The sequence below is a fragment of the Chitinophaga sp. genome (assembly GCF_019236475.1).
GTDB lineage: Bacteria > Bacteroidota > Bacteroidia > Chitinophagales > Chitinophagaceae > Chitinophaga.
In genome coordinates, this window is the sequence record NZ_JAFAIX010000004.1 from 634,385 (window position 1) to 806,311 (window position 171,927).

Here is a 171,927-nt window from a genome sequence, read left to right on the forward strand (position 1 = left end):
TGAACCTGGAAAATGTAATTCCTCTCATAGCACTAGTTCTACCTAAAATTAACGAAAAATAACTGGAATACTCAAATGAATAAACCGGAGAGATATTTGCATTTTCGCCTGAAAGCTATTACTTTCAATTATCAAAAAAATATCTATATGAAAAAACTGAGAAATGCATTAATGCTGGCCGGCGGCCTGGCGGTTGCATTATTTGCACAAAGTGCCGGTGCCCAGGCCAGAGCAGATGCATTGGGCTGGAAACTTGGCGCACAGGCTTACACCTTTAACCGCTTTACCTTTGCAGAGGCGCTGGACAAAATGGACAGTTGCGGTATCCAGTATGTGGAAGCATTCCCTGGTCAGAAACTGGGTGGCGGCCTGGAAGGTACATTTGACTATCATATGGGACCCGATAAACAGGAACAGTTGAAACAACTGATTAGAAAGAAACACAAAGTGCTGATGGCATTTGGTGTGGTAGTACCACCATCTGCTGCTGAATGGAGAATGCTGTTTGATTTCGCGAACAGAATGGGTATCCAAAGCATCACCACTGAACCACAACCGCAATTCCTTGATTTGATCTCTTCTCTCTGCGATCAATATAATATCAAAGTGGCTATCCACGATCATCCTAAACCAAGCCATTATTGGCATCCAGACAGCGTGCTGGCTGCTATCAAAGGCAGAAGTAAACTTATGGGTGCTTGCGCGGATATCGGTCACTGGGTACGTTCTGGCCTTGATCCGGTAGAATGCCTGAAAAAGCTGAATGGTCGCGTGGTAAGTCTGCACTTTAAAGACCTGAACGAGAAATCTCCCGAAGCCCACGACGTTGTTTGGGGTAATGGTGTTTCTCAGATCCCTGCGGTATTGGAAGAGCTGAAAGCACAGAAATTCAAAGGTTTATTCTCTGTGGAATATGAATACCACTGGGAAAACAGCGTTCCTGAAGTGAAAGAAAGCGCTGCTTACTGGAGAACAATGGTGAGCAATCTCTAATACACGATATTACAACTCGTTTTTTACAAGATTAAAACCCCGGAAATGACGTCGCAGACGTCATTTCCGGGGTTTTGTCTTTTTAGTCGACCCTGCCCCGCGGGCAGGCACGACAGTTAATAGCGTTAGAATCGAAAGGCAATACTCCCGGCCACATTACGGGGCATCTGTCTTTCAACAGTTGTCCACCCGTTATAGTATTCCTTATTGGTCAGGTTATTGACTTTCAACGTGAGTACATAGCGTTTGGTATCATAGAATACAGATGCATTCAGTACAGTATATGCTGGGAGGGTGAATTTACCCACAATGCGATTATTGGCCACTACATTGTCGCTCACATAATTTCCTCCGAAACCGGCTCCCAGTCCGTGTAATTTGCCACTGCTCACAGCATAGCTAATCCAAAGATTCGCCAGGTCAGTAGGACCTGCTGTTACTGGTCGCAATCCTTCTTGGTAGTCGAAGGTATTTTCCAGTTTACTGTTATTGTGGCTGTAACCGGCCACGATATTCATGCCTGGCAGTGGGTTGGCGGTAGCTTCCAGCTCTATACCACGACTGCTTTGCTTTCCACCTTGGGTGGTATAGTTCAGTTTATTGCCATTGGCATCTGTATAAAAGCTCTGGTTCAGGATATTGGATACTTTAATATCGTATACCGTAGCCGTAAAGCTCAGTTTATGCTGGAATACATCCAGTTTTACACCACCTTCTAGCTGATTTGCCTGTTGGGGCTTAAAGGTAGTAGTGAGTTCCGGGAGGGGCTGTGTCTGCGGAGCTACATTCTGAAAACCATTCATATAATTGGCGAATACGCTTACTTGGTCTTTCAGCACTTGGTACACCAATCCAAACTTAGGCGACCAGGCGGTTTGCGTATAAGGCGACGGCGCTTTGTTGCTGATATAATTGGTGACGCCTTTGTAATCGAAGTAGTCGAACCGCAAACTGGCCATGGCTATGAGTTTATCGGTAATATTTACTACATCGGAAATATAAATCCCGTAGGTATTATTAGTAGTCCTGTTTTTTGTAGCGCCAGACTGGTTAGCGGCGGCCAGTTTAGCATCCACACTTTGGCGGTTTAAATTGTAATAATTGGGATCATAAATGTTCACCGTACTTACGCTGTCGAATAGTAGATAAGGAGAGTTGTCGTTGCGGACTTCCATCTGCATATAATCAAATCCCACCAGGATGCGGTTGCGCACATTACCGATTTTGAAATCGCCCGTAAAATTCTGTTGGATATCTGTATTCGAAGTAGTAGCATTTTGGTGATATACAAAGCGGCTCAACAGCGTATCATTTGCTCTGTTGGCGCCTGGCGCAAAGTTGCCTTTGTCCAGGAACATTACATAAGAATAATAACCATTGCTGCGGGCTTCGCTCCGGGATACGCTGGTTTGGGATGTCCAGTTGTTGGACATTTTATAGGTGGCCTGTGCCTGGAGATTGACCGTAGGCGTTTTATAAGTAATATCATCGCTGGTGAAGGAGCGTTTGAAGTCCATGCCCAGTTCTGTAGGATTATGCGCGATCAGTGGTCTGCTTCTGTTGAGAAAAACCATGAGGGCATTGGTAGATTCGCCGGTGCTGAATACGGAATTAAAATTGAAAGTCAGTTTATCGTTTACGCGGTATTGTAGACTAGGCGCGAAGAACAGGCTTTTAGACCAGCCAGCATCCTGCCAGGAGTTTTGTGATTGGTATGCCGCGATGGTGCGCAGGGTCAGGGAATTATCGGGTTTGAGTGGCGTATTAACGTCGGCGGATACACGGTTTAGGCCGTAGCTGCCGCCAGTATAGGCGATTTCGCCACCGAAGCCATCATAGGGCTTTTTTGTTACCAAATTGATGAGGCCACCGAAAGAGATCAGCGAACTACCGTAAAGAGTGCCGGAAGGACCTTTTAGCACTTCCATTCTTTCCACATAAGCCGGATCGCCGATGCCGTTGGTGAGTCCGGGTAAACCGTTTACCATCGTGGGTTGCACCGCGAAACCGCGGAGAGAGAAATAGCCTGCCCCATCGGAAGGGCGGCCAGTAGAGGACCAGAGTTTAGTAATCCCGGGAACATTCTTTAGTGCATCATCCAAATTGGTTGTTACTTGTTGTTGCAATAACTGGGCATTTACCACAGAATAAACCTGTGGATTTTCCAAATTTCGCAAGGGCAGTTTGGCGATATATTGAGATTCTTTATTAGTAAAGCGGCGTTGAGAGCCAGTGATGGTCACTTCAGACAGTTGTCTCTCTGAAAATTCCTGACGAGTCTTTATTGTATCTGTATTATGTTGTGCCGATACCATTACAGTAATGGCCAGCAGTAAAGTTGTTACGACTAAGAGTTTTCTAAACATCATTTGCTATTGAATGGGTTGAAATATTTCGATTGAGGGAGCAAATGTCTGCATCAGGATTTTTTGGGGAGACTCGGATCCGGAAAAGGAATTACGCAATCCGGAAATTGGTAGGAGTGGGAACTAAAAAGTGGCATCAAAAAAAAGAGCGTGACGTCTTGCGACGTCACGCTCTTTTTTATCTTTTTCGTCGTTTCTGCCCAGCGGGCAGGGACGATTTGCCTTTATTTCTTAGCTGAATCTGTAGTATTTACCTGTACGCCGTTTTCAGGGATAGCAGGATGTTGACCAGGATGACCGAAATCTTGTTTCATACGTTCCATCCAAGCGATCATTTGTTGAGCAGCTTGTCCGTCGCGTTTCAGATCTTCTGTCATTCTGTTGTCTGGCAATTGGTTGTAGTAACGAATCTGCTGGTTACAATCTTTGATGATCTTATCAGCCACTTCATCACCTTTTTTCACATCACCCGCTTGGTAGTAAGCGTAGGCTACTTGCAGGGAAGTGTAGTTGTGCATGTTACCAGGAGAAGTCATAGCGTAAGGATAGTTCTGATCCAGGATATTTTTATCCATGTAGTTCAGTGCTTTCAGCGCGCTATCTTTCTTACCATCGGCAGCCATAGCAACGCCCAGTTTAGAGAATGCCTGACGCAGGTACAGCAGCATTTTCCTGTTAGGTTCGTCGAAATAAGTACCAGGTGTTTGTGCACCACCGAATTCGAATTTGGTCATCATGTTATTGTACATCACGTCTCTGTTGATGTTGATGTCCATTCCGATTGGGTCGTTGTTTGGCGCTTTAGCCAGTGGCACCAGGCGGTAAGACAGACCATCCGGACGGAGGTAGTCGTTCAGGCCCAGGTCAGTAGGGCTGGTGAAGTAGATTGGACGTTTCCAGTTGTTGGTAGCGATGATATCGTAAACGGCCAGGTCATTTTTCACCAGGTAGTTTTTGCTGACTTTGAAAGGCACCTGTGGCAGAATGCGAGCGCTATCAGCAGCACCTACTACGCCGTCTTTCAGAACTTGTGCTTTATCAACAGGGATGAAGAGTTGACGGGTAGGCAGGAAGTTTTCAGAACCGCCATCTTGCGTTTGTACTTTACTGTTAGGATCGTCTGAACCCATGAAGCCAACGATTTCTTTCAGGTTGAAGTATTTATCAGCAGGGATATTTCCTGGATCGAAGAAGCGGATGAAGTTGCGGGTTTCGCCGCGGTATTTATCAGGTGTCCAGCTCATTGGGATCGCATCGCTGTTGTTTACTTTCACGCGTTGCTGATCGATGTACCAGTCTACACCGAGGAGGCTCAGGTTAATTACGCGAACGTCTGTGCGGATACCTTCTACTTCTTGGGCGTACCAGAGTGGGTAGGTATCGTTATCGCCGACAGTGAAGAGGATCGCGTTAGGAGCGCAGGATTCGAGGTAATCTTTTGCTACGTCTCTAGCGATTGTTTTAGTAGAGCGGTCGTGGTCATCCCATTCTTGGAAGGCCATCAGTGTAGGTACTGCCAGGAGGCATACTACTGTGGCGATAACAGGAGACATCGCGCTCTTGGTTTGTTTTTTCAACCATTGGTAGAGCGCCAGTACGCCGAGGCCGATCCAGATAGCATAAGCATAGAAAGAACCTACATAAGCGTAGTCACGTTCACGTGGCTGATTACCTGCTTGGTTGAGGTATAATACGATAGCAAAACCAGTAAAGAAGAACAGCAGGGAAACTACCAGGGTATCTTTACGATTGTATTTGTAATGGAAGAAGAAGCCGACGATACCGAGAATGAAAGGCAGCATGAACAGGCGGTTATGCGCCTTATTGTTGTTCAAACTGTCTGGCATAGCGGATTGGTCGCCATACATGAAGTTATCCAGAGGAGGGATGCCGGAGATCCAGTTACCATCACGTACGTTACCATAACCTTGGGTATCGTTTTGTTTACCAGCGAAGTTCCACATAAAGTAGCGGAAGTACATGAAGTTTACCTGGTATTGCAGGAAGAATTTCACGTTATCACCGTAGGAAGGTTCTTCGTTTTGACCGAGTCCTAACCAGGAGCGGTAGAAGTCTGCGTGACCTTGATCGTTGCTACCATCCCAAACGCGCGGGAAGAGCATCATATCTTTAGCGTCATACACAGGATCGATTTTTTTACCAGAAACTTCATATTTCTTTTCGCCGCGGGCGTAGATTTTACCACCTTCTTTGTATTCAGTTGGGCGGGCGGTAAATTTCTGTCCGTAGATCAGCGGGAAGTCGCCATATTGTTCACGACCGAGGTAACCTACCAGGGAGATCGGATTATCTACGTTATACATATCCACAGCAGGGTTGGCGGTAGAGCGTACCATGGTGGTGATGTAGGTAGAGTAACCCAGCAGCATGAACAGGATAATAGCGATAGTCAGTTTGCTAGAGTGGTATACTTTGGCAGTATTCAAGTTTACGCCAAAGGATTTCAGCACGTATGGAATGGCCAGGAAGATACCAGCCAGGATCAATTTCAGAATGATAGTGCCGGTAGATGTATCATTAAACGCAGGGATAATGATAATCGTAGCGATCACGATCAGCGGCGCATAGATACCGAATTTAGGTTTTCTGTAACCGATGATGAGGAGTGCTGTGAGGGCGAGGAAGTAGAATGTGAAGCCAGTAAAGAAGCCGAGGCCGAGGCTATTCACGAAGAATACGTCCATATAGCCGGAAGCTTTGATCGTATCTTGGATGATGAACTTCTGCACGATACCGGTCAGTGCACAACCGAGCATGAAAGCCCAGAAGGTACCCCAAGCGGTAGCTTTATATTTTCTGAAGTAGTACACCATTACCATAGCAGGGATGGTGAGGAGGTTCAGCAAGTGAACGCCGATAGAGAGGCCGAGCAGGTAAGCGATCAGCACGATCCAGCGGTCAGCGTAAGGTTCATCTGCTTCATTATCCCATTTCAGGATAGCCCAGAATACGATAGCTGTGAAGAAGGAAGACATAGCGTATACTTCACCTTCCACAGCGGAGAACCAGAATGAATCAGAAAAGGTATAGGCGAGAGCACCAACAGCGCCAGCGCCCATAATAGCGATCATTTTCTCACGGGAAATCTCTTCACCGGCTTTTACCATCAGACGACGGGCAAAGTGAGTGATTGTCCAGAAGAGGAACAGGATAGTGAAACCGGATGCGAGGGCAGACATGGTGTTAACACCGAGGGCGGCCTGTGATGGTTTCAGGAAAAAGCTGAACAGTCTTCCGAGCAGCACAAACAGTGGGGCTCCGGGCGGGTGGGGTATTTGTACCTTGTACGCGCTCGAGATGAATTCGCCGCAGTCCCACAAACTGCCGGTTGCCTCCATTGTCTTGATGTAAACAACGCAGGCAATCACGCAAATGATCCAGCCTACGATGTTGTTGGTCCTTTTAAAATTCATAAGGTTGTTTTAAGGTCCGACAAAAATAGAAAAAGTAGCAAATTATGCTAATCTGCCGAACAGTTTTAACTTTTTGTAAATATCTTTATTATTTATGACTAATTGGTATACAATGCATAAGATTAAATATTGATTAAAATTATGCAAGAAAATTAGGTCCAATCAGGGGAGGATTACAGTGGGTAAAACGCTCCATGCTGCTGGTTTTGCGGCGAAGAGGATTTTGGTGGCAGCCCATGTTTCCCGGAACAGGTCTGAATTTCGGTAGTTTTCGAGTGCGTTTTCTGATTCCCATTTGCTGAAGGTAAAGAAGGTATTACCGGAAGCGGGGTGTTCCCATAATTCCAGGTGCAGGCATCCTGGGAAGTTTCTGATTTGTTGTTGTTGGCGGGAGAATAGTTCCCGGAAGGAGTTCACTTTATCTGGCTGGAACTCCATTTTAACGATACGGTTGATCATTGAAAGATAATTCTGACAGTTTGGTAGTATGATAATTGTTGGAAGCCTGCGGGTTGGGTGAGTTGTTCACGTCTGAAACCTTGCAGGCCGAAAAGGCCGGCGGCATTTCCTTTATTGATGGCGATTTCCAGGTAGCCGGCGGCGTTAAACAGGGCCAGTTTGGTACCTTCAGGAACATCAGCGTAGGTTTCGCTGATTTGGCTGATCACTTCATCTCTGCGGAAGAAGATACGGAATTTTCTATTTCTGCGTTGGGCGGCGAATTGTTCGCGGGTGATATTGACTACAACGTTTTCGAAGCTATCGATATGGATGATTTGTCCTTCGATGAAATCGTCTCCGACGAGTGGTTGCAGGTTATTTTTCACGACGATTTGCTGGGTGAGGGGGGCCAGTTCGCCGAGAGCGGCGCCTCTGCTTAGTTCGCGAGCAGCGGCGGCGAGGAGTTTAATAATGGAGAAAGTATTTCGTGGTTCTTCCTTTGCGAGGGGAATTTTGATCACTTTTTCCGGCATACCTCCGGCGATCATGGTTAGCAGGCCATTGTCGGCACAGCCGATGTATTGACCGTTATGTTCGGCCACGAGTACATGATCTGGGCGGCGATCGAAAAGATTGATCAGCACGAAGTGAAAGGTGCCTAGGGGAAAGTAAGCGAAGGCGCTTTTACAAATATAGGTAGCTTGTGGGAGGTTGAAGGGGCTGATATGATGGGAGATGTCTGTAACATGACATTCCGGGCAGTATTGCCAGAGCTGCCCTTTGATGGCACCTACCAGGTAATCCTGCAAACCAATGTCTGATGTTAATGTAATTATGGACATGCCCTAAAATCTAAATCCCAACTCCTGTAAATCATTCACACGTCTATCTTCACCGCATGATGGTCACCTATGTGATTCGCTTTCCTGTCAAAAAAGGTGCCATCGGTGTTGTAAACACAACCTGACTGCAAATAAAGACAAAATTACAATGCGATGGTAAATTAACCGCAATTTTAAGTATTTGTACGTACTAACGTTAACGGCTAAAGGCAAAAATTGTTTATTGCAGGGGGGAACCTGGTTCCTTTTTGAAGTGATTGAAGACGATACCATCCAGTATACCTGGTATTATTTTGCTTAGCAGTACGGTCAGTTTACCTTGTGTGGTGAGTACGAGTGTTCTTTTTCTTTTAGCGATGGCGTTGCCAATGCGGTGTGCCACTTCTTCCGCGCTCATCAGTTTATCTTCATTGAGGGGTGTTTCGCTTTGTGCTTGTCCTTGTGGATTGAGGGCGGTGTTACGGATATTGGAGGCGGTGAAGCCTGGGCATACCCACATTACGTTAACGCCTGTACGAAGATTTTCTGTTCGCAGTGCTTCGAGGAAGCCTTGCATGGCAAATTTAGAGGCGGAGTATCCGGTACGCGCTGGTAAGCCGCGGTATCCAGCGATAGAGGAAACGCCCACGATAGCGCCTTTATTTTCCAGGATGGAAGGGTAGGCGTATTTGGTACAATAGACGGTTCCCCAGAAATTGATATCCATTAGGGATTTCAGCACGCTGAGGTCTAGGTCTTTGAATAAGGCCCGCATGGAGATACCAGCGTTATTAATGAGTACGTCAATCTTTCCGAACTTTGCTAAAACAGCTTCCATAAAAGCTTTGCAGTCGCTCTCAATGCTTACATCCGCTACAAAGGTGAATACCTCTGGCGCATGCAGTTCATTTTTCATGGCTTCGAGGGCAGCTTGTTTTCTGCCACACACGGCCACTTGGGCGCCTTGTTTGCGCATTTCTGCAACCAGGGCTTTCCCAATACCTGATGAACCGCCTGTGATGACAACTGTTTTATTCTGAAAGGAATTACTCATGTATATTTTTTTGCCTCACAAAAATAGGTGAGAATTCCATGCAATGAAAGTTCTCATGTAAAAATATTGTCTGGTATTAGACGCTGGTGGCCAGTTTAGAAAAAATATAGAAAAAAATTTGGGAGATATGAAATATTTCCTACTTTTGCGCTCCCATCACGGGAATGATTCCGTAGCTCAGTTGGTAGAGCAATACACTTTTAATGTATGGGCCCTGGGTTCGAGTCCCAGCGGGATCACAGGAGAAATTTAGAAGCCTTCATATCATTGGGACTGAAGGCTTCTTTGTTTAAGGATTTCACTGAAGCTACTAATCATTTTTAACTGCTTGAATGGAAAGCCGGAATTGGTTCGAGTATCATTGGGATGTTGGACTTTCTCACTCCTTCAATAACTTTCTCACTTCAAGATCACATCTTTATTTATGTGCCTTCCTGGCTTAAGTGAAAATTTCTGATTTTCTGCTTTGTTAAACTGTTTGTAATAAAGAAATACAAATTACGTATATATATGGTATCTCCTATACCTCCCAATTACTAAGGCAAGCAGCCATTAGGAAAGAACATTGTTTTTTAGTATATCACGTTGATATTTTACAAGTTTGGTCAAATTTGGGTTCATTAGTATTCTGGTGGAACTTATGTATATTTGAGGATTAACGATGATTTAAAAAATCAGATAATTAACACCTTTACACGAAATATTTATATTAAAATGCTTCATTTTCAAGACCCGTATTTTTCAAACTCTTATACGCTCCACGAAGCATTAATTCAATCCTGTTCGGCTTCGGTTCTTGGAAAAGGAGCATATGCCTTTGCGTCTAAAGGGGGAATTGAAATCCTTTTTAAAGATAGCGTATTTGATTCCTTATTAGAAAGAGGTGAGTATTCATTGATCATTGGCATAGATGAAATTACCAATCTCGCAAGTTTAGAGATTCTGCACGACATCAAATCTGTTCGACCAAGCTTAGCTATTAAAGCATTTGACCATAATAACAGGGGCTCGCTTTTTCATCCTAAGTTAAGCTATTTTAAAAATCAGGATGAATCAGGAACACTCATAGTTGGCTCAGGAAATTTGACTTTAGGAGGCTTGCGCAGAAACAGAGAAGCTTTTAGTCTTATGCAGCTTTCCAATGAAGAACTTCAACGAATTGAACAATATTGGAGTGCTTGGTTGTTGCATTCTGATCAACTTTTAAAAGAAATTGATCATCCTGATGTAATAAGAAAAGCTCGGGATAATCAATATGTGAGGAGAACAAGAATAATACGACCTGATGAAGAAGTAGAGATTGAAATTGATGCTTTACCTGAAGGAGTTGATGATGTTGAAATTTTACAGCAAGATGGATGGCAGTTTTACCCTGATAGTGAAGTGCTAATTGCTGAAATTCCAAGAAGTGGTGATAGATGGAAGCAAGCTAATTTTGATATTGACACTTTTCGAAACTTTTTTGGAGCGATACCAGGAGATAATAGCCAAAGAATACTTCTACGAAATATCAATGATGACTTCTCTATGTCTGAAATTGAAGTAAGACCAAGCGTGTCTGTCATTAGTCAGAATTACAGATTTGAATTAGATGCCGCCAGTGGTTTGCTTTATCCAACCGAAGGAAAACCTATTGGAATATTTGTAAAAGTCACAACAAGGATGTTTCTATATCATCTTTATATGCCTGGCCAGCCTTTGTACGCAGAACTTAACGAATGGTTACAAATAAATTGGGCAGGTAGACGAGACAGAATGAAAAGAATTACAGCAAGAATAAGCCAAATACCTGCTATTATTGGACAATCCGTCTTCAACAGGTATCTTATTTAAACATAGTAAACAATGGTGGTAAAGGAAAAGATGGAAAATGGAAATGTAGCCTTAAATAAACCTGAATCTTTTAGGACTATTCACTATTTAGGTAGCAAGTTAAGAGTCCTTGAGTTTATTAAGAAGGTAGTTGATGAGTTAGATCCTGACAGGAATGGGATTTGTGATTTATTTGCGGGAGCAGGTTCGGTTAGCCAATATTTCTCCTTGGAAAGGAAAGTGGTTTCAGTCGACATTCAAAACTATTCTAACATTATTTGCTCAGCACTTTTATTTCCGGAGGAAAGTTCTTTGGTTAATTCGTTTGTCGAAAGGATGAATAATTCCAAATTTATAGTTGAATATCAAAAAGCGTTTCAACCTCTAATTATCTTGGAAGATTCAATAATTAATGGTGAATTAGGGACAAACTTAGAAGCCGTTTGTCACTTTTTAGAAAATGGGTCTTTATATTCTCATTTATCAAAAGATAGGGAAAACGATATACGGTCTGAATTAGGAGAAGCATTTAATAGAGTGGAAGAAAACTTAAAATCCTTTGAGGGTAATTCATTTATTGCTTCGAAGTATTTTGGTGGTATTTACTTTTCATACAAACAGTCTGTAATCTTAGATGCTATTATCACTGAAATTGGGAATACTAATATTAAACATCAAAGCTTCTTACTCGCAGCTCTTTTAAGTACAGCAAGTGACATTGTAAATACTGTCGGCAAACAGTTTGCTCAACCAATAAGGCCAAGAAACAAAAACGGTCAACCTAAAAAAGGAATTCTAAAACAGTTGCGAAAAGATAGAAATATTGATGTTTTTGATCTCTATAACCATTGGCTGAATAAGTACTCAAGCAATCAATTTGCCGAAAATGGACATCAGGTATTGGGAGTAGATTTCAGGGAAGCATTAATGAATCTAAGCGATGACGTACGTATAGTTTATGCCGATCCGCCTTATACGAGAGATCATTATAGTAGATTTTATCACGGCCTGGAAACTTTAAGCTTGAGGGACTTTCCGACGGTTTCTAAAACAAAAATTGGTGGCAAGGAAAGATTTAGCAGGGGGCTTTATCGAGAGAATAGAGAACAGTCTGATTTTTGTATTAGGTCCAAAGCTCCAAAGGCGTTTGAAGAGCTATTTAAACTTGTTTCCGAGAAAAATAAAATTCTGTTGCTCTCATACTCTCCGTATGATAAATCAAAAGGAGCCCATCCCAGGGTTATGGAGATCGAAGCGTTGGAGAAGATGGCTAGGGTTTACTTTGACTTCGTGGAAATTCGTTCAATTGGTAATTTAGCACATAGCAAATTGAATAGAACAGACTTACATTTAGAAGCAGAAGAATCAGCAGAAGTATTGATAATTTGTCAGAACAGATGATGGAACTTAGATATATTAAAAAGCATTCCTCACCTTCAGGTGATAGCCTGACAAGAAAAATAATTCAAGGTGAAAATCTTGATGTATTAGATTTGCTATCACATAATTATAGTGGTAAAGTTAAATGCATTTATATTGACCCTCCCTACAATAATGGAGAGAACTATACGCATTATGACGACTCTGTTCATGAGGAATGGATAGTAGAAATAAAAAGAAGACTCGAAAAGCTAAAACCGCTATTGAAATCAGATGGAAGTATTTGGATATCTATTGACGATTCGGAAGTTCACTATCTTAAAGTAGCGGCAGATGAAATATTCGATAGAAGTAATTTTGTCACCACGATAATTTGGCAACAAAGAACAACAAGAGAAAATAGGAAAATATTTTCGAATAACCACGAGTATATACTCGTTTATGCTAAAAATAGATCGGACTTTTCTAAGTCCATGAACAAGCTAAAAGGAAATGGTGCGCAAATTGCGAGGTATAAAAATCCTGACAATGACAAGCGAGGGGCATGGCAATCTGTTTCATTAAACGTGCAAGCAGGGCACGCTGTAAAATCACAGTTTTATGAAATAGTTAGTACATCCGGCAAAGTCCATATCCCACCTAAGGGCAGGTGCTGGGTTTATAATAAACATAAGATGGACGCTCTTATAGAAGATGGTAGAGTATGGTTTGGAAATGATGGTAATGGTGTTCCAAGGCTTAAAAAATTTTTATCAGAATCTGAAATTATAATAACACCCGAAACACTTTGGCTTGCTGACGAAGTTGGAACAAATAAAGAAGCAAAGAAACATTTGATGAAGCTATTTCCTGAAAAGGACATATTCGATACTCCCAAACCAGAGAGGCTGATACAACGAATATTGGAAATAGCAACAAAGGAAAATGATTTGGTTTTAGATTCATATGTCGGAACGGGTACAGCTATCGCTGTTGCTCACAAAATGAAAAGGCAATATATTGGAATTGACAAAGGTGAACATATTATTGACTACGCTGTTGCACGCCAACGGCTGGTTTTAGAAGGCAAGGGGTTAGGTGTTTTAGAAAGAAAGTCTGAGGAGCATGAAGGGTTTGATTTTTATAAACTAACCCCTGAAACAAGTAACAAGGAAATTGCTTCAGTCAACACGACTTTCGCATAGGCGAGTTGATGAGCAAGATTCAGCAGTAGTTCATCGGAAAAAATTAATAATAAATTGGGGTTCTGTGCTTAACTTTCGTAAATCAAACACAAAAAGGTTCGAGTTTTGTACCATAAGGATCACAGGATAAAGATTGAAACCTGCGCCTGGCGCAGGTTTTTCTTTTTTAGTCGAATTGGCTGTACCTGACCTTATTGTTGTAAAAATGTCTCTCGGCCTGTATTGTAATTGTTCGTAATTATTCGATGCATGTAAAAAGTTGGTACTGATTCATTGCCTTGCTCTTCGCATCTCATTTTATGGTAGACACTTTCAATTCCCATTTCTTTAAGCTCTTTAACCACATCAGAATGATTCCACCACCTATCCCATTTGTCCCAAATTACATTGCTGTTGAAGTCACCCGCAATAATTATTTCACGTTCAAAAAAATATCGCTTGTTAGTTTGAAGGTACTTCCAAAATTGGCCAATATATTCAAAAGTTGGTGAATTGTTTTGGTGTGTCCAAATTCCTAATAGTTGAAAATCATTGTTTACTAGACAAGGCAAAAAGTACTTAACAGTGTGATCTTGAAAATGATTGCTCCATGGCAACGATGTAATCTTAATGTTTCGTCCTGCAAAAATCCCTAAACCGCGGTTCGGTATATCACCAATCCATAATGAATTACTAGACCATTCCCTATATCTCTCATGCTTGGTTTCTTTCGGATTTTCACATTCCTGAATAATATAAATATCTGCGTTTAATTTGTGTAACGTTTCGAATTTATCTCTAAGAGTGCCATTGCAGTTCCAAGTTACGATTTTCAAGTTTTATGCTTTTACGGGTGTCTATCTATATTTGGAGAAGCGATATTTTAAAAGTTTCTTTATTGGGGTTAATTTAATTTTTCAAGGATTTCCGCATACTTATTATTGGAAGCGTGCAGTTTATCAGCTAGAAACGATATTTTCTTTATTGATTCAGCTTTATACTGGTCAAGGACTTCAAGGTTGTTTAATTTTACCACGGTACCAGACATACAAACCATGATCATGCCTTTCTCGCCTCCCATTTCAGAGTAATCAATATCAACCGCAATAACTGCATTGCCACCCACCCTCACTGCTTTTGACCTTATTTGTTGGAGGCATAGTTCCTCACCGCTGGCTATTTTCTTGTTATAGGCTTGGGATTGCATTCCAAAAAAATCAGTCCAAGAGGCCCCGACGTCTGTAAATAGACCGGTACCGGTTGTACTTTGACCAGTTGCTAAACCTAACACTTTATAATCCCAGTTAAATGGGCTGAGTGTGGTAATCACAGGCACATTTTTAATATGCTCCATTATTTCATCCTGAATCTTTTTCCGTATAGCCACAAATTTGTTGAATGCCTGATCATACGTATCAGAAAGGCATTTGCTGCAACCTGTAATTTTTGGGGAGTTGTTTATTTCCGCTATTAATTCGGATTTTATGTCACTCATAAGGAAATTGCTACTGAATACGCCGTCCTTTATTTTGGCGCCGCAATTTGGACAAGATGTTAAATTATTCATACGCAATCAATTGATAGTGAACAGAGATTTATCTATTGAATATAAATAAATATTTTCTATTGAGTAGATATTTGAGCATTCTTGGCATATGTTGAGATGAAAAAGTTTTGGTCGCTAGTCGTTTGTGGAAGATAGAACCGGCCGGCTTCGCCAGCCAGTTTCACGTTGGAGCATGGAGCTTTGCTACCTATTTTCCAGGATAACAGCTATTGAAAATATGGAACAGGTAAACCAAAAGAAGAAAGGTAAAGGGGCCGCCCTTTAAAGCCAGTGAAGAAAGAAATGCGTACAGGCGTTAGGTTTACAAAGGCGGAGTATTTTATTGTAAAAGGAATGGCTTTAAAGGCCGGAATGAGGTACACTGGATACATCCGTCATATGGCACTATTTGGGGCTGTAATCCCCTGTTCAAATGACGAGGAAAGGCCGTCTTTAAAATGCTCATTGGTATGGCTAATAACATCAACCAGCTATCTAAACAGGCACACAATGAAGGTATGCTTAAGGCCCATGGTGTTTTTTGAAAATTACCGTCAGCAATTGGATGACATAATAAACTGGAGTGTAAATGGAGTCTGCCAACATTCTACCGTAAGATGAGTACGACCCCAATAAATGATCACGAACCGTCTGCCATGTTGAGTAATGTGGAGATTGAAATGGTCATCAAAATCTGGCGGCAAATGATCAAAACTACCAATGAAAAGTTTGAGGCAGGAATAAGAGAACGAGCATTATAATAAATGGAAGGGAGGCTGTATAAATCGGCCTCCCCATTAATTGGAGTCTCGTTGTACCAGATGTTCGTATCTTGACTTTTACCCTTACAGGATTACATTACAACTGCCGAGGATATACGTTATAGATTTTTTAAATTACATTGGATTATAAAAAAACCTGATAAATTAAAATTGATTTTGGTATTCCTATGGGCTATGAATTACACATTACACGTCAGGATACATGGTATGACGAGGATTTTAGCAAGCAAATATCGATGGAGGAATGGAAAAATTATTTAACTGATGACCCAGAAATGAGGCTAGATAATTATGCAGAAGCAAGTTTTGAGGATGGAAGTGTGCTAAGAATTGAAGGTGAAGGGCTGGCCGTCTGGACCAAACATTCTCGTCTCCTTAATGTATGGTTCAGCTATTACAAAGGAAATATTTGCGTTAAAAGTCCCGATGAGGAAGTTATATTGAAAATGGTCAACATTGCCCAAAAACTTGATGCCAGAGTTCAAGGCGACGACATGGAATATTATGGAAAAAAAGGTTTGATACTTCCAGATTCCCAAGTGGTAACAAATGTTCAATCTTGGCGACGAATGTACAATAAGTTTACTTCGTTTTTCAATAAATGGAAAAAACAATAATCCATACGCAATTTGTTTGAAATGGAGGCGCCACTTACTGCGCCTCCATAGTTGTTTTAATATACATTTTTTACCGGGTGATCCATATTTATAATATTTCCGCGTTTGGCCCAGATGTCCTGTACCAAATTGGCCGCCTCTTCTGGTGTAATCCTTATATACCGGTAAAAGTCTCTCAGACTCTCATGTCCGCTGATTTTCATAATTAATTCTACCGGTGTACCTACCAGAAACTCATTCGTCCAGAATGACCGGCGGCAGGTATGGGTGGTGATCCACCTTCACTACAAATCTGATCCACAACATATTCGCTGTTTCCCCAAACTCATCATCCATATCTATTTATCCATAATATTCTATCGCAGTAAATTTTACGATTTTTGTATATTAAATTAGGGATCAGAAGTTGCGATCGGGATGTACAAAATGCGCAAGAAGGAATAAGAATCATCTTATTTAAATCGATATATGCTCTATTACCAGCAATATTATCCATCCATTCAACTGGCAGACTTCATAGAATGCTATTGGGTATTACATGCGCCGGATCGGTTTATGGATGCACCTGACCGCTTAATACCAGGCGGACGAGTGGAACTGATCTTTGATTTTGGCGACCCGACGGATTGGTTAATAACAGCGGATAACCCTCATGGCACCCGTTTGAGTGGGCCGGTGATTATGGGACAACGCAACCAAATTTTTTATGTGAAAAGTACTGGTAAAGCAACGATGCTAGGCTTGCGTTTTAAGCCCGGCGGACTGGCAGCATTTACTAATTTGCCGGTATCTGATCTATTAAATATCCTGATGCCTGCTGAACTTATTTTAGGACCGGCAGTAAAAAGCTTGGAGATGCAGTTATCAGATTATCCGGATGATGACAAGCGAATACAAGTACTGGATGCTTTATTAAAGACCGCATTAAGAAATACACCAACTGATCAGTCAGTGGTTAACCTAAGCATTGATATGCTGCGTAACAGTCAGGATGATATATCTATTGACACCGTCTGCCAGCAAACAGGATGGTATTATAAAAAGCTGGAGCGGATTTTTCTGAAAAATATCGGGTATACACCGAAGTATTACCATAAAATACTTCGTTTCAATAAAGCAGTTAGGTGTATGCAAGCCTCACATACCCTAGCTGATGTGAGCCATTTATGCAATTACTTTGACCAGGCGCATTTCATCCGTGATTTCCGGTTGTTTACTGGCACCACTCCCAGCCAGTTTAAAAAAGAGGACAATAAAATAGCGGATATGCTCATAAAACATCAGCGTGTCTAAAATATACAATTCTACCCCGGAAAAACCGTATAGCTTTGACAATAATACTAAACTTATATCATGTCGGAATTAAAACCGGTCTCCAAAGCATTATTAGCCGCAGGACTGCTTTTTGCGGGTATTTGCTGGTATTTATCGTTTAGCTTATCAGCACATATTTGGTGGCTATTATGGTTGGCGCCTATTCCCATACTTTATTTGGCGTTACGACTTACAGGCAAATGGGCTTTCTTATTAGCTTTTGCTGGTTACTTAATTGGAAGGCTTAGCTGGGTACCTTATTTATTAAGTATTTTACCTCTGCCGCTGGTGTTTGTGTTTACACTGTTTATGCCCTTGATTTTCGCAGTACTGGTGATAGCTGCTAGAAAGCTGATGCTTACCTATTCCCATTGGTCCACTGTATTTGTATTCCCTGTTTTGTTTACTACAATGGAGTATCTCTGGATCATCACCACCCCGGACGGAACGGCAGGCAGCATTGCCTATACACAATGCGATTTTTTACCACTCGTGCAGGTCGCTTCTCTGACAGGCATACAGGGGATCACCTTTTTTGTCACTTTTATCCCTACAGTTGTAGCGTTCATCATTTACCGGTATCAACAAAAACAATCCATCCGCGCACTTTCCTTTGTAACTATTGGCGTTTTTGTAGCTACGATGGTTTGGGGTGTGGTGCGTTTACATCAAAAGTCTGTTGCTGCTAAATCATTGCAAGTGGGTATGGTGACCATTGATAAGCGGGCTTATCACAAAGAATTTAAAAAAGGGGAGGACAGGGATTTGTACTTAGCAGGCCTTTACCTGAGCCAGGTAGGGGAATTGGTAAAGCGGGGGGCAGAGATAGTTGTGTTTCCTGAAAAAATATTTACTGTAAGAGATAACCGCCGCCAAGGTTTCATTCAGCAGTTTAAAGATACTGCCATTGCACATCACGTAGGCATCGTTGCTTGCGTGGCACAGCAAAAAGGGGACTATTATGAAAACAGGGCTTGGGTGATAGATAAGGACGGAAAGCTCCTGGCAGACTACCAGAAAGTACATTTGGTGGTAGGAGAAGTGCTGGATAGCGTACTACCAGGAAAAGAACCCGGTATATTTCTCAGGAACGGTGCACCAGAAGGAGTGGCCATTTGTAAGGACATGGATTTTCAGCAATACATCAGCAGGTATGGTAAAGCAGATTGTAACGTTTTATATGTACCGGCCTGGGACTTTGAGCGAGATGGTTGGCTGCATAGCCGGATGGCGATCATGAGATGTGTGGAAGGCGGTTATGGAATGGTAAGAAATGCCAGGCGAGGTAGGCAGACTATCAACGATTATTGCGGCAGGGTTTTGTATGAGGCCAATAGCGATAATAGCACGCCTGTAATGTTAATAGGCCGCGTAGATATACAGCATTATCCTACACTTTATAACAAGTGGGGTGATTGGTTCAGTATTTTAAATACCATTGCATCGCTGGCGTGCCTGGTACTTTTAGTAAAAGCCAGGCGGAAATAATAGCGCCCTCACGCTTCCAAATGTGTTATCCCGTTATCAAGCAATATATTTAATTACCCATGATACACACGGCTAGCAACAATCAGCCCGTCCGCTATTTCCAGCACCTCTGCGACCAGCATATCTGGTTCTGTGGGCACTTGTCTGACGTATTCCATAAAAACCCGCTCATCATTTGCTGTCAAGGTATTTATTTGATAATGCAGTTCTGGAATTCTATCAAAAGCATCCTGCCACCACTTCCTTAATGCATCCTTCCCACTCACTAGGCCGTTGGTTTCCGGGTGACGTATTTTTAGCTTAGGGCTGTAATGCACCGCCTGGTCATGATAGAGAGAAAGTAATTTTTCAAGATTACGTGCATTAAATGCATTGAGCCATGTTTGAGCGATATATTCCAGATTGCCGTTTGTTGACATAAAATATGTTTAGATAGTTGGTGGTCAAAAGTAGGGAAAGTTCGGTGATTAAGTCTTAGAGCACTCCCGTATGTATTAGGAAATCCCATTCCCTCTCTTGAAAATAGGGAAATAAGGCAACTTAATAGGTAAATCAACCATCATTTAATCCGTCGCCATCTCCGAAATTTGGGGATAGGAAGCCCTTCGCAGGCATGAAAAAAATTTGAGGATAAAATTGTATCTTCCAGTATACTCAACATGCTGTTTGCGGTGCTTAGGTAAGAGTATTAATTGCTGCTGCATGAATTTAAGGAAAATGCTATTATTACTGCTATTAATAGCCCCAATGGCAGTAATCGGACAGTCCAAACCTGGTTACCGGACCCCTTCCCGATTGGCTGGGAAAAATAAAGATACTGCTACCATATCTCAGTTGCTTCAAAAAGCAGCGGCAGATTTAGACAAAGGGGGCGACCCTGAAAGAGTCCTATACTACATTCAACAGGCAGATACTTTGTCGCGCCAACTGGGTTATCAGAAAGGACAAGGGGAATGCGCCCTACTGATGGCTACATATCTACAACAACAGAACAAGCTTGCTGAGGGTATTTCCTTTCTTATAAAGGCGGAATCCATCTTCTCCCAAATGAAGGCCACAAAGGAACTGGTTCGAACGTATAACCTGAGAGGCATAATGGACACGAGTCTCCCTACAAGATCAGCCTACTATGAAAAAGCATTAGCCCTTTTGAATGCAACCGGCGACAAACTAGGTATTGCTACCATCTTACCAGATTACAGCGAGGTAAAAATGCTGCAAGCAGAATTACCTGCCGCGGAACAAATGCTTAAAGAAAGTATAAGACTGTTTACCGAATTGGGGGAGACACGTGTTCAATGGTCTTACGGACTTCTTGGCGCTGTACAGTGGCAACAAAAGGAGATGGTAGAAGCCCTGAAGAATGAACTTACAGCCATTAAGATTGGCGAACAGTACGCTGATACGAGCATGCATATGGCTGAGATTTATAATTATGCGGCGCTGATTTACTTTAGAATGGGGAAGTTAGAAGAATCGACCCAGTACCTGTACAAGGCGCTCAACACCGGTAAATATGCTCAGGATCCAATGCTAGTGGTTCAATTTAGATCTAACCTGGCCAATGTGCTGATTCGCCAAAACAGGCTTAAGGAGGCACTGGATAATCTGAATATTTTGGAAAAATCTTATGGATCAACGTTACTGCTGAATCCAAAAATACAGATGTTGAGTCGATTTGTACGTTGCTATTCGGAGTTACATGATTTTAAGAGTGCAGGTAGATACGCTGATCAACTCATGGAAATATCAGATTCGTTGAAACCCGACGAATACGACCAGATACCTATTTACACAGAGCTCAATCGATTTTTACTAGCCAGTGGGCAGTATGATCGAGCAAAACGTTATGTGGACCAGCAAAGAATGGTGGCGGAGAAGTTTAAATTACCGGAGCATAAGATGCAATTTTACAATTACCGCTTCAGGATTGATTCTGCTAAGGGTGATTGGGCTTCCGCATTCCGGAATTTTCAATTATATACCATAGAGAAAGATGCTGCGTTAAACGAAAAGACGGTCAACCAGTTGAACCAACTCCATGTTCAGTTTGATACAGAGAAGAAGGATAAAGAGATAGAATTGCAGGAAAAAAATATCAAAATCCTGGTTCAGCAGGCAGCCCTACAAAAAGCACAATCAGATAAAAGTGCGCAAGACCTAGCATTAAATCGGCAAACACTGCTGCTTAAACAAAAAGACCTACAAAACGAAAAGCAACAAGTCGATCTACTAACAAAGAAATCTCAGTTGCAAAAAGCAACCAGTGATTTCCAAGGCCAGCAGTTGCTTATCAGGCAAAAAAATATTGAACTGCTTAAACAAGAGAACAAAATTCAGGAATCGGAATTACAGCGGGCAGGGCTCCTTCGAAATATGATGATTGCTGGTGCAATTGGATTAGCCTTGATTCTGATATTAACCTACAGTAGGTACCGTATGAAGAAAAAGACTTCCGATAAATTGGCACTTCAAAGAGAAGAAATCAAGCAGAAAAATAATTCACTGGAAGCGTTAATAGGAGAGAAGGATAAGTTGCTGATAGAGAAAGAATGGTTGGTAAAAGAGGTACATCATCGTGTGAAGAATAACCTGCAAATGGTTATTAGTCTGCTGAATAGCCAATCGGCTTACCTTGCCAGTCAGGATGCCGTTGCAGCCATTAGGGAAAGTCAACGTCGGATGCATGCCATGTCTCTCATACATCAACGGCTATACGAAAAAGATGAGTCTATCATTGACATGAAAAGTTATATCGAAGAGCTGGCAAGTTACCTCAAAGATAGTTTTGATTGCCCGAATGTGGAATTCGTACTTGATTTACAATCGTTGACACTGGATGTATCAAAGGCTATTCCACTAGGACTTATATTGAACGAGGCTATTACCAACTCATTGAAATATGCTTTCCCCGACTTCCTACCAGGGCATATTTTGATCACGTTGAAACATGTATTATCGGAGGTGGAGCTTATCATTGCCGATGATGGCGTGGGGATAGAAGCGAATCAAACCATTCATAGGAAATCATTAGGTATGAGCCTGCTGAAAGGACTTACTACACAAATAGGCGGTACCTATCAGATATATACGGAGAATGGCGTTGAGATAACCGTTCGGTTCTCTGCTGCTCAGATGAGCCATACGACCTCTCAGCATATGGTTGAATAATTATAACTGACAAACGCCATGAAAAAGAAAGTACTGATTGTAGAAGATGAGTTTGTAGTTGCGAACGATCTTGAGATCATGCTGGAAGCATCGGGATACGAAACAACCGGTATTGCGGCATCTGTTGCAATTGCGCTGGAGTTGATAGCAAAACATACTCCCGACTTGGTTTTATTGGATATTCAGCTCCAAGGGGAACTGACTGGAATTGATCTTGCCGATCAGTTGAGAAGTAGGAATATCCCCTTTATATATCTGTCGGCCAATTCAGATCAGCACACATTATTGAAGGCAAAGGCAACAGCACCCTACGGCTTTTTGGTTAAACCTATCAGGCCGAAAGACCTGCTAGTTACACTGGAGATAGCCAGTTACCGACATGAACACAGCCTCGAAGCTTTTTTATTCCGTAAGGATCGGCTGCGGCGGTCTTTGGTCATGTTGTTGCAGGAACAGCAGGACAAAGTTACGTTGTTGGTTCGGCTGGCGGAATCGCTCCAATTGGCGGTACCCTTTGAATTGCTTTGTTTCTCCTATAAAGGTTATGATGGAAAACATTATTTCCGAGGAGTGTACAGGAGTAGCTTCAGCGAATACCAGGAGATTGATAACAGTGGACTAAATATGATTGCTACGAGAAGTAATATGGACGTGGAGAAGGCTTTGTCTGGCTATCCCGAACCATGCCTGTTACAGCAGTTGTCTGGATCCGCATATGATGCTTTGACGCAGCAGGACCCGCTTGTTGGATTACTGGATCGCTGTTACAATTTCCATTCGGTGATACGGGGAGACATACACGCACCTGGATTGGATCATTGCCGACTATATATCTTCAATAAAGCCTCGAATGGGTTTGATGACAGAGAGGTAGCTGTTTTGTCGGAGATGCAGGAGTTGATTGGCAGGTTAATGCTTGGGATGAACCAGCCAGGGAATAAAGTTTTGACGCATACGGAACCTAGTGGAAATCTCATTGCAAGGCCATTCATGGAAAAATTCATTGGGAAAAGTCATTCGATATCTCATTGCCTAGATTTAGTAGAACAGGTAGCACCGCTCAATACATCTGTATTGATTACAGGGGAGAGTGGTACTGGCAAAGAATTACTGGCGGAGGCAATTCATGAATTGTCGCAACGCAGCCGTCAGCCGTTTATTAAGATTAACTGTGCCGCATTGCCGTATTCCCTCATTGAATCGGAGTTGTTTGGTTATGAGAAAGGCGCCTTTACTGGTGCAGTCAGTAACAGGATGGGCAAGTTTGAGGCTGCCAGTGGCGGAACGATATTCTTAGATGAAATAGGGGAGATGAGTATGGATGTGCAGGCAAAATTGTTGCGCGTGCTCCAGGAGAAAAAGGTGCAAAGAGTGGGCAGTCATAAAATGATAGTTACAGATGTTCGTCTTATTGCTGCCACCAACCGAAACTTGGAGCAGGCGGTGGCGGAACATCGATTTCGATTGGATCTTTACTTTCGATTGAATGTATTCCCAATACATTTACCTCCTTTGAGACATAGAAAGGAGGATATTCCACTACTGGCCGACTATCTTGGAAAAAAGATTGCGAAATCTATTGGCCGTGCGTATTACGGCATATCCTCCGAAATGTTGGAGGCGTTAGAACGATATGATTGGCCTGGTAATGTGAGAGAGTTAGAAAACATCATGGAGCGAGCCCTCATTATGTCGGGTAATAATAAAGCAATGACTTTGCTACAACCGCTTTCCAGTATGAGGTTGCCCGTTGCAACCGATGATGCTACCTATAGCCATCCGGGTTCAATGGAGCAGTTTAAACAGCAACAGGAACGATCCGAGCGGGAATTAATAACCTCCGTACTGCGAGTGTCAAAGGGAAGGATTCGTGGTGCAGGTGGCGCTGCGGAGCAGTTGAATATGAAGCCCACCACACTGGAGTCCAAACTCATCCGCTTAGGTATTCGAAAGGAAGATTTCCAGTAGGGCCTACGAAAGTTCGTAGTTATTCTCTTGGAAACTCCGGATTTTCGGAGAAATATAGGAAGATGCTGTTTGCCAGCTTTTAATTTTTCTGTTATAAATATTGGATTTTCAATCAGATGTATGCAATGGGCTACCGCTTTTCCGATAGCAGGAATTCCGGCATATAAATCGAAGAGCAGTATTTAAAGTCAATTAAAATGACAGCATCATTGAAATACCCGCATTTTCAGACCCCATCATTCCAGGCGCCATTAATGAATGCAATTTATATGTGGCGACTTCAGCCTGATCTCGATATTCAAAAAGAATTGGTAGCTACCTACCTTGGACGGAATTGCGTATCAATCATTTTTGTGATGTCTGGTGGCGGCCGTTGTCAGCAACGAAATCAAGTATTACAGTTGGAAGCGTGTACAGTATATGTTGGATTTGGCGCTTGTTTCCATGATTTTGAATTGCCCCAGGAGTCGATCGGTCATTTTCTCCTAATTAATCTACAACACTCCCTCATTAGTTTTGACATCCTGACTTTCTTCTATGAAACCCTATTCGCAGGAGGTCCTCAGCGTTTTAACCTGGCGCCGGATATAGCGGAAGAGATTTATTGGGTAATGACGCGCATTCAAAATGATATCACCTCAAAAGACCAGTTCCGTCTTGATTTGGTACAGAAGTATCTATCCATTTTTTTAGTATATCTGAGATCGCATTCACAGCGTGAAAAAGTGGCGATATCTATGAGTAGAAGAGGAATGTTGGTACGAAGTTTCTTTTCTTTATTGGAGGAGAACTTTAAGGTAGCTAAAACTGTTGACTACTACGCTGGAAAGCTTTGTGTATCTGCGAAGCACTTGTCGAATGTGATAAAAACAGCATCGGGGATTCCTACTAGTTATCATATTAATCAGCGCATTGTTTTGGAAGCAAAGCGCATGGCGCAGGCCTCAGATGCGTGTTTGAAGGAAATAGCGTATCATTTGGGATATGAGGATGTGTCTGCATTCAGTAAAATGTTCAAAAGAGTAAGTGGGGAGACATTTTCAGATTACAGGGGTAGTCTGGAAATGGAACTTAGTAATATAACTACCAAACGAAGATCGGGAAATAATGACAACAATCCGGGAAGTATTGCCGTTTCGCGGTCTTCCGTTCCTAACTAGCTTTGTATTGTTAATTCTTAAAAACCTTAATTACATGAAAAATTTATTCTTTAAAATCAAAATTGCTTTTACCCTTGCGTTATTTGCTGTGTTATTGGGATTCAACACGACTCAGGCACAACAAATCAAAAATGTAGTGTTAGTGCATGGTGCATTTGCTGATGGTTCCGGTTGGAGGGCATTGTATGATATCCTCATTAAGAAAGGCTATCATGTTACTGTTGTACAAAATCCATTGAGCTCATTAGAAGATGATGTTGCTGCTACAAAGGTGGCATTGGATAACCAGGATGGCCCCGTGGTACTAGTAGGTCACTCTTGGGGTGGTGTTGTTATCACGGAAGCGGGCAATCATCCGAAAGTTGCGGCCCTCGTGTATGTATCAGCTTTCCAACCAGACAATGGAGAAACTGCATTGCAATGGTTCCAGACTGCGAAGCCAGCACCAGAAAATGGCGTGCTGCCTCCTGATTCCAAAGGCTTCGTATACTATGATAAAGAGAAGTATCATGCAGGCTTTTGTGCTGATATCCCGAAAGACCTAGCGGCATTCATGTATAGTTCCCAGGGTGCATTTGCTGGTAAGTGTTTCGTTACACCTGTTACGCATGCTGCTTGGAGAGATAAGCCCACCTTCGCCTGTATTGCTACAGAAGATAAAACTATTACGCCAGAAATACAACGCGCCATGTACAAACGCTCCAATACCAAGACAACCGATGTGAAAGGGAGCCATGTGATTTTTATGTCGCAACCACTGGCAGTAGCGAAAGTGATTGAAGAAGCATCAAAAGTAACTGTTAAATAAGTGTGCTGAAATATAATGTGGTGGCAGCGGGAGACACGGTCGCTCTCTGCCACCATTTTTTATTCTTTTTAGTGATTTGACGAATTCCTCTACTGTATTCTTTAAATGATTCAGCTTTGAATCATAAAATATCATAAGGAAAACGGGTGCCGTCAAGCCGCACTGGTGGAAGTTTTTTCATTATTAGATTTTAAAAAAAGATTCTAAATATTTTTCCCTCCTTTGATTTTTATATCAAAATAAAAACCTAGATTTAAATCCTCGTTAAACGCAATACTCAAAATAATCATTACCATTTATGTTCCCTTAGAATTGTTTGTATCCATAATTCCATCTATAACTACACAAAACAAACTTTCCCTCAATGAAATTATCACTACATCCATCTGTAGGCGTTGCTCGTTTGGGCAATAGTCCTGACCAGATCTGTCTATCCCCCCAAACCATTGGTGGGCTTCCATTCGATGCCGACGAGCACGGGAATCAATTAGGCCCTGTCAAACACTTTAAAGATGCTACCGGCCGGATAAAGCGTCAGGGACAGGTTTTCAAAATCTACGATGAAAATGGCGTAGAGATTACCTATGATAACCCCAATGTAGAATCCATCACCTGGGAAGTGCATCTTGCCAATAAGAAAGCGGCGTGGTATCAATACTCCGAGCTGAAAGGCAACCTGATGTACCCTAATAACAGTTACAAAGAGTGGGGGGTACCTTGGCGTAATCCTGATGTTGTTGGAGAGAAGGAGCGGCAAACGCTTATTGTAGACCCAGGACCAAGAAGGATCACTGGTCCAAACCAGAAAATTTCTTTTACAAAAGAAGATGTGCAACGGGATTATCCTGCGCAATTTCCTCCGGCTGATGTAAAATATGGTACGGCTGTAAAAACACTGGGTGACTTGCTCACGGATGACAAAGGGAGACTTGTAGTGCTGGGCGGCTTAGGCAATGCCGGTGGCGATTTGCCTCTGACAAGCTATGGCGGCTCCAGTACCTGGCATGATGATATTTCGGATGGCCCTGTATCCTGCTTAGTTAAGTTTAAGAATGAATCGACGATTTGGGCCTTGAAAGCCTGGGTAATCATTGGATCGCCTGACTTTGCGCCGGAAATTGTAAATATCTCTACCCTCAGTGATACGATGTTTGATGTAGGGGTACGTAATTTCAATATGGTACCCGATATGCGCAAAAAAATAGGGGAAGGGGAAGAGGAAAAGGAAATTTGGAATGAAGATTATGAGGCTAGTTTCAAACACGATATTCTACCTATCATTGACCGTATCAGTAGGTATCAATGGGTGGCCAATGTTCCATCGATGATGGCCTTCTGCTCCTTTCAATTTGACTATGGAGACAATTCGCCTGCCAATAGGAATAACAGAGAGCAATATTTCTCTTACTTCCGCAGGCCTGATGGTGTACCGCCGCTCGACCCTCCTGAAGATCAACCACAGCAGCAACTCTGGAAATTGAATGGCGACGACTATTTTCCAGGGATGCCACTGAATGCCGGCAGCAACCCGGTAAGCGAAGTCAATATCGTAAAATTCCTGGCACTGGATGAAACGCAATATTTCCTCATGGGACAATGGGCCAAAGGGAAGTTTCATAGGGAGAAAGAACAGGCGTCTAACCCTATAAGCCCAGTGGATGCTGCCAGCGTAGGTAATTGCGTAGGACTTCCCATGTGCCCCGGTATTGAAGTGACCTGGAGCATGCAGAACAAGAATGTTTACGAAGCTCCTTACGTTATCAGGGCTCGCCAAAGAAATTATTTTGAAACGGGACTCTCTCCTGAAAGAGATGAATGCGTTGGTGGCGGTTGTGAGCCAGGAGATCTTACCAAACGTATGGCTTGTCCATGGCAGGCGGATTTCTTCCAGTGTACTATTCAGTATATCAATTTCACGATTCCTACTCAGAATAAGGATAATGGAAAACGGCTTCCACCAACCTATTATTCTTACTGGTGGCCACCTCAAAGCCCTTGGGATGTACTGACAGGTGAAATTACAGTTGAGGGCCAGGCAGCATCTGATATGCCAGCGGGAGTGCAGGTCAACTATCAACGAGGTATCAATAGCTTCGTACAAATGGTAGAACATTGGTCTGCATTGGGTTTCATCAGAGATCAGAACGCCAGCCAGGAAGGATTCCCATACCTGGTTGAAACAGAAAGGGTGAATGAATTATTTACTTTCCGGGATGTACCAGTAGGAGAAATCAGCGGGAATCCGAAGGATGATGAAGTCACCATACCAGTCTTCTTTATCGAGGAAAGTAAACCAGAAATTAAAAAGAAGAGTGCACGTGGAGCTGCACTGGTAGCCCATTTGGAAACACTGGCATTCAAACCGATTGCTGTGGCGGCCGAAGGCCTTCCTTTGCCTCGCTCTGGTAGCAGAAACAGATACTAACAGTATGCCGGTAAATATTCAAACAGATATCTTCATTGTAGGCGGCGGTCCAGCAGGGGCCGCCGCCGCTTTATGCTTGCTGACACATACCTCCTGTAAGGTAGCAATAGCAGAAGCCAGCGCATTCGATAATCTTCGTGTAGGCGAACACGTTGATGCCAGCATGTTCCAACTGCTGGAATACCTGGGTATTCCACGCGATGCCTTGGATGATGCAGGCATACAGGAAGGGTATAATAGTGAGGCAGCATGGGGGAGCGACCGTATTGTTTCGCGGCACAGCATCTATACCACAGAAGGCCGTAGCTACCAGTTGGACAGGCAACTGTTTGATCCCTTTCTGGCCGAGCAGGTGGCCACTCGCGGCGGACAGGCATTCCCACGTACTAAAGCATTGCAGTATCAGCAAAATGAGGAAGGCCATTGGACAATTCTCTTACAACACGAAACCCAAGGGCAATTTCAGGTGCATGCAAAATTCTTGATAGATGCTACCGGCCGCCAGGCCCAAGTTTGCAGGCATCTGGGTATTCCCGGAAAGCAATATGATCAGCTCACAGGTATTGGGGCCTATCTCCAGTTCGATACAGCACATGTGCCCGAACAAAAAATACTACTGGAAACAACACCTGAAGGTTGGTGGTATTATGCCTCTTTGCCCGGAAATAGGCTAGCGGTAACATTCTTTACGGATAGTGATCTGATCAAAAAGCATCAATGGCATCACCCCGATAACTGGAATCGATTACTAGCAGCCACCAAGCATCTGGTACCGCTAATACATGGCAGTCACGCCTATGGGAGACCCTGGGTGAAAAATGCTTTTACACAATTTACAGACACCGCATCCATCCCTAATTTCCTTGCCGTCGGAGATGCGGCACTGTCCTTCGACCCTATATCTTCCATGGGTCTCGGCTTTGCGATCAGCTCCGCTTGCCATGCGGCACTGGCTGCAAACTCGCAACTGCAAGGCGACTCATCAGGTATTACCCACTATCAGCATGATTTGCAGGAGCATTTCAGCAAGTATCTTCAACTAAGGGCATCCTTTTACAAAAAGGAGCAGCGATGGATGGAATCACCCTTCTGGGAGAGAAGAATAAAAAGTATAACCGATACTGTTAGTGCAGACACGGATCATCGCTAACAAGAAAGTTTAAAAATAAAACTAATAAAGCCCACTGCTACAGTGGGCTTTATTAGTTTTATTTCTTCGTTTGATTTTCCTGAATGAAGACAATATATGATTTCAGGAGTCCAATTGCTTTGCCTATTATAGCGAAGCATATGACAAAATAAAAGAAGAAAAAGATGTTCGTAAAAAAGCCATAATAAGCATAAGTTTTGAAAGCAATTGCAAATGCCGCAAACGCAAAAATACCTAAGATCATAAAGTATTTCCCAGTTGAACAACCGCAATCAGCTATAAATTTTGAAATTGAATGTGACATTTTCTTCCGTTTATACAGTGAATGAAGGCCTTTGGGCAAATGCATACCCTAAAATTGAGTTTGCTGCATCTCTTGCCTTTTCTCTCAATGGTATGGAGGAGTATTTTGCCGCCGCCCAATACCAAGCCAACCAACATACTTCCCAACGATATGGGCCGTTATATTCCCAGCTTGAGTCAGCTCCACTTTGACCTGCAATACCTCCTGCCCATGAAGGGAAATTTGCATCATGTGCTTTCCCGTCAATATGACGACACTCGTGGATAAGCGTGGAGGCTCGTTGCATCACATCAATATCATAGAAGAAATTTGTATTGTACAATTCTATTCGCTTTATTTGGCTGGCTGCATTGGCAGTCTCTAATCCTGCTGTACAAATCCAACTTGCAATATATCCGTATAAAATACAGATCGATGTGGTAACCCACACTAATCCTTTACATACCCAACTGCCGAGTTTGCAGACCAAGGAACACGGGGCCCAATCACAGCATTCCCAACTACAATCTTCATATGCGGTGCGCTGAAACTCTTTACAATCCCACTTAACCGTTTTCTGATATTCCGTACATCCCGCTCCAAATGTGGTGGCTATTTTTGATTTGTTAGATCCACATTTTGCTCTTAGCATGTATCCATCGATTTTGTCTCTTACAAAACGCCCTCCCCAAAAGAGCATATTTTCATTGTTATAACTATCGTTAGAGGTGTCTCCTGAAGAATAATCTAATGCCCATATGGCATTAAATGTCCGTGCCAGTGGCTTATTGGTATTGCAACAATCATCAAATCCCCAGCCCCCTTGCCACCAATCATGATCGAAATTATACTGATCCCATGCCCAATCAATAAAGGGTTGATTGCAAATTCTTTTTCCATAAAGATTATCGCCACTAATATTTTTGTCTGGAACAGTGTAGGTACAACGTGCCATAGTTTTTTATTTAGATTTTTAATGATTGATTTTGGGTGAATTTTTACCTGGATATTGGATGTGCGAAGAGTAATTATCATCCATGCCAGGTTTCGGGAGACGCATTTTTATTGGACCAGCATTGGTGATAAATTGTTCAGGGTTTTCTATCACAGCAACCTCCTTAACCTCCCTATGCCTGATGGTAATGATATCATGTTTTGAATGGGGTAAAAGTTTTAAAATTTTATTTTCGTTATCTGGATCTATACGCATCAAACTCTGGCAGGCGGAAATATTTAGCGTTAAATATTTACTTTTTAACAAATCAAACAACACTTCTTCTGCTTCCTTAATCCCTTTCTGTGCAATGGGCCTCAACCCTTCAATAGCCCGCAATCGAATAGCTGTTTCTTCTCTAACTGTTGAATACAAATCAATGTTCGTGGACTTTTCATATGGGATTTCTGCCAGCGCTATTTTGCTAAGTAATTTTGTAAATTCTCCTGATTCAAACTGTGAAATGCAATAGACGAGTAGCCATTTTGAATTGTATTCCGATTCTGTAAGGTTTTCGAAAGCAACAGTGAGCTCTTTTAAACAACCTGCTGGGTTTTTATTGAGATTTTCCAATAAATTGGATCTGTTACTATCATCGTTACTAATGGCTTTTATGTAAGCATGTAGTGCTTTCCCTATTTCACTATTAGAAAATAGTTGGCGATCATTTTTAATTTCGGAAATGGTCTGCGACAATTTCCTTTTAATAGTTTGGATGATGAGTACAATAATAAAAGCTATTATCGTAATTGTACCAAGGGTACAGAGAATAAAATGGATGCTCATAGTAGTAATTGGTTTATTATAATGCCCGGATTATTTTGGTTAAGTTCGACGTATATAGGCTATTAACAGATATGCAGGCAGTCTTCCAGGAAATTCTACTACCGACAGATTAAATTATTGACAATGTTTTACCAAGTAGAAAAAAGGAGTTTGGTATGCATTTACATAACGTGGAAAAGAGGTGGATGTATTTCGAGGTAATAGGCAGCTTAGGTAATGAAACGTTACAAAGTTGTATGGATTTACCATTTATTTTTCATTAAATCAATACGTATAAATACGCAAATTCGAACCCTGTAAAATAGTATCACCTAAATCCCATTGTTTATAACAGCGGGATTTAGGTAATACCCCTGATTATATTCCCTTATTGCTTAACAAATTTCGTCATACTTACTTTTCCATCTTTATTCTTAACACTGATAACATAAATGCCTGGAGCTAATGTCGAAACGTCTACCTGCGTGGAATTATTATTCACCAAGCGGCGTACTACCACCCGACCGTTTAGATCCGTAATATCTACTTCTGATTTTCCTTTATACCCAGTAAGATTAATGTTCAATACATTGTTGGCCGGGTTCGGGAATGCTTGTACACTTTGTTCATCGCTATTACTACTACGATCAGTAGATTTGGTAGCGGTGCCTAATTGTACGCGTAAGGTGTAACATTGCGTGCTGCTATTGGCGCCAGCGTAGCCATATACAAGTGCATAATAGGTGCCTGGACTCACGGTTTTACTAATAGTTTCACTAGTTGTGCCGGCATTTTGTGAAATGGCTACTTGTGTACCTGCGCTGTTCAACAGTTTCAGGTCATAGTCGGCTGGCAAGGTGCCCAAAGTAATCGTGATGGTACCACTGGTGGTGATGACAAATTTATAGTAATCAAGGTCGCCACTTGGATTGATAAGACCCGTAACATCTGTATTAAATGGAATGGTGGATGCACCCGCCATTGTTCCGTTGGTGTCAGTATCCAGGGGACTAGCGCAACCAGCGGTTATAGTAGTGAATTGAGCGGCAGTATAGGAACTGTTGTCGCTGGAACATCTTGATCTTACTCTCCAGTCATATAAGGTAACGGATGATAAGCCACTTATAGTAACCGAAGTAGCAGTGGTGGCACTAGCTGCATTGATCCAGGTAGAAGAGGAATTGGGTTTGTAATCTACATCATATCCTACCGCGCCACTTACTGCTGTCCAGTTGACAGTAGCTCCAGTACCGGTTACGGCAGAACTATTTAAACCTGATGGTGCAAAACAGCCTCCTAATGATGGGGTACTAAACTGTGCAGCGGTATAACTACTGCTATCGCTAGCGCAATTCGTTCTTACCCTATAATCATAAGTAGTGCTGGCAGATAGACCTGTTAAGTTCAATGAAACAGCCGTTGTTGCGGTTGCTGCATTGATCCAGGTGGAAGAGGTAGTGGCTTTGTAATCTACATTATAGGATACAGCGCCACTTACTGCTGTCCAGCTTAGGGTAGCCGCAGTAGCGGTGATAGCTGAACTGGTAAGGCCACTAGGTGAAGCGCAGGAAGATCCGGAGAGAACGGTGAAATTGGAATCGGAAATATCAAAGAAGATATTCCCCACCGCTTCTACATTAATCCTTGCGGTGCTAGTAGCCGTGTTAGGAATCGTTACCACTGCACTGCCGCTATTAGGCGTACTTGCTACCAGGGTATTGAAGGTGTTTCCGCCATCTGTGGAGATGGATATTTTTACATTGGCACAACTCACCGGTGATGCAGTAGTATTGGCCACATTCCAGGTAATCGTTTGTGCAGAATTACCCGCCCAGGTAACAGCCGTGTTAGGTGAAGTAACCTTAAAAGGCCCGGCTGAACTGTTAACGGTTACGGTCATATCTGCATAATTTGTTTGCCCAATAGTTACAGGTGGGGTAGAGCTATAAGGAACGTTATCACGAACGGTTAAGCGGAAGTTGAGCGTTCTTGCAACGGAACTTAATGCTTCCGTATTGGCACCTGCATCTCCGCCAGGCAAGGGACCGGAAACTAAGCCGCCGGCCAGGATAGTAGCCATTTTAGGGAAATACCTGGTGGGCGAAGTAGTTGGGGCAAATGATATCCAGTTTGGGCCTGTTGCTTTGGTAGGACTGGCCACACTACTAGATCCTGTTTGTGAGGAAGAGGCAGGGTCGTTTTGTTCCCAGCAATACGTCAGTACATCGCCGGCGTTGGCATCCGTAGCAGAGCCGGTAAGCGCGAAGGGAGTGCTGATAGGAATGATGTAGTTACTACCAGCGTTTACAACAGGCGTCGCATTATTCGCGGAAATATTGGTAGTGATAGGGCAAGTCTTGCTGGCAAGATTTGCCTGGATCTGTCCAATAGACACTGCATGGTAGACATCAATAGAATGCGGTGCAACATCCTGACTGGTGATACCGGCATATCCCATGATAGTAATACCTGATCCGGGTTCAACATTCATATTGGTGCCTTCGTTGCTCATAGAAAAAGTATGGTTAGCGCCCAACTGATGCCCTACTTCATGCACCACATAATCGATATCAAAATTATCGCCTTGTGGAATATTGTCGGCAGGAGAGGTGAAGCCGCTTCCCTTTTGGGCGTCCACACAAATACATCCAATACAGCCAGCATTACCACCACCGCCAGATGCGCCGAACAAGTGGCCGATATCATAATTCGCAGCGCCAATCTTCGTATTCAGCGTATTCTGTAATTCACTGTTCCATGCACCACCTGCGCCGGTGGAGGCTACGGAATACGGATCTGTAGCTGGATCGTAAAATATCACAGCGGTATCTGTGGCTATCAGGTTGAGGTGTATGGCCAGGTCCTTTTCATAAACGCCATTACAACGCGTGAGCGTGGCGTTGATAGCTGCTAGTACTAATGATACCTGTGCCGGACTGGTAGCTCCAAAATAATTGGAATATTCGGCCGTAACAGATTGGGCGAGTCGTAATGTTTTCGCATCACCTGTAGATCTGGCAATCGTGTTGGGCAACTGCTGGCCGATGGCCGTTGCCATCTTTGATTCGGGCGTAGTACACTTCCAAGGAAGCACTTTTGCGTGCTTTTTGAATACCGTGTAAACAGTATGATCCGCAGAATAAGGTTCAATAAATTCATTTTCCTTTTCCGTGCGGAAAATCATTGTTTGAATCCCCTGTGGAGATACGCTCAGCTTTAATGTGGCATTTTTATCGGTGATACCTTTTCCGGAGAATGCCCTTATCTCCGGGAACTGCGCCTGCAACGCAGGATCAAAATTGGAGGCTTCGATAATTTCAAATTGCTCTATCTGACCATCTGCATTGGGTAAGGAGATAACGGTTTTAGGTGCTGCTTTATTACTAACAGCTTTGAATGCCTCGCTTCGCAATGCAGGAAGGTTCAGATCAAATAATTTGAAATTTGTTGGGAATGCAAGTCGAGATACGGCTTTGTCGGTGTTGATTTTGACCGTGTCCGTATGGGCTTTCCAGTAATTTTGTGCAAACGACATAGTGCTGTAAAACAATACTGTTGCAAGGAGTAATAGTGTTCTCATGAAGGCTACAGATTTGGTTGAAAAAAAGGGTTACATCATAAATGTAGCTTAACTCGCTGCAACATGATTGTATCTAGGTAAGTTTATACTTTGCGTACTTGTAACGTCAATGGTTAAACGTAGGTGCTTGATAATGAAAATAAAAATCGCCCATAGATACTATCCATGGACGATTTTTAAAGGAAGGTCTTTTGATCTGGCGATAGGACTGCCAGGAACATAATGCATACTGGTAGATATAAAATAGAAATCATCGCCCACCCTGATGATATTAGGATCTGGCCAATCCCCCGCTGACAAGATTATAAAATTTTTTCTCATTGTTAAAGAAAAGCTATGCAACTGTAACGAGTATACGCAATCATACAGATGAAGTATTAGCGGAAGTCATCCAGTATGTTCAACATTTACCTGGTAAGTAACCGCCTCAAAGTGCTCGGGAAAGTGCGCTGGACAAGTATAAGCGGAGGCTTCTGCAATAAGAGCTACCCAATTGTATACCTAGATAAATTCTAAAACCTGCTCCCAGCGCAGGTTTTAGAATTTATACCCCCTTTATAACACGCTTTGGGGATGGACGCTATCTTGGGCTAAATATTAATATGTATATATTTGCTATATATTAGCACTTTATACCTATACCTATATACTATGTCACATTACACGCGTTTAGTAACCTTCGCGTTGGTCCTGTTTTGTTGCCATCGCACTTTTGCACAATCAGGAGAGCTATACCGTTACCAAGACCTTTCGCATATTTTCTACCAAAAACAGATCGATTCGCTCAAAAAAGTATGGGTTTGCCCGAATATTTATAAGGAGAAGGCCACCCAAAAACAGTATAAAGAGTATTGGGATGATCGTACCGAGTTTGTAACCAAATCCATCAAGGATGACAACTTCCTCTACGAGAAGGAAGTCTATGGCTATATTGATAGTCTCATTAATCAAATTGTACAAGCCAATAAACAATTGATACCTGTTAAGCCGTTAGTGTTGATCGACAGAAGTGCTGTTGTAAACGCTTATGCAATGGGAGGGAATATCCTTGCGATCAATCTTGGGCTGGTGGCGTTTAGTCGTTCCCGTGAGGATCTGGCGTTGACCATCGCACACGAGCTATCGCATAATATCATGCTGCATCCTGAAAATGGCTTAAAACAGCGCGCAGAATGGATTACCTCCGATGAATATAAAAATGCCATGAATGCCGTGCTGGATCAGAAATATGAAAGGCTCACCCGCCTGAAAAAGATCTTCCAGGGCTACTCTTTTAGTAGAAGTCGCCATCAACGCTATCATGAAAGCGATGCCGACTCGCTGGCGATAGTGCTCCTGAAGAAAAGTAATATCGGCTTTGATCCCTCCTTTTTCCTGCGATTGGACAGTGCTGATCTGCAATTTAAACAGCCATTGAAACAGCCATTACAGCAATATTTTGCTGCCTATAACGTAACAATAGACAATGCATGGACGCAAAAACGTGCGAAGGGATTATCGACCAGGGCATATAGTTTTAAAGACAGCACCTCGCGCGTACAGGATTCATTAAAAACGCACCCTGACTGTGTAGATCGTTATAATAAAACGCTAGCATTGGGGAACGTGAAAAATAATTTTACCCCAATACCTGCTGCTATTAAGGAAAAAGCCAAGAAAATGCAGTTATGGAATATGTATGTAAACATGAACCTAACTGCCTGTATGTATACGATTTTGATGGAGAAAGACAAGGGGAACACGGATCCTTGGTATGATTTCATGGCTGGAAACGTTATCACCGGGTTGTATTATGCAGACAGGGACTTGAGCCGATTTAACGCAGTAGGCGTTGTTCCGAAGGAATTCATCTCCAAAGATTATTATGAACTACAAACTTTGTTTGAGCAGATTCCCCGTGAAAAGCTGGAGGAAATAAGTAAAACACTGCTAACCGCTCATGCATGGCCTAATATTAAAAAAGATGAAGCCGCATTTCATCGTTTGATGAAATCGTTGACTACTGAGTCCGATATTTCCCAGTCCAACAAAACCAACATTGGTAAAACATTCATTAATAGTAACGAAAATAGTCTGTACGCAGAGTTTGCACACAAATTTGACAAGCCCTAATATTTTATCCCTATAACAAATGAAACGAATCATTCTGGCTAGCATGCTTGTTTTATCTTTCGTAAGCAAGTCTAACGCCCAAACAAAAGTATTTAAAGAGGTCAGTAACAGTATCTCCACCTCTGTGAGGCCTATTTTGCAGGATAACACCTTGGTAGGTTATCTTTCCTTCACTGAATTAGAGCGTGCAAATGCCGATTCATTCCATTACAGGTTAGACATCATGGATGAAAACCTGAATGATATCGGAAAATTGGAATTTACAGAATTGAAATTGGATTTGCAGTCGGTGGCTTTCGAACAGGATGTCCTGTGTCTTGCTTACCTGAAAAGTAACTTCATTGGTTATGGTACCATGAAAAGAAGAGAGCGAAAGGAGCATTTACGTACCGCTTCTGTGTCTGTATTTACGCAGTTTGTAGGGTTGGATGGGAAAATCATTAAGACAAACACCGTTAAGGTCAATGTGAAGATGCTGACTGCTTACAACAGCGTTTCCTATGACCGCACCCAAATGGGCTCTGGTGGTTTGAAGCATGGCGTGCAGTTGAGAAATATGGCAGGCAAAGGTTTTGTTTGTTTTTATGGAGACGAAAGCAAAAGCTATCTGACCGTGTACAATACGGAAGGAAAGGATATTTGGCATAAGGATTTCCTTTTAGGAGCAGAGTCTTATAATATCCTGCCTTCCAACCATGATATCTTCTTGCTCTACAGAAAGAAAGAAAAACTGTGGGAAGGGGGTTATTGGCTAACAGGCTATAACATGGATACCAACAAATCTTTCGACAAGGTGGAGCTCTGTGATAAAAACGGCCATTCGTTTGCAGTTAGAACATTTGAGAACGATCCGGTAAGCGGCAGACCTTTCCTTTCTGGTTCTATCTTGCATCCTCGCAAGGGTAATGCCGCCTGGACCGTTAAACAACTGGCCAAGGGTCCTTTCACTGGCGTATTTACGGCACAGGTCAAAGGGGAAGGTACCAGCAAAATGGAAACAATCGTTTCTGACTGGTCCGATCACGCACAACCGGATTTCACCTCCAAAGGACGTTACAAACCTTCGAAATCTATCATGTATTTTGAGCCAGGATTTAAAGATTACGAAGGCAATAATTACTTCGCAGCATCCACCTTCAAAAGAAAGCCTAGATGGGGTGCTATTGCAGCATTGGTAACCACTGCTCCACTGATTTATCCACCGCTCTACATTATTCAATTCACGGGTACGCAGAAGTCGCAGGCAAGAGAAGCGATGCTGTTCAAACAGGATAAAAAAGGTAAACTCACGATGGTGAACACTATTCCTACTACGTACAGCTCTTATGTAACCAGTCGTATGGCAAGTGTGGGACTGAGACCTGATTTCTACAATGCAGTTAATAGCGAAACGAAGTCGAACTACCTGATTATTACGGATAAAAAGAATGTAAACGTTTATAACGTAAAACAGCAGAAGATAATCCGTACCATTCCTCGTAAAGATGGTTCCGTGACCACTACTATCTATCCTGCGAAAGAAGGACATATCATGGTGTCTGAATATGATAAGAAAGAGAAAACAAGGAAATTCTCTATTGAAGCGCTGTAAGCAGATTTACAATCATAGATATACAAAAAAGCCATCTCCGCAAGAGATGGTTTTTTTATATATCTATGCCTATATGTAAAGAATATTGGCGGCCGAGTTTGATCGTGTCTCCCGATAATTTAATAATTTATAAAAGTGTTTTACTTTTTATCAGCCAGCCCTGGTTGCGCTGGTTACTTGCTGTAAAACAGGCGTTTATGGCTCAAATGTACCTACCATTTATCATGGAGCACTCGCAGAATTTCCCGCACGTATAACCAGATATCAATCGGCGTTTTACCTTGATAAGATCCCATGCTAACTTGCAGATAGTTCTTCACTTAAATCTTTGTTTATGAAAGCGACCTACAAATGGATGCTCCCGCTGTTCATGTCAGCAGGATTATTTTTCGCTACGACAAAGGTTACGCTAGCACAGGATCCAGTGAAAGTGGCTCCAAATCTTTATCAAAAAGTACTGATAGATAATGATCAGGTTCGGGTTATGAAAGTAGCAATAGAACCAGGCGTAACTGTACCGTGGCATAGTCATCCTAACCATGTGGTATATGCAGAATCTTCCGGAAAAGTTGAAATTACAGAAAAAGATAAAGCACCTCAAGTAGTGGATATCACCGCCGGCGATGCGATGTATTCTCCAGCCGTAACACATATGGCTAAAAACATTGGTGCAACAACCATCCGGTTAGTTATAATGGAAATTAAACCATAATTTTTCAGCCTCAGGCCTAAACTGTATTACTGTCCTATCTACTGTTCTGCAGCAGATAGGACCGTTTTACGTACTGTATCACCTGCTGCTATTAGTTACCCATTTGCTTAGTTTTTGGTATTTTCATTGGGCCATGAAATACCTGACACGTACGATTTGGATACTTTCTTTTATCAGTTTACTGACAGATATTGCCAGTGAAATGCTTTATCCGATAATGCCTATTTATTTGAGCAGTATCGGTTTTTCTGTTTTACTGATCGGTATATTGGAAGGGGTCGCAGAGGCCACTGCGGGATTGAGTAAAGGTTATTTTGGCCAATTATCTGATCATAAGGAAAAGCGTGCTCCGTTTGTTCGTTGGGGTTATTCCCTCAGTGCTATCGCTAAACCGATGCTGGCACTAACCGTTTATCCGTTATGGATATTTCTTGCCCGTACAGTTGACCGGTTGGGTAAAGGTATCCGCACTGGTGCAAGGGATGCCATGTTGTCTGATGAAGCCTCGCCCGCTACAAAAGGGCGTGTTTTTGGCTTTCATCGTTCGATGGATACCATGGGTGCTGTGATTGGCCCTTCGCTGGCCCTGTTATACCTGTATTTCAATCCGGCCAATTACCGACTAATGTTTCTGTTGGCTTTTTTCCCTGGGATATTGGCTGTTGGGCTATCCTTTTATCTGAAAGACAAAAATGTTTCGCCCAAAGAAAATAATAAGTCATCGGTTTCCTTTTTTTCCTTCCTGCATTACTGGAAAACCAGTCCCATAGTATATCGCAAACTGGTGGCCGGTCTGCTGGTGTTCACATTAGGCAATAGCTCAGATGTATTTCTACTGTTGAAAGTAAAACAAGCCGGATTAAGCGATACTGCAACAATAGGCGTATATATTTTTTATAATCTCGTATATGCTTTATCCTCTTATCCACTAGGATTACTGGCAGACAAGATTGGACTTAAGAAAATATTTCTTGCCGGTCTGCTTTTTTTTGTGATGGTATACGCCGGTATGACTATTACCGGCACTTGGTATTGGTATGGCGTATTATTTTTCCTGTATGGGATTTTTGCGGCGGCTACAGAAGGAGTATCCATAGCCTGGATAAGTAATATTACCAGTAAGAACGACACGGCCACTGCCATCGGCACTTTTACTGGGTTTCAGAGTATTTGTACCATGTTGGCGAGTACAGTTACTGGTTGGATATGGTTCAGATTTGGTGCAGGAAGCGCTTTTGCGATTACTGCCATTTTAACCTTGATAGTGGTGCTTTATATTGGATTAAATATTCCTGCACCGGAGCGAGAACCGTGAAGCAACGTAGTAAAAAGCCGCGATACATATCGCGACTTTTTACTTGACTTTATTTCCACCAGTGATAATAATTATGTAACCCATCATATTCAAATCCACTGCGAGGATACAGTTTGTTCCCGATGTCATTTGTCTTCTCTGTTTCCAGCATCAACCCACAAGCGCCAGTTTCTTCGCACCATTGTTTACTACGGTCAATCAAAGCAACAGAGAGTCCTTTCCCTCTGAAATCAGGATGTACAAATAAATCGCTCAACAGCCATTGCATTTGCAATTTGGTGTAGTGAAATAGTTTATATAGTTGTACAAACCCTACTGCTTTGCCATCAACGATGGCGAGGAAAATATCAGATTCATTATGTAGGAATCTTTCTTTCAGGAAGGCTTTTCCTTTTTCTACATCCGATTCTTGGCGATAGAAAATGCGGTACAGGTTGAATAATACTGCCGCTTCCTCTAAATCTTCCAAACTTGCTTTCTTGATTTTGTAGTCCATTTTGTCAGCGTTTTTTTAAATGATAGGACAAAAGTATTTTTTAACTGGACTATATATCTGGTCCAGATTTTACCTAAATGGGTAGTCCAGCTAACTGACTATTGCATAGTGGCATGTAGTCGTTTTACTACATTTTTTTCATTGCATTACTACAAATGATCTGTTAAAGAGATTGTTTTTTTGCCTGATGAATGGCGTGTGCTGTTCAAACTCGATATAGGACGAAAAAATAAAAGAGCTATGGACATTTCTACACAAACCCTTTGCAAGTATGTGAACACTAAAAGACGGAAACATCTTGAAAACTAAAATCTTAGAATGCCCAAACTGCATGCTTACTAACTAAGAGAGATGGAAGCCAATGTAGTAGCCCCTTTTTAACCATTAACATAAAGGACACTTCTCAATTAATACAGGCCATATCCGGGTGCTGACGATTGACCCTACCTGCTGTATTCGCAGGGAGTGTCTGGTTGCTATTGCCCTTAAATGATTGTTATGTCACAAATTACCCTATTGAAGTATTGTTGCGATACTGTATTCCCTGCAACCAAGACCACGCACGGCCGTAGGACGTCATGGCTGATGGTGTTACTGTCTATCTTATGGCAACTACCAACACAGGCGGCTACCAGAGATTCCATTAATACGCCAACTGGTGTAAAGCCTACGCCACGTACAGCTTTCAGAGCTACCGCACAAGGCCCTGGCGGCGTTAGTGCTGGATTAGGTGGCTGGTATAGGGGAGACAAGGGATTATCTTCCGCGCAGTGGAACGACTATAGTGGTAATAATAAAAATATTCCGCAGCCGACAGCCAGCGCACAGCCGGGCGTCAACGCAGCGGGCCCCAACTTTAACCCCACCGCTACTTTTAACAGCACTCAGTTTTTCGGATTGAGGGGAGCAGTTGATCCTGCTTCTTCTGTATTTGGTACAGCATCTCCCACAAGAATAGCCGTGTTTTCTGTGGCTACTGTGTCACAGGCACATACCGGTGGACTCTTTTATCAGAAGGTAAATAATGGCCAGACTAACGGTACAGGTATTGATGTTACCAATTGCTGGTCAAACGGATATGCCTATTTCGACGCGCCTTACACTGACCGGGTTTCCAATCCCTGGGGTGGTATTACGGGGCAGCCCCATTTATGGTCGTTTACCAAAACTCCCGCTAACATGGCCATCCTACGGGATCGCAATACGGTGGCGAACACTAATGGTACTTACACCACCGCTGGGCCGGGCAATAACTATGCTTCTAATATTGGCCTCTGGGCAGATGTCTCTACTTCTCATTATCAGGGGAGTATCTCGGAGGTGATTGTATATAAAGATATCACTACGCTAACGGCTACGGATCAACAGAAAATTGAATCCTACCTGGCGTTTAAATATGGTATCACACTCAATCAAACTACACCCACAGATTACTTGGCCAGCGATGGTTCTAAAATGTGGACCGGCGATGCTACATTTAAAAGTAATATCACCGGTATTGGTCGTGATGATGCTTCCTCATTGGAACAAAAACAATCGGTGAGTGCAGGTGATGCTTACCTAACAATCGCACTCGGCTCACAAGTGGCTGCCAGTAATGCCGCCAATACCAATAGCGTTACAAATGATCTTTCCTTCCTGACCATGGCGGATAACGGCCTGGCAACAAATCTATTTGGTACTGCGGTTTCTACGCCATTGAACGCTGGTATCTCTACCAGGATGGCGCGGATATGGAAAGTGCAAAAAACAAACTGGGTTGATCAGACGATAACGCTCAATGCAGGTTTCACGGGCGGCTTCAAATATCTTATCATTAGTACTGGCCCTGGCTTTGCGGCCGCAGCCATCACCAAAGTGATTCCTTTTACGGGGAACAATGTTACATTAAACAGCAGTGACCTCCCGGCCACTGCTTATATTACTATAGGCGTAGCTGCAAAAGGCCCTGGTGGCGTGAATGCAGGTATTGGTGCCTGGTATAAAGGTGATAAAGGTTTGAGCAGTGCACAATGGAATGATTTCAGTGGCCTGGATATGAATATCCCTCAGCCTACTGCTACCTTACAACCAACAGTAAGCGCCGGCGCTGTTAACTTTAACCCCACACCTGTATTTGATAATACCCGGTTTTACGGAAAGGGTCCAATTAAAGATCCTGCCACTTCTGTATTAGGAAATGGATCCGTCCAGAATTTTGCAGTATATGCTGCTGTGCAAACCAATTCGAATGGGGGCGGAAACTCCATTTTCTGGCAGGAAACAGACAACGTTACTACTAACCGCATTCAGGCCCATGTACCTTGGCCTGATGGAACGCTGTATTTTGATGGGCCCATGTCGCAGCGCGTCAGCGCTCCCTGGGGTGGTACCTTCAAAAAACCAACCGTCTGGACATTTGCCAAAACCGCTACATCGGTAAGCGTTTTACGAGACCATAATACTTTAATAAGTCAGGCTAGTACTGCTTTTACAGGGACTGGTGGAAACAACGCCTTCCAGATCGGGAATTCGGCAGCAGGCAACATCGGCTTCAATGGTTACATTCCGGAAATGATCGTCTATAAAGATATCAGTACACACACCGGTAACGAGCGCATTAGAATCGAATCTTACCTTGCCTTGAAATACGGTGTGACGCTCAGTCAAACTACCCCAACAGACTATATCGCCAGCAATAGCTCTAAAATGTGGACCGCCGATGCTACCTATAAGTACTGCATCACCGGTATTGGTCGTGATGACGTTTCCGATCTGCAACAAAAACAATCCCTGAGCGTAGAAGCCGGCGGTATCATTACGCTGGCATTGGGTTCACAGGTGGCTGCAACAAATGCCGCTAACAGCAACAGTGTTACAAACGACTTATCCTTCTTCACCATTGCAGATAACGCACTAGTAGCTGCATCTTACGATATTGCTACTTCCACGCCGCTCAATCCGCAAGTAACCAGGAGGATGGCTCGTGTATGGAAAGTACAGAAAACCAACTGGGCAGATCAGAATATTACTTTACAGCCTAACATCAACGGATCAACGAAATATTTATTAATCAGTACCGATCCTGCATTCGGTTCCGCCGCTATTACCAAAGTGATTCCTTTCACAGGTAATACGGTTACCCTGAACACTAGTGATTTGCCCAATGGCGCATATTTTACCTTCGGTAAAGCACTGACAGCACCGGGTGGTATCATTGATGTCAAGCTGGATATGTGGATGAAAGCCAATGACGGTGTGCTGGCTGGAGATGGTAGTAAGGTGGTTGTCTGGAAAAATCTGATCGACACCAAAAATTATGATGTTAGCACTACCAGCGTACCAGATCAACCGGTATTCTATGATAGAACGGCATCACAATTGTTGAACTTCAACCCATCCATGGTATATAAAGGAACAGAGAATCCAGCGAATGTATTAAGAAATACAGCTCGCCTGTTCCCAAATACTTCCGCATTCCAAATGATTGCGGTAGGAATGGATCGTCGTACTACTTGGACTGGAACGAGCGGCGGATTATTGGCTTCAGGACCTGGAGGAAATAACCCGGTTCTCTATTTATTGAAATCAGCAGGAGCTGGTTCCACCAATGGTTGGGCTGCATTTATGGGTTCTGGATCTACCGGCCCGGCTGTAAACCCTGCGGCATTTAATACAAGTAATGCCATCATTTATAATGGGGGTAGTCCTGGTTTTACGAATGTACAGCCACAGATATTCTCCATGGGAAGTCCAAATAACGGAACCACTGCCACTGCAGATAATATCGCCTGCTGGGTAGATGGATTCAAGGAAAATACTGCATTAGATGCTGTACAGCAACCAGAGATAGGGAACGGTATTTTGGTAGGTAGTAGTGATGATAACTCTACCTGGTGGGGAAATATTCCGGAAGTGATTGTGTACGAGCGTCAGCTCACAGATGCGGAAATGGCAAAGGTGAATACCTACCTCGCTATCAAGTACGGTATCACTATGGACCAGCGTACGCCTTATAATTATATCGCTACAGATGCTTCCGTTATTTGGAACGCTACTACCAACAGTACTTATAAGAATAATATCGCTGGTATTGGTAGAGATGATATCCAGGATCTGCGCCAAAAGCAATCCCGCAGCGTGAATGGCGGTTTCCAAGTGGCTGTAGGTCTCGCTGATCTGGCCCCAACCAATAATGATAATAACGGTAGCTTCTCTAATGATAAAGCATACCTCGTATGGGGCGATGATAACGGCGTTACCAATTTCCGCACCGCCGTTTCCGGTCATCCGATCGTGAACTTCCGCATGGCGCGTATCTGGAAAACGCAGCAAACAGCGGCTATGGGAGAACAAGTGCAGATCGCCGTTCCATATGATGTACTGCCAAACTCCAAAGAAACATATCTCATCGTCAGCAATGACAATATCTTCGACGGTACTGATCAATTTATAAAACTCTCTGAAATTACACTGCAAGGCGTTAAACATTTTGCAGCTAAAGTAAACTTGACCAATGGCCAATACTTCACCTTCGGTTCTTATATCAAAGCGCCAGGTGGAGTAGGAGGTACTTCCCTCTGGTTACGCCCTGATTATGGTACTTCCACCACTAGCGATGGCGCACCGGTAGATACCTGGATCGACTATGCAGCAGATTTGAATAATGCTACCATGCCACTGGCAGGGACGAAGCCAACATTTGCGAACAATGCTACCTATAACGTCAACTTCAACCCGCAAATAGTATTCAATGGCTCCCAGTCTATGAACCTGGATGTAACCAAACTGCCAACAGGTACCAATCCTAGAACCCTGTTCGGATTTGGCCGACCTACCAATACTGCAGGAAACGGTTATATTATCAGTTGGGGTACCAATAACACCAGCCTTGGACAAGGTCTCGCTGCTATTACTGGTACAGCAGGTTACTACGTGGGTATTTCCAATGACGTGAATGCAGCAAACTTTTGGAAACCGAATTCGCCAAATATATTAATTGGTACTTACACCGGTGCTGCTGCAGGCGCTATGGCAACTATCTATAGCAAAACCAAGCTGCTGGCTCCATCCCTGGCAAAACCAGGTTGGAACACTGGTACCACCACAGCCAATATTGGTAAATTCATTGGAAATACTTCCGAAAACTGGAAAGGTGGAATAGGAGATGTCATCGTATATCCATATGCGTTAGATGCCACACAGTTGCGCAGAGTAGAATCCTACCTGGCGGTTAAGTACGGCTATACGCTAGACCAGACTACCCCAGGCAATTACCTGGCAACAGATGGTAGTGTAATCTGGGACGCCACCACGAACGGTAACTATAAACAAAATATTACTGCTATCGGCCTCGATAACGTAGAAGGCCTGGAACAAAAACAATCCCGCAGTATCGAAACAGGCGGCATTGTAGCGATCGGCCTTGATTCCATTTACTCCGATAACCCTAGCAATACCGGATCTTTCGATAATGATAAAAGCTATATGTTCTGGGCTACCAACAGTACCAGCATGGCTACTATCAATACCAATACACCTAAAGGAAGCTGCGTAACGGAACGCCTGGCGCAACAGTGGAAAGTGCAGTATGCAAACTTCAGTCCTGCCGCTAAACAATTGGCATTCAGTTTCGATCTGACTGGCGTAACCTATACCGGTACAGATACCCGCGACTTCACTTTATTAATAGATAATGATGGTGACGGCGACTTTACCACCGGTACCATCACTGCATATAAAGCTGGTAACTATAATGCTACCAACAAAACAGTTAGCTTCTCAGGTGTGAACAACATCCCTGCGGGCGCTGTATTCACCCTGACTACCCGTCAACCAGTACGCATTGCTAAACTGGTGGCTGACGGCCAATCCGTAACTGCTGCCAGCATCTGTAAGGAAGATGACTGGATATATTTCGTGGATCCAATCGATGCTACTAAATATATCGCTGCCATTAACCTGAACGGCAATACGGTAAATATGACCGACTTCAATGCCGCTCTGGTAGATGTTGGCAAAAACATGGCTGCCCTGGGCGCTAATGGTGGCACCGATTACGGTACACAATTGATGCGTCGCCTGTTACAAATCAAATACACGGGCGCTCCCCTCACTGTGAACGGTGGGGTATCCTTACGTTACTTATGGAACCCTGCGGAACAAACGGCTGCTAGCACTTACTTGTCTGGTACCCGTAATGTACCAACTACCCAACAATGGTCTTGGTTCCGCCATAGTGGAGATATTGCAGCTACAATGACTGATGTCTCCCCAGTGGCACTTAATAATGCGGTCCAACTCGTTCCTACCTCCACCGGTAAAGTAGATGGTGTAGACTATGTTCAGTTTGACGGCCTCCAACAGTTTGATGTATTTGGCGGTTTGTATAATGCCAGCCAAGTTGTATCAGTACAAAAAGTGCAGGATGGCGCAGAAGGCGGACAGGATGGACAGTTCAGCATTAATCTACCAAATAATGTAACTGTACAGGAAGACCTGACCGTGAATTACGCCATCACCGGTACTGCTATCAATGGTACGGATTACCAAACCCTGAGTGGTCAGGCTATCCTGAAAGCCGGTACCAGCCAGCTTATCCTGCCTGTACAGGTAATCGATGATAATATCATTGAACTGACAGAAAACGTACAAATACAACTGACTTCCGTTACGGGTACAGCTACCGGAAACCTGTACAGTATTAGTACTACCCAACAACAAGCTACCCTTAACATTTTCGATAACGACCAGGATAAAGCTATCATCGGTGTCACTAAATTTAAAGATGCTGCCGAACCTGCTGATAATGGTACGTTTAATATTAGCTTACCTGCTGGCGTTACTTGTGTGGAAGATATCACGGTAACCTACAGTATTGCCGGTACTGCTACTAACGGTATCGACTATACTACATTAACCGGTACCCTGGTAATCCCTAAAGGAATGACCGGTGTTACGCTGCCAGTAGAGGTGATCGATGATAAACTCATCGAAGGCCCTGAAACCGTACAGTTGAAACTGGCCGGTGGCGTGTCTACCAACTTTACCTTTACCGTAGCTCCTACAGCCGCTGCTGCGGAAATGACGATCGCAGATGACGACAACACTGCCGCTAATATGGTAGTGAGTATCACACCGAAAGCAAATGCCGCAGAACCAGCTACGAATGGCTCCTTCCTGGTAAGTCTGCCTGCTGGCTACGCCGCAGGACAGCCTATCACCGTGAATTATACCGTGAGCGGTACTGCTACGCCTGATAAAGACTACAAAGCGCTCTCCGGATCTATGACCATTCCTGCTGGTCAGAACAGCGTACCACTGGATGTGATCGTTATCGATGATAAGATTATTGAAGGAGATGAAACCGTAGTGGCCACCATCACGAGCGCTTCTGCGCCTGTACTGGGTGCCTTTACGCCTGATAATACGAAATTCAGTGCTACTATTATCATCGCCGATGATGATAACACAGCCACCAATAAAGTATTGAGCATCACTAAAACCGCTGATGCGGCAGAACCAGCCACCAACGGACGTTACAAGATCAGCCTCCCTGCCGGTATTACGGTAGCGGAAGCAGTGACGGTAAATTACAAGATGAGTGGTACTGCTACTAACGGTACAGACTATACGACTTTAAACGGCACATTTGTATTACAACCGGGAGACAACAGCGCTCCATTAGATCTGGTTGTTATCGATGATAAAATCATTGAAGGGGATGAAACAGCCATCGCCACCCTCACCGGAGGTAATGGCGCTACTATCGGAGCCTTTACTGTGGATGCAGCCGCCACAGCGGCAACCATCACCATTGCCGATGACGACAATACCGCTGCTAATAAAGTAGTACATATTATTGCTAAGGGAGACGCCGCTGAACCAGCCCAAAACGGTTCCTTTGAAATAGGACTCCCAACCGGTATAACCGCCGTAAGTCCGGTTACCGTCAACTATACCATCACAGGTACAGCAACCAACGGCACCGACTACACGACGCTGAATGGTTCGGTTACTATTCCTGCAGGCCAGAACACCGTGCCATTGCCGGTAATCGTGATAGACGATAAAATCATTGAGGGCACTGAAACAGTGATCAATACCCTCAATAACGCAAACTCCACTACCTTCGGCGCCTTCACTATCGATGCAGTTGCTAAAGCCGCTACAGTGAACATCGCCGATGATGATAATACTGCCGCTAACTTGGTCCTGAATATCACGAAAACAGCCGATGCCGCAGAACCAGCTACCAACGGTGCTTTCAGCATCGCGCTGCCGGCGGGTTATACTGCTGCTGAAGATATCACGATCAATTATACGGTAAGTGGCACCGCCACAAACGGTACCGACTACCAGTTGCTTAGCAGTCCAATCAAACTGCCTGCTGGTAATAATTCCATTACTTTACCAGTAGTGGTAATAGATGATAAAATCATCGAAGGAGATGAGTCAGTAATAGTTACTATCAACAATGGTACTTCTACTAGCTTCGCGCTCCAACCAGGTACCAGCAAAGTGGCGAGTCTCACTATTGCAGATGACGACAATACCGCTGCCAATAAAATCATCAGTGCCGTGAAAATTGCGGATGCTGCGGAACCTGCTACCAACGGTGCTTTCATGCTGCAACTGCCAAATGGCGTAACCGCAACGGAAGCGATCACCGTACATTATACGGTTGCGGGTACGGCCACTCCAGGTGCGGATTACACTACGCTCAGTGGTACCGCTGTAATTCCTGCCGGATCAAATGGCGTAACTGTACCTGTACTGGTAATCGATGATACCATCATCGAAGGGGATGAAACTGTTCTCATCACACCTACCGGTGGTACTTCCGCTACTTTCGGCAATTACACTGCTGATCCTACGGTGGCTACTGTCATTATTAAAGATGATGATAACATTGACAACAATAAAATACTCAGCATTACCAAAACGACTGATGCGGCGGAACCATCTACCAATGGTGGTTTCGTGATCAGTCTCCCTACCGCTGTGACCCTTACCCAACCAGTAACGGTGAACTATACAGTAAGTGGTACTGCTACCAATGGCGTCGATTACCAAAACCTTTCCGGTACAGTAGTAATCCCTGCTGGCCAGAACAGTGTGGCCTTACCAGTAGTAGTAATCGATGACAAGATTATAGAAGTGAATGAAACAGTAATCGTCAATATCAGCGGTGGCACTGCTACCAATTATGGTGTTTTCTCGGCAAGCAGCACCAATGGTAGCGCAACAGTGACCATCGCCGATGACGATAATACTCCTGCTAATAACCAACTGACCATCACCAAAACCGCCGATGCCGCAGAACCTGCCACCAATGGTAGTTTCGCGATTAGTCTGCCTACTGGCTATACTTCATCTGAAGATATTACAGTGAACTATACGGTGAGTGGTACAGCTACACCTACTGCGGATTACGTTGCCCTGAGCGGTACCGCAGTGATCCCTGCCGGCCAAAATAGTATAACCCTTGCCGTTACCGTGAAAGATGATAAGATCATCGAAGGCGATGAAACGGTCATTGCTACCCTGACTGGCGGCGCATCTGCGCATTTCACCTTCACAGGTTCGAATACAGCCACCGTTACGATTGCGGATGATGATAACATCCCAGCTAATAAGTTAATCGGTGTGCTGAATATGAAGAATGGCGCAGAGCCAAATACCTCCGGTCAATTTGGTATTACCCTATTCAACGGATATACAGTAGCAGAGCCAGTAACCGTCAATTACACGGTTTCAGGTACCGCTACCAATGGCGTGGATTATGTTACCCTGACAGGCACTGCTACGATACCAGCAGGTCAGACAAACGTATTTGTTCCGATCAATGTAATTGATGACCAAATCATAGAAGGTACAGAAACAGTAGTGATTACACTAGCGAATGCTAGCTCCACTACCTTCGGTACATTCCCTGTCAGCAATACGCCGGCCACGGTAAACATCGCAGATGACGACAATACCGCTGCGAATAAAGTAGTCCACATTACCAAAGTAAGCGATGCTGCGGAACCAGCCACCAATGGTGCGTTTAACATCGGCTTACCAAATGGTATCACCGTTGCAGAAGATGTAACGGTTCATTACCAAGTAAGTGGCACCGCTACCAATGGCGTGGATTACCAAACCTTGAATGGCACGATCACCATCCCTGCTGGCCAGAACAATGTGAACCTGCCTGTGAACGTGATCGATGATAAAATTGTAGAAGGCACCGAAAATGTGATCGTGACCCTGACGGATGGCGCTTCTACGAACTTTGCCTTCACAGGAGATCCTACTGCCGGCAATGCCACCCTGTATATTGCAGATGATGATGCCGCTGGAACCCTGAGCATCGTGAAAACCATCGATGCTGCTGAACCGGCAACCAATGGCCAGTTTAGCATTAGTCTCCCTACAGGCATCACCTACGCAAATGATATCACAGTAAACTATACCGTTACTGGTACCGCTACTCCTGGGGCCGATTATTCCACCCTTTCAGGTAGCATCCTTATTCCAGCCGGTCAAAATAGTGTAACCCTCACCGTACCTGTACTGGATGACAAGATCATCGAGAACACAGAAACAGTGATCGTTACCCTCACAGGTGGTACTGCCACTGGCTTTGCGCCACTGGACGTAAATCCTGCCCAGGCAACTGCTACTGTCAACATCGCTGATGATGATAATACAGCAGCCAATAAATTAATGAGCATCTCGAAAACCGCTGATGCTGCCGAACCTGCTACCAATGGTGGGTTTAAGATTAGTCTCCCTGCCGGTGTAACGGTAGTAGAAAATGTAACGGTGAATTATACCATTACAGGTACTGCCACTAACGGCATCGACTATACTACGCTCACTGGTACTGCTACCATCCCTGCTGGCAGCAACAGTGTACCACTGGATGTAGTGGTAATAGATGACAAAATCATCGAGAATACAGAAACAGTAATTGCCACCCTGAATACGGGTAATTCCAGCAGCTTTGGAACATTCGGCGTAAACCCTGTAGCAAACACTGCTACGGTGAACATCGCTGATGACGATAATACCGCTGCCAATAAAAAAGTGAGTGTGATGAAGATGCGTGATGGTGGAGAACCTAATACTAACGGACAGTTTGGAATCAGCCTGCCTGCTAATATCACTTCTTCTGAGCCAATTACGGTTAATTACACGATCGCTGGTACTGCTACTAATGGCGTGGATTACGCTACCTTAAGCGGAACGGCCATCATCCCTGCTGGCCAGAACATGCTTACGGTTGATGTGAACGTAATCGATGATAAAATCATCGAAGGTACAGAAACGGTGGTGATGACATTGAACAACGCTAGCTCTCCAAGCTTCGGCTTCACTATCGGCACAGCAACTGCCACAGTGAACATCGCTGACGATGACGCTACCACTACCAACCGTACACTGAGCATCGCTAAAGTAGCCGATGCCGCAGAACCAAGTACAAATGGTAGCTTCCGTATCAGCTTACCGAATGGTATTACTTCCGCGGCTCCGATCAAAGTAACTTACCAGATCGATCCTAATAGCACCGCTACGCCAGATGCAGACTACACCGCTATCACAGGAGATATTATTATCCCTGCCGGTAATAATAGTGTACTGGTTCCAGTAAATGTGATCGATGATCAGATCATCGAACCAGTAGAAACTGTTATCATGAATATCAATGGGGGAGATGATGGTGCATTCACATACACCACTGCTCCTGCTGCTGCAACTGCTACCGTTTACATCACAGACGATGACTTTACGCCAAACAGCAATATCGTGCTGGTAACGAAAGTATCCGATGCGATTGAAGGCAGCGTACATGGACAATTCAAAATCTCCCTTCCGCCAGGTATTACCGCTTCGGAGGCTGTGACGGTGCACTACGCAATGGGCGGTACTGCTACCAATACTTTGGATTATGTTACCCTGAATGGGGTAGCTGTCATCCCAGCCGGTAGTAACTACGTCCTCGTAGATGTAGATGCCTTCGACGATGGTATTGTGGAAGGCCCTGAACAGGCTGTAATGACCCTGATCGGCGCTAGCTCTTCAACTTATAACTTTAATATTGCCCCAGGCAAAGGCAGTGCTACCGTAACGATTATCGATGCCAACGCTGCTAGCAGTGTGCCCGTAACCGTTACTAAAGTGGCCGATGCCGCAGAACCAGCTACCAACGGTAAATTCAGAGTATCCCTGGTGGGTAGTACCTCCGCTTACCCAGTAACGGTAGGTTATACCTTGTCCGGCACCGCCGACGCGGGTATCGACTATAACATCACCGGATCAGTAGTGATCCCTGCGAATACAGCTTCCGTAGATGTAGACGTAAATGTGATCGATGATAAGATCATTGAAGGTCCTGAAACGGTGATATTTAAGGTGATCTCCGGAAGTGCTACAGATGGAGCGGGCAACGCTTTCATCTTCCCAGCAGATGCAATCAGCAGCGCTACGGTTACCATTGCGGATGATGATGATATCCCGGCTAACCTGAAACTGACAGCTACAAATGAACACAATGCGGCTGAACCAGACTTCAATGGTGCATTCCGTATCAGCCTGCCGCTAGGTTATACTGCTAGTACTGATATCAAGGTGCAATATACTTTGAGTGGTACCGCTACTAAGGATGCAGACTACTCCATCGCTGCTACGGCTACTATTCCGCATGGTCAAAACTTTGTGATCCTGCCGGTAACTATCATCGATGATAAGATCATTGAGCCTACTGAAACTGTTATCCTCACCCTGACAAGCGGTGTAGATGGTACTAGTCATAACTATACTCCTGCTGGTACTGCCGCTACCGTGAATATCGCGGATGATGATGGTACCGACATCAATAAACAACTCACGATCACTAAAGTGGCCGATGCTGCTGAACCAAATACCAATGGCCGCTTCCAGATTAGTCTGCCAGCAGGTATTACTTCCGCTGAAGCGATCACGGTGAACTTCAAAGTAGCCGGCACCGCTACAGAAGGAACCGACTATCAGACACTGGGCACCAGCATAGTGCTGCCTGCAAACCAGAACAGCGTGTTTGTGGATGTGGCGGTGATAGACGACAAGATCATCGAAGGAGATGAAACCGTACAATTAACCCTGGCTGGCGGTACTACCGCTACCCTCGGCGCCTTCACAGGAACAAGCAATGCTAGCCTGGTGATCGCAGATGATGATAATGTCGCAGCAAACCGTGTGTTGCAGGTGAAACAAACCCTGCATGCCGCCGAACCTGCTACCAATGGCAACTTCCGCGTAAGTCTGCCTGCTGGCTACAGCTCATCTCGCGATATCACACTGCAATATACCCTGAGTGGTACTGCTACCCGCGATGTAGACTATACGGTAAATACCATTACTATCCCGGCATTGTCCAATGGTGTAGATATCCCAGTTACCGTAATCGATGATAAGATCATTGAACCTACAGAAACGGTGATCATGGCACTGGCCAATACTACAGATAATAACGGTAATGATTATACGGTAGACGCCTCATTCGGCACTGCTACTGTAAACATTGCAGATGATGATATCACCATTCCTGCGAATAAAGTATTAGTAGTAACCAAATTCGCTGATGCGGCAGAACCAGGTACCAATGGCGGTTTCTTAATTAGTCTGCCTACGAATATTACTGCTAGTGAAGACATACAGGTTACTTACAATATCACCGGTACTGCTACCAATGGTACGGACTACCAGACACTTTCTGGAACAGTTACCCTGCCTGCGAACAGCAACAGTGTGAAAGTAGATGTAACCACCATCGACGATAAGATTATTGAAGGGGATGAAACGGTGATCATGACACTGACTGGTGGTACCACTACAACTATCGGCGCATTCACTGGCAATAATTCCGCTACTGTGATCATCGCCGATGACGATAATACCATTACCAACCAAGTATTGAAAGTAGTACGCAAGTCAGACGCTAGCGAACCAGCCACCAACGGCGCTTTCGAAATCAGTCTGCCTACCGGTATCACTGCTGCGCAGGATATCACCGTGCACTATACGATAGCAGGTACTGCTACTAACGGTATCGACTATACTACTTTGAACGGTACAGTGGTGCTCCCACACGGCCAGGAAACTGTTGCTGTACCGGTATTGGTGATCGATGATAAGATCATCGAACAACCGGAAACAGTGATCCTCCAAATTACAAACGGCACTTCCACCAGCTTTAACTATAAAGCAGATGCTACGGCGGGTAGAGCTACTGTCACCATTGCTGACGACGACGATATCAGTGCCAACAAGGTCCTGAGCGTAACGAAAGCAAATGATGCTGCTGAACCAGGTACGAATGGCGCCTTCACGATTAGTCTGCCTACTGGCGTAACTGCCACAGACGATATCACCGTGAACTACGCTATCACTGGTACCGCTACTAACGGAACCGACTATACGATAGACGCTACTGCTACTATCCCTGCGGGTCAAAACAGTGTGAATGTATCCGTGAACGTGATTGATGATAAGATCATTGAAGGAACTGAAACAGTAGTGATGACTTTGGGAGACGGCCAGTCCGCGACCTTCGGCAGCTTCACTATAGATCCAACGAAAGCTACCGCCACTGTTAACATCGCAGATGATGACGACATCCTGGCGAATAAACAACTCAGCATTGTAAATATTTCCGATGCCGCTGAACCAGCTACCAACGGTAAATTTATGATCAGTCTGCCTACTGGTGTAACCGTAGCAGAAGACCTGACCATTCAATACACCATCGCTGGTACTGCCACTAACGGCACCGACTACACTACATTAAATGGTACTGTGGTAATGCCTGCCGGCCAGTCATCCGTAGAAATGCCAGTCATGGTAATCGATGATAAGATCATTGAAGAGAATGAAACAGTCATTGCAACCCTTACAGGTGGCGCTTCTACTAAGTTCACCGGCTTCCAACCAGCGGCAACAGCAGCGACAGCTACTGTCACCATCATGGACGATGATAATACTACTGCCAATCGCGTGATTAGTATTATCAAAGGTGCCGACGCGGCTGAACCAGCCATTAACGGTGCATTTATCTTCAGTCTCCCAGCAGGTTTAACGGCTTCCGCACCGGTAACTATCACTTATACCGTAGGTGGTACTGCCACTCCTGGCGTGGATTACCGAACCCTCAGCGGTACGGTAACCATCCCAGCCGGAGAAAATCGTGTAACCGTTCCTGTGACTGTGATCGATGATTTGATTGTGGAAGAAACGGAGAATGTGACCGCCACTATCTCTACTATAACTGCTACTGGCCTTGGTAATTTTGCCGCCAGCAGCACACAGGGGGCAGCTACGGTATTAATTGCGGATGATGATAATATCCCTGCTAATAGGGTACTGAGCGTAGTAAAAACTACCGATGCTGCCGAACCTAGCACCAATGGAGCCTTTACGATTAGCCTGCCTACCGGTATCACCTTTACAGACGATGTAACGGTGAACTATACGATCTCCGGAACGGCTACTAACGGTGTCGATTACACGATGTCTGCGACAGCTACTATTCCTGCTGGTCAAAACAGTGTATCCGTAGCCGTGAATGTTATCGACGATAAGATTATCGAAGGAGATGAAACAGTGATATTGACTTTGGCAGACGGCAAGTCCTCCACCTTCGGTAGCTTCACCATCAACCCAGCGCAGGCAGCAGCTACTGTTACCATCGCGGATGATGACGACAACGCTACGAATAGACAACTGAGTGTTGTCAAACTGGCCGACGCGGCTGAACCAGGTACCAATGGGGCCTTTAGTATCAGTCTACCAGCCGGCATTACTGCTGCACAAGCTATCACGGTGAATTATACCATCAGCGGAACAGCTACAAACGGTGTAGACTATACGATTACTAGCACCGCTACCATCGCTGCCGGCGATAACCAAGTAACCATACCAGTAGTGGTAATCGATGACAAGATCATCGAAGGCCCTGAAGATGTGGTGCTGACTCTCAACGGTGGTACTACCACCAGTCTGGGCAACTTCACAGTCAACAGTGCGAATGCTACTGCTACCGTTACCATTGCAGACGATGACGATGTAGCTGCTAACCTGGTGTTAAACATCACCGCTACAATTCCAAATGCATCCGAGCCAGCAACCAATGGGGAAGTAACCATTGCGCTGCCAGCAGGATACACCGCCACACATGACATCACAGTACAATACACTGTTGCAGGTACTGCTACAGGTGGTGTCGACTACAAAGCGCTGAGTGGTACAGTTATCATTCCTGCAGGTACCAACAGTGTGAAAGTGCCAGTGGAAGTGATCGACAATAAAATTCAGGATGGTACCCGTACGGTAGATTTCACCCTTACAGGTGGCACCGGCGGCAGTTGGAACTTTGTCCCAGCAACTGCTAACGCTACCGTCAACATCCTCGACGATGATATCCAAAGCTTCGATACTTGGAAAAAAGTGGCGCTGCCAGTAGAAAACACCTCCGGTGTGGCCACTCCAAACGAAACATTGACCTACACCATTTATGTACGCAATACTGGTAACGTGCCTATCACACAGGTGACCATTACCGATCCAGTACCAGCCAATACCATCTATGTAAGCGGTGGTACATTGAATGGCAATGACGTCATCTTTAATATCAACAATGTAGCGCCAGGTGCAACGGTAACGGCTACACTGATCGTGAAAACGCCGGCTTCTCTGGATGGGGTTACTTCTATCAGCAATACGGCGGAAGTAACGGATGGTAGAACCACCAAATCCACTATGGGCTGCGATCCTGCCGCTCCTGGATGTAATGCGCAAACAGGTACGGTGATTCAGGCCAGCAACGTTGTTGGTGATCTGGTGATTACCAAAACGGTAGTGAATCCGCCAGTAGGTATCTACCGCATGGGACAAGATATCACTTACAGTGTGAAAGTGAAAAGTGTAGGTACGCAAATCTTCACCAACGTAATGGTGGAAGACCTGCTGCCTCCAAACCTGGAGTTACCAAGTACTATCAGCACCCAAGTAGGACTAGTAGATAAAACCGCTGGAAAAGTGACCTGGAACATCGGTACCCTGCCAGAAGGCCAGGAAGTGGAAATGACCATGGTTTGTCGTATCGTAGAAGGTGGAGATATCACCAACAAGGCTACCGTGAAAGCGAAAGAACCGGAAACTGATTATACCAACAACACTGCAGAAGTGACTATCAAAGCTGAAGGCGCTGATATCACCTTCCCGAATGTGTTCACGCCGAATGGTGATGGCAAAAATGAAAAATTCATCATCGGAGGTCTGGAGAAATATCCGGGATCTGCGATCTATATCTACAACCGCTGGGGTAGCATGGTATATCAGTCGAAAGACTACCACAACGACTGGAACGGTTCTCAACTGAATGAGGCTACTTACTACTATATCCTGGAAGTGAAGAAACCTGGTGGCGTAGTTCGTTACAGAGGTTGGGTACAAATTTTAAGATAATGAAAGCGGCTGGCTGCCGCACTGGCGGCCAGCTATCTGTATAGGTGTAATAAAAGCATGATACAATGCAAAACAAATTGAAAATCTGGTTCACCGCTATTGTGCTATCGGCCGGTATGCAGGTAACAGCACAACAGAATGTCCAATTCAGCCAGTACGCTTTCAACGGCTTGTCTGTAAACCCAGCATACGCGGGGTATAAAGGAGACTGGTATCTCAATACTTTCTATCGGCATCAATGGGCAGGATTTCCAGGTGCGCCACAAACAGGTGGTATCTCCATCGATGGCCTTACCAATGCCAATGATGATAGGGTAGGTGTGGGGCTACAGGTGATGTTTGATAGAACGGGGCCACAGGAAGCACTTTCACTGTACGGCAACTACGCCTATCGTATTCCATTGGATGATGAAAATACGCGCCGCCTGTGTTTTGGTCTTGGAGCTGGTGTCACCCAATATGGCATTGATGGCAGCGCCATGAAGTATGTAGACAACAACGACGAAGCTATTCCTGTAGGAAAGGTGACCCGTTGGGTGCCAGATGCTCGTTTTGGGGTGTATTACTATTCGCCTTCCTTTTATGTAGGCCTCTCGGTGATGGACCTGTTTTCAATTTATACGGATGGTAGTCATTATGCCTGGAAAGGAAATACGTATGAAACCATTCGTAAAACCCAACATACTTACTTTACCGCAGGTACTGTTATCAACCTGTCTGATAACCTGAAGTTAAAACCCACTTTTATGTGGAAAGAAGACTTTAAAGGTCCGTCCAGTGTGGATTTGAATGCATTCCTGTTGATCTCTGAGAAATTATGGGTAGGTGGATCTTATCGGACGAGCATGAAGTTGTGGAACAAATCCAACCTGGAACCTCGTTTACAGCAAGTGAATGCCGCCAGTGTTATATTGGAGTATTTCATCAACGACCGTTACCGCTTTGGTTATTCTTATGATCTGAATGTGAACAAGATGGCGAATAGTCAGGCTGGATCGCATGAGATTTCCATTGGTATCCTGTTCCCATCCAAACGCTATAACGTTAGCAACCCGCGTTATTTCTAAACCGGTAACCTAAAAAATAAGATCTTGAAACGATATCATCTGTATTTCAGAAAAGTCTCTGGTAAGATTTTTGTCCTCCTGTTCTCTTCCTGGTTGCCGTTATCCCTGGCTGCGCAGGAGCAAAAGAGTGTGTTGGTGATGGCTGATGAGGCATATAACAGGCAAGAATATGCTAGGGCGGCTGCATTGTATGAAAGGTTAGCTTTGCAGCAAGGCAAGCGTGCAAAAACAGCCCAGTTAATGAAATTGGCCGACAGTTACCGGGCGATAGGGTTGTTTGATCATGCAGGCAACTGGTATGCGCGGGTTACTACTATGCCTGATTGTCCGCCGGAAGCCTGGTTTTCACTAGGCGAGGTATTGCGCAACCGTGAACGTTATGAAGAAGCGAAAGCGCAATACGCTCATTTCACCTCTCAGAAATCAGACAGTATGCAGTTGAAGGAACTCGCAATACGCAGTTGTGATAGTGCGCTCCTTTGGAAACAGCAGCCTGCACAGATTTCCCTGAGTGGCCTAAAAGAGCTGAATTCAGAGAACTCTGAGATCATTACAGGTGTGATAAAAAAAGGATTACTGTTAATCTCCAATGGTTACCGTGGCATGCAGATGAACGGCCGGATGGAAAAACATCCAGCAGAAGACAAGCGTACTGCCCAACCTTTTTATAAGCCTTATATATATGCACAATACAACGGCAACGCCAATGGCTTGCTGGAAGAGCTTTTCCCAGAATTATTGGGAGGGTATCGTTATCATATCGGTCCGGTATGCATGAATGAGGAAGAAGATACCTTGTATGTGACCATCAATGACCAGGATCGGGTATTGCCCAACAGCCAGAAAGGTCCGATGAGTGGCATACGTAGATTGAACATCTATCAGTCTGTAAAACAGAATGGGAAATGGAGTGTGCCGGTATTACTAACGACTATCAATAAAGAAGGTTATTCTTCCAGTTATCCAGTATTGGCGGAAAAAGGTAAATTGATGTACTTCGTATCCGACCGCCCTGGTGGCCAAGGACAAGCAGATATCTGGTATAGTGAAAAGCAAGCCGATGGCAACTGGGGCGCTCCTGTAAACTGCGGTCCAGTATTGAATTCCACTGCTGATGAGGCTTTCCCTACCATCAATGAAGAGGGTTCATTGTATTTCTCCAGTAAAGGCCATCCTGGCATGGGGGGATATGATATCTTCCGTGCTATTGGGAGTCGTGCGCAATGGCAGTTACCATTTAACCTGAAGGCGCCCTTCAATACAGGAGGAGACGATATCGGTCTAATCCTCCACCGCAATGGATATGAAGGTTTCCTGTCGTCCAACAGGCAGGGAGGCACAGGGGCCGATGATATCTACTCATTCAAGGATGCCCATTTCTTTGAAAGATTACCATCTGCAGTACCGCCTGCGGCTACATCAGATGATGACAAATCAGGAGATAAAACCAATGGCAACCATCACTCCGATGGCAATGATACCGGCAACCATACAGGAAATAATAACGGAAAGACAAACGGTAATCAGACCGGCGATGGTACCAACAAGCATAAACTGACGCCAGAAGAAGAGAAAGATAAAGCAGAGCTGGAGAAACTACAATTCTACTATAAGTTCAACAGCACGGAGCTACTGACGGAGTCCAGAAGAATACTGGATTATGTGGCTGGTATCATGCAGCGTCATCCGAAGTGGAAGTTACTGGTAGTTTCGTATACGGATAGTCGTGGTACAGACGCCTATAATAAGGACCTCTCTACAATGCGTTGCTACTCTGTGATCAACTACCTGGATGATAAAGGTATTGATCGTAACAAGATTTACTATAGTAACCGCACAAGAGATGCTATTCAGAATGGTTGCTTAGACGGTAAACCTTGTACCGAAATGCAGCACCAACAGAACAGGCGTTCTGAGCTGAAAGTGATCTACTAAAATATAAAATCCTGGCAGTGATAACCTGCCAGGATTTTATATTTTAGGGAGATAACCATCGATCTGTCTGAGTGGTCTCTCCAATTATTTAGGTTGCAATGCCTGTCCCTCAAACACGACTCCTGGCCATCCATGTGTCATGAATTGTCTGATATTCTGATGGTCTGTGCCATCAGGGGTATTCAATACCGCTTGGTAATGTTCTGCAAACAGGTACAGCGTATCTTCCTTCGACAAATTATTTAATTGCGCAAATGCGAAAACCTTGGCACTGCCTTGATTTTGGGAGGCTTCATTATATGCCTCGCCATTTTTGAAGGCAGTAGGTTGATGTTCGTATTGTGCTTCTATAAATGCAATTACCTCTTTGAAAGAGAGGGAATTGGCTTTTAATTGGCCTATTAAACTCGTTATCTGTTCGTTCATGACATCTTATTTGAAGGCCCAAAAGTATCAAATTAAAATGGATATAGGGAGACACGGCCACAACAGGCCATGCCAGGCACTCCTGGCGTGGCTGTAGGGCCTATTGGAATTATTAGATTTGTATTTGTTTAGATGCCTGCTGAGGGGCTGGTGTCTCCCCACAACCACAGTCAAAATTCATTGGTTTCTTACCTTCCACCGCTTTCAGCAAGGAATCAATTTCCCGGATGCCTTTCGCATTGCGACTATCCGTTACTTCCATTTTAATATCCTTTAGCTCCAAGGATTTCAGAAATTCATTCATGGCATTTTTGCTACTAATGGCAGGGGAAATGGTTAACTCCTGTTTTTGCTGCGTGATGAACACTTGCTGAGCAAATACCAACTGGTCTTTATGCTCTCCTGTAGCGATAATCCAGGCTTTTTTGTTTATTAGCATGGGTATCTTTCCATCTTTGGTAAAGAAGCCATACTTATGTTTTTCTCCATCCAGTGGCCCACCTTCAGCAAATAGCCTGATACTCGGAATGAGGAGGAATACATGGATATTATCTTTATAGTCACCGGTAACGGATACACGCAGTTCGCTATCAACAATTCCTGGCAGGTCTTTCGTTAGAATATCTACATTGAACCAGTTGAATGAAGTGATGTTGAAAGTATAGTAGACGCCATTGTTGGGATTGGGAACTACCTCAGGGATGAACGTGGCGGTAACGGTGCCGGAAAAGCGCCGATCTTCTGTTACAAACTTCCCATTGTCTTTGATGAGTTTATTTTGTTTGAATAATAATGCGCCTTTCTCCTTGTAATACGCTTTACAACTGTCTTTCGCTAGGCGTACTTTATTATAGGTTTCCAGGTCCGTTTGTTTGCTGATATTATCTATATAGTCAATAATATCATATATTTCTTGATCGCTCATGGTTGGAAATGTAGTCATGGCAGTCTTATTGTAATCGTCAAACAAGCAATTGGACTCCGGATCGCCGGTTGCTAGTAGCGCCGCAATATTTCTTATTATATCGTGTAGCCATTTACGTTCCCGACGTGCCGTCATATGTAATAATGCAGGGCCTGTCACTCTTTTCTCAATGGCGTGGCAGCTATAGCAATTCTGCTGCAGTAATTGTCGCGCATTGGCGAAGCGCTGGTTGACCTGACCCATTGCCAGGCTATCCGGTTTCACCCAGTTGAGGTTCCCGGTTTTATCCCTTTCGCCTTTAAATAATTTCATGCCCTCCTGAATAAAATCCGTAGGTATCTCTACCGTGATCGGCTGTACGATTTTAGCCATAGTATCATCTGCCGGCCGGATATTAATCATCCCGCCACTACTCATGGGTTCTCCATTACTCACCGTCAGCAATCCCGCTTTGACCATATCTGTGATGGTATAAGCTTCCGTGATGGCCAGGCGCAAAATACCGCCTGTGGCCTTAATAGCATGAGCGGGGATATGAATCCGGGCGCCGCGACTAGTACGCAATACTGTATCGTGGCTGGTATTGATATTGAAATATTCCTTGGGTAGCACATCTGGGGAGAATACAGGCTTTCTTTCTATTGTTTGACAGGCAAAGCAGGTAAACAGACAGAGTAAGGCAACTACGTATAGCCGTAACATAGGGATAGATTTGATAATAGGGTAAAAGTACGGCTGGGAACGTTATGAGGAGCGTATTTTTTTTCACTTGAAAGCTAACGTGAACGGATAAAACTAAAAAAGGGAACCGAAGTTCCCTTTAGTATAGTGCGCTGTGGAATGAATTATTGCAACTGTAAGGAAGCTGGACCAAATTCTTCAAAGTGAATCGCAGATTTGTCGATCCCATTTTCTACGAGGAAACCATAATGTTTGGCGATGAATGGAGCAGGGCCACAGATGTAGTAGTCCGCATCTGCCTGCAACACTTCCTCTTTAATCGCTGCAAGATCCACCCAGCCTGTATGGCGTGCTTCAGCAGTTGGCTGATCGTAGAAAATATGCGGATAAAGATGGGTGTAAGTATCCGCCAATTGTTCCAGTTGATCTTTGAAAGCATGCACTGATTCATTGCGACACCCATGTACCCAGGTGATAGGCGTTTCGGCCTGTTTGCTGGTCAGGTTTTCCAGCATCGCCAGTAATGGCGTCTGGCCTACACCACCGCTGATAAATACTTTCGGGCGATTAGTATCTTCCACCAGGGTAAAAGTACCGGCAGGTGCAGATAATTCCATTTTATCGCCTTCTTGAATATGATCATGGAGACGGTTGGAGATCAAGCCGTCAGGATGAGTAGAACCCGCTTCTCTTTTAACGGAAATACGGTAGTATTGACCATTAGGTGCGCAGGAAATGCTGTACTGACGCGGTTGCAGCAGGTTTAATTCCGGCAGGAACAAACGCAGACTGATATATTGACCCGGTTGAAAATCTGCTACACCACCGCCATCAGCAGGATAGAGGTAGAAAGAAGTAATTTCAGCGGATTCTTTTACTTTTTGTTTAACGATGAAAGGTTTCCAACCTGTCCAACCAGAAGATTTGTTTACCTGGTTGGAATAAAGACTTTGCTCATGACCTGTCATGATGGCTGCCAGTTGAGAATAAGCCACTGCCCATGCTTCCAGGAGTTCTGGCGTAGCGGCAGTTCCCAGCACTTCAGAAATGGAGGCCAGCAAGTGATTGCCAACAATATCATAGTGTTCAGGACGAATATCTAAACTGGTATGTTTATGCCCGATGCTGTCCACCACTGGCAGCAATACGGCTGGATTTTCAATATGCTCCGCATAGGCTAATACCGCCATGGCGAGGGCTGTTTGTTGTTTCCCGTTTTGCTGATTCCCCATGTTAAAAACATGCTTCAATTCTGGGTTATGCGTGAACATGCGGTTGTAAAAGTGAGTAGTGAGTAATACTCCATGTTCTCTAAGCACTGGCACTGTGGCTTTAACAAGCTGTTTTTGTTCCGTTGTCATCTTATGTAAACTTTAGATAATAAAAGACTTTTTCATCCTTTATTTTTATAAAAAAAACTACTTATTGAGGGAGAACTTTCCCTTAATCAATCCCAGGTTGAATTTCCCAATAGTGGTATTATTCAGCATGTAAGTGATTTGATTTCTAACTTTTTTAAATTCCTCGTGGAGTGGACATGGATTGGCTTCGGAGCAGTAGGTGAGGCCTAATCCGCATCCAGTGAAGATGGCATTACCATCCACCGCGGTCACGATATCTGCCAGCGGACGGTTGAGGGAAGCTGCATCAAAGTAAAAGCCGCCATTCGGCCCTTTTACAGATTGAATCAATCCTTCTTTGCTGAGTCGCTGAAGGATTTTTGCTAAAAATGGTTCCGGAGAATTGATTTGCTCAGCGATTTCTTTAATACCCACCTTATAACCCTCATGTGAACGCTGCGCGACGTAAAACACCGCACGCATCGCATATTCACATGTTTTTGAAAATATGGCCATTTGTCTCCCCTCAGTTTTTATTTACGACACAAAGATATATGCTGATCTATAAAAGACAAAAATATCTTTTATTAATGTTATTTAGTGTTGATAATAAATTAATTAAATAAATTTAATTGTTATTATGTTTTAAATAAAGTAATAGGGAGACGACAGATTATATTAATTGCATAATATCACTTTTTATCATAATTTAGATCACAGGTATTCACTGACTTCTTATCTTACTGGGTTTTGCAGAATTCAGTCTTTTCATAAATAATCTTGCCAGCTTTAAACATAATGTTCAGTCCATTGTCAAACTATTAGCTATAGATGATAAACTGCATGAATCATTTAATGAAGGCTCAATTGAAAGGAATAGTTGGTAAGAGCTATTTATTTGGCACTTTGCTGCTTATTTTCTACGTTACGGCGTATAGCCAGCAGGGATATGACACTACTTCATCGCTATCACTGCAACAGTGCATTAGTTATGCATTGCAGCACCAGCCTGGCCTACAGCAAACGATCATTAGAACAAATATTGCCAAAGCCACCAATGCGATTAATTTGTCGGGGTGGTACCCTCAGGTTGGCGTTACCGCCAATCTAAATCATTACCTGCTACGGCCCACGAGTTTATCTAACATCAACGGCGTGGAAACCCCGATAAAAACCAGCGTAATAAATACTTCCACCCCTGGCGTAGGGGTTACCCAAACGATATTTAATCCCAGTCTCATTTATGCTACCCGCATAGCACCCCTCAATTCAAAAGCTGCGGAACAGGCGGTAGACAGTAGCAAAATAGAACTGGTGGCGGATGTCAGCAAATCGTTTTATAGTCTCCTGCTCACCCTCCAACAAATAGATGTACTGAAAGAAGATACTGCCAGGCTGGGAGAGAGTATGCGCACAGCCTACCATCAATATGTAGGCGGCATTGTAGATGAAACAGATTATGAACAAGCCCAGATTACCCTGAATACCTCCTTAGGGCAACTGGTACAAGCAAAAGAGAGTGTTTGGCCGCAATACGCCCTCTTAAAACAACTAATGGGCTTTCCCCAAGATCAACAATTCAATGTGTCATACGATAGTTCCGCTATGCAACATGACATTGACATCGATCTGTCGGAAGAATTACAATATGATAAACGGATAGAACTGAAGCAACTGGCCGTACAACAAGACATGCAGCATCAATTGACAAATTATTATTCCCATACGGCTATCTTCCCAACCTTATCCGGCTTTTTCAATTATAACGCCGCTTTTCAGAACAACGATTTTACTAAACTATATAACACGGCATATCCCAATTCCATAGTGGGATTGACGCTCAGTTGGCCTGTGTTTACTGGATTTTCACGTATCCAAAATGTACGTCGCTCGAAATTCCAGGAACAGGTGCTAGGTTGGAGCGAAATTAATCTGAAATCAATTATCTACTCCCAGTACGCGAGCGCGCTGGCCAGCTATAAGAGCAATGTCTATAACATGAAGCAGATGAAAGATAATGTGACACTGGCCAAACGCGTATACTTTGTAGTAGACCTGCAATACAAACAGGGCATCGTGCCTTATCTGAATGTCATCACGGCGGAATCCAACTTGCGGACTTCCCAGTTGACCTATCTGAATGCCCTGTTCCAGACGCTTTCCAGCAAAATCGATTGGCAGAAAGCCATGGGGGATATCAAGTATTAATATCATCTGAAAAAGTAAAATTCACTCTATGAATAGAGTAACACGATATGGCATTATTGTATTGAGCGCAACGGGTCTTTTCTCTTGCCAGCAGAAAAAGCCTGCTGCCAATCCCCCTACACCCGTTAACTTATATACGGTGGAAAGCCAAGAGGTGAGGTATTATGATAAATATCCTTCTACGGTGCAGGCCCTCAACCAGGTGAATATCGTTCCAACGACTATTCAAGGCTATGTTACCGCTATCCTGGCGCATGATGGCAGCGACGTGCATAAAGGACAGTTACTCTATGAAATCGATAAAAGAATCTACCAAGCAGCCTATGACCAAGCCCAGGCAAATCTGAAAGTAGCACAAGCCAACCAGGTACAGCAACAACAGGACGCCGACCGCTACGTGTACTTGAATAAATATAATGCGGTGGCCAAACAGGCATATGACCATGCCCTGGTAGCCTTGGAAACTGCCAAAAGCCAAACTAAAGCTGCTGAGGAAGTTGTTAAAACCGCTAAAACAAATCTGAACTTCGCGAGTATATACGCTCCATTTGATGGTACTATCGGTATCAGCGCGGTGCGCTTGGGAACGGTGGTAGTAGGCGGACAAACTATTCTGAATACCATCTCTACCAACGACCCCATGGCAGTGGATTTCCTGGTAAATGAAAAAGAGTTGATGAGTTTTGAACGCTTTAAGGCGGATAACAAAGCCATGCCGGATTCCCTTTTCACTTTGCAACTGCCAGATAATTCATTGTTCCCTTATCCTGGGAAGATTTCAGTGATTGATAGGGCGGTAGATCCGCAAACAGGTACCATTCGGGTGCGACTCGTATTCCCAAATCCGAAACATCTTTTGAAAGTGGGTATGAGCTGCGTGGTGCGTGTACGTAACGTAGAAACCACCCCACAGATGGTAGTACCAGGAAAAGCGGTGATTGAACAAATGGGTGAATATTTCCTGTATGTGGCTAAAGATACAGCGATAGTCCAAAAAACCACGAATGAGCCAGGAGCCGCTAAGGAACAAGATACCGTCAATAAGCCCCGCTGGCATGCTATCCAGAAGAAAGTGAAACTAGGACAAACAATAGGCGCCAACATGATTGTATTGTCCGGTGTTAAAGATGGAGATCAGATCATCATAGACGGTTTACAATCTATTCATGATGGCTCACTTATTTCCATAGGAGGTAAGAAGCATGGAGCTGATTCTACAAAAATGAAATAAATATTCGGCATAAAGACTCAGGCAGCGCATGATTGCAAATACATTCATTAAAAGGCCCGTAACAGCAATTGTTGTATCCATTTTATTGGTACTGACAGGGAGTGTCTGTATCCTTAATCTGCCTGTCGATCAATATCCCGATATCACACCACCCGTTGTACAAATCAACGGACAGTACATCGGAGCCGATGCCCAGACAGTAGAGCAAACGGTGGCCACTCCTATAGAAAGCCAAGTAAACGGTACGCCCGGCATGGAATACATGCAGAGCAACAGTTCCAATAATGGAGGGATGCAGGCAACCGTTACCTACAGTATAGGCACCAATATCGATATTGCTACACTAGATGTACAAAACCGTGTAAGCATTGCTACGCCGCTCATTCCAAGTGCGGCTACCCGACTGGGTTTGACGGTACGAGCCGTAAATCCCAGCATGCTCATGATGGTGGCCATCTACTCACCCAAAGGGACACACGATATCACTTTCCTGGACAACTATACGAATATCTTCATCCAGGATGCATTGTTACGTGTGCCAGGAGTAGGTACCATCAATAGTTTCGCCGATAACTTCAGTATGAGGGTCTGGATGAATCCAGAGAAGATGGCGTCTTACAATATCACTCCCCAGGATGTCATTACTGCACTGAACACGCAGAACGTCCAAGTAGCCGCTGGTTCTGCCGGGGTGCCACCGCAATCTAAGTTGCAGACCTTCGAGCTGGGTATTCTTGTAAACGGGCGACTCAGTAAAGTATCAGAGTTTGAAAATATAATAGTGAAGACGATGCCAACCACTGGCGCCTTAGTCTACCTAAAGGATGTGGCGAGAGTGGAATTGGGCAAATTCAGTTTTTCCAGCAATTCCTTTGTAGACGGGCATCGTGCGTCCTATCTGCGTATATACCAAGCACCAGGCAGTAATGCCTTGAAAACAGCGGCAGGTATTTATAAAGAATTGGAAAACCTGAAACAGTTCTTTCCTTCGGATGTAGAATACAAGGTGCCCTTTGAATCCGTTACCGTGGTGAAAGTATCCATGAGCGACGTAGTCATTACCTTGTTGATGACATTGGCGTTGGTGGCGATAGTAGTTTTCGTCTTCCTACAAAACTTCCGTTCTACGCTCATTCCCGTATTGGCCATCCCGGTTTCTATCTTCGGGACCTTCTGCTTCTTCATACCACTGGGCTTTACCATCAATACCCTGACCATGTTCGGATTTGTGTTGGCCATTGGTATTGTGGTAGACGACGCGATCATTGTGGTGGAAGCCGTACAACATTATATGGATGAAAAGGGGATGTCGCCGAAGGAGGCGACCTACCACGCCATGAAAGATATATCCGCGCCCGTTATAGCCATTGCGCTCATACTGGCAGCGGTGTTTGTGCCGGTAGGGTTTATACCCGGTATCGTAGGCCGACTCTACCAACAATTTGCCATTACCATTGCTATCTCCGTTATCATCTCGGCATTCGTTGCATTGTCACTTACACCGGCGCTTTGTACGCTGTTACTGCATCCCAGCGATCCTGATCGGAAAGAAAAAGGTGTCGCGAAAATGTTTACCAGGTTTAACAATTGGTTCGATCGTATCACCAAAAGTTATGTCAAGGGCGTAGATCGGAGCATCAAACGATCAGCGGCTATTATCGTGTTACTCCTCCTCATCTGTGGTGCCGCTTACTATTTGTTTAACCATAAATCATCTGGCTTCATTCCTTCAGAGGATGATGGTAACTTATATGTTACTTTCCAATTGCCGCCAGCCGCTTCCACTGCTCGTTCGGTGGATGTAATGAACCGATTGATGAAAGTGGTGACCACCACGCCAGGAGTGGCGCATTATGCTGCGTTGTCGGGCTTAAACGTGATCAATAACGCCTCCAACTCCAACTGTGGTACGATCTATCTGCAATTAAATCCATGGGATGAGCGTACCCGCAAAAGTGAAAAAGTGCCTGGCATCATTTCCGTGTTGCGCAAAAGGATTGCCGAAGCAGGCATCAACGACGCCAATGTGGAAGTCGTACAGCCGTCGCCGTTACCAGGCGTAGGTGCCACCGTGGGATTTAGCTTACAAATAGAACAACGCAGTACCAACGATGACCTGCACCAATTTGAAAATGTAGTCAATAAATTTGTAACAGAAGCTAATAAGAACCCCGCTATTGCAGGGGCTTACAGCTTTTATAATGCACATACGCCAGGATTCAATGTAACGGTAGATAGAGAAAAATGTGAAAAAATGGGCGCCGATATTGGCGACGTGTTTACCACAATTCAAGCGTTTATGGGCAGTATGTACATCAATGATTTTACGGTCTATAACCGTACCTTCCATGTGGTAGTGCAGGCAGACACGGCCTATCGAAATGTAATATCTGATCTAAATAAATATTATGTCCGTAATTCATCCGGACAAATGATCCCCTTAGGAACACTTGTGAGTTATAAAACGGTGGAAACTTCTCCATTGATTTCCCATTTCAATATCTTCCGTTCTGCAGAGATTGATGGTGCGTCTGGCGCGGGTTACAGCACATCGGAAACAATTGAAGCATTGAAAGAAGTCGCGGCAAAAACATTGCCGGAAGGGTATGCATATGAATTCTCGGGATTGAGTTTTGAGGAGATAAAAGCAGGTTCCACTACTATTTATATTTTCCTTTTCTCCATCACCTTTGTATTCCTCTTCTTGTCTGCATTATACGAAAGTTGGTCGGTACCCTTCTCTGTTTTACTGGCGGTACCTATTGGTGTGTTTGGCGCTATTTTCACTTTATTCCTAGTGCCTAGCCTGACGAACAACGTATATGCGCAAATCGGTATGATTACATTGATCGGGTTGGCGGCGAAGAATGCCATCTTGATTGTGGAATTTGCCAAAGTGAGGGTAGACAGGGGAGAAGACCTGATACAATCCACCTTGGAAGCAGTAGGCTTGCGTTTGCGGCCTATTGTCATGACCTCTATGGCTTTCATCTTAGGGGTATTGCCATTGGTATTGGCGAGTGGCGCTGGTGCCGTTTCTCGTAGAACGATTGGCTTTACTGTATTGGGTGGTATGATTGCCGCCTCTACGATTGCCATATTTGTGGTACCTGTGTTGTTTGTGGTGATTACGAGATTCTCTTATGGTAAGAAGAAGCTGGAATGGCTGAAAGCGAACCATGAAAGTTTGATGGAAAGAGCCAAGAAAATTGAACAGCAGGATATTGATCCAGAGTTGGAATTTGAAATCGAGCGATCCAGAGATTTTAATAAACCTGACAGCGAATGATTGCCAGTACATTCATAAAAAGGCCGGTAACTGCGATCGTGATATCTATTGTACTCACGATGTCAGGGCTGATTTGTATGTACAACCTGCCGCTGGATCAGTTTCCCAAGATTACGCCTCCTGGTGTGAATATCTCTGCCAATTATACCGGTGCAGATGCGCAAACAGTAGAACAAACCGTGACCATTCCTATAGAAGAACAGGTAAATGGGGTGCCAGGTATGATGTATATGCAGAGTACCAATACGCAAACAGGATCTGCCAATATTAGTGTAACCTTTGACGTGGGTACTAATGTCAATATTGCCACTTTGAATGTGCAGAATAGGGTGGGGCTGGCATCGCCTATATTGCCATCAGTGGTGAGTTTGCTCGGAGTAACTGTGCGTGCGCGCAATCCCGATCAGCTCATGAACCTGGCCATCTATTCCCCGAAAGGCACCCATGATATCACTTTCCTAGACAACTATACCACCACTTTCATCGTGGATGCGCTCTTGCGCGTGCCCGGTGTAGGAGACGTACAATCCCGCGGTAATCCCTTCAGTATGCGTATCTGGATGGACCCCAAGAAGATGGCCTCCTATGGCTTAATGCCGGCCGATGTGATCACGGCATTACAGCATCAGAATGTTTACATCGCTGCCGGTGCGGTGGGGGCTCCTCCACAACCTACTACGCAAACGAGGGAATATACTATCCTGGTAAATAGTATGCTGAGCAAACCAGAACAGTATGAGCGCGTCATTGTGAAGTCCATTCCATCTACTGGTGAGTTGATCTACCTGAAAGATATCGCCAGGGTAACTTTAGGGCAGTTTAACTATGGTAATAAAGGCTTTGCAGATGGCAGGCGTGCTACCACCGTGATGGTGTACCAGTCGCCTACTAGCAACGCTTTGCAAACCGCCGAGAATGTATACGCCGCATTGGCCCAATTGAAAAAGTCATTTCCACCGGATGTAGATTTTGCGGTGCCATTTGAGAACGTAACCATTATTAAAGTATCCATTCAAGAAGTAGTAAAAACCCTCTTCGAAGCGTTGGCGCTAGTAGTGGTGGTGGTATTCTTGTTTTTACAGAACTGGCGTTCCGCGATTATTCCCATCATTGCGATACCAGTATCCATCATTAGTACATTTATATTGTTCATCCCGTTAGGGTTTACGATTAACACGCTTACCTTATTTGGGTTTGTATTGGCGATTGGGATAGTGGTAGACGACGCCATTATTGTAGTGGAAGCCGTACAGCATTTTATAGATAAAGAACATATGTCGCCCAAAGAGGCCACCTATCGGGCTATGAAGGAAATATCAGCGCCAGTGGTGGCTATTGCGCTCATATTGGCATCTGTGTTTGTGCCGGTAGGATTTATTCCCGGTATTACCGGAAAGCTGTATCAGCAGTTCGCGATCACCATTGCCATATCGGTGGTATTGTCGGCCTTTACGGCTTTATCCTTAACTCCAGCTTTGTGTACCTTATTACTTCGTCCTTCCCATATTGACGAACATTCGAAAGGCATTAAAAAATTCTTCTTCAAGTTCAACAGTTGGTTTGATCGTACAACCATCCAGTATTCCGAAGGGGTGAAAAAATGTATTAAGAACTCACTGCTGGTAGTGCTTACGTTGGTATGTATTTGTCTGGGTGCGATTTTCCTCTTTAAACAAAAGCCATCTGGCTTCATTCCCTCGGAGGATGGAGGACGGGTATTGATAGGCATCCAGTTGCCGGAAGGTACTGCTACTACCCAAACGGAAATGGTATTGGAGAAAGTAATGAAAATAGTGGCAGAAACGCCTGGGGTACTGCATTACAATGCCATATCGGGAATGAACGTATTGAGTGGTGGCGCCACTTCAAATGGCGCCAGTATCTTCTGCATGTTGAAGCCTTGGGATGAACGTACTACCGAGGAAACGCAGATTCCGGGGATCATGGGCGTCATCAAAAAAAGGATTGCAGCAGCAGGTATTAAGAATGCCAGTATTACCGTGAATGCCTCCCCGGCTATCAGGGGATTGGGTACAGCCGCTGGTTTTAGCATGCAGGTAGAGCAAGGTAATACCAGCGATGATATTCATGCCTTCGAAGCCGTGATGAATAAATTTGTGGCCGCATTGAAAAAAGAGCCGGCTACCTCCACGGCCTATTGCAATTATACGGCGCATACACCAGCGTTTGAGCTATCGCTCGACAGAGAGAAGTGTCAGAAGTTGGGTGTGAACGTCGCTGACGTATTCAGTACGATACAGGGTTATATGGGTAGCAGATTGGTGGGCAACTTTACCTTGTATAACCGTACTTACAGAGCCATTGTACAATCGGACACCACTACCCGTGCGCTTATTAGCGATTTGGAGAAATATTATGTACGTAACTCTGCAGGGGAGATGCTCCCATTGAGTACGCTAGTCAATTATAAACCTATTTCCACGGCGCCATTGATTACGCACTTCAACATCTTCCGATCTGCTGAGGTGGATGGTTCCACGCCGGCAGGATATAGTACCGGACAGAGTATCGCCACTTTGAAAGAAGTAGCCGCTAAGGTATTGCCACGGGGATATACCTACGAATTTTCGGGGCTTAGCTACCAGGAAATCCAAGCAGGCTCGATGACGGTTTATATCTTCCTATTTTCTATCATCTTCGTATTCCTGTTTCTGGCGGCGTTGTATGAAAGTTGGTCTGTTCCCTTATCAGTGATGCTGGCGGTGCCTATCAGTGCATTCGGCGCTATCTTCGCGTTGACTACCATGCCGGCATTATCCAATAACGTATATGCACAGATCGGTTTGATTACATTGATTGGTTTGTCTGCCAAGAATGCTATTTTGATTGTCGAATTTGCCAAAGTGAGAGTAGATCGTGGGGAAGACCTGATTCAATCCACCATTGCGGCTGTACGACTCCGTTTACGCCCCATTATCATGACTTCCCTGGCCTTTATACTCGGGGTGATGCCCATGGTGCTGGCTTCTGGCGCTGGTGCACAGTCCCGCAAGACGATTGGAGTGACCGTGCAGGGTGGTATGGTGGCGTCTTCCTGTATTGCTATCTTCATTGTGCCAGTACTGTTTGTGATATTTACCCGATTGAGCTATGGTAAAAAGAAATTAGCATGGTTGAAAGCGAATCATGAACTGCTCATGGAGAAGGAGCGGAAAGTGGAATCGTTGAGTATCGATCCTGAACTGGAGTATGATATTGCGCAAGGGAAAAAATAATTGATTTCTTATTGCAGATTATCCTTATATCAGAACGCTGCTTGCGGAGAAAATAACCTATATTCACCGCATAAACTGCGGAGATTAATAACATGTACGTTCACGAACTTAAAAAATGGCCTCAATTCAGATGGGACTCTATGGCTATTACGCCATTGCTGGTGACTGTACGTCATCGGCAGGGACGTGTGTTAGGACATATGGAGGCCCTTGGATTTGAATTACAATCAGAAGCGAACCTGGAGATTTTGACCCTTGATGTGGTTAAGTCCAGCGAAATAGAAGGAGAGTTACTGAATAAAGAGCAGGTACGCTCATCCATTGCGCGCCATCTAGGGATGGAAATCGGCGGAATGGTACCAGCAGACCGACATGTAGACGGAATAGTTGAAATGATGCTGGATGCTACTCAAAACTATCATTTTCCCCTCACAGTTGAGCGCCTGTATGGGTGGCATGCGGCAATGTTTCCTACTGGGTACAGCGGCATGTATAAGATACAGACAGGTTCGTGGAGGAATAATCCGAAAGATGATCCTATGCGCGTAGTGTCAGGAGGAAAAGGAAGGGAGCTAGTGCATTTTCAAGCTCCTGATGCGGATAGACTAGAGGAGGAGATGCACAAGTTACTAACCTGGTTTAATCAGAATAGTACGCTGGATCCTGTCATTAAAGCCGCAATAGCACATTTATGGTTTGTGACTATTCACCCATTTGATGACGGTAACGGAAGGATTACCCGTGCGATTACTGATATGCTACTGGCGCGTGGAGACGGAAGCTCACAGCGGTTTTATAGTATGTCTGCTCAGATTCGCATTGAAAGAAAAGCTTACTACGACATACTTGAGAAAACGCAGAAAGGTTCTTTGGATATAACAGACTGGCTTATGTGGTTTCTTGAATGTTTAGACCGGGCGCTAGATGCTACAGTTAATACTTTGGTGATTGTGTTTAGAAAAGCGAATTTCTGGAAGAAATCTGCTTCGCTACATCTAAATAAAAGGCAGGTACAAGTGTTGAACAAACTCCTGGATGGTTTTGAAGGTAAACTTACTTCTGCGAAATGGGCCAAAATTGCTAAATGCTCACAAGATACGGCTTTGCGTGATATTCAACAGTTGCTGGACGCACAGGTATTAATGAAAGAATCGGCAGGTGGGAGGAGTACGAGTTATATAGTGAATGAAACGATGTTTGAGCTTTAGTAATTGTAGACCATATTCACCTTATTATGATGCGGGCTGTAATGCAATAATATCAAGGGGAAAGCATGTTTGGTTCGAGCCCACTATCCTCCACGCAGCGTGTATCCTTTCAACCACCATATCGGTGTCTCCTTAAATCCCCACAATACTCCTATTTCCCGCCACAAATAAAGTTACCTTTATTTGTCCCCTTGGGAGCAATTCATTCGTCATGAGGATGAATTTAAAATTTAAAGTATGAAAGAGTTCGTATTAATTTTCCGACTAGATGATCCTGGACACATGAAACCTTCTCCTGAGCAAATGCAGGAAAGAATGAACTGGCTCGCTGGCATTGCTGCGCAGAACAAACTGGCTGACAAAGGAAATACCTTGTCTGTTACCAGCGGCAGAACGGTTAAACCCGGAAATATCGTTACCGATGGGCCTTACACAGAAATCAAAGAGTTCATCAGTGGCTATATCGTGGTGAAAACCGACACCATCGAAGAAGCGGTGGAATTGGCGAAAGGTAACCCCATCTTCAAACTGGGAGGGAATATTGAAGTAAGAGAAGTGATTAAACGCGATTAAAATGAGTGAAAAGTCCGCATCACATACGGATTTGCTCCCTCACCTTTTCAGGCTGGAGTATACCAAAATGACGGCAGTATTGTGTCGTCATTTTGGCTTGCAGCATATTGAAATCGCTGAAGATATTGCCAGCGAAACATTTCTGAAAGCAATGGAATCCTGGGGCGTAAACGGCGTTCCGGAAAACCCTGCTGCGTGGTTGTATGCCGTTGCGAAAAATAAAACGAAAGATTATCTCCGGCGGCAACAGTTGTTCGAGAACCAAGTAAAAGGTGCTCTTAAAACACCTGCATCCCAGGATGCTCCGGAGGTACGATTTACCCCGGAGATTATCCAGGATAGCCAATTAGCCATGATCTTTGCCGTATGTAATCCCTGTAATCCGGCAGAAGCCCAGATTTGCCTGGCTTTACAAATCCTATGCGGATTTAGTATCACGGAAATGGCGGATGCGTTCTTGGCTAAAACAGAAACAATTAAGAAAAGATTGCTTCGTGCCAGAGAGAAGTTGCGCCAGGACCATTTCGAAATCGGAGAACTACAGGAGAGTGCCATCGCAGAACGATTACCGACCGTCCTCAGAACGATATACTTGCTTTTTAATGAAGGCTATTTTTCTGCATCTGGTAGTCAGTTGATTCGAAAAGATCTTTGCGCGGAAGCATTGCGTCTTGCACACTTGCTCTCGGAAAATCCGTTGACCAATACAACGGAAGCCAATGCCCTTCTGGCTTTGATGTGCTATCAGAGCTCCCGATTGGAAGCAAGAGAAGATGAAGCAGGAGAAACGATCCTCTTTGAGGAACAAGACCGAGATCTCTGGAGCCAAGAACTAATTGATAAGGGAAACCAATACCTCGTGAATGCTTGCGCTGGCAACGCCGTTTCCAAATATCACCTGGAGGCGGGCATCGCTTACTGGCATACGACACCAGTAGCAACAAAGAAATGGGAACATATTTTACAGTTGTATAATCAACTGATCCTCCTGGAATATTCTCCGATGATGGCGTTGAACCGGACATTTGCCTATGCACAGGTATATGGTCCTGAACGCGGTATTGCGGAAGCAGAAAAATTACAACTCACTACACACAGCGCCTATCATGCGCTACTGGCCTACCTCTGGATAAGCATCGATCTCACTAAAGCAATCAGTTATTATCAGCAGGCAATTCAGCTTACCAAGTCTGCAACGGAAAAGAAAACTTTACAAAGAGAACTGGACAAATTATATACACCATAAAAAAAGCGCTCATCGTAGAGATGAACGCTTTCATTTTTTAATCTTCTTTATCAGGCGTTTCTTCTAAATCCTGATCTGTACCTCGTTTTAATTGTACGATAGGTTTACCCTGCGTGCCTGTTACATTGAAAGGAATCCCAAAAATTCCGAAGGGAGGGAGTCCCAATCGACCTTTCATATTTAATCGACCATCCATACTTACTTGTCCTTCAAAGCGAGGACGGAAGCCGGCTATACGTAATTTGGTTCTTTCTATGGTAATGATATTATTGCTGATGGTGGTCTTGATGTCCACCTTAGAGAGATCTGGATCTTTGACTTCAGATTTGCCGGTAGACTGGCTCACCGCATTCAACATTTTGAAGCCTTTCAGTTTTATTTTCTTGACAGACAGTATGCCACCGCCTTTCAACGAAGGATAAATCGGGTTCATATTGCCATCCAGTTTACCGCTGAGGCGATAATCCAATCCTACAATGCCGCTGGCACTTCCCGCGGAACTGGCCATATCACGGAAGATTTTTATTTCATTATAAGCCCTTTTGATATCAAATTCATTGGCAGTGATATGATAGTCGAATGCTGCTCGTTGTGGTTGGATACAAGTGTACGTGGCATCCATTTCTACCGGTGCGCCGATAATTTTAAAACCTGTTTTATGGAGGGCCACCTTACCACTGTCTAGTACTAGTTGTCCGTGGAAGCTATCGATGTTCATGCCTTTGAACTGTATTTTGGCAGCGGCAGCATTGAGGGTGAGGGCCAGATTAGTAGGTAACATAATGACACCTGAAGTCGCTGTGGTAGCTTTAGGTGCGGCAGCGGTGGTACTGCTGGCATTGGTCATCAGTTCATCCGCGAGTAGGTAATTGCTTTTAAAATCGAAGGTACCGTGTAGTATTTGATTTTTTTCGGTGAGATAGCCGATCACGTTACTTAAGAAGCCATTCATGGTAATTTTTGATTTCCCATAGGTGGCTACGAAGGTATCGAACCACATCTTGTCTTGATCGAAGCGGAAGGTACCATTGTTGATATAAAAAGGCAGGGGGAACAGATCAGTATTGAGCGCGATGTCTTTGACGATCATGGTGCCCCGGTTGTTTAATTTGTTGTAACGGCCTGCAGTAGCATCCGCCTGGGTACCGCTGAGGGCCAGGTTGGTTTTGATGAAACCTTTCAGGTCATAGCCTTGGATGGCAAATACCTTGTAAATAGCACCCAGGTTGATGGTACCATTGGAGGTAACATTATACTGGATATTATCGAAGTTGTTCAGGTCGGCTTTGAGCACAAAGGGCTGACCTTCGAACTCAAAGGCAACAGGCTTCAGGTCTACGTTCATAGAACGCATAGTACCTGTTGTATTGGTAACGGTAGCGTCTATATTAATTTTCTGAATAGGATGAGGGTAGTATTTCGTTTGGACGGTACCATCGGCCATGGACAATTTCGCGGTGGTAACTGGGAATAAGCGTTTCGCAGGAATATAACTGCCTTTGGTCGTGATATCCATATGCAGCGCGCCGGTTACATCCAGGCTATCCATGGGATAGAACTGTTTAAGATCGCCCAGTTGCAGGATAGAGGCCAGTTGCGCGTCTATGACAGGGGCCTGGGCATTGGTAAATCTAAAGTAGCCTTTGATATAGTTACTCAGCAGATTGGCATTGATATTATCAATATTGAAATGCGTATGTGCGTAATTGTTATCCGGACAATTGGCTGCCACTTGGAAGCTGATATTTTTAAGTCCTTCTGGGAGCCCTGCGAGTTTAAAGAAGCCATCTTTAAAATTGGCTTGTAAATTAAAAGCAGGAATGCTACTAATAACGGTATCTGGATGATGATCTTTGCCCCGGTTCACAATAGTGGTGGCATAAGGCCCATCTGCCAGGAGATGCGCTTGTAGTCGGCCTTTGAGATCGAAAGACTGCCAGCCCATCGCTTTGCTCCATTTCTCCAGATCTATGTCTGTATTCATTTTTACATGGATATCTGGTGTTTTCAGGCCTTTGATTTTTATGATGGAGCTGAAATAGTCTTTATCTATGTTAAAGAAGATCGAGTCGACATTTACATATAAACTATCTGTATTCAACTGCGCTAGTTTCGACTGGAAATTAAGGAACAGGTTTTTAATGGGCGCTGGTGCTTTGGGGTTACTGATAACGCCATCCCGTACCTGCATATTAAAAGTCAGATCGGGCATGGTGTTGCTTTCAGCGATGTATTCTCCAATCAGACTGGCATTCAGATCAGCAGTACCTTCCACGTTGGTATGTTGCATCCAGGTAAGGTATTCGGGCGGTAATGCGCCGAAGATCGCATGCAGACTCGATTCCCGGGAGCTTAAACGGAAATCCATTTTATAACCGTTTTTCATAAAGGCAAAAGCACCTTTTAGTCTTACCGGTAGTTCATTTATCTTCAGATCATTTCTTTCAAAAACAAAATCCAGGGAATTGGTATTGATCTTTGTGATCAGTTCCCCATTCAGTTTCTTGGATAAGATATAGGAAGTATTGTTATATGTGAAATCCAAGGAACCGATATTCACTTTAGAGTAGAGGTCGAAGATCGCTTTGCTGAGGTCTCCCTTACCCATATAATTCACTTCTTTGGCTTGTACGTACATGGGGAGCGACTGATCATCATAAATCAGGTGACAGTGCTCAATTTGTATCCTTTCAATTTTCATGGAAGCGCTGCCACTGTCAGATTTACTGGAAGTAGTAGCAGGAGCCGATTTATAGACGTTATAATTAGGATGCCCGGCGGAATCCACCATGATATGGATTTTCCCTTTGGTCAGGTAGATTTCATCGATGGTGATGGCATCAGAGAAAACGCTTTTGAGGTTTACCCCCAATGCGATCTCATTTGCAGCTACGAGTGTATCCTGTTGGAAAGGCGCCCCACCTTTAAGACTGAAATCGTATAGTGTCAGCGTTAGAGAAGGAAAGTGATTAAAGAAAGATAATCTTGCTTTCGAAAAATTCAATTCTCCAGTGATACTGTTATTGGCCCAGGTCTTGATTTTGTTGGCCACTGCACCCGGAAATAAGATAGGGAGCAGAAACAACAACGCAATAATCGCAGCCAATGATATTGAGGTAATTTTTAATGTTTTTAATGCAGCTTTTTTAATGAAGGCATTACGCATAGCAATCCGGGTATATATTAAATCGATGCTGGCATATGCCCTATAGAAGAGTGTTTCAAATGCCTGGCAATTTTATTATGGTTACGGTGCGAAGGTAATCCTTTTTTAAGATTGCCCCTTTATTAACTGCGGAAATAAGCATTAATGTTGTGTGTGATATGGTTAGAGAGACACTAGTCTGGTGGTCCAATGAATGGCTTATTAATCGTGGTATTTGACCGTTCGGGAAATAATTTCTAATGTTCTTTTAATCCTTGTACAATGGCGTTTGTACTACCTTTGGAGGCCCATCACCAAAGTGAATGTCTATGCAAAACCTCCGTAGGGTAATTTTCCTTCCAGTTTTTTTATTGTTTTTTATGACCGTCAGTGCCCAGACGGACTATATTAATTTGGGAAACAAGCAGTATCAGTTATTGGATCGGTTGGACATCCGTACCAAAAATGATACATTGCTTGGGTTCACCGATGTGAAGACTTACAGTCGCAAGAAGATGACGGAGCGGGTATTATGGATAGATTCCATGGATAGGCAAGGGTTATTGCCTTTTACATTAACGAAGGTAGATAAATACAATATCCGTAGTATGCTATCCGACAACTGGGAATGGGCGCCGGGTTACGAAGGGAGGACCACTAAAAAGCCATTGTGGGGTGTATTTTATCGGCAGCCGGGGGCTTTGTATGCAGTAAATGTTCCTGATTTCAAATTAGTGATTAACCCGGTATTGAACCTCCAATATGGTCATGCCAATGATGGTACGGGGAGTATATTCGTAAATACTCGTGGGATTACACTCCGCGGTAATATCGCCAATAAGGTAGGATTTTATACAGTGCTCACAGATAACCAGGAGCGAGATCCACTGTACGTTAGGGATTTCGTGACCAAGCATGATGCCGTACCTGGAGCCGGATTTTATAAAAACTATAACCATAATGGGTATGACTATTTTGACGCGAGGGGAGGTGTCTCCTTTAACGCTGCTAAATATTTCGATATTCAGTTTGCATACGACAAATTGTTTATCGGTAATGGGTTTCGTAGTTTATTCCTGAGTGATTTCAGTAGTAATTTCCTTTATCTGCGCATTAGCACACGGATTTGGAAATTTGATTATGAAAACATTTTCTCGCAGACAATTGGACCTTTTCCTCCGTTTGCACAGGATGGTAAGCGAGACATGCGTCCGAAGAACTATATGATGATCCATCATTTGTCGTTACAGGCTACGCACTGGTTGAACTTGGGTTTCTATGAAAATATCATGGAAGATGGGAAGAATGGTTTGCAATTGGCTTACCTGAACCCAGTTATATTCTATCGTTCTGTGGAACAGCAGTTGGGAGCGGCAGGGAAGGCCAATATTGGATTTGAAGTGAAAGCCAATGTGGCCAGATCAGTGCAGTTATATGGTCAATTGCTGATCAATGAATTTGTCACTAAGGAAGTATTGCATTATAGTCGCGGTAACATCGCTAACAAGCAGGGGTTACAACTCGGAGTGAAATACATAGATGCTTTGAACATAAAGAATCTGGACCTACAGGCAGAAGCTAATTTCGTACGTCCGTTTACGTATACCAACTACGATAGCATTACTAATTTTAACCATTACAATCAGCCACTGGCTCATCCGCTGGGCGCCAATTTCAGGGAATTTATCGGGGTGGCCCGCTACCAGCCGTTACCAAAGCTCTACCTGACGGCCAAACTGATGCATCATTTGCAGGGACTGGATTCTGCTGGTGTAAACATGGGTAGTGATATTTCCAGGAGTTATAACACGCGGCCACGGGATTATGGCTTCTATATCGGAACAGGCACTCCAGTGAACAGTACGATGGCTTCCCTGGCGGTTTCTTGGGAATTATTTGAGAACTTGTTCTTGGACTGGAATACCACTTATCGTACCTACAATGTCAAAGATCAGCCTAAGAGTAATACTTTCTATTACACCTTCGGCATCAGGATGAACATACAACCGAGGGAGTTTAATTTTTAATATTTGTACTACGTGCGACGCAGAAAAAATGACTTTTTCGTATAGCCGTCAAAAAATATTTTTGAAAACTCTTTGAAAATCAATTCTTTTTTCTCTATCTTTGCGCTCCCTTCAAGGGAATGATTCCGTAGCTCAGTTGGTAGAGCAATACACTTTTAATGTATGGGCCCTGGGTTCGAGTCCCAGCGGGATCACCGGATAGTTGAAAATCCGTCTCTACTCAGTAGAGACGGATTTTTTGTTTTACCACTGGCAGTGCTTCTGCTATACAACGGCGGATTTTTTTACCATCTGCTACACTGCTACGTTCTGCAATGAGCCATTACCAGCAATGGCCTCTTTTATCCTTTTCCGTTGTTGAATACCAAAAGTAAGCAGCGCATCATAAACTGCCTGTGCCTCCAGTGCAAATGGAGTTAATGAATATGAAACTGTAATCGGCTTAGTATTATTAACGGTTCTGGTGATGAGGAGATTCTGTTCAAGTTCCAGTAATTCCTTCGTCAGTACCTTGGGAGAAATACCCACCACTACTTCCTGCAAATCCTTGAACCTTTTATCTCCGAATTCCAATTGCTGAAGAATGCAGATCTTCCATTTACCACTTAATAACTCAATCGCATCTCTTAATGCCAGCCTTGCTTCTTTGCAAAGCATTTCGTTCCCAAATTGAATTGATATCATAGTAATGAAGTTTACTTTCCTAAAGGTAAGTGATAATGAAGATAATATCCCCTCACTGTAGCTTTGCATCGAACAATAAAAATCGAATTATGCAAATCACAATTGTAGCCAATATCTCCGCAAACGGAAAAGTATTATTAGCTGAAAATAAAAATCATCAGGCGCCAGCAGCAGCAGTTAGCAGTTTTATCGAAGTAGCCATGCAGGCAAGGAATATGGTACTTGGCAGAAAAACCTTCGAAGTGATCCAGCAACTTCCTGAAGAAATGAAAGGATTCCTGGAAGGAATTGAAGTAGTAATACTTTCCAATACCCTGCAAGATACAGCTACCTATAAAGGGGTAAAGACCGTCGAAGCAGCCATCAGTTACTTAAAGGAAAAAGGATTCAAAAACATTGCAGTAGGCGGCGGTACCGAAACATACAATGCATTCCTGAATGAAGACCTGGTAACAGATATTTATTTCAACATCATTCCCATCATTACCGGCAATGGCGGAGAACTGGGTACCAATTTTAATCTGGAATCAAAATTTAATCTGAAAGAACATAAGCTGCTAACAGATAACATTATACAGTTGCATCTGACTAAGGCGTGATGCACTGGTGTTAAAGTGTTATCACAAATGGGTAATCTTCGATCACTGGAAATAAAAAAGGCTTCAGAACGTATTCGTTTTGAAGCCTTTTTTTGATTCGATATCTGATCAACGAATTTTGGGGCTATTGCATTTTAATGATTTGTTAAGGATGTTGGGTTCGAGTACCAAAAGGATGAATCTCTTCTGACCGGCATTTTTATGGAACTTGTCGTAACTCAGTTCATTATGTCCCCATCAATTTGAAACCTTCAGAAAGTTCCTGGATTTTTATTCAAATAATTATTTCAATAAAAGTAAAAATCTCCTTTCATATCGTCACCATTACAAGATTTTTTATCATGTTTCTAATGCGCAGTAAAAAGTTCCAAACAAATTTTTACGCAAAGATTTGCGTTTTTGAAAAGCCTTTGTATATTTGTCTATAGTTTTAGTAGACTAATAGAAATTTACCACCACCCACGCCGGTATCCTGGCAAAAAGTCTTTGTCCCACCACACAAAGCGAGCAAATAATTTATGCGTAAATGTTACTTCCCAGAAGTAGCCCAGACCACTATTTTTTTAAACATTTTCAACCATGAATCAGCTATTGAACAACAATAGAAAGAGAGCACCGCATACTGGCAGTTTACTGTCTGTTGGCTGTTGTTGTTGCTGCTAAACACTTTCCAGGTATTTCCGAAATACTGCATTCAGTTATTTAGATGACGGTTCATACTGTTGTTAGGACCTGTCTTGCCATATCTCTCCACTATCAATCAATTTTTTATGCTAACATATTTACGACAAATGATGTTGTGTGCGTTCCTGTTACTGCCAGCATCGATAATAGCACAGGCGCCTATTATTCTTAAAGGAAAAGTGATTGATCATAAAACGGAAGAAGCACTGCCCGGTGCATCCATTCGCGTGAAGAACGGAAAAGTAGGTACACTCGCTGATGCCACCGGCAATTATCAGCTCAGCATTACCCAGTTGCCACAAACCTTGTTAGTCACCTTTATCGGTTATCAACCACAAGAAATCGTAGTGACTAAAGATAACCTCCACCAGCTCATTAAACTGGAGCAGCAGCAGTCACTATCAGAGGTGGTAGTTACTGCCGTGGGTATTAAAAGCGCTACCCGCTCGCTGGGATATAGCGTGGGCGAATTAAAGGGCGCTGTCTTGAAAGACAGCCGGGAGCCCAATGTAGTAGCGGCGATTAGCGGAAAAATTGCCGGTGTGCAGATCAACAATTCCGGCGGTTCTCCCGGTGGCTCATCTACCATAAAAATACGGGGAAACAGCTCCCTGCTGGGAAGTAATGCACCCCTGTTTATTCTTGACGGTATTCCAATAGATAACTCCATCCAGGATATTCTTCCAATTTCCAACAGTGTATCGCTGGCTACTCCCTCCAACCGGGCTATCGATATCAACAGTGCTGATATTGCCAGCCTAACCGTGTTAAAAGGGCCTGCTGCTGCAGCCTTGTATGGTATCAGGGCGGCAAATGGCGCCGTGGTGATCAACACCAAAAGGGGTAGTTCACTAACTGATAAAACCTTTGGCGTAAGCTACAGTGGATCCTTTACGGTAGATAAAATCAATCGCCGTTTACAACCACGCCAGACCAGTTTCTCCAACGGCATTGGTGGACAATATATAAAACCAGGTACCACCGGCTCCGATGAAAACTGGGGCGCATTGCTGGATACGCTTACTTATAGCAATATTCCCAGCAACTTTGACAGGAATGGCACCATTGTCGGTAAAAGTGATCCCGCATCCAACGGCATCCCCGTGAACAGGTACGATAATATCGACCGCTTTTTCGTGAACGGCTATACGAATGATCATAATATCAGTTTCTACGGTAATACGGGCAATGCAGGATATTATTTTTCTTACGGCAATCTCAAACAAACCGGTATCATTCCCACCACCGACTTTTATCGTCAAACATTCCGGTTTAACGGTGACTATAATGTGAGCAACCGGCTGAAACTTTCCGGTGGCGTTAACTATATCAAAGACGGTGCAGATAACCGGGCACTCATGGGAGGCTTTAACACAAATGTGATACGGGCCTTGATCAACACGCCCTCCAACTTTGACATTAGCAATGGCTACTCCGATGCCTGGAAACATCCGGAAGCGTATAAACTGCCGCCAACTGCGGCTAAGCCATGGGGCGACAGCCGCTCTTATGCCAATGGTATTGGCTGGGATAACCCTTATTGGTCGCTGAATATGAATCCGCAATCGGATGAGGTGAACCGCTTTATCACCTTCGCCGAAGCCAATCTTGATATTAGCACCTGGTTGAAAGGTACGGTACGATATGGCATCGATAACTATACCGACGTACGTAAAGGCGCCTTCAGCCGGGGAACTTCCGGTGTGTCTACCGGTACTATCAATGATGTGAATTACAGCCGGAGAGATAATAACCTGGATGTATTGCTGATAGCGGAAAAGAAATTGAACAAAGACCTTCAGTTGACAGCAGTAGCGGGCTACAACTATTATAACTCCTGGAAGAACCAGGTCAATACCCGGGGCGATGGATTAACTATTCCGGGGAACTTTAATATTTCCAATGCAGCCGCTACCCAAACCTTTAACCAGACGATCCGTAAAAAACTGGTGGCCGGTTATGCCGATCTGAAGCTGGACTTTAAACGCTGGCTGTACCTGGAGTTAACGGGTAGAAATGAGTGGACTTCTACACTCGCCAAAGGAAAGAATGCTTTCTTTTATCCCAGCACCAGCGCCAGCTTTATCTTTACAGACGCGTTGCATTGGAGCAGCAGCTTCCTGAACTTTGGAAAGATACGCGCTACCTACGCGCAGGTAGGTAACGATGCGGATCCGTACTCACTGGAAACCTATTATGTACCTACCACTACCAGCGGATGGATACAAAGTGCGATCAGCTTTCCATTCAACGGTAAACAGGGCTTGAGCTACAGCGCTACTATCGGTAACCCCAACCTGAAGCCGGAACGCATCAGCACCTGGGAAACAGGGCTGGATCTGCATTTTTTCCGCGACAAAACACAGTTGGAGCTGGTATATTATCACAACAGCAGTAAGGATCAGATAGTCCCAGTTGCCCTGCCGTATTCTACCGGTGCCGCCTATACGCTTACCAACGCTGGCAATATTGTGAACAGAGGACTGGAGGCTACCTTACAGCAACGGGTTATCAACAGCCAGCAATTTAGCTGGACCGCCACCGCTTTGTTCAATAAGAATATCAGTCGTGTAAATTATATCACCGACAATATTTCCAGCGTGAGTCTGGGCGGTATATGGATGGAAGCCCGTGGCCAGGCCGGTCAGCCCTATGGTGTATTCTATGGTATTGATGTAAAACGCAATGCAGCAGGTAAACCGGTGATTGATGATAATCCTGGCAGTGCTAACTATGGATATCCGTTGGTAAATACGGCATTTACCAAAATCGGTGACCCCAATCCCGACTTCAACGTAGGGTTGCGTAATGAGTTACGGTATCGCGCTTTTACCTTCTCTTTCCTGCTGGATGGCCGTTTCGGGTTCGATATTTTCAATGCACCCCATCTGCAGATGGTATTTAATGGCGTCGATGCTTCTACGGTAAACAGGGGTTCTCAAACAGTTTTTGATGGTGTCACTGCTTCCAAAGGCGAACCTAATACCATTCCTGCTGTATTGTCGCAAGTCTGGTACCGCAATACTTTCAACATACAGGGACTCTATGTAGAACATAACCTGTATTGGGTAAAACTGAAAGACGTCAACTTTACCTATGCCTTACCGCAGCAGCTCTTAAAGCCTGCACATATACAGGCCGCCAGTGTAACACTTAGCGCCAGGAATTTTCTGTTGAGCACTAATTATACCGGCAGTGATCCTGACCTGGGCAGTCGCAATGGTTTGTCGAATGCTGCTGGTATTGACTTTTGGACTACGCCCAATACGAAGAGCTATGGTGTTGCGCTGAACGTTTCTTTTTAACCGCCTTAATCTATTCATATGAAAGTCTATCAATATATAAATCGTATACTCGTTGGCGTTGGTATGATCACATCGGCAGGCTGCTCCTTGCAGGAAACCAATGTAAACCCGAATGCATCCACAGCCGTATCTGTCAGTGCCGTACTTAGCGGTGCGGAAGTATCATTGGGGTTTAATGTGGGCGTCAATGCAGGACTTATTGTCAATATATACCTGCAACAGGCTTCTGGCGCTAACGGAGACGCCGCCTCATTCGATAACTATACTACTTCCAGCCAGTATTTCAACAGTACCTGGAAAGGGTTTTATGGGGATGTACTGGAGGAACTGAAGATTGTGAAAACCATTGCAGCACAACAGCAATTGCCTTACTATAGTGGTATTGCACGAATACTGAGTGTCTACAGTTATGGTACTCTGACCGATCTTTTTGGAGATATCCCTTATAAGGAATCTTTATATGGGAATAATATTACCAATCCCGCATATGATAAACAGGAGGATATTTATAAGGATCTGCAGGCGCAGTTGGATTCAGCGCTGTTGGAATTAAGTGTACCTGCCACTAATAACAAGGGCGCTTTGCCGGCTTCAGATGACGTTATCTTTGGTGGGAACGTAGACCGCTGGAAATCGTTTGCCTATACATTAAAGGCCCGGTATGCCATTCATCTCTCAAAAATAAACAGCAGCGATGCCGCACAACAGGTGCTGGCGGCTTTGTATGATGGTAGCAGGTATCGTGGTATAGCCGATAATTCTGCTGATGCCCAGGTGGTATTTGGTGCGTCTACTACTAACGCCAATCCATTTTATCAACAGAACAGTACTCGCCCAGGCTGGATTGGATTGGGCGCTTCTTTCGTGAATCTGTTGAATGGCAACGCCGTTACAGACGATCCTACTAAGCCGGAAGGACCACTGGTAGATCCGCGCCGGGCCTATTTTGCCACGCCTTATCCCGTGGGCAGCGCCACTTACAGGGGGAGTGCAGCAGGCGTACCTGGCGCCTTCTCTGTTATTGGCAGTTACTATGGAACCGCTACCAGTCCGGTGATCCTTAGCAGCTTTTCCGAAGCAAAGTTTCTGGAAGCGGAAGCTCGTTGGCGGATTAATCCGGCCGACCCTTTGGTGAAAACATCGCTGGAAGCAGCTATCAGAGCATCTTTCGCCAAGGTGATCAGCAATAGCGCCGATCCCTATGCCACTCCAGAAAAGCAACAGGCATATATAACGGCAAAGACTATACTAAAAGGAGAGTCGACCGCCGATCTTAATACGCTCATTACGCAGAAGTATGTTGCGCTGTTTCTGCAACCGGAAACCTGGAGTGACTATCGCCGTACCGGTTTTCCTCCGTTGCCATTGGCGAAAAATGCCAGCAGTGTGGCTAATCCCGACGGTAAGATTCCACGCAGGATTCCTTATCCTCAAAATGAAGTATCACTGAATACGCATACGCCTGCGGGGGCCGGTTATCAGACGCCGGCACTTTGGTGGGACAAATAATCTAATGGCCAACACAATCAATATCACATGCAATATTTACCCTCTTACAAAACGTTTTTTACCCTGGCGTTGCTTTCCGGCGCCTCCGCATATGCCCAGTATAGCCCTGAAAAGCCTTATGCAGGCAAGGTAGGCGTCAATTTATCTCAGTCTACCCTAGCTGCTACGCCTTTCAATCCTACTGCACCGAAAGGCGCTCCTAATATTGTTTACATCATGCTGGACGATGTTGGCTGGGGCGCCAGCAGTGCCTTTGGCGGCCTGGTAGAAACGCCCGTATTTGACAGTCTTGCTAATAACGGTTTACGTTATACGAATTTTCATACCACCGCTATTTGCAGCCCTACACGCGCTTCGTTGTTAACCGGCCGGAATCATCACTCTGTTAATGTACCTACCGTCATTGATGCGGCCGTTAATTTTCCGGGGCATAACGGTTATATGCCTTTTGAAAAGGGGACTATTGCGGAAATATTGCGGGAAGATGGCTACAATACTTATGCTGTCGGTAAATGGCATGTAACGCCCAGCCCCGACCTTACGCCGGCAGGACCTTTTAACCGCTGGCCTACTGGTCGCGGTTTTGATGCCTTCTTCGGTTTTATGGGAGGAGAAACGGATCAATATACACCTGCACTCTGGGAAAATACCGGGAAAGTAGAGCCAGATCTACATGGCCAGCATCTCACTACAGTATTGGTAGATAAGGCGATTGCCTATATTGCTGCCCAGCATTCCGCTGCGCCAGAGAAACCGTTCTTTCTTTATTTTACTCCCGGTGCTACGCATGGGCCACACCAGGTAGATAAATCCTGGGTTGAGAAATACAAAGGCAGGTTTGACGCCGGCTGGGATGTATACCGGGAGCAGGTATTAGCCCGGCAGAAAAAACTGGGACTGGTACCCGCTAATGTAACACTGCCTCCCAACAACCCTGGTGTGAAGCCCTGGGCATCATTGTCTCCGGTAGAAAAGAAGGTATTTGCCCGTTTCTTTGAAGTATATGCCGGCTTCTTATCACATACCGATTACGAAGTGGGAAGATTAATTGCTTACCTGCGTGATACCCGGCAACTGGATAATACCCTGATTGTATTGATTATCGGAGATAATGGCGCCAGCAAGGAAGGTGGACTCAGTGGACACGTACACGGTATCAATGAATATATTAACGGGAACCTTTTTGCCGAATCATACGACAGCAGGATTAAAGAGATAGATAGTTTGTATGATAAAATAGGCACGTGGGAATCGGGCCCTAACTACCCGGTTGGCTGGGCGCAGGCCGCCAATACACCTTTTCGCTACCTGAAGCAGGATGCCAACAGCGAGGGAGGTACCCGTAATCCATTGGTCATTTTTTATCCTAAGCTGATTAAACAGGGAGGTATCCGTACACAGTATTCTCACGTGAACAGTATTACACCTACTGTACTGGAACTGGCAGGATTAACCGTACCCAAAGTAATTAATGGCTATCCACAAGATAGCCTGGAAGGTATCAGTCTCGCCTATACGATTCATAGTTCCACCGCGCCAGGCAGACATCATGTGCAATACTATGAAATCGCCGGTGGGCGCAGCATTTACAAAGATGGCTGGAAAGCAGCAGTGGCACATGAGCGGGGAACTCCCTTCAGCAATGATAAATGGGAACTATATAACCTCAATGAAGACTTTAACGAGCAACATGACCTGGCTGCTGCCAATCCTGCAAAGCTGAAAGAGTTGCAACTCTTGTTCGATGAGCAGGCGCATCAATATAAAGTATATCCTTTACTGGGAGATACTACCCGTATTACACCGGCATTACTCACCAGAGGGCCGCTGGATAGCCGGCGCAGTGCTGTTTTATACCCGGGACTAACGCAGGTGCCTACACGCTCAGCGCCTTTCCTCAGCGAGGAGTCATTTATCATCAATGCCGATGTGGAGTTGAAGGATGATCAGGCAGAAGGGGTGTTGCTGGCCATCGGTGGCCGTTTCTCAGGGTTTACGCTTTTTGTGCAGGAGGGTAGGTTGAAAGCAGTGCATAACAACAACGGCCGCTTAACAGACCTGACAGCCTCCCGTAAACTTAGTGCTGGCAAAGCTATCCTGCGTTATGAACTGAAGTATACACCGGCGAGGCGCTTAACAGATCCCGCTGGTACTGAAATACTATACATCAACGATGAAAAAGTAGCAGAGCGGGTTATTACGAAAGAAGATGCGCTGATCACACCTTATGACGAGGGGCTGGATATAGGCAGAGATCAGGGCTCAGCAGTATCGCCGCTGTATAGATCGCCTTACACGTTTACTGGTAAGTTAAACCATGTAGAAATTATACATCCTTAACTCATTTAAAAGTTGATTTATGACACTGGCAGATATCGTATTGATAACAAAGAAGATTGCTATTGGCATTGTTATTTTTTTGATACCGCTGATAGTAATATCCGGCACTATTTGGATTGTATTTAACCTGTTAAACAAATAACATATCACCTAAAACATTTCATTATGACAGCACCTGCAAAAACAAGTACATCCGTCATCCTGCGAGATTCGTTGGTGAGCCTGCTGCTATATATATTACCTATTGCCCTGATGTTGCTCTCCTTTTATTTTAGTGGAACTCGGCCATGGTTAACCAGCGTAACAACACAACCGTCTTTTCGTATGCCAGCAATCCTGGAGATTGTATTTCAGAACCTGAAAACATGGGGCCTGCCGGCTATCATGGTAGGGATAGGCGTAGTAGAATTTTCCGTAGGATTATATGAAAACAAATGGACGAAGAATGAGCGAATACTTGATATGGTATGCTTTATTCTTCCCAGAGTGATATTAAGACCTATGATTGCTTATTTCGGGTTGCAGTTGTTGCCCTGGGTGTTACCGCAGGCCAAGGATGCATTTGCCTGGGTGCCTTTCTGGTGGGGATTTGCTATCATGGCTGTAGCCGACGATCTGACCCAATACTGGTATCATCGTTTGCATCATCAGTTGCCCATCCTGTGGCGTTTTCACCGTACGCACCATTCTGCGTCCTATATGGGAATGGCGATGGCCAGCAGACAGAATATTATTTACACGGTATTCTTTTCCCAGATATATCTGACGGTAGCACTTACCTACCTGGGTTTGGGCTATCCGGCACTCTTTGTAGGAGGGATCAAATCCCTGATCACCACTGGCGCACATAGCAGTATCAAATGGGATAAGCCATTTTACACCATCAAGTGGTTGAAACCAATCGGCTGGGTAATGGAACGACTCATATCAACTCCTGCCACCCATCATGCTCATCATGCTGATTCCACAGATGATGGCGTCGGATACTATAAAGGGAATTTTGGAAACATGTTTTTTATCTGGGACCTTATTTTTGGAACCGGTATTATCACCCGGCAGTATCCGAAAGGCTACGGCTTAAAACATTACAAAGAGGAAGAATGGTATGCACAACTGTTGTGGCCAATTTTCAAATCAAAGAAGGAGGGCAGCGAGCTGGCAGCAGATGGGCCTATGGTAGGGGATGAAGTAGCGGCACCGTTGCTGGTTACTCCGCCTAAAGTTGCCCCGGTGGTAGTGCCAGCGGAGGCGATATAAATTGCTTCGATATTCGTACTATAGATTACAAAGCTCGCGCAATGGCGTGGGCTTTGTTGTTTTGGTCTGTTTTTTAGTTGATGCCATTATCCTGTTAGCGCTTCCTTGTTTCAGTGCTGATCTCTTCTTTTCGTTACCAGGGGATTTCTCCTGTTGCAGGGCCGTAAACATTAGCATCATAAGCTGCTTTAAACTGGTCAAGAGTTGCGCCAGGCGCCGTTTGGTAAATCATACAAAACGAATCTGAAAGGATACAAAAAGGATACAAAAAGGATACAGTAAAAAAATATAAGTCTACTGTATCCTTTTTCTGAAATTGTTTAAACACCCCAGGGGGTTAGTGTATACTTAAATAATTCGGCGCAAATTTTTGGAGTCAACTATTTATTGAAGAAGACCTTATTAAAAATTGAACAATCTCAAGCCGAAATAGAAGAAGTTCTGTAGTGTTTACCCAGACCCTGAAAAGTGGCGCTACTACAGCCTTTGATATAGTCCAAGCGGGATCACGGATAACTTCTAAAACCTATAGTATAACCCCGATTTCTTTCCCGTACTTTATACAGGTTAACGAGCTTTTACTAAAATAACAAATTTCTCACTAGTAGGTAGCGCAATACGCTTTACCGTAAGGGTCCTAACGGATATATTTTGTAATGTTTACCAGTAAGACGTTTTAGGGCATTCAAACTGATACGGAGAATGCCAAATAACACGAGAAATCGATAGCCCAAACTTAGTGGACTATGACAGGAGTAGCAACTTTAGATTTTTTGTTTAATCTTTGTCGGATATGAGAAAATATGCATTCGTTTTAGTATGTCTGCTTGTGGGGGGTTTCCCTGTAAGCGGGCAGTCTCGCTGGCGCATAGTGAAGGCAGAGTTGCTCTTTGAGAATCCTCCTTTTAACAATTGTCATGCCTCCACGCTTGCTGAAGATGCCGGCGGGCGCCTGCATGTTGCCTGCTTTGGCGGAACGTATGAAGGCGCGAAGGATGTGGTAATCTGGGAGGGATTAATTCCGGCGCACGGTAGTGTTGCGCCAACTGTAGTGGCTACTGGTATTTTGCACGATACGGTTCGTTATCCGTGCTGGAATCCGGTTTTGCTACCATTGAAGAACAAGCTGGTGTTATTTTACAAGGTAGGACCTAATCCGCGGGAATGGTGGGGAATGATGAAAACTTCAGTGGATAATGGTCGTAGTTGGTCTGCTGCTATACGCTTACCTGCCAACGTAATAGGGCCTGTGAAAAATAAGGCGTTGGTGTTGGGGAGTAAGGTGCTTTGTCCGTCCAGTGTGGAAGAGGAGGGGGGCCGTTGGAGAATTCAGGTAGAACAGACGGATATGCATTTGCGCCACTGGAAGATTATCCCCATAGATACTGGTTCCTTACTGGATGTGATACAGCCAAGTGTCCTAAGCTATGGTAACGGGAAGTTGCAACTTTTGTGCAGGAGTAAACAGGGAAAGGTAGTGCAATCGTGGTCAGTGGATAGTGGAGTAACCTGGTCTTCTTTAACAGCAACATCACTACCCAATCCCAATTCAGGTACAGATGCTGTGACATTGAAAAATGGTTTGCAACTGATTGTTTATAATCCGGACCTGCCGGGTAAGGATTGGTTTAATGGCCGTTCGCGCCTGAGAGTAGCGGCGTCCCGCGATGGAGTGAAATGGGAAGATATTGTGGTGCTGGAAGATGGAACTACAGAGGAATTCAGTTATCCGGCCATTATCCAAACCCGCGATGGCCTGGTGCATATTACATATACCTACGACCGGAAAAATATTAAGCATGTGGTGTTGCAGGAGGAGAAATAAATTTTTAGGCGAGAATTTTTTGGGTTTAGAAAGCTATTTTTCTACTTCCGCGCTCCCACCACAGGAATGATTTCATAGCTCAGTTGGTAGAGCCATATACTTCTAATGTATGGCCCTGGGTTCGAGTCCCAATGGGATCACGAAAAATTACTAAAGGCTTCAGAACACACTGTTCTGAAGCCTTTTTTGATTCAACATCTTATTGGGAGAAGTTGGAACGATTCTAAGTTGTTGACATACAATAAGTGATTGGTTCGAGTCCCAGCAGGATTCATTCTTACGGAAATGAATTATGTTATTCTCGCTTAGTGTTTTTATCAGATAGCTTTTTCATAATGTTATCAGCCGAGAGTTCGGCTAAATCGTGCATTAATTCAAGTACCTTTTGAGCTTCTTCCTCAGTTATTATAATTCCCTCTTTCGAGAAAGCTGCAATTACTTCTGAGGGCTTCACTTTATAGTCTTTATTGTCGAATTCTGAATTTGGATATTGAAAATTGCGTTTTCCCATTATTCAAATGGTTTAAAAATTAAGAAGACTTATTTCCAGATAGTACATAACCACTGTAGAATATGTATTGTTGTATAGATGGTATCAATGGCGATTGTTGACGTTGTCAGGATAAAGTCGGGTGTGCATCGGATCCCGTAATTACAATGCATGTTCCTGAAACATCATGGTATTAAGATTTTTCCTCAACAGACTTGTATAGATAGAAGCAAAACTGGAAAAGCACCAATGTGACTGTTAATATGCTGATTGTCGCAGAAATACTAAAGAAGCAAAAATTAGAAAGGAGAATCTTTTTGTCAAAACATATAAATTAAAACATATTTGTTTTCTGATTTTTTCTGTTTTAATCCATATTAAATTGTTAGAATAGGATATTTTTTTGTATATTCATAAGTAATTGTTTGAGAATTATAAGTTTGATATGCAGTTGAATTTTTTTCCTATTACAATTAACTCCACAAAGTACAGATTAGCATCAGAGCCATATTCTGTTGAACGCTTAAAGGAATTACGCAGCAGTTACAATAAAACACATTCGTTTTTCAGGCATGAAGACAAGATTTTTATTTCGAACAAGGAAGGAAACGACGAGCGACTTTTCTCTTCTTTTGTAGATCTAAATGCGAATTCAGATGAACAAGTTACATCCTCATTAATCAAGCATATTTTCTTCCGGACTTTCAAAGATCGGTTTAAAAACTACATCCCCGTTGATTTTTATCCATTTCGTTTTTTTTCAAGTCAGGAAAAGGACGATATAATAAGGAGTGTGCTTCCTGACGATCTTAAGGACAGAGTGGCCTTCAAAAAAATGATAGAAGTCCAGCTTCGGCTGATAAGAAACGGTACAGAGCTGCAGTATGGTTTTGTAATTAATACCAGTCGAAATTGGGTTTTACCAAAAACTGCAAAGAATTGAAGGACGAGGGATTTATCTTGGATAATCTGGAGGTACTTCATAATGATTATAACCCAGGACTGAAAGGAATATTAGAGCCTGATGATGATTTTATCGGTACATTGATACGAACAGATGGGAATGAAGCCATTATTCATTCCAATGATGGAGAACTTAGTATTCCTTTGGATAAACTTTCCATAAGGAAAACTGGATATAATATGGGTGCGTATCTATCTTTTAGGCTTGGGGAGGAGAAATGGAATAGTATCTCAGCTCTCATCAAAAGCAAAAGGCACGAAATACTAAACAATAAAAAGGTCCATGAGGATATTTCAAAAATAGCACATTCTCTCTTTGTGGAAAAAGATGAGAGGGGAGACTATTATTTTATACAATTTCGTAATAAGGGAGAATTCAGCTTCTCGGTAAATAACCGTATGCTTGAAGTGCAAAATTCAATAAATTTAAAAGCGCCAACTTTTATTTTTGATTTTGCCCGGACACAAACTTGTCCTACCGCCGATGTAGGACTAAAAAGATATGGGCCATGGGATTCTCAGATCTTTCAGCCTAAATCCCCAACTTTTCTTTGTATTGGTCATAAAGATAATCGCGGATACTTCACATCGTTCCTTAGAAAATTGCTGGATGGAATTCCTAATTCCCAATGGTATGATTCGGGGTTACAAAAAAAGTACGAGTTTCAGAGAATTGCTATTGATGACCGCGATATTAAATCCTTTGAATGGGATGCCTATCTGGATGTCATTAGATCACTTGAAGATACCCGTCCGGATCTTGCAATTATTGAGATACCCGCATCATTTAAATTTCAAAAAGATCAACAGAATAATCCTTACTACAAGATCAAGGCAAAACTGTTGAAACTGGAGATTCCTGTACAGTTTATTACATCGGAGAATATGAGACAGGCCACTGATGTGGTTTTAAACTCTATTGCATTGCAAATTTATGCGAAGCTGGGTGGTATTCCTTGGGTGTTACCGTCTAATCAGACAATAGATCGAGAATTGATTATTGGCGTTGGACACAGTTGGGTGCGTGAGAATGCATTTAAAGGTGCTCAACAGGATCGCGTAGTCGGTTTGACCACTTTTATGGCAAGCGATGGTCAATATTTGGTAAGCAGTAAAGCAAAGGATGTTCCATTTGATGAATATTTCCAGGAATTATTAAATAATCTTAAAAGCTCGATTGATAAATTGGAGCGAGACCTTGGTTGGCAACCCAATGATACTATACGCTTGGTTTTTCATATTTTTAAACCAATAAAGAATGTAGAATTTGATGTAATTGCTCGCTTAGTAAGCCTTTACCCTCAATATCGCATAAACTTTGCGTTTGTGACGATTAGTAAGCATAATCCTTTCCGTCTCTTTGATGTATCACAACCTGGTACTGTTCGGGCTGATCAGGTAAAAGGAAAATATGTGCCTGGTAGGGGAAGTAACTATAAAATCGATAACTATACTGCCGTTGTTCAGATGCTTGGAGTAAGAGAGGTTAAGTCTCCAACTCATGGTGTGAGCAATCCAATGCAGATAAAAATTCGGCTTCCTGAAGGTCGTGCTGATACTGCTGACATAGATCGCCTAATTTTTACTGATCTTGATTATATCGTTCAACAGCTCTATTCCTTTACCTATTTGTCTTGGCGCAATTTTCTTCCTTCTGAAATTCCTGCGACGATGCTCTATTCTACGTTAATTGCGAGGTTATTATGTAGGTTGAGAAAGATTGAGGGATGGGATCCTGATAGTATAAATTTTAAACTGAAGCAAAGAAAATGGTTTCTTTAGATGAAAGAATACCTTTATTGCAAGCTTTAAATGGCGACAATAAATTGCATGCATTTTGGAGCTTGTTAATTAATAAGTCTATTGTCTTTCAACTGGCAGTAGATAATGACTCAGAAGTAGACCAGGTTTACTTTGGATGCATAAAGGCTATTATTGCTGATAATAAACCTGAGTTTGAGTTACATTTTAATAGACTTGCACGCAGAAGCCCTACGAGGGACGATCCACCTCCTTTTGTCTTCGATGATCTTTTGATTTATACAATTTTAGTAGGTTCTTGTATGTTTGGAGTTGGGAAAGAATGGTTAGGGAACATTCTTCGGATCCGGCCGTCATCCCCGGCAACCATTACGTTTCAGAATCTATTAAATGTTGATGTCAATCGATATGATAGTCTTCAATTTGTTATTATACCTTTTCTATACAGAAAGAACCGGTCAGTTATTTCGAATGAGATGCTAAATAATGCTTTGAATGAAATTACTTCTGCTCCTTCCTTGTTTACGGGTAATAACCTCTTCACAGCCTTGCTTGCCATGCGGTGTCATGACATAATTATTAGTATGAAAGAATACGGCAAGAATCCTCTTGATTTGCAGTTTCTTGAATACAAACCAATTTTTCTTAGACGAATAAAGATGGTTGCTAGGTTCTTACTAGCCATACTTGTATTCTGTCTTATTCATTTTTTGGTATTACTCTTAAAAAATTATCCTTCTCTTAAAGAGACAGCAGAACGATATAATACTATAGCAGGTTTATTGGGTGCGGGGGTAGCCTCTTTATTCCCCAAGTTTGTCCAAGGATGGTCCAAGGTTATACTACGTTTGATGGGGTATCCTAAATCTTTACTTGAATCAGTTAACACAGATTAATATATTTACTTTAATATTAATGATATAAAAATAAGTAATGTTTAATTTACTTGTCACTGGAGAAGAAAATGCATGGTCATGAAAGATGTATAGTCTGCCTAAAGAAAGATGTGTTAGATCTAGTGAATACACTCCAAAGGCTATTGCGGAAAGGCTTGGTACGTTTTCGATAGAGGCTATTGTGGAACTTAAGAGTTTTCCAAGTCTTTTTACCTACGAAGGTTTCGATGAACCACCGCTACTCGGCTGGCTCACTAATATAAAGGAAAGGTCCAACAATATTGTACTGGAATTTAAAATTGAGCAGGTAAATCCATGGATTGATGCAACACAGTTTCGTGCTATGGCCCCAGCACTGGATATTGTCGGATGGGAATCTACCCGGACCCATTGGGCTGTGAAAGAAGTAGCCCTGATTGAAGAGCTGAAACCATATGACATAATACTTCCAGTAGGACCAAGTAGCATTGTGCCCATTGCAAGCCCCGATCGAATCGAATTTGATGTAGCCTTTTCCTTTCCGGGAGAATCCCGGCCATACGTGGAAGCTGTGTTGAAAGAACTAAAACTGTTAATGCCGAAAATGCCAGTTTTTTACGATTTTGACTTTCAAGCATTTTTAGCACGACCAGGACTCGATGTATATCTTGCTAATATTTACCGTAACAGGTCGAAGCTACTGGTTGTATTTTTATCGTCAGATTATCAGCGAAAACAATGGTGTGGAGTTGAATGGCGAGTAATACGTGAAGTGATATTTAAAAGAGAACACGATAGGGTGATGCTGATAAAAACGGATAATGGAGATGTAGAAGGTATATTGGCGACAGATGGTTACATAGATGCGAGCAGGCATTCTCCGGAGCAAGTTGCGTACTTTATTTTTCAACGTGTCCAGGAGCTGAAGCAGTCATTAATGTCTAATCGGTAGCTCGTTATTGTTTTGTTGTAAAAATTAGAATTTTACATTTCTAGGCAGACAAAAAAACATTATATTACATGGTATGTGAAATTAATATGTTACTGTATCTAAAAGAGATTGCCCTAGTGAGATTTGTATTCTTTCAGAATTAATCGAGATGGTTCCACATATTATTTCATATTCTTTAAATCTACGGAGAAATCATACTGATTTTATTTCGTATTAAGCAATTATTAAACAAAAACCTTAATCAGGATGTCACTGATTGCAAAGCCTGTAAACGTAATTCATAGTAATGAATCATTTAGTGAAGATCAGATAGATGAGGATTTTTCACATTTCCAATTTACTGATTGCAGTGCCTACGAAAAGGTATTCACAAGATGTAATTTCTCCTTTTGTGTATTTCAAAGGTCGTACTTTCGGAAAGTTAGATTTATTGAGTGCAATTTCACTGGAGCAAAATTTTTTGACAGTAACTTTAGAGATGCGAATTTTGAACGCTGTAAATTTCACTACTCTATTTGGAAATTTACATTAATCCAGCAGAAGCAAGTTTTAAATAATTTACCTGAATGGCCCAATGTGAAGGTATTGCTTTTGCAAAACCATAAAGCAAATGCTAATTCATTTGGAGATGTTAAGGCTGTAAGAGCATACCTATCTGAAGAAATTGAAGCGAATAAAGAGCATTATAGAAGGGCGATGCTGCGCAATGAGGCGTATTACTCTAGCAAGTATTCCAAGGTGGGGCAGAAACTTACAGCTATTCGCAAATATTATGGTCTTGTAATAGACAACGTTATATGGGGGCATGGAGAAAAACCACTTCGTGTATTATTTAGCATAATACTTTTGATTTTGTTAACTGCTATACTGCAATTAGTTTTTTCAGACAATATAGAGAAGAATACGTTAGAAGGATCATTTTCAGGTTTTATGGCTTATTGTGCAAATGATGTAAAAGCGTTTATTGGAATTCAGGGAGCGGATGTCAGTGATTTCGTAAAAGGAAGTTTGATAATCTTCAGGTATGTTGCTTTTAGTTTGTTTGTTCGAATATTGTTTAACAAGTTCTCTTGGAGATAGCATGCAGTTAGATAATATAGAAACCATAAGGTTGTTTGGTTCGTATGCAAGAGGAGATTATGCACTTAATAGTGACTATGACATTTTGGTTGTGTTGAAAAATAATGAGTATGCTACTGATAATGTAAGAAAAGAAATTGAAAGTTTATTCAATCACCAAATTTCAATTTCTTGGTACAGCGTGAATAAAATCGTCGAGTTTTTTGAACAAGGACATTTGTTCGCGTGGCATTTATATTTGGAATCTAAAGAAATTTCTTCCAGCACAGATTTTATTGACAATATTGGTACGCCAAATGAATATAGTTCTGCTGCTACTGATATCGCTTCTTTAATAGATATTTTAAGGCCAATTGAGGCAGAAGTTATTGGCACCCCGCAGAATTTGATCTATGAGGCAGGGTTGTTACACGTATGTGCCAGGAATATCGCCATGTCAGCAATGCCAATTCTTAAGAAACAGTTCGATTTTAGTGCCGATGCAGCTCTGAATTTGGATTTGGGAATTTCAAAAGCTGATTATGGTCTGTTAATTCAAAGTAGATATTGTAGTACCCGTGGGGTAGATCCTCCTTTTTTGATCATAGATAAGCTCCTTATGATGCAAAGACAAATCTTGGATTGGGCATTAAAAATTCTTTTAGAGATTGAAAAAATCAGTATTAAATGAACACAGAGAACACCAGAAAACGATTCAAAGAGAGAATCGCGTTTGAACGAAAAATAATATCAATAGTGAATAACGGTCTTAGGATTGTAGATCCACTAAATGGCTTGTCACAGTCTGCTATAAATTTATGGAAGGAGAAAAATGGAAACTTTGACTACATCAGTCAAATTTATATTATGTTGAATGAATTGTCAAAAAGCTTAATGATTTTTTGTGATACGAGCAAGACTGCGTTTGATCAGGAAAAAGAAATTGATAGCAAATTTCTTAAAGAAAAAATTGGGGACTTACAAAGGACTGTTAATTTAAAAAATCGAATTGCAAATTAGTTCTAGAAGATTGAATTCTGTTCGACCAAAGCTATTTTCATGTATTTGATCAATATTAATATTATGAGACTTAGGAATGGTATGGAATTTCTAACATGATAAATAATTGTATGCAGCACGTAGGAGTTTAGACCGAGGAATTACGTAGCAATTACAAAAAACACATTCTTTTTTCAGGCATGAAGTCAAGATTCTTATTTCAAGTAAATAAGGAAAATAGAGATCTTTTTACACCTGAATAACGCTAAATACTTGATAATCATAAATGTCAAACACAATTCAACTCTATTCCGTATATGATTTACTTGAACGGGATTTTTTCATTCCTTCTTATCAGAGAGGATATCGGTGGACAAAGCAACAGGTGGTGGACTTGCTGGACGATATTTTGGCATTTGCAAATAAAACCAAGAAAGAAAATGAATTTTACTGTTTGCAACCAATTGTGGTAAAAAAACATACATGGAAACGCGGCGATGATGGAACAGCAAAAGAACTAGAAGGATATGAGGTAGTAGATGGTCAACAAAGGTTGACGACGCTACGAATATTGTTTACTTATCTTATCAAGGAGCATCTTAATGGGAAACCTTTAAAGAGCGAATACAAGAAAGACATTTTTAATATTGATTACGAAACAAGAGCAGTTACTGAGGATTATTTTAATAACATTCTGGAATGTAATGATAACCAGATCGACCTTTTTCATATTTCCGCTGCCTACAAATATATCCGGGAATGGTTTGAGGAAAAAAATGGGCAGAGAGATGTAAGAGAGTCAGTGATCAGAACGTTGGTTTATCCTTTTGAAAACCAAAAGGCTGAGGGGGTTGTTCAGGTTATTTGGTATGAAATTACCAATGAAGTAAATCCCATAGATACCTTCATACGGATAAATCTTGGTAAAATATCGCTGACTAATGCAGAACTGATTAAAGCCCTTTTTTTGCAGGAAAGAAATTTTGGAGAAGAAGCCGAACTAGCTAAACTCAGACAACTTGAGATTGCGAATGAATGGGACAAAATTGAGAATACACTACAGGAAGATGATTTCTGGTGGTTTCTAAATGAGCGGGAGAATCACTTGGCAGCCAGGATAGAGTATATTTTTGACATCATGCGTGATGTGGACGCAAAGAAAGACCCCGGGATCGTTAAAGAAATAGGAACTGATAGGTTTGCAACTTTCCGCTACTTCTACCGTAAGCTAGACAAGATGACCGGCTTTGATTTTGTAAAGGATCAATGGGCAGCGGTAACTGATTACTTCAACAGGTTTCAGGAATGGTACAACAATCCGGTCTGGTATCATTACATTGGCTTTTTGATTTATTGTGGTCGCCATGATATTTCGACCCTCTATGAACTGACTTCCTCCAAATCGGATACAAAAGAAGCCATCACCCAAATACTGATGGGCAAAATAAGACAACAATATACTAAGGTGGAATGGACTTATTCGGATGACGATCCAATGACTCCATTCCTTAATTTGTCGTATTCCAAGGACAAAAAAGCGATTCGGGAACTTTTGCTGCTGTTTAACATAACCTATATTGTGAAGCAGTGTATCAGCAAGTCAATTATTTTCAAATTTCCTTTTAGGTCTTTTAAAGAAGAATCATGGGATGTTGAACATATTGATTCCTTTACTGAAAATGCTTTAAGAAGCTATGCAGCACAAAAAGTATGGTTGGAAAGCTCACTGGAAAGCCTCCCTGAAATATCCCAGTATTCCGAACTATATGATAACGTACAAAATTTCATTAGAAATGAGGGAGGACAGAAAGATTTCGATTCATTGCATGGAGAAGTCATCATTCTTGCGAAAGAAAATTCAAATCACGAAACGCTGAAAGATAATATTGGTAACCTTACTCTCCTGGACGCGGGTACTAACAGGGCATATGGAAATGCATTGTTCCCTACAAAAAGAAGAACCATTATTGAAAAGGATAAGAACGGGGTTTTTATTCCAATCTGCACTAAAAATGTGTTCTTGAAATATTTTGATCTTCAGGGTAAAACATTGACAAAATGGACAGAACAGGACATTAAAACCTATCGAAACGTGTTAGCTGAAACCCTGATAGACTTTCTTCCTACCCAACCACAATGAAACATAAAATGAATAAGTATAACATCATAGATATTCTTTCCAAAGAAGTAGAGATAGAGACAAATAATGAAACAAAATGTTATAAGTTCGATGGCATTCAAATCCCTATGATCCAGAGAGATTATGCACAGGGGCGCATAGATGAGATAGAGATCAGGGAACGGTTTTTAAATTCAATATTTCACTCGCTGCGTGATGGGAAATTCTTGGATCTTGACTTCGTTTATGGTTCAATAAAGAGGATCAAAGGTTCGACAAAATCCATTGACAATAAAATTTATTTTGTACCATTAGATGGGCAACAAAGGCTCACTACCTTATTTCTGTTGCATTGGTATATCGGAAACCGCGAATTGGCAAATGATCAGTTGGCTGTATTAAGGAGCAGTTTGCGGTGTTTCTCATATGACACAAGGATCAGTGCCCGGAAATTCTGTGAAATACTTTCTACGTTGTCTGTGAGCTTTAAACAAAAACCCGCTAAAGAAATAAAAGACCAGGCATGGTTTTACAGCATTTACGAAAAAGACCCCACTGTGAAGTCTATGCTTGTAATGTTGGATGCTATCCATGAACATTATGAGAACAGTTCGCAACTCTTATACAGTAAGTTGAATCTACTTTCGTTTTATATACTGCCATTGGATGGATTCAACCTCTCTGATGAGCTTTACATCAAAATGAACGCACGTGGAAAGCAGTTGACAGACTTTGAAAACTTTAAGGCAGACCTTATTAATTGGCTCCAAGACAACCAGAACCCTTTTAAAAATGAATTTGCAACATACGTAGTGGCTGGCGGGAGATCCATGCCATATCATATGTCTTTTGCTCAAAAACTTGACAACGAGTGGACTAACCTGTTCTGGGGCCTGATTAAAAACAACGCGTTTGGGAACACGGCGACAGAAAAGGCGGTAGATCCCTTTTTTAACCGCTTTTTCTATCGCTATCTGTTGAACCGGTATATTCTTGCCTCCTCTTTGGACCACGAAAAAATTGGTAGAGATGAAGTCTATCAAAAGTTACAGAGAGAGTCCGGGTATGCTGGTTTTCATCATTTTAAAGACATCTTTTCTCAAGAGAATGTTACACAAGCTATAGAGAAGATATTAGACTGTCTTTCTTCGAACTGGAATAGTATCAATGAGTATATGCATGCTTCCTGGAATGAGCGTTTGTCGTTGTTTGAGGGAGAAATCACCCAATCTCATCGTGTACTATTCCTGGCTGTTACTTTATATGTTGAAAGATTTGATTATGATGAAACGTGCTTTAAACAATGGATGCGGGTTGTATGGAACATTGTAGCCAATACCGACATTAATGACGTCAGTTCAATGGTCGCTGCTATGAAGGTGGTGAATGAGCTGTCTTTAAAAGCGAATAAAATATACAGCCTACTGTCGGATGCTCCATTACAGCTATCTTCTTCAAAAGAAGCCATAGAAGAAGAAAGACAAAAAGCATCTTTCATACGACAAAATATTACATGGGAGAAGCTCTTTATAGAAGCAGAATCCCACCTCTTCTTTAAAGGATCCATTGGCTTTTTGATCTCTCCTGAAATGAGCGAAGAGGACTTTACTCATAGGAAAGAAATGGCTTTTCAGGTTTTTGACCAAGGGGGGGTAAATGAAAAATATCGTGAAGATCATCTTTTTCTAAGGGCTCTGATCAGCAGATTTGAATTTCATATTGATTTAATTGGAAAGAACTTTACAGATAAGGATGAGCGTGAACACTATTTGAAGAGGATGCTTTCTTCCAATAAGACGGTGAAGCAATTCACCGTTGACTGCTTCAGCTTGCCAGACGAGATGACCTTCATGCAGCATTGTAGTGTTTTGGTGCAGGAAGATTCAAGAATGAATGCTTGGGACTCCGCCGAAATCTCCCAGTGGAGAATTAGGACCGTACATGAGGCTTTATATAAACACCCTTGGCTCCAGAATTGGATGCAGGAGAAAAATGCAATCAGGATTGGATGGAAAAACGACAAGATTTACGCTTCAAGGCCCAGCGCATGGTATGACTGGGTAATGCTGGATACTTACAGGAATCAGTTGATTTCAATTTTGGTACAAAATTATGCATTTAGCACAGGTAGGCAATGCATATATAAGCATGACACAGTTCCTTATTATTGGGGGACCGATGATATTGTATTAGAGAAAACTTATAAGGGCAATCCTGTCAAACTCATATTTACGCAAACGGACGGTCTGAAGGTAAGTATTCCTGACCTTGAATATTATATAGATAACTTTGTCCAGGAGGTAGCCATACAAGGCGCTGCAAAATACGTAACATATATACTCGATGAAATGCATGAAAAGATGACACGGATCACAGCAGAATAATAGGGAGCAGGAAGAGATGAATGATCATTTGATGAGCAAGCTAAAACATGAACTCACCTTCAAAGTGTCTGACCGATCTATAAATTTTGGATAAGGATATTGGTAAATATGATATAATCCGAGTAGATAAGCGGGGGGATGTTATTGCGAGGAGGAACCCTTAAGGACATTAGCTCTTCCGGGTTTCATTTTAGATTAGGCGAGTCCAGTATCATTAGCAACATCAAAAGTTACTCTGACAAGGAACATTCCTGTGTAACATTCTGTAGAAGAATTTTATCTTGATTTTTGGAGAGTTTATCAATAATTAGGTGTCTTCTGGTTTTCGTATTGAAAAAGACATTTTTATGCATTTAAAATATTTGCCAGAAGAGAACTATCTTCTATTAATTGGTTCGAATTTTGTACCAGCGGGATCACAATACCTGAACGTTAATAGTAAGCAAAGATCATTATCACTCATGGAAAAACTATTTCAGGCTTATAAAAATTTACTTGAGGAACGACTTAATAGAAAACCACTTCTGCTTTTGGGTGAAGACAGCATACGATATGACTTTTTTGCTGCTTTAATGGAAGCTTATAGCTTTCGGCCATCACAAATTCAAATTGAAGTTCCAATCAATAGTCAAACCTTTATTCCTGCTAAAGAGAAAATTTCATACAGAAATGAAAAACCACTGATTGATTTAGTCATTGACGAACCAGGATTAAGACTTTCTGCAGAATTCGGACTATTCAGGCAAAATAGTAATGAAGATGGAACAATTAACAAAACTGCGAGGCTTGTCAAAATGTTAAACGACATGATTAGAGTTTCTCTTGAAGCTCACTTTACAAATACGACCGGACTTTTTATTTGTGTCGCAGACCATAAAATGATAGGTCATCAAATTAGAAGCAATATTGTTGACCCTTTTCCAGCAGATTATGTAATTAATAACGATATTATTAATCATCAATTGGAGCAAAAGACGAATAAATTTGACAAGCGCTTTTTGAAGGTTTTTCAGCCTTTAAAAAAGGACATTGCAAGCACATTGATAGTTAACGAGCAGTTGAGAGCAAAAAAAATCAAGCATGAAACAAGACTCTTAATTTGGAAAGTTTCAATTACTGGCATGCCTACTACTAACATTGGTATTGTCAATAATGGGTCTTGATATTGAAACAATCTTGGAGGGCTACAAAATTCGAACCTAACTAAATCCTTTACTCAGATTATAGCACTGATCGACAGCGCACTGATTGAGCGACCGACGGGAGAACCAGGAGCGCGAACACCAGCATTTGTACCCTGGTCAACATTTTACTATCACGCGGTGTCCGCGTTGGTAGATGATGGGGCAACTGAAGAACAGAGGCTCATCACCATCACTTCGACCAGCGACAGAATATAGGAGGCTAGGCCCAGCCGTTGTGGCCCATCATCTACTATCCCGGACGTTTGCCGTTTGTTCCACCGTTGTTTGCTAATGATTTTTGCCTGTAGCTTATAACCGGTCGCCTCCCGGCAAAGGATTTCCTTCCGGCAGCGGGCCGGCCGAGAATAGCCGCTGTAGGAGCATAGCAATACCACGCCCCTACAACAGAGCTACCATTTTTTCGACATTAAAGAAAGCTGATAATACAGAAGTGAAGAACGTTATTCTGTATGGTTAGTTACAGGGTTATTTATTAGGCGCCTTTCATGAATGCTCCCGCCCCCGGATGCCCGGTACTCGAAATGGGAGTATCATTTTCTTATAGATGCTTATAGAACCCAAAAAGGGGGAACAGGCTTGGGAGCTTTTTGATGAATTTTGATTGTAAGCACACCATTTTCAACAGAAATAATGATATGGTCACTGATTTCAAATCCGGCTTTTTCCAACCACACCCCGGAGAGGTTTAACCAAGGAACAGTTTTTCCTTCATAAGTTCTTTGAACCCATTTCCCATGAATTTTTACAATTCGGTTTTTACTTTGCATATGGCTTTTTGTTTTAATTATTAATGATGTAGAGTTAGAATACGGTTTTTAATACCTTACTAAGCTGACGCTTTGCGCTATTTCAGTAATATGGTTTGGGATAAAAGTTAATTGCCGGGTGCCTGTAAGGGCGGATACTTTTAACCATGGAGCCTTTATACAATGGCAAAGCCGTTCCGAACTTTTATAATGCAGCATGGCTTTTCGTTCATTTGGCTGGTTTTTCATGATGTTGATTATTCTCTACAAATATAATCAAAATATAGATAATGGTAAACTTAAAATGTAGTGTTTTGTAGCTTTTTAGGTCATTTTACTGTCATTAAAAGTAGACTATTATCTAGTTTTCTGGTTATATTTATTCCTACCGGCCCCTTATTTCATATTAAATTTTAAATCAGTAGTTTAGCGCGAAAATCATCCATTATGACATTTGGTGAAAAAGTTACCATAGCAAGAAAGCAAAAGAAGTTAACACAGACCGAGTTAGCAGATGCGACTGGCACATCCAGAGATATAATTGGAAAGTATGAACGAGATGAATCGAAACCATCAATTGAAATAGCAGCGAGAATTGCGGAAGTCCTGGACAGTTCGCTGGACTTTTTGATTAGAAATATTAACCCCGAAGACGTACTAGCTGAGAAGATCAAACAACTTTCCCCTATCAATAAGGAATACGTAATGGCTGTAATTGAAGCTTTTGAAGCTAAGGAGAAATTGCAGGGTAAAAGATAAAGGCTCCCGCTTGCGCAAAAGGCTTTATACCAAAAAATCCGAAAGGCACCCACACCTTATCCAGAAGATATTTAACGGTGGATTAGCTACCTTCTTTTTGAACTGCTGTCTGGCTAACTCCGAACATCACGGTATCAGCGTAGCTAATGATTCCTTGAAAAATGGCGCTAATTAAGCCTTTGACATAGTCCCCGCGGGATCACAAGCAATCTTCAAAAACTGCGCTAGTCGTAGGTTTTTTTGTTTTTTATCTATGCTTGCTCATTGATATGAAGTTAGTATGGCTCTATAATCATCCATGCTACATCCGCACTACTTGTACCATGTAAAACGGATATTGTAAAGGAAGAGCCTGGAACTCTTGCTGTAACGCTCGCAATATTACCAAACGGAATACCTGCGGGTCCTACACCAATTTTTGTAATAGTACCATTTTGTATGGTGAGAAATATACGGCTATTAGCGGTGATGGCGGAAGTATTGATGGTGATTGTATTTTGGCCCGATGCAACAGTAACAACGCCCATTCGTGCATCATTAGCATATTCTTTCATATTAAAAATAGTGGAAGATATGTACACTGAATCTAGCTCCTCATTCCGTAAAAAATTATTATCTAAATAATCCTTAAATAATAATTCTCTCCAATTACTCCATTTAGTTGCACTACTATCTTTAATACGGAGGAATGCACCATTGGGGCCCTGTAATTCTCCATCCCAGTTGATGGCAAAATCGAAACCAGTATTATTATTCCTTACAACAAGTCCATTATAGTATAGATTCGAACCCCTGCCTTGAAATGCCTGATCAGATAATGACGGCATACCTGGTGTGCGATATGCATCATATCCTACTACCTTATTCAATGGCCATGCGTTCCAAAGTGCCGAACTGTCATATGGGAATGTGGTAAAGTTGTTCGCAGATAAATCATAACGATTATCTCCCCAGGCAGCCATTGTTGTACCGATATTCAGCGTATCCTGACCATCAATACTCATTAAATTTTTTCCTGGTATTGCCAGTTTCAGTTTTCGAAATATAGTTATTCCAGCGCTTTTATTAAAAAGGAAGCCGGGTATGTCTTTAGTCCTATTTTCAAGAATTAGCTCGGCGGTATCAGTATTATTGGAGATCCGGAAACTGTCGGCAGCCATCCGGTAAGTATATTGGGCATACACCGGTACTGCCATCATTAAATACATTATAAGGGTAACAATTTTTTTCATAAATACCATCTTAAATACGTTGCTGAATGCTGATAAAAAATGAGGAAAAGAAATTATTAATATGGTTCAGCGATCAACCACGCTACTTCTGCAGGACCAGCGCCATGTGCCACTGAAATGGTAAAAGAGGTTCCTGGTACCCTTGAGACTACAGATGTCATTATCCCTGTGGGAACAGCCGCTGGTCCTGCCCCAATTCGTAAAGGTTGTCCACTTTGAACGGTCAGCATGATACGGCTGGTACTTGTTATTGCTGTTGTATTAATAGTGTAGGTAGTAACGCCATCGTCCACTGTAACCAAACCCATTCGTGCATCAGGTGTATTTTCTTTCATCCTTACCACTGTTGAGGTAAGGACAACTGTATCTTTTGAAATTTTCTTAACGAAATTATTGTCCACATAATCTTTAAAAACCAGCTCTCTCCAATTACTCCAAGCGGGTTTTGTATCATCTTTTGTACGAATAAATGCACCGTTAGGCCCTTGCAGCTCACCATTCCAGTTTATGGCAAAATCAAATCCGGTATCACCATCTCTTACAATAAGACCATTATAGTATCGGTTATTGCCTTTCCCCTGAAAGGCTTGGTCCGACAAAGGTGGCATATCCGGAACATCATAAGCATCATAACCAACTACTTTGTATGCTGGCCAAGATTGCCATAGTGTTGCTTCAGATATGGTTAAGAAGTTTGTATTGAGCTGGTCATAACGTTCGTCTCCCCACGTATTCAGGGAAGAGCCGAAGTCCAATGTATCCTGGCCAGGGATGGCTATCAGACCACGGCCGGGGGATACTAATCTTAAACGTTGAAATTCGGTACGTCCAAGACCTTTGTTAAATAAAAAACCACTAACATTTTTAGTATGGTTTTCCAGGATAAGCTCAGCGGTATCACACTGATTATAAATGCGAACACTATCGGCTCTGATTTGATAGATTTTTTGGCCATAGGTCAGGGTGGTTAACAAGAGCGCAATAGCACTCAACAATAGTACTCTCATGATAAGAAGATATAGGATAAAGTGTTAGTAGATAATACATTTCGATATCTCGTGCAATAATAAAAAAAATAAAGTATTTTTTAATTGATCAATTTTCAACACTCCCTATACATCCATACTCATTAAATATGCTGGGAAAAAATTCTTTTCTAGTAGAGATAGACCCCAGATATAGGCGATCTGTGTTAGAGATTTCAATTCTATCTATTTTTATAAATTGAATACCTTAAATTTAATTTAACCTTCCGATTTTCATCACCTAGATCATACCGTTAAAGGGGACGAATTTTATGAATAAATTATTGATTGTACTTGGAGCTCCCAATGATGATTTGGGAAACTTGTCACAAATAGCTAAAGATAGATTAGCATGTGCGCATAAGTTTTATAATGCAAACAATGATTTTAAACTTGTTTGTACAGGGGGCTTTGGTCAACACTTTAATACAACTGATAAACCTCATCATTATTATGCTGAAAAGTACCTTTTGGACAGCGGCATTCCTGCAGATGCGTTTCTAAACGGCCGACCTTCTTCCAATACTATGGAAGATTTTCAAATGACTAAGGATTTGGTATTGGAGGAGAAACCTGGCATACTTGCGATTATAACCTCCGACTTTCATGTTTCCAGGGCCAGGGTCTTGTATCGTAAGATTATCAATTATCCCCAGGTCGTTTTTATCCCGGCTTCATCTTCCTTGTCGCAAGAGCAACTTTTGCCATTAGTGGAGCACGAATCACAAGCATTGAAAAAACTATTTGAGACCGATTCGATATAGCATTTGTCTGTAGCCCGTTTTTCCTTGTGAAGCATGTATGACGGAGTCTTCACGACGCTTTAATTTCTCATGAAAGTTGTTTTTATAATACTGTAGTAGATTCGTCCTAGTAGCCGCATATCCCTGGTGCACCTGCGTTACAAAAGACCTATCAATTTCTTGTGATAACGGTAAGAACTACACGTACATGTGTGCGTAATAGTCCGGTTTTATAATTAAATTGAATTCTCTCCAGCGTGGCAGTAATTTCACTGCCCCCTGGCGGGAATAACAACTATCTTATATGAAGCGATATCAGCGTAGCATAACTTGTTTGGTGCTGTTCCTGGGAATAAGTTTTACGACAGGAAATCTCTGTGCACAGGGTAATCAATATAAAATTTCTGGTAGGATTGCAGGTATTGGAAATACAAAGGTCTATTTGTCGAATAAACCTTATGGATTCGGCAGTGCTTTCCGGGTGGAAGTCTATGATTCCTGCATGAGCAAGGATGACTATTTCACATTTTCTGGTAAACTGGAGGAAGTTAAATTTTTGTCGATTGAAGTACCTGCTGTTAGCGACACCCGGCTGTCGTTCATTGGGGAGAACAAAAATATTCAGATTGATGGACAGAAAGATTCCCTCTATGCGGCCAAAGTGATTGGATCCCCTCAGACAGACTATTATAACTATTACCTCGATAGCATTCATAGGCCGACTGTTCGGCGTATAAATAAGGTATTGGATAGTATAGGTAGCCTGAAAGACACCGCTGCATCGAGAGCGCTTACAAGCAGTTTTCTGACGAAGGCTAACCGTCAGAGCGAAGCTGTTCTTTTCGGTGAGATTATCAAGCATCCTGGTAGCTATGGTCTGCTATCGGAGCTGAACGGTATTTCGACTTTCATACCCAGAGATACTGCCCGGAAATATTACCAGAAGTTTTCGGCTGAACTCAAACGAGGAACTAAAGGTAAGGAGTTATACTACACGCTGTTCGTGTATGATGATCTTATCCGGCAGGGAAAGAGGTTGCCCGATTTTTCACTGAGCGACACTGTTCAGCGGTTAAGTAGCCTATCAAACTTCAAAGGAAAATATGTACTGCTCGATTTTTGGGCTTCCTGGTGCGGGCCCTGTGTAGCTGAACTCCCGGCACTGAAGAAAATCTACGCTGAATATAAAGCCAAAGGATTTGAAATTGTGGGCATTTCACTTGATACGAACAGGAAGTTATGGCTCGGCGCGATAAAAGAACATAATTTAACATGGCCCAATTTTTCTGATCTGAAAGGAAGAGCAGGTAAAGTAGCGGAACTGTTACAAGTGGATGCTATTCCTATGCGGTTTATCATAGGCCCAGACGGAAAGATATTGATGATCAACCCTCCGGTAGCTGAGGTAGAACAGTTTTTATCTCAACTGAAGTAGCAGGTCTGAAGCCCGGAATAACCGCTGTCCAAAAATGAGTAATAAGTAATTAAAGTAAAAGCAACATGTTTTTGGGAGGATAGCAGCGGGTTAGCAGCTTCTTTCCGAAGGTAATGAAATGATGCAACCTTTTACTCCTGGAATTGTTTACTGCTATTTGCAATTGTTAATTAATATATTTCGTATATTTATATAAATACTGTGGCATGTTAGAATGATAACCCAGATGCATTGTTAAGCTCCATACCCATATCGTTATGAACTTTCTACTACCAAATTATCTTCAAAAAGATATAATGGTTACAACTATCCTTCCTCCTTATAGTGAGGATACATTACTACCTTTCACAGGTTCCGTTATTACCAGCGGGCGTTTTGGAAAGGTGTTGCTACAATCGTTTCATGGAAAAGATTTTGCTATCTATCAACATGTGTTCCGGATGAAACAAACGGTGAATGTAAAAGTAGTGGTAAGTCGGCCCATGATTACACTTAGCTATGTACTGAAAGGAACAATTCCATGTAACCTGAATGGATTTGGTAAGGCTATGCTGACGGAAGGCTGGTATCATCTTTACTATGTGCCTGCCGGTAAGCATAAAGCAAGTATGCCCAAAGGAGAAGCCGTAGTACTTCAAATAAATATCAACTTGGAATTGATACAAGGGCTGGGCAATAAATATGAGGAACTCTACGAGGTATGTAATAAAGTAAGAAATGAAAGTGGGAAAGGGGTACAACAAATTGCAGCGAATATCACACCCAGTGTTAAGGAGTTGCTGAACAGTATTTATCATTGTACACTGGAAGAGGCGGAGTTGGAACTGTTTCTAGGAGCACGTGTATACGACCTGTTGCTATGCTACCTCGAGGAGTTAAATAATGCTAAACAGCATTTTCATTCCCGGTATCATTTTACGGAGGATGATTTACGCACGCTACACAATGTAAGTACGCTATTAATGGAACACATACATGAACCGGTAAATCAACAGGTACTGGCGAAAGCTGTTCACCTGCACCCCAAAAAACTGGCGGAAGGATTTCGACTGATGTATGGAGTAACTATTCATGAGTGGGTCTCGAAATTAAGGATCGACAAGGCCAAACAATTGTTGAAAAATAGTAGTGCTCCTATCCAGGAAATAGCACTGGAAGTAGGTTATGCTACAACTTCCATATTTACCAGGGCATTTAAAGGGTCGGTGGGCTGCTCACCGAGAGATTACCGGAAATAAATGGAGCTGGACCAAAAGTAAAATGATGTCCTTGAGCATCTCAAATAACAAGCCTCCATTAGGGACCTAATAAATGAGGGCTGACCATTATTCTTTAGTCAGCCCTTTGAAAGTGATTAAAGAATCTGCTCCTTCTCCGTGACATTCCCCGGTAGGTCGCTGGCCTGTGCCTTTATTTTACTTCCTTTTAGCGCTTGATTCTCCTTTGTAGCGGTGTACATCCAGTCCATACCGTTGTCGCTCATCACTGCGGCGCCTTGTTCCAATAATGCATTGGCGGCACTGAAGATGGACACCTGTACGGCTTTTACTTTAAAATCATCGAAGGCGCGTACCCGGATGCGACTGCCAACAACACCAGTATAAGCGCTTGCGTCCAGTTCTCGAATTTCAGGTGCACGGAAAGCATCTGCCATCGCCACGTTATAAGCAGTTCGACCATTTTTGGCGACTAGCTGGTAAAGCGCTAACAGATCTGGGTTTGCCATCACCGACTTTGCATAAACGCTGGCGGTCTGGAACTTTTGCCGTACCAATAATTGGGCATCGGAGAGCGGGCGGTTCGATTTTTTTGGGCGCTTGCATAGGAGTGATTGCCCATAACGCTGACGAAAAACTAGCTGTTTTGCGAAGGTGCCATGGGCACCCTGGATAACTACGTTATCAGTGGAGTATGCCATACTTTAGGCTTTAAAAAGTGATGGAATTACTGAGACAAAATAGCCGATATCTGCTCTCCTATCTACAGTACGATAACACCCCAAAGTTGACAAATAGCTCCCGTTTAAAATGTGCAATTATGGAGAAAAAATGCGCAAAAATGGAGATTTTGCTTAGTGGACCTGCAATAGTGAACAAAAGCATCCATATAAGTAGAACACCAAGGGATGCCTGATAGTATATTACCAAATAGAGTTACCACAAGAATACTATGGTGAATGAACAATGAATGATCCATGATTAAAATCGAGGAGATAGGTTAAAATTGTATTTGTGGGCCGAGTGATGGGGAGAGGTAAGACTGTTTTATGAAAGTAACGATTTTTGAGCAACAATATGACAATTGATGCAACTTTCTTCTATTTCATCGTCTTTAATAACAAACTAACCGCAAATGAAAAAGTCATCCCTATTGTTAGCATTTTTAGCATATACATTCGTATGCGTTGCCCAAACGAACCAAGTAAAAATAGCCACAGACAATAGGTTGAAAACCAACTTAGATTCTCTAGTAGATGCATCCGTGGCTGCATTTATGAATAACAGCGCTAGGGTTGGCCTTTCAATAGGAATCATCAAAAATGGGAAGTCATATGTCTATAATTATGGCTCCACTCAAAGAGAGAAATCTGAACTACCAACAAGCAATACCGTTTACGAACTCGCATCCATTACCAAAACCTTTGGGGCCACCTTACTTGCCAAAGCCGTACTTGATAAAAAGATTGACCTGAAAGATGATATACGCCATTATCTAAAAGAAGATTACCCTAATTTAAATTACAATGGTACCCCTATTACTTTACTCCATTTAGCTAATCTCAGCTCCGGATTGCCTAATTGGATGCCAGATAAAGATATTTTTGGAAAAGCAGAACCAGACGCTATCCCTCATATTTTAGATTCAGTTCACCAAAAATACAGCAGGCAAGATTTTTATCATGATCTGCACGATGTAAAGCTAAAAGTGTCACCAGGCACCGTTGCCCGCCACTGTAATACCGCCGCTCAATTGCTCGGGTATATTATGGAAGGCGTTTACAACGACACTTACGATCATCTCTTAAAAAAACATTTCACCGATTCGCTGAAAATGAAAAATACTTTCCTGATAAAATCTGGGAAACAGCCTGCCCTCATGGCAAAAGGTTATGATGGAAAGGGGAGATTAATGCCGGTTATTAATTGGGAAGATTTACAAGTAGCTGCAAGTATCGCCTCCTCCACTGCAGACATGTTAAAGTACATGGCATTTCAGTTGAATGAAACCACCCCCATTGTAAAGTTAAGCCACCAGCCAACTATTGGAAAAATGGAGGATGGTGCCATTGCTCTTAATTGGAAAGTACGAAATACAGGGCGTGGTAACAGGAGTATCTCTCATACAGGTGGCAGTTTAGGTTTTAGCAGCTATATGGTTTTTTATCCCGATTTGAATACAGGTATTGTCCTGCTTTCCAATGAAGCAGATCAGGATACCCAAAATGAACTGATCGCGCTTTCAGATAAGATTTTAGGACTTTAAAGATAGATGACCATGAAGAGCAGCGTTGAGTTTTAACGCAGCTCTCCTTTGGTGATAATTTTATTGAGCCTATATTTTTATTGACTATACACTATTGATCGGATTTTGTTAGTTCGGATGCCAAACAAATGATGTTCATGGCAAAATGTATAGTATATTACATTTTGCTATCAAACATATCTTAAAATAATAAAATTGATGAGCTATAATTGCCTTGCAATTTTGTATATTTAAGCAGAGAATGAAGAGCATTACCCCAAAAGCTAAGTCTAACACTATTTTGTAGCTATTAAATGTACCCCAAAAAATGACTGATTCACCTTCAGCACATTTTTGTTTTCACCCTAAAAAGACAATCATGAAAAAAATTAAATTGCATCCTCTTGGATGGAAAGCACAGATTGCTGTAATCCTGTGTCTGTTTTGCTTTATGGCTCCTGCCAGGTCATCCGACCAGGAAATTGGCGGGTATGTAGATCGTGCGGAAGATCGCTTTGTGCGCAATGTCTGGAACTTCATCAAAAATTTCCAGGGTTGGCAAAATATCGGAATGCACCGCTATAAAGAAGTACAGTATTTCTGGGCGGAACCGTTTGAATTTAAATCCAACTACAGAAGCTTTGTAGACAAAATGGATCTGGCCTACGTGGCCGCACATGGCAATTCTTATTATGTTCAGACCAATAAGAGTACGGGCACGGGTGTGGATCTCCGGTCATGCCCTGGATATGGTAATGTGGCCACTGGCGGCGACCTTGATTTCCTGGTCATAGAATCCTGCTCTACTGTTGCATCTGCACCTGAAGCGCCCGCCGGTGGCGACTGGTGGACACCATGGACCTCTATATTTCAGGGATTGCACCAATTAGTTGGTTTCCGTACCCTCAGTTACTCCGACAATGGTATTCCCAACCGTTACGCCAACCTGCTCAAAGCCAATGGTGGCGTATGGCAGTCATGGTTCAAAGCGGTAGATGGAGAACGTACTTTTTCGGGAGGTTCCTATTCCACTTACCCTGGATTTGCTAGTGCTATTGTTTATACTACCACAGAAAACGACCGTCTGGGTAAATATGCTGCAGATCCTGCTGGAGGCGCTACCAATATGAAAACATGGTGGCAGTATTGATTCCCGATTCAGATAAACTAATCCACTATTTTTTGATCTACAAAAATGTCTGTTATGCAAGTACGATATATTAGCTGCCTCATTATACTAGGTCTGATCAGCATTTCCGCCTGTAAATGTAACCGGCAGAAATCGCCAACCGGAGAAGCGGGGGCCGTTTACATCTACGAATTTGAAAAGAGTGCTCCGCTTTCTGCCGATAACACCAAAAAGTTGATCACAGAGTTTTTGGGAAATCAGCAGACCAATGATCTGTATGTCTCCAAAGACGACAATGTTGCTTACTTCGTTTCTCCAACAGATGTAAATACTACATTGGAAGAGGATCTCAATAATGGAAACATCTCCTTCAGTAAACTCACACAGGCGTACCTCGGCGACCTGAAGCCGCAACTGCCTAGCGGCCAGGATGCCGCGCACATTGGTGAAAAATTCCTGAAGCAAAATGGCCTTTTCCCCAAGAATCCTGGTGAGCTGAGATTGGTACACACAGGAGGTCTCCGTGCCCAAACAGCCAAGGGGCCTATCATCGATAAATTGGTCACCTTAACTTACGCCCGCGAAATAGACAGCATGCAGGTAATAGGCGCCGGATCTAAAATTGTTGTCAATATAGGTGATAAAGGAGAGGTGGTTGGACTGATACGCCGCTGGCGGGAGCTGAATAAAGGCAATAGGAAAGCAATTAAGCCGGAAGAAATGATTTCCCAGGAAGAAGCTACAGCAATGGCAAAGCGACAGATAGCACAAGAATTCGGGGAAAAAACAGCATATGATTTTAAAGAAATACGGAAATCATATTACGATAATAACGGTAACATCCTACAACCGGTATACGTATTTGAAACAGTAATAAAAATGCGTAGCCAGGACAACAATCAAGTACCGCCTACTTCATACCTCTGCGTAATCCCAATGCTGAAACAGTCTCCGGAACCATTGAACCTGACACAAACAGATCCTCGTGCAAAAGAATTAATCAAAAATATTGATCGCCCAGGTATAGATAGTAGTGATAGAAAAAATCTAACTAATATAGATTAGGTACACATCACCATCAACAGACGTGATAAGTGGAAGTTGGCAATAACTGGTTCGAATGAACTAGTATCGGATGTCAAAACATAAAAATAATAGCCGTTAATCAACCTGGTTAACGGCTATTTTTTATTACCTGATTACTTAGTATTCATGCCGCTGATCAGCGAAATAAGTGCAGTCGCACTAACAGGAACTGGGTTAAAAGTTACTGTCGTATAATTATTGCCTGGGGCAGGAGCCGTGATGGTAACTGTTTTCTGATCAGCATAGAATTGACCACCAATAGAAGAGATGGCCAAGAAAGTGCCGCTTTGTCCTATAGGAATGGAGTTCTGATAGCTCAGGAATCCTTGATAACCTGGAGGAGGAGTGAAGATGGTATTATAGAACTTAATGATGCTGTTGACGCCCGTAGGTTTGAAATACAGCATAGTGGGTTCTTCACCGCTATAGCTAGTACTGGTAGCTGGATTGTAATTTGAATTGAAGTAGGCCAGTACGGTGGTTTTAGGGTTAGGAAGATTCATCAACCTATCACAGTTGACCCATTTGATCAGGCTATCCAGTCTGAAATTCAGGGTACCATTTGTACCGTCAAAGAGGGCATAGGCAGAAGCTGGATTGGTAACCTGTTGCCAGTCGATGCCTTTGTTTGCGCTAATGGTTGTAGTCAAAGTGATAAGTTGGTTGATGTAATTATAACCACTGGTGTTGACAGTGATAGAGGTATCACCATTCCACATCGGAATGCGCTGGTCAACTGGTTTGGCAGGAACCTGCACTTTGATGGCACTATCTTTCTGTAATTGTAGCGGAGTTGTTCCCTGTGATGCGGAAACGAAAAATTCGCCGTAGGATTCTAGTGGCGCCCCTGTGTTGGTGGCCGTTTGTCTGTCTGCGAATATCATACCTGCAGCATCATAAACTTCCTTTACAGATACGGTGATAGGGCCAGTAGCAGGGGTACCATCTGGCAATACTAATGAGTTACTACTAATAGTATATGTTCTGCCGCTTTTAGTGGTAAAAGTAGCGTTCTCCTGGAGATTTACTGTGTATGTTTCAAATGCAGGACCATTCGCTCTCAGGAAAGTATGGAGCTTTAATCCGTCTGGATCAGGCGCTGCTGGCGCTGCCGCACTGGTAGCGAGGTTTGCTTTTGAAGTATTGGAAAGATCATCTTTCATTTGCTTGGTACATGCACCAAATAACAGCAGTACGGCCGCACCGCCTGCAAAAAAGCAAGAATTAATGTTCATAGTTTTTGCTTGAGGGAATTTAATAATAGGGTTTTAAGTGATCAGGGCTTTACTAAATATTTACAGGTTGAGCCGTAAAATTAATATGCATAACTGCTATGAAAATTCAGATCAATAAATATTTAAAATTGTATGAAGATGTTATGAAAGCCAATTTCCCCTAGGGCACTATAAAAATAGGAAGGATCGACGATTAGGTTTCACAACCTTTTTTTTATATTTTTCCAAAATGTACATATGTATATACATAATAAAATACCAAAGCCTAATAGAATATTCACATTTACCTTTTGAAAATTATGTTTAAGAAATCATTACTAATTGCCACACTTTTACTGACCACGTTCACCAGCTTTGCCCAGAAAGGCTATACGCCGTCAGCCGGAAATCTTGACTATAGGAAACAATTCCAGGATAATAAATTCGGCGTATTTATTCACTGGGGTATTTACAGTATGATGGCAGACGGGGAATGGGTAATGAATTTCAAAAAGATAAATTATGGAGAGTACAGTAAAATGGCAGGTGGTTTCTATCCTTCCAAATTCAACGCCAAGGAGTGGGTATCCAACATAAAAGCTTCGGGCGCTAAATATATTTGCATTACATCGCGTCATCATGATGGCTTTTCGATGTTTGCCACCAAACAATCGCCCTATAACATTATAGATGCAACAGCTTTCAAACGAGATGTGCTGAAAGAACTGGCCGATGAATGCCATGCCCAAGGGATCAAACTACACTTTTATTATTCCCTGCTCGATTGGGGCAGACCCGATTACAACCCGGATGAGCCGTTTGTGGTGAAAAACGAAGAAAGCAAAAAAGCAAAATGGGAAACCTATCATCAGTTTATGTTAGGCCAGCTCAGAGAGCTACTGACCAACTACGGCGAAATAGGCGCTATTTGGTTTGATGGTAAATGGGATAAGCCCAAGGATTTTAACTGGAATTTTGATGAGATTTACTCGTTGATCCATTCCTTGCAACCTGCCTGCCTGGTTCTTAACAACCATCATTTAGCGCCACTGGAAGGGGAAGATGCACAGGCATTTGAACGGGATCTACCAGGACAAAATACCGCCGGATTTTCAGCAGACAAAACAATCAGCCAATTGCCGCTCGAAACCTGTGAAACCATGAATAATTCCTGGGGATATAATATAACAGACCTGAAATACAAATCTGAAAAGGAGTTGATCCAGTATCTGATAAAAGCAGCGGGCAATAATGCCAACCTGTTGCTCAATGTAGGCCCACGACCAGATGGTACGATTCCAGATATCGCTATACAACGCTACAAGGCCATGGGCGAATGGCTGAAACAATATGGTGAAACTATTTACGGTACTCGCGGCGGCCTCGTGTCACAACACAAATGGGGCGTAACTACCCAAAAAGATAACCGCCTGTTTGTACATATCCTTGATCTCCAAGATAAAGCACTTTTTCTGCCGCTAACAGATAAAAAAATTAAATCGGCAAAAGTGTTTATTGATAAGCGACCCGTTAGATTTTCTCAATCCAAAGACGGTGTGTTGCTAATGCTGGATAAAACACCTGATGAAACAGATTATGTAGTGGAGTTAGGATTTTAGAATAGTGTTGGTTGCTGATCAAAAAGTATCGATGCACAAATTAAAGCTGGTCGGAGTATGCAATAGATAACAGTGCTGCATATTCCAGTCACAAACAAAAGAACCTTGCAGACTTATGTCCTGCAAGGTTCTTTTATTATGCTTCTTCCTTATTTTATTTCCCCGCTGCTCCTTTAATCAAATCATCGGGAGTGATCTGGTTACTGAGCAAATAATTAAATGCATCCCATCTTTTATTGGGTTGGCCTGCTGTTTTGGCGTTGATATAATTTTTAATCAGATCCTGGCCATAGTTGTAATTGATTACATAACTCCGATTTTTACGGATAAACTGCAACCCTTTGGCAGCTCCCTCCCTATTCAGCAGCGTATAGTTCAACAACCACTGCTCAGCCGTGGAGTCGGACATATTGCCGTTTAGCAAGCCTCTGGCAATTTCATTGCGTGCGTAATTGAGACGGCCCTTGATTTCCAACGCTCTGAAATAGGTGGTAATGCCCGTAGTATCGAGGCCGGCCAGTGGTAAAAGTACTGTTTTGGTATAGGTAGTTTTCTCGTCTCCTGGAAACGCTATTTCAATGCCATAGTTAGCGCTTCCTTCTGCAATCAGCGACTGTGGACTGAAAAGAGGATATAGAGAGATTTCTACCCATCCTTTGTCATGATACAGATTTTTTTCGAGCAACATATTATACACATGATGCCCAGGATACCCTTCGTGGCAGCCCAGATCTATTGCCTTTTCGATAAAAATCTGCAAATCGGCACTGATTTGAATAAGGCTTTTATAGTGCCCCTTATACCAGTTATATCCCATCCAAGGCTTACCGCTAACGTATTCCAGCGTGAAGTCTTCCGTAGAGGGGAGCGCATAATGCTGTAAGGTACGTTTGCGGGCTTCCGCAATAGCTGTTTTAAAAACAGTATCCAGTTTTTCCTTTGGGATAATGAAGTGATTAGCCAGTTGCTGGAAACGCTCTGCTACCGGACCTTTGCCAGGGAGCAAACTGTCGAGTTCCGCTATCAGCGAGCGAAAATGTTCTTCTGGATATACGGGCGCCACTGCTCCAAACAATTCTTTGGATTCTTCATCAAACGGTTTGTACTCCCCAGAGAATATCTTGATACGCCGACTGAAAGCCGTGAGTTGGTGCGTGATCCAGTTGGCACGAATGCGGATGGTATCATTATCTGTTGTGGTAGCTACGGCTTGTAATGCTTTTTTCAGTGCATCCACTTCTACCAGGAAGCTGTCTTTCGGAAATGCAGCTTGTTTGGATACTGGTTTCAGGGAATCAGGACCGTAGTAGGCATCCACAAAATCGGTATCGTATTGCCCAATATTCAAGCCAAGACGAACATACTTTTCTGCGAGCAAGTCCAGTTGCGCATTACCAGTGTTCTTCGTTTTGCCGGCATTGCAGGCAAACAATAATAAAAGTGGCAGTAGCCACAAGGTGTTTTTCATGTATAAGCAGACATTTATTGAGCAATGAGGTCTTCTATCTCAGCAGCGGTTTTGGCAAATGGGCGTCCTAATATACGACTACCATTGGCGGTCACGAGGAAGTTGTCTTCCAGGCGCACGCCACCGAAATTGTTGTAGGCGGCTAGTTTATCATAACAGATAAAATCCTTATGGCGGCCTTCTGCCTGCCAAGCGGCTGTGAGTAAGGGATTGAAGTAAATCCCTGGTTCGATGGTCAGTACGAATCCCTCTTCCAATTCCCGTCCGAGGCGGAGCGACTTCAATCCAAATTCGGTACTCTTCTTCAGGACATCCGTATATCCCACGTATTCTTCACCCAGGCCCTCCATGTCATGAATATCTAGTCCAAGCATATGCCCCAGCCCACAAGGAAAGAAGAGTGCATGCGCACCTGCTGCTACCGCTTCTTGGGCGGACCCTTTCATCAAACCTAATGAGATAAGTCCCGTTGTGATTTGTTCACAGGCCAGTAGGTGTACGTCTTTGAACCGAATGCCAGGTCTTACCGCATCAGCAGCAGCTTGATAGGCATTGTACACGATGTCATAAATTTCTCGCTGTGCAGTGGTAAATTTTTTATTAACGGGATGGGTACGGGTAAGGTCGCCGGCATAGCGCATGCTGTTTTCCGCGCCACAGTCGCAGAGAACTAATTGCCCGTCTTGGAAGGCCGTTTTATGCGGATGGTTATGGAGGAATTGTCCATTGGCCGTGAGTATAACGGGGAAGGATATATTACCGCCGGCGCCAATGGCCACTGCTTGCAAACGGCCCGCGATCTCCGTTTCCGTGATACCGGCTGCTGCCAGTTCCATAGCTTTGAGCTGCATATCTATGGTGGTATTAACAGCTATTTCAATCTGCGCTATTTCTTCAGCGGATTTAATGGCACGCTGGTTGACCACTGCTTTTATTAACGGAACGGATATACGTTGAGGTACCAATGCTGCTGGAATATTCAGCCAGGTGGAGAGTTTGAGGGTATGTTCCGGTCTATAGGGCGGCAGATAATGGATATGACGCTGTTGCTGTGCGGCTTGTGCCAGGAAGTTATCGAGCTGCGAAAGGGGCCTTATATCTGAAATGCCTGCTTTTGCGGCATCTGAAGCTAACGAATCTACAGGGCCGGTCCACATGATCTCTTCAATAGTGGCTTCATTGCCGAACAAAATCTCCCGGTTGTTATTAATATCGATCAGGAAGGTCAGACCAGGCCTGTCAATTCCCGTAAAATACAGAAAGCTACTATCTTGTCGGAAGGGATAAATGTTATCCCGGTAGTTCATGCCACAGTCATCATTCCCAGGCAATAAAACGATCCCACTGCCCATGTCCGATTGCAGTCTGTTTCTTCGATTGATATAAGTCTCTTTTGAAAACACGCGATGGTGATTTAATAATTAGCAGATATTATCTGGCTAAAATAAGCAACAAAGATGGACAATGAATCAACCGGTTAAAAAGTGTGAAGGGGTGGTTAAGAATTGTAAAGATGGGGCGACAATAAACAACAAATGAATTGACGTCGCAGACGTCAATTCATTTGTTGTTTATTGGATACAGCTTAATTTCTGCTTTTAGCATTAAGCACTGATATAGGCCTTAACCTTGCATTTCCTCCTCTTTTGTTAACTGTACTTCAATATCGATCAACACATCATCACCCACCATCAAACCGCCAGCTTCCAGGGCTGCATTCCAGTTGAGGCCCCATTCTTTACGGTTGATCTTACCTTCAATATTAAATACCGCCTTCTCATTGCCCCAAGGATCTTTTACAATACCGTTAAACTCTACGTACAATTTTACTCTTTTGGTAATACCCTTTATAGTAAGATCCCCATATAAGTAGTAGTCTGCCCCGTTATCTAATTTTTCATAAGTATTACCGCGGAAGGTGATCTCTTTAAATTGCTCAACATCAAAGAAATCCGCGCTCTTCAAGTGTTCATCCCGTTTGCTTTGATTGGTATTAATGGAAGCAGGATTGATCCAGAAATCGATTTCGGCGGTCAGGAAATCGTAGCCGGTAGTATAGATGCTAGCGGCATATTCTGTAAAAGACCCTCTCACGTTGGTGAACATAAGGTGCTTTATTTTAAAGCCAATCTGGCTATGCATGGTATCAATGGCCCATTTTGTTTTGGTAAATACTTCTTGTGTTTGCATGATGTTTTAATTTATGGAGTGAATGATTGTTGATAAATTTGAACTTATTTGGAGTGGTAATACCCACCGAAATATTTTATTGGCGACCAAGTCGGAATGATTGCTGGGAGCGTTGGAGCAAGGCTGCTGTATTGCTCTGTTCCAAATACCACTCTTCCGTCTACCACCGTCAAGATGGAACGTATGTTTTTGATATCGTCTTCAGGTACCGTGAAATAATCTGCGTTGAGCAAGGCAAAATCTGCCAGGTTACCAGGAGCGATTCTTCCTTTTTCATTTTCGTGATGCTCGAACCAAGCCGGACCTACGGTGTATAATTTCAGTGCTTCTTCCCGGGTTAAACGATTTTCCGTCGCCAATACTTCCGAACCTGATACAGATTTGCCAGTCACCGTCCACGCAATGCCAATCCATGGATTATAAGAAGAGGCCCTGAAACCGTCTGTAGTCATAGCTAAGGGAATACCGCTGTTTACCAGTCGACGCAGCAATGGCGTTTGTAAGGCTTTTTCTCGGCTGTAGGTCTTGATAAAAGCATCTCCATGTAGGGCCATTTTATCGTCCAAGGCAATACCACCTCCCAGTTTTTTTACGCGCTCAATATTTTCCGGGCTAATGGTTTCGGCATGTTCGATACTCCAACGCAGGCCATCAAAGGGAGTCTCTTGATTGATCTTTTCCAGCGCATCCAGGAAAGGGGTAATGTTTTCATTATAACTGATGTGCATCCGAAAAGGAATTCTACGCTTTACCAATTTGGCCACATCTTCTTCGATGTACTGACGCATGGTATCCTTGTCGATGATATAAGCCGGTTTATCAAAATTTTCATGGTCATGTAATTCCGCCCTTAATACTTCGCCGGTGCCTTCATATTCATGGCCATGGAGCATGGTAGGGTGCAAATTTTCACCCGGACTGATAGGCGATTTTTTAGTGATAGCATTGATTTCTGCATCTACGAACGAACTTCCTATGGCGAACTGCAAATCAATAAATGGGAAACGGATGTTCAGGCGATTGTCGCGGATCAATTCCTGTAAGGCTTCATGTCCTTCTGGATAACCTATGGTGCCAGCGCCATCGATAACGGAAGTGATGCCAAATCGGTTCAGGTCATTGATCACATAAGTGAAGGAACTCACTTGTTCTTCAAAAGAAGGATGGGGTACCATTGCCTCCATGGCAATGAACGTGAAGGAATAACCATGTACCACCCCGGTATTATGGCCTTCTTTATCTTTCTCGAAGACTGTCCCCGGCGGCATAGGGAATTGTGAAGTCCCGACCCCCATCGCTTTCATCGCTAGCTCGTTTATAAAGGCCTGGTTATAGGCATATTGCACAATAAAAGGCCTATTGGGAACGGCTTTATTCAGCTCTTCCATAGTAGGGAACCGCTGTTCCTTGAATTGATAAGGAGACCAACCTCCAATCACTTTTACCCATTGGCCTTCTGGCGTCCTTTTCGCTTGCTCACGCAGCATATCCAGTGCCTCTTTGAGAGTAGGCACACCATCCCATCTTACGTTGTAATTATAATTTCGTTCATTCAGTACATGCACATGCGCATCACTCAGGCCAGGAATCAGGCGTTTGCCTGCTGCATCAATCAGTTTGGTGTGATTATCTTTCAGTGCAAGCATATCCGCATCATAGCCTACGGCATAAATCCTTCCTCGTTTTACCGCGAGTGCAGAAGCCACTGGCTGCGCGGGATTTTGTGTAGTTATTTTCGCGTTATAGACGATCAGATCGGCGCCGATAGGGGATGCGACAGATTGGGCCTTTAACCCAATAATGGGCAATGTCGCCAGCATGAATAGGATTAGTTTTGTTTTCATAACATATTTTTGATTAAGATTTTAATTAGGCGATAACCGCGTTGAAATTCTTAAGCAAAGATGCTATGATGGGGAGGCTGGAAACGATGATAAATAATACAAAAGCTTGTTGACATTTATCAACAACAGGTTGGTTGGTAGACAGAGATAGTATAGTAGGAGGTTGATGAGCCCAGCGATAGAAATGCTATGTAGCATCGTTGCGTCGCACACTTCAACGACATGGCTACTATCGTGTTTTCACGATAAAAAAAGTAAATTAGAGGAGTCAAATAGGCTATTGTAGTTAAATTACTTGATCAATGAATTCCATGCTGTCTGGTATTGATACTTTATTGGCGAATCCTCCTGATTGGAAAAATAGCAGGATTGGCTTAGTCACCAATCATGCTGCTTGCACCGTAGATTTCAAACCGGTTCGACAAGCATTATTGGCCGCTGGGTTTAAGATCACCAGGTTGTTTTCTCCAGAACATGGTTTGGATACGATTGGCGTGGATGGTGCAGAAATGCACGATGGGATAGATCCATTGACCGGACTTCCCGTTACCAGCTTGTATGGGGGCAAGTTGGCCCCTGATGAAAAGGATCTGGCGGAACTCGATCTGATTTTATTTGATATTCCGGATATCGGCTGCCGTTTCTACACTTATCTCTGGACAATGACCCATGTGATGGAAGCCTGTGCCCTTCATGGGAAGCATTTAGTCATTGCGGATAGGCCCAATCCCTTATCTGGTAGACTAGATCTCGCAGAAGGTCCCATGCTGGATGAGCTACATACAAGTAGCTTTATCGGTAGATGGCGCATGCCGATTAGACACAGTTGCACTTTAGGAGAACTAGCATTATATTTCAAATCTACTAAGATCTTACCTGCCCATGCGGATGCCTTCAGATTGGAGGTAATACGCTGCCAGTATTGGCAGCGAACCATGTTCTACCCCGACTGGAAGTATTCTTTTGTGCCTACTTCTCCAGCCATACCCAGTTTTGAATCTGCATTATTATACCCAGGGCTAGGTTTACTAGAAGCCACCAATATCAGCGAAGGCCGTGGAACGGCCACTCCATTCCGCATTGCGGGAGCTCCTTGGATGGATGGCGCTCGTATCGCTACAAGCCTCAATGCGCTACATCCCAATGGCGTCATTGCACGGCCCATTACTTTTAAACCGGCAGAAGGAAAATATGTTGGCGAGAAATGTAATGGGGTTATGTTCCATGTGCAGGATCCAACTGTTTTCAGACCAGTGGCATATGGCTGGCTGCTAATCCGGCTTATTAAAAACCTCCATCCTAATTCCTTTGCATGGGCTGAGTATCCCACCTATGTAAATAATAGCGGCACTAGGCATCTCGATCTACTAACAGGATTAAATGATGCAGAGGCCTTGGTGGCTGGATCAGGTGATCATAACATCGAAGATATCAGCCGTTATACAGCTCCCGGAGATTGGCAGGAGAGGGTAGCACCCTATCTATTATATCCATCAACTACATAATATCATTCAAATCATCCTATGCGGTATAGCCTATTTCTGATTACTGGTCTTATTTTATTGGCCGTTTCATTACAGCAATTGAAACAGTCCATTGCGTTCATCAATAGCAGTGAAAGAACTACTGGTATAGTTACTTCGCTGGAAGAAGATGATGGCGCCTATTCTCCAGTTTTTGCAGTGCAAACAAAAGGTGGTCAGATCATGTACCGTCATGCCTATGCCACTAACCCTTCGGCCTGGCATATCGGGGAGGAAGCCAACTTTCTGTATGATCCTCAAAACCCTGGATCGCCGAGAATGGTGGGGTACTTCTGGATATTCAATTGGTCCATTGTTTTTATGGCCATCGCCATACCGTTGATAATTATTGGCGCCGGGTACTTTTTGTTTAATAAACTTTCAAGAAGGGCAAACGAAAACTACGTTTAAGCAAGAACGAAAATTAAAAGTAATTAGAATTTAAAGCGAACCCAATGATCATATATCTCATTTTCTTAATCGTTGGCGGTTTGATGTTAACCGCTGCTGTATTGAATTTGAAGAAGGAACTGGCATTACTAAAAGGAGGGGAGCGGGCGGTAGGTACTGTAGTAGAAATGGTGGAAAGAATAGAGGAGGATGGTCCGGTTTATTTTCCAGTTTTTGAGATCCCTAATTTTTGCTGCGTAATCCTATCTTTTATAGATAAACCCATCCTTCGATTCCATCCCAATGAAAAATATTTCAAATCGAGGATGCAGGTGCGATAGCTTACTAAATTGCTGGATAGCGTAGGGGAGTACTTCCTGTTGCAGCGGGAAAATTTCATACCAGCATTTCCTTTGTGTATAAAACTCGAAACTCTTTGGCATAGAGGGGTTTTTCACACTGGCCATCTTGGGAAAAGCATATTTATCCGGCTCATCATAATTGCGCGATATGTTATTCATATCTGGTACACGGTCCCTTTTGGTGAGTTTCCCTTGTTCAAGTTTCATTTGGTAACGCTTATCCAAGGCGGAGAACAAATCCTTTCTATATTTTTCGCTGGTGTCAAAATCGTCAAAAGAGACAGTCGTTTCTAAGGAATAAATATCCGTAGCTATACAACAGGTATACAACTCGTTAGACGCGTGTCTCCCTATCTCCGCCAATCCAATGTCAATCACATTTTTCAATTCATTCACATAACCTGCTTTATCGAATTGTTGGAGGTAAGGAATGATTTCTTCTGGATATAAACGACCATTGAATAATTGCATCAGTCAGGATTTTGCAAATAAAAGATTTAGTTTTAATACCGAGGAGACACGTGTACTTTGCCTGGCACCTGTTACCAAAGATAGGAAAGAAATGAAGAAGGAATTCCGGTTCAATTATCTTTCATTCCTGAAAATAAACACATTGAACTTCCGTTTGACGATGACTGAGCTTTACGCGATCAAACACACGGAAGCCAATGGCAATTCCTCCAACTGCCCGTTTTCAGGTTGCCTAACGAATCCCTTGCTTTCAAATAGCGGAATCAAGGGGTTGTCAAGGAATTCAGTGATCCATATCCTTTCATATGGCTTACATACAGTAAGGCATTTTTCAAGTAAGGACGCTTTGATGGCTGGATCGGAATATTTATTGAGTACCCCGAAATCCACTATGCGAACCGCCCGTTTACCTTCAAGGGCCGCTGGCCTGTTCCCCTTGGAAGTGATACAAGCATATCCTGCGGGTTCATCATCCACATAAACAATCAGCCACTGGTTGGAGATTTTATTCACTTCGCTAACGAGGGCTTGCTCATTAAAATGAATAGCGATATAGCTGTCTAATATTTTTTGATCGAGTAGCGTGGCGTATTTTTCTTTGGCCAATTCGTGTGTCAGCATCAAAAGCGCGTCCATTGCCTGTTTCGTAACTACCGTAAATTTCGTGATGATGTTCATATCCTATCGTAATTATAACAGCAAAACTATCACACTTCCTGGAAGGATACACAGTACAGAATTTGAATAAATAAGCAGTACAGATATTAACGTGCCCGTTGTCCGGCCATTTTGATGGCCCCCATTCTTTTGGGAGAAAATTTATCGGCAAAGACAATTCTAAAATGTTTGTCGAAAGCGCCTGAGAACGAGAAAGTGTAACCAGGCGTGAATTTGACCCCAATTTTCTCACATTGATCATAGAAATGCGCCATATCAATATCATCTGGCATCTTCACCCAGATATTATAACCCCCTGTGGGTGTAAGGATAGACGTCTTCTCCGGAAAATGCGCAGCAATCAAATTGATGGCAATATGCGCATTCTTTGCCAACTGCATCCTGAATGCACGAACATGTCGGTCATATTGGTTGCCGGCCAGCAAACGATTAACCGTCTCCTGGTATAGTGGCGAAACAGTACTCCCCAAGGCAAACTTGATCTGCTCCGCACGTTGCATAAATTTCCCCGCTGCCAGCCAACCTACGCGTATGCCTGGGGCAAGTGTTTTGGCATAAGAAGAGTAGGATAACACGAGGCCACTATCATCATATCGTTTGATGATACTCGGCCGTTGTCCGTGAAAGTGCAAATCGCCAAAGATATCATTCTCAATCAGCGCCACATGATAGCGCTGTGCAACAGATAGTAGTGCTAACTTTTTCTCATCGGTCATTAAGCTCCCCGTGGGGTTATGGAAATTGGGCGTTACTATAACCGCTTTTATAGCATTAGTCCGGCACGCCTTTCTCAAGTAGTCCACATCAAATCCAGCGTATGGGTCCATCGGAATTTCGATCACCCTGAGCTGCAATACCCGTATCACTTCCAGTACAGAAAATACACAAGGACTCTCAACAGCTATCACATCGCCAGGATTACAGACGGAGGCTAACGCGATGTATAGCGCCTGTAAAGCACCATCCGTAATCAGCAGTTCCTCTGGATTGATAATACTTTGATGAACAGCCGCTTTTTTTATGATGTTCTCCTTTAATTCCTTCGATCCATTGGAAGGATAATACCGTAGCAAGGCGGCGCCCTGCTCTCTGATGACCTGCTGCATGGTGCGAAGTATTAATTTTTGAGGGACAAACAGATCGCCAGGAGCGGCCACATTGAATTCTGAGAATTTACGACCATCTTTCTGTGAGGTAATCAATCCAAGGTGATGCTTGAAAATAGGGTCCCTGGCTATCGGCCGGTGTTTGGCTTTCACTTGTTGTGGTGATAAATCCGGCCTGTTACTAACGTAATAACCTGATTTAGGCACAGACTCCACCAATCCACGGGCAACCAAGTACTCATATCCATGCTGTATAGTACTGATGCTGGTTTGATATTGCTCCTTCAAATCACGAACAGAAGGTAATTTATGTCCAGGTTTGAATACACCTTCGCGGATGTTTTTTTCAATAGCATTCGTAAAGGCTTCAAATTTATAGACCTTCATATCTGTACTGGTTATTTGTGTGAATTCTGTATCTGTACTGTAAATTTAAGCGTTTTAAATTTGTGCGAAATACATGGAATGCCCGGAAATTTTAATATTGATATGCCCGATGAGCTGCGGAAACTCCCTGTTTCATCGCTGCAAGCCCTCTGCAAAGAGCTGAGATCTTTTTTAATAGCGCATGTAGCCTCGCATGGTGGTCATTTCAGTTCCAGTCTTGGTGTGGTGGAACTGACAGTGGCCTTACATTACGTCTTTAATACACCAACAGATAAATTAGTTTGGGATGTGGGGCACCAGGCGTATCCACATAAATTGCTAACAGGAAGAAAGAGTCGTTTTTATTCAAACAGGCTACTGGGAGGGATCAGCGGTTTTCCTAGCAGGGACGAAAGCGAATTCGATGCCTTCGGCACTGGTCATTCGTCTACTTCTATTTCGGCTATTCTGGGTATGGCCTGCGCTGCCAAATACCGCGGTGACCATACACGGCAACATATTGCGGTAATCGGCGACGGCGCCATGACGGCAGGACAAGCATTTGAGGCATTGAATAATGCCGGCTATGAACAACCCAATATGTTGGTCATACTGAACGATAATAATATGTCGATCGATGCTAATACGGGCGCTCTCCAAGACTATCTGACGGAGTTGACTACTGGTAAGCATTACAACACATTAAAACAGCACATAAAGCAATTGTTATCACATCCCGGTCAGCCCGACAAGTGGCCTATGGAAGTAGTACGGAAGCTCCAAAAAACGGTGAAAGGGGGATTATTGCGCTACAGCAATCTTTTCGAAGCGTTGAATATCCGGTACTTCGGCCCTGTAGACGGCCATGATCTTAAAAAGCTGATCCACCTATTGGAAAAACTGAAGCATATACCAGGCCCTAAGTTATTACATTGTGTAACCACTAAAGGCAAAGGATTTGCTCCTGCCATGACCGATAAAGCGAAATGGCATGCACCCAAAAAATTCGACCCATTTACAGGCGCTACGCTGGATATAGACGGCGCTTCCAATCAAGCGATTACTTTCCAGAATGTATTTGGTGATACCCTAATAGAGTTGGCCACTAGCAACACCAAAATTATGGCAGTAACCCCTGCGATGCTATCAGGAAGTGCCCTAACAAAGATGAAGAAAGAAATGCCGGACCGTGTCTTTGACGTAGGTATCACAGAACAACATGCCGTTACTTTTGCTGCTGGCCTCGCTGCTGATGGATTGATTCCTTTCTGCACCATATACTCCACCTTTTTACAACGTGGCTATGACCAAGTCATTCACGATGTTGCCCTCCAAAACCTGGATGTCATTTTCTGCATTGATCGGGCGGGAGTGGTAGGCCAAGATGGGCCTACCCATCACGGCGCCTTTGACATTGCCTTTTTAAAATGCGTTCCTAACATTACCGGTGCGTCTCCTATGGATCTGGAAGACTTCCGAAATCTTCTCTTTACAGCCCAGGCCACCAAAGGAAACGGGCCATTTGCCATTCGTTATCCAAAGGCGGTGGGAATGTCATCACCTACGGCCTCTTTCAAAAAACTAGCAATTGGAAAAGGACGAAAAATCAGGAGTGGTAAAGATATCGCCATCCTTTCCCTTGGCCCAGTGGGACAATATGTACAAGAAGCTTGCGAGGAGCTGGAAACACAACAGTTGAGCGTAGCGCACTATGATCTTCGATTCTTTAAGCCACTGGATGAGGCCTTACTACATGAGGTTTGTCGTCAGTTTTCTAAGGTGATCACAATCGAAGATGGCTGTATCACGGGAGGAGTGGGGAGCGCGGTGATGGAATTCATCGTGGAGCATGGTTATCATACTACATTAAAACGCCTCGGATTGCCCGATACCTTTGCGGTACAGGGGACGCAGCAGCAATTACATGAACTGTATGGATATGATAAAAAAGGCATTATGCGCATGGTCAAACAGCTTTTTGCTAATATACTGTCAGCATCCATCATTTGAGATGCATTGCGTTTCACATAAAGCATTTAACTTTAGCCCGACAAGAATGGTCTTATATACAATTTATATTTCCTTATTAATTCCAAGTTATGAAAGTGAACAAGCTAGTAGTGCTCCTTTGCTTACTATTTACCGCTCAGCTCCATGCCCAGACGCCCACACAGCGTACCATCAATACATTCATGAGTGACCGATTTGGCATGTTTATACACTGGGGACCGGTAACGCTCCGTGGTACAGAGATTGGATGGAGTCGTGATAAGGAAGTCCCAATGGAAGACTACGACAGTCTTTATAAAGAATTCAACCCGGCACTATTCAATGCAGACGCCTGGGTGAAAACGGCAAAAGATGCTGGTATGCGCTACCTGACGATCACCGCCCGCCACCATGATGGTTTTTGTTTGTGGCCTACAAAGTATACTGCTTATAATATTTCAAATACCCCTTATAAAAAGGATATCCTGAAAGCCTTGCAGGTAGCCTGTAAAAAGCAGGGCATAAAACTCTGTATTTACTACTCGGTATTGGATTGGCACCATCCAGATTACCCTATACACTCTGCCCACAACGGGAAAATTGATCCCCATGCAAACATGCAGCGATATGTTGCATTTATGAAGAATCAACTGAAGGAGTTGATTGTAAACTACGATCCCTTCATGCTTTGGTTTGATGGCCAGTGGGAGAGTCCATGGACAGATTCATTAGGTAGAGAAATCTACACCTATGTAAAAAGTATCAAACCAGGAATTATCACCAATAACAGGCTGGGAAAGAAGTTCGCTGCCATGGAGAATAAAGCAATAGATCCCGCAGAGATGGTGGGGGATTACGATACGCCGGAACGCGCGGTAGGACGCCTGAACATGACGATGCCATGGGAAAGTAGTTTTACCATTTGTCAACAGTGGGCCTGGAAACCCAATGACCACTTACAATCGCTCAAAACCATCCTTGCCATTCTTTCCAAAACGGCTGGCGGAAACGGTAACCTCTTACTGAATGTCGGCCCTATGTCCGATGGACGCATAGAAGCCCGACAGGTAAAAAGACTGCAAGAGATAGGCGACTGGCTGAAGATCAATGGCACCGCAGTTTACAATACGTACGGTGGGCCATATGAAGCCACTGCTAACTATGCAACCACTCGTAAAGGAAATAAAATATATCTGCATGTATTGAATACAGACACGGCTGCGCTGGTACTGCCTGCCCTTCCTGGCGCTAAGGTAGTGGGGGCGCATACCATGACTGGTCAATCCGTAACTGTAAACACAGGTAGTGAAGGCATCCAAGTATCCTTGCCAGAGCGTTTAAAGGGAAAACTGCAATATGTGGTAGTGCTGGAATTGGATAAAGATGCAATGACGCTGCCAGTGGTGAAATTATAATTTTTCCAGTCTGTCGTCCCTGCCCATTGGACAGGGACGACAAAAAAGATCAAAGGCCGGAACTGACGTCGCAGACGTCAGTTCCGGCCTTTGATCTTTATCATTTTTAATTTGCGGACCGCTAAACTATACAGTCCCCATCAATACTTTATTCTTTTGTAAACATAAACGATTGACCGCCTTGTTTCAACACCATTTGCTTTTTCTCGGCATTGAAATCAAGTACAACACCAGCCGGTTCATATTGAAAAGTTGTTGAAGACATAGCTTCCAGTGGAAATGCCTGTTGGCCGGAGGCCTGTCCATACAGTTTGTTTTCCACTTTCGTGATTTGAATTTTTATTGGAATTTGGCTGCTGGCGTACTTCCCCAGGTATTGATCCAAACTTTCAGCGTTGATGGCTACTGTTTTGAAATTTGGCATGTCAAAAGGATTATTATAATAGCAGCTCAAAGCGCATAATAATATATTATTGGTGGTATATCCCAAGCCGTTCCCGGTGATAGCAACTGATAATTGCTCAGAAGGGAAGTAAACCAATACAGACCCGAACCCGTCAATGCCGCCAGTGTGGCCGTAACCGAAGATATCATAATAAGGAAATTTACCCAATCCAAGCCCATAATTTCCGTTGAAGGTTTTCATGGAATCCACAGACCTGGTGGATACGAACTTGCCTGCAAAAAGATTTTCACTGAAAACCGTTAGGTCAGATGGTGTGGATACGATGGCGCCAGCTCCCAACGGAATGGACATGTCGGTTTCCATTTCTTTTGTCCAACTTGTTTTGTAGACATAGGAGAAAGCCTCATTTTTGGTAGGGTCGATTTTACCTCCATAATGGGTATTGGCTAAACCTGCAGGGGTGATAATTTTGTTTTTTAATATTTCAGCATAAGGTTTGGAATAGACCTTCTCCAGGATGAAAGTCAGGATGATATAGTTCGAATTACTATAACCAAATTTGGAACCTGGCTCAAAATCGCTTTTCGTATTGGCAATGATCTCCATCAGTTCCTTTTCAGTTTTGGGTTGGGTATTATAGGTCATGTAGAGGGAGTCATTCGTTAAATTATGAATACCACTCCTATGCATTAGCATATGTCTAATCGTTATCTTCTTTGCATTTTCGACCTGTGGATAGTATTTATCCAGGGTTTGATCCAAGGATAATTTATTTTCTTCCACTGCCTTCATAATGAGGGTGGCAGTGAACATTTTAGTGATGGAGCCAACTCTGTATTGGGTGTTGGGATCAGCCTTATGGGCCGTTGCCATATCGCTATAACCGATGGCCCTTGTATAGAGTAATTTACCATTTTGTGAAACGGCGATGCTCCCCATAAATTTTTCTTTTTCATCTAAAAGATTAAGGAGACTATCTAAACGCTGGCGTTTAAAAGTTTGGGAGAAGGACGTAGTAGCTACTACCGTTAGCAGGGTGATTATGATTATTCTTTTCATGGTTTATCTATGATTGAGATTTTTTTTAAGTTTTAGCAAGGCGGTGAGAACCATATAAAACAATACAATTGCCAATATCATGGCAGGTATAAACCAATTTCCCAGTAATTCTTGTACCCCGTTCTGGACTGTCGCTTCCGTTATTCCCAGCACAAAAAGGGTATTGGCTTTATAATACATGCCTACCTGAGAGGGATATACGATTTTGGCAATGATCAGGAAAACAAACCCGAATAACAACAAATACAGCAGGGCGAATATAATATAAGCAATTCCGTTGGTAATATTCAGGGCTAAGGCCTTGAATACATGTATCGGATTGAATGTTTTGGTGGCCTGTTCGAGTTTTTTATCGGCTACAAGGGGTTTTAGCACTTCTTCCGGAGGCCCCAACTTTTCTAAAATATCTAGCAGGGAGTCGATTTCATTTATCTTGTCATTATGTTGGATGGCTTCAAAAATATGACTATTCATCTCCATATAAATATCTTCCTGGCTCTCTTTTGGCAAACCGCTGGTCACTTTTTTCACGCGCTTCATGTAGTCGTTATACACCCTGGTGGAAGCTGGTAGGTTAAATTTTATAGGCGCTATCTTCATTTGATTATTTTATGGATTGAACGTTCAAGATTTTTCCAGTATTCATTCATCTGGGCCAGGGTTTTGATTCCTACCGGGGTCAGACAATAATATTTCCTAGGGATGCCCGTTTCCTGTTCCACCCATTTTGAATCTACCAGGTTTTCCGTTTTTAACCTGTTTAGGAGCGGATAAAGCGTTCCTTCGGCAATGTCCATATCGGTATGTTGTTTAATCTGTTCAATCAGCTCATAACCGTAATATTCATGGCCTTTAAGGATATTCAGGATAATGAAAGTTAATGTTCCCTTTTTCACCTGCGATTTCCAATTTGTTACAAAGGATTCATTCATGAGGTAAATGTATAACAAAATACATAGTATAACTAGGTATTTTGAAGGTAGATAAGAACGCGATTGTTTGTATTTGATTATTAAATATTTAGGGAGACACGAAGCCCTCGGGATGCAAGGCCTACTACCTGTGTAAGTCATTACCTTATTTATCCTTTGACTGCCTCTAGTTTCATTGTGTAATGGTATTAAACCACAAGCGCAGATGAATTCAATGATTCATCTGCGCTTGTGGTTATAATTAATAAAATAGTACTTGCTTTAATTTGAATTTAAATAAGCTTTAGCTGCTACTATCGCATCTTTAGGAGAAACGTAGACACTAGGACTTGATACGCTTTTTAACCAGTTATATCCTGCGGTCAGAGCATTTCTGCGTTCGTCTGGTGTTCCATGATGATTGGGGTTATTAAAATCATATTCTCCCTTAGAATAAAATGATACGACAATTGCGTTGATATCAGTATAAGTCAATGTACTTCGGTAAAAAAGAAAGCAACCTGCCATGAAGTCAGCAAACAATTCCTTTGTTTTTGTATCATAATTAGGTAATGCTTGCATGTTATAATCCAAAATATGCCCAAATTCATGGGCAAGAATGAGCGGGATAGTTGTTCCACTCCAGGAAATGCCAAATTCTCTACTGGCAAGATTTAAGCCTAGAATAATGGTACCTGAGGGGTTATTGTAACTTTCAATAACAGGCATTGCTAGTGCATTTGGTGCGGCCGGATCATCCTGGAAATAAAATACGCCAGGATTCACTCCAAAAAAATTCCTTAAAACATTAACCTCTCGATTTAAAAACATATCCAACTGATTGTTCCCGGAAAAATTAGACATAATATAATGCTGACTAGGTAGCCCACCCTGATTATTAATGGCTAATGTGGAAGTACACCCATTTGACTGTGCTCTAGATGGGGAAGCGCATATTGTCAATAGGACAATATGAATAATGGAGAAAACATTTTTCATAATGGAAAAAATTTTGGGGTCAAGAATTCAAAGCTACTCCAGATTTTGTGCTATAGTAACCAATTTATAACATAAGTTAGTAGATAATTGTTGTTTGTTATTGCATGTTTTTATAATGTATGTGCATGTTTTTTTAAGCCGCCTCACCCCTTTAATCTAACCATGACATGCTCATCATGCATGATCCCATTCTTAATGACCCCTTGCTTTTTAATGGCCTCCAACTGGTATCCGCATTTCATCAGTACTTTTTTGGAAGCTTCATTATATGCAAACACGCCTGCATAAATGCGGTGGATGTGCAATTCCTGGAACCCATAATCTGTCACCAATGACACTGCTACCGGCATGATACCTTTACCATGATAGGGGAGTCCCAGCCAGTAGCCGATTTCAGCGGAATGACGGTAAATGTCTGTCTGCGGGATCAGCGAAATGACACCGGCAAGTTTATCTTTTACATAAATACCCCATACATGTCCTACTTTTCCCTGTGAGATGAGGGAATGAAAGTTGGTGGCTGTTTCCAGCGTACTCGGAGAGGGAAAGGAATCCCGGAGATTGGCCGCAATCGCCGGTTCATTGGCCAGGATGGCCAATTCTGGCAGATCGCTGTGCGCAATGGCTTTCAGCGTAATATCGTTCTTGCCTGTCAGTGTTTGGATGGTATACATGGTACAAAAGTACGCCGTTTCGGTATACAGATGATTGCATGTTCGCAGAAGTATGTGTGGTAACGTTAACGATAATACGAAACGGTTAGTCTAATTGTGTAGAATAAAGTGCTGCTGCAGTATTTTAGGGTTGGTAATTGTAGTAGTGTATCCACTGCCTCAATGAGATTACCAATAAATGCATTGTGGTAGCAGGGTTGGCCGCAATCGGATGCGTTTGACCATGATGTTGGAGTAGAATTTGGGCTCTGTTGATTGCATCCTCCTCACTGCCGTGAGATACTAAATAAGGTATTATTTGGGGATTACTATGTCCATCAGCTATTTTGTTAGGCTGAATACGATTATTGACAGTTTCTTTTAATAGTTGATAAACTTGTTGTCTGGGAAGAGAAATCGCCGGGTTTACATCAACGAAATGCAATAGCAACCATAACTCAAACACTTCATTACTCCAGGCCAACTTAAAATGATGCTTAGCAGCAGTTAAAAATGCAGTATTGAACCGATTAATTCTTGTCTGGTTTAAGTCCGCATCATCTTTGTCAAATACCACCCAAACTTCATCAATCTCTCGATTGGTAAGCCCACCCAACTGATTTTTTAGGTCAATAGCTTTTGTGACCACTCCTAGTGGATCTAGTCCTGCACCGACAATTTTAAGATATAATGTGTGTTCTGGAAAAAATTGCTCAAATGATGTAAAATAGGCAGGTTCTGTATTTTGGTCTTCGCATACAATTAATAAGAATTTTTGGTATTTACGCCATTTCTCAATACGAACGTCAGCCGCATCCTGCTTTTTCGCAAACTTAGTTGTCCCTTTTCTTGCCATCTACTACATGATTGATTAAAACAGAAAGAGTACCCAGATAAGGGATGGCCCCATATCTACCTTCAAGGTACCTTTTTTCTTTATTTGTATCCATTCGTTCCTTTTGATTGTTTTCTGGATAAACAATTCCTGACAGCGAATACAGTTCTGTTGATTCCCATTTATTCTTTTCTGTAAAGAATATCTGATCCCTTCTAAGGTGTGAGTAGGTAAGCAGATTGGTATCATGGGTAGCGAAAATAATTTGTGCTCCTAATGGATTGGTCTTCTTATTTAGAAATAAATTAATGGTACTTAATGTAATGATTGGATGCATTTTCGCTTCAATTTCATCAATTACAAGAACCCCTCCAGCAGACAATGCTGATATAATTGGGCCACTGAGATGAAATGCCTTTATCGTACCCTCTGATTCATGTTCATCAAGTTTCCAGGATAGTGTTTCGTCTGTCTCTTTTCCATCTATATCGTATTTCCGATGCATGGTCATTACAGAATATCCTTGCGCATTTTTAAGTTTATCTATCAGTAGCCTTCTTTGACTCTCATGTAGGTTGTCCGGAAGATCAGATTCGTCAAAATCCTTTGTAGAAACATTTAAGTCGATCATTCCCAGATGAAGGTTTAGCATGTAGTTATTGATCGCCTCCCTCATTGCTTTATCATCAAACATCTTTACGGTTCTGATTTCCTGTGCCTCTGTATCTATTCCATTCAGACAATTAAGTTGCTTGAACCAATGCATGATTGTTTTGGCTTCCTTTACATTTAGCATATCACAAGTGGATAGAAAAAGCCCATTAGAGCGCGTTGCTTCTATTGCAGCATCTAAAACTGTCTTGTTTCCCTTTAAGGCACTTGTTGGCTCAATAATATCCTCTTCCCGGCCAAATAATAATACTTCGCGTCCTTTTCCTTTTTTATAAAGCCATTCCTTATATATAAACTTCTGAAAGTACTCGAACCCATACTTATATCGATACCCACCTGTAACAAATATGATTTCGAATTTAGTAGGCTTATCAGCATATCCTTCCCTCAATAGAAATGGATCATATGGAAGATTGGTAGTGGAAGAAGTGCGGGCGGAAATGTGAACCATTTTGTCCATTATTCCAATCGCAGATATCAAATTGCTTTTGCCACTTCCATTATTACCATATATAGCCGCCGCATTCAAAACACTATGTCCAGATGATTGGATAATATTCTCTAAATAGTCATCATGAGCCGAATTTGGAACTAAACTCAAAATTTGTTCATCTCCAATTGACCGGTAATTAGATGCGCTGAATTCAATCAACATAGTGAAAATTGTGGTTGTTCTACGAAAATAAGATACTTCGTTGATATTTATATGTATTTTAATAAAATTTATATGTAATACTGCTTTATAATGTACTCATTGAAATTTGGCTTTCTTCAACATGGTTAAGAACTATTCAAGAACTATATAAATAAACTTATATCTGAATTTTTTTAAAAATATTATGAACGGGGATGCCCTACTGTAGCCTATTTCAAGCTATTATTTCTTTAATATCCAGAAAGATATCTAACAAAATGCGGTTGGCGTTATACTTTTCTATAGCTTTGCGGCCCTGTAGTTAAAAAAAAGTTAAACGTAGAAACCATTTGCTTAACAAGACATTGCCTGTGCCCAAGTTATTATAGCCGCACCAATACTTTGTAGCAACCCATTCGTCCTTTGTAACCCAGCCCATGCTGGGTTTAGCTGTAGCATATAGTTAACCGAAATCAGCAACGATGGGACTGGCGCATTGTTTCCCAGAAGTATTGTTTAATACAATTTAATAACATTCCTATTTATGTACGCAAGTTACAGGAAACTGTTATGGCTACTTCCATGCGTAGCCCTTTCGGCACAGTGTTTTACATCCACAGATGTAATAGCCCAATCCAAAAAGAAAAGTGGGTGGCTCTTCGGGAAGAAAACCCCCGTGGTGGCCGCGGATACTACTGCTAAGAAGAAACCCGATACCAAAGGGATGAAACCCTATTCGGAAGTCATCACCGCAGAGGCAGTGACCGTCGATGGCCTGCTGAAAGTACACCGCGTGAAAACGGACTACTACTTTGAAATCCCACTGAAATTGATGGGCCGACAGCTACTTGTAGTGAATAAATTGTCCAAAGTACCAGAACAACTCAATGAAGCGGGCGTCAATAAAGGAATGAACTATGCCAACATGGTGATCGCTTTTGAAAGAGATACCCTGCTGAATAAACTCTTTCTGCGCAAACAGAACCCATTCCTGGAAGTACCTGCCAATAACGCTATCGCGCAATCTGTGGCAGATAACTTCATCCCTTCCCTGATCGACCAGTTTAAAATTGAAGCGTATAATAAAGATACCTCTGCTGTTGTAGTAAACGTGTCTAAACTATTCGACGGCTCCAACAACAGTATCAATAACGTGTTTGAATCCCTCGGACTGCCAGGTTCCCCTATCAAAGACCTGTCGCGCATCCGCGGTATCAAATCCTTCCAGGAAAACGTGGTGGCAAAATCTGAATTGACATCGAAAATTACCGGTGTGGAAGTCTCGATAGAAACCACTACCAACCTCGTTTTGCTCAGTGAACAACCCATGAAACCCCGCTTCGCGGATAGAAGAGTAGGACTATTTACTACTCCTAGATGGTACTTCAGCGATGCACAACATAAACTGGAAGAAAGAGAACTGATCACGCGCTGGCGCCTGGAACCTAAGCCAGAAGATATGCAGCGCTACCTGAACGGCGAACTCGTAGAACCAAAGAAACCGATCGTTTATTATATCGATGCCAGCACACCAGCACAATGGCGCCCTTATATCAAAGCAGGTATCGAAGACTGGCAAAAAGCGTTTGAAGCTGCCGGTTTCAAAAACGCTATCATCGCAAAGGACGCTCCTAGCAACGATCCAGATTTCGACGGTGATGATGCCCGCTACTCTGTGGTGACTTACGCAGCTTCTGCTAAAGCCAATGCCATGGGCCCTTCTGTGATAGATCCCCGCTCCGGCGAGATCCTGGAAGCAGATATCATCTGGTGGCATAACGTGATGAGCACCCTGCATTCTTGGGTACGTATCCAAACAGGCGCCATCGACCCACGTGCTCGTGGTAATCATTTCAGCGATTCCCTCATGGGGCATGCTATTCGTTTTGTATCCAGCCACGAAGTAGGCCACACACTGGGATTGCAACATAACATGGGTAGCTCCTTCGCTTTCGAGGTGGATTCCCTCCGTTCTCCTGCCTTCACTTCCCGTATGGGCGGTACCGCTCCGTCTATCATGGACTACGCCCGTTTTAATTATGTGGCACAACCGGGAGACAACGTTACACAGATCACTCCTGCCATTGGGGTATACGATAAATTCGCTATCGGCTGGGCTTACCGCTATACCGATAAAACACCGCATGAGGAACTGCCGGAACTGAACAAACAGTTACGCGCACACGAAAATGATCCACTCTATGCCTTCGGTGAACAACAGGATGTGAGAGATGCGATTGATCCTCGCAGTCAGATTGAAGATCTCGGTAATGATGCGGTGAAAGCAAGTCGCTATGGCCTGCAAAACCTGAAACGCATTGTGCCTCAAATCCTCAGTTGGACACAGGAAGAGGGTAGTACCTACGATGAAGCGGGTAAAATGCTGAACAGCGCTATCGGTCAATGGAACCAGTATGGCTACCATGTACTGGCCAATGTTGGCGGTATCTATGTTACGCCTACTGTATTCGGTCAGCAACAGAACAGCTACCAACACGTGCCTAAAAAGAAACAACAAGAGGCGGTAAAATACCTCATCGAGGAAGTTTTCAATACACCGGCTTGGCTGTTTAAAAATGATATCTATGTAAAAAGCTATCCTATCAAGGAAAGTCCGATCGGTAATATCGAATACGGCGCGCTCGTATATGCGAAAGGGTTACAATCCTTCTTCTATTACGATCTGCTCCGCGATGAAAGACTGTCGCGCATGCTGGAAAATGAAGCGGCCAACGGCCCTTCCGCCTACACCGTGTCTGACCTGATGCAAGATATGCACCAAGGTATTTTCGCCAAAACCATCAAAGGTCAAACCCTGGATATTTTTGAGCGCAACAGCCAGAAAGGCTTTGTAGATGCCCTGATTGTAAGCATTGATAAATCAGTAGCACAGCCTGCTGCCAAAAAACTGCAGGAAGAATTTGCCCTCACCGGCTTCGATGGCTTCTGTAGCTTCTCCTTGCAGCCACAAAAAGAAAGTGAACGCGCTGGACGTAACCTGAATTATTTCTCTATTCATCGTGTATCCGACGCCGTTAGTGCAAAACGTGGAGAACTGAGTCGCTTGATGCAGTTGTTAAACAGCCGCAAAAATAGCAGCGACAGAGCCACTGCCGATCACTACAGCGATATGATCATCCGCATCCAACAAGCATTAAACAATAAATAAACAACCTGATCTACTGTAAGCAATGAAAAAAAGTCAGTTTTTAATGAAGGTATTTTGCCTGCTCCTGGCAGTCTGCCTTTCTCCACGGTGGGCGCAGGCGCAAACGGGCCAGCGTACTATTAAAGGAAAAGTAGTAGACGCAGTGTCTGGCGAAGTATTACCAGGCGTGTCGGTATATGCCAGCAATAAAACGATTGGCACCGTTACCGGTACACAGAATGTAATTGAAAATATCAGCATCGGCGCCATCACCGATGAGAAAGGGGAGTTCTCCCTGAAGCTGCCAGATTCCCTCTCTGTAAAGCAGTTGACCATTGGTTTTATGGGTTACGAAACCCAACTGCTGCACCTGGGTACCAGCAATTATTATAAAGTGGCAATGTCTACCTCCGGTAAAAACCTGAATGAATTTGTGTTTACCGGTTATCAAACCATCAAGAAGAATAAATCCACTGGTGCTATCGATAAGATCAGCATGGACAAAATCGATGTAGGTGGGGTGATGAGCGTGGAACAGATGCTGCAAGGGCAACTTTCCGGTGTGGCTATTACGCCACAATCCGGCGCTCCTGGCCAAGCTGCGAAAATCCGTATCCGTGGTACTTCTTCTTTACAGGGTACACAAGATCCCCTCTGGGTGGTAGACGGTTTGCCTATTGAAGGTACCAATCTGCCTACCCTGGACGACGCTAAAGCGATTGATCAGTTATATACTACTTCCATTGCCGGCTATAGTCCCTCTGATATCGAAAGCATCACGGTGCTGAAAGATGCGGCTGCTACTGCTATCTACGGTGCGCGCGCTGCAAATGGTGTGATTGTTATCACTACTAAATCTGGTAAGAAAGGAGAGCGCTTGTCTGTGAATTATCGCAACAACTTCACTTTCACGAGGAAGCCTGATCTGGGCCGACTGAACCTCATGAACAGCGACCAGAAAGTAGGCCTGGAGCTGGATTTGTATACATCCGACTTTACCTACGCACAGAATAACGGACAAGTATCTCGCATTCTGCAAAAGTATAATGTTACCCCGGAAGATCTGGCTACTAAAGGATTTGACGGTATCAATCCTGCTGCCCGCAGCGAGATCAACGCACTCAGAGGTGTCAATACCAACTGGAACGATCTGATCTTTCGCAATGCTTTCACACAGGAACACACGGTAAGCGTTTCTGGCGGTGGCGATAAAGCTGCTTATTACTTCAGCGGCGGCTATTATGATGAAAAAGGCGCTACCATTGGTACTGGCGCTAATCGTTATAATATCACCCTGAAAACAGATTATGATCTGACTAGTAAACTGAAATTCTCTGCTGGCATTTTTGCCAACCAGCGTAATCAGACCTCTTACAATTCGAACAGTATGGGAAGCACCAACCCTGTACAGTACTCGCGTCTCGCTAATCCCTATCTCAAAACAACAGATGAGAAAGGCAACTATGTGTACGACAGGAACATTGGCGGAGATAGAAATGTGGTAGATTTCAACCTGCTGGAGGAAAGAGCAAATACAAGCAATAACCTCAAAACACAGTCGGTAAACACCAACTTTAAACTGGACTATGAAGTGATTCCTCGCCTGCATATCAGCTCCCAGTTGGGTATACAGTCGGATATCACCACCGGTGAAAAGATCGCGCTGGGCAATACTTATTATGTAAGATTACTGGCAGATCAGAACATGCGTTTTGACCCTACTTCTGGCACGCAGAAGACCATTCTACCTAATGGTGGCGTGATCAATAATAACAACCAGAACATGCAGCAGTATACCCTCAAAACAATGGCGGAATACAGCTTTAACCTGCATAAGAAGCACGACTTCACCTTCATGGCCGGTAATGAGGTGAGAAGAGTGAAAGATAAATATATCACTACCACCGGTTATGGTTATGATCCAAAAACACTGACTACCATTCCTATCAAATTCCAGAATGATAACGATATAAAAGACCTGTATAAAGACAGAACAATTTATACGGAGAATGCTTTTGTATCCTTCTTCGGAACCGGCAGCTATACTTACAATAACCGCTATACCCTAGGTGGAAGCATCCGTTTTGATGGCTCCGACTTGTTTGGGGTAGATCCTAAGTATAAATACCTGCCTTTATGGTCAGTAAGTGGATTGTGGCGAGTGATGGAAGAGCCTTTCATGCGCGGGATTACCTTCATCAACACATTGAATGTGCGTGCCTCTTATGGTTTACAGGGTAATATTGATAAAAATACTTCGCCTTTCGTAGTAGGTAACTACTGGAATGTACCTATCTTACCAGGTAATCCTTTGCAGATCATCAAAGTAGACGCACCACCTAATGCCAAGCTCAGATGGGAAAAAACCATCAACAAAAATATTGGTATCGATATCAGCATCCTGAAAAACAGGGTGAATATTACGGCTGATTACTATGATCGTCATGGTAAAGACCTGATCAACGTACGTGCGTTGCCGTTGGAAACTGGTTTCCAGAATATGTCAGTTAACTGGGCGGAAATGCGTAACAGTGGCGTGGAATTCAGCATTAGTACGCGTAATATTATTCGGAAAGACTTCCGTTGGTCTACCGACTTCAACTTCTCTTATAATAAAAATACCGTACTGCGCGAAACCCTGCAGGATAACTCCTATTTCCCATCCAGGGAAGGTATGCCTACCAGCACCGTTTGGGGAATTGACTATGCAGGTATGAATGACCATGGTATGATCCTCGTGAACCATAACGGTAAAACGCAGACCCTGGCAGAGCTGTTGCAGTTGCAGGATGATTTTGCGGGAGACCCGGAGCTGGGTGGCCTATTCCCGTACTCTAATCTGACGAACGAGCAGCAAAAAGCCCTCTTCCGCAATATGGGCTCTTCAGATCCACTGTACACGGGTGGTTTCAACAACAATTTCACCTATAAAAGATTTGACTTGGCTATCGGACTGCTGTTTAACCTGGGCCAGAAAGTGAAAATTGAGCCGTATTATAATCCATTCTATTACGATCGCGGTACCAACACTTCCAATAAAATCCTGGACCGTTGGACCCCTTCCAATCCGCATGGACAGTCGCCTCCACTGTTTGGCGATGGCAATGAAAATACCCCAGAGGAACAAAAGCTGCTGGGCCACTGGTTGCAAGACAAGTACTATCAGTTCACCAACCTGGGATTATGGATTAAAAACGGTGGATATGTTCGCGTGCGCAATATCACATTGGGCTACCGCCTGCCAGAAGACGTTTGCAGTCGCATTCGCCTGCAAGGCCTGAAAATTACCGCAGAAGCGCGTAATCCATTCGTATTCTCTGGTAACTACGATGGCTACATGGACCCTGAAACAATGGGAAATATCTATGCACAGCCTATTCCAAAAACATTTACCATCGGCCTGAATGCCACTTTCTAAAAAATTGAAACCAATGCGTAAAGTACTATATACCGCCGGACTGTTAGGGGCATTGACCGCTTTCTCTTCGTGCAAAAAATACTTGGATATTGTGCCGGTAGGGAAAGTAATCCCTACCTCAGTGGCCGACTTCCGTAAAGAACTGGATGCAGGCTATGTTATCACTATTTATGATAAAGGACTGGCTTCTTATCGCGGGGATGAGATCAAAATGAATGAAACCCGCTCTGCTGACGTGAACACACTTCAACCCAACTACTTCTGGGATGAGAATAGTGGCGGTATTTCTACTGCTAATTATGACTGGAGAGCCAAGTATCAGCAGATCTTTTATGCCAACCATATTATTGAGGCTGTACCAACAGCTACAGACGGTACCCAGGAGGAAAAGAACCAGTTATTGGGAGAAGCTTACCTGATGCGCGCTTATTCCCACTTCAACTTGGTGAATCTGTTCGGTAAACCATACAATGAAGCCACTGCTGCTTCGGATAAAGGCGTGCCACTCATCACAAAAGTGGACCTGGAAAATGTAAGCAGACGTAATAGCGTGAAAGAGGTGTATGATCAGGTGATCGCTGATATTGCCACTGGGCTGTCATTGGTGAATGTAGATCAATATGAGACTGCATCTTCCTATAAATTCACCAAAGTCTCTGGACTGGCCATGGCAGCAAGGGTATATCTCTACACGCACCAATGGACTAAATCCCTCGAAGCAGCGAAAGCAGTATTAGATAAGAAAAGCACACTAGTGGATTTTAATAAATCATCCGTGCTGCCTACACTGTATAATTCGGCGGAAAGCATCCAGGCCCTGGAACAGAATTGGACCGGCCCATTTATTCAAACGGCCTATGTATCAGATGCATTGTTCGCACTCTACAATCCTAGTGGCGACCTCCGTCTAAAAGTGTTCTACGGAAAAGACGCCAAAAACAACAACGTGGTTACAAAAGTAACCAACAGCAATAGTTATCGTCAGTCATTCCGGGTAGCGGAAATGTACCTGATCGCGGCTGAAGCTTCTGCACAGTTGAATCAGCCAGATCAAGCGCGCACTTACCTGAACCAACTGAAGAAAAACCGCCTCACGCCGGATTTCTATCAGATGGAAGAAGCAAGACTGGCAACGCTTAGCGGTAATGCCCTCTTGCAGGAAATCTACGATGAAAGGTTCCGTGAATTATCTTTCGAAGGTCATCGCTGGTTTGATCTCCGCAGAACCACACAGCCGAAGATTACGCATACTATAAAAAGTAAATCAGTTACCCTGCAGGCCGGAGATCCGCGTTATACGATCAAAATCCCTGCGGATGCGATCGCAAATAATCCATTATTATCAGAATAACGGAATAGCATACAGTCTGTCGTCCCTACCCATTGGGCAGGGCGACAAAAAAGATAAAAGGTCGGAATGGACGTCACGTCAATTCCGACCTTTTTATATAGTACTATACGTAAGTAAAAGATGAGCCAGTCACTACTGGCATTGGGTTTGAGGCCATATTAGGAGGAGAGTGTGCCTGTCAGATTGATGATAAGATTTGAGTTATTAGATTACCGGTAAAAAATTAACGATCATGAAAAAGAAAGCACTGTTTATGTTAGCAACGGTAGCGATCGTGATGAGCCAGGCATGCGGAACAGGTACCCACAAAAATACAAGTGATACCACTGGTACAAATGGGGCTGCGGCCACTGCGCCACCAAGCGTCACTGATACTTCCATGAACAAAGATTCTACCGGAAGGCCAGATACTGGAACTAAACCTCCACCACAGACTCCACCAACAAAGTAATCGGATAAATACTAGGATACTCCTGTAAATGGGGCAGGTTTTCTTGTAGAAGAGACCTGGGAACTGCGAAAGCATCCCCCGTAGGAACCAGAACCGGGTTAAACCGGAGACGGGAATGGGAGTATGCAGGGTCTGAGAAAATATTCTCAGGCCCTTTTTATTACTCCTCGGGCTCTTCTTCATCTAGCTCTTCATCTGTCGGGTTTTCTTCCGAATCCTCCTCTTCTAAGATGGGTTCATCTTCTCCAAAGACCTCGTCATCTGCCTCCTCTTCCTGGTCTTCACCATGTATAGATTCGTCAGACTCCTCTGTATTGCCCAATTTCTTCTTTTTAGGTGGATATTGCTTGCCACCAGGATTTTCATAATCCTGTAGTACCGCTTGTATTATTTCCTGCATCATAAAATGAGATTTTTTAGTGAAGAATTAATTGGAAAAAAGTGTCCAATTCATGCGCCAAATATGCCTTTCGAGCGCTGCGCTGTAATATTGCGATTGGTAGGATGTTTCTCCGGATGACAGCCCCAACACTGAGAGAAAGCGGTTTTGAAGATGACGCATTGCCTACACAAGTGATTATAAAAGTAATCAGCATGGGGTTTCCTGTTCACCATGGGGCTGTTGAAAATAATGACCAGGATCATTGTTTTAAGTAGGTTTTTAGCAGTCAGATAGATGTGGTAACAGCTACGCTAGATAATTTGAAAAGGTATGAACAATTCGTATAATGATGGGTTTAGTACTTACACAATATGTATCGTTACTCCAAATAAAACTGTACCCATGACAAACCATATTGATATTCTCCTGGTGGATGATGACCAAGATGATTTATACATCATTTCAACCATGATTAGCGCCATGAATCCATCTTTTACTTTATTAGCCATGACAGATGGAAAGCATGCGATGGCATATCTAGCATCCTTGCCAGATAATGGACTCCCTCATCTGTTGATTGTCGATTTTAACATGCCTCACATGTCAGGCGTAGAAATGCTCGGACACCTACTCCAATCTGAAAGATATAAGCAAATGGTCAGAGTGGTGCTGAGTACGTACGGAAGCCCTACAGATATTAAACGCTGCATCAATAGTGGTGCTGCTGGCTATTTCTGCAAAGGGGGTAGTCTGGCTGAAATCAAATCGGTCATCGATGATATATTATGCCTGTATGACAAAGTCCATTGCAACGCCATTCCTTTTTGAAATCTAATGAGATCAACAATAACACAAAAGCCTTCAAATCTGCGGATTTGAAGGCTTTTGTTAGTTAAATGGAACCGTGTCTAGTTGACATGCTCTTTAAAAATCCTGTTTAGCCAGCGTAACATCAGGAATATCACGGCAGCGGCCCCACCCAATAGCAGGAAGTTTACCAGGAAATAATTCGCTTTATTATCGTAATTATCCCATAATGTAGCCAAAATACCGGAAAGTTTATTACCGATAGAAGTAGCGAGGAACCAGCCACCCATCATCAACGAGGTAATACGCGGTGGACTCAGTTTGGATACCAGCGATAACCCCATTGGGCTCAGGAATAATTCCCCAACAGTAATAATCCCATAACAACCGATCAACCACCATGGCGACGCCTTAATGGTACCGTTGCTGCACACATATACCGCGCCTACCATCATCAGCGTGGAGAGCGCGGATATCAGCAGGCCCCAGGCTATCTTGGAAGGCGTAGAAGGCTCCCTATTGCGTTTACGCAGCAATGCAAAGAACAATACGATCAACGGTGTTAGCGTAATGACAAAGAAAGGATTGATGGACTGAAACAGTTCTGTATTAAACAGGCTGATACTTTGTCCTTCTGCCGGCATTTTCTCTTGCGCCACATTCTTGAAATACACGGGTTTCGCCCAAACTTTGGCTGGTTTGCCCGCTGCATCCCGGATAATACGGAACTCCTCATCATAAGCAGTGGTAGAATCTTGTTTGTTGGTGACTGATTCTACTAGGAGCAGGCCCTGGGCAGGTTTCTCAATAACGGCAGGGATCTCTCTGTCGGTGTAGTATTGTGCCCAGGTAGTCAGTGCAGTACCATTCTGCTTAAATACCGCCCAGAATACAATGGATACGGCAAATATAGAGAGCAATGCCGCCATCGGTTTACGATCTTTAGTATCCGCTTTTATCAAGAGGGATACAAAGAACATCAAGATAGGAATACATGCAAAAATGAAAGCATCTGTGGAATCAGATCCGAAAATATTACCAGGAATAAACCACGCACCGAGTCCTACTACAATGGCTGGCAAGAATACCACGGAAAAAATCCTGCTCAATGGCATATCGCCTTCCTGTACAGGTTTGCGTACATCCGCATGCTTGTAATGTTTCATGCCAATGACGAAAATAATAACCCCCAAGAACATACCTATACCAGCGGCAATGAAGGCCGCGCCCCAGCCAATGGAGTTGCGCAGGAACGCAGCAAAGAAGTTACAGATAAAAGCCCCGATATTAATCCCCATGTAGAAGATATTATACCCGGTATCTTTACGACTACGATACTGAGGATCATTATAAACATTCCCCAATAAGGTGGAAATATTAGGTTTAAAGAATCCATTACCAATACAGATCAGCGCTAGGGAGCTGTAAAAAACAGTCAGATTATGGACGGATAGACCTATATATCCTATCCCCATCAATATCCCGCCGATAATAATGGATTTGCTGTAGCCCAGTTTACGGTCGGCTATCAGCCCACCAAGAAAAGGTGTCAGGTACACAAATGCGATAAAAGTCCCGAAGATATCCGCGGCAGTAGCCCTATCCATGCCCCAGCCACCTTTGGCGGTATCAGTCAGGTACAATTGAAAAATGCCGAGAATCAGATAAAAACCAAAGCGCTCCCACATTTCCGAAAGAAATAGGAATGGCAATGCTACTGGATGGTTACGCGTTTTTTTCATGTAAGTGAAATGCTCTAAGTACGTATATAGGTTATTGTCATACGGCTATAAGGGATGACCCAGCGCCGCCAAACCGCTAAAATAAGGCAAATTTCAATAGCTGCCGCAGGAAACATAAGGCAGATGGATGGTTTCGTGTCTCCCTAAAATTATTTATACAACTTCCTGAAATATTATTATCTTAGTGGCTAAGATACTTATTAAACAAGATATAATAATGGAAGATGATATTGTTCAACAGGTCCGAAGAATGAGCCAGTTGTACGCATATACGAGTATCCAGATGCATGAAACGGTTGCCCGAAAGGCCGGCCTATCGGGGACTGACCACAAATACCTGGGCTTTCTCATGCAAAAAGGCCAGATGACGGCCGGCGAACTAGCCAGTTTAACAGGACTGACCACCGGCGCCGTGACAGGGATGATCGACAGGTTTGAGAAAAAGAAGCTGGTAAAAAGAAAATTTTCGGAAGACGACAGACGAAAGGTCATCATTGAACCCAATACGAAAAATATAATGGCCCTCTTTGAGCCATTGTACAAGGAATTCCGCACCCAATCGGAAGCCTTACTGGCGGGGTTTTCCAAGAAGGAGATAAAGGTCCTGGAATCCTATTTCGCGAAAGCCATTGAAATCATGCAATCCACCACAAAGAAACTAGAACAACCATGAGTACCTATATACTTGGATTACACGAAATTGACCATACAATGGTGGCATTGGTCGGCGGTAAAGCTGCTGGCCTCGGCGCACTCACGCACATAGCAGGGGTACAGGTGCCAACTGGTTTTTGTATCACCACCACCGCCTATGAGGAAATGGTGGGGCAAAATAAAACCCTGGATAAATGGCTAACACAGTTGGCCGAGCTGCAACCCGATAACCGAAAGGAAATTGCCGCTGTATGCACGCAAATTCGGACGATCATTGAAGGTATAACAATCCCTGAGCACTTGTCTACAGCCATCCTAACAAGGCTGGAAGCACACCAGGCTTATGCCATCCGCTCCAGCGCTACTGCGGAAGATCTGCCTACCGCCTCTTTTGCTGGCCAACAAGATACCTATCTGAATATTACCGGCAATGCCGCTATCCTGCAACATATCCGTAAATGTTGGGCTTCTCTGTATACAGATAGGGCGGTTATATACCGCTTACAAAATGGATTTGATCATAGGAAAGCCAGTCTGGCAGTGATTATTCAGCAAATGATCTTCCCCACCGTATCCGGTATTTTATTTACTGCCGACCCGGTTACGGCTAACCGCAAAGTGCTCTCCATAGACGCGAGCTTTGGACTGGGAGAAGCATTGGTATCTGGTTTGGTGAATGCTGATAACTTTAAAGTACGAGAGAATCGTATCATAGACCGCAACATCTCCACGAAAAAACTGGCTGTGGTGCCGCTTGCCTCTGGGGGTACGATCACCCAAGAGCTGCCACCAGCAAAGCAAATCCTGCCATCTCTAACGGATACGGATATACTGAAATTAGACCAACTGGGAAGGGAAATAGAGGCTTATTTTGGCGTTCCGCAAGACATAGAATGGTGCCTGGCCGATCATCAATTTTATATCTTACAGAGTCGGCCTATCACCACGTTATTCCCGTTGCCAGCGGTTCAGGACGAAGAAAAGCACTATTATATTTCCGTTGGCCACAACCAAATGATGACGGATGCGATGAAACCATTGGGCTTATCGTTTTTCCTCACCACCACCAGGGCTTCCATGTATAAGGCTGGAGGTAGGCTGTTCGTGGATGTGGCGCAACAACTGGCTACTCCTGCTGGTAGAGATATGTTGATCAATGCCTTCGGTAAATCGGATTTGCTCATAAAAAATGCCCTGCTGGCGCTGATTGCGCGCGAGAATTTTCCCGCTGCTGCTACGGATTCGCCTATTAATAAAAATACTCCACCAAGTTATTCGCAGATTAAAAATGATCCCGCTATTGTGACGGAGCTGATTGCCAATACTCAATCTTCCTTTGAAATATTAAAAGAAAATATCCAAGCTAGATCCGGGGCGGAAATATTTGATTTTATTCGGAAAGACTTGTCGCACTTTAGGGAAGAACTATTGAGTGCAGATAGCCTCGTATTGATTATGGCGGCGATGGACGCTTCTGTATGGATCAATGAAAAAATGGAAGAGTGGCTAGGGGAGAAAGGTGTGGCAGACACGGTTTCACTGTCTACTCCTAATAATATCACGGCAGAAATGGGCCTGGCGCTATTGGACGTGGCAGATATTATTCGCCCTTACCCAGCAATAGTGCACTTTTTGCATCAGGCGAAAGAGGATACCTTCATGGAGGAACTGCCTACATTCAATGGGGGAGAGGAAGTTCGGGGTGCTATCCAAGCTTATCTTGATAAATATGGCATGCGCTGCGTGGGGGAAATTGATGTCACAAAAACTCGTTGGAGTGAAAAACCTACGATACTGCTGCCCATGCTGCTCAGTAATATCAAAAACTTCGCACCCAACGCGAGCACTCAAAAATTTGAAGCAGGCCAACAGGCAGCCTTCAGCAAGAAAGCAGAAATACTGCAACGGTTAAAACTATTGCCTGATGGGGAACAGAAAGCAACAGAAACGGAATATATGATCGATCTGGTCCGAAACTTTATCGGCTACAGAGAGTATCCCAAATATGCTTTGATGAGCCGTTATTACTTATATAAACAGGCCATCATGAAAGAAGCGGAACTGTTGGTAACAGCAGGTGTGATAGGGGTTAAGGAAGATGTCTATTATCTTACTTTCGAGGAGTTACAAGAAGTAGTGCGTACTCAACAACTGGATCTACAACTAATAGAAGCACGCAAAGAGGAGTTCAAACAATTTGAAAAACTCACGCCACCAAGGGTTATGACCGGGGAAGGTGAAATCATCACAGGTACTTACAAAAAGGATCATCTGCCTGCCGGTGCGGTACCCGGATTACCAGTATCCTCCGGTGTGATGGAAGGTAGGGCGCGCGTCATCCTGAACATGGAGGAGGCGGATCTCGAAGAAGGGGATATCCTGGTAACCACTTACACTGATCCCAGTTGGACGCCTGTATTTGTGTCTGTAAAAGGCCTCGTTACAGAAGTAGGGGGACTAATGACCCATGGCGCGGTGATTGCACGGGAATATGGCCTACCAGCGGTAGTAGGCGTGGAAAATGCGACAAAGTTGATAAAAGATGGAGATATCATTCGGGTGAATGGAACCGATGGATACGTAGAGATACTTTAATTTACTTAAAGGCGTATCGCAACCAGATCACCTCATCGGCCAACGTCTGGCAGGATATCAATTGCAGATGCCTGCCAGGCGCACCTGACAAGTACCCCGGAACATCAAAAACGCTCGTACCTCCTGTAGTACCATCTACTACTGGCGCAATGAGCAGACTCAATTCATCAATAAGGCCCGCCTTCAACATTCCGCCATTGATAGTACCACCACCTTCCAGCAGGACTGTTTTGATGGGGAAATGTTTTTCCAGTGCTTTGAGTGCCAGGGATAAATCCAATTCGTCTTCTCCAGCAAAAATATAAGAGACCTTTCTTTTTTGAAGATATAACAGGTAACCATCACTGACAGACTCGGTCAGTATTTCAATGATATGATCGCCGCTGATGTCATTGGATTTCCAGCCCAATTTTCCCATGGAATCCGCAGCGATGGCAAAGGAAGTGGCTTTGGGGTCACCGATAAACGCTTTTCTATCTACTTTTTTACCAGTAGTGGATTCCAGAACGGGTATCTCTGCATTGGCAAACTCACTCATGGTTACACGTCCGCAGAACCAGGCCTCCGCCTTAAAAGAAGCATGACCCTCTTCATACAAGGCCGAAAAAGATTGATTATACAAGGCTTCTCCCCAGTCGCTCAACTTAATCTTACCATCTACAGATGCAAGCATATGACAAATCACTTTCATAGTAATATCCGGTTTATCTCTATTATACAAGCGAACGGCCAGTTTGTTCTGAAGACTATTCCCACGACCCTACGAAAATGAATGCTAGAAACTGCTTTGTTTATTTTGAGGGCTTACAATCAGCTATGAACGCTGTAACTCTAGCGCCTATACGATCTCTTATCCATTGTAACTTAGTAGCATCTAGCTCATGCAGGATTTGATCATTGCTGTCATTAAAATCGGTGAGGATGTCTTCCAAGAATTCTTGTTGGATGTCTTGTAGTCTTTTTTCATTGGAGAAATCTAATCGACCAATCTTGGATAAGGCGCTGTCCAGGCGGTTCTTCGTGATATAGTGGGCCATTGCCTCCACCAGGAAGGAAAGCTCTTCTGCACGCGAACTCACTGCTGGTATGTAAGACCACTTCTCCGCTTCATGGAACTTCTTCTCTTCGTCGAATTCAGGATTTTTGAGTTTGATCACTGGGCGTGTAGTCAAGGTAGTTAAACTACTATGGCTTAAAGGCTTGATGACGATGCCTTCCATCAAGTTAGGACTCAGTTCTGGCAATTGCAATTGGGCAGGAACCCTGGAATCGATCCTGGTATTGAAATTTAAGGCCTCATTCCATTTCCCAGAGAAGAGTATTTTGGCATAAAAGATATCGAAGCGTTCAAAATAACCTACAGCGATGTCATAGTCGAGGTACCGTTTGGAGCCTTCTTCCGTGGTTTCAATGGCGATGTCAAATGCACAAAATTGTATTGTTGGACTGTAATATACCCCTGTTTGAATAGCCTGCACTTGCGTATCCGGCGCCACGGCTGGATGAGGATATTTACCGCCAAATAGCTCTCCGTAAATGATATATCTATGTGCTGGAATATCCTGCTGCAACGCCTCAAAGAGGTGAATAATGCGCTCTTCCATGGCGGCAGCTACCACCTGGAAACCGAAGAAATCATCACTCCATTTCAGGTAATCCTTTCGCTTGGCATATCTCAATTGCCGTTGCTCGTATACAAAACTGAAATTAGCGCCATGTATTTTCTCTGTCACTACCCATTTTAATTTGTTGAGGTCATGCTGTTCTTTTTCTGAGAGATGAAGGCCTTTCAGATTTTTAGGCATTTTTTCATATTCGGTATTCTTGTCCATACTACGCGCCGGGAGGATTAATTCAAATGCTGTATTCCGGGCAAATTACCAATAATTTACAGACTATCGGGAGACACGTGTCCTCCACCCGGAAAAAGAAAAATTTGCGTAGTTAAATGGCTACATGTATATTTGTAGTCAAATAGCTACATAATGAATTTAAGAAGAGATGTGTTCCAGGCGATAGCGGACCCCACCAGAAGGGCTATATTACTGTTGGTGGCCACACAAGCCATGACAGCCGGGGCCATCGCCGCTAATTTTGATACGGCCAGGCCTACCGTTTCTAAGCACCTGGCGATACTCACGGAATGCGAGTTACTCCAGCAGGAACAAAGTGGTAGAGAAATTTATTATCATATAAATGCTAAAAAAATGAAAGAGGTGGCAGACTTTATCGAACCATTCCGCCAAATGTGGGATGACCGCTTTAATAAGCTGGAGGCTATCATGAAAAACTATAAACCTAAAAAGTAAACCATGGAAAACCGTACGAAAATCAACGCAGAAACTGGTAAGCAGGATTTGTATATCACCAGGGAATTTGAACTGCCGGTAGAATTGCTATTTAAAGCCCATGAAGACCCTGAAATCATTGAACAGTGGATGGGGACCCATGTATTAAAACTGGACAGTAAAAAGCATGGTAGCTGGCAATACCAGACAAAAGACCCAGAAGGGAAAGTGCTGTTTCAGGCAAATGGTGTGATCCATGAATGGATACCGGATGAGAGAATCACCCGAACTTTCGAAATGGAAGGCATGCCATTCGGTGTAACCCTGGAACTGCTGACTTTCGAAAAACTAACGGAAGATACTAGCAGACTGAATATCCACGTAATTTATGAATCCGGCGATAAAAGAGACCAGAACCTGAGAATGGGAATGGTACAGGGCATTAATATGGCGCACAATCAATTGCAGTCCGTTGCAGGTAAACTAAAAATAAAGTAGCATGAAACAGGTATCAAATGGCAAAGTAGACGCCTTTTTTGACAAGGCCACCCAATGGGAAAAAGAAATGGAAAAGCTGAGAACCATCCTACTGGATTGTGACCTGACGGAAGAATTGAAATGGGGTAAGCCCTGTTATGCCCATGAAGGAAAGAACATCGTGATTATCCAGGGTTTTAAGGATTATTGCGCAGTGCTATTCTTCAAAGGTGTACTCCTAAGCGATCCGGATGGCATCCTCGTGAAAACAGGTGAAAATACCCAAGTAGGACGCCAAGCCAGGTTTACGAATGTAAAAGAGATCAACAAAGTGGCGGCTGTTTTGAAAGCCTACGTATATGAGGCTATCGAATTGGAAAGAGCGGGCTTAAAAGTGGAGGTGAATAAAGAGAACGCCATTCCCATTCCGGCAGAACTACAAGATAAACTGGCTGCCAACAAAAAACTAAACAAGGCTTTCCAAGCACTCACTCCCGGCCGACAACGTGCTTATATATATTATTTCTCGTCCCCAAAGCAGTCTAAAACCCGAGAATCGAGGATCGATAAATGGATACCGCAAATCCTAGAGGGAAAGGGAATGATGGATTAGCGCCACTCTTGGGATTAGTTGACAGAACCAGGGATTTTCTCTAACTTCCCAGTATATTCCAGTATTCAGACTGCCAACAAAACGCTACTCCAAGACATGAACCGCCTAAAAATCACCCTATTAAAATCGTTTGTGCTCATATTGCAGGGGACCCTTTGCCAGGTGCTTGTTGCCAACGCTCAAAATGATCAGAACATCTTTACTTCAGATGTGGACCATTTTTGGCAAGCCTTTGACTCCATGCATACGGTACAGGATAAGGAGCAGCAGATTGCGTTTATGAAGACTTTATATACAGACAAGGCCACGCCTGGTTTGTTACAGTTCATGGAGGTACGACATTTTGATGCGGTCAAACTGGTGGAGAACATCACTAAGTATCCGAAATTCTGGGCCTCTATCCGGCCAAATACTTTGCGTGTAAAAGAGAAGTTGCCCGCCATCGAGCAGGCTATCGCGGATTTCCGCAAGCTATACCCGGAACTGAGGAATGCTAAAATGTATTTCACTATTACGGCTACACGCTCTGCCGGTACCGTGAAAGATTCTATTTCTTTGATTGGTACAGAATTGGCCACAGGCAATAAATACACAGATGTATCAGAGTTCCCAGACAACCGACTGGCCAGTTTCTTCAAAAATCAGGAATCAGATAATATCTTGCTGGTAGCCGTTCACGAGTATGTACATACGCAGCAGAAAGCAGAAGGTAAAATATTGTTAGGACAATGCCTTGATGAAGGCGCTTGCGACTTCGTGGCAGAACAGGTGCTAAAAACAACCCTGACCAATAGCTATTTAGTATATGGTCGCAGTCATGAGGATACCCTAAAAACACAATTCAAAAAAGAAATGATGGGAACAGACTTCTCTAACTGGTTGTATAATGGCGCAGTGAGTAAAACAATGGGCGACCTAGGCTATTTTATGGGATATGTCATTTGTAAGTCCTACTACCTACATGCGAAAGACAAAAAGAAGGCCATTAAAGATATCATCTCCCTAGATTATTCAGATCAGGCGGCTATTCTCAAGTTCCTCGACGATTCTAAATATTATCAATAAACTATCCGAAAATCATTTATTCTACCTTACAAATTCCTGTTCCATTTGGAAATATTTTGTCGTAATTATACAATTTCAATCTGTTGGAATTCACTTTTTTTGCAAAAAAGAATTACAGCAGTGAAAAGAAAGATTACCATGATGAAAAGACGGATGCCACTACCGCATATACTATGCAGGATTTTGACAGTACAGGATATTTTTTCTAACTTGACGGTACCAACAATAATCATCCAAAATCTCTTATCTGAAAATAAACCCATAAAACAATAATAAACCCAAATCCCCTGTTTAAAAATGAACCGCGTACTTATTTTTTGTTCGAAATCATGCTTGCTTGTATTGATTTGTACCCTTTTTACTACAGTCCAGGTATATAGTCAAAATGGCCCTAATTTTTTTACTACAGACATAGACCTTTTCTGGAAAGCTTTTGATGCTGTTCAGGTAGAGCCAGATTCGGCGAAGCAGGTGGAGTTGATGAAGCATATGTATACAGACAAGGGCACGCCAGGTCTGAAAAAGTACATGGAAGTGATGGACTTTGATGCTGCCAAACTGGTGGCATGTATCCATAAATATCCTAAATTCTGGGCCTCCATCCGGCCCAATACCTTACAGATAAAGGAGAAAATACCCGCTATTGAGGCGGCTGTCGAAGACTTTCGCAAACTTTACCCGGAATTGAGGAATGGTAAAATGTATTTCACTATTGCGGCTACACGCTCTGCCGGCACCGTTATGGATTCCACTAATTTGTTAGGTACGGAAGTGGTCACAGGCAATAAATCCACAGACGTGTCTGAGTTCAAGGACAACCGACTGTCCAATTTCTTCAAAAACCAGGGAAGCGATAATATCCTGTGGATCGCCATTCACGAGTATATACATACGCAGCAGAAAACCGATGGTAATAATATCCTCCTGGGGCAATGCCTGACGGAAGGTGCCGCCGACTTCGTTGCAGAAAAGGTACTTAAATCCACCCTGACCAATAGCTATATAGTGTATGGCCGTAGTCATGAGGATACCCTGAAAGTACAATTCAAAAAAGAAATGATGGGAGAGAGCTACGATAACTGGATGTATAATTGGTCTAGGACCAAAACAATGGGAGACCTAGGCTATTTTATGGGATACACCATTTGTAAGTCCTACTACCAACATGCAAAAGACAAAAAGAAGGCTATAAAAGATATCATCACCCTGGATTATTCCAATCAGGCAGCCATTCTCAAATTCCTCGAAGATTCTAAATATTATAACTAAGTATCCGAAACGATTATGTCTACATTACAAATTCCAGCTCATTTGGAAACCGCTTTTGAACAAGGTACTACCTGGCAATCCACTGGCAAAAGTTGCACATTTTATACGGTGGAGGCTGGAAATTTAAAAAATACGACTGGTCAAATCATTGCATGTGACCCTTATATACCTGGTCAGGAGAATGCATTCACAACGCAGTTTCCCAAGGGAGAGTTCCCTGTACAACTGGCCATTGCTAAATTTGAAAACGATGAACGCATCGCTTTTGCCCGAATAAAATTTGCAGATACACTACCCACCACCTGGAAGATGGCCCTCTGCGAAGGAGAGGATATCTCTACCTTACAATCCGACGAAGTATTTTGCTATGGCGTAGATGCAGGAACAGGCGCATTTATGGACACGGCAGCCGCCGCTGAGCTGGATGCATTCCTCGCAGAAGATGATGCACACTACGATTATTTGACCACTGAAATGGATAAAACGTACACGCATACACGTAGTTGGATGATGTGGACAGGGAAATCTACAAATGCTGCTTTATTCAGCTCTGGCTGGGGAGATGGCTGCTATGGCTCCTTCATCGGTTATGACGAGAATGGAAATATATGCCGATTAGTAACTGACTTCTCCGTCGTATAGTATACCATTATGGAAAGAAGAAGGGCGCATATCTGGCTGGGATATTTCGAAAATGAAAATGATCTCAGCAACTTCGTAGCAGAAGATCCTGCTTACTATGCCGATGAATCGGATGCGGAGGAGCTGTATATTTCCGAATTCGCGAAAACACAAGGGGAGCATTGGATGGACCATGATTTTATGGAACATGGTTTTGAAGATGGCCCCCAATCGTTTACAGAAAAATTTGCTGATTACTCGTATGCCTCGGAGTGGATACCGCAAATTGTCAGCCGCACAGATAGCGCCTTTCTTCAAAGGGTAAATACCCTGATTTTATTTGGGATAGATGCTGGATATCCCGGTTATCGTGGTATTCAGCCGTCGTCCGTAAATGGAGGTAATTTCTTCTTGGAATATATGGGGGAGGTCACCTATGAGTTGTAAATTGTCCCTGATGTACACCTGATCCGCGCTACTGTTCAACACATCAGGGACAATGAGGCAGTGTCTCCCTATATTATACTAATGAAACACTGCTATACACGCAGCCAAAAGCGTGAGTCCCAGCAGGGAATAATAAGCAGTTTTCGTGTAGGGCTTATCGCCAAATCGTATATTGATCACCGTTACAGCGAGAAAAATGGCTGTTTTAGGTACTACCTTGTAATAGTTGACATGTGGGTATTTTAATGCCACCATAATAATACCAGTTACCAGCAGTGTAATGCCCAATATCAGTCCGGTATATGTCCGAGGGCCAGCTCCACGTTGAGGCCACATAACAGCTAAATGTCCGAGATAGGCTGTAAATGCGAGGAAATGAATCAAGAGGAGGATACTAAAGAGCATATACCTTTTTTTTAGTAGTGTAGAGATAGTAAGGGCCAGCGGTAAAACAGATGATAATGGCAATAATATGCGCATACGTATGGCTGATCAGGTGATGCAGGTCATTCAGTACCATCAGGAGATCATTAGTAGGAACCAATCCCATGCAGAGCATCATCCAACCCAAACTCCGGTATTCCTTGTTCAGCAACAATACTAGGGTGAGCAACCCTACGGCAAAATCGCGGGCACCCTTGATATAATGAAAAGCAAATGAAGTATGTGGCCCAGTTTGTATGCCAAATCCAGCTTCCGCTTGTTCGGGCACCAAAAAGAAACGCAGACCGATAAAAATTAATAGTAGTCCTGTTACCAGGGAGATGATGTTAAAGGCTTTGTGTGTGGTTGTTTTCATGGCTTTGTGTTTTATGATGATACAAAGCTATGAACCGCAAAATGCCCGTTCGTTCACCCAGGTTAATAAATCATTTGGCCAGCCTTTTTCTAATCCGACTGAGGGAAGGCGGCTTTACGCCTACAAAAGAGGATATATAATACTGTGGAAGTCGCTGAACCAGGTCAGGATAGGTTTCCAAGAATTGCAGGTAACGCTGTTCAGGGTCTTGCTTGTACAAGCTGCCCAGTTGTCGTATAGCCAGCACGTATTGGTATTCACATGCCAGTCGCCCGAATTTCTCCCCTTCTTTTACATGCGTGTATAGCGCTTGCAAGTCGTCGTAAGAGATGGTAAGAATAACGCTAGGTTCTATGCACTGGATACTGGCCTTGGTGGGGGAATGATCCAGAAAACTTTCGTAATTGCAGGTATATTCCAATTCCTTGTTGAAGCTCGTTGTCAGTTCCTCCCCATTTTCTTTCGTGATAACATAGCGCACGAGTCCAGATTCGATAAAACCCACTTCCCGACAAATCTGGCCTTCCCGTAGAAAGTAATCCCCTTTATTAAACTGTTTTGCAATGAACTTGGAGGAAATCCATTCTTTCTCTTCCTCCGACATCCGGATGAGGTGGGAGATGTTATCGATCAGGTGTTGATGCATGGATATATTTTGTTCGCAATTATACAATTTCAGGCTGTTGGAATTAACTTTTTTTGTAAAAAATAACAACGATGAAAAGAAAAACTACCATGAGGAAAAGAATGATCGCATTACAACTGCTATTAGTAGGAATGGCTATTACTGGATATGCCAAAGCAGGCGAAGATCCGCTGAAAGAAGTGAGAAAAGCGATTGAAGCTAGTAATGCTATATATGCCGACCTGGCTAATAAAAATGATGGCTCTATCCTCAGCAGATATACAGACGATGCTTGTCTGCTCCCTCCCAATGCAGCCCCTGTTTGTGGAAAGGAGAACCTTGCCAAATTCTTCAAAGATGGTCCTAAGGTACACTGCAAATTTACTATCCAGCATCTCTTTGGCGATGGAAAAGAGTTTGTTACAGAAGAAAGCTACTATGAAATGACAGATATGAACGGTAAAAAAATAGATGAAGGTAAAGTGCTGATTGTCTGGAAAAAAACAAAAGACGGCTGGAAAATGCACCATGATATGTTCAGCAGCAACGGCCCATTAAAGCAATAGTACGGCCTAAAATCCAATGTTCACCACCTGTTGGAGGTCCGTATCACCTTTAATCGGCGAGCGCCTGGCGGCAGAAGGAGTAATGTCAGTAAACTTCCTGAATTCTCGGATAAAATGGGCCTGATCATAATAACCGCACTCATATGCAATGTCTGTTAATGATGCGTTGGTGTTCAGGACCTGTGCCAGACTTTTATTAAATCGGACGACGGATACGAAGGAAGCCGGACTTATGCCAACATTATTCAGAAAAAGTTTCTGGATATTTCTTTCTGACATCCCGGAATCTTGTGCGAGGGAAGTCAAATCAAAATGGTCATAGCCTTTAAGCAGATGGGTGCAAAGTTGTTGCACTACTTCCATCTTCTTTAGTTGTTTCTCATTTTGTCGGAGCTTCTCTAGCAAATAGGCCTCCAGGACGCTGATTTTCTGTTCAATTGGATCAACAGCCATCAACCGATCGTATAATTCCAGGGTCTCTTTGGCCCATACATCTTGTAAGTCGGTGGCATAGTTCGTAAACTCAGCCGCTGGAATCGGAAAAAATACTGCGCTGGCATGCGGATAAAGCCTGGCTATCAGCACCACCGTTCCTGGTAAAACCGTTAGTCGGGTGGGTAAAGTTAGATGCCCCAGCAATTCAATAGCAGGGGTATCTCGCCATACCCCATTAATACCCGTTGCAGCACCACCAGAAGAGAAATTGATGGCAAAATCTACATAGCCACTGGGGTAAAACACCACATTCTCCATATGGGTATCAATCTTAACAAGGGTATAGTTCTTTATGAACGGGGCCAGCGCTGGCGAGGGTAAAAAGTGCATCTAAAATTGCATTATATCTGCCTGCTATAAAGTTATAATTTTTTCGTGCTTCTCTAGAAAAAAAGTCCGCTTCTATCTATAGAGGTGGACTTTGTATTTTTATACAGAACTGTATCTTTGACGTTCACCCATGGAAAAACCGCAATCATCTACATTTGAACAGACACGATTAGAGCTGAAGCAGGAACAACAAATGCTACAGGAACAAAGCGCTGCCTGGTTGTTGAAACGCAACGCCCTCGCAGTGAATGAGCGCATGCAGTTGGATGAACAGTTTAATGCCATATTCGAGCAACTGGGTACTTATTTTCTCACCATACAGGGTTCTGGCTTGCCTGCTACCTTAGGCCAATTGCAAGATCTGATAGAGCAGGGAGCTTCCGCGAGTACACTGGGGCACCATGAATTAGGTGCTTATAACTTGGCCATGTTCATCAAAAATCTGAGCCAGATGGAAGATCCGGAAATACTGGCGCTGGCTGAAAAGGTAATAAAGCAGGCGATTGTCAGCGGGGCGGATCTCTACCAGCAAAAAGCGTATGTGGGAAATGGTGGTAGTACCTGTCTGGAATGGGTATTATTATATCTGGGTCAGGGAATCGATGCCAACAGTTTGGGATTAAAGGCCTTGCCACCGTATATGGTTTGCTATAGGATACTACCCTGGCTGATGGGGGATGATCCCGATGCAGGAAAGGGGATAAGGGACTTTTTTTATTTCGAATACTTTTTGCAGTTCCTGAGAAATTCCCCGCAGGTAGCACCATTGCAGGAAAAAGTCATGCAGCGCCTGATGTGTCATGGTTATGCACTCTTTGAGTATAAAACCCTCAATACGCCGGCCTTCTATTTCAACAAGCTGGCAGGTATGAACCTACAGTGGCTCACCATGTTGTTCCCATCAGACGAGCCAGCTATCAGCATTTATCTTGAAAAATTGCGTCGTGAGCTGGATGCCGGCATCATAAAGGATCTGCTGAATGCTTTTACCAGCAATAATAAAGCAAGAAAGTATTTCAAATCGTTTTTCTCCTCCAGGCCTCACTGGCTCTTACATGCCATGATCGATATCGCTCCGCAGGAAATATTTCGGCTCGTACAACGAAATGAACAAGACATACTCATACCTTTTCTCAAGCATTACAAACGGGATATTGCGCAACTGCGCAATCATCATGGACAAACGATTTTACAGCATGCTACCACTACTCGTGGAGTGGTCGAAAATACGTTGGCACTATTGCGAAACGCACATGTATAGTCAGCAATAAGAAAGAGGGTAGTTATCAAGCACATCCATAATTGATTGATTTTCATATTAAAATACGGGAATGGATTAACAAATTCTGTACTTTTGGTCCATAACTTCCTTTATGAAACCATCTTTGTTTCAGGGGTTATGTCTGTTGTTGTTGTTGTTGTTATTATTATTTCCTGTTTTCAATTGTTACAGCCAGGATCGCCTGTATGTGGTAGATGATTTTGAGTTGGGTTATGTAGACATATCCAATGATACCTATACGAAAATGGTTTCCTTGCCGTACAATTTTGAAGACCTGGCTATTACCCCGGCCGGTAATTTCTATGGTATTTATAGTGGTGCTATTTTTCAAATCAATCCTGTCACAGGGGTATGTACATTCATTCCGCTGACCAACACTGTTGGTTTCAGTGGTGGAAACTCTTTGGTGAGTGACAGATATGGTAATCTCTTTGTAGCCGACGGTACTAGCTTATACAAGGTAGATATGACTGCGGGGGTGATATACCTCCTAGGAACGATGCAATACCCTTCAGGTGGGGATTTGTGTTTCAGTGATGGAAAGCTTTATGTCGCCACCACCAATAATCTCTTGTTGGAAGTTACCCTCGATGCTGCTAGAACTAAAATCGTTGCGCAGCGCAATGCCGGTCGGATGGCGGTCAGGGGCAACATCTTTGGTATTGGCTGCAATCAATATGGTATCTGTTATATCATTAGTACCCTCGGAGAGCTGGCCTTGGTAGATCTGCTGGATGCTACCACCTATATCATCGCCAATCCGGTGAAAGGACCCATAGGGCAAGTAAATGGCATTGCCATGATGGCGGAAGGCGCTAATGATAAGGATGTTGAAATTTGTAACAATGGCATCGACGATGATGGTAACGGCCTGATAGATAGTACAGATATGGCTTGTAGTTTAAGAAGAGGCGCCTGTACCACCGATAGTAGGATCTTGTCTCATGAAGATTTTGGTACAGGAACTGGTTTTGGCGCCCCTTTGCCAGGATTGAGCAGTAACGCTTACAAGTATGCGAATGCTGCCCCTCAACAAAATGGCTATTACTCCGTCATCAATAATCCCCAGTTGGCCAAAGGGGATAATACCTGGAAATCCATGCCGGACCATAGCGGACAGCCCAATGGTCGTATGTTGGTGATCGGTGGATCTATTGTACCAGGTGAATTTTACCGAAAAACGTTCAGCAATATTTGTGGCGGACAACAATATGCGTTGTCATTTAGCGCTTGTTCCGTTATTTCACCTACTATGTTCTGTGGCGCTAATACCGTTCCTATTCCTTCGCGGGTACGACTCCAGATAGCCGATGCGAATGGGAAAATATTGGGAGAGATAACCGAACGCTATATTCCTGTAGATCCTAATCCAAGTGGCACCTGGAAAAACTATGGTTTCTTGTTTACCATTCCTCCGAATATCACCACTATCCAGGTAATATTACTGGATGATGCCCCAGGTGGCTGTGGTAATGATCTGGCGGTGGATGATATCATCTTTAGTACCTGCAAACCAATTGTACCCATCCTGGTCAATAATACGCCCACAAACAATTATACCGGTTGTGTAGGAAGTTCCATCGTATTGGCCCCAGATCTTAGAGGACTTACCTTTACCAAGCCGGTATATGAGTGGCAGAAATTTGATAAAACGACCAATACCTGGAAAGATATTCCTGGCGCTACGGGGGCTACGTATACCCTTGCGAGTGCCCAGTTTACAGATGCAGGTCAATACCAGGTACTGATTAATGATAATACTACTGGCCCCTGTGTAGGAGGGGCGATATCAGAAACGGTTACCCTAACACTGAAAACTGCGCCGGTGCTAACCGTGAAAGATGCAATCACCGTATGTGCCGGTAGTAAGCTTCAGTTGCAAGCCTCCACCACAGATGTACCCACCAGCGCTATTTGGAAAGGCCCGGACGGCAGCAATTATAATGGATTAAATGTGGTTGTCACCAATACAGCGGCGCTTAAAAATACAGGAGATTACACCCTAACTTATACCTCGTCAGGAGGATGTACTATTAATGCCAAAACAACAGTGACAGTAAGGGACACCGCTGTTATTGATTTCAGTATGTCGGACACATTGCTCTGTACGGACCGTGTGTTATCACTGCGCGCTACTGGTGTTCCAGCAGATGACGCATATACTTGGAGTGCAGATGGTAATTCTACCTTCTCCGGACAGCAAACCCTTACGCCTCAACTAACTTGGAATACGCCAGGTGTTTATGCCATAAAACTGACCGTAGTGGACCTTTGTATTGTGAACGGACAGATTACGCATAGCATCCCGGTAAAAGCAGCGAGTGATCCGGGCAGCATTCACTACAGCCCCGCTGTATGTGTGGAGGATACCATGTCGATTGTAGTCACTAATTATGGGGTAGCCTCCTTCCAATGGCGCATTGACGGGAATCCGAATATTACCGGAACAGGGGATCATTTGATTGTGAAGTGGAACCAACCAGGAACTTACGCCATCGCATATACGATCACTGGCAGTTGTAATCCATCCACGGTAGAGGTTCCCGGCCCGGTAGCCGTACATCCCCTGCCTACCGTAATGCTGGGGCATGACACTGTGATTTGTAATGATGCGCAACTCTTCCTGCAACCAACTGTCAGTGCTGATGTAGAGGGCTTTAGCTGGCAGGATGGGCCTTTCAGCGCAAAGGGACAATTTCTGGCTACTGCGCCTACTACGGTTAAACTAAAGGTCCGGAATCAGTGGGGCTGCACCAGTACCGCGGCCATAAATCTAAGTGCGATGCACTGTGGCTGTGATATTTATGTGCCAACGGCATTTACTCCTAATGGCGATGGCCGCAATGATCTGTTCCGGCCGGTAGTCTATTGTGCTACCAGTAAGTATTTCTTCCAGGTGTTTAACCGCTGGGGGCAGCTCATATTTGGTAGTCATAATCCAGGGGAAGGCTGGAACGGTATGGTTAATGGCAGGAAAGCAGATATCGGTAGTTATGTTTGGATACTGGAATATGAGAATATAGACCATCCCGGAATTATTCGGAAATCTGGTACTGTAACCCTCGTACTGTGATCCTCATCTAGTAACTGTCCTTCAATAATCTTCATCCAGTAAATCTCGTCCAGTGCCTGTCTTTCAGTAATCTTCATTCTGTAAAAATCTCGTCCAGTACCTGTCTTTCAGTAATCTTCATTCTGTAAAACTCTCGTCCAGTGCCTGTCTTTCAGTAATCTTCATTCTGTAAAACTCTCGTCCAGTCCCTGTCTTTCAGTAATCTTCATTCTGTCAAACTCTCGTCCAGTACTTGTCTTTCTGTAATCTTC

Annotated in this window: 122 protein-coding genes and 3 tRNA genes (1 of these 125 running past the window's edge); 77 read left to right on the forward strand and 48 right to left on the reverse strand. The window is 43.2% G+C overall.

Annotation, left to right across the window (positions count from 1 at the left end; translation table 11 throughout):
- On the reverse strand, nt 1-28 hold the 5' end (the start) of the coding sequence (locus tag JO154_RS06625; protein ID WP_291943006.1) for a VWA domain-containing protein. It extends 1,067 nt beyond the left edge of the window; the window shows 28 of its 1,095 coding nt (coding positions 1-28); it begins with the start codon at nt 26-28; the stop codon falls past the left edge of the window.
- A gap of 119 nt (nt 29-147) precedes the next feature.
- Here JO154_RS06625 and JO154_RS06630 point away from each other — a divergent pair, with 119 nt between their 5' ends.
- Nucleotides 148-993: a sugar phosphate isomerase/epimerase gene (locus tag JO154_RS06630; protein ID WP_291943007.1), complete on the forward strand. Its 846-nt coding sequence runs from the start codon at nt 148-150 to the stop codon at nt 991-993.
- A gap of 125 nt (nt 994-1,118) precedes the next feature.
- Here JO154_RS06630 and JO154_RS06635 read toward each other — a convergent pair whose 3' ends face one another.
- From JO154_RS06635 to JO154_RS06655, 5 genes are all read right to left on the reverse strand, one after another.
- Nucleotides 1,119-3,362 (reverse strand): TonB-dependent receptor, encoded by a 2,244-nt coding sequence (locus JO154_RS06635; RefSeq protein ID WP_291943009.1) that lies wholly within the window; start codon nt 3,360-3,362, stop codon nt 1,119-1,121.
- Nucleotides 3,363-3,583: 221 nt separating this feature from the next.
- On the reverse strand, nt 3,584-6,793 hold the full coding sequence (locus JO154_RS06640; RefSeq protein WP_291943010.1) for a DUF2723 domain-containing protein: 3,210 nt from the start codon (nt 6,791-6,793) through the stop codon (nt 3,584-3,586).
- Between the two features lie 162 nt (nt 6,794-6,955).
- Entirely contained in the window at nt 6,956-7,252 is a 297-nt protein-coding gene (locus JO154_RS06645) for an antibiotic biosynthesis monooxygenase family protein (RefSeq protein ID WP_291943011.1), read from the reverse strand.
- On the reverse strand, nt 7,249-8,076 hold the full coding sequence (locus JO154_RS06650; RefSeq protein ID WP_291943012.1) for an SAM-dependent chlorinase/fluorinase: 828 nt from the start codon (nt 8,074-8,076) through the stop codon (nt 7,249-7,251). Before JO154_RS06650 ends, JO154_RS06645 begins: the two co-directional genes overlap by 4 nt.
- A 220-nt stretch (nt 8,077-8,296) precedes the next feature.
- Entirely contained in the window at nt 8,297-9,109 is an 813-nt protein-coding gene (locus tag JO154_RS06655) for an SDR family oxidoreductase (protein ID WP_291943013.1), read from the reverse strand.
- Between the two features lie 166 nt (nt 9,110-9,275).
- Between JO154_RS06655 and JO154_RS06660 the strand changes: the two genes are divergently transcribed.
- The 4 genes from JO154_RS06660 (at nt 9,276) to JO154_RS06675 (ending at nt 13,485) form a co-directional block, all read left to right on the forward strand.
- A tRNA-Lys gene (locus tag JO154_RS06660) sits at nt 9,276-9,348 on the forward strand.
- A gap of 409 nt (nt 9,349-9,757) precedes the next feature.
- Nucleotides 9,758-10,942 (forward strand): phospholipase D family protein, encoded by a 1,185-nt coding sequence (locus tag JO154_RS06665; RefSeq protein ID WP_291943015.1) that lies wholly within the window; start codon nt 9,758-9,760, stop codon nt 10,940-10,942.
- A gap of 12 nt (nt 10,943-10,954) precedes the next feature.
- Nucleotides 10,955-12,322, forward strand: coding sequence for a DNA adenine methylase (locus JO154_RS06670; RefSeq protein ID WP_291943016.1), 1,368 nt, complete (start codon nt 10,955-10,957; stop codon nt 12,320-12,322).
- Nucleotides 12,319-13,485, forward strand: coding sequence for a site-specific DNA-methyltransferase (locus JO154_RS06675; RefSeq protein ID WP_291943017.1), 1,167 nt, complete (start codon nt 12,319-12,321; stop codon nt 13,483-13,485). Before JO154_RS06670 ends, JO154_RS06675 begins: the two co-directional genes overlap by 4 nt.
- 191 nt (nt 13,486-13,676) lie before the next feature.
- Here JO154_RS06675 and JO154_RS06680 read toward each other — a convergent pair whose 3' ends face one another.
- On the reverse strand, nt 13,677-14,300 hold the full coding sequence (locus JO154_RS06680) for a hypothetical protein (protein ID WP_291943018.1): 624 nt from the start codon (nt 14,298-14,300) through the stop codon (nt 13,677-13,679).
- Between the two features lie 68 nt (nt 14,301-14,368).
- Nucleotides 14,369-15,031 carry a heavy metal-binding domain-containing protein gene (locus tag JO154_RS06685; RefSeq protein WP_291943020.1) on the reverse strand — a complete coding sequence of 221 codons (663 nt, stop codon included), beginning with the start codon at nt 15,029-15,031 and terminating at the stop codon, nt 14,369-14,371.
- A gap of 449 nt (nt 15,032-15,480) precedes the next feature.
- On the opposite strand from JO154_RS06685, the gene JO154_RS26485 reads away from it, so the two are divergent.
- The 5 genes from JO154_RS26485 (at nt 15,481) to JO154_RS06705 (ending at nt 19,211) form a co-directional block, all read left to right on the forward strand.
- Nucleotides 15,481-15,555, forward strand: a complete 75-nt coding sequence (locus tag JO154_RS26485; RefSeq protein WP_366935569.1) for a hypothetical protein — start codon at nt 15,481-15,483, stop codon at nt 15,553-15,555.
- Between the two features lie 72 nt (nt 15,556-15,627).
- The gene (locus JO154_RS06690) at nt 15,628-15,771 is read left to right on the forward strand and encodes a hypothetical protein (RefSeq protein ID WP_291943022.1); all 144 of its coding nucleotides are present in this window, start codon (nt 15,628-15,630) and stop codon (nt 15,769-15,771) included.
- A gap of 188 nt (nt 15,772-15,959) precedes the next feature.
- Entirely contained in the window at nt 15,960-16,409 is a 450-nt protein-coding gene (locus JO154_RS06695; protein WP_291943024.1) for a hypothetical protein, read from the forward strand.
- A gap of 468 nt (nt 16,410-16,877) precedes the next feature.
- Nucleotides 16,878-17,702, forward strand: coding sequence for an AraC family transcriptional regulator (locus JO154_RS06700; protein ID WP_291943026.1), 825 nt, complete (start codon nt 16,878-16,880; stop codon nt 17,700-17,702).
- Between the two features lie 60 nt (nt 17,703-17,762).
- Nucleotides 17,763-19,211 (forward strand): nitrilase-related carbon-nitrogen hydrolase, encoded by a 1,449-nt coding sequence (locus tag JO154_RS06705; protein WP_291943027.1) that lies wholly within the window; start codon nt 17,763-17,765, stop codon nt 19,209-19,211.
- A gap of 53 nt (nt 19,212-19,264) precedes the next feature.
- On the opposite strand, the gene JO154_RS06710 is transcribed toward JO154_RS06705, so the two are convergent.
- Nucleotides 19,265-19,630: a nuclear transport factor 2 family protein gene (locus JO154_RS06710; protein WP_291943028.1), complete on the reverse strand. Its 366-nt coding sequence runs from the start codon at nt 19,628-19,630 to the stop codon at nt 19,265-19,267.
- 283 nt (nt 19,631-19,913) lie between these two features.
- Between JO154_RS06710 and JO154_RS06715 the strand changes: the two genes are divergently transcribed.
- The 6 genes from JO154_RS06715 to lodB all read left to right on the forward strand — a co-directional run bounded on the left by JO154_RS06715 (nt 19,914) and on the right by lodB (nt 29,893).
- Entirely contained in the window at nt 19,914-22,382 is a 2,469-nt protein-coding gene (locus JO154_RS06715; RefSeq protein ID WP_291943030.1) for a histidine kinase dimerization/phosphoacceptor domain -containing protein, read from the forward strand.
- Nucleotides 22,383-22,400: 18 nt separating this feature from the next.
- Complete coding sequence (locus tag JO154_RS06720) at nt 22,401-24,350, forward strand: sigma-54 dependent transcriptional regulator (protein ID WP_291943032.1); 1,950 nt, start codon at nt 22,401-22,403, stop codon at nt 24,348-24,350.
- Between the two features lie 197 nt (nt 24,351-24,547).
- Nucleotides 24,548-25,510, forward strand: coding sequence for an AraC family transcriptional regulator (locus JO154_RS06725; protein WP_291943033.1), 963 nt, complete (start codon nt 24,548-24,550; stop codon nt 25,508-25,510).
- A gap of 34 nt (nt 25,511-25,544) precedes the next feature.
- Nucleotides 25,545-26,318: an alpha/beta hydrolase gene (locus tag JO154_RS06730; protein ID WP_291943034.1), complete on the forward strand. Its 774-nt coding sequence runs from the start codon at nt 25,545-25,547 to the stop codon at nt 26,316-26,318.
- Nucleotides 26,319-26,682: 364 nt separating this feature from the next.
- Nucleotides 26,683-28,743: a CTQ-dependent lysine 6-oxidase LodA gene (gene lodA / locus JO154_RS06735; RefSeq protein WP_291943036.1), complete on the forward strand. Its 2,061-nt coding sequence runs from the start codon at nt 26,683-26,685 to the stop codon at nt 28,741-28,743.
- A gap of 4 nt (nt 28,744-28,747) precedes the next feature.
- On the forward strand, nt 28,748-29,893 hold the full coding sequence (gene lodB, locus JO154_RS06740) for a lysine-epsilon-oxidase maturase LodB (protein ID WP_291943038.1): 1,146 nt from the start codon (nt 28,748-28,750) through the stop codon (nt 29,891-29,893).
- 314 nt (nt 29,894-30,207) lie between these two features.
- On the opposite strand, the gene JO154_RS06745 is transcribed toward lodB, so the two are convergent.
- The 4 genes from JO154_RS06745 to JO154_RS26490 form a co-directional block, all read right to left on the reverse strand.
- The gene (locus JO154_RS06745) at nt 30,208-31,131 is read right to left on the reverse strand and encodes a hypothetical protein (protein WP_291943041.1); all 924 of its coding nucleotides are present in this window, start codon (nt 31,129-31,131) and stop codon (nt 30,208-30,210) included.
- An 18-nt stretch (nt 31,132-31,149) separates the two neighbouring features.
- A complete protein-coding gene (locus tag JO154_RS06750) occupies nt 31,150-31,956 on the reverse strand; it encodes a hypothetical protein (RefSeq protein ID WP_291943043.1) in 807 nt (268 codons plus the stop codon).
- A gap of 367 nt (nt 31,957-32,323) precedes the next feature.
- Nucleotides 32,324-35,515, reverse strand: coding sequence for a reprolysin-like metallopeptidase (locus JO154_RS06755; RefSeq protein ID WP_291943044.1), 3,192 nt, complete (start codon nt 35,513-35,515; stop codon nt 32,324-32,326).
- A gap of 159 nt (nt 35,516-35,674) precedes the next feature.
- Nucleotides 35,675-35,836: a family 43 glycosylhydrolase gene (locus JO154_RS26490; protein ID WP_366935565.1), complete on the reverse strand. Its 162-nt coding sequence runs from the start codon at nt 35,834-35,836 to the stop codon at nt 35,675-35,677.
- Between the two features lie 330 nt (nt 35,837-36,166).
- On the opposite strand from JO154_RS26490, the gene JO154_RS06760 reads away from it, so the two are divergent.
- From JO154_RS06760 to JO154_RS06775, 4 genes are all read left to right on the forward strand, one after another.
- Nucleotides 36,167-37,627 (forward strand): M48 family metalloprotease, encoded by a 1,461-nt coding sequence (locus JO154_RS06760; RefSeq protein WP_291943046.1) that lies wholly within the window; start codon nt 36,167-36,169, stop codon nt 37,625-37,627.
- Nucleotides 37,628-37,646: 19 nt separating this feature from the next.
- A complete protein-coding gene (locus JO154_RS06765) occupies nt 37,647-39,218 on the forward strand; it encodes a DUF6770 family protein (RefSeq protein WP_291943048.1) in 1,572 nt (523 codons plus the stop codon).
- A 334-nt stretch (nt 39,219-39,552) separates the two neighbouring features.
- Complete coding sequence (locus JO154_RS06770) at nt 39,553-39,930, forward strand: cupin domain-containing protein (RefSeq protein WP_291943050.1); 378 nt, start codon at nt 39,553-39,555, stop codon at nt 39,928-39,930.
- A 133-nt stretch (nt 39,931-40,063) separates the two neighbouring features.
- A complete protein-coding gene (locus tag JO154_RS06775) occupies nt 40,064-41,245 on the forward strand; it encodes an MFS transporter (protein WP_291943052.1) in 1,182 nt (393 codons plus the stop codon).
- 49 nt (nt 41,246-41,294) lie between these two features.
- On the opposite strand, the gene JO154_RS06780 is transcribed toward JO154_RS06775, so the two are convergent.
- Nucleotides 41,295-41,741, reverse strand: a complete 447-nt coding sequence (locus JO154_RS06780) for a GNAT family N-acetyltransferase (RefSeq protein WP_291943054.1) — start codon at nt 41,739-41,741, stop codon at nt 41,295-41,297.
- A 498-nt stretch (nt 41,742-42,239) separates the two neighbouring features.
- Here JO154_RS06780 and JO154_RS06785 point away from each other — a divergent pair, with 498 nt between their 5' ends.
- The 3 genes from JO154_RS06785 to JO154_RS06795 all read left to right on the forward strand — a co-directional run bounded on the left by JO154_RS06785 (nt 42,240) and on the right by JO154_RS06795 (nt 62,212).
- Nucleotides 42,240-59,210 carry a Calx-beta domain-containing protein gene (locus tag JO154_RS06785; RefSeq protein ID WP_291943056.1) on the forward strand — a complete coding sequence of 5,657 codons (16,971 nt, stop codon included), beginning with the start codon at nt 42,240-42,242 and terminating at the stop codon, nt 59,208-59,210.
- Nucleotides 59,211-59,275: 65 nt separating this feature from the next.
- Nucleotides 59,276-60,277, forward strand: a complete 1,002-nt coding sequence (locus JO154_RS06790) for a type IX secretion system membrane protein PorP/SprF (protein WP_291943058.1) — start codon at nt 59,276-59,278, stop codon at nt 60,275-60,277.
- A gap of 24 nt (nt 60,278-60,301) precedes the next feature.
- Nucleotides 60,302-62,212 (forward strand): OmpA family protein, encoded by a 1,911-nt coding sequence (locus JO154_RS06795; RefSeq protein ID WP_291943061.1) that lies wholly within the window; start codon nt 60,302-60,304, stop codon nt 62,210-62,212.
- A gap of 84 nt (nt 62,213-62,296) precedes the next feature.
- Here JO154_RS06795 and JO154_RS06800 read toward each other — a convergent pair whose 3' ends face one another.
- The 4 genes from JO154_RS06800 to JO154_RS06815 all read right to left on the reverse strand — a co-directional run bounded on the left by JO154_RS06800 (nt 62,297) and on the right by JO154_RS06815 (nt 66,100).
- On the reverse strand, nt 62,297-62,638 hold the full coding sequence (locus JO154_RS06800) for a HopJ type III effector protein (protein WP_291943063.1): 342 nt from the start codon (nt 62,636-62,638) through the stop codon (nt 62,297-62,299).
- A 112-nt stretch (nt 62,639-62,750) separates the two neighbouring features.
- The gene (locus JO154_RS06805; protein ID WP_291943065.1) at nt 62,751-64,265 is read right to left on the reverse strand and encodes a cytochrome c; all 1,515 of its coding nucleotides are present in this window, start codon (nt 64,263-64,265) and stop codon (nt 62,751-62,753) included.
- A 143-nt stretch (nt 64,266-64,408) separates the two neighbouring features.
- Nucleotides 64,409-65,605, reverse strand: a complete 1,197-nt coding sequence (gene hmpA / locus JO154_RS06810) for an NO-inducible flavohemoprotein (RefSeq protein ID WP_291943067.1) — start codon at nt 65,603-65,605, stop codon at nt 64,409-64,411.
- Nucleotides 65,606-65,662: 57 nt separating this feature from the next.
- Nucleotides 65,663-66,100: an Rrf2 family transcriptional regulator gene (locus tag JO154_RS06815; RefSeq protein WP_366935566.1), complete on the reverse strand. Its 438-nt coding sequence runs from the start codon at nt 66,098-66,100 to the stop codon at nt 65,663-65,665.
- A gap of 327 nt (nt 66,101-66,427) precedes the next feature.
- On the opposite strand from JO154_RS06815, the gene JO154_RS06820 reads away from it, so the two are divergent.
- The 7 genes from JO154_RS06820 to JO154_RS06850 all read left to right on the forward strand — a co-directional run bounded on the left by JO154_RS06820 (nt 66,428) and on the right by JO154_RS06850 (nt 78,575).
- Complete coding sequence (locus JO154_RS06820; protein WP_291943070.1) at nt 66,428-67,792, forward strand: TolC family protein; 1,365 nt, start codon at nt 66,428-66,430, stop codon at nt 67,790-67,792.
- 28 nt (nt 67,793-67,820) lie between these two features.
- Entirely contained in the window at nt 67,821-69,023 is a 1,203-nt protein-coding gene (locus JO154_RS06825) for an efflux RND transporter periplasmic adaptor subunit (protein ID WP_291943072.1), read from the forward strand.
- A 28-nt stretch (nt 69,024-69,051) separates the two neighbouring features.
- Complete coding sequence (locus tag JO154_RS06830; protein ID WP_291943075.1) at nt 69,052-72,312, forward strand: efflux RND transporter permease subunit; 3,261 nt, start codon at nt 69,052-69,054, stop codon at nt 72,310-72,312.
- Nucleotides 72,309-75,548, forward strand: coding sequence for an efflux RND transporter permease subunit (locus JO154_RS06835; RefSeq protein WP_291943076.1), 3,240 nt, complete (start codon nt 72,309-72,311; stop codon nt 75,546-75,548). The genes JO154_RS06830 and JO154_RS06835 overlap by 4 nt, the downstream gene beginning before the upstream one ends.
- Nucleotides 75,549-75,640: 92 nt before the next feature.
- Nucleotides 75,641-76,756 (forward strand): Fic family protein, encoded by a 1,116-nt coding sequence (locus JO154_RS06840; protein WP_291943077.1) that lies wholly within the window; start codon nt 75,641-75,643, stop codon nt 76,754-76,756.
- Nucleotides 76,757-76,993: 237 nt separating this feature from the next.
- The gene (locus JO154_RS06845) at nt 76,994-77,329 is read left to right on the forward strand and encodes a YciI family protein (RefSeq protein ID WP_291943079.1); all 336 of its coding nucleotides are present in this window, start codon (nt 76,994-76,996) and stop codon (nt 77,327-77,329) included.
- Nucleotide 77,330: 1 nt separating this feature from the next.
- Nucleotides 77,331-78,575: a sigma-70 family RNA polymerase sigma factor gene (locus JO154_RS06850; RefSeq protein WP_291943081.1), complete on the forward strand. Its 1,245-nt coding sequence runs from the start codon at nt 77,331-77,333 to the stop codon at nt 78,573-78,575.
- A gap of 37 nt (nt 78,576-78,612) precedes the next feature.
- Here the strand turns inward: JO154_RS06850 and JO154_RS06855 are convergent, their stop codons facing one another.
- Nucleotides 78,613-81,741 carry an AsmA family protein gene (locus JO154_RS06855; protein WP_291943083.1) on the reverse strand — a complete coding sequence of 1,043 codons (3,129 nt, stop codon included), beginning with the start codon at nt 81,739-81,741 and terminating at the stop codon, nt 78,613-78,615.
- A gap of 359 nt (nt 81,742-82,100) precedes the next feature.
- Between JO154_RS06855 and JO154_RS06860 the strand changes: the two genes are divergently transcribed.
- Nucleotides 82,101-83,747, forward strand: coding sequence for a hypothetical protein (locus JO154_RS06860; protein ID WP_291943085.1), 1,647 nt, complete (start codon nt 82,101-82,103; stop codon nt 83,745-83,747).
- Nucleotides 83,748-83,868: 121 nt separating this feature from the next.
- A tRNA-Lys gene (locus JO154_RS06865) sits at nt 83,869-83,941 on the forward strand.
- Nucleotides 83,942-84,041: 100 nt separating this feature from the next.
- On the opposite strand, the gene JO154_RS06870 is transcribed toward JO154_RS06865, so the two are convergent.
- Entirely contained in the window at nt 84,042-84,431 is a 390-nt protein-coding gene (locus JO154_RS06870) for a helix-turn-helix domain-containing protein (protein WP_291943087.1), read from the reverse strand.
- Nucleotides 84,432-84,520: 89 nt separating this feature from the next.
- Between JO154_RS06870 and JO154_RS06875 the strand changes: the two genes are divergently transcribed.
- The 7 genes from JO154_RS06875 (at nt 84,521) to JO154_RS06905 (ending at nt 96,090) form a co-directional block, all read left to right on the forward strand.
- Nucleotides 84,521-85,030 (forward strand): dihydrofolate reductase family protein, encoded by a 510-nt coding sequence (locus JO154_RS06875; RefSeq protein ID WP_291943090.1) that lies wholly within the window; start codon nt 84,521-84,523, stop codon nt 85,028-85,030.
- A 770-nt stretch (nt 85,031-85,800) separates the two neighbouring features.
- Nucleotides 85,801-89,019 carry a SusC/RagA family TonB-linked outer membrane protein gene (locus JO154_RS06880; protein ID WP_291943092.1) on the forward strand — a complete coding sequence of 1,073 codons (3,219 nt, stop codon included), beginning with the start codon at nt 85,801-85,803 and terminating at the stop codon, nt 89,017-89,019.
- An 18-nt stretch (nt 89,020-89,037) separates the two neighbouring features.
- Nucleotides 89,038-90,528 (forward strand): SusD/RagB family nutrient-binding outer membrane lipoprotein, encoded by a 1,491-nt coding sequence (locus JO154_RS06885; protein WP_291943093.1) that lies wholly within the window; start codon nt 89,038-89,040, stop codon nt 90,526-90,528.
- Nucleotides 90,529-90,555: 27 nt separating this feature from the next.
- Nucleotides 90,556-92,868, forward strand: a complete 2,313-nt coding sequence (locus tag JO154_RS06890; RefSeq protein ID WP_291943094.1) for an arylsulfatase — start codon at nt 90,556-90,558, stop codon at nt 92,866-92,868.
- Between the two features lie 165 nt (nt 92,869-93,033).
- Entirely contained in the window at nt 93,034-94,125 is a 1,092-nt protein-coding gene (locus tag JO154_RS06895; RefSeq protein WP_291943095.1) for a sterol desaturase family protein, read from the forward strand.
- Nucleotides 94,126-94,918: 793 nt separating this feature from the next.
- Nucleotides 94,919-95,950 (forward strand): exo-alpha-sialidase, encoded by a 1,032-nt coding sequence (locus JO154_RS06900; protein WP_291943096.1) that lies wholly within the window; start codon nt 94,919-94,921, stop codon nt 95,948-95,950.
- Between the two features lie 68 nt (nt 95,951-96,018).
- Nucleotides 96,019-96,090 (forward strand) — tRNA-Arg (locus JO154_RS06905).
- A gap of 155 nt (nt 96,091-96,245) precedes the next feature.
- On the opposite strand, the gene JO154_RS06910 is transcribed toward JO154_RS06905, so the two are convergent.
- The gene (locus tag JO154_RS06910; RefSeq protein ID WP_291943098.1) at nt 96,246-96,461 is read right to left on the reverse strand and encodes a hypothetical protein; all 216 of its coding nucleotides are present in this window, start codon (nt 96,459-96,461) and stop codon (nt 96,246-96,248) included.
- A gap of 918 nt (nt 96,462-97,379) precedes the next feature.
- On the opposite strand from JO154_RS06910, the gene JO154_RS06915 reads away from it, so the two are divergent.
- The 9 genes from JO154_RS06915 (at nt 97,380) to JO154_RS06955 (ending at nt 108,715) form a co-directional block, all read left to right on the forward strand.
- Nucleotides 97,380-99,185, forward strand: coding sequence for a Piwi domain-containing protein (locus JO154_RS06915; protein WP_291943100.1), 1,806 nt, complete (start codon nt 97,380-97,382; stop codon nt 99,183-99,185).
- On the forward strand, nt 99,173-100,060 hold the full coding sequence (locus JO154_RS06920) for a hypothetical protein (protein WP_291943102.1): 888 nt from the start codon (nt 99,173-99,175) through the stop codon (nt 100,058-100,060). Before JO154_RS06915 ends, JO154_RS06920 begins: the two co-directional genes overlap by 13 nt.
- A gap of 85 nt (nt 100,061-100,145) precedes the next feature.
- Nucleotides 100,146-100,991 (forward strand): TIR domain-containing protein, encoded by an 846-nt coding sequence (locus tag JO154_RS06925; RefSeq protein WP_291943103.1) that lies wholly within the window; start codon nt 100,146-100,148, stop codon nt 100,989-100,991.
- Between the two features lie 246 nt (nt 100,992-101,237).
- Complete coding sequence (locus tag JO154_RS06930) at nt 101,238-102,071, forward strand: pentapeptide repeat-containing protein (RefSeq protein WP_291943105.1); 834 nt, start codon at nt 101,238-101,240, stop codon at nt 102,069-102,071.
- Between the two features lies 1 nt (nt 102,072).
- Entirely contained in the window at nt 102,073-102,741 is a 669-nt protein-coding gene (locus JO154_RS06935; RefSeq protein ID WP_291943107.1) for a nucleotidyltransferase domain-containing protein, read from the forward strand.
- Nucleotides 102,738-103,070 carry a hypothetical protein gene (locus JO154_RS06940; protein WP_291943108.1) on the forward strand — a complete coding sequence of 111 codons (333 nt, stop codon included), beginning with the start codon at nt 102,738-102,740 and terminating at the stop codon, nt 103,068-103,070. The genes JO154_RS06935 and JO154_RS06940 overlap by 4 nt, the downstream gene beginning before the upstream one ends.
- Before the next feature lie 265 nt (nt 103,071-103,335).
- Nucleotides 103,336-105,189, forward strand: coding sequence for a DUF262 domain-containing protein (locus JO154_RS06945; protein WP_291943109.1), 1,854 nt, complete (start codon nt 103,336-103,338; stop codon nt 105,187-105,189).
- A complete protein-coding gene (locus tag JO154_RS06950) occupies nt 105,186-107,552 on the forward strand; it encodes a DUF262 domain-containing protein (protein ID WP_291943110.1) in 2,367 nt (788 codons plus the stop codon). The genes JO154_RS06945 and JO154_RS06950 overlap by 4 nt, the downstream gene beginning before the upstream one ends.
- Nucleotides 107,553-107,899: 347 nt before the next feature.
- Complete coding sequence (locus JO154_RS06955; protein ID WP_291943111.1) at nt 107,900-108,715, forward strand: hypothetical protein; 816 nt, start codon at nt 107,900-107,902, stop codon at nt 108,713-108,715.
- 590 nt (nt 108,716-109,305) lie between these two features.
- Here the strand turns inward: JO154_RS06955 and JO154_RS06960 are convergent.
- Complete coding sequence (locus tag JO154_RS06960; protein ID WP_291943112.1) at nt 109,306-109,524, reverse strand: SymE family type I addiction module toxin; 219 nt, start codon at nt 109,522-109,524, stop codon at nt 109,306-109,308.
- A gap of 426 nt (nt 109,525-109,950) precedes the next feature.
- On the opposite strand from JO154_RS06960, the gene JO154_RS06965 reads away from it, so the two are divergent.
- A complete protein-coding gene (locus JO154_RS06965; RefSeq protein ID WP_291943113.1) occupies nt 109,951-110,262 on the forward strand; it encodes a helix-turn-helix transcriptional regulator in 312 nt (103 codons plus the stop codon).
- Nucleotides 110,263-110,537: 275 nt separating this feature from the next.
- On the opposite strand, the gene JO154_RS06970 is transcribed toward JO154_RS06965, so the two are convergent.
- Nucleotides 110,538-111,494 carry a hypothetical protein gene (locus tag JO154_RS06970; protein ID WP_291943115.1) on the reverse strand — a complete coding sequence of 319 codons (957 nt, stop codon included), beginning with the start codon at nt 111,492-111,494 and terminating at the stop codon, nt 110,538-110,540.
- 56 nt (nt 111,495-111,550) lie between these two features.
- Nucleotides 111,551-112,501 carry a hypothetical protein gene (locus tag JO154_RS06975; protein ID WP_291943117.1) on the reverse strand — a complete coding sequence of 317 codons (951 nt, stop codon included), beginning with the start codon at nt 112,499-112,501 and terminating at the stop codon, nt 111,551-111,553.
- Between the two features lie 290 nt (nt 112,502-112,791).
- On the opposite strand from JO154_RS06975, the gene JO154_RS06980 reads away from it, so the two are divergent.
- The 3 genes from JO154_RS06980 to JO154_RS06990 all read left to right on the forward strand — a co-directional run bounded on the left by JO154_RS06980 (nt 112,792) and on the right by JO154_RS06990 (nt 115,935).
- A complete protein-coding gene (locus JO154_RS06980) occupies nt 112,792-113,283 on the forward strand; it encodes a YdcF family protein (protein ID WP_291943118.1) in 492 nt (163 codons plus the stop codon).
- Nucleotides 113,284-113,566: 283 nt separating this feature from the next.
- Nucleotides 113,567-114,697 carry a TlpA disulfide reductase family protein gene (locus JO154_RS06985; protein WP_291943120.1) on the forward strand — a complete coding sequence of 377 codons (1,131 nt, stop codon included), beginning with the start codon at nt 113,567-113,569 and terminating at the stop codon, nt 114,695-114,697.
- Between the two features lie 296 nt (nt 114,698-114,993).
- Nucleotides 114,994-115,935, forward strand: a complete 942-nt coding sequence (locus JO154_RS06990; RefSeq protein ID WP_291943122.1) for an AraC family transcriptional regulator — start codon at nt 114,994-114,996, stop codon at nt 115,933-115,935.
- Nucleotides 115,936-116,051: 116 nt separating this feature from the next.
- On the opposite strand, the gene JO154_RS06995 is transcribed toward JO154_RS06990, so the two are convergent.
- A complete protein-coding gene (locus JO154_RS06995) occupies nt 116,052-116,615 on the reverse strand; it encodes a hypothetical protein (protein WP_291943124.1) in 564 nt (187 codons plus the stop codon).
- Nucleotides 116,616-117,049: 434 nt separating this feature from the next.
- Here JO154_RS06995 and JO154_RS07000 point away from each other — a divergent pair, with 434 nt between their 5' ends.
- The 3 genes from JO154_RS07000 to JO154_RS07010 all read left to right on the forward strand — a co-directional run bounded on the left by JO154_RS07000 (nt 117,050) and on the right by JO154_RS07010 (nt 120,353).
- Nucleotides 117,050-118,180, forward strand: a complete 1,131-nt coding sequence (locus JO154_RS07000) for a serine hydrolase (RefSeq protein ID WP_291943126.1) — start codon at nt 117,050-117,052, stop codon at nt 118,178-118,180.
- A 358-nt stretch (nt 118,181-118,538) separates the two neighbouring features.
- Nucleotides 118,539-119,309, forward strand: a complete 771-nt coding sequence (locus tag JO154_RS07005; protein ID WP_291943128.1) for a DUF6345 domain-containing protein — start codon at nt 118,539-118,541, stop codon at nt 119,307-119,309.
- A gap of 54 nt (nt 119,310-119,363) precedes the next feature.
- Nucleotides 119,364-120,353, forward strand: coding sequence for a hypothetical protein (locus tag JO154_RS07010; RefSeq protein WP_291943130.1), 990 nt, complete (start codon nt 119,364-119,366; stop codon nt 120,351-120,353).
- Between the two features lie 134 nt (nt 120,354-120,487).
- Here the strand turns inward: JO154_RS07010 and JO154_RS07015 are convergent, their stop codons facing one another.
- Nucleotides 120,488-121,609, reverse strand: a complete 1,122-nt coding sequence (locus JO154_RS07015) for a hypothetical protein (protein WP_291943131.1) — start codon at nt 121,607-121,609, stop codon at nt 120,488-120,490.
- Between the two features lie 299 nt (nt 121,610-121,908).
- Here JO154_RS07015 and JO154_RS07020 point away from each other — a divergent pair, with 299 nt between their 5' ends.
- Entirely contained in the window at nt 121,909-123,207 is a 1,299-nt protein-coding gene (locus JO154_RS07020) for an alpha-L-fucosidase (RefSeq protein ID WP_291943133.1), read from the forward strand.
- Between the two features lie 154 nt (nt 123,208-123,361).
- Here the strand turns inward: JO154_RS07020 and JO154_RS07025 are convergent, their stop codons facing one another.
- The 4 genes from JO154_RS07025 to JO154_RS07040 form a co-directional block, all read right to left on the reverse strand.
- A complete protein-coding gene (locus JO154_RS07025) occupies nt 123,362-124,675 on the reverse strand; it encodes a hypothetical protein (RefSeq protein ID WP_291943135.1) in 1,314 nt (437 codons plus the stop codon).
- A gap of 14 nt (nt 124,676-124,689) precedes the next feature.
- The gene (locus JO154_RS07030) at nt 124,690-126,078 is read right to left on the reverse strand and encodes an aminopeptidase P family protein (RefSeq protein WP_291943136.1); all 1,389 of its coding nucleotides are present in this window, start codon (nt 126,076-126,078) and stop codon (nt 124,690-124,692) included.
- 220 nt (nt 126,079-126,298) lie between these two features.
- Nucleotides 126,299-126,865 (reverse strand): YceI family protein, encoded by a 567-nt coding sequence (locus JO154_RS07035; RefSeq protein ID WP_291943137.1) that lies wholly within the window; start codon nt 126,863-126,865, stop codon nt 126,299-126,301.
- 44 nt (nt 126,866-126,909) lie between these two features.
- Nucleotides 126,910-128,709, reverse strand: coding sequence for an amidohydrolase (locus tag JO154_RS07040; RefSeq protein WP_291943139.1), 1,800 nt, complete (start codon nt 128,707-128,709; stop codon nt 126,910-126,912).
- Between the two features lie 302 nt (nt 128,710-129,011).
- Here JO154_RS07040 and JO154_RS07045 point away from each other — a divergent pair, with 302 nt between their 5' ends.
- Complete coding sequence (locus JO154_RS07045; RefSeq protein ID WP_291943141.1) at nt 129,012-130,214, forward strand: DUF1343 domain-containing protein; 1,203 nt, start codon at nt 129,012-129,014, stop codon at nt 130,212-130,214.
- 18 nt (nt 130,215-130,232) lie between these two features.
- Nucleotides 130,233-130,643 (forward strand): DUF3592 domain-containing protein, encoded by a 411-nt coding sequence (locus JO154_RS07050; protein ID WP_291943142.1) that lies wholly within the window; start codon nt 130,233-130,235, stop codon nt 130,641-130,643.
- 242 nt (nt 130,644-130,885) lie between these two features.
- Here JO154_RS07050 and JO154_RS07055 read toward each other — a convergent pair whose 3' ends face one another.
- The 3 genes from JO154_RS07055 to JO154_RS07065 all read right to left on the reverse strand — a co-directional run bounded on the left by JO154_RS07055 (nt 130,886) and on the right by JO154_RS07065 (nt 133,626).
- Nucleotides 130,886-131,455: a hypothetical protein gene (locus JO154_RS07055; RefSeq protein WP_291943144.1), complete on the reverse strand. Its 570-nt coding sequence runs from the start codon at nt 131,453-131,455 to the stop codon at nt 130,886-130,888.
- Nucleotides 131,456-131,626: 171 nt separating this feature from the next.
- On the reverse strand, nt 131,627-132,133 hold the full coding sequence (locus JO154_RS07060) for an N-acetyltransferase (protein WP_291943146.1): 507 nt from the start codon (nt 132,131-132,133) through the stop codon (nt 131,627-131,629).
- A gap of 86 nt (nt 132,134-132,219) precedes the next feature.
- Entirely contained in the window at nt 132,220-133,626 is a 1,407-nt protein-coding gene (locus JO154_RS07065) for a PLP-dependent aminotransferase family protein (RefSeq protein WP_291943147.1), read from the reverse strand.
- Nucleotides 133,627-133,704: 78 nt separating this feature from the next.
- Between JO154_RS07065 and dxs the strand changes: the two genes are divergently transcribed.
- Both dxs and JO154_RS07075 read left to right on the forward strand, forming a co-directional pair.
- Nucleotides 133,705-135,615, forward strand: a complete 1,911-nt coding sequence (gene dxs / locus JO154_RS07070; RefSeq protein ID WP_291943150.1) for a 1-deoxy-D-xylulose-5-phosphate synthase — start codon at nt 133,705-133,707, stop codon at nt 135,613-135,615.
- A gap of 89 nt (nt 135,616-135,704) precedes the next feature.
- Nucleotides 135,705-137,009, forward strand: a complete 1,305-nt coding sequence (locus JO154_RS07075; RefSeq protein ID WP_291943151.1) for an alpha-L-fucosidase — start codon at nt 135,705-135,707, stop codon at nt 137,007-137,009.
- Between the two features lie 148 nt (nt 137,010-137,157).
- Here the strand turns inward: JO154_RS07075 and JO154_RS07080 are convergent, their stop codons facing one another.
- The 7 genes from JO154_RS07080 to JO154_RS07110 all read right to left on the reverse strand — a co-directional run bounded on the left by JO154_RS07080 (nt 137,158) and on the right by JO154_RS07110 (nt 143,199).
- Nucleotides 137,158-138,474, reverse strand: coding sequence for a serine hydrolase (locus JO154_RS07080; protein WP_291943152.1), 1,317 nt, complete (start codon nt 138,472-138,474; stop codon nt 137,158-137,160).
- A 3-nt stretch (nt 138,475-138,477) separates the two neighbouring features.
- Nucleotides 138,478-139,074: a DUF1700 domain-containing protein gene (locus JO154_RS07085; RefSeq protein WP_291943154.1), complete on the reverse strand. Its 597-nt coding sequence runs from the start codon at nt 139,072-139,074 to the stop codon at nt 138,478-138,480.
- Nucleotides 139,071-139,406, reverse strand: coding sequence for a PadR family transcriptional regulator (locus JO154_RS07090; protein ID WP_291943155.1), 336 nt, complete (start codon nt 139,404-139,406; stop codon nt 139,071-139,073). Before JO154_RS07090 ends, JO154_RS07085 begins: the two co-directional genes overlap by 4 nt.
- Nucleotides 139,407-139,667: 261 nt before the next feature.
- The gene (locus JO154_RS07095) at nt 139,668-140,384 is read right to left on the reverse strand and encodes a hypothetical protein (RefSeq protein ID WP_291943157.1); all 717 of its coding nucleotides are present in this window, start codon (nt 140,382-140,384) and stop codon (nt 139,668-139,670) included.
- A 143-nt stretch (nt 140,385-140,527) separates the two neighbouring features.
- Nucleotides 140,528-141,058 carry a GNAT family protein gene (locus JO154_RS07100; RefSeq protein WP_291943159.1) on the reverse strand — a complete coding sequence of 177 codons (531 nt, stop codon included), beginning with the start codon at nt 141,056-141,058 and terminating at the stop codon, nt 140,528-140,530.
- A gap of 124 nt (nt 141,059-141,182) precedes the next feature.
- Nucleotides 141,183-141,893 (reverse strand): RloB family protein, encoded by a 711-nt coding sequence (locus tag JO154_RS07105; protein WP_291943161.1) that lies wholly within the window; start codon nt 141,891-141,893, stop codon nt 141,183-141,185.
- Nucleotides 141,871-143,199, reverse strand: coding sequence for an ATP/GTP-binding protein (locus JO154_RS07110; RefSeq protein ID WP_291943162.1), 1,329 nt, complete (start codon nt 143,197-143,199; stop codon nt 141,871-141,873). The genes JO154_RS07105 and JO154_RS07110 overlap by 23 nt, the downstream gene beginning before the upstream one ends.
- 523 nt (nt 143,200-143,722) lie before the next feature.
- Between JO154_RS07110 and JO154_RS07115 the strand changes: the two genes are divergently transcribed.
- From JO154_RS07115 to JO154_RS07130, 4 genes are all read left to right on the forward strand, one after another.
- Nucleotides 143,723-146,347, forward strand: a complete 2,625-nt coding sequence (locus JO154_RS07115; RefSeq protein ID WP_291943163.1) for a zinc-dependent metalloprotease — start codon at nt 143,723-143,725, stop codon at nt 146,345-146,347.
- A 43-nt stretch (nt 146,348-146,390) separates the two neighbouring features.
- Nucleotides 146,391-149,744, forward strand: a complete 3,354-nt coding sequence (locus JO154_RS07120; RefSeq protein ID WP_291943165.1) for a SusC/RagA family TonB-linked outer membrane protein — start codon at nt 146,391-146,393, stop codon at nt 149,742-149,744.
- Between the two features lie 13 nt (nt 149,745-149,757).
- Nucleotides 149,758-151,095 carry a RagB/SusD family nutrient uptake outer membrane protein gene (locus JO154_RS07125; protein WP_291943167.1) on the forward strand — a complete coding sequence of 446 codons (1,338 nt, stop codon included), beginning with the start codon at nt 149,758-149,760 and terminating at the stop codon, nt 151,093-151,095.
- A gap of 232 nt (nt 151,096-151,327) precedes the next feature.
- Nucleotides 151,328-151,546 (forward strand): hypothetical protein, encoded by a 219-nt coding sequence (locus JO154_RS07130; protein WP_291943168.1) that lies wholly within the window; start codon nt 151,328-151,330, stop codon nt 151,544-151,546.
- Nucleotides 151,547-151,706: 160 nt separating this feature from the next.
- Here the strand turns inward: JO154_RS07130 and JO154_RS07135 are convergent, their stop codons facing one another.
- The gene (locus JO154_RS07135; RefSeq protein WP_291943170.1) at nt 151,707-151,949 is read right to left on the reverse strand and encodes a hypothetical protein; all 243 of its coding nucleotides are present in this window, start codon (nt 151,947-151,949) and stop codon (nt 151,707-151,709) included.
- Between the two features lie 381 nt (nt 151,950-152,330).
- Between JO154_RS07135 and JO154_RS07140 the strand changes: the two genes are divergently transcribed.
- Nucleotides 152,331-152,756, forward strand: a complete 426-nt coding sequence (locus JO154_RS07140) for a response regulator (RefSeq protein WP_291943171.1) — start codon at nt 152,331-152,333, stop codon at nt 152,754-152,756.
- A gap of 80 nt (nt 152,757-152,836) precedes the next feature.
- Here the strand turns inward: JO154_RS07140 and JO154_RS07145 are convergent, their stop codons facing one another.
- Nucleotides 152,837-154,477, reverse strand: coding sequence for a peptide MFS transporter (locus JO154_RS07145; protein WP_291943173.1), 1,641 nt, complete (start codon nt 154,475-154,477; stop codon nt 152,837-152,839).
- 217 nt (nt 154,478-154,694) lie between these two features.
- Here JO154_RS07145 and JO154_RS07150 point away from each other — a divergent pair, with 217 nt between their 5' ends.
- Both JO154_RS07150 and ppsA read left to right on the forward strand, forming a co-directional pair.
- Complete coding sequence (locus tag JO154_RS07150) at nt 154,695-155,150, forward strand: MarR family transcriptional regulator (protein WP_291943175.1); 456 nt, start codon at nt 154,695-154,697, stop codon at nt 155,148-155,150.
- A complete protein-coding gene (gene ppsA / locus JO154_RS07155; RefSeq protein WP_291943177.1) occupies nt 155,147-157,726 on the forward strand; it encodes a phosphoenolpyruvate synthase in 2,580 nt (859 codons plus the stop codon). The genes JO154_RS07150 and ppsA overlap by 4 nt, the downstream gene beginning before the upstream one ends.
- Nucleotide 157,727: 1 nt before the next feature.
- On the opposite strand, the gene JO154_RS07160 is transcribed toward ppsA, so the two are convergent.
- Both JO154_RS07160 and JO154_RS07165 read right to left on the reverse strand, forming a co-directional pair.
- Nucleotides 157,728-158,417 carry a RibD family protein gene (locus JO154_RS07160; RefSeq protein WP_291943178.1) on the reverse strand — a complete coding sequence of 230 codons (690 nt, stop codon included), beginning with the start codon at nt 158,415-158,417 and terminating at the stop codon, nt 157,728-157,730.
- A gap of 100 nt (nt 158,418-158,517) precedes the next feature.
- The gene (locus tag JO154_RS07165; RefSeq protein WP_291943179.1) at nt 158,518-159,558 is read right to left on the reverse strand and encodes an RNA ligase family protein; all 1,041 of its coding nucleotides are present in this window, start codon (nt 159,556-159,558) and stop codon (nt 158,518-158,520) included.
- A 153-nt stretch (nt 159,559-159,711) separates the two neighbouring features.
- On the opposite strand from JO154_RS07165, the gene JO154_RS07170 reads away from it, so the two are divergent.
- The 7 genes from JO154_RS07170 (at nt 159,712) to JO154_RS07200 (ending at nt 164,506) form a co-directional block, all read left to right on the forward strand.
- Nucleotides 159,712-160,035 carry a metalloregulator ArsR/SmtB family transcription factor gene (locus JO154_RS07170; protein ID WP_291943180.1) on the forward strand — a complete coding sequence of 108 codons (324 nt, stop codon included), beginning with the start codon at nt 159,712-159,714 and terminating at the stop codon, nt 160,033-160,035.
- Nucleotides 160,036-160,038: 3 nt separating this feature from the next.
- On the forward strand, nt 160,039-160,512 hold the full coding sequence (locus JO154_RS07175) for an SRPBCC domain-containing protein (protein ID WP_291943181.1): 474 nt from the start codon (nt 160,039-160,041) through the stop codon (nt 160,510-160,512).
- A gap of 1 nt (nt 160,513) precedes the next feature.
- Nucleotides 160,514-161,104, forward strand: a complete 591-nt coding sequence (locus JO154_RS07180) for a YdeI family protein (protein ID WP_291943182.1) — start codon at nt 160,514-160,516, stop codon at nt 161,102-161,104.
- Between the two features lie 96 nt (nt 161,105-161,200).
- Nucleotides 161,201-162,169 carry a hypothetical protein gene (locus JO154_RS07185; RefSeq protein WP_291943183.1) on the forward strand — a complete coding sequence of 323 codons (969 nt, stop codon included), beginning with the start codon at nt 161,201-161,203 and terminating at the stop codon, nt 162,167-162,169.
- A 480-nt stretch (nt 162,170-162,649) separates the two neighbouring features.
- Nucleotides 162,650-163,438 carry a hypothetical protein gene (locus tag JO154_RS07190; protein WP_291943185.1) on the forward strand — a complete coding sequence of 263 codons (789 nt, stop codon included), beginning with the start codon at nt 162,650-162,652 and terminating at the stop codon, nt 163,436-163,438.
- Between the two features lie 15 nt (nt 163,439-163,453).
- Nucleotides 163,454-164,080 carry a DUF4241 domain-containing protein gene (locus JO154_RS07195; RefSeq protein ID WP_291943187.1) on the forward strand — a complete coding sequence of 209 codons (627 nt, stop codon included), beginning with the start codon at nt 163,454-163,456 and terminating at the stop codon, nt 164,078-164,080.
- 9 nt (nt 164,081-164,089) lie between these two features.
- The gene (locus JO154_RS07200; protein WP_291943188.1) at nt 164,090-164,506 is read left to right on the forward strand and encodes an immunity 22 family protein; all 417 of its coding nucleotides are present in this window, start codon (nt 164,090-164,092) and stop codon (nt 164,504-164,506) included.
- Between the two features lie 78 nt (nt 164,507-164,584).
- Here JO154_RS07200 and JO154_RS07205 read toward each other — a convergent pair whose 3' ends face one another.
- The 3 genes from JO154_RS07205 to JO154_RS07215 all read right to left on the reverse strand — a co-directional run bounded on the left by JO154_RS07205 (nt 164,585) and on the right by JO154_RS07215 (nt 165,951).
- A complete protein-coding gene (locus JO154_RS07205; protein WP_291943190.1) occupies nt 164,585-164,911 on the reverse strand; it encodes a hypothetical protein in 327 nt (108 codons plus the stop codon).
- Nucleotides 164,901-165,305: a DUF4267 domain-containing protein gene (locus JO154_RS07210; protein WP_291943192.1), complete on the reverse strand. Its 405-nt coding sequence runs from the start codon at nt 165,303-165,305 to the stop codon at nt 164,901-164,903. The genes JO154_RS07205 and JO154_RS07210 overlap by 11 nt, the downstream gene beginning before the upstream one ends.
- Nucleotides 165,306-165,375: 70 nt before the next feature.
- Entirely contained in the window at nt 165,376-165,951 is a 576-nt protein-coding gene (locus tag JO154_RS07215) for a Crp/Fnr family transcriptional regulator (RefSeq protein ID WP_291943194.1), read from the reverse strand.
- A gap of 71 nt (nt 165,952-166,022) precedes the next feature.
- Between JO154_RS07215 and JO154_RS07220 the strand changes: the two genes are divergently transcribed.
- Nucleotides 166,023-166,496 (forward strand): nuclear transport factor 2 family protein, encoded by a 474-nt coding sequence (locus tag JO154_RS07220; RefSeq protein WP_291943196.1) that lies wholly within the window; start codon nt 166,023-166,025, stop codon nt 166,494-166,496.
- A 6-nt stretch (nt 166,497-166,502) separates the two neighbouring features.
- Here the strand turns inward: JO154_RS07220 and JO154_RS07225 are convergent, their stop codons facing one another.
- A complete protein-coding gene (locus JO154_RS07225) occupies nt 166,503-167,321 on the reverse strand; it encodes a helix-turn-helix transcriptional regulator (RefSeq protein ID WP_291943198.1) in 819 nt (272 codons plus the stop codon).
- Between the two features lie 130 nt (nt 167,322-167,451).
- Here JO154_RS07225 and JO154_RS07230 point away from each other — a divergent pair, with 130 nt between their 5' ends.
- Both JO154_RS07230 and JO154_RS07235 read left to right on the forward strand, forming a co-directional pair.
- Nucleotides 167,452-168,582 carry a hypothetical protein gene (locus JO154_RS07230; RefSeq protein WP_291943200.1) on the forward strand — a complete coding sequence of 377 codons (1,131 nt, stop codon included), beginning with the start codon at nt 167,452-167,454 and terminating at the stop codon, nt 168,580-168,582.
- A 112-nt stretch (nt 168,583-168,694) separates the two neighbouring features.
- On the forward strand, nt 168,695-171,676 hold the full coding sequence (locus tag JO154_RS07235; protein ID WP_291943202.1) for a gliding motility-associated C-terminal domain-containing protein: 2,982 nt from the start codon (nt 168,695-168,697) through the stop codon (nt 171,674-171,676).
- Nucleotides 171,677-171,927 lie beyond the last annotated feature (251 nt).

What these genes read in the sequence shown, in the direction of transcription:
- JO154_RS06870 (WP_291943087.1), bottom strand. Translation starts at nt 84,431, where the DNA reads ATGATATCAATTCAATTTGGGAACGAAATGCTTTGCAAAGAAGCAAGG.
- JO154_RS06730 (WP_291943034.1), top strand. Translation starts at nt 25,545, where the DNA reads ATGAAAAATTTATTCTTTAAAATCAAAATTGCTTTTACCCTTGCGTTA.
- JO154_RS06670 (WP_291943016.1), top strand. Translation starts at nt 10,955, where the DNA reads ATGGTGGTAAAGGAAAAGATGGAAAATGGAAATGTAGCCTTAAATAAA.
- JO154_RS07020 (WP_291943133.1), top strand. Translation starts at nt 121,909, where the DNA reads ATGTTTAAGAAATCATTACTAATTGCCACACTTTTACTGACCACGTTC.
- JO154_RS06930 (WP_291943105.1), top strand. Translation starts at nt 101,238, where the DNA reads ATGTCACTGATTGCAAAGCCTGTAAACGTAATTCATAGTAATGAATCA.
- JO154_RS07110 (WP_291943162.1), bottom strand. Translation starts at nt 143,199, where the DNA reads ATGTTGATTGAATTCAGCGCATCTAATTACCGGTCAATTGGAGATGAA.
- JO154_RS06805 (WP_291943065.1), bottom strand. Translation starts at nt 64,265, where the DNA reads ATGTTACGGCTATACGTAGTTGCCTTACTCTGTCTGTTTACCTGCTTT.
- JO154_RS06715 (WP_291943030.1), top strand. Translation starts at nt 19,914, where the DNA reads ATGAATTTAAGGAAAATGCTATTATTACTGCTATTAATAGCCCCAATG.
- JO154_RS07060 (WP_291943146.1), bottom strand. Translation starts at nt 132,133, where the DNA reads ATGAACATCATCACGAAATTTACGGTAGTTACGAAACAGGCAATGGAC.
- JO154_RS07225 (WP_291943198.1), bottom strand. Translation starts at nt 167,321, where the DNA reads ATGCACTTTTTACCCTCGCCAGCGCTGGCCCCGTTCATAAAGAACTAT.
- JO154_RS06720 (WP_291943032.1), top strand. Translation starts at nt 22,401, where the DNA reads ATGAAAAAGAAAGTACTGATTGTAGAAGATGAGTTTGTAGTTGCGAAC.
- JO154_RS07090 (WP_291943155.1), bottom strand. Translation starts at nt 139,406, where the DNA reads ATGAATGAATCCTTTGTAACAAATTGGAAATCGCAGGTGAAAAAGGGA.
- JO154_RS07230 (WP_291943200.1), top strand. Translation starts at nt 167,452, where the DNA reads ATGGAAAAACCGCAATCATCTACATTTGAACAGACACGATTAGAGCTG.
- JO154_RS07100 (WP_291943159.1), bottom strand. Translation starts at nt 141,058, where the DNA reads ATGTATACCATCCAAACACTGACAGGCAAGAACGATATTACGCTGAAA.
- JO154_RS07180 (WP_291943182.1), top strand. Translation starts at nt 160,514, where the DNA reads ATGAAACAGGTATCAAATGGCAAAGTAGACGCCTTTTTTGACAAGGCC.
- JO154_RS06655 (WP_291943013.1), bottom strand. Translation starts at nt 9,109, where the DNA reads ATGAGTAATTCCTTTCAGAATAAAACAGTTGTCATCACAGGCGGTTCA.
- JO154_RS07105 (WP_291943161.1), bottom strand. Translation starts at nt 141,893, where the DNA reads ATGGCAAGAAAAGGGACAACTAAGTTTGCGAAAAAGCAGGATGCGGCT.
- dxs (WP_291943150.1), top strand. Translation starts at nt 133,705, where the DNA reads ATGCCCGGAAATTTTAATATTGATATGCCCGATGAGCTGCGGAAACTC.
- JO154_RS07120 (WP_291943165.1), top strand. Translation starts at nt 146,391, where the DNA reads ATGAAGGTATTTTGCCTGCTCCTGGCAGTCTGCCTTTCTCCACGGTGG.
- JO154_RS06630 (WP_291943007.1), top strand. Translation starts at nt 148, where the DNA reads ATGAAAAAACTGAGAAATGCATTAATGCTGGCCGGCGGCCTGGCGGTT.
- JO154_RS07160 (WP_291943178.1), bottom strand. Translation starts at nt 158,417, where the DNA reads ATGAAAGTGATTTGTCATATGCTTGCATCTGTAGATGGTAAGATTAAG.
- JO154_RS06690 (WP_291943022.1), top strand. Translation starts at nt 15,628, where the DNA reads ATGAGTACGACCCCAATAAATGATCACGAACCGTCTGCCATGTTGAGT.
- JO154_RS06675 (WP_291943017.1), top strand. Translation starts at nt 12,319, where the DNA reads ATGATGGAACTTAGATATATTAAAAAGCATTCCTCACCTTCAGGTGAT.
- JO154_RS06825 (WP_291943072.1), top strand. Translation starts at nt 67,821, where the DNA reads ATGAATAGAGTAACACGATATGGCATTATTGTATTGAGCGCAACGGGT.
- JO154_RS06970 (WP_291943115.1), bottom strand. Translation starts at nt 111,494, where the DNA reads ATGAAAAAAATTGTTACCCTTATAATGTATTTAATGATGGCAGTACCG.
- JO154_RS06950 (WP_291943110.1), top strand. Translation starts at nt 105,186, where the DNA reads ATGAAACATAAAATGAATAAGTATAACATCATAGATATTCTTTCCAAA.
- JO154_RS06880 (WP_291943092.1), top strand. Translation starts at nt 85,801, where the DNA reads ATGCTAACATATTTACGACAAATGATGTTGTGTGCGTTCCTGTTACTG.
- JO154_RS06995 (WP_291943124.1), bottom strand. Translation starts at nt 116,615, where the DNA reads ATGGCATACTCCACTGATAACGTAGTTATCCAGGGTGCCCATGGCACC.
- JO154_RS07140 (WP_291943171.1), top strand. Translation starts at nt 152,331, where the DNA reads ATGACAAACCATATTGATATTCTCCTGGTGGATGATGACCAAGATGAT.
- JO154_RS06780 (WP_291943054.1), bottom strand. Translation starts at nt 41,741, where the DNA reads ATGGACTACAAAATCAAGAAAGCAAGTTTGGAAGATTTAGAGGAAGCG.
- JO154_RS07015 (WP_291943131.1), bottom strand. Translation starts at nt 121,609, where the DNA reads ATGAACATTAATTCTTGCTTTTTTGCAGGCGGTGCGGCCGTACTGCTG.
- JO154_RS07000 (WP_291943126.1), top strand. Translation starts at nt 117,050, where the DNA reads ATGAAAAAGTCATCCCTATTGTTAGCATTTTTAGCATATACATTCGTA.
- JO154_RS06760 (WP_291943046.1), top strand. Translation starts at nt 36,167, where the DNA reads ATGTCACATTACACGCGTTTAGTAACCTTCGCGTTGGTCCTGTTTTGT.
- JO154_RS06975 (WP_291943117.1), bottom strand. Translation starts at nt 112,501, where the DNA reads ATGAGAGTACTATTGTTGAGTGCTATTGCGCTCTTGTTAACCACCCTG.
- JO154_RS06820 (WP_291943070.1), top strand. Translation starts at nt 66,428, where the DNA reads ATGAATCATTTAATGAAGGCTCAATTGAAAGGAATAGTTGGTAAGAGC.
- JO154_RS07170 (WP_291943180.1), top strand. Translation starts at nt 159,712, where the DNA reads ATGAATTTAAGAAGAGATGTGTTCCAGGCGATAGCGGACCCCACCAGA.
- JO154_RS06640 (WP_291943010.1), bottom strand. Translation starts at nt 6,793, where the DNA reads ATGAATTTTAAAAGGACCAACAACATCGTAGGCTGGATCATTTGCGTG.
- JO154_RS06895 (WP_291943095.1), top strand. Translation starts at nt 93,034, where the DNA reads ATGACAGCACCTGCAAAAACAAGTACATCCGTCATCCTGCGAGATTCG.
- JO154_RS07010 (WP_291943130.1), top strand. Translation starts at nt 119,364, where the DNA reads ATGCAAGTACGATATATTAGCTGCCTCATTATACTAGGTCTGATCAGC.
- JO154_RS06885 (WP_291943093.1), top strand. Translation starts at nt 89,038, where the DNA reads ATGAAAGTCTATCAATATATAAATCGTATACTCGTTGGCGTTGGTATG.
- JO154_RS06705 (WP_291943027.1), top strand. Translation starts at nt 17,763, where the DNA reads ATGTCGGAATTAAAACCGGTCTCCAAAGCATTATTAGCCGCAGGACTG.
- JO154_RS07165 (WP_291943179.1), bottom strand. Translation starts at nt 159,558, where the DNA reads ATGGACAAGAATACCGAATATGAAAAAATGCCTAAAAATCTGAAAGGC.
- JO154_RS07085 (WP_291943154.1), bottom strand. Translation starts at nt 139,074, where the DNA reads ATGAAGATAGCGCCTATAAAATTTAACCTACCAGCTTCCACCAGGGTG.
- JO154_RS06855 (WP_291943083.1), bottom strand. Translation starts at nt 81,741, where the DNA reads ATGCGTAATGCCTTCATTAAAAAAGCTGCATTAAAAACATTAAAAATT.
- JO154_RS06785 (WP_291943056.1), top strand. Translation starts at nt 42,240, where the DNA reads ATGTCACAAATTACCCTATTGAAGTATTGTTGCGATACTGTATTCCCT.
- JO154_RS06910 (WP_291943098.1), bottom strand. Translation starts at nt 96,461, where the DNA reads ATGGGAAAACGCAATTTTCAATATCCAAATTCAGAATTCGACAATAAA.
- JO154_RS07065 (WP_291943147.1), bottom strand. Translation starts at nt 133,626, where the DNA reads ATGAAGGTCTATAAATTTGAAGCCTTTACGAATGCTATTGAAAAAAAC.
- JO154_RS06725 (WP_291943033.1), top strand. Translation starts at nt 24,548, where the DNA reads ATGACAGCATCATTGAAATACCCGCATTTTCAGACCCCATCATTCCAG.
- JO154_RS06650 (WP_291943012.1), bottom strand. Translation starts at nt 8,076, where the DNA reads ATGTCCATAATTACATTAACATCAGACATTGGTTTGCAGGATTACCTG.
- JO154_RS06840 (WP_291943077.1), top strand. Translation starts at nt 75,641, where the DNA reads ATGTACGTTCACGAACTTAAAAAATGGCCTCAATTCAGATGGGACTCT.
- JO154_RS06750 (WP_291943043.1), bottom strand. Translation starts at nt 31,956, where the DNA reads ATGAGCATCCATTTTATTCTCTGTACCCTTGGTACAATTACGATAATA.
- JO154_RS07025 (WP_291943135.1), bottom strand. Translation starts at nt 124,675, where the DNA reads ATGAAAAACACCTTGTGGCTACTGCCACTTTTATTATTGTTTGCCTGC.
- hmpA (WP_291943067.1), bottom strand. Translation starts at nt 65,605, where the DNA reads ATGACAACGGAACAAAAACAGCTTGTTAAAGCCACAGTGCCAGTGCTT.
- JO154_RS06990 (WP_291943122.1), top strand. Translation starts at nt 114,994, where the DNA reads ATGGTTACAACTATCCTTCCTCCTTATAGTGAGGATACATTACTACCT.
- ppsA (WP_291943177.1), top strand. Translation starts at nt 155,147, where the DNA reads ATGAGTACCTATATACTTGGATTACACGAAATTGACCATACAATGGTG.
- JO154_RS06965 (WP_291943113.1), top strand. Translation starts at nt 109,951, where the DNA reads ATGACATTTGGTGAAAAAGTTACCATAGCAAGAAAGCAAAAGAAGTTA.
- JO154_RS07050 (WP_291943142.1), top strand. Translation starts at nt 130,233, where the DNA reads ATGCGGTATAGCCTATTTCTGATTACTGGTCTTATTTTATTGGCCGTT.
- JO154_RS07035 (WP_291943137.1), bottom strand. Translation starts at nt 126,865, where the DNA reads ATGCAAACACAAGAAGTATTTACCAAAACAAAATGGGCCATTGATACC.
- JO154_RS06830 (WP_291943075.1), top strand. Translation starts at nt 69,052, where the DNA reads ATGATTGCAAATACATTCATTAAAAGGCCCGTAACAGCAATTGTTGTA.
- JO154_RS06925 (WP_291943103.1), top strand. Translation starts at nt 100,146, where the DNA reads ATGTATAGTCTGCCTAAAGAAAGATGTGTTAGATCTAGTGAATACACT.
- JO154_RS06875 (WP_291943090.1), top strand. Translation starts at nt 84,521, where the DNA reads ATGCAAATCACAATTGTAGCCAATATCTCCGCAAACGGAAAAGTATTA.
- JO154_RS06635 (WP_291943009.1), bottom strand. Translation starts at nt 3,362, where the DNA reads ATGATGTTTAGAAAACTCTTAGTCGTAACAACTTTACTGCTGGCCATT.
- JO154_RS06835 (WP_291943076.1), top strand. Translation starts at nt 72,309, where the DNA reads ATGATTGCCAGTACATTCATAAAAAGGCCGGTAACTGCGATCGTGATA.
- JO154_RS07075 (WP_291943151.1), top strand. Translation starts at nt 135,705, where the DNA reads ATGAAAGTGAACAAGCTAGTAGTGCTCCTTTGCTTACTATTTACCGCT.
- JO154_RS06800 (WP_291943063.1), bottom strand. Translation starts at nt 62,638, where the DNA reads ATGAACGAACAGATAACGAGTTTAATAGGCCAATTAAAAGCCAATTCC.
- JO154_RS06790 (WP_291943058.1), top strand. Translation starts at nt 59,276, where the DNA reads ATGCAAAACAAATTGAAAATCTGGTTCACCGCTATTGTGCTATCGGCC.
- JO154_RS07175 (WP_291943181.1), top strand. Translation starts at nt 160,039, where the DNA reads ATGGAAAACCGTACGAAAATCAACGCAGAAACTGGTAAGCAGGATTTG.
- JO154_RS07195 (WP_291943187.1), top strand. Translation starts at nt 163,454, where the DNA reads ATGTCTACATTACAAATTCCAGCTCATTTGGAAACCGCTTTTGAACAA.
- JO154_RS07005 (WP_291943128.1), top strand. Translation starts at nt 118,539, where the DNA reads ATGAAAAAAATTAAATTGCATCCTCTTGGATGGAAAGCACAGATTGCT.
- JO154_RS07130 (WP_291943168.1), top strand. Translation starts at nt 151,328, where the DNA reads ATGAAAAAGAAAGCACTGTTTATGTTAGCAACGGTAGCGATCGTGATG.
- lodA (WP_291943036.1), top strand. Translation starts at nt 26,683, where the DNA reads ATGAAATTATCACTACATCCATCTGTAGGCGTTGCTCGTTTGGGCAAT.
- JO154_RS06940 (WP_291943108.1), top strand. Translation starts at nt 102,738, where the DNA reads ATGAACACAGAGAACACCAGAAAACGATTCAAAGAGAGAATCGCGTTT.
- JO154_RS06755 (WP_291943044.1), bottom strand. Translation starts at nt 35,515, where the DNA reads ATGAGAACACTATTACTCCTTGCAACAGTATTGTTTTACAGCACTATG.
- JO154_RS06700 (WP_291943026.1), top strand. Translation starts at nt 16,878, where the DNA reads ATGCTCTATTACCAGCAATATTATCCATCCATTCAACTGGCAGACTTC.
- JO154_RS06920 (WP_291943102.1), top strand. Translation starts at nt 99,173, where the DNA reads ATGGTTTCTTTAGATGAAAGAATACCTTTATTGCAAGCTTTAAATGGC.
- JO154_RS06710 (WP_291943028.1), bottom strand. Translation starts at nt 19,630, where the DNA reads ATGTCAACAAACGGCAATCTGGAATATATCGCTCAAACATGGCTCAAT.
- JO154_RS06815 (WP_366935566.1), bottom strand. Translation starts at nt 66,100, where the DNA reads ATGGCCATATTTTCAAAAACATGTGAATATGCGATGCGTGCGGTGTTT.
- JO154_RS06935 (WP_291943107.1), top strand. Translation starts at nt 102,073, where the DNA reads ATGCAGTTAGATAATATAGAAACCATAAGGTTGTTTGGTTCGTATGCA.
- JO154_RS07200 (WP_291943188.1), top strand. Translation starts at nt 164,090, where the DNA reads ATGGAAAGAAGAAGGGCGCATATCTGGCTGGGATATTTCGAAAATGAA.
- JO154_RS07145 (WP_291943173.1), bottom strand. Translation starts at nt 154,477, where the DNA reads ATGAAAAAAACGCGTAACCATCCAGTAGCATTGCCATTCCTATTTCTT.
- JO154_RS26490 (WP_366935565.1), bottom strand. Translation starts at nt 35,836, where the DNA reads ATGAGAAAAAATTTTATAATCTTGTCAGCGGGGGATTGGCCAGATCCT.
- JO154_RS06685 (WP_291943020.1), bottom strand. Translation starts at nt 15,031, where the DNA reads ATGAATAATTTAACATCTTGTCCAAATTGCGGCGCCAAAATAAAGGAC.
- JO154_RS07220 (WP_291943196.1), top strand. Translation starts at nt 166,023, where the DNA reads ATGAAAAGAAAAACTACCATGAGGAAAAGAATGATCGCATTACAACTG.
- JO154_RS07115 (WP_291943163.1), top strand. Translation starts at nt 143,723, where the DNA reads ATGTACGCAAGTTACAGGAAACTGTTATGGCTACTTCCATGCGTAGCC.
- JO154_RS07040 (WP_291943139.1), bottom strand. Translation starts at nt 128,709, where the DNA reads ATGAAAACAAAACTAATCCTATTCATGCTGGCGACATTGCCCATTATT.
- JO154_RS07055 (WP_291943144.1), bottom strand. Translation starts at nt 131,455, where the DNA reads ATGCAATTATTCAATGGTCGTTTATATCCAGAAGAAATCATTCCTTAC.
- JO154_RS06745 (WP_291943041.1), bottom strand. Translation starts at nt 31,131, where the DNA reads ATGGCACGTTGTACCTACACTGTTCCAGACAAAAATATTAGTGGCGAT.
- JO154_RS06845 (WP_291943079.1), top strand. Translation starts at nt 76,994, where the DNA reads ATGAAAGAGTTCGTATTAATTTTCCGACTAGATGATCCTGGACACATG.
- JO154_RS07215 (WP_291943194.1), bottom strand. Translation starts at nt 165,951, where the DNA reads ATGCATCAACACCTGATCGATAACATCTCCCACCTCATCCGGATGTCG.
- JO154_RS06765 (WP_291943048.1), top strand. Translation starts at nt 37,647, where the DNA reads ATGAAACGAATCATTCTGGCTAGCATGCTTGTTTTATCTTTCGTAAGC.
- JO154_RS06695 (WP_291943024.1), top strand. Translation starts at nt 15,960, where the DNA reads ATGGGCTATGAATTACACATTACACGTCAGGATACATGGTATGACGAG.
- JO154_RS06900 (WP_291943096.1), top strand. Translation starts at nt 94,919, where the DNA reads ATGAGAAAATATGCATTCGTTTTAGTATGTCTGCTTGTGGGGGGTTTC.
- JO154_RS06860 (WP_291943085.1), top strand. Translation starts at nt 82,101, where the DNA reads ATGACCGTCAGTGCCCAGACGGACTATATTAATTTGGGAAACAAGCAG.
- JO154_RS07235 (WP_291943202.1), top strand. Translation starts at nt 168,695, where the DNA reads ATGAAACCATCTTTGTTTCAGGGGTTATGTCTGTTGTTGTTGTTGTTG.
- JO154_RS07185 (WP_291943183.1), top strand. Translation starts at nt 161,201, where the DNA reads ATGAACCGCCTAAAAATCACCCTATTAAAATCGTTTGTGCTCATATTG.
- JO154_RS06985 (WP_291943120.1), top strand. Translation starts at nt 113,567, where the DNA reads ATGAAGCGATATCAGCGTAGCATAACTTGTTTGGTGCTGTTCCTGGGA.
- JO154_RS07125 (WP_291943167.1), top strand. Translation starts at nt 149,758, where the DNA reads ATGCGTAAAGTACTATATACCGCCGGACTGTTAGGGGCATTGACCGCT.
- JO154_RS06850 (WP_291943081.1), top strand. Translation starts at nt 77,331, where the DNA reads ATGAGTGAAAAGTCCGCATCACATACGGATTTGCTCCCTCACCTTTTC.
- JO154_RS07190 (WP_291943185.1), top strand. Translation starts at nt 162,650, where the DNA reads ATGAAGCATATGTATACAGACAAGGGCACGCCAGGTCTGAAAAAGTAC.
- JO154_RS06775 (WP_291943052.1), top strand. Translation starts at nt 40,064, where the DNA reads ATGAAATACCTGACACGTACGATTTGGATACTTTCTTTTATCAGTTTA.
- JO154_RS07095 (WP_291943157.1), bottom strand. Translation starts at nt 140,384, where the DNA reads ATGAAAAATGTTTTCTCCATTATTCATATTGTCCTATTGACAATATGC.
- JO154_RS07205 (WP_291943190.1), bottom strand. Translation starts at nt 164,911, where the DNA reads ATGCTCTTTAGTATCCTCCTCTTGATTCATTTCCTCGCATTTACAGCC.
- JO154_RS06645 (WP_291943011.1), bottom strand. Translation starts at nt 7,252, where the DNA reads ATGATCAACCGTATCGTTAAAATGGAGTTCCAGCCAGATAAAGTGAAC.
- JO154_RS06955 (WP_291943111.1), top strand. Translation starts at nt 107,900, where the DNA reads ATGCATTTAAAATATTTGCCAGAAGAGAACTATCTTCTATTAATTGGT.
- JO154_RS07080 (WP_291943152.1), bottom strand. Translation starts at nt 138,474, where the DNA reads ATGAAAAGAATAATCATAATCACCCTGCTAACGGTAGTAGCTACTACG.
- JO154_RS07150 (WP_291943175.1), top strand. Translation starts at nt 154,695, where the DNA reads ATGGAAGATGATATTGTTCAACAGGTCCGAAGAATGAGCCAGTTGTAC.
- JO154_RS07210 (WP_291943192.1), bottom strand. Translation starts at nt 165,305, where the DNA reads ATGAAAACAACCACACACAAAGCCTTTAACATCATCTCCCTGGTAACA.
- JO154_RS06945 (WP_291943109.1), top strand. Translation starts at nt 103,336, where the DNA reads ATGTCAAACACAATTCAACTCTATTCCGTATATGATTTACTTGAACGG.
- JO154_RS06980 (WP_291943118.1), top strand. Translation starts at nt 112,792, where the DNA reads ATGAATAAATTATTGATTGTACTTGGAGCTCCCAATGATGATTTGGGA.
- JO154_RS06770 (WP_291943050.1), top strand. Translation starts at nt 39,553, where the DNA reads ATGAAAGCGACCTACAAATGGATGCTCCCGCTGTTCATGTCAGCAGGA.
- JO154_RS06960 (WP_291943112.1), bottom strand. Translation starts at nt 109,524, where the DNA reads ATGCAAAGTAAAAACCGAATTGTAAAAATTCATGGGAAATGGGTTCAA.
- lodB (WP_291943038.1), top strand. Translation starts at nt 28,748, where the DNA reads ATGCCGGTAAATATTCAAACAGATATCTTCATTGTAGGCGGCGGTCCA.
- JO154_RS07045 (WP_291943141.1), top strand. Translation starts at nt 129,012, where the DNA reads ATGAATTCCATGCTGTCTGGTATTGATACTTTATTGGCGAATCCTCCT.
- JO154_RS06890 (WP_291943094.1), top strand. Translation starts at nt 90,556, where the DNA reads ATGCAATATTTACCCTCTTACAAAACGTTTTTTACCCTGGCGTTGCTT.
- JO154_RS07135 (WP_291943170.1), bottom strand. Translation starts at nt 151,949, where the DNA reads ATGATGCAGGAAATAATACAAGCGGTACTACAGGATTATGAAAATCCT.